At 59.6% G+C, this 228662-nt stretch carries 219 protein-coding genes, 1 tRNA gene, 6 pseudogenes and 1 CRISPR repeat array (2 of these 227 running past the window's edge); of the genes and pseudogenes, 136 read left to right on the forward strand and 90 right to left on the reverse strand.

Features of this window, described 5'->3' with window-relative positions:
• On the forward strand, positions 1–351 hold the end of the coding sequence (locus EL199_RS02220) for a PTS system mannose/fructose/sorbose family transporter subunit IID (RefSeq protein ID WP_004140712.1). 492 nt of this gene lie to the left of the window's left edge; only the last 351 of its 843 coding nucleotides appear in the window; the start codon falls outside the window, past its left edge; it ends in the stop codon at positions 349–351.
• 220 nt (positions 352–571) lie between these two features.
• Here the strand turns inward: EL199_RS02220 and EL199_RS02225 are convergent, their stop codons facing one another.
• Both EL199_RS02225 and nspC read right to left on the reverse strand, forming a co-directional pair.
• Entirely contained in the window at positions 572–1342 is a 771-nt protein-coding gene (locus EL199_RS02225; RefSeq protein WP_004140711.1) for a metallophosphoesterase, read from the reverse strand.
• Between the two features lie 8 nt (positions 1343–1350).
• Positions 1351–2520, reverse strand: a complete 1170-nt coding sequence (nspC, locus tag EL199_RS02230; protein WP_004140709.1) for a carboxynorspermidine decarboxylase — start codon at positions 2518–2520, stop codon at positions 1351–1353.
• A gap of 162 nt (positions 2521–2682) precedes the next feature.
• Here nspC and EL199_RS02235 point away from each other — a divergent pair, with 162 nt between their 5' ends.
• Positions 2683–2958, forward strand: coding sequence for a hypothetical protein (locus EL199_RS02235; protein ID WP_040355077.1), 276 nt, complete (start codon positions 2683–2685; stop codon positions 2956–2958).
• A 163-nt stretch (positions 2959–3121) separates the two neighbouring features.
• The gene (locus EL199_RS02240) at positions 3122–3829 is read left to right on the forward strand and encodes a 5'-methylthioadenosine/adenosylhomocysteine nucleosidase (RefSeq protein WP_040355075.1); all 708 of its coding nucleotides are present in this window, start codon (positions 3122–3124) and stop codon (positions 3827–3829) included.
• Between the two features lie 106 nt (positions 3830–3935).
• Here EL199_RS02240 and EL199_RS02245 read toward each other — a convergent pair whose 3' ends face one another.
• The 4 genes from EL199_RS02245 to EL199_RS02260 all read right to left on the reverse strand — a co-directional run bounded on the left by EL199_RS02245 (position 3936) and on the right by EL199_RS02260 (position 9147).
• Complete coding sequence (locus EL199_RS02245; protein WP_004140706.1) at positions 3936–5180, reverse strand: aromatic amino acid transport family protein; 1245 nt, start codon at positions 5178–5180, stop codon at positions 3936–3938.
• Between the two features lie 245 nt (positions 5181–5425).
• Positions 5426–6817, reverse strand: coding sequence for a tyrosine phenol-lyase (locus EL199_RS02250; RefSeq protein WP_004140705.1), 1392 nt, complete (start codon positions 6815–6817; stop codon positions 5426–5428).
• Between the two features lie 518 nt (positions 6818–7335).
• Entirely contained in the window at positions 7336–8907 is a 1572-nt protein-coding gene (locus tag EL199_RS02255) for a carbon starvation CstA family protein (protein WP_004140704.1), read from the reverse strand.
• Between the two features lie 24 nt (positions 8908–8931).
• Positions 8932–9147, reverse strand: coding sequence for a DUF5363 domain-containing protein (locus EL199_RS02260; RefSeq protein ID WP_004140698.1), 216 nt, complete (start codon positions 9145–9147; stop codon positions 8932–8934).
• A 164-nt stretch (positions 9148–9311) separates the two neighbouring features.
• Between EL199_RS02260 and ccmC the strand changes: the two genes are divergently transcribed.
• The 13 genes from ccmC (at position 9312) to ccmA (ending at position 21531) form a co-directional block, all read left to right on the forward strand.
• A complete protein-coding gene (ccmC, locus tag EL199_RS02265) occupies positions 9312–10043 on the forward strand; it encodes a heme ABC transporter permease CcmC (protein ID WP_004140696.1) in 732 nt (243 codons plus the stop codon).
• Entirely contained in the window at positions 10040–10222 is a 183-nt protein-coding gene (ccmD, locus tag EL199_RS02270; RefSeq protein WP_004140695.1) for a heme exporter protein CcmD, read from the forward strand. Before ccmC ends, ccmD begins: the two co-directional genes overlap by 4 nt.
• Entirely contained in the window at positions 10203–10658 is a 456-nt protein-coding gene (ccmE, locus tag EL199_RS02275) for a cytochrome c maturation protein CcmE (protein WP_004140694.1), read from the forward strand. Before ccmD ends, ccmE begins: the two co-directional genes overlap by 20 nt.
• Positions 10659–10993: 335 nt before the next feature.
• Entirely contained in the window at positions 10994–12892 is a 1899-nt protein-coding gene (locus EL199_RS02280; protein ID WP_004140693.1) for a heme lyase CcmF/NrfE family subunit, read from the forward strand.
• A 130-nt stretch (positions 12893–13022) separates the two neighbouring features.
• Positions 13023–13559, forward strand: a complete 537-nt coding sequence (locus EL199_RS02285; RefSeq protein ID WP_004140691.1) for a DsbE family thiol:disulfide interchange protein — start codon at positions 13023–13025, stop codon at positions 13557–13559.
• Positions 13560–13581: 22 nt separating this feature from the next.
• A complete protein-coding gene (locus EL199_RS02290) occupies positions 13582–14046 on the forward strand; it encodes an OsmC family protein (RefSeq protein ID WP_004140690.1) in 465 nt (154 codons plus the stop codon).
• Complete coding sequence (locus EL199_RS02295; protein ID WP_004140687.1) at positions 14043–14498, forward strand: cytochrome c-type biogenesis protein; 456 nt, start codon at positions 14043–14045, stop codon at positions 14496–14498. The genes EL199_RS02290 and EL199_RS02295 overlap by 4 nt, the downstream gene beginning before the upstream one ends.
• A 30-nt stretch (positions 14499–14528) precedes the next feature.
• Positions 14529–15518 (forward strand): SEL1-like repeat protein, encoded by a 990-nt coding sequence (locus EL199_RS02300; RefSeq protein WP_004140686.1) that lies wholly within the window; start codon positions 14529–14531, stop codon positions 15516–15518.
• Between the two features lie 14 nt (positions 15519–15532).
• The gene (locus EL199_RS02305) at positions 15533–17695 is read left to right on the forward strand and encodes an SEL1-like repeat protein (protein ID WP_004140679.1); all 2163 of its coding nucleotides are present in this window, start codon (positions 15533–15535) and stop codon (positions 17693–17695) included.
• Positions 17696–17851: 156 nt separating this feature from the next.
• Positions 17852–18982, forward strand: coding sequence for a tetratricopeptide repeat protein (locus EL199_RS02310; RefSeq protein WP_126315967.1), 1131 nt, complete (start codon positions 17852–17854; stop codon positions 18980–18982).
• A gap of 205 nt (positions 18983–19187) precedes the next feature.
• Positions 19188–20495 (forward strand): AAA family ATPase, encoded by a 1308-nt coding sequence (locus EL199_RS02315; RefSeq protein ID WP_004140675.1) that lies wholly within the window; start codon positions 19188–19190, stop codon positions 20493–20495.
• Positions 20496–20918: a hypothetical protein gene (locus tag EL199_RS02320; RefSeq protein ID WP_004140674.1), complete on the forward strand. Its 423-nt coding sequence runs from the start codon at positions 20496–20498 to the stop codon at positions 20916–20918.
• A gap of 19 nt (positions 20919–20937) precedes the next feature.
• Positions 20938–21531, forward strand: coding sequence for a heme ABC exporter ATP-binding protein CcmA (ccmA, locus tag EL199_RS02325; protein ID WP_004140673.1), 594 nt, complete (start codon positions 20938–20940; stop codon positions 21529–21531).
• A 45-nt stretch (positions 21532–21576) separates the two neighbouring features.
• On the opposite strand, the gene EL199_RS02330 is transcribed toward ccmA, so the two are convergent.
• From EL199_RS02330 to EL199_RS02345, 4 genes are read right to left on the reverse strand one after another with little or no spacing between them, the layout of a single operon-like run.
• On the reverse strand, positions 21577–22311 hold the full coding sequence (locus EL199_RS02330) for a UDP-2,3-diacylglucosamine diphosphatase (RefSeq protein WP_004140672.1): 735 nt from the start codon (positions 22309–22311) through the stop codon (positions 21577–21579).
• Positions 22312–22351: 40 nt separating this feature from the next.
• Positions 22352–22849, reverse strand: coding sequence for a pilin (locus tag EL199_RS02335; protein WP_004140671.1), 498 nt, complete (start codon positions 22847–22849; stop codon positions 22352–22354).
• 51 nt (positions 22850–22900) lie between these two features.
• Positions 22901–23392 (reverse strand): peptidylprolyl isomerase, encoded by a 492-nt coding sequence (locus EL199_RS02340; RefSeq protein ID WP_004140670.1) that lies wholly within the window; start codon positions 23390–23392, stop codon positions 22901–22903.
• The gene (locus EL199_RS02345; RefSeq protein ID WP_004140669.1) at positions 23389–23958 is read right to left on the reverse strand and encodes a peptidylprolyl isomerase; all 570 of its coding nucleotides are present in this window, start codon (positions 23956–23958) and stop codon (positions 23389–23391) included. The genes EL199_RS02340 and EL199_RS02345 overlap by 4 nt, the downstream gene beginning before the upstream one ends.
• Positions 23959–24016: 58 nt before the next feature.
• Between EL199_RS02345 and cysS the strand changes: the two genes are divergently transcribed.
• From cysS to EL199_RS02420, 15 genes are all read left to right on the forward strand, one after another.
• Positions 24017–25378, forward strand: a complete 1362-nt coding sequence (gene cysS / locus EL199_RS02350; RefSeq protein ID WP_040355072.1) for a cysteine--tRNA ligase — start codon at positions 24017–24019, stop codon at positions 25376–25378.
• A 31-nt stretch (positions 25379–25409) separates the two neighbouring features.
• Positions 25410–25844 carry a SixA phosphatase family protein gene (locus tag EL199_RS02355; RefSeq protein WP_004140665.1) on the forward strand — a complete coding sequence of 145 codons (435 nt, stop codon included), beginning with the start codon at positions 25410–25412 and terminating at the stop codon, positions 25842–25844.
• Positions 25845–25866: 22 nt separating this feature from the next.
• Positions 25867–26343, forward strand: a complete 477-nt coding sequence (locus tag EL199_RS02360; protein WP_004140664.1) for a hypothetical protein — start codon at positions 25867–25869, stop codon at positions 26341–26343.
• 83 nt (positions 26344–26426) lie between these two features.
• Positions 26427–28277, forward strand: a complete 1851-nt coding sequence (locus EL199_RS02365) for an MFS transporter (RefSeq protein ID WP_004140663.1) — start codon at positions 26427–26429, stop codon at positions 28275–28277.
• Between the two features lie 317 nt (positions 28278–28594).
• A complete protein-coding gene (locus tag EL199_RS02370) occupies positions 28595–29329 on the forward strand; it encodes a hypothetical protein (RefSeq protein WP_004140662.1) in 735 nt (244 codons plus the stop codon).
• Position 29330: 1 nt separating this feature from the next.
• Positions 29331–30935, forward strand: a complete 1605-nt coding sequence (locus tag EL199_RS02375) for a glycosyltransferase family 2 protein (RefSeq protein ID WP_004140660.1) — start codon at positions 29331–29333, stop codon at positions 30933–30935.
• On the forward strand, positions 30932–32152 hold the full coding sequence (locus tag EL199_RS02380) for an O-antigen ligase family protein (protein WP_004140659.1): 1221 nt from the start codon (positions 30932–30934) through the stop codon (positions 32150–32152). The genes EL199_RS02375 and EL199_RS02380 overlap by 4 nt, the downstream gene beginning before the upstream one ends.
• Entirely contained in the window at positions 32145–33881 is a 1737-nt protein-coding gene (msbA, locus tag EL199_RS02385; RefSeq protein WP_040355069.1) for a lipid A export permease/ATP-binding protein MsbA, read from the forward strand. Before EL199_RS02380 ends, msbA begins: the two co-directional genes overlap by 8 nt.
• Positions 33881–34339 (forward strand): low molecular weight protein-tyrosine-phosphatase, encoded by a 459-nt coding sequence (locus tag EL199_RS02390; RefSeq protein ID WP_004140655.1) that lies wholly within the window; start codon positions 33881–33883, stop codon positions 34337–34339. Before msbA ends, EL199_RS02390 begins: the two co-directional genes overlap by 1 nt.
• Entirely contained in the window at positions 34336–35670 is a 1335-nt protein-coding gene (gene dnaA, locus EL199_RS02395; protein WP_004140653.1) for a chromosomal replication initiator protein DnaA, read from the forward strand. Before EL199_RS02390 ends, dnaA begins: the two co-directional genes overlap by 4 nt.
• A 322-nt stretch (positions 35671–35992) precedes the next feature.
• Complete coding sequence (gene dnaN, locus EL199_RS02400) at positions 35993–37108, forward strand: DNA polymerase III subunit beta (protein WP_004140651.1); 1116 nt, start codon at positions 35993–35995, stop codon at positions 37106–37108.
• 184 nt (positions 37109–37292) lie between these two features.
• A complete protein-coding gene (manX, locus tag EL199_RS02405; protein ID WP_004140649.1) occupies positions 37293–38315 on the forward strand; it encodes a PTS mannose transporter subunit IIAB in 1023 nt (340 codons plus the stop codon).
• Positions 38316–38327: 12 nt separating this feature from the next.
• Complete coding sequence (locus EL199_RS02410) at positions 38328–39131, forward strand: PTS mannose/fructose/sorbose transporter subunit IIC (protein ID WP_004140648.1); 804 nt, start codon at positions 38328–38330, stop codon at positions 39129–39131.
• Positions 39132–39140: 9 nt separating this feature from the next.
• Positions 39141–39989, forward strand: a complete 849-nt coding sequence (locus EL199_RS02415; RefSeq protein ID WP_004140647.1) for a PTS mannose transporter subunit IID — start codon at positions 39141–39143, stop codon at positions 39987–39989.
• Between the two features lie 296 nt (positions 39990–40285).
• On the forward strand, positions 40286–40783 hold the full coding sequence (locus tag EL199_RS02420) for a YobD family protein (RefSeq protein ID WP_004140645.1): 498 nt from the start codon (positions 40286–40288) through the stop codon (positions 40781–40783).
• 6 nt (positions 40784–40789) lie between these two features.
• Here EL199_RS02420 and EL199_RS02425 read toward each other — a convergent pair whose 3' ends face one another.
• The 8 genes and pseudogenes from EL199_RS02425 to EL199_RS12780 all read right to left on the reverse strand — a co-directional run bounded on the left by EL199_RS02425 (position 40790) and on the right by EL199_RS12780 (position 47982).
• Positions 40790–42208 (reverse strand): TolC family protein, encoded by a 1419-nt coding sequence (locus EL199_RS02425; RefSeq protein ID WP_232008327.1) that lies wholly within the window; start codon positions 42206–42208, stop codon positions 40790–40792.
• Positions 42205–44340, reverse strand: a complete 2136-nt coding sequence (locus EL199_RS02430; protein WP_040355064.1) for a peptidase domain-containing ABC transporter — start codon at positions 44338–44340, stop codon at positions 42205–42207. The genes EL199_RS02425 and EL199_RS02430 overlap by 4 nt, the downstream gene beginning before the upstream one ends.
• The gene (locus EL199_RS02435; RefSeq protein ID WP_004140638.1) at positions 44330–45592 is read right to left on the reverse strand and encodes an HlyD family secretion protein; all 1263 of its coding nucleotides are present in this window, start codon (positions 45590–45592) and stop codon (positions 44330–44332) included. Before EL199_RS02435 ends, EL199_RS02430 begins: the two co-directional genes overlap by 11 nt.
• A 158-nt stretch (positions 45593–45750) precedes the next feature.
• Positions 45751–45960: a hypothetical protein gene (locus tag EL199_RS02440; RefSeq protein ID WP_004140637.1), complete on the reverse strand. Its 210-nt coding sequence runs from the start codon at positions 45958–45960 to the stop codon at positions 45751–45753.
• Between the two features lie 67 nt (positions 45961–46027).
• Positions 46028–46273 carry a hypothetical protein gene (locus EL199_RS02445; protein ID WP_126315968.1) on the reverse strand — a complete coding sequence of 82 codons (246 nt, stop codon included), beginning with the start codon at positions 46271–46273 and terminating at the stop codon, positions 46028–46030.
• A 412-nt stretch (positions 46274–46685) separates the two neighbouring features.
• Positions 46686–46865, reverse strand: a pseudogene (locus EL199_RS02450) (PfkB family carbohydrate kinase); the annotation flags it as partial.
• 644 nt (positions 46866–47509) lie between these two features.
• Positions 47510–47731: a hypothetical protein gene (locus EL199_RS02460; protein ID WP_126315969.1), complete on the reverse strand. Its 222-nt coding sequence runs from the start codon at positions 47729–47731 to the stop codon at positions 47510–47512.
• A gap of 104 nt (positions 47732–47835) precedes the next feature.
• Complete coding sequence (locus tag EL199_RS12780; protein WP_004140627.1) at positions 47836–47982, reverse strand: hypothetical protein; 147 nt, start codon at positions 47980–47982, stop codon at positions 47836–47838.
• A 374-nt stretch (positions 47983–48356) separates the two neighbouring features.
• Between EL199_RS12780 and manA the strand changes: the two genes are divergently transcribed.
• The 16 genes from manA (at position 48357) to EL199_RS02540 (ending at position 68836) form a co-directional block, all read left to right on the forward strand.
• The gene (gene manA / locus EL199_RS02465; protein ID WP_004140626.1) at positions 48357–49538 is read left to right on the forward strand and encodes a mannose-6-phosphate isomerase, class I; all 1182 of its coding nucleotides are present in this window, start codon (positions 48357–48359) and stop codon (positions 49536–49538) included.
• Positions 49539–49924: 386 nt separating this feature from the next.
• A complete protein-coding gene (locus tag EL199_RS02470; protein WP_126315970.1) occupies positions 49925–50893 on the forward strand; it encodes an IS110 family RNA-guided transposase in 969 nt (322 codons plus the stop codon).
• Between the two features lie 418 nt (positions 50894–51311).
• On the forward strand, positions 51312–53015 hold the full coding sequence (locus tag EL199_RS02475) for an Hsp70 family protein (protein ID WP_004140623.1): 1704 nt from the start codon (positions 51312–51314) through the stop codon (positions 53013–53015).
• An 84-nt stretch (positions 53016–53099) separates the two neighbouring features.
• A complete protein-coding gene (locus EL199_RS02480) occupies positions 53100–53579 on the forward strand; it encodes an LPS-assembly lipoprotein LptE (RefSeq protein WP_004140622.1) in 480 nt (159 codons plus the stop codon).
• Complete coding sequence (gene holA, locus EL199_RS02485) at positions 53576–54586, forward strand: DNA polymerase III subunit delta (RefSeq protein ID WP_004140621.1); 1011 nt, start codon at positions 53576–53578, stop codon at positions 54584–54586. Before EL199_RS02480 ends, holA begins: the two co-directional genes overlap by 4 nt.
• Positions 54583–55263: a cold shock and DUF1294 domain-containing protein gene (locus tag EL199_RS02490; protein ID WP_004140616.1), complete on the forward strand. Its 681-nt coding sequence runs from the start codon at positions 54583–54585 to the stop codon at positions 55261–55263. Before holA ends, EL199_RS02490 begins: the two co-directional genes overlap by 4 nt.
• A 23-nt stretch (positions 55264–55286) precedes the next feature.
• Positions 55287–55622 (forward strand): ribosome silencing factor, encoded by a 336-nt coding sequence (gene rsfS / locus EL199_RS02495; protein ID WP_004140615.1) that lies wholly within the window; start codon positions 55287–55289, stop codon positions 55620–55622.
• A 125-nt stretch (positions 55623–55747) separates the two neighbouring features.
• Complete coding sequence (locus EL199_RS02500) at positions 55748–57400, forward strand: formate--tetrahydrofolate ligase (RefSeq protein ID WP_004140614.1); 1653 nt, start codon at positions 55748–55750, stop codon at positions 57398–57400.
• A 135-nt stretch (positions 57401–57535) separates the two neighbouring features.
• Positions 57536–59017 (forward strand): tetratricopeptide repeat protein, encoded by a 1482-nt coding sequence (locus EL199_RS02505; RefSeq protein ID WP_004140613.1) that lies wholly within the window; start codon positions 57536–57538, stop codon positions 59015–59017.
• A gap of 87 nt (positions 59018–59104) precedes the next feature.
• The gene (locus EL199_RS02510) at positions 59105–60595 is read left to right on the forward strand and encodes a tetratricopeptide repeat protein (RefSeq protein WP_004140611.1); all 1491 of its coding nucleotides are present in this window, start codon (positions 59105–59107) and stop codon (positions 60593–60595) included.
• A gap of 51 nt (positions 60596–60646) precedes the next feature.
• Entirely contained in the window at positions 60647–62485 is a 1839-nt protein-coding gene (locus EL199_RS02515) for a J domain-containing protein (RefSeq protein WP_004140609.1), read from the forward strand.
• Between the two features lie 25 nt (positions 62486–62510).
• Positions 62511–64304, forward strand: a complete 1794-nt coding sequence (locus EL199_RS02520) for a J domain-containing protein (protein ID WP_004140606.1) — start codon at positions 62511–62513, stop codon at positions 64302–64304.
• A 13-nt stretch (positions 64305–64317) separates the two neighbouring features.
• Complete coding sequence (gene mvaD, locus EL199_RS02525) at positions 64318–65304, forward strand: diphosphomevalonate decarboxylase (protein WP_126315971.1); 987 nt, start codon at positions 64318–64320, stop codon at positions 65302–65304.
• Between the two features lie 375 nt (positions 65305–65679).
• Positions 65680–66774 (forward strand): hypothetical protein, encoded by a 1095-nt coding sequence (locus tag EL199_RS02530; RefSeq protein WP_004140601.1) that lies wholly within the window; start codon positions 65680–65682, stop codon positions 66772–66774.
• Positions 66775–66922: 148 nt separating this feature from the next.
• Positions 66923–67744 carry a class I SAM-dependent methyltransferase gene (locus EL199_RS02535; protein WP_004140599.1) on the forward strand — a complete coding sequence of 274 codons (822 nt, stop codon included), beginning with the start codon at positions 66923–66925 and terminating at the stop codon, positions 67742–67744.
• Between the two features lie 87 nt (positions 67745–67831).
• A complete protein-coding gene (locus EL199_RS02540; RefSeq protein ID WP_040355051.1) occupies positions 67832–68836 on the forward strand; it encodes a PDDEXK family nuclease in 1005 nt (334 codons plus the stop codon).
• Between the two features lie 220 nt (positions 68837–69056).
• Here EL199_RS02540 and gyrA read toward each other — a convergent pair whose 3' ends face one another.
• The gene (gene gyrA, locus EL199_RS02545) at positions 69057–71636 is read right to left on the reverse strand and encodes a DNA gyrase subunit A (RefSeq protein WP_040355049.1); all 2580 of its coding nucleotides are present in this window, start codon (positions 71634–71636) and stop codon (positions 69057–69059) included.
• A gap of 307 nt (positions 71637–71943) precedes the next feature.
• Here gyrA and EL199_RS02550 point away from each other — a divergent pair, with 307 nt between their 5' ends.
• The 12 genes from EL199_RS02550 to EL199_RS02605 all read left to right on the forward strand — a co-directional run bounded on the left by EL199_RS02550 (position 71944) and on the right by EL199_RS02605 (position 80661).
• Entirely contained in the window at positions 71944–72549 is a 606-nt protein-coding gene (locus EL199_RS02550) for an OmpA family protein (protein ID WP_004140593.1), read from the forward strand.
• A 179-nt stretch (positions 72550–72728) separates the two neighbouring features.
• Positions 72729–73469 carry a hypothetical protein gene (locus tag EL199_RS02555; protein WP_126315972.1) on the forward strand — a complete coding sequence of 247 codons (741 nt, stop codon included), beginning with the start codon at positions 72729–72731 and terminating at the stop codon, positions 73467–73469.
• Between the two features lie 224 nt (positions 73470–73693).
• Positions 73694–74407 carry a beta-ketoacyl synthase chain length factor gene (locus EL199_RS02560; protein WP_004140589.1) on the forward strand — a complete coding sequence of 238 codons (714 nt, stop codon included), beginning with the start codon at positions 73694–73696 and terminating at the stop codon, positions 74405–74407.
• A complete protein-coding gene (locus tag EL199_RS02565) occupies positions 74404–75174 on the forward strand; it encodes a lysophospholipid acyltransferase family protein (RefSeq protein ID WP_004140587.1) in 771 nt (256 codons plus the stop codon). The genes EL199_RS02560 and EL199_RS02565 overlap by 4 nt, the downstream gene beginning before the upstream one ends.
• Positions 75159–75431, forward strand: a complete 273-nt coding sequence (locus EL199_RS02570; RefSeq protein WP_004140586.1) for a phosphopantetheine-binding protein — start codon at positions 75159–75161, stop codon at positions 75429–75431. The genes EL199_RS02565 and EL199_RS02570 overlap by 16 nt, the downstream gene beginning before the upstream one ends.
• Positions 75428–75688, forward strand: a complete 261-nt coding sequence (locus EL199_RS02575) for an acyl carrier protein (protein WP_004140583.1) — start codon at positions 75428–75430, stop codon at positions 75686–75688. The genes EL199_RS02570 and EL199_RS02575 overlap by 4 nt, the downstream gene beginning before the upstream one ends.
• Positions 75688–76218 (forward strand): COG4648 family protein, encoded by a 531-nt coding sequence (locus EL199_RS02580; protein ID WP_004140582.1) that lies wholly within the window; start codon positions 75688–75690, stop codon positions 76216–76218. Before EL199_RS02575 ends, EL199_RS02580 begins: the two co-directional genes overlap by 1 nt.
• On the forward strand, positions 76215–77780 hold the full coding sequence (locus EL199_RS02585) for an AMP-binding protein (RefSeq protein ID WP_170166210.1): 1566 nt from the start codon (positions 76215–76217) through the stop codon (positions 77778–77780). The genes EL199_RS02580 and EL199_RS02585 overlap by 4 nt, the downstream gene beginning before the upstream one ends.
• Complete coding sequence (locus EL199_RS02590) at positions 77777–78493, forward strand: glycosyltransferase family 2 protein (RefSeq protein WP_004140575.1); 717 nt, start codon at positions 77777–77779, stop codon at positions 78491–78493. Before EL199_RS02585 ends, EL199_RS02590 begins: the two co-directional genes overlap by 4 nt.
• Positions 78490–79434, forward strand: coding sequence for an LpxL/LpxP family acyltransferase (locus EL199_RS02595; RefSeq protein WP_079540559.1), 945 nt, complete (start codon positions 78490–78492; stop codon positions 79432–79434). Before EL199_RS02590 ends, EL199_RS02595 begins: the two co-directional genes overlap by 4 nt.
• Complete coding sequence (locus EL199_RS02600) at positions 79409–79855, forward strand: acyl-CoA thioesterase (RefSeq protein WP_004143606.1); 447 nt, start codon at positions 79409–79411, stop codon at positions 79853–79855. Before EL199_RS02595 ends, EL199_RS02600 begins: the two co-directional genes overlap by 26 nt.
• 65 nt (positions 79856–79920) lie before the next feature.
• Entirely contained in the window at positions 79921–80661 is a 741-nt protein-coding gene (locus tag EL199_RS02605) for a hypothetical protein (protein ID WP_126315972.1), read from the forward strand.
• A gap of 287 nt (positions 80662–80948) precedes the next feature.
• Here the strand turns inward: EL199_RS02605 and rimO are convergent, their stop codons facing one another.
• Positions 80949–82241 (reverse strand): 30S ribosomal protein S12 methylthiotransferase RimO, encoded by a 1293-nt coding sequence (rimO, locus tag EL199_RS02610; RefSeq protein WP_004140566.1) that lies wholly within the window; start codon positions 82239–82241, stop codon positions 80949–80951.
• 251 nt (positions 82242–82492) lie between these two features.
• Between rimO and EL199_RS02615 the strand changes: the two genes are divergently transcribed.
• Both EL199_RS02615 and ykgO read left to right on the forward strand, forming a co-directional pair.
• Positions 82493–83578 carry an anhydro-N-acetylmuramic acid kinase gene (locus EL199_RS02615; RefSeq protein ID WP_004140564.1) on the forward strand — a complete coding sequence of 362 codons (1086 nt, stop codon included), beginning with the start codon at positions 82493–82495 and terminating at the stop codon, positions 83576–83578.
• Between the two features lie 69 nt (positions 83579–83647).
• The gene (gene ykgO, locus EL199_RS02620; RefSeq protein ID WP_004140563.1) at positions 83648–83773 is read left to right on the forward strand and encodes a type B 50S ribosomal protein L36; all 126 of its coding nucleotides are present in this window, start codon (positions 83648–83650) and stop codon (positions 83771–83773) included.
• Positions 83774–84044: 271 nt separating this feature from the next.
• On the opposite strand, the gene EL199_RS02625 is transcribed toward ykgO, so the two are convergent.
• From EL199_RS02625 to pheA, 4 genes are read right to left on the reverse strand one after another with little or no spacing between them, the layout of a single operon-like run.
• Positions 84045–84305 (reverse strand): chaperone modulator CbpM, encoded by a 261-nt coding sequence (locus EL199_RS02625; RefSeq protein ID WP_004140562.1) that lies wholly within the window; start codon positions 84303–84305, stop codon positions 84045–84047.
• A 4-nt stretch (positions 84306–84309) separates the two neighbouring features.
• Positions 84310–85266, reverse strand: a complete 957-nt coding sequence (locus EL199_RS02630; RefSeq protein WP_004140561.1) for a DnaJ C-terminal domain-containing protein — start codon at positions 85264–85266, stop codon at positions 84310–84312.
• 31 nt (positions 85267–85297) lie between these two features.
• Entirely contained in the window at positions 85298–86359 is a 1062-nt protein-coding gene (locus tag EL199_RS02635) for a hypothetical protein (protein ID WP_004140554.1), read from the reverse strand.
• Positions 86356–87444, reverse strand: a complete 1089-nt coding sequence (gene pheA / locus EL199_RS02640; RefSeq protein WP_004140553.1) for a prephenate dehydratase — start codon at positions 87442–87444, stop codon at positions 86356–86358. Before pheA ends, EL199_RS02635 begins: the two co-directional genes overlap by 4 nt.
• 107 nt (positions 87445–87551) lie before the next feature.
• On the opposite strand from pheA, the gene EL199_RS02645 reads away from it, so the two are divergent.
• From EL199_RS02645 to EL199_RS02695, 11 genes are all read left to right on the forward strand, one after another.
• Positions 87552–88088 (forward strand): hypothetical protein, encoded by a 537-nt coding sequence (locus EL199_RS02645; RefSeq protein ID WP_040355045.1) that lies wholly within the window; start codon positions 87552–87554, stop codon positions 88086–88088.
• A gap of 4 nt (positions 88089–88092) precedes the next feature.
• Positions 88093–88707, forward strand: a complete 615-nt coding sequence (locus tag EL199_RS02650; protein ID WP_004140551.1) for an L-threonylcarbamoyladenylate synthase — start codon at positions 88093–88095, stop codon at positions 88705–88707.
• A 79-nt stretch (positions 88708–88786) separates the two neighbouring features.
• Positions 88787–89197, forward strand: coding sequence for a hypothetical protein (locus EL199_RS02655; protein WP_004140550.1), 411 nt, complete (start codon positions 88787–88789; stop codon positions 89195–89197).
• A gap of 64 nt (positions 89198–89261) precedes the next feature.
• Positions 89262–89813 (forward strand): outer membrane lipoprotein carrier protein LolA, encoded by a 552-nt coding sequence (locus EL199_RS02660; protein ID WP_004140547.1) that lies wholly within the window; start codon positions 89262–89264, stop codon positions 89811–89813.
• The gene (locus EL199_RS02665) at positions 89810–92101 is read left to right on the forward strand and encodes an MMPL family transporter (protein WP_004140545.1); all 2292 of its coding nucleotides are present in this window, start codon (positions 89810–89812) and stop codon (positions 92099–92101) included. Before EL199_RS02660 ends, EL199_RS02665 begins: the two co-directional genes overlap by 4 nt.
• Positions 92088–93335, forward strand: a complete 1248-nt coding sequence (locus tag EL199_RS02670) for an NAD(P)/FAD-dependent oxidoreductase (protein ID WP_004140543.1) — start codon at positions 92088–92090, stop codon at positions 93333–93335. The genes EL199_RS02665 and EL199_RS02670 overlap by 14 nt, the downstream gene beginning before the upstream one ends.
• Positions 93332–93781 (forward strand): hypothetical protein, encoded by a 450-nt coding sequence (locus tag EL199_RS02675; RefSeq protein WP_004140541.1) that lies wholly within the window; start codon positions 93332–93334, stop codon positions 93779–93781. Before EL199_RS02670 ends, EL199_RS02675 begins: the two co-directional genes overlap by 4 nt.
• The gene (locus tag EL199_RS02680) at positions 93778–94980 is read left to right on the forward strand and encodes a beta-ketoacyl-ACP synthase (protein WP_004140539.1); all 1203 of its coding nucleotides are present in this window, start codon (positions 93778–93780) and stop codon (positions 94978–94980) included. The genes EL199_RS02675 and EL199_RS02680 overlap by 4 nt, the downstream gene beginning before the upstream one ends.
• Positions 94964–95416, forward strand: a complete 453-nt coding sequence (locus EL199_RS02685) for an ApeP family dehydratase (protein WP_004140536.1) — start codon at positions 94964–94966, stop codon at positions 95414–95416. Before EL199_RS02680 ends, EL199_RS02685 begins: the two co-directional genes overlap by 17 nt.
• Entirely contained in the window at positions 95409–96143 is a 735-nt protein-coding gene (fabG, locus tag EL199_RS02690; protein ID WP_004140535.1) for a 3-oxoacyl-ACP reductase FabG, read from the forward strand. The genes EL199_RS02685 and fabG overlap by 8 nt, the downstream gene beginning before the upstream one ends.
• The gene (locus EL199_RS02695) at positions 96137–97369 is read left to right on the forward strand and encodes a beta-ketoacyl-ACP synthase (RefSeq protein ID WP_004140533.1); all 1233 of its coding nucleotides are present in this window, start codon (positions 96137–96139) and stop codon (positions 97367–97369) included. Before fabG ends, EL199_RS02695 begins: the two co-directional genes overlap by 7 nt.
• Here EL199_RS02695 and EL199_RS02700 read toward each other — a convergent pair.
• Positions 97361–97933: a 4'-phosphopantetheinyl transferase family protein gene (locus EL199_RS02700; protein ID WP_081447817.1), complete on the reverse strand. Its 573-nt coding sequence runs from the start codon at positions 97931–97933 to the stop codon at positions 97361–97363. The genes EL199_RS02695 and EL199_RS02700 overlap by 9 nt on opposite strands.
• A gap of 93 nt (positions 97934–98026) precedes the next feature.
• On the opposite strand from EL199_RS02700, the gene EL199_RS02705 reads away from it, so the two are divergent.
• Genes EL199_RS02705 through EL199_RS02715 form a run of 3 tightly spaced genes read left to right on the forward strand, consistent with a single transcriptional unit; the run spans position 98027 to position 99925 of the window.
• Positions 98027–98452 carry a hypothetical protein gene (locus EL199_RS02705; protein WP_004140526.1) on the forward strand — a complete coding sequence of 142 codons (426 nt, stop codon included), beginning with the start codon at positions 98027–98029 and terminating at the stop codon, positions 98450–98452.
• Positions 98453–98455: 3 nt separating this feature from the next.
• Positions 98456–99334, forward strand: coding sequence for an agmatinase (gene speB / locus EL199_RS02710; protein WP_004140523.1), 879 nt, complete (start codon positions 98456–98458; stop codon positions 99332–99334).
• A 57-nt stretch (positions 99335–99391) separates the two neighbouring features.
• Entirely contained in the window at positions 99392–99925 is a 534-nt protein-coding gene (locus tag EL199_RS02715; RefSeq protein WP_004140522.1) for a hypothetical protein, read from the forward strand.
• An 8-nt stretch (positions 99926–99933) separates the two neighbouring features.
• Here EL199_RS02715 and EL199_RS13470 read toward each other — a convergent pair whose 3' ends face one another.
• Positions 99934–101010 (reverse strand): tRNA nucleotidyltransferase, encoded by a 1077-nt coding sequence (locus EL199_RS13470; protein ID WP_004140521.1) that lies wholly within the window; start codon positions 101008–101010, stop codon positions 99934–99936.
• A gap of 75 nt (positions 101011–101085) precedes the next feature.
• Here EL199_RS13470 and EL199_RS02725 point away from each other — a divergent pair, with 75 nt between their 5' ends.
• From EL199_RS02725 to EL199_RS02745, 5 genes are all read left to right on the forward strand, one after another.
• The gene (locus tag EL199_RS02725) at positions 101086–101964 is read left to right on the forward strand and encodes an NAD(+)/NADH kinase (RefSeq protein WP_004140520.1); all 879 of its coding nucleotides are present in this window, start codon (positions 101086–101088) and stop codon (positions 101962–101964) included.
• Between the two features lie 3 nt (positions 101965–101967).
• A complete protein-coding gene (gene recN, locus EL199_RS02730) occupies positions 101968–103659 on the forward strand; it encodes a DNA repair protein RecN (protein ID WP_040355041.1) in 1692 nt (563 codons plus the stop codon).
• 141 nt (positions 103660–103800) lie between these two features.
• A complete protein-coding gene (locus EL199_RS02735) occupies positions 103801–104130 on the forward strand; it encodes an outer membrane protein assembly factor BamE (RefSeq protein WP_004140518.1) in 330 nt (109 codons plus the stop codon).
• Positions 104131–104141: 11 nt separating this feature from the next.
• Complete coding sequence (gene serS, locus EL199_RS02740; RefSeq protein ID WP_004140517.1) at positions 104142–105422, forward strand: serine--tRNA ligase; 1281 nt, start codon at positions 104142–104144, stop codon at positions 105420–105422.
• A 60-nt stretch (positions 105423–105482) separates the two neighbouring features.
• Positions 105483–106154: a TIGR02117 family protein gene (locus tag EL199_RS02745; RefSeq protein WP_004140515.1), complete on the forward strand. Its 672-nt coding sequence runs from the start codon at positions 105483–105485 to the stop codon at positions 106152–106154.
• A 116-nt stretch (positions 106155–106270) separates the two neighbouring features.
• Here the strand turns inward: EL199_RS02745 and EL199_RS13600 are convergent, their stop codons facing one another.
• The 4 genes from EL199_RS13600 to EL199_RS02765 all read right to left on the reverse strand — a co-directional run bounded on the left by EL199_RS13600 (position 106271) and on the right by EL199_RS02765 (position 108127).
• Positions 106271–106414 carry a transferrin-binding protein-like solute binding protein gene (locus tag EL199_RS13600; protein ID WP_169306932.1) on the reverse strand — a complete coding sequence of 48 codons (144 nt, stop codon included), beginning with the start codon at positions 106412–106414 and terminating at the stop codon, positions 106271–106273.
• 187 nt (positions 106415–106601) lie between these two features.
• Positions 106602–107165 carry an NAD(P)H-dependent oxidoreductase gene (locus tag EL199_RS02755; RefSeq protein WP_004140510.1) on the reverse strand — a complete coding sequence of 188 codons (564 nt, stop codon included), beginning with the start codon at positions 107163–107165 and terminating at the stop codon, positions 106602–106604.
• Between the two features lie 58 nt (positions 107166–107223).
• Complete coding sequence (locus EL199_RS02760; protein WP_004140508.1) at positions 107224–107544, reverse strand: ArsR/SmtB family transcription factor; 321 nt, start codon at positions 107542–107544, stop codon at positions 107224–107226.
• Between the two features lie 64 nt (positions 107545–107608).
• Positions 107609–108127, reverse strand: a complete 519-nt coding sequence (locus EL199_RS02765) for a hypothetical protein (protein ID WP_040355034.1) — start codon at positions 108125–108127, stop codon at positions 107609–107611.
• A 388-nt stretch (positions 108128–108515) separates the two neighbouring features.
• On the opposite strand from EL199_RS02765, the gene EL199_RS02770 reads away from it, so the two are divergent.
• Together EL199_RS02770 and EL199_RS02775 are read left to right on the forward strand one after the other, a co-directional pair.
• Positions 108516–110357: a monovalent cation:proton antiporter-2 (CPA2) family protein gene (locus tag EL199_RS02770; RefSeq protein ID WP_004140505.1), complete on the forward strand. Its 1842-nt coding sequence runs from the start codon at positions 108516–108518 to the stop codon at positions 110355–110357.
• A gap of 43 nt (positions 110358–110400) precedes the next feature.
• On the forward strand, positions 110401–110895 hold the full coding sequence (locus EL199_RS02775) for a hypothetical protein (RefSeq protein ID WP_004140504.1): 495 nt from the start codon (positions 110401–110403) through the stop codon (positions 110893–110895).
• Positions 110896–110962: 67 nt separating this feature from the next.
• Here the strand turns inward: EL199_RS02775 and EL199_RS02780 are convergent, their stop codons facing one another.
• The 3 genes from EL199_RS02780 to EL199_RS02790 are packed head-to-tail and all read right to left on the reverse strand — an operon-like array spanning position 110963 to position 112944.
• Entirely contained in the window at positions 110963–111409 is a 447-nt protein-coding gene (locus EL199_RS02780; RefSeq protein WP_004140503.1) for an META domain-containing protein, read from the reverse strand.
• Entirely contained in the window at positions 111406–112113 is a 708-nt protein-coding gene (locus EL199_RS13200; RefSeq protein ID WP_004140487.1) for a ZapG family protein, read from the reverse strand. The genes EL199_RS02780 and EL199_RS13200 overlap by 4 nt, the downstream gene beginning before the upstream one ends.
• Before the next feature lie 36 nt (positions 112114–112149).
• A complete protein-coding gene (locus EL199_RS02790; protein ID WP_040355031.1) occupies positions 112150–112944 on the reverse strand; it encodes a YgfZ/GcvT domain-containing protein in 795 nt (264 codons plus the stop codon).
• On the opposite strand from EL199_RS02790, the gene EL199_RS02795 reads away from it, so the two are divergent.
• Entirely contained in the window at positions 112931–113320 is a 390-nt protein-coding gene (locus tag EL199_RS02795) for an FAD assembly factor SdhE (protein WP_170166211.1), read from the forward strand. The genes EL199_RS02790 and EL199_RS02795 overlap by 14 nt on opposite strands.
• A 44-nt stretch (positions 113321–113364) precedes the next feature.
• On the opposite strand, the gene argG is transcribed toward EL199_RS02795, so the two are convergent.
• From argG to EL199_RS02810, 3 genes are all read right to left on the reverse strand, one after another.
• Positions 113365–114705: an argininosuccinate synthase gene (argG, locus tag EL199_RS02800; protein WP_040355025.1), complete on the reverse strand. Its 1341-nt coding sequence runs from the start codon at positions 114703–114705 to the stop codon at positions 113365–113367.
• A 118-nt stretch (positions 114706–114823) separates the two neighbouring features.
• Positions 114824–115615 carry a J domain-containing protein gene (locus EL199_RS02805; protein ID WP_004140484.1) on the reverse strand — a complete coding sequence of 264 codons (792 nt, stop codon included), beginning with the start codon at positions 115613–115615 and terminating at the stop codon, positions 114824–114826.
• 153 nt (positions 115616–115768) lie between these two features.
• Positions 115769–116512 carry an Nmad2 family putative nucleotide modification protein gene (locus EL199_RS02810; RefSeq protein ID WP_126315974.1) on the reverse strand — a complete coding sequence of 248 codons (744 nt, stop codon included), beginning with the start codon at positions 116510–116512 and terminating at the stop codon, positions 115769–115771.
• Positions 116513–116576: 64 nt separating this feature from the next.
• Between EL199_RS02810 and EL199_RS02815 the strand changes: the two genes are divergently transcribed.
• The 4 genes from EL199_RS02815 (at position 116577) to EL199_RS02830 (ending at position 123226) form a co-directional block, all read left to right on the forward strand.
• Positions 116577–118334: a suppressor of fused domain protein gene (locus tag EL199_RS02815; protein WP_004140480.1), complete on the forward strand. Its 1758-nt coding sequence runs from the start codon at positions 116577–116579 to the stop codon at positions 118332–118334.
• 190 nt (positions 118335–118524) lie between these two features.
• Complete coding sequence (locus EL199_RS02820) at positions 118525–119715, forward strand: efflux RND transporter periplasmic adaptor subunit (RefSeq protein ID WP_232008329.1); 1191 nt, start codon at positions 118525–118527, stop codon at positions 119713–119715.
• Positions 119715–121706, forward strand: coding sequence for a MacB family efflux pump subunit (locus EL199_RS02825; RefSeq protein ID WP_004140475.1), 1992 nt, complete (start codon positions 119715–119717; stop codon positions 121704–121706). Before EL199_RS02820 ends, EL199_RS02825 begins: the two co-directional genes overlap by 1 nt.
• A 107-nt stretch (positions 121707–121813) precedes the next feature.
• Positions 121814–123226, forward strand: a complete 1413-nt coding sequence (locus EL199_RS02830; protein WP_126315976.1) for an efflux transporter outer membrane subunit — start codon at positions 121814–121816, stop codon at positions 123224–123226.
• 119 nt (positions 123227–123345) lie between these two features.
• On the opposite strand, the gene EL199_RS02835 is transcribed toward EL199_RS02830, so the two are convergent.
• From EL199_RS02835 to EL199_RS02860, 6 genes are all read right to left on the reverse strand, one after another.
• Positions 123346–124668, reverse strand: coding sequence for an ArsB/NhaD family transporter (locus tag EL199_RS02835; protein WP_004140473.1), 1323 nt, complete (start codon positions 124666–124668; stop codon positions 123346–123348).
• Between the two features lie 4 nt (positions 124669–124672).
• On the reverse strand, positions 124673–125152 hold the full coding sequence (locus tag EL199_RS02840; RefSeq protein ID WP_004140467.1) for a CBS domain-containing protein: 480 nt from the start codon (positions 125150–125152) through the stop codon (positions 124673–124675).
• A gap of 653 nt (positions 125153–125805) precedes the next feature.
• Positions 125806–126231: a hypothetical protein gene (locus tag EL199_RS02845; protein WP_004140465.1), complete on the reverse strand. Its 426-nt coding sequence runs from the start codon at positions 126229–126231 to the stop codon at positions 125806–125808.
• 16 nt (positions 126232–126247) lie between these two features.
• Positions 126248–127558 carry an NADPH cytochrome P450 oxidoreductase family protein gene (locus tag EL199_RS02850; RefSeq protein WP_004140464.1) on the reverse strand — a complete coding sequence of 437 codons (1311 nt, stop codon included), beginning with the start codon at positions 127556–127558 and terminating at the stop codon, positions 126248–126250.
• Between the two features lie 79 nt (positions 127559–127637).
• On the reverse strand, positions 127638–128846 hold the full coding sequence (locus tag EL199_RS02855; RefSeq protein ID WP_126315977.1) for an integrase core domain-containing protein: 1209 nt from the start codon (positions 128844–128846) through the stop codon (positions 127638–127640).
• A 140-nt stretch (positions 128847–128986) separates the two neighbouring features.
• Complete coding sequence (locus EL199_RS02860) at positions 128987–129595, reverse strand: PepSY-associated TM helix domain-containing protein (RefSeq protein ID WP_004140463.1); 609 nt, start codon at positions 129593–129595, stop codon at positions 128987–128989.
• Between the two features lie 182 nt (positions 129596–129777).
• Between EL199_RS02860 and EL199_RS02865 the strand changes: the two genes are divergently transcribed.
• Complete coding sequence (locus EL199_RS02865) at positions 129778–130398, forward strand: LysE/ArgO family amino acid transporter (protein ID WP_040355021.1); 621 nt, start codon at positions 129778–129780, stop codon at positions 130396–130398.
• Here the strand turns inward: EL199_RS02865 and EL199_RS02870 are convergent.
• Together EL199_RS02870 and EL199_RS02875 are read right to left on the reverse strand one after the other, a co-directional pair.
• Positions 130355–131320 (reverse strand): DMT family transporter, encoded by a 966-nt coding sequence (locus tag EL199_RS02870; RefSeq protein WP_004140458.1) that lies wholly within the window; start codon positions 131318–131320, stop codon positions 130355–130357. The two genes, EL199_RS02865 and EL199_RS02870, sit on opposite strands and share 44 nt — an antisense overlap.
• Positions 131321–131463: 143 nt before the next feature.
• The gene (locus tag EL199_RS02875; protein WP_126315978.1) at positions 131464–131652 is read right to left on the reverse strand and encodes a hypothetical protein; all 189 of its coding nucleotides are present in this window, start codon (positions 131650–131652) and stop codon (positions 131464–131466) included.
• A gap of 356 nt (positions 131653–132008) precedes the next feature.
• Here EL199_RS02875 and EL199_RS02880 point away from each other — a divergent pair.
• From EL199_RS02880 to EL199_RS02905, 6 genes and pseudogenes are all read left to right on the forward strand, one after another.
• A pseudogene (locus tag EL199_RS02880) lies at positions 132009–132706 on the forward strand (IS5 family transposase).
• 107 nt (positions 132707–132813) lie between these two features.
• Complete coding sequence (locus EL199_RS13475; protein ID WP_004140451.1) at positions 132814–132936, forward strand: CysS/YqeB C-terminal domain-containing protein; 123 nt, start codon at positions 132814–132816, stop codon at positions 132934–132936.
• A 68-nt stretch (positions 132937–133004) separates the two neighbouring features.
• The gene (locus EL199_RS02890) at positions 133005–133664 is read left to right on the forward strand and encodes a hypothetical protein (protein WP_004140450.1); all 660 of its coding nucleotides are present in this window, start codon (positions 133005–133007) and stop codon (positions 133662–133664) included.
• Between the two features lie 3 nt (positions 133665–133667).
• Entirely contained in the window at positions 133668–134906 is a 1239-nt protein-coding gene (locus tag EL199_RS02895; RefSeq protein WP_004140448.1) for an AAA family ATPase, read from the forward strand.
• Entirely contained in the window at positions 134903–135865 is a 963-nt protein-coding gene (locus EL199_RS02900; RefSeq protein WP_004140446.1) for a PA14 domain-containing protein, read from the forward strand. The genes EL199_RS02895 and EL199_RS02900 overlap by 4 nt, the downstream gene beginning before the upstream one ends.
• A 6-nt stretch (positions 135866–135871) precedes the next feature.
• Positions 135872–136675: a PA14 domain-containing protein gene (locus tag EL199_RS02905; RefSeq protein WP_004140444.1), complete on the forward strand. Its 804-nt coding sequence runs from the start codon at positions 135872–135874 to the stop codon at positions 136673–136675.
• Positions 136676–136755: 80 nt separating this feature from the next.
• Here the strand turns inward: EL199_RS02905 and EL199_RS12945 are convergent, their stop codons facing one another.
• The 6 genes from EL199_RS12945 to hemA form a co-directional block, all read right to left on the reverse strand.
• The gene (locus EL199_RS12945; protein ID WP_126315980.1) at positions 136756–145020 is read right to left on the reverse strand and encodes a family 20 glycosylhydrolase; all 8265 of its coding nucleotides are present in this window, start codon (positions 145018–145020) and stop codon (positions 136756–136758) included.
• A 98-nt stretch (positions 145021–145118) separates the two neighbouring features.
• Positions 145119–145949 (reverse strand): peptide chain release factor N(5)-glutamine methyltransferase, encoded by an 831-nt coding sequence (gene prmC, locus EL199_RS02915; RefSeq protein WP_004140439.1) that lies wholly within the window; start codon positions 145947–145949, stop codon positions 145119–145121.
• A 3-nt stretch (positions 145950–145952) separates the two neighbouring features.
• Positions 145953–146207, reverse strand: a complete 255-nt coding sequence (locus tag EL199_RS02920; RefSeq protein WP_004140434.1) for a hypothetical protein — start codon at positions 146205–146207, stop codon at positions 145953–145955.
• Positions 146204–146914 carry a DUF6882 domain-containing protein gene (locus EL199_RS02925; protein WP_004140432.1) on the reverse strand — a complete coding sequence of 237 codons (711 nt, stop codon included), beginning with the start codon at positions 146912–146914 and terminating at the stop codon, positions 146204–146206. Before EL199_RS02925 ends, EL199_RS02920 begins: the two co-directional genes overlap by 4 nt.
• 455 nt (positions 146915–147369) lie before the next feature.
• Entirely contained in the window at positions 147370–148452 is a 1083-nt protein-coding gene (gene prfA, locus EL199_RS02930) for a peptide chain release factor 1 (RefSeq protein WP_004140430.1), read from the reverse strand.
• Positions 148453–149727 (reverse strand): glutamyl-tRNA reductase, encoded by a 1275-nt coding sequence (hemA, locus tag EL199_RS02935; RefSeq protein WP_004140428.1) that lies wholly within the window; start codon positions 149725–149727, stop codon positions 148453–148455. It abuts the gene before it with no gap.
• A gap of 61 nt (positions 149728–149788) precedes the next feature.
• On the opposite strand from hemA, the gene EL199_RS02940 reads away from it, so the two are divergent.
• From EL199_RS02940 to EL199_RS02995, 12 genes are all read left to right on the forward strand, one after another.
• Complete coding sequence (locus EL199_RS02940) at positions 149789–151510, forward strand: tetratricopeptide repeat protein (RefSeq protein WP_391527311.1); 1722 nt, start codon at positions 149789–149791, stop codon at positions 151508–151510.
• Positions 151494–152036 (forward strand): lipoprotein insertase outer membrane protein LolB, encoded by a 543-nt coding sequence (locus EL199_RS02945; protein ID WP_004140422.1) that lies wholly within the window; start codon positions 151494–151496, stop codon positions 152034–152036. The genes EL199_RS02940 and EL199_RS02945 overlap by 17 nt, the downstream gene beginning before the upstream one ends.
• 111 nt (positions 152037–152147) lie before the next feature.
• Positions 152148–152223 (forward strand) — tRNA-Gln (locus tag EL199_RS02950).
• A gap of 43 nt (positions 152224–152266) precedes the next feature.
• The gene (locus EL199_RS02955; protein WP_040355010.1) at positions 152267–153205 is read left to right on the forward strand and encodes a ribose-phosphate pyrophosphokinase; all 939 of its coding nucleotides are present in this window, start codon (positions 152267–152269) and stop codon (positions 153203–153205) included.
• A gap of 65 nt (positions 153206–153270) precedes the next feature.
• Positions 153271–153906 carry a 50S ribosomal protein L25/general stress protein Ctc gene (locus tag EL199_RS02960; protein WP_004140420.1) on the forward strand — a complete coding sequence of 212 codons (636 nt, stop codon included), beginning with the start codon at positions 153271–153273 and terminating at the stop codon, positions 153904–153906.
• 6 nt (positions 153907–153912) lie between these two features.
• The gene (gene pth, locus EL199_RS02965; RefSeq protein ID WP_004140418.1) at positions 153913–154485 is read left to right on the forward strand and encodes an aminoacyl-tRNA hydrolase; all 573 of its coding nucleotides are present in this window, start codon (positions 153913–153915) and stop codon (positions 154483–154485) included.
• Between the two features lie 38 nt (positions 154486–154523).
• On the forward strand, positions 154524–155618 hold the full coding sequence (ychF, locus tag EL199_RS02970) for a redox-regulated ATPase YchF (RefSeq protein ID WP_004140417.1): 1095 nt from the start codon (positions 154524–154526) through the stop codon (positions 155616–155618).
• Between the two features lie 37 nt (positions 155619–155655).
• Positions 155656–156225, forward strand: a complete 570-nt coding sequence (efp, locus tag EL199_RS02975) for an elongation factor P (RefSeq protein WP_004140416.1) — start codon at positions 155656–155658, stop codon at positions 156223–156225.
• 19 nt (positions 156226–156244) lie between these two features.
• The gene (locus EL199_RS02980) at positions 156245–156871 is read left to right on the forward strand and encodes a YdbL family protein (protein WP_004140415.1); all 627 of its coding nucleotides are present in this window, start codon (positions 156245–156247) and stop codon (positions 156869–156871) included.
• 150 nt (positions 156872–157021) lie between these two features.
• Positions 157022–157648, forward strand: coding sequence for an FMN-dependent NADH-azoreductase (locus EL199_RS02985; protein WP_004140414.1), 627 nt, complete (start codon positions 157022–157024; stop codon positions 157646–157648).
• 58 nt (positions 157649–157706) lie between these two features.
• Entirely contained in the window at positions 157707–158519 is an 813-nt protein-coding gene (locus EL199_RS02990; RefSeq protein ID WP_004140412.1) for a 3'-5' exonuclease, read from the forward strand.
• On the forward strand, positions 158516–158836 hold the full coding sequence (locus EL199_RS02995) for a DUF1820 family protein (RefSeq protein WP_004140405.1): 321 nt from the start codon (positions 158516–158518) through the stop codon (positions 158834–158836). Before EL199_RS02990 ends, EL199_RS02995 begins: the two co-directional genes overlap by 4 nt.
• A gap of 382 nt (positions 158837–159218) precedes the next feature.
• Here EL199_RS02995 and nirK read toward each other — a convergent pair whose 3' ends face one another.
• A complete protein-coding gene (gene nirK, locus EL199_RS03000; protein WP_004140403.1) occupies positions 159219–160409 on the reverse strand; it encodes a copper-containing nitrite reductase in 1191 nt (396 codons plus the stop codon).
• 197 nt (positions 160410–160606) lie between these two features.
• Between nirK and EL199_RS03005 the strand changes: the two genes are divergently transcribed.
• Together EL199_RS03005 and EL199_RS03010 are read left to right on the forward strand one after the other, a co-directional pair.
• Complete coding sequence (locus tag EL199_RS03005; protein ID WP_004140402.1) at positions 160607–162631, forward strand: site-specific recombinase; 2025 nt, start codon at positions 160607–160609, stop codon at positions 162629–162631.
• A gap of 25 nt (positions 162632–162656) precedes the next feature.
• On the forward strand, positions 162657–163574 hold the full coding sequence (locus EL199_RS03010; RefSeq protein WP_004140399.1) for a homocysteine S-methyltransferase family protein: 918 nt from the start codon (positions 162657–162659) through the stop codon (positions 163572–163574).
• A 77-nt stretch (positions 163575–163651) separates the two neighbouring features.
• Here the strand turns inward: EL199_RS03010 and EL199_RS03015 are convergent, their stop codons facing one another.
• From EL199_RS03015 to EL199_RS03025, 3 genes are all read right to left on the reverse strand, one after another.
• Positions 163652–163855, reverse strand: a complete 204-nt coding sequence (locus EL199_RS03015) for a hypothetical protein (protein ID WP_126315982.1) — start codon at positions 163853–163855, stop codon at positions 163652–163654.
• A 179-nt stretch (positions 163856–164034) separates the two neighbouring features.
• A complete protein-coding gene (locus EL199_RS13480; protein ID WP_256860861.1) occupies positions 164035–164157 on the reverse strand; it encodes a hypothetical protein in 123 nt (40 codons plus the stop codon).
• A 106-nt stretch (positions 164158–164263) separates the two neighbouring features.
• Complete coding sequence (locus EL199_RS03025; protein ID WP_004140392.1) at positions 164264–165832, reverse strand: transferrin-binding protein-like solute binding protein; 1569 nt, start codon at positions 165830–165832, stop codon at positions 164264–164266.
• A 90-nt stretch (positions 165833–165922) separates the two neighbouring features.
• Between EL199_RS03025 and EL199_RS03030 the strand changes: the two genes are divergently transcribed.
• Entirely contained in the window at positions 165923–167299 is a 1377-nt protein-coding gene (locus EL199_RS03030) for an L-serine ammonia-lyase (RefSeq protein ID WP_004140390.1), read from the forward strand.
• Between the two features lie 36 nt (positions 167300–167335).
• Here the strand turns inward: EL199_RS03030 and EL199_RS03035 are convergent, their stop codons facing one another.
• Positions 167336–167971: a thiamine diphosphokinase gene (locus EL199_RS03035; RefSeq protein ID WP_232008331.1), complete on the reverse strand. Its 636-nt coding sequence runs from the start codon at positions 167969–167971 to the stop codon at positions 167336–167338.
• Positions 167972–168105: 134 nt separating this feature from the next.
• Between EL199_RS03035 and EL199_RS03040 the strand changes: the two genes are divergently transcribed.
• From EL199_RS03040 to EL199_RS03080, 9 genes are all read left to right on the forward strand, one after another.
• Complete coding sequence (locus EL199_RS03040) at positions 168106–168819, forward strand: class I SAM-dependent methyltransferase (RefSeq protein WP_004140386.1); 714 nt, start codon at positions 168106–168108, stop codon at positions 168817–168819.
• A gap of 48 nt (positions 168820–168867) precedes the next feature.
• Positions 168868–169491 (forward strand): glutathione S-transferase family protein, encoded by a 624-nt coding sequence (locus EL199_RS03045; RefSeq protein ID WP_040355006.1) that lies wholly within the window; start codon positions 168868–168870, stop codon positions 169489–169491.
• Between the two features lie 125 nt (positions 169492–169616).
• Entirely contained in the window at positions 169617–170066 is a 450-nt protein-coding gene (locus EL199_RS03050) for an EVE domain-containing protein (RefSeq protein WP_004140382.1), read from the forward strand.
• Between the two features lie 84 nt (positions 170067–170150).
• Complete coding sequence (gene lepA, locus EL199_RS03055; protein WP_004140379.1) at positions 170151–171956, forward strand: translation elongation factor 4; 1806 nt, start codon at positions 170151–170153, stop codon at positions 171954–171956.
• 15 nt (positions 171957–171971) lie between these two features.
• Positions 171972–172991: a signal peptidase I gene (lepB, locus tag EL199_RS13485; RefSeq protein ID WP_004140376.1), complete on the forward strand. Its 1020-nt coding sequence runs from the start codon at positions 171972–171974 to the stop codon at positions 172989–172991.
• 81 nt (positions 172992–173072) lie between these two features.
• Positions 173073–173738 carry a ribonuclease III gene (gene rnc / locus EL199_RS03065; RefSeq protein ID WP_004140375.1) on the forward strand — a complete coding sequence of 222 codons (666 nt, stop codon included), beginning with the start codon at positions 173073–173075 and terminating at the stop codon, positions 173736–173738.
• Positions 173739–173751: 13 nt separating this feature from the next.
• Positions 173752–174738 (forward strand): toxin-antitoxin system YwqK family antitoxin, encoded by a 987-nt coding sequence (locus EL199_RS03070; RefSeq protein WP_004140373.1) that lies wholly within the window; start codon positions 173752–173754, stop codon positions 174736–174738.
• 46 nt (positions 174739–174784) lie between these two features.
• On the forward strand, positions 174785–175687 hold the full coding sequence (gene era, locus EL199_RS03075) for a GTPase Era (RefSeq protein WP_004140371.1): 903 nt from the start codon (positions 174785–174787) through the stop codon (positions 175685–175687).
• Complete coding sequence (locus EL199_RS03080; protein WP_004140369.1) at positions 175668–176048, forward strand: hypothetical protein; 381 nt, start codon at positions 175668–175670, stop codon at positions 176046–176048. The genes era and EL199_RS03080 overlap by 20 nt, the downstream gene beginning before the upstream one ends.
• 7 nt (positions 176049–176055) lie before the next feature.
• Here the strand turns inward: EL199_RS03080 and EL199_RS03085 are convergent, their stop codons facing one another.
• The 4 genes and pseudogenes from EL199_RS03085 to EL199_RS13605 all read right to left on the reverse strand — a co-directional run.
• Positions 176056–176787 carry a substrate binding domain-containing protein gene (locus EL199_RS03085; protein WP_126315983.1) on the reverse strand — a complete coding sequence of 244 codons (732 nt, stop codon included), beginning with the start codon at positions 176785–176787 and terminating at the stop codon, positions 176056–176058.
• Positions 176733–177355: pseudogene (locus EL199_RS13210) on the reverse strand (IS5 family transposase); the annotation flags it as partial. The pseudogene EL199_RS13210 and the gene EL199_RS03085, both read right to left, overlap by 55 nt.
• A gap of 178 nt (positions 177356–177533) precedes the next feature.
• On the reverse strand, positions 177534–178391 hold the full coding sequence (locus EL199_RS03100; RefSeq protein WP_004140366.1) for a LysR family transcriptional regulator: 858 nt from the start codon (positions 178389–178391) through the stop codon (positions 177534–177536).
• Between the two features lie 198 nt (positions 178392–178589).
• Positions 178590–178739 (reverse strand): annotated as a pseudogene (locus EL199_RS13605) (winged helix-turn-helix transcriptional regulator); the annotation flags it as partial.
• A gap of 82 nt (positions 178740–178821) precedes the next feature.
• Here EL199_RS13605 and EL199_RS03110 point away from each other — a divergent pair.
• The 3 genes from EL199_RS03110 to EL199_RS03120 all read left to right on the forward strand — a co-directional run bounded on the left by EL199_RS03110 (position 178822) and on the right by EL199_RS03120 (position 183370).
• Entirely contained in the window at positions 178822–179769 is a 948-nt protein-coding gene (locus tag EL199_RS03110) for an NmrA/HSCARG family protein (protein ID WP_126315984.1), read from the forward strand.
• Positions 179770–180080: 311 nt separating this feature from the next.
• Complete coding sequence (locus EL199_RS03115) at positions 180081–180608, forward strand: GNAT family N-acetyltransferase (protein ID WP_004140361.1); 528 nt, start codon at positions 180081–180083, stop codon at positions 180606–180608.
• A gap of 98 nt (positions 180609–180706) precedes the next feature.
• The gene (locus EL199_RS03120; RefSeq protein WP_126315985.1) at positions 180707–183370 is read left to right on the forward strand and encodes a hypothetical protein; all 2664 of its coding nucleotides are present in this window, start codon (positions 180707–180709) and stop codon (positions 183368–183370) included.
• A gap of 209 nt (positions 183371–183579) precedes the next feature.
• Here EL199_RS03120 and EL199_RS03125 read toward each other — a convergent pair whose 3' ends face one another.
• The 3 genes from EL199_RS03125 to EL199_RS03135 form a co-directional block, all read right to left on the reverse strand.
• Positions 183580–183783, reverse strand: coding sequence for a hypothetical protein (locus EL199_RS03125; protein WP_126315982.1), 204 nt, complete (start codon positions 183781–183783; stop codon positions 183580–183582).
• A gap of 87 nt (positions 183784–183870) precedes the next feature.
• Positions 183871–185562 (reverse strand): vWA domain-containing protein, encoded by a 1692-nt coding sequence (locus EL199_RS03130; protein ID WP_004140357.1) that lies wholly within the window; start codon positions 185560–185562, stop codon positions 183871–183873.
• A gap of 48 nt (positions 185563–185610) precedes the next feature.
• The gene (locus EL199_RS03135; protein WP_004140355.1) at positions 185611–186003 is read right to left on the reverse strand and encodes a hypothetical protein; all 393 of its coding nucleotides are present in this window, start codon (positions 186001–186003) and stop codon (positions 185611–185613) included.
• A gap of 118 nt (positions 186004–186121) precedes the next feature.
• Here EL199_RS03135 and EL199_RS03140 point away from each other — a divergent pair, with 118 nt between their 5' ends.
• Complete coding sequence (locus tag EL199_RS03140; RefSeq protein ID WP_004140354.1) at positions 186122–187054, forward strand: cation diffusion facilitator family transporter; 933 nt, start codon at positions 186122–186124, stop codon at positions 187052–187054.
• Between the two features lie 166 nt (positions 187055–187220).
• Here EL199_RS03140 and EL199_RS03145 read toward each other — a convergent pair whose 3' ends face one another.
• From EL199_RS03145 to EL199_RS03165, 5 genes are all read right to left on the reverse strand, one after another.
• Entirely contained in the window at positions 187221–187640 is a 420-nt protein-coding gene (locus tag EL199_RS03145; protein WP_004140352.1) for an organic hydroperoxide resistance protein, read from the reverse strand.
• A gap of 97 nt (positions 187641–187737) precedes the next feature.
• On the reverse strand, positions 187738–189438 hold the full coding sequence (locus tag EL199_RS03150) for a putative transporter (protein ID WP_004140350.1): 1701 nt from the start codon (positions 189436–189438) through the stop codon (positions 187738–187740).
• Positions 189439–189494: 56 nt separating this feature from the next.
• On the reverse strand, positions 189495–190157 hold the full coding sequence (locus EL199_RS03155; RefSeq protein ID WP_004140349.1) for a Crp/Fnr family transcriptional regulator: 663 nt from the start codon (positions 190155–190157) through the stop codon (positions 189495–189497).
• A 51-nt stretch (positions 190158–190208) separates the two neighbouring features.
• Positions 190209–190955: a competence/damage-inducible protein A gene (locus tag EL199_RS03160; RefSeq protein WP_004140347.1), complete on the reverse strand. Its 747-nt coding sequence runs from the start codon at positions 190953–190955 to the stop codon at positions 190209–190211.
• A complete protein-coding gene (locus EL199_RS03165) occupies positions 190945–191409 on the reverse strand; it encodes an EamA family transporter (protein WP_004140345.1) in 465 nt (154 codons plus the stop codon). Before EL199_RS03165 ends, EL199_RS03160 begins: the two co-directional genes overlap by 11 nt.
• Before the next feature lie 135 nt (positions 191410–191544).
• Here EL199_RS03165 and dsbC point away from each other — a divergent pair, with 135 nt between their 5' ends.
• The 3 genes and pseudogenes from dsbC to EL199_RS13215 form a co-directional block, all read left to right on the forward strand.
• On the forward strand, positions 191545–192237 hold the full coding sequence (dsbC, locus tag EL199_RS03170) for a bifunctional protein-disulfide isomerase/oxidoreductase DsbC (RefSeq protein ID WP_040355204.1): 693 nt from the start codon (positions 191545–191547) through the stop codon (positions 192235–192237).
• Between the two features lie 320 nt (positions 192238–192557).
• Complete coding sequence (locus EL199_RS03175; RefSeq protein WP_004140340.1) at positions 192558–194801, forward strand: CRISPR-associated helicase/endonuclease Cas3; 2244 nt, start codon at positions 192558–192560, stop codon at positions 194799–194801.
• Positions 194777–195472, forward strand: a pseudogene (locus EL199_RS13215) (NmrA family NAD(P)-binding protein); the annotation flags it as partial. The gene EL199_RS03175 and the pseudogene EL199_RS13215, both read left to right, overlap by 25 nt.
• A 55-nt stretch (positions 195473–195527) precedes the next feature.
• Here EL199_RS13215 and EL199_RS03185 read toward each other — a convergent pair.
• Entirely contained in the window at positions 195528–195896 is a 369-nt protein-coding gene (locus tag EL199_RS03185) for a nuclear transport factor 2 family protein (protein ID WP_040356348.1), read from the reverse strand.
• 731 nt (positions 195897–196627) lie between these two features.
• Positions 196628–197623, reverse strand: a complete 996-nt coding sequence (gene argF, locus EL199_RS03190; protein ID WP_004140338.1) for an ornithine carbamoyltransferase — start codon at positions 197621–197623, stop codon at positions 196628–196630.
• A 187-nt stretch (positions 197624–197810) separates the two neighbouring features.
• On the opposite strand from argF, the gene EL199_RS03195 reads away from it, so the two are divergent.
• The 3 genes from EL199_RS03195 to EL199_RS03205 are packed head-to-tail and all read left to right on the forward strand — an operon-like array spanning position 197811 to position 199734.
• Positions 197811–198575, forward strand: coding sequence for a penicillin-insensitive murein endopeptidase (locus EL199_RS03195; RefSeq protein WP_050768059.1), 765 nt, complete (start codon positions 197811–197813; stop codon positions 198573–198575).
• Positions 198572–199411, forward strand: coding sequence for a hypothetical protein (locus EL199_RS03200; protein WP_004140334.1), 840 nt, complete (start codon positions 198572–198574; stop codon positions 199409–199411). The genes EL199_RS03195 and EL199_RS03200 overlap by 4 nt, the downstream gene beginning before the upstream one ends.
• Before the next feature lie 17 nt (positions 199412–199428).
• Positions 199429–199734 (forward strand): hypothetical protein, encoded by a 306-nt coding sequence (locus EL199_RS03205; protein WP_004140333.1) that lies wholly within the window; start codon positions 199429–199431, stop codon positions 199732–199734.
• 266 nt (positions 199735–200000) lie between these two features.
• On the opposite strand, the gene rlmH is transcribed toward EL199_RS03205, so the two are convergent.
• Entirely contained in the window at positions 200001–200471 is a 471-nt protein-coding gene (gene rlmH, locus EL199_RS03210) for a 23S rRNA (pseudouridine(1915)-N(3))-methyltransferase RlmH (protein WP_004140332.1), read from the reverse strand.
• 7 nt (positions 200472–200478) lie between these two features.
• Complete coding sequence (locus tag EL199_RS03215) at positions 200479–201588, reverse strand: M23 family metallopeptidase (protein WP_004140330.1); 1110 nt, start codon at positions 201586–201588, stop codon at positions 200479–200481.
• A gap of 58 nt (positions 201589–201646) precedes the next feature.
• Between EL199_RS03215 and tyrS the strand changes: the two genes are divergently transcribed.
• The 4 genes from tyrS to EL199_RS03235 are packed head-to-tail and all read left to right on the forward strand — an operon-like array spanning position 201647 to position 205543.
• Positions 201647–202843, forward strand: a complete 1197-nt coding sequence (tyrS, locus tag EL199_RS03220; RefSeq protein ID WP_040355000.1) for a tyrosine--tRNA ligase — start codon at positions 201647–201649, stop codon at positions 202841–202843.
• Positions 202840–204135: a S1 family peptidase gene (locus EL199_RS03225; protein ID WP_004140319.1), complete on the forward strand. Its 1296-nt coding sequence runs from the start codon at positions 202840–202842 to the stop codon at positions 204133–204135. Before tyrS ends, EL199_RS03225 begins: the two co-directional genes overlap by 4 nt.
• On the forward strand, positions 204120–205019 hold the full coding sequence (locus EL199_RS03230) for an FHA domain-containing protein (RefSeq protein WP_004140307.1): 900 nt from the start codon (positions 204120–204122) through the stop codon (positions 205017–205019). The genes EL199_RS03225 and EL199_RS03230 overlap by 16 nt, the downstream gene beginning before the upstream one ends.
• Before the next feature lie 53 nt (positions 205020–205072).
• On the forward strand, positions 205073–205543 hold the full coding sequence (locus tag EL199_RS03235) for a Dps family protein (protein ID WP_004140301.1): 471 nt from the start codon (positions 205073–205075) through the stop codon (positions 205541–205543).
• Between the two features lie 477 nt (positions 205544–206020).
• Here EL199_RS03235 and EL199_RS03240 read toward each other — a convergent pair whose 3' ends face one another.
• Positions 206021–206914 (reverse strand): LysR family transcriptional regulator, encoded by an 894-nt coding sequence (locus EL199_RS03240; RefSeq protein WP_004140298.1) that lies wholly within the window; start codon positions 206912–206914, stop codon positions 206021–206023.
• A 100-nt stretch (positions 206915–207014) separates the two neighbouring features.
• Between EL199_RS03240 and EL199_RS03245 the strand changes: the two genes are divergently transcribed.
• Positions 207015–207413: a DoxX family protein gene (locus EL199_RS03245; protein WP_004140296.1), complete on the forward strand. Its 399-nt coding sequence runs from the start codon at positions 207015–207017 to the stop codon at positions 207411–207413.
• The gene (locus tag EL199_RS03250) at positions 207410–208015 is read left to right on the forward strand and encodes a nitroreductase family protein (RefSeq protein ID WP_040354996.1); all 606 of its coding nucleotides are present in this window, start codon (positions 207410–207412) and stop codon (positions 208013–208015) included. The genes EL199_RS03245 and EL199_RS03250 overlap by 4 nt, the downstream gene beginning before the upstream one ends.
• Before the next feature lies 1 nt (position 208016).
• Here the strand turns inward: EL199_RS03250 and EL199_RS03255 are convergent, their stop codons facing one another.
• The 9 genes from EL199_RS03255 to cas5c all read right to left on the reverse strand — a co-directional run bounded on the left by EL199_RS03255 (position 208017) and on the right by cas5c (position 217057).
• Positions 208017–208283 carry a hypothetical protein gene (locus EL199_RS03255; protein WP_126315987.1) on the reverse strand — a complete coding sequence of 89 codons (267 nt, stop codon included), beginning with the start codon at positions 208281–208283 and terminating at the stop codon, positions 208017–208019.
• A gap of 409 nt (positions 208284–208692) precedes the next feature.
• Positions 208693–209316: a CRISPR direct-repeat array (repeat unit 32 nt; unit sequence GTTTCAATTCGCGCTCCCGCATGGGGAGCGAC).
• A gap of 178 nt (positions 209317–209494) precedes the next feature.
• Complete coding sequence (cas2, locus tag EL199_RS03260) at positions 209495–209788, reverse strand: CRISPR-associated endonuclease Cas2 (RefSeq protein ID WP_004140291.1); 294 nt, start codon at positions 209786–209788, stop codon at positions 209495–209497.
• On the reverse strand, positions 209788–210780 hold the full coding sequence (gene cas1c / locus EL199_RS03265) for a type I-C CRISPR-associated endonuclease Cas1c (protein ID WP_004140289.1): 993 nt from the start codon (positions 210778–210780) through the stop codon (positions 209788–209790). Before cas1c ends, cas2 begins: the two co-directional genes overlap by 1 nt.
• Before the next feature lie 98 nt (positions 210781–210878).
• Entirely contained in the window at positions 210879–212618 is a 1740-nt protein-coding gene (locus EL199_RS03270) for a hypothetical protein (RefSeq protein WP_040354994.1), read from the reverse strand.
• Positions 212619–212638: 20 nt separating this feature from the next.
• Positions 212639–213250: a CRISPR-associated protein Cas4 gene (gene cas4 / locus EL199_RS03275; RefSeq protein WP_004140286.1), complete on the reverse strand. Its 612-nt coding sequence runs from the start codon at positions 213248–213250 to the stop codon at positions 212639–212641.
• Positions 213251–213265: 15 nt separating this feature from the next.
• Entirely contained in the window at positions 213266–213613 is a 348-nt protein-coding gene (locus EL199_RS03280; RefSeq protein ID WP_004140284.1) for a VOC family protein, read from the reverse strand.
• Positions 213614–213640: 27 nt separating this feature from the next.
• On the reverse strand, positions 213641–214504 hold the full coding sequence (gene cas7c, locus EL199_RS03285) for a type I-C CRISPR-associated protein Cas7/Csd2 (RefSeq protein ID WP_040354992.1): 864 nt from the start codon (positions 214502–214504) through the stop codon (positions 213641–213643).
• Between the two features lie 10 nt (positions 214505–214514).
• Positions 214515–216365, reverse strand: a complete 1851-nt coding sequence (gene cas8c / locus EL199_RS03290) for a type I-C CRISPR-associated protein Cas8c/Csd1 (protein WP_040354990.1) — start codon at positions 216363–216365, stop codon at positions 214515–214517.
• The gene (cas5c, locus tag EL199_RS03295) at positions 216362–217057 is read right to left on the reverse strand and encodes a type I-C CRISPR-associated protein Cas5c (RefSeq protein ID WP_004140278.1); all 696 of its coding nucleotides are present in this window, start codon (positions 217055–217057) and stop codon (positions 216362–216364) included. The genes cas8c and cas5c overlap by 4 nt, the downstream gene beginning before the upstream one ends.
• A 698-nt stretch (positions 217058–217755) precedes the next feature.
• On the opposite strand from cas5c, the gene EL199_RS03300 reads away from it, so the two are divergent.
• Positions 217756–219174: a basic amino acid/polyamine antiporter gene (locus tag EL199_RS03300; RefSeq protein ID WP_004140276.1), complete on the forward strand. Its 1419-nt coding sequence runs from the start codon at positions 217756–217758 to the stop codon at positions 219172–219174.
• 134 nt (positions 219175–219308) lie between these two features.
• Here EL199_RS03300 and ptsP read toward each other — a convergent pair whose 3' ends face one another.
• From ptsP to EL199_RS03345, 9 genes and pseudogenes are all read right to left on the reverse strand, one after another.
• Positions 219309–221027, reverse strand: a complete 1719-nt coding sequence (gene ptsP, locus EL199_RS03305) for a phosphoenolpyruvate--protein phosphotransferase (protein WP_004140273.1) — start codon at positions 221025–221027, stop codon at positions 219309–219311.
• 99 nt (positions 221028–221126) lie between these two features.
• Positions 221127–221387 carry an HPr family phosphocarrier protein gene (locus tag EL199_RS03310; protein ID WP_004140271.1) on the reverse strand — a complete coding sequence of 87 codons (261 nt, stop codon included), beginning with the start codon at positions 221385–221387 and terminating at the stop codon, positions 221127–221129.
• Between the two features lie 2 nt (positions 221388–221389).
• Complete coding sequence (gene agaF, locus EL199_RS03315) at positions 221390–221824, reverse strand: PTS galactosamine/N-acetylgalactosamine transporter subunit IIA (RefSeq protein WP_004140270.1); 435 nt, start codon at positions 221822–221824, stop codon at positions 221390–221392.
• A 93-nt stretch (positions 221825–221917) separates the two neighbouring features.
• A pseudogene (locus tag EL199_RS03320) lies at positions 221918–222739 on the reverse strand (PTS system mannose/fructose/sorbose family transporter subunit IID); the annotation flags it as partial.
• Complete coding sequence (gene agaW / locus EL199_RS03325; RefSeq protein WP_004140267.1) at positions 222740–223525, reverse strand: PTS N-acetylgalactosamine transporter subunit IIC; 786 nt, start codon at positions 223523–223525, stop codon at positions 222740–222742.
• A gap of 21 nt (positions 223526–223546) precedes the next feature.
• Complete coding sequence (gene agaV, locus EL199_RS03330; protein WP_004140265.1) at positions 223547–224029, reverse strand: PTS N-acetylgalactosamine transporter subunit IIB; 483 nt, start codon at positions 224027–224029, stop codon at positions 223547–223549.
• 65 nt (positions 224030–224094) lie between these two features.
• Positions 224095–225273 carry an SIS domain-containing protein gene (locus EL199_RS03335; protein ID WP_004140264.1) on the reverse strand — a complete coding sequence of 393 codons (1179 nt, stop codon included), beginning with the start codon at positions 225271–225273 and terminating at the stop codon, positions 224095–224097.
• A gap of 138 nt (positions 225274–225411) precedes the next feature.
• The gene (locus EL199_RS03340; protein WP_004140263.1) at positions 225412–226674 is read right to left on the reverse strand and encodes a class II D-tagatose-bisphosphate aldolase, non-catalytic subunit; all 1263 of its coding nucleotides are present in this window, start codon (positions 226672–226674) and stop codon (positions 225412–225414) included.
• Positions 226664–227452, reverse strand: a complete 789-nt coding sequence (locus EL199_RS03345; RefSeq protein ID WP_126315988.1) for a DeoR/GlpR family DNA-binding transcription regulator — start codon at positions 227450–227452, stop codon at positions 226664–226666. Before EL199_RS03345 ends, EL199_RS03340 begins: the two co-directional genes overlap by 11 nt.
• Positions 227453–227752: 300 nt before the next feature.
• Between EL199_RS03345 and EL199_RS03350 the strand changes: the two genes are divergently transcribed.
• Positions 227753–228662, forward strand: the 5' portion of a protein-coding gene (locus EL199_RS03350) for an SIS domain-containing protein (protein ID WP_040354987.1). 104 nt of this gene lie beyond the right edge of the window; only the first 910 of its 1014 coding nucleotides appear in the window; the start codon lies at positions 227753–227755; its stop codon lies off the right edge, out of view.

The following is a 228662-nucleotide window of genomic DNA, read 5'->3' on the forward strand; positions in this document are numbered from 1 at the left end:
TACGGCTACGAAAAAGGCACGGAAATCGTGCAGGACATGGAAGGCGGCCAGCTGCAGAAACTGACCACCGGTGCCTCCGTGCTCGGTCTCTTTGTCATGGGTGGCCTCGTCGCACGCTGGGCAAGCCTGAACATCCCGCTGGAAATCGCCCGCTACACCAACCAAAAAGGCGAAGAAGTCGTCACCACCGTGCAATCGGTACTGAACGACCTGCTGCCCGGCCTCGTCCCGCTGCTTTTGACCTTCCTCTGCATGACGTTGCTGAAGAAAAAAGTGAGCGCCATCGCCATCATCTTCGTGATGTTCGCGGTAGGTATCGCGGGCCGCTATCTGGGTGTGTTGGGGCTGTAAACGCACCTTCACCCAAAGAAAAAACCCCTGCCCGGCAGGGGTTTTTTAATGTCATCGTTACCGGTGGGGTTAGGGGCTGTTTGCAATTGAACAATCCCCCTCTCTCGCTACGCGATCTGTTCCAGTCCCAGAGGGACAAGCATTGCTCGCGTAGCGAGAGAGGGGCTCGTTCGCCGAATTGTCAACACGCCCTAGCTGCTTGCCAAACTGGCACGCCCTTTCAAATCAGCACGTAATACTCGCGGTTGTAATCGCGCTGCTCCGCCTGATCGTAGATGCGCGAGTAGCCGCGCTGGTTGCTGACGAAGCGGGTGTCGCCGATGTAGGTGCTGATGTTGTCGTGGCTGTGGCCGTAGATCCACAGGTTGGCGCGCGTGGTAAGTTCCGGCAGGTGCGTCGTCCAGTAGGCGGAATGGAGCAGGCCGACGGCTTTGGTGTAGTGGCGCTTGGCGACGAGTTCGAGGCGCGGCACGAAGTGGCTGATGACGACGCGCGCCTCCGCCGCCGGATCCAGCGCGGTTTCGATGTAGGCGCGGCTCACCTGGTGCAGCATGCGCATGGTTTCCGGGGTGAGCGGGCGGCCTTTTTCGTCGTAGATTTCGCGGAAGTCCGGCAGCGTGCGCCCCGCCCAGCGCATCGAGGCGTCCGCATCGCCGCCAAGGCTGAAATCCGTCCACAAGGTGGAGCCGATGAACTGCACGCCGTCGAGGATGATGCTGTCGTTGTCGAGCAGGGTGATGTCGTATTTTTGGCAGATGCTGCGGTAGAGGTCTTTCGCTTCGTTCAGCGCAAAGCCGTAGTATTCGTGGTTGCCCAGCACGTACAGCACCGGCAGTTTTGGCGCCTTGCGCCGCAGGTAATCGAAAAAGAGCGGCACGGTCGCCGGGTCGCCGATGTCGCCGGCGAGGACGAGCACGTCCAGCTCGGCGAGGTTGCTGATGGTGCAAAGGCTGCATTCGCTGTGCAGGTCGCTGTGGACGCCGATTTTCATGTCCGCTCCTAGGAAAGCCGCATTTTGAAGTCTTCGTAGCCAAATTCGCGCACGGTGGTAAGAGCGTCCGTGCGGCTGTCCCAGGCGACGATGGCGGGCAGTTTGACGCCGTTGAAGGTGTTGGTCTTCACCATGGTGTAGTGCGACATATCCATAAACATCAATCGCTTGCCCACTTCCAGCGGCTCGGCAAAGCTGTAATCGCCGATGATATCGCCGGCGAGGCAGGTCAGGCCGCCAATGCGATAGGTATAAGGGCGCTCATGCGGCATCGCGCCACCGAGGACGTCCGGGCGATAGGGCATCTCCAGCACGTCCGGCAGGTGCGCGGTGCAGGAGCCGTCAATCACCGCGATGTTGAGATGGTTCCAGATAACATCCAGAACTTCCGTGACATACACGCCGGTGCCGAGCGCGACCGCCTCGCCCGGCTCGATGAACACCTCAACCCCCCAGCGCTCGCGGAAGGCGCGGATCAGCGCAATCAATTCCTCGACCGCATACCCCTCGCGCGTCACATGATGGCCGCCGCCGAAATTCACCCACTGCATCTGCGGCAGAATATCGCCGAACTGCCGCTCCACCGCCGCCAGCGTGCGCCGCAGCGGCGCCACATCCTGCTCGCAGAGATTATGAAAATGCAGACCGGTAATGCCGGTGAGCGATTCGGGGCGCAACTGGCCGCGAATCACGCCGAGACGCGAACCGGGCGCGCTCGGGTCATAAATCGCCACCGCCCCCTCGGACTGCTGCGGATTGATGCGCAGACCGAAATGCAGCGGCTTGCGTTTAGCGGCGGCGAGCGCCTGCGCGCGGAAACGCTCCCACTGATTGCACGAATTAAAAATCACATGGTCGGACAGCGCCAGCACCTCGTCCATATCGGCGGGCGGGTAGGCGGCGGAAAACGTATGCACCTCGCCGGAAAAAAACTCGCGGCCGAGCTTCGCCTCATGCAGGCCGCTGGCGCAGACGCCGGACAAATAACGCGAAATCAGCGGGGCAAAATGAAACATCGCAAAGCCCTTGAGCGCGAGCAGCACCTTGGCGCCGCTCTCCGCCTGCACATGGGCAAGCAGCTGCAAATTGCGCTCCAGTAGCGCTTCATCGACCACATAACAGGGCGTAGGCAGGCGGGACAAATCCAGACGGCGGAAAGTATCGTGCAAAAGGCTCATGGTAATCCTCGAATTTCAGGTGGCAGGGGACGGCGAAAGCCGCATAACGCGGCGATATTATAAAGAAAAACCCGCGCAACCGCCGCGCACTTGACAGAAATCCATGACAACGCGCGCCTGTAGGCGCAAGATGCAAATCCCTTTCAAACACCGGAGAAACCCATGAGCCCCATCCTGAATCTGCGCGACGAATACGCCCGCATCGACGCCCCTGATTTCCGCCTCGGCGAATACCTCTATCTGGGACAAATCAGAACCGACGACGACGAAACCGCGGTCGTCGCCGTCGCCTACAAACCCGACTACGCCGTGAAAAAACTCAAAGAGAACCTCGCCATCCTCCAGCCTGGCGCGCGCATCCGCGAATGCTACCTGCGCAAAATCCGCGTCGGCGAAACAGACGACTGCGGCAAAATCCCGCTGGACGGCATCCTCTGACGGCCATTCACGCCACGATACATAAGCGATTAATAGCGGGATCGCGGGACCGTGCCGCATTCCCTAAACGACCGCGGCGTCAGCGGGTTTACATGGAATATGAAAGAGATGGCAGCAAAATCCCTTACAATGCGTCGCGAAAACTCACATGGAGAACACGCACATGACACAAAAAAACACCCCCGTCGCCATCATCGGCGCGATGGAGCAGGAAATCGCCCTGCTACAAAGCCGCATCGCGCAGCCGCAGCATGAAAAGGTCGCGCACGTCGCCATCACCCGCGGCACGCTGGCCGGAAAACCGATCCTGCTCGCGCAAAGCGGCATCGGCAAAGTAAACGCCGCCATCACCACCACCATCCTTCTGGAAAAATACCAGGCCGCCTGCGTCATCAACACCGGCAGCGCTGGTGGATTGCAAGGCGGCATGAAGCAGGGCGACGTCGTCGTCGGCATCCAGACCGCGCACCACGACGCCGATGCCACCGCCTTTGACTACGTCATCGGCCAACTGCCGCAGATGCCCGCCCGCTACGACAGCGACGCGACGCTGGTCGAACACGCCGCCCGCGCGGCGGTCGCCTTTGATGGCGCCGCGATACACCGCGGCCTGATCGTCAGCGGCGACCAGTTCATCAACCACCCCGACAAAATCGCCCGCATCCGCACGCACTTCCCCGACGCCCTTGCCGTCGAAATGGAAGCCGCCGCCATCGCCCAGACCTGCTACCAGTTCGCCCGTCCCTGCGTCATCATCCGCGCGCTTTCCGACCTTGCCGACGGCGAAGCCGAATACAGCTTCGAGACCTTCCTGCAAATGGCGGCGACCCACTCCGCCGAAATGGTCGAAAACCTCGTCAAGGCGTTGTAAACACGCCCTTAGCGCCGCTGACAAAAAACCCTCTCCACAGGAGAGGGTTTTTCGCAGATAAATTCCGCCTTGTTGGCGGCGCATTGCGCGCCAGCCACATCGGGGATTAACCCACTACCGGCGGCAACATACCCGCCTTAACAAAGAACGGAATACAGGCGACGACGATGCCAATGACCAGCGCAATGATGAGCGCAATATCCCCACCGGCGACGCGGTACGGCAGGTTTGGATAGCGGCGGCGCGCTTTCCACACCAGACCGACCGGCAACACGACCGCAAAGAAGGCGAACATTTGTCCGGCATAACTCAGCGCGGCGATAAAGTCCGGATAGAAGTAGGCGAAGAGAACCGGCGGCAGGAAGGTGATCGCGCCAAGCAGCAGGCGACCAGCATTGATATGCAGCCCTTTGCGCAACATATCTTCCGTGCAGTCAAAAAGACCGAGGGCGACACCGAGGAATGAAGTAACCAGCGCCAAGGCGGAGAACAACTGCACGGCAGAGGCGATGATTTCGCTGCCGGTAATGCGACGGCAGGCTTCAATCAAACCATAAAGCGTCGGCTTTTCTTTAAGAATTTGGGTAAATTCGCCTTGGGACAAAACGCCGTGCGTGGAAAGTTGCCACAGAATATAACCGACCAAAGTAATGGCAGAACCGGTGACGATGGCAATGCGCAAGCCGCGCACATCGCCTTCCATATATTTGACCAGCGACGGAATGGATCCGTGGAAACCATAAGAAGTGAAGAAGATGGGCGCGGCGGAAATAATCAGCGCATTATCGAGCGGCATCGCCATAAGATTTTGCACGCTGGCTTTCGGGAACATGACGAACATCACCACGACCAAGGCGACAAGCATGACGAAAAAGAGCAGGCGGTTAAAGCCATCCACCACTTTGGTGCTAATGATGACGAATGAACCAAAGAATACGGTGAATATGCCGATGAAAATCTTCAGCGTCATTTCCGGCGAAGTGTTGGCAATAACCCCTTCCTGCCCCAATAAGCCGGTGCTTTGTGTGGCTTTCATCAGAATTTCGCCGCCGCCGGAAATATAAGCGGCAAGCAGCGCATAAAGAAAGACAAACATCACCGTCGTGGAAACGACGCGGCCAGCATTGCCAAAATAGAGGGCGGAGAGCGTGCCGATACCGGAATCGCTTTCCGTAGTTTGATAGACTTCGACGAATAGCAGCGCGCTATAAGTCAGCAAAATCCACAGTGAAATGAGAAGAACGACGGTAAAGGTAAAACCGATACCGGCGGAAGTAAGTGGCATTGCCAGCATCCCTGCTCCGATCATGGTGCCGGAGACCAGCAATGTTGTGCCAAGGGTTTTGTTCATAATGAAGCTCCTTGATTGATATGAATCGGAAATGTTCGTGGAATGGATGAATCCGTAATCAAGGCGCTTCGCGCATTATGGAAAATGCGGGTTGTTTGTAAGACAGTCCCACCAATACAGGAGGTTATGATTCAAGGTACGGTTGGCGGGCGGCGCAAGATCATGATGTTTTTTTCAGTCATTTCACGATTGTGGGGAAAATAAAGGGGGCATTGTCGAAACAACGCCCCCCGATGTGCGAGTTATTATGCGATCGGTTCGAAGCGTGAAGTGAAGAAGCGGAGCAACTTCGGTTCGTAAACCATCTTCATGCCTTTAATGTTGTCGCGGTGTTTGAAGAGTGAAATAACGCCTTCAGCCACGTGATCCAGGTGCGCATAAGTATAAACACGACGCGGAATGGTCAGACGCACCAGTTCCAGTTTCGGTTTGTGGTTTTCACCAGTCACTTTATCGCGGCCTGCGGATACGATACCGCGTTCCATACTGCGTACGCCAGATTCAATATAAAGTTGTGCTGCCAAGGTTTGTGCCGGGAATTCTTCTTGCGGAATATGCGGGAAGAATGCTTTGGCATCGAGGAATACCGCGTGACCACCTACCGGCTTAACGATCGGCACACCGGCTTCTTCCAGTTTTTGTGCGAGGTAGTAGCACTGGGCAACACGGTGTTGGATATAGTGGAAGTCCACAGATTCGGTAATACCGACTGCCATCGCTTCCATATCACGACCGGCCAAACCGCCGTATGAAGGCATACCTTCGTACAATACGACCAGTTCGCTGGCTTTTTGATAGAGGTCGTCATCGTTCATGCAGAGGAAGCCGCCGATGTTGACCAAGCAGTCTTTCTTACCGGACATGGTGCAGCCGTCGGCATAGCTCATCATTTCTTTCAGAATTTCGCGAATGGTCTTGTCTTTGTATTCCGGCTCGCGTTCTTTGATGAAGTAAGCGTTTTCGACGCAGCGGGTCGCGTCAAACATCACTTTAATGCCGTGTTTGCTGCAAAGCTCGTGGACGGCGCGCATGTTTTTCATGCTGACCGGCTGACCGCCTGCCAGGTTTACGGTAACGGCAACGCAAACATAAGGAATCTTGTCGGCACCGACTTCGTCAATCAGCGCTTGCAGTTTCTTGATATCGACATCGCCTTTGAACGGCAAATCCGCTTGGGAATCGTGCGCCTGGTCGATGATGATGTCGCGGAAAGTCGCGCCATTGCGTTCCTGGTGCGCACGGGTAGTGGTGAAGTACATGTTGCCCGGAACATAGTCGCCCGGTTTGATCATGATGGTAGAGAGCAGGTTTTCTGCACCACGGCCTTGGTGGGTCGGGACGACGTGTTTGAAGCCATAGTATTCACGCACGACTTCTTCCAGGTGGTGGAAGTTGCGGCTACCGGCATAGGCTTCGTCACCAATCATCAGGCCAGCCCATTGTTTGTCGCTCATCGCGCTGGTGCCGCTGTCGGTCAAGAGGTCGATGTAAACGTCTTTGGAATCAAGCAGGAACGTGTTGTAACCCGCTTTTTTCATATATTCCTCACGCTGTTTGCGATCGGTCATGGCGATCGGTTCAACCGCTTTGATTTTGAACGGCTCGGCCGGGTATTTTTTCGGATAGTAGTTGCTCATGGCTAAACTCCTGGACTGTTTACAAAAACCACATCATGACACCCGTCATGACGGATACTTTTCGCCCGTTGCCGGGCAAATAGGTTAAAGATGCTCAATCTTTGTTGGCGCGAATCTTAGGCATTTCGCCCACAGGTGTCAACATCTCATCACATCAAAACAACATATTTCCACAACTTTCCACGCCATAATGCGGGTAACCGCTGGTAAATTATGCGAAAAAATTTTTCACATTTTTTAACAACGGCGGTACGACATAGCCTTTATGACCCGCAAATGGCTGAAAGCGAAAACATCACCTTGCGCGCACGGGCAGCGTGACCTCTTTGCGCACGTCCAGCTCCGGCGCTGTTCAGTTTGTGGTGAAAACGCTACAAATCCACATCCCCTTGCTCATACCTACGCGGCGGCTTTCCACAAAGCCATCTTGCGCACACAAAAAACGGCGCCGAAGCGCCGTTTGGTTTTACCCGCCCTTGGGAACGGGATTGAGGAGAGGGCACACGCCCTGCTTCCGCTTAATCGTCCATGCTGACCGCGACAATACCGCCAGCATTCATGCCGCTCGGTTTGAGGCCAATGAAGAACAGCGCCGTCAGCGCAGCGGCAACCACCGCACCGCTTACCATCGCCGCATCCCACAGATGCTCACCGAAGCCGACCTTCGCCCAGACCCAGCCGAAGCCGATCTTCTGGTCGAAGAACAGATAACTGGCGCAGACTTGCGTCATAAAGACCGCCGGAATCGTGCAAACCCAGTGGAATTTCTGATGGCGATAGAGATAAGCCGCCGCCGTCCACAACATAATCGTCGCCGTAGTTTGGTTCGCCCAGCTGAAATAACGCCACAATACCGTGAAATCGACGCGGGTCAGAATAACGCCAACGACAAACAGCGGAATGGTGATTAGCAAACGCTTGCCAATCTTGCGCTGATCCGTGTCCATATAATCGCCGAGGAATTCGGCAATTTGCAGACGCGCGGCGCGGAAAGCCGTATCGCCGGAAGTAATCGGCAATACGACGACACCCAATACTGCGAGAATGCCGCCGAAAGTACCGAGCATACTCATTGCCGCATCATAAACGACTTTGGACGGCGTACCGGCATCAATCGCGCCTTTCAATGCCTGTACTTCAGGATAGAAAGAAAGACCGACCATACACCAAATGAGGGCAATCACCCCTTCGGTAATCATCGCGCCATAGAAAATGAAATGGCCTTCGCGTTCATTTTCCATGCAGCGTGCCATCATCGGTGTTTGTGTCGCGTGGAAACCGGAAATCGCACCGCACGTAATGGTGACGAAAATTAGCGGCCAAATCGGCAGGCTATTGGCACCCGGATGGAAATTCTGGAAGAAATTACTCCAGGAAACGCCATCTTGCAGGCCAACCGTTTGAAAGAGCGGGATTCCTTCAAAAAGCAGACCAAAGAGCATACCGCCCGTCATGAACATCAACAACGCGCCAAAAAGCGGATAAATACGGCCAATGATCTTGTCGATAGGCAGCAACGTCGCGATGATGTAATACACGAAGATAATGCAGACCCAAGTCAGCACCAGATTATCGTGCTGCGGATTGCCTTTCATGACCGCATCGCCGGAGCGTTCCAAAATCTGCTCGGTAATACTGGTCAAAAGTCCGGCGGGGCTGGTAACGAATACTACACCGACCAGCACCAGCAAAATTAGCGCAATGACGTTAATAATGTGCTTCATCGGCATCCCGATATAGCGGCCGGACATCGCCGGAATGGAAGCGCCATTATTGCGCACGGAAATCATGCCGCAGAAATAATCATGCACCGCACCGGCAAAGACACAGCCGATGACAATCCACAGCATCGCTACCGGACCATAAAGTGCGCCCAGAATCGGACCGAAAATTGGCCCCGTCCCGGCAATATTCAATAATTGAATCAGCCAGATTTTGGTGCGCGACATCGGTACATAGTCCACGCCGTCGGCATGCGTATGCGCCGGCGTCGAGCGCTGCGGTTTGATACCAAATACCTTCACCATCAGCGCGCCATAAATGAAATAGCCTGCCAGCAGCAAGGCCACACAGAAAAAAAATAAAATCATACTTACACTCCTGAAATAAAAAAATCAAAATTCTTGCGAATCCTGCCGGTCTTTTTGCGCCTGCCGCCGCGTGTCTTCGTTCAGTTTTTGCAGACGGTCCGGCCGCAAGAGCGGCGGATCTTCTTTGATGAACGGTACACAACGCCGACAGCTGCCTACTTTGGAAAATCCGGCTTCATCGTAGAACTCGTTGTATTTGCGCCATAGCCACTTGAACAGGTTTTCACCGTCTTTGCGCATCGAATCACCTCGCTACGTTAATTTTTGCACATTATACCCGCAATCTTTACCCGCACTTCATCAGAAAAACTGTGCCTTATCGCCGGTTTTACGCCTTCGCCGCCATCGCGCCTGCTTGTATAATGCGCGCCGTCTAACTTCTTGAATCATCATCAGGCATTAACATGAATTTCCTGCATAAATGGCTGCAACGCCGGGTCAGCCCCGCCGGTTTTGAGCGCTTGAGCGCCGCCGTGCTGCCGTGGCTTGCCCCGCTTGCCTGGGCGCTGCTCGCGGTGGGCGCCGTCTGGGGGCTGGCGTTTGCGCCGATGGATTATCAGCAGAAGAACAGTTTTCGCATTATTTACATCCATGTACCGGCGGCGATGTTGTCGATGAGTATTTATGTGTTGCTTGCGCTGGCCTCATTGCTGTTTTTTGTCTGGCGCAGCCGCATCGCCGCCTTTTTCGCCCGCGCCGCCGCCCCGTATGGCGCGCTGATGACCGCCGTCGCCCTCGCCACCGGCGCGATTTGGGGCAAGCCAACCTGGGGCACGTTCTGGACGTGGGACGCGCGTCTGACTTCCGAGCTGATTCTGCTTTTTTTGTATCTCGCTTATATGTTGTTGCAGGCGAGTATTGAGGAGCGCGACCAGGCCGACCGCCTTTCTGCCATCCTCGCCATTGTCGGCGTTATCAATATTCCCGTGATTCATTATTCGGTGCTGTGGTGGAATTCGCTGCATCAGGGCGCGACGCTGTTCCGCGCGGGCGGCCCGTCCATTGATGGCACGATGCTCTGGCCGCTTATCGTCATGCTGCTCGCGTTTTATGCGCTGTTTGCGGTGTATATTCTGCGCGGCGTCGGCAATTTGATTCTGGAAGCCCGCATCCGGCGGCAGTTGGAGGGTTCATGAGTTTTGCCAGTTTGAGCGAGTTTTTCCGCATGGGCACGCACGGCGTGTATGTGTGGACGGCTTATGGCCTGACGCTTGCCGCCCTCATCGCCATTCATGTGTATGTCTGTCGCCGCCAACGCCGCCTGCGCCAAACCCTCGCAACCCTGAAACGCCACGATGACGCCCGCCAGAACTAAACGCCTCACCCTCATCAGCCTGATTTTTGCCGCTTTCGCCGCCGCCGTCGCGCTCTTGCTTTATGCGATGCAAAATGATCTGAACCACTACTATTCGCTGCAAAGCGTCGCCGAAAAGGCGGTGCCGCTGGAGCAGCCCGGCATCCGCGTCGGCGGTATGGTCGAGGAGCATTCGCTCACGCGCGAGGGTGACAGCCTCACCGTGCGTTTTCGCATCACCGATTTTCAGCATCCGCCGCTTGCCGTCACTTACACCGGCATCCTGCCCGACCTGTTCCGCGAGAAACAAGGGGTGATTGCGCGCGGCACGCTCGGCGCGGACGGTGTTTTCCGTGCCGATGAAATCCTCGCCAAGCACGACGAGAACTACATGCCGCCGGAGGTACAGGCAGACATGCAGCGCAGCGGCTACCAGCACCAGAGCCAGCAAAAATAAAATTTTTTCAAAACTATGACGGATACCGAAACAAGGCGAACAGCCGGGGACAAAATTTCGCCTGCCTCTTGTTTGCTGCCCCCACCCCAGCCCTCCCCCACGGAGGAGGGAGCCTTTCCGCTATTCGACCAGCCGTTGCGTGCTACACAAATAGAAGCAGCGCCGAAGCGACGAACGAAAACAAAAGTCCGCATGCCTGCCGATTTTCCCCCTCCCCCGTGGGGGAGGGGCGAGGGCACCCATGAAAAAGGCGGCAGCCTTTTTCATGGGAATCGAGGGGTGGGGGCAGGGATACACCCGACGATTAAAATCGCAGCAACCTGGAGCGCCACCTAATGCTTGTCGAAACCGGACACTACGCCCTGTGGCTGGCGGGCGCGATGGCCTTCCTGCAGGCCCTCCTGCCAACCTTCTGCGCCGACCGCCGCACCGCCTGCGCCCTTGCCGTCAGCGCCGCAAAAACACAAAGCGCGCTGCTCACCTTCAGCATCGCCGCCCTCGGCTACGGCTTTATCGCCAACGACTTCGCGGTGCGCTACATCGCAGCGCACAGCAACAGCTTGCTGCCGTGGTACTACCGCCTCACCGCCGTCTGGGGCGGGCATGAAGGCTCGCTGCTCCTCTGGATAGAAATCCTGGGACTGTGGAGCGCGGCGCTTGCCGTGCGCAGCAAGGCGCTGCCGGACGACCTGCGCGCGAAAATCCTCGCCGTCCTCGGCGCCATCAGCCTCGGCTTCATCACCTTCATCGGCTTCACCTCCAACCCCTTCAGCCGCGCCCTGCCCGCCCCCTTTGACGGCGCCGACCTCAACCCGCTGCTGCAAGACCCCGGCCTCATCCTGCACCCGCCGCTGCTCTATACCGGCTACGTCGGCTTTGCCGTCGCCTTCGCCTTCGTCGTCGCCGGACTCTGGCAAGGGCGGCTCGATACCCTCTGGCTGCGCCGCGCCCGCCCGTGGACGCTCGCCGCCTGGCTGGCGCTGACCCTCGGCATCGCCCTCGGCAGCTACTGGGCGTACTACGAACTCGGCTGGGGCGGCTGGTGGTTCTGGGATCCGGTGGAAAACGCCTCGCTCATGCCGTGGCTCATCGGCACCGCGCTGCTGCACAGCCTCATCGTCAGCGAAAAACGCGGCGCCTTCCTCACCTGGACGGCACTGCTCGCCATCCTCGCCTTCAGCCTCAGCCTCATCGGCACCTTCCTCGTCCGCTCCGGCGTCCTCACCTCGGTGCACGCCTTCGCCGCCGACCCGACGCGCGGCATCTACATCCTCGCCCTGCTCGTCGCCATCACCCTGCCCGCCTTCATCCTCCTCATCCAGCGCGCCCCCGCACTTACCAGCCGCGCCCCCTACGCCCTGCTCTCGCGCGAAACCGGCATCCTCGCCAACAACTGGCTGATGACCGGCGCCTGCCTCATCGTATTCACCGGCACCCTCTACCCGCTCGCCGCCGACAGCCTCAACCTCGGCAAAATCTCCGTTGGCGCGCCCTACTACAACCGCCTCATCGTGCCGCTCGCGCTCGCAAGCCTCATCCTCCTCGGCATCGGCCCGCTCCTGCGCTGGAAAAACGACCGCGCCCGCCGCCTCGTGCCGCGCCTTGCCGCCGTACTCGCGCTGGCCCTCGCCGCCACCCTGCTCACCCTCACCCTCGCCGACACCTGGCAAACCCGCACCGCGCTTGCCGTCTTCGCCGCGATGACCGCCGCCGCCGCCATCATCGTGGATACCACCGACCGCCTGCGCCACCGCCTGCCCATCACCCGCGCTTACAGCGGCATGACCCTCGCCCACCTCGGCTACCTCATCACCGCGCTCGGCATCACCGCCACCGGCCTCTACAGCAACGAACAAGACCACAGCCTGAAACGCGGCAGCGTCCTCGACTTCGCCGGTTACCGCCTGACGCTGGTCGATTTAGAAACGCGCGAAGGGCCGAACTACACCGCCACCGTCGGCAAAATCCTCGTACAAAAAACCGACGGCACCCCCGTTACCGTCCTCCTGCCGAGCAAACGCAACTACCACAGCAGCACCATGCCGATGACCGAAAGCGCGCGCCACATCACGCCGACGCACGACCTCTACCTCGCCCTCGGCGAAGCCATCAACGCCGACACCTGGGCGGTGCGCCTGCAATACAAACCCTACATCATCTGGATCTGGCTCGGTGCGCTCATCATGGCTGCCGGCGCCGCGCTCGCCGCCCTCCCGCAACGCAAAGTGGGATGAATCCGCCAGACTACCCCCTCCCCCGTGGGGGAGGAACAGGGTGGGGGCAGCAAATAATCCGCACAGCGACCGCACCCCCAGACGACGTAAACAGCTTCCACTCCCCCAATTACCAAAACACCACAGCCCCATGAACCGCAAAACCCTCGCCATCACCCTGCTCGCCGCCTTCGCCGCCCTCATCGCCCTCTTTGTCAGCGGCCTCGGCAAAGACCCGCAGGTACTGCCGTCTGTCACCACCGGCAAAACCCTGCCCGCCATCGACCTGCCCGCCCTTGAGAGCGACCAACAGCGCCACACCAGCGCTGACCTGCCACAAGGCGAACCCTACCTGCTCAACATCTGGGGCAGCTGGTGCCCCGCCTGCCACGACGAACACCCCTACCTGCTGCAACTCGGCAAAGAAATCCCCATCGTCGGCATCAACTGGCCGGCGGACAATGCCAACGAAATCGCAGACGCCACCGCCTTCCTCGCCCGCCACGGCAACCCCTACCGCCTCAACCTGCGCGACGCAAACGGCACCCTGATTACCGACCTCGGCGTCTATGGCGCACCGGAAACCTACCTCATCGCCGCCGACGGCACCATCCAATACCGCCACGCCGGCGCGCTCACCCCGCAGGTTTGGCAAGAACAATTCCAGCCGCTATTAAAGCATCCGTAACAACATCACCCGCACAACGCCCATGACCGCCAAAACCCACCACTACCACACCCGTACCGAATGGACAGGCAACCTCGGCGTAGGCACAGCGCACTACATCGCCTACAGCCGCGACCATATCCACCGCGCCCCCGGCAAAGCGGACATCCCCGGTTCCGCCGACCCCGCCTACCGTGGTGACCCCGCCCGCTGGAACCCCGAAGAACTGCTGCTCGCCGCCGCCTCCGCCTGCCACAAACTCTGGTACCTGCACCACTGCGCCGACCACGGCATCACCGTCCTCGCCTACCGCGACGACGCCGAAGCCGAAATGAACGAAGCCGCAGGCCGCATGACCGCCATCCGCCTCAAGCCGCGCGTTACCATCAGCGCTGCGTCCGACCCGGCACTTGCCCTCGCCCTGCACCATGACGCCCACCGCGATTGCTACATCGCCAACACATTGAACTGCCCCGTCACCATCGACGCCCACATCGAACAAGCATGACCCGCCGCCTCCTCCCCCTCCTCCTTGCCCTCACCCTGCCGCTCCATGCCGCGCTCAACGACGCGCCCGACTTCAGCGACCCGGTCGAAAACACCCGCTACCAGCACCTCATCCAAAACATCCGCTGCCCCACCTGCCAAAACAGCAACATCGCCGAATCCAACGCACCGCTCGCCCGCCAACTGCGCGAACAAATCGCCGCCCGCATCCGCGACGGCGAAAGCGACAGCGACATCAACCGCTGGCTACAAGAACGCTACGGCGACTTCATCCACTACGACCCGCCGCTGAAAAGCCAAACCCTCGCCCTGTGGATCGCGCCATTTGCGGCGATGCTCGCCGCTGTCGCCTGGTGGTGGCACGCGCGCCGCCGCCCTCCCGTCGCCCACCGCTTGAGCGACGCTGAAAAACGCGAATTGCAGCAATGGGTCGCTGAAACAGAAAAAAACTGACCCACGCCCAAGCCACCCCAGGAGAACCCGATGCACAAGCCCCTCTGCCTTGCCCTCCTTCTCGCTGCAACTGCTCATGCCTTGGCCGCAGACGACGCGACCAGCAAGCAAACCGCCGATTTCAGACAATGGCAAAAACGTGCCGATGCCGAACAAGCCGCAGCGGACAGCGCCCTCACCGACCTGCAACAACGTGCAGCGGCAGGCGACGCCACCGCCCAATTTGAACTGGGCGCTCTCTACTATCTCGGTCAAGGTGTGCCGCAGGACTACGCTCAAGCTGCTGTATGGTGGGAAAGAGCCGCCACACAGGATCATGTTGATGCCCAATTTAACCTCGGCGCCCTCTACGGCGAGGGCCAAGGCGTGGCGCAGGACTACTCGCAAGCGCGCGCCTGGTACGAAAAGGCTGCCGCCCAAGGTGATGCCAGTGCCCAACACAACCTCGGTGTCCTTTACGCCGAAGGTCAAGGCGTCGCGCAGGACTACGCGCAAGCACGCGCCTGGTTCGAAAAAGCCGCTGCCCAAGATGATGCCAATGCCCAAAACAGCCTCGGTATCCTCTATAACAACGGCCACGGTGTCGCGCAGGACTACGCCCAAGCACACACCTGGTACGAAAAAGCAGCCGCCAAAGGCAATTCCCATGCCCAATACAACCTCGGTTATCTCTACTACGAAGGCAAAGGCGTCACGCAGGACTACGGGCAAGCGCGCGCATGGTGGGAAAAAGCCGCTGCCCAAGGTGATGCCGGTGCCCAATACAACCTCGGTGTCCTCTACGCCAAAGGCCTAGGCGTTGCGCAGGATTACGGTCAAACGCGCACATGGTACGAAAAAGCCGCCGCCCAAGGTTATGCCCAAGCCCAATACAACCTCGGAGCCCTCTACGGCAATGGTCAAGGCGTGCCAAAAAATAACGCCCAAGCGCGCCTGTGGTGGGAAAAAGCTGCCGCCCAAACAGACAACAAAGAAGCGCAGCAAGCCGCACAGCAGGCCTTGCAAAAAATCCCCCAATAAAGCGGAAACAGACCATGAAAACCCTCTGCCTTGCCCTCCTCCTCGCCGCAGCCGCTGCCCATGCCCTGAGCGACAGTGAAAAAGAAACGCTAATGACCACCGCCGTAGAGGCTTACGAACAGCAGGACTACGCCACCGCGCTGGAAAAATGGCAAACCCTCGCTGAGGCGGGCGATGCCGCCGCGCAAAGCAATCTTGCCGTCCTCTATTACGAAGGAAAAGGCGTAACACAGGATTACGGCAAAGCGCTCGAATGGCTGGAAAAAGCAGCCACCCAAGGCGATGCCCGGACACAAACCAATCTTGGCCTTCTCTACGCCCAAGGACATGGCGTGCCGCAGGATTACGGCAAAGCACGCGAGTGGTATGAAAAAGCTGCTCTTCAGGGCAATGCCGTCGCCCAATACAATTTGGGCGATCTCTACTACACGGGGCTGGGCGTGCCGCAAGACTACGGCAAAGCGCGTGAATGGATGGAAAAAGCCGCCGCCCAAAATGATGCCAGGGCACTATTTAACCTCGGCGCCCTCTACTACAACGGCGAGGGTGTACCGAAGGACATCAACAAAGCCCGCGCGTGGTTCGAAAAAGCCGCCACACAAACGGATGACAAAGAAATCCAGCAAGCCGCGCAGCAGGCTCTTGCAAAAAATCCCCCAATAAAACGGAACCAAACCATAAAAATCACCCTCTGCCTTGCCCTCCTTCTCGCCGCAAGCGCCGCCTATGCCTTGAGTGATAGCGAAAAAGAAACGCTGATGGCCGCCGCCGCAGAGGCTTACGAACAGCAGGACTACGCCACCGCACTGGAAAAATGGCAAACCCTCGCTGAAAAAGGCGATGCCGAAGCGCAAAGCAACCTCGGCATCCTCTACGCCAACGGCCAAGGCGTCGCGCAGGACTACGCCCAAGCGCGTGCGTGGTATGAAAAGGCTGCCGCTCAAGGTTATGCCGCTGCCCAATACAACCTCGGTGTCCTCTACTACGAAGGCAAAGGCGTTGCACAGGACTACGGTCACGCGCGTGCGTGGTTCGAAAAAGCCGCCGCCCAAGATTATGCCGATGCCCAATACAACCTCGGTATCCTATACGCCAATGGCCGAGGTGTGCCGCAGGACTACACTCAGGCGCGCGCGTGGTACGAAAAAGCTGCCGCGCAAGGTGATGCCAAAGCCCAATACAACCTCGGCGTCCTCTACGACGAAGGCAAAGGCGTTGCGCAGGACTACGGCAAAGCGCGTGTCTGGTTCGAAAAGGCTGCTGCCCAAGATGATGCCCAAGCCCAATACAACCTCGGCGTCCTCTACGACGAAGGCAAAGGCGTAACGCAGGACTACACCCAAGCTGCCGCTTGGTACGAAAAAGCTGCCGCACAAGGATTGGTTCAAGCGCAATACAACCTCGGTGTTCTATACCGAGACGGGCAAGGTGTGGCACAGGACTACGGCAAAGCGCGTGCCTGGTTTGAAAAAGCCGCCGTCCAAGGTTTTTCCGCAGCCCAAAGTAACCTCGGTGTCCTCTACGCCAACGGTCAAGGCGTCGCGCAGGATTACGGCCAAGCACGCGCGTGGCACGAAAAAGCCGCCACCCAAGGACTTTCCGCAGCCCAAAGTAACCTCGGTGTCCTCTACGCCGAAGGCCGTGGCGTTGTGCAAGATTACGGTCAAGCACGCGCGTGGTTCGAAAAAGCTGCTGCTCAAGATGATGCCCAAGCGCAATTCAACCTCGGCTCCCTCTACAACGCAGGCCTAGGCGTCGCGCAGGATTACGCCCAGGCGCGCGCATGGTGGGAAAAAGCCGCTGCACAGGATCATGCAAAAGCCCAATACAACCTCGGCGTCCTCTACGAAAACGGCCAAGGCGTAGCGCAGGATTACGCCCAAGCGCGTGCGTGGTATGAAAAGGCTGCCGCACAAGATGATGCCAACGTGCAATACAACCTCGGTATCCTCTACGCCAATGGCCAGGGCGTCGCGCAGGACTACGGCAAAGCGCGTGCCTCGTGGGAAAAAGCTGCCGCGCAAGGCCATGCCCAAGCCCAATTCAACCTCGGTGCCCTCTACTACAACGGCGAGGGTGTACTGCGTGACATCAGCAAAGCCCGCGAGTGGTTCGAAAAAGCCGCTGCGCAAGGCGACGAAAGCGCCAAAGCAGCATTGCAGAAATTCGGCAAATGACACGGCAACGCGTCATAAACCCGCGCCGCGACAAAGCCCGCAACCGCGCCGCTTGGCGGCCATCCTCACCTACCGCACCGCCCGCCCGATGAAATTTGCCCGCTTCCAAAAACCTGCCGCAAAATCCAGTTCCCAAACATCCGCCCCCTGAACACCATGCCCTACCTCCTCCCGCCACTCCTCCTTACCCTCCTCGCCCTCCTGCCCCTGCTGCGCGCGGCGCACCGCCGCTACGCGCCCGCTGATCCTGCCGCCGAGCAGCGCGCGCTGATTGCCGCCTGGCGCGAACAAAACACCGCCGACCCCGCCAACCAGGACGAACACGACTACCGCCTCTACCACGCTCTGAAAAACCTGCGCGCCGGCAAAGCCGCCCGCGCCGCGCGCCCGCCGCGCTGGCACATCCCGGCGATGCTGCTCGCCAGCGCCTGCGCCCTTCTCCTCTGGCAACTGGCCGACCACGCTAACAGCCGCCGTTGGCACGACCTCACCCGCGAACTCGCGCCCGTCCTCCTGCGCAGCCAATACCTCGGCGAAATCGCGCAAATCCCCGCCGAAAGCCTCACCATCTACTGCCAGGCACTCCAACAACGCATCGACCGCAGCGACCCGCAGCAACTCGCCACCCTCGCCCGCTGCTACAACCGCGACAACCAATACCCCATCGCCGCCGACATCTACGCCCGCGCGCGCAAACTCGCGCCGAACGACGCCGCACTCGCCCTCGACTACGCCCAAACCAGCCTCTTTGCCCACCCCGACCGCCCGATGCCGCCGGACATCGAAACCATCCTGCGCGCACAAAGCGGGCAGAATCCGCTCGCCAAAATCCTGCTCGCCGCCGGTTACACCCAAAGCGGCAAAAAAAACCTCGCCGCGCCGCTGTGGGGAGAGCTGCGCCGCGAACTCGCCCCCGAACACCCGCTCTACCGCCTCATCCCCGCCGACAACGACACCCCGAGCGCCAACACCGCAAACGCACCGACCATCACCGTGCACATCCACCCCGACACCCTGGCGAGCCTGCCGCCCACCGCCCGCCTCTACGTGAGCGCCAGCCTGCCGGGCGAACGCATGCCGCTTGCCGTGCGCGCCACCGCCCCGGCGCTAACGCAAACCCTGCAACTCACCGACCGCGACAGCATGACCGGCGAAAGCCTCGGCAGCCGCCCGCAACTCACCTACCGCGCGATCCTGAGCGCCGACGGTAACGTCAGTGGGCAGCGCCTCGCCGAAAAAGAACACACCGCCAGCGGCAACGCCACCCTCACCCTCGAATTGCCGTAAATAAATCTGGTCTCAATTTAATTGATTTAAATTAAAATATATGCACCGTATAAAATCATTAGTTTTAAAAATAAATTAATGTATCCAAAATGAAAAATGTTTGTCTATATACTAGTGAGACTTAAAATCTTTCATTTGAATATTGATTTTTGGCTCTTAGATATGTATTATCTATGTTATGTATACTATAGCATTTGAGGCTATTATGAGCAATGAAAAAATATCTATTAAAAATTTTGGTGGAATGACTTCTTTAGAAGTTGAACTTAGGCAAATTAATATTTTTATTGGCCCTCAAGCGTCAGGAAAGAGTATCACAGTAAAGCTACTTTTCTTTTTTAAAAATATTCTTTCTGATATAATTGAATCAATATCAGATGGTGAAGATAAAAGAATATTTAAAAATGAGCAGTTAAAAAAATTCAACGCATATTTCCCTAAAGAATCATGCGGAGAATCCCCTTTTTCAATTTCTTATTATCTAGATGAATTAATAGGAATCTCAATTAATAGGGATGTCAAAGGTAAATTAAAATTAAAATTCACCAAAAAATTAGATGATATTATTGCACATTTAAAAAATATTTATCGAAAAGCCCAAGATCAAAATTCTTTAAAAGAAGATGATTATTTCTTTAGAAATCATCTTTTAAAACAAGATTTACAGAAAAATTTATACCTTTTACTCTCAAAAGATGAACAGAAATTTTGTGGTCGACAATTTTTTATACCTGCAGGCCGTAGTTTTTATGCAAACCTTCAAGCCAACATATTCTCTTTTTTAAGTGCAAACAAAACATTAGATCCCTTTTTAATTGAATTTGGTTCGATTTACGAGAATTTTAAACACATATTAAATCGAAGAATGGGTAGAATCTTAAAGCCAGATAATAAAGAAGAAAAGAGGCACAATGAAATAGAAAAAATAATATCCGATATTTTAAAGTCATCATACCAGAGAGAAAATGACAAAGATTATTTAATACACTTGGATAAAAGAAAAGTTAACCTTGCTAATGCATCTTCAGGGCAACAAGAAATTTTACCTCTTCTTATAATTTTAGAAACATTATTAAAAAATAGAGTTTCTTTCGGAACAGAGACGGTAACTTTCTTTATTGAGGAACCAGAGGCTCATTTATTTCCAATAGCACAAAATAAAATTATTAAGCTCTTAGCCAGATTATGTAATAATGAGGAGAGTCGTTATCAGTTATTTATTACCACACATAGCCCTTATGTGCTAGCATCTTTTAATAATTTATTATTAGCTGGGAATATAATAGATAAAAATGATAAAAATAAAACGTCTAAAGTATTTGAACATATTCAATCTAGCGAAATTATTTCTATAGATAAAATATCTGCCTACTCATTATCAAATGGAGTATGTAATGATATAATTGATTTAGACAGCAATTTAATTAATGCTAAAATTCTTGATTCTGCATCAGAAGATATATCCATAGAATTTGATAAATTATTAGATATAGAGTTTGATACAGAGGCATAAATGAAAATACCTAATAACTGCATTACTACAACCGCGCAATCTAATATAACGCTAAAAGATAAAGGAAATCCTCAAAAAATTATAATCAAAAATCCTCATTCGTTCACAATAGAGATTATTAAAGTAGATGGGTGTGCAATAACAGGAAACATTCAACGTTGCGACTATATGTTAAAAATAACTAACCATCCTGATATTCAAGAGTACTTTATTGAATTTAAAGGAAGTGATTTGTCAAAAGCTTTAGAACAAATTATTAATACTTGCGTTACCTTATCAAATAACAAAGGAACAAAAAAAGGATTTATTATTTGTAACCGAAGCCCAGAAAACTCTACAGAAAATCAGGTATTAAAGAGAAAAGCGAGGGCGCAAAATATTATCTTAGTTATAAAATCTCGTGCTTTGGAATATACAATTTGAGGAATAAATAAATTAACTCATGACCCTCCTCGAAGCCGACAACCTCACCCTGCTCAAAGGCAGCAGCCTGCTCCTGCGCCACTACAGCCTGCACATCGCCGCCGGACAAATCCTCCACCTCACCGGCGACAACGGCAGCGGCAAAACCACCCTGCTACAAGCGCTCGCCGGCCTCATCACCCCGCAGGGCGGCACCATCCGCCGCCACGCGCCGCACCTCTACCTCGGCCACCGTCCCGGCATCAAAACCACCCTCACCGCGCGCGAAAACCTGCGCTACGCCGCCCGCCTCTACCACGGCATGCACGGCGCCGGACTGGAAGCGCGCCTTGATGCCGCACTTGCCGCCGTCGCCCTGAACGCCCACGACGACCGACAAAGCCGCCACCTCTCCGCCGGGCAGCAGCGCCGCTGCCAACTCGCCCGCCTCTGGCTCGATACCCCGCCGCTGTGGCTGCTCGACGAACCGCTGACCGCCCTCGATGCCACGACCACCGCTACCCTACTCGCCCACCTCGAACAACACCGACAACACGGCGGCGCCGCCATCATCACCAGCCACCAACCGCTTGACCTACCCGTACTGGAAACCCGCCATCTGCTGGGACAATGAACCCGACACACCGCCACAAAAAAGCCGCTCAACCGAGCGGCTTTTTCATGCGCCTGCGTTATCGGGCGCATGGATGATTTCGGCGCTGTTTATCAGCGTGCATGCGCCGTCGGCGTAGCGCAGGATTTCGCCGTGCGGGCGCCAGTCGCCGAGGACGTACACGGTGTTGCCGTCATCCAGGCGATGCACGGCAGGGCGGTGGGTGTGGCCGTGGATGAGGATGGTCGCGCGGGCGCTGTGCAGGGCGGTGCGGATGGCGGCGGGGTTGGTGTCGGTGATGCGCGCGGCTTTGCGGCGGGTGCGTGTTTTGCTTTGGGCGCGCAGTTTTTCGGCAATGCGCAGGCGCAGCGCGCGCGGCAGGCGGTAGTAAAGCCATTGCAGAAGGCGGCAACGCAGGATGCGGCGCAGGCGCTGGTAGCCGCGGTCGTCGCTGCAGAGGAGGTCGCCGTGTTCGAGGAGGACGGTGCGACCGCCGAGGGTGAGGGTGTGCCGTTCGGGGAGGATGCGCAGGCGTGCGGTTTGGGCGTAGGCGGTGCCGAGGAGGAAGTCGCGGTTGCCGTGCTGGTAGTACAGCGGGCAAGGCAGCGCGGCGAGGGCGGCGGCGATGCGCTGCTGGTAGGGGGTGGCGAGGTCGTCGCCGAGCCAGTAGTCGTAGAGGTCGCCGAGGATGTAGATGGCGTCGGCGTCGCGGGCGATGGCGGCGAGGGTTGCAAGGAAGGCCGCGGTGATTTCCGGGCGGTTTTCTGCGAGGTGGATGTCGGCAAGGAAGTAGGTGGCCATAGGGCAGCCGGGTTATCTCCAGCGCGAAGGCTGCCGGTTTTTACGGGACATAGCGGCAGCCGTCACTTGCTTCGGCGATTTCGGGGATGTTGCCACTGCAATCCCATTGGTAGGCGGCGCTGTCAACGCGCATTTGCAGGCGGACTTCGCCCTGCAAGCCGCTTTCCGGGGTGAAGTGCATGACGACGAGCCCGCCCGGCCGTACTTCGACTTCTTGCAGCAGGTCGCTGGGTAGCCAGTCTGGCGGCAAGCCAAGGGCGTCGAGATCTGCCGGGGTTTCGCCGGTATTGGCGTGGTATTCGGCAATGTAGGTTTTCAGCACGCTGCCCGCGTTTATGGCATGGCGGAGGCGGTCTTTATGCACTGCCGCTGCGGCAGCGGTGTCTTTTTCTTGCTCGTGCCGCGCCGCGATTTCCCGCGCTTCTTGGCGTTCGTAGCGTTTGTTGAGGTAATCGTAGACGGCGATGCTCAAAAGGGATACGCAGACGGCGATGCCGATGATGAGCCAAAGCGGCGTGCCGCGGTTATTTTCGTTCACGGGGGTGCCTGGTAGCGCCCCTGTTGCAGGCGAACAGGGGCGGTGGGTGGTTTACAGGATTTCTGTTTTCTCGATGATGATGTCTTCCACCGGCACGTCGCGGTGCATGCCGCTGCGTCCGGTTTTGACGGCGGCGATTTTATCAATCACGTCCAGCCCGGCGACGACTTTGCCGAAGACGGCGTAGCCCCAGCCGGCGTTGGTTTTGCTGGTGTGGTTGAGGTAGCCGTTATCAACGAGGTTGATGAAAAACTGCGACGAGGCGCTGTGCGGGTCGCTGGTGCGCGCCATGGAGAGGGTGCCGCGCAGGTTTTTCAGGCCGTTGTCGGCTTCGTTTTCGATCGGCTCGCGCGTGTCTTTTTCGACCATGCCGGGTTCCATGCCGCCGCCCTGGATGACGAATCCGGGGATGACGCGGTGGAAGATGGTGCCGTTATAGAAGCCGTCTTCCGCGTATTGCTGGAAGTTTTTCGCGGTGATGGGCGCTTTGTCGAAGTCGAGTTCGATGTCGATGACGCCGTGGTTGGTGGTGAAGCGGATCATTTGGCTTTTTCCTCTTTGGGTTCAGGCAGGATTTCTACGGTCTGGATGGTGACGGTTTTTTCCGGCACGTCTGCATAGGGCAGGCGGGCGCCGGTTTTGACTTTGGCGATGGCGTCCACAGTGCTCATGCCGCTCACCACTTTGCCGAAGACGGCGTAACCGTAGGCGTCGGCGCCGCCGGGGTTGAGCGCGTCGTTATCGACGAGGTTGATGAAGAATTGCGCCGTCGCCGAGTGCGGGTTGCTGGTGCGCGCCATGGCGATGCTGCCGCGCAGGTTTTTCAGGCCGTTGTGCGCTTCGTTGGCAATCGGCTCGCGCGTCGGCTTTTCTTTCATGTCGGCGGTGTGGCCGCCGCCCTGGATCATGAAGCCGGGGATGACGCGGTGGAAGATGGTGTCGTTATAGAAGCCGTCTTCGGCGTAGCGGCGGAAGTTGGCGACGGTCGCCGGGGCGCGGTCTTCGTCCAGCTCGACGGTGATGTCGCCCATCGAGGTGTGGATGATGGCGGTCGGCGTCGCCAGCGCGCTGCCGCCGAGCAGGGCGAGGGTGAAAAGCAGGTTTTTCATGGCATTTCAGGGTTGGCTAAGGGGCGGCTATACTAGCAAAATTTCCCCGGAGAGATTCATGAACGCATTGCAGTTTTACAACAGCCTGACCCGGCAAAAAGAAGCCTTCATCCCACGCGAGCCCGGCAAAATCGGCATGTACGTCTGCGGCATGACCGTCTATGACTACTGCCACATCGGCCACGCGCGGGTGATGGTCGTCTTTGACACCATCGCCCGCCACCTGCGCGCGAGCGGTTACGCGCTCAAATACGTGCGCAATATCACCGACATCGACGACAAAATCATCGCCCGTGCCCATGAAAATGGCGAGCCGATAGACGCCCTCACCGCGCGCTTCATCACCGCCATGCACGAAGACGAAGCGGCGCTCGGCTGCCAGCGGCCGGACGTTGAGCCGCGCGCGACCGCCGCCGTTTCCGGCATGATTGAACTCGTGCAAACCCTTATCGCCAAAGGCCACGCCTACGCCGCCGATAACGGCGACGTGTACTACGCCGTGCGCAGCTTCCCCGCCTACGGCAAACTCGCCAACCGCAGCCTTGATGATCTGCGCGCCGGCGAGCGCATCGCGGTGAACGAAGCCAAAAAAGACCCGCTCGACTTCGTCCTGTGGAAAGCGGCAAAACCCGGCGAACCGGCGTGGGACAGCCCCTGGGGCAAAGGCCGCCCCGGCTGGCACATCGAATGCTCGGTGATGGGCGCAGAGACCCTCGGCGAACACTTCGACATCCACGGTGGCGGCATGGATCTCAAATTCCCGCACCACGAATGCGAAATCGCGCAAAGCGAAGGCGCCTGCGGCCACCCGCACGTCAATTACTGGATACACAACGGCTTCGTGCAGATTGACAACGAAAAAATGAGCAAATCGCTCGGCAACTTCTTCACCGTGCGCGACGTCCTGAAAAAATACGACGGCGAAACCCTGCGCGCCTTCATCCTCAGCAGCCACTACCGCGGCCCGCTCAACTACAGCGACGCCGCCCTCGATGAGGCGAAAAAAGCGCTGACCCGCCTCTACAGCGCGCTCGACAAGGCGCCCGCGGACGGCGCGATGGACGCGGACGCCGTCGCCGCCTTTGACGAGGCGATGAACGACGACTTCAACACCCCGAAAGCCTTTGCCGTCCTCTTTGACCTCGCGCGGCGCCTCAACAGCGGTGAAACCGCGCTCGCCGCCACCCTGAAAACCCTCAGCGGCCGCCTCGGCCTCTTACAACAAAACCCTGCCGACTGGCTCAAAGGCGAAAACAGCGGCTCGCTAAGCGAGGCCGACATCCTCGCCCGTATCCACGCGCGCGCAGAAGCCAAAGCGGCAAAAGACTACGCCCGTGCCGACGCCATCCGCGCGGAACTCGCCGCGCAGGGCATCATCATCAAAGACACCGCGGGCGGGGTGGAATGGCGGTATGAATAACACCCTGCCCCCGCACCCTACAGGAGCTCCCATGCAACTCATCCTCTGGCGGCACGCCAGCGCCAGCCACTACACCGGCTACGACCGCGCGCTTGACCCGGTCGGCCACAAACAGGCCGAACAGGGCGGACAATGGCTCGCCGCGCACTACCCGGCAACACCCGTTTACACCTCGTCCGCCCTGCGCGCGCAGGAAACCGCCGCGCATTACCCGCAGCCGGCGCAGGCGTTCAGCGCGCTCAATCCGGGCAAATCCGCCAACGCCATCCTCGATTTTCTGCTGGAAAGCGGCGAAGAACGGCTGATAGCCGTCGGCCACCTGCCGTGGATTGGCCAACTGGCGGCGCATCTGCGCGGCGAACACGGCTATTTCCCCTTCAACCACGGCATGATTCTCGTCTTTGACGGCGACACCAGCGGCTGGCAAATGCGCGCCTCCTTCCAGCCGCAACCGGTCAGCGGCTAACCTGCAATCCCCGGAGTTTCCCATGCGCTTTTTCCCTTTGCTCGCGCTGAGCGCCATCGCCCCCGCCTTTGCCCTTGAACGCAACGAACTAATCGGCGACTGGTCGTGCAGCACGTCCTACCCGGCACTCTCCGCCCGCCTCGACGAGCATTACACCTTCCGCGCCGACGGCAGCGCCGAAAGCGACGGCGTGATGACCTTCTTCCTCAAGGCCGGGCTCCTGCACTACGACGTGCACAGCAAAGACCGCTGGTCGCTGCAAGACAAAGCGCTCACCATCGACATCGCTGATTACACCATCGCTCGCGCCTTCAAGCCGCGCATGGTCGAGATTCTCGCCGAATCGCCCGAGCTTACCGCTTATGAAGAAAAGCTGTTTGCCAGCCTCAAGCACGGCGGCGAAAACAACCGCGTCAATCTCACCATCGTCAGTCACGACGGCAAATCGCTGCACATGCAGGACGGGCATGGCAACGTGAGCGAGTGCCAGCGGATGTAGGAACGCCATCGGCAATGGATGAACCCCACACCCGCAGCCGCATTCGGCGATAATACCGCCCTCTTCGCCCGCCAAGGAAACCCATGCTCCTCTTTAGCCGCCGCTTTTTGCCGTTTTTCATCACCCAATTTTTCGGCGCGTTTACCGACAACCTCTACAAAAACGCGCTGCTCGTCTACCTCACCCTGCACCTCACCGACAGCCAGACCCTCAGCCTCTACACCAACCTCAGCATGGCGCTGTTCATCTTCCCGATGTTCCTCTTCTCCGCCTGGTCGGGGCTGCTCGCCGACCGCTTCGAGAAGCGCTTTCTCATCGTGCGCATCAAATGGCTGGAAGTATTCATCATGGCGGTCGGCATCCTCGCCTTTGTCTTTGACCTCATCCCGGTGATGGTGCTGGTACTGTGCCTGCTCGGCCTGCAATCGACCTTCTTCGGCCCGGTGAAATACGGCATCCTGCCGGAGCGGCTGCGCGAGGAGGAGCTGATGCTGGGCAACGGCCTCGTTGAAGCCGGTACCTTCCTTGCCATCCTCGGCGGCACGCTGGTCGGCGCCTCGCTGGTCGCGCGTGAATCGCTCTACCCGTGGCTGTTCGCGGCGATGGTGGCGTCAGTCATCATCGGCGTGCTGGCCGCTTATGCCATCCCTGCCTACCACGGCGAGACCGACCGCCACGCGCTGCCGCCGTTCCGCCCGTGGCAGCAAACCAAAGCGCTGCTCGCCTACACCGCGCGGCAGAAGACGATTTTCCAGTGCATCCTCGCCATCTCCTGGTTCTGGCTGCTCGGCGGCGCGCTGCTCACACAAATCCCGCAATACACGAAGGAAATTTTGAACAGCGACCCGACGGTAACCACCTACCTGCTGGTGCTGTTTTCCGTCGGCATCGGCGTCGGCTCGCTCCTCAGCAACCTGCTGGCGCGCGGGCGGATAGAAGCGGGGCTGGTGCCGGTCGGCGCCTTTATCCTCGCCGCCGGACTTGCGGGCGTCATCACCATCAGCGCCAACCCCGCCATTGCCGAGGCGCAAACACTCGCCGCCTTCTGGCACGACCCGCGTTTTGTCCGCACCACGCTCGCCTTCTTCGCCATCGCCTTTGGCGGCGGCATCTACGCCGTGCCGCTTTATGCCATCATCCAGCATCGCGCCGAAAGTGGCCACAAATCGCAGATGATTGCCGCGAACAACATCATCAACGCGCTCTTTCTCGTCATCGTCAGCCTGCTCGGCGTGCTGGTGCTGGGCGTGCTTGGCTGGAGTTTGCAGGCGATGTTCGCCCTGCTGCTCGTGCTGCATCTCGCCATTTCCCTCTACATCTTCACCGTCGTCCCCGAATTCATCATGCGCTGCCTGGTCATCCTGATTATCGCCTGCTGCTACCGCCTGCGCGTCGAGGGGCGCGACAACGTGCCGAAGAGCGGCGCCGCCATCATCGCCTGCAACCACCTGAGTTATATGGACGCGCTCATTCTCATGGTCGCCATCCGCCGCCCGGTGCGCTTCATCATGTATTACAAAATTTTCCAGATTCCGCTACTGCGCTACATCTTCAAAAGCGCGGGCGCGTTTCCCATCGCCGGACAACGCGAAGACGCCGCGCTGTTCCGCGCCTCCTTTGAACACGTGCATAACGCCCTCGGCAAGGGCGACCTCATCGGCATCTTCCCCGAAGGCGAACTCTCGCGCGACGGCAAACTGGGCGACTACAAACGCGGCATCGAGCGGATGCTCGCGCGCGACCCGGTGCCGGTGATACCGGTCGCCATCGGCAACCTCTGGGGCAGCCTCTTCTCGCATAGCGGCGGCCTGATGAAAGGCGGGCCGCGCAAATGGTTCGCGCGCATCACCGTACAAATCGGCGTGCCCTTGCCACCGGAGACCACCGCAGCAGAATTGAAGGAAGCGACGCAGCGCCTGCTGGACAAGCAGTAGTGCGTAGGGGCGGTTAGGGCAGCGTAACCGCCCGCAAATCCGGGCGGCATATATTGAACTTCCTGCCAAACTACTTTGCTTGTGAGAAATCTTTATCTCTGCCCTCACCCCTCCCCAACCCTCCCCCGCTGCGAGCTTCGCCCTGCAAGGCTACATCGGTTCGATATGCAAGGGGAGGGGGATGTCTCAATTGTCAACACGCCCTAACCCATGATGAGGCGGGCAGTTTTATTTCACCGCAAACCGCCGCAAACCGCTTTCCGCTATACTAGCCGCCGCGCCATTCTTCCAGCAATCTGAAATCACACACTATTTTCATGACCGCACGCTACATCCTCTGCATGAAGTGGGGTACCAAGTACCCTGCCGAGTTCGTCAACCGCCTCTACCGCATGGTTTCGCGGCATTTGTCGCTGCCGTTCACGATGATTTGCCTCACCGACGACGCGGCCGGGATTGATCCGGCGGTGGTCTGTCATCCCATCCCGCCGCTGGATTTGCCGGACGGCATTCCGGAGCGCGGCTGGCGCAAGCTGACGACCTTCGCCACCGACCTCTACGGCCTCAGCGGCACGGCGCTGTTTCTCGATCTGGATGTGGTCATCCTGCGCAATATCGACCATTTCTTCACGCACGCGGCAGATGCGCGCGACGGCGTCTTTATCATCCGCGACTGGAAACGGCCGTGGCGCATGGTCGGCAACAGCTCGGTTTATCGTTTTACCCTCGGCGCGTTTCCCGCGCTTTTGGACGATTTCCGCGCGAATTTTCATGACATCCGCGCCCGCTACCGCAACGAGCAGGCGTGGCTGTCGGCGTATTTGCGCGAACGCGATGCGCTGCGCTATTGGCCGGAGGACTGGTGCAAGAGTTACAAGTACCACGCGCTCTATCCACTGCCGCTGTCGTTTTTCCTCGCGCCGCGCCGCCCCGACTGCGATATTTTGATTTTCCACGGCGAGATTAACCCCGACACCGCCATCGCCGGCGGCGGCGGCAAGTGGTACCGCCATGTGCGTCCGGCGCCGTGGCTGGCGGAGTTTTGGGGCTGACATGGCGACGTTAAGCGTGGTGATGATGGTGAAGGACGAGGCGGCGAATTTGCGCCGCTGTCTGCCGCGGCTGGCGTCGGTCGCCGATGAAATTGTTATCCTTGATTCGGGCAGTACGGATGAGAGCGAGACGGTCGCCGCGCAATACGGCGCACGCTGGTTTGTGAACACCGATTGGCAGGGCTACGGCGTGCAGCGGCAACGCGCGCAGGCGCTTGCCACGGGCGACTGGATTTTCGCGCTGGACGCGGACGAGTCGCCGGACGACGCCCTGCTTGCCGCCCTCGCTCGCATCAAGGACGAGACGCCGGGCGACACGGTTTATGGCATGCGCCGTCTCGATGTGCTGTTTGGCCGTTTCATCGACCACCCGCTGTGGCGCGGCAAGCCTTACTGGCGCCTCTACCCGCGCCGTTTTCAGTTCAACACGCTGACAGTGCATGAATCGCTGGACATCAGCGGCGCGCGCACCCAGGTGCTGCCCGGTTTTCTCGAACACCACACCGCGGCCACCCCTGCTTTCTGGCTGGAAAAGCGCCTCGCCTACGCCAATACCTGGGCGCAGGCGGCGGCCGCGCGTGGCAAGCGGGTCAGCCCGCTCGGCGTCTGGGCGCGCAGTTTCTGGATGTTTGTCCGCCAATTTTTCATCGCAGGGCGCTTTTTGCGTGGCAGCAGCGGCTGGGTTTTTGCCTGGCTCTTTGCGCAATATACGTTTAATAAGTACGCGCTGCTCTGCGACCGCAACAGCCGCCCGCAAAGCTACGCCGCCGATTTTCAGCCGCATGCGGTCAATCTGCACAATCTGCCGCTGACCGTGCCGCCTGCGGGCAAGAACCCGCATCCGCTCAGTGTGGTGATGATTGTGAAAAACGAGGCGCGTCACCTGCCCGCCTGTCTCGCTGCGGTGCGCGATTTGGCGGATGAAATCGTCATTCTCGATTCGGGCAGCAGCGACGAGGGCGCGGTGATTGCCGCCCGCTTCGGCGCGCGCTGGTATGAAAACCGCGATTGGCGCGGCTTTGGCGTGCAGCGGCAACGCGCGCAGGCGCTCGCCAGCGGCGATTATGTGCTGATGCTGGATGCGGACGAGCAGCCAGATGCGGCGCTGAAAGCGGCGATTCATGCGGTTGCACAGCAGCCGCCCGCGCCGGATAGGGTCTATGCGCTGCGTCTGCGCAATATTTTCTGCGGCACGACAATGCACCGCCGTTACCGTGACCATATCATCCGCCTTTATGCGCGCCCCCATTTCCATTATCACGCCTACGAGGTACATGAATCGCTGGCGCGCGGCAACGCTACCGTGACCATTTTGGACGGTGATTTGCTGCATTTCACCAATGACAATCTCGCCCATTTTCTCGCCAAGAATCTGCGCTATAGCCGCGATTGGGCGCTGGAGCGGGCGGCGAACGGCAAGCGTCCGCCGAATCTGTGGGCGTTGCCGCTGCGCGCCGTGGTCGCCTTTTGCCGCGAGTATTTCGTGCGCGGTGCGCTCTTTGCCGGGCGCTACGGCTTTTTCTTCGCCGCCAGTTCGGCTTTCTACAATTTCAACAAATACCTCATGCTCGCCTGTGCGGCGCGGCGTGGGGAGGACAAATCATGAACGCTTTGCTGCCGCGTCTGGTCAATAGTGCGACGTTTCTCTTTTTCGCGCTAAGCCTCGCCGTGAAAAGCGGCTACAGCTACGGCGTGGCGCTGCTGCTGCTCGCCGCCCTCATCACGCTGCCGCACTGGTGGCCGCGCCGCCCGCGCGAGGCAGCGCTGCGCTGGCTGGCGTTCGGCTTTTTTTTCGCCGGAAGCGTTGCCCTGCTGGATGTCATCCGCTCTGGCATCGGTGCACGCGGTCTGGAAGCGCCGCTGAAGTTTTTTGCCGTACCGCTGCTGCTTTATTTTCTCGCCACCGTTCCGCCGAAGGGGCGCGCCATTTGGGCGGGGGCGGCCTGCGGCGCGCTGCTCGGTCTGGCGTCGGCGTGGTATTACAGCCATTTCGCGCCGGAGCTGTTGCCCGCCGGACGCGCCGCCCGCTATTTGCACCCCATCCAGCTCGGCAATATCGCCATGCTGCTGGCGTTGATTGCCGCGTGCAGCCTGCGCGCCAGGCCGCGCCACTGGCAATTGCTGCTGGCGCTCGCCGGTATCGTCGCCGGTGTTTGCACGACGCTGCTGTCGCAGACGCGCGGCAGTTTCTTCGCCCTCGCCTGGACGCTCTTTTTCCTCGGCCTGCTCTCGCTGCGCCGCCGCCATTTCCGCGCGCGCAGCGTGGCGCTTTCCGCCACAATTGTCGCCATCACCGCCGCGCTCTTTTGGCTGGGCAATATGGATGTCATCGAGGAGCGGCTCGCCGCGGCACGCCACGACATCGCCCTCTACGAGCAGGGCAAGGCCGATACCTCCATCGGCGCGCGTTTTGAAATGTGGCGTTTTGCCTGGCAGGAGGGCAGTTCGTATCCGCTCATCGGCCCCGGCACGGCACAGTTAAATGTGGACAAGGACGGCTGGCGCTCGGCCGCCGACCTCGCCCCCTTCGGCCATCTGCACAACGAATTTCTCGACGCCTTCGCGCGGCGCGGCCTGCTTGGCCTCGCGGCGGTGCTGTATCTCTTTCTCGTGCCGCTCTGGCTGTACCGCCGTGGCGAAGAACGCGATTCGCCCGACGCCGCCGCGCTGCGCCTCGCCGGACGCGCGCAGGTGCTGCTCTACAGCGGCTTCAGCCTGACGCAGGCGGCGCTCTACAGCCACAACAGCGGCTTTCTCTTTTTTGCCCTGCCGCTCTGCCTGATTTATGCCGCGCTGCGCGGCGAAGGACGCCCCGATGTTTAACCGCGACGACCGCGCCCGCTATCTGCGCCTGCTCGCCTTCATCCGCCCGCATTGGCGGGTGGTGCTGCTCGCCGCCGGCGGCACGATTCTCTATGGCCTCACCGAGCCGCTGGTGCCGTTCGTATTGCAACCGCTGGTCGATGGCGGCTTTGCCGAGGGCGACATGCGCACCGTTTACGGTCTGACCGCCTTGCTGTTCTTCGGCTTCATGCTGCGCGGCGCGGCAAGCTATACCGCCACCTGTAGCATGAACTGGCTGGCGCAACAGGTGGTTTACACCCTGCGCGGGCGGATGTTCGCGCAACTGCTGCGCCTGCCGATGCGCTATTTCGATGAAAACAGCGCGGGCAGCATTGTCTCGCGCTTCACCTACGACGCGCTGCAACTGATGGCAGCCAGCACCGATGCGGTCGCCATCCTCCTGCGCGAAACCGTGACCATCATCGCCCTCACCGTCTTCCTCTTTTACCTCGACTGGCGGATGACGCTGCTCTTGTTCGTGGTCGCGCCCGTGCTCGCCTACATCATCGTCCACGTCTCGAAAAAACTGCGCACCATGGCGCGGGCGATGCAGGAAGACATGAGCGGCATGAACCACGTCGTCGATGAAAGCCTGCGCGGGCGGGCGATTGTCCGCATCTACAACGGCCAGGACTACGAATACGCGCGCTTTGAGCGGCAGGCGGAGGCGGTGCGCTTCCACGCAGTGAAATCGACGAAAATCGCCGCCAGCGCCTCACCGGTGGTGGAGATGACCATCATCGCCGCGCTTTGCACCGTGATTATTCTCTTCGCCTGGAAGGCGCGCAGCGCTCCGGCACAGATGACCACCGGCGTCTTCGTCTCCTTCCTCGGCACGATGGCGCTGCTTTTCCCGCCAATCAAGCGCATGGGCAAGCTGAACGAACCCATCCAGCGCGGGCTCGCCGCGGCGCAAAGCATCTTCGACTTCCTCGACGCGCCGACCGAACCGCAGCCCGCGCTGCCGCCCGTTACCCTGTCGCGCGGCGACATCGAATTTCGCGACGTCAGCTTTTCCTACCCGGAACAACCCGTGCTGGAGCGCTTCAACCTACACATCCGCGCCGGGGAAACCGTCGCCCTCATTGGCGAGTCGGGCAGCGGCAAATCAACCATCGCCGCGCTGCTCGCCGGTTTTTACGTGCCGGAAGCGGGCGCCATCTACATCGACGGCTACAACCTCGCCGACGTCAGCCTCGCCGACCGCCGCCGCGCCATCGCCTTCGTCTCGCAGGACACCGTGCTGTTCTCGACCAGCATTGCCGCCAACATCGCCTACGCTGACCCCGCGCCGGACAGCGCCAAAGTGCGACTTGCGGCAGAGTCCGCCAACGCCGCCGAATTCATCGGCAAACTGCCGCACGGCTACGACGAAGACCTCGGCCCGCAGGGCGGCCGCCTTTCTGGCGGGCAGAAACAGCGCATCGCCATCGCCCGCGCCCTCTACAAAGACGCGCCAATCCTGATTCTGGACGAGGCCACCTCGGCGCTCGACAACCACAGCGAGGCCAAAGTGCAGGAAGCGATAGAGCGCCTGCGCAAAAACCGCACCGCGATCATCATCGCCCACCGCCTCTCCACCATCCGCAATGCTGACCGCATCGTCGTCCTCGAAAAAGGCAAAATCGTCGAAAGCGGCAGCCACGCGGAACTCCTCAAACGCGGCGGCAGTTATGCTAAACTGCTGCAACAAACACCGATAACATAATGAAAAATATGAAAATATTAATGGTCTGCACCGGCAACATCTGCCGCTCGCCGATGGCAGAAGGCATTGCCCGCGCCCTGCTGAAAGCGGCCAAGCGCGACGACATTAGCGTCGATTCCGCCGCGACCCACGCCTATCACACCGGCGACGCGCCCGACCCGCGCGCCCGCCGCACCATGCGCGCGCACAACATGCCGATTGACGACCTGCGCGCCCGCCCCTTCATTACCGAAGACTTCGCCGCCTTCGACCTGATTCTCGTCGCTGACCGCGGCCATTACCGCCACCTGAGCGCGCTTGCCCCGGACGAAGCCGCGCACGCAAAAATCGGCTTCATGCTCGACACCCTGCCGGAAAACCCGGGGGCGGAGTTGCCCGACCCCTACTACGGCGAGGCCGCCGATTTTGAGCGCACCTTCACCCTGCTGGAAGCGGCGCTGCGCGCGAGGTTCGCATGAGCAATTACGAAGCACAGGCGCAGTTACTCTGGGAAAGCGTGCTCGACATGATGGCGCCGCTATGCGCCAAGGACGACATGACCGTACTGCGCTCGCTCGCCCTCCGCGCGCAAAGCGAAAAACAATGGACGCTGCTCGCGCCGAACAAGTTTGCCTGCGAGCAAATCAAAAAATCGCTGTTCGTGACGCTGGACATGGCACTACGCAACAAGGGCATCAAAGAAGTAAAGCTGGAAATCGCCGCCGCGCCGGAGCTGTTTGCCAGTGCCTCGCCCGCCCAGCGCAACGCCGCCCCCGCGCCGTTTGAAAGCAACCTTAACAGCGACTACCAGTTTCATAACTTCGTCGCCGCGCCTTCCAACAATGAAGCCTTCGCCGCCGCCGAGCGCGTCTCCGGCGGGCATTTCTTCGCCGACAGCAACCCGCTGCTCATCTACGGCGGTACCGGCCTCGGCAAATCGCACCTGATGCATGCCGCTGGCAACGCCCTGCGCCGCAACGGCCGCACCGCGGTGATGTATATGAACGCCGAACAGTACGTCAATGAATTCCTCGCCGCGCTCGCTGGCAAAACGCAGAAGGCGTTTTCCAACCGCCTGCGCAGCGTCGATGCGCTCTTGATTGACGACGTGCAATTTCTCGGCGGCAAGACCCAATCGCAGGCGGAGTTCTTCCATACCTTCAACGAACTCATCGACAAAAAGCGGCAAATCATCATGACCTGCGACCGCTACCCGAAAGAAATCGAAGGACTGGAAGCGCGGTTGAAATCGCGTTTCGGCGCGGGGCTGACCGTCTCCATCCGCGCCCCCGAACCGGAAACGCGCTTCGCCATCTTAAAAAGCAAGGCGAAAGAGCAGAACTTCCCGCTGCCGGATGACGTCGCCTACTTCATCGCCGAAAACATCGAATCGAACGTACGCGATCTCGAAGGCGCGCTGAAAAAAGTCATCTTCCAGTGCCAGGTGCTGAAAAAAAACGAACCGGCGACTGTTCCCATCGCCCAGGCGGCGCTCGCCGACCTGTTGCAAGCGCAGAAAAAACAAACCAGCGTCGAAAACATCCAACGCGTCGTCGCCCAATATTTTGGCATCAGCGAGGCGGAGCTGCTCTCCAGCAGCCGTAAAAAAACCTTCGTCGAGCCGCGGATGATTGCCATGGCACTCACCCGCGACCTGACCGACATGGTGCTGCAAGCGGTTGCCGAAGCGTTCAACCGCAAAGACCACACCACCGTCAAACACGCCACGGAAAGCGTTGAAAGCCGTAAAAAAACCGACCCGCGCTTCCGCGAAGAGTATGAAAACATCAAGACCATCATCACCGCATAAATATAGCGATACACCGAAAGCCTCAGACAAGGCGCGTCGCTGAAGGCAGTACGCATTGGTACGGCGAAGCGACGCAACGCCTTATGAGGCTTTCGGGGGATTGCTACACCTTGTGGATAAGTCGTGGATAACCGCGTGCATAACCCGGGGACAATTTTCAGCCCGGCTTCCCCGCCCACTTATCCGCATCCTGCCCGCACGTTTTCCACAGCGTTTTCCGCATTTATTTTTTCCGTTTTTCCTTTACACTACACGCAGCTAAGCCGTTTTTCCGCATATTCGCAAAGACGACTACGACGACGATATTGAATAAGAGGTTTCTATGAAATTCAGCATTGTGAAAGAAAAATTCCTCGAACCGTTGGCAGACATCAGCGGTATCGTGGCACGCAAAACCACCAAACCCATCCTGAGCCATGCGCTGTTACAGGCGGGCGCGGACAACAGCCTGCTGCTCAAAGGCACCGATACCGAAGTGACGTTACAAATCCTCTTGCATGAGCTGAATGTGCAAGACGCGGGCGCGATTACCGTCCCCGCTGCCAAACTGCTGGACGTCGTCCGACACCTGCCCGCGCAGGCAACCATCTATTGCTCGCTGGAAAAAGAACAACTCCTGGTAAAAGCCGCCGGTAGCCTCTTCCGCATCGCCACCCTGCCCGCCGAAGACTTTCCGGCACTCGCTGAAGCCGACATGGAGCGGCGTATCGAAACTGAAAGCCGCGCCCTGCACGACATCATGCAAAAAGTGCGCTTCTCGATGGCGAGCGAAGACGTGCGTTACTATCTGAACGGCATGTACCTGAACATCGTCGAAGACGGCAATGCCATCCACGCGGTCAGCACCGACGGCCACCGCCTCTCCTGCGCGCGTAGCGCACTCGCCACCCCCGCCCCAGCCGGTACCAACCTCATCGTGCCGAAAAAAGGCGTGAGCGAGCTCATCAAGCTCTTGGGCCGCGTCAGCCAGCCGGTCGTCCTGAACCTCGGCGAACGCCAACTGAGCCTGACGTTGGGCGGTTATCGTCTCACCAGCCAGCTGATTGACGGCACCTTCCCCAACTACGAACAAGTCCTGCCGCAGCTACAAGAAACGCCGGTACTCATTTCGCGCCAGACCTTCCTCGAATCGCTGCAACGCGCCAAAGTGCTACTGCTGGACCGCCACGACGGCATCCGCCTTACCTTCGGCGAAGCCAGCCTGCAACTGGCGGCGCGCAACCTCGAAAACGAAACCGCCGACGAAACGCTGGAAATCATCAACCCGCAGAACCTGCAACTGGAAGTGGCGCTGAACATCAACTACCTCATTGATGCCATCGCCACCATCAGCGGCGACAACGTCCAACTGCACATCGCCGACGGCAGCAGTCCCTGCCTGATAACCAGCAGCGACGATGAGGGCGTCAGGTACGTCATCATGCCGATGCGTTTGTAAAACCAGATAAAAAACCGAAAACGAGGCAGCCCTGTGGCTGCCTTGTTCATTTTTATAAAAAATTAACGTTAAATTGTGAAAAGCGCCTGTTAAAGCTAAAATCGCGTTGCCAAGCGCAGGAGGCGAGCTCTGCGGTCGCATCAAAGCGTTCTGCCTTTGGTCGTTCAATTACAGGAGAAAAAACATGACGATAGCTGTTGTAATCACAACGCACGGTCATGCCGCCAAAGCCCTGCTGGCGACAGCAGAGATGATCATTGGCGCGCAGGACAATGTGCGGTGTGTGGACTTCGTGCCGGGCGAGAACGGCGAGGTGCTGGCGGGGAAAATCCGCGCCGCCGCCGCCGAACTCGATACCTCCGGCGGACTCTTGTTGCTGGTGGATTTGTGGGGCGGCACGCCGTTCAATGCCTCAAGCGGCATCGCTCACGATGATGCGAATACCGAAGTCGTCACCGGGGTGAACGTGCCGATGCTCGTCTCCGTGCTGATGGAACGCGAAGACATCACCAGCCTGCCCGAACTGGCAGCGCTTGCCCTGCGCGAAGGGGCAGACGGCGTCAAAGCGCTGAAAACGCAGGCAGCCGCCAAAACCGCGCCCGTTGCCGCAGAGGCCGCCGCACCGGCAGCCGCGCAAGAAGCCTTTGATGAAAACGACCCCGAAGTACAGCGCCTGCGTGCCGAGGCTTCCGCCAAGGCAAACGACGGCCCGCACATGAAATTCGGCCTGTGGCGCATTGACGACCGCCTTATTCACGGCCAAGTGGCGACCCGCTGGACGAAAGAAACCGGCGTCAAGCGCATCATCGTCGTCAATGACCAAGTCGAGAAAGACAAAACCCGCTCCACCATGTTGAAGCAAGCCGTGCCGCCGGGCGTGACTGCGCATGTGGTCAGCGTGGACAAAATGATGCGCGTCTATAACAACCCCGAATATGCGGACGACAAAGTCATGCTGCTCTTCACCAACCCGACGGATGCCCTCGAACTGGTACGCCGTGGCGTGACCATCCAGTCCATCAACATCGGCGGCATGGCCTACAAAGAAGGACGCACCATGCTCGACACCTCGGTTTCTGTTGACGCCAAAGACGTAGAAGCCTTCAAAGAGCTGGATAGCAAAGGCATTGAGCTGGAAGTGCGCAAAGTCGCTTCCGACAAAAAAGTGCCGGTGCTGACCCTCATCGCCGAAAAATACAAACCCTAACGGAGACACCTCATGGAAATCTCATCCCTGCAAATCGTCCTGGTCTTTCTCGTCGGCTGCTTGTCCGGCATGGGCTCCATCCTCGACGAATTCCAGACACACCGTCCGCTTATCGCCTGTACGCTGACCGGCCTCGTCCTCGGCGACATGACCACCGGCATCATCATCGGCGGTACCCTGGAAATGATGGCGCTTGGCTGGATGAACATCGGCGCGGCACTCGCTCCGGACGCGGCACTGGCCTCTATCATCTCCACCATCCTCGTCGTCGCCGGCAAACAGGAAATGGGCACCGGTATCGCCCTTGCCATCCCGCTTGCTGCCGCCGGACAAGTGCTGACCATCCTCGTGCGTACCATCACCGTCGGCTTCCAGCACGCTGCCGATAACGCGGTGAAAACCGGCAACCTCAGCACCATCACCTGGCTGCACCTGAGCGCCCTGCTCCTGCAAGCGATGCGCGTTGCCATCCCGGCCGTCATTGTCGCTTCCACCGTCGGCACCAACGCCGTCAAAGAAATGCTGGATGCCATCCCGCCTGTCGTCACCGGAGGGCTCAACGTCGCCGGCGGCATGATCGTCGTCGTCGGTTACGCGATGGTGATCAACATGATGCGCGCGCCGCACCTGATGATGTTCTTCTTCGTCGGCTTCGTCGTCGCTGCCTTCACCAACTTCAACCTCGTCGCCCTCGGTGTACTCGGCGTGGCGCTGGCCTACTTCTACATCCAGATGCACCCGAAATACCACAAAGGTACAGGCAGCGCGACAGCCGCCGTTGCCCAGCGCAGCAAACTCGACGACCAACTCGACTAGGAGCCACCCATGGAAAACCAAAACCAAAAAGTCCAGCTGACCAAAAGCGACCTCAACGCCTGCTTCATCCGCTCCAACCTGCTGCAAGGCTCCTGGAACTTCGAACGCATGCAGGCGCTCGGTTACTGCTTCGGTATCGTCCCCGCCATCCGCCGCCTCTATCCAGAAGGCAGCCAGGAACGCAAAGACGCCATCAAGCGCCACTTGGAGTTCTACAACACCCAGCCCTTTGTCACCGCGCCCATCCTTGGCGTCAACCTCGCGATGGAAGAACAGCGGGCAAACGGTGCGCCGATTGACGATGCCGCCATCAACGGCGTCAAAGTCGGCCTCATGGGCCCGCTTGCCGGTGTTGGCGACCCCATCTTCTGGGGCACGGCGCGTCCGGTTTTTGCCGCCCTCGGCGCGGGTATCGCGCAAAGCGGCAGCCTGCTCGGCCCCATCCTCTTCTTCGTCCTCTTTAACGCCGTGCGCCTCTTCGTGCGCTACTGGGGTATCCAGTACGGCTACAAAAAAGGCCTGGAAATCGTCTCCGATATGGGCGGCGGTGCGCTGCAAAAAATCACTGAAGCGGCTTCCATCCTTGGCCTCTTCGTCATGGGCGCGCTGGTGAACAAATGGACGCACATCAACATCCCCTACGTCATCTCGGAAATCACCACCCGCGACGGCGCCGTCGTCACCACACAGACCACCACTGTGCAAAACGTGCTGGATAACCTCATGCCCGGCCTGCCTGCCCTCGGCATGACCTTCCTCTGCATGTACCTGCTGCGCAAAGGCGTGAACGCCCTGTGGCTCATCTTCGGCATTTTCGGCATCGGCATCCTCGGCTACTGGCTGAAAATCCTCGCCTAAACGGTAGATTGGGTTAGCGGCTGTTTGCAATTTGAGTCCCCCTCCCCTGCAAAGCGGGGGAGGGTCGGAGTTCCCTTGAAAAAGGCGGACGCCTTTTTCAAGGGAACCCGGGGAGGGGGTGTGAAAAGTCGCGTAGCGACGGCATAAATGAATGTTGTCATGCGGCGTTCGTTTATTCCTGCCCTAACCTCTCTCTCGCTACGCGAGCAATGCTTGTCCCAGAGGGAGAGGCGCTTATCCGCTGAAATGTAAACACGCCCTAACCCAACCAACAACTACAACATCAAAAATCACCCATGCTCACCACCCTCGGCCTCTGGCTTCTGAACCTCGGCTACCTCGCCTACCTCACCTACGACATCGCCGTCCAATCCCGTCGCGGCGGAGCAACCCTCACCGCCGTACGCCTGCGCCGCCGCGCTGCCGATGCCGTTTTCCTCGCCGTCATCATCGCCGCCGGGTTCTACTACGAAATCAGCCACGACCGTACCCCCGCCAACCTCGCCGCCCTTGCCCTGCTGCTCTTGCTCGTCCTCGGCGCGGGCTTTCGCTACCCCAAATGGCGGCTGAAAAAAGACGGCTTCACCGCCGGCGGCCGCTACTGGCCGTACAGCGCCATCACCGCCATGCGCCTCTCCGAAGACGGCGTACTCGTGCTGACACTCACCGGCGGACAGAACCTCATCCTGCCGGTCGCCCGCATCGACGACCTCGAACAAGCCGCCGCCTTCTTCACCGGCGAAGAAGCGCTGCAACACCTCATCAACCGCTCCGCAACAAAAGCGGGTGAATAAATCGGCTTATTCTTCAGGAAACGCCTTGCCAATACTGAACAACAGCTGCAATGCCGCCTGATGCCATTCACGATTCGCATCGGCCAAAGCAATCCGCATCGTGTTCAGTGAGCGCTGTGCCTGCAACAAATCCGTCAAACCACCAACGCCCGAACGGTATTGCCCCAATCGGGTTTGATAATTCAGTTCGGCGGCTTCGACACTATTACGGGCAATTGTCCTTTTCTCTGCGGCAGTTTTTAATTGACGATACGCCTGCCGCACTTCCAGCGACAGGCGGCTTTGCAATGCTTCCAGCGTGGCTTCTTCCTGTGCTTGCTGCGCCAACAGTTCCTTTTCCTGATAGTGGCGCGTATATCCCTCAAATAATGGCCAGCGTACGCCAATACCAATCACATTTTCCTGCTCGCGGTAAGAAAGATGGTTACCTGTGCGCAGCCGGTCATTGTGCTGCGTATTGGCATAAAGAAAAACCTGCGGAGCGCCTGATCGCTTAACCGCTTGCAAACTGGCTTTAGTCGCTTCCAGCCGTGCCTTTGCTGCTTTAATATCGGGATGGCTATCCATCGTTTCATTAACCAACTGCTCAATATCAGCAAATGCCTGTGCTGAAATACTCTCCGGTAATTCTGCAATATTGAGCGGGGTATTGGCTGGATAACCCATACTTTCGGCGAGTGCTTCCGCGGCATTATCCCGATCACGTTCTGCCTGCAAAAATTGCAAGCGTGCGCCATCATATTCTACTTGCGCCTGTCCGGCATCGGCTGCAATAGCCAAGCCTTCATCATGCAGAGCCTGCGCACTTTTCCAACTATTTTCTGCCACTTCCATATTCTGTTTGGCAATAACCATGCGCTGTTGCTCAATATTTAAATCAATAAAATGGGTGGCAATAATACGATAGCGCTGCTGCAATTGCTGGCTATAAGTTGCAGTAGCCAGTTTAACCTGATTCAGGTTTTGTTGGCTGCGCGCATTGCGTGCGCCAAAATCAAACAACACCCACTGCAATTCCGCCGTCGCCCGGCCGGGATTCTGCCGTAAGTGGGAAGCAGGAATTTCTCCGCGGAAAGCCGTTTTGCGGCGGTCGCGTTCCTTGCGATAATTCAGCGACAGCGTCGGCAAATAGCTGCCTTGTGCTTCGCCCCAATTGGCCGCTTGTTTTTCAATCTCTGCATAAGCGGCGTGGCTTTCGGGATGGCGACAAAGCCCGCTAACAATACTTTCCACAAACACCAAATGCTGCCAGTCTGGCTCCGGACAAGAAACGGGAGGCGCATAAGGCAATTCATGCAATGCCTCATTCATCACCCGTTGTGTACCCAAAGGGTCATGCCAACGCGAGCGGCTTTCATCGCTGCCTGTTTCGCAGGCGATAAGAAAAAATAAGCAGCCAAATGCTGCAAAAGAAAAACGAATCACGGCGCAGTCCTCATTTGTAAAAATGCCTCACGGCTCAAATCCATGGCAACCTTTCCCCGCTCCAGCACAATCACCCGGTCAGCGCTCAAAATGGTTTCCAGACGATGCGCAATAATAATGCGCGTCATAGAAAAGCGCTGAATTGCCTGATTGACTTCATTCTCGTGGGCAATATCGAGATGGCTGGTGGCTTCATCCAAAAAAAGCATATCCGGCTCGCGGTATAGCGCCCGCGCCAGCAAAATGCGCTGCTTTTGTCCGCCAGAAAAAACCGTACCCATATCACCGACTAGCGTGTTATAACCCATTGGCATTACTTCAATCTCATCATGAATAGCGGCCAATTTTGCACTGGCAATGATTCTTTCCTGATTGGGTGAAGTAGCAAAAAAAGAAATATTGTCGTTAATCGAGCCGGAAAAGAGCACATCATCCTGCATGACAATGCCCATGCGGTTACGGGCAGCAATAATATCTTCCAGCGCACATTTCTTGCCATCCAGCATAATATCTCCTGACTCCGCTGCCAGATTACCAAGCAAAAGATTCAGCAGCGTCGTTTTACCGCAGCCAGAAGCGCCAATAATAGCGACCGATTCGCCTGCCTGTACGCTAAAAGAAACATCGTCAATCACATACGGCTCATATTCAGAATAACGGAAGCGTAAATGGGAAACGGCAAGCGGCATCGGCTGGCGCTTTCTTTCCTCCGCTATCGCTTCTGGCGTATGTTCCGCCTGCGTCATGACAATATCGCCCAAGCGGGAAGTCCGAATGCGCAGCATCTTCAGCGTAAAATAATTGTTAATCAGCTGGGTGATACGAGAATCCAGCATACCTTGATAAGACATAAATGCCATTAACGCGCCCACACTAAAGCGGCCGTCAAGAATCATCTGTGCGCCGAGGAAAACAATCAAAATATTACCGACGCGCGACAACAAACCATTGGCGAGGCCATAAAAAAGCTGCAATTTACTGACGCGCAATCCGGCATTGATTTTCTCGGCCAAGAGACTTTGCCACAAAGCCATGCGCTGGTTTTGACTGTTAAACAGCTTGATGGTTTTAATGCCACGGATGGTTTCCAAAAAATTGCTGTCATGCGTGGCCGCATGAACAATCCCTTCCTCTGTCGCACTGCGTAGCGGCGCATACCAAAAGACCCGCAGCAGCAAATACAAAAAAATCAGCAAGAACGAAAGCAGCGACAATTGCCAGCTATAAAGAAGCATCATCGCAATCACCGCAATGCCCATAATGCCATCCAGCACTGTGCTGAAAAAAGAAGAAGAAAGCGTTTGCTGGATCGTTTCTACCGAATGAAAGCGGGAGACTACATCGCCGATATGCCGCTTTTCAAAATACGCCGTCGGCAAGAGCAGCAAATGGGCAAAAATATTGCTTTGCCATTGCACGCTGGCAAGGGACGACACATACATCAGCAAATAATCGCGCAGGCTACCGGTCAAAACGCGCAACACTGCTACCAACGCAAAGCCGATGGCGAGCGTCGTCAGCAAATCGCGGTCATTCGAGACCACCACCTGATCCAGCACCCACTGCATATAGAGCGGCGACAGCAGCGTAAACACCTCAATACACAGCGCCAGCAGCAAAATCTTGCCAATCGCGGGCAGCAAACCTTCCAGCCGCCCCACTAGCCGCTTCAGCGGCACCGGCTGCGCCTCGTCCTTCTCCGCGAAATCCGCCATCGGCCACAATTCCAGCGCGATGCCGCTGAAGGCGCGCGACACCTCCGCCATCCCCACCTTGCGTACGCCCGCCGCCGGGTCATGAATCACAATATGCTGCTTGCCGACCGCCTTCAGCACGACAAAATGGTTCAAGTTCCAGTGCAGCACGCAGGGCAGGCGCAACTCGCGCAGCTCATGCAAATCCAGCCGCAGGGCGCGGCTGGAAAGTTGCAGGCGGTTTGCCATATCAATCAAATGCGCCAGCGTCGCTCCTTTCAGCGTCGTGCTAAAGCGCTGGCGCAGCGTCAGCATATCGAAGCGGCGGCCATAAAAGCCGCACACCATCCCCAAACAGGCAAGGCCGCATTCCGCCGCCTCATTTTGCAAAATCAGCGGCAGCGTGCGGCCAAAGCCCAGTTTCAGCTTACTCAGCATTCGTACTCCATTTCTCGCGAATCGAAAACAGCGGCTCCACCATCCATTCATAAATGCGCCGCCTGTCCTGCACAATATCTGCCTCAAACTGCATTCCCGCCATCAGCGGCTGCTTCTCGCCATACGCCAAAATAAAATCCTGCGCCAACTCGGCGCGGATACGGTAGGCGGATTGATTTTGCAAGGCGGGGAAGGCGGTATCAGTCAGCTCATTGAGCGGCGCGGCGGTTTTCGCCACATCGCGCACCTGCGCCGCATACTGGCCGAATTTCTGATACGGATAGGCGCCATAGCGCAGATACACCGTCTGCCCTGGGTGGACGAAACCCATATTGTGGCTCAGCGCATACAGATTCGCCTCATAGCGCGCTTCCTGCGGCACCAACGCGAGCAGCGGCTGCCCCGCCTGCGCCTGCTGCCCTACCTCGACCAAGAGCGCCGAGACAATACCATCCTGCGGCGCGCGCAAGACAATCTCCTGCCGCGATTCCGTCTCCGCGATTTGCGCTTCCACCTGCGCTTGCTGGCGCGACAACTCATGCGCCTCGCGCGCAAACGAGTCATTCTGCTGCGTCTCCTCATTGGCAAGCGCCAGCAACTGCTGCTCTGCCGAATTGCGCTCGCGTTTCAACTGCTGCAACTGCACATCCAGCGATAGCCGCTCCTGCATCTGCCCCTCATACGCCTCGCGCGTTACATAATCCTGCTTCATCAGCCGCTGATAGCGTGCCTCGTTTTTTGCCGCCAGTGCGCGACGGCTGGCAAGCAGCTTCTCCTGCGCCGCCAGCATCTCCGCCTGTGCTGCCAGTGTGTCGCGCCGTGCCGCCATCTGTGCCACATATTCTTTTTGCGCCGCGCGGTTGCGCGCCAAATTGTCGGAAAGCGTCTCCCGCTGCACCCGCAATGCCTGTAACACCCGCGCCTGCGTGTCGCCGCCTGCCGTATCGAGCGCGCTGTTGATGCGCAGCAGCACCGCGCCCTTGCGCACCTTGGCGCCGTGCTGCACCGCGATGGATTCCACCCGCCCGCTTTGCGGCGGATAGACTTTAATGACGCCCTGCACCGGCACCAGCTCGCCATAGACCGTCGCCTTTTTCGTATAACTGCCGAAAATGACAAAGAGAACAAGCAGGACGGTAACAAGACAAATAAAAGCCACCAAAAAGGTGGAAATACGCGGCGTAAAAAGGAGGATTCTTCCCAAGGAAGAGGCCTGCTGCGCGGCAAGGGCTTCGGGGCGGAACAGGGTCATTAATTTTCTCTATTTTGTTATTTTTATTGAAAAATATATTATAAATCAAATCTTCTAGTAAAAATCACGGCAACAATAATTAAATAACCAATAATTTTACCAAGAGGAATAATAACTAATAGCGTATGATGTGGCTATGAAAATGTAATTATAGATTCTTAACATCCTTCTTTATTTTTCCTATATCTTTTAATATTATACAGGAATAGTATTAAGGCAGCTATTGCAAAAAAACAAATAAAAGTAACTTTTCTATTTAATTCTACACCCAAATTTGGGTAGATATAATCCCAAAATATTCTAAATAAGAAATAAGATAAAAAGCCAGCAAGTAAAGCAGGAAAAATAGGGCGTTTTTTATTTTTCATATATTTTAAACCTTGAATACCTGTTTAAACCTGTTAAATAAGTTTAAACAGGTATGTTTAGATAAAATTAATCACCTGCTTGAATAAATCCTTCGGGATCTGCTTCAAGCTCTCTAACCCGTTGCATACCAAGCTCATTTAAGTAATCTCCTAAAGCACGAAGACCTTTGCGCACCGCTGCATCTGCGGGTTCATAAACATATTTTCCATATGCAGCACCAAGCGTCATTAGTCCTATGTCTCGCATGCTTAATTCTGGAAGATTGTATCCACCAGATACAGCCTGAACTTCATTTACAGTTAACTCTTTCATAGTTTACCTTCCATTAGGTTGATTAACAAAATTGCAAGTTACCTTGCGGGGGAGATAGTACCCCCCCGGCAAAAGGCGTCAAGAAAAACCATTAACACACCGTCATAAAACACCGCTTTTCCCGCATGAATTTCCATGAATGAAAACCGCTGAAGGCAATAATGGCAAGGGATTGTCCGCCGCCGGAAAATATAATGTTTCGCATCCGTTTTTTTGTCATTTTTGTGTGGATATAGCTATTTTTCCACAATATCGGTGGTAAAGATTGAGAATATTCCCATAGAAAACACGCCGATCAGCAAGCAAAGAGATCTCCTTCATTTACATACAGGGTAGCGACTATCGTGTATGTATATATATTCCCATGCCACCGCCCTGCCCAGCTGCGGCGTGGCCGGCAATAACGCGGGGTTTACCGCGCGAGCTGGCAATGTTCTGCCGGGATAATCGCGCCCTTGTGCTGGATGACGATGGCGGCGAGCCGGTTGCCAGCGCGGCAGCATGCCGCCGGGTCGGCGTCTTGCAGGTAGCGGGCGAGGAAACCAGCGTTGAAGGCGTCGCCTGCCGAGGTAGTGTCGATGACCTGCGCGACGTGCTCGCCGGCAACTCTGATGCGTTTTCGTATAACTGCCGAAAATGACGAATAGAATAAGCAATAAGCAGGACGGTAACAAAACAAATAAAAGCCACCAAAAAGGTGGAAATACGCGGCGTAAAAAGAAGGATTCTCCCCAAGGCAGAGTTTTGTTGCGCGGCAAGGGCTTCGGGGCGGAAGAGAGATATATAAACAATATAAATTAAAGTTTATCCTTGTTTTTTTTATTTTTATTAATATGCCATGTTTTTGCGTATGGATAATAAATACAAACAGCTATTAACAATATTGACAACATTGTCAATATATTAATTGGAAAATTCGGTTTAAATAGATACGCAGCACATAAACCAAGAAGTATAGACACAGCTAGAAAGATATATGTATATAAGTTATTTATAAAGAAGTTAGTGCCATATAAGACTTTTATTACTATTATATATATTATATATATAACAAAAAGAACCGCAGTATGTAGAATAAGATTATCTATAGAATTAGTAAAAAATCTATCCCCTAATACAAAAGGTGTTAAACACGATAATGCTAAAAAGATATAATTTATACTATTTCTAGTCATGATTCTACCTTAGTAATTTATTATAGGCTACAGAACATTCCGTAGCCTAAAATAAGTTTATTTAAAAAGCCCGACCTCTACCAAAGTAGTGAGGCCATGTTGTTACACCGCGCCCATAAGCGCCGGGATCTTCAGCAATCTTCTTTGCCACTTCTCTGAGAGCAGCAAAAACAACTCCTTGAACTGGGTTAAAATATCCACCTCTTTGAAAAACCAATCCAGAAAATTCTCTAATTCTGCCACCAGATACAGTCTGAACTTCATTAGCGGTTAAAGTTTTCATAGTGTTTACCTTCCATAAGGTTAATTAACAAAAGTGCAAGTTCCCTTGCGGGGGAGATAGTACCCCCCCGGCAAAAGGCGTCAAGAAAAACCATTAACACACCGTCATAAAACACCGCTTTTCACGTATGAATTTCCATGAACAAAACCTGCTGAAGCCGCTAATGGCAAGGGGTTGCCCGCTGCCGGCAAATCGTAATGTTTCGCATCCGATTTTTTGCTATTTTCTGTGAAAACGGTGATGCTTTCCACAAATGCGTCCGTAATGGCCGTGCAAACAAAGGTGTCTGCAAATTACCGTCAAGGTGGCGACTGTGCACCAATCAAGGCGGCAGTCGCAGGGTGGGGCTTGCCCCACCGAACAAAATGCGTCTGCCGCTTCATTGCGCCATAGGGTGCGCCTTGGCGCACCGCTCCCGTGCTTGTCGCAAACATAGCGCCCGTAATCCCGGTGTACGAATCACAAACACACCCTGATGCGTGTACGGTCACCCTATGGCGGGAGGTTACAAACGCTGCCCTTCCCCCGCTTCCGTTCAAAATGCGGACGATATGCCCGCCGCTTCACCGCACGGCACAAAAAGCGCTAGCATAGCGACACATACACCACGAGCGGAGCAACCCATATGATTTACCGACTGCACGGCACCATCCAGCCCTATGCCTGGGGCGGCCACGACTACATCCCGCAACTGTTGCGGCGCGAACCGAGCAACCTGCCTGCCGCCGAACTGTGGTTTGGCGACCACCCGCAGGCGCCGTCGCAAATCGAAGCGGACGGCATCACTCTGCCGTTTAATGACTGGCTGCAAAAAAACCTGAACCACGCGCTTACCCCCGCCTCGCGCGCCCGCTTCGGCGACCGCCTGCCTTTTCTCTTGAAAATCCTCGACGTGCGCCTGCCACTCTCCATTCAGGTACACCCGGACAAGACGCAGGCGGAAGCGGGTTACGCGCGCGAAGAAGCGGCGGGCATCAGCCAGGGTGCCGCGAACCGCAACTACCCCGACGACAACCACAAACCGGAAAGCATGATCGCGCTGGGCGACTTCTGGCTGCTGCACGGCTTCGCCCCGCTGGAAGTCATCGAAGAACGCCTCGCCAGCCGCCCGAGCCTCGCCACCATTGCCCATCTCATCCGCGCGCGCGGCCTGAAAGAAGCCTACACCCACATCATGCAAATCCCGCGCAGCACCGTCACCACCTGGCTCAAGCCGCTTCTGGACGCGCCCGCGCCGAAAACACCCTGCGACAACCCCGACTACTGGCTGCACGAAACCATGCGCCTGATGCGCATCGACCCGCTGCACCCCGACCACGGCCTGCTCTCCTTCTACCTGATGAATATCGTCCACATGCAAAACGGCGAAGGCATCTTCCAGCGCGCGCGCCTGCCGCACGCCTACCTGCGCGGGCAGAACATCGAGCTGATGGCGGCATCCAACAACGTCCTGCGCGCCGGCCTCACCCCGAAACACATTGACCTTGCCGAACTCTTGCACATCGTCGATACCGACCCGGTACGCCCGGCCATCATCCCACCGCCCGCGGGCAGCGCGCCCTACACCTACCCCGCGCCGGTGGACGACTACACCCTCGCCACCACCCGCCTGCCGCAAGGCGAACAACTGCTGTTACAAAGCAGCGAGGCGACCATCGTGCTGAACCTCGAAGACAAACTGCGCCTGCGCGAAGGCGAACAGACCCTCGAACTGCAAAGCGGCGAAGCGGCCTTCCTCACCCCGAACAGCCGCTGCGAACTTGCCGCGCACGGACAGGCCTACGTGGTCATCGCCAGCAATCACTGACCGCGACTGCTAGGTGTTGACAATTGAGACATCCCCCTCCCCTTGCATATCGAACCGATGTAGCATGTCAACCAAACAGGCTGCCCGCCTTGCATATCGAACCGATGTAGCATGTCAACCAAACAGGCTGCCCGCCTCAGTCCCTCCCCTTGGATTACCACATCCGACCTGCAGTCCGCGAGCGGGCAGCCATCATCAACACAACCGAACAGTTGAAACACACAACCGAGCATATCGAACCGATGTAGCCTGTCAACCAAACAGGCCGCCCGCCTCAGTTCCTCCCCTTGGATTACCACATCCGACCTGCAGTCCGCGAGCGGGCAGCCATCATCAACACAACCGAACAGTTGAAACACACAACCGAATGCAAGGAAGGTTTCTTGATGAACCCCAAAAACTACGGCGGCATTGATGTCGCCAAGAAAAACTTCGTCATCGGCATCTATGGCCAAGACAAGACCAAGACCGAGGCGAACACGCCCAAAGGCCACGCCAAAGCGGTTGAGTACCTGCAAAAACACAACGTTGACCTTGTCGTACTCGAAAGCACCGGCGGGCTGGAAGTGCCATTAGCCAACGCGCTACACGCGGCTGACATACGTGTTGTCATTGCCAACCCGCAGCGCACCCACCAATATGCCGCGAGCTTCTCGCTAGGCAAAACTGACCACCTCGACGCCAAGATGCTGGCAGATTACGCCCAGGCATTGGATAGCAGAAAGATGGCCGACGACATGTGTTATGCCCCGCCGAGCGAAGAAGCGCTGGCGCTTGAAGCATTGGTCAAGCGTCGCAGCCAGCTGGTTGAGATGCGCAAAATGGAGAAAAACCGCCTCGAACAAACCCATGCCAGCCAAAAAGCGAGCGTGGTCGCGATGATTAAACACCTGGGCGAGCTGATAGCCGCGTTGGACAAAGAAATCGACCAAAGCAACCGCGGCGGATTTAACGGCAAAGGCGAGATACTCAGTGAAATGAAAGGAGTAGGCAGAATAACCTGCGCCACCTTACTGTCGATGTTGCCGGAGTTGGGCAAAGTGCCACACAAACGCGCGGCGCTGTTGGTGGGAGTCGTGCCACCGCCACGCCAAAGCGGCGAGAAAGAAAAGAAAAGCGGCTGCGTCGGCGGCAGGATGGTGGTGCGAAACGCGCTATACATGGCAGCGCTGACGGCGACGCGCAGTGAGCCGAAGATCAAGGCGTTTTACGAGAAGCTGATGAGCAGGGGTAAGGCGTTCAAGGTAGCGCTAAACGCCTGCATGCACAAACTGCTGCGCATACTGAACGCGCGGATGCGGGACTATCTCGCAAGCCTTAAAGAAACGGAGGAAAGCGAGTCACAAAGCGCATAACTACCGAGTTTGGTTTCCCCGACCGACGGGTCGGAGAAACACAGTTGACTGCAGGGCGAAGCCCGCAGCGGGCGGGTACCCATGCAAAATGCGTCCGCATTTTGCATGGGGCCCGGGGGAGGGTCAGGGCTCCCCATGAAAAAGGCGGACGCCTTTTTCATGGGAACCCGGGGAGGGGGTGAGCAATCATTGATGAGCCAAAATTCCTGTTTTTCAATTGATTGCTGCCCTCACCCCAACCCCTCTTTCGCTACGCGAGTTGTTCCAGTCCCAGAGGGACAAGCATTGCTCGCGTAGCGAGAGAGTGGCTCGTTCGTCGAATTGTCAACACGCTCTAATGCATCCAGGCGTTCGTGGCGTATATAAAAGACTATTCACGGCGCTATAATCCGCCGCTTTCCCCCGCACGGAGCTACCCATGAACACCGCCCCCATCCTCGGCATCGACCTCGGCACCACCAACAGCCTCGTCGCCTACTGGCACGACGGCAAGGCGCAACTCATCAAGAACGCCTTGGGCAGCGTCCTCACCCCGTCGGTGGTCAGCGTGGATAACGACGGCGCCATCCTCGTCGGCCAGGCCGCGCGCGAACGCCTCGTCTCGCACCCGCTCGCCACTGCCGCCGCCTTCAAGCGCTACATGGGCAGCAGCAAACGTTACCGCCTCGGCAAAGGCCACGAATACAGCCCAGAAGAACTCTCCGCCCTCGTCCTGCGTGCGCTCAAGGCCGACGCCGAAGCGGCGCTGGGCATGACGGTGCGCGAGGCGGTCATCACCGTGCCCGCCTACTTCAACGACACCCAGCGCAAGGCGACGCGCCACGCCGCCGAACTGGCGGGGTTACACGTGCAACGCCTGCTCAACGAACCGACCGCGGCGGCAATGGCCTACGGGCTGCACCAGGGCGGCGACGACCAAAAATTCCTCGTGCTTGACCTCGGCGGCGGCACCTTCGACGTCACCCTGCTCGACATGTACGCCGGCATCATGGAAGTGCGCGCCAGCGCGGGCGACAACATGCTCGGCGGCGAAGACTTCACCGAACTGCTCATCCAGGGCTTTGCCACCGCGCACCGCGCCATTAACCTCGCAGACAGCCAAGGTCCGCTCTACGCCGCGGCAGAACGCGCCAAACAGGCGCTCGGCAGCGGCGACACCAGCATGCAGGTGAATCACCACGGCGCACCGCTCGAATGGCGCATTACCGTCGCCGACTGGGAAAAACGCTGCGAACCGTTGCTGGAGCGCTGCCGCATCCCCATCGAACAAACCCTGCGCGATGCGGGCGTGCGCGCCGCCAGCCTGAACGACATCATCCTCGTCGGCGGCGCGACGCGCATGCCGGTGCTGCGCAAAACCATGGCGCGCCTCTTTGGCCGCTTCCCGACGACAGGCCTCAACCCGGACGAAACCATCGCCATCGGCGCCGCCATCCAGGCAGGGTTGGTCGCACAAGACCAGGCGCTGGAAGAAGTGGTGATGACCGACGTCGCCCCCTACTCGCTCGGCGTCGAAACCAGCATCCAGACCGGGCAAGACCGCTACGAAAGCGGCATCTTCAGCCCGATAATCGAGCGCAACACCGTCATTCCGGTCAGCCGCATGGAAACCTACTACCCGGTGCAGACCAACCAAAGCGCGCTGCTCTTCAAAATCTACCAGGGCGAAGCGCGCCTCGTGCGCGACAACATCTACCTCGGCGAAATCGAAATCCCGTTGCCGGACTACAGCGACCCCGAATACATGCCGGCGGAAGTGCGCTTCACCTACGACGTCAGCGGTCTTTTGGAAGTGGACGTACACCTGCCCGCCGACGGCAGCACGCGCCAGCTCACCATCCACAACAGCGGCAAAAACCTCGACGAAGCGGCGCTTCAGGCAGCGCACGAAAAACTGGCGGCGCTGAAAATCCACCCGCGCGAGCAGACCGAAAACCGCACCCTGCTGGCTCGCGCCGAGCGCCTCTACACCCAGCGCCTTGGCGACGAACGACAAGCCATCGGCCACCGCATCGCCATCTTCACCGCCGCGCTGGACAGCCAGGACAAGCGCCTCATCCGCGAAGCCGCGCAAGAATTGCAGGACTACCTCAACCACATGGACGACGCGCCGTGGGATTGAGCGGAAGGGCGCGCCGCGTCCCGTCTGCCCGTCGTATCCTGACAAATCTGTTACAATTCACACATCTGAAACCATCCCACCACCATGAAACGACGCCACCTCGCCCTCGCGCTCACCCCATTGCTGCTCGTTGCCTGCGGATTTCACCTCAAAGGCACCGCACGCGGCGACAACCGCCTGCGCGAACTGCAACTGGACTGGCCGAACGGCGTCGATGGCGAACTCGACAGCGCACTCAAAGCCGCACTACAACAACAAAACATCACCCTGCGCGCCGGAGCGCCGCTGCGCGTCCAGCTTGACCCGACCGACCGCCAGCGCGTGCGCACCGCCATCGGCGGCACAGGCGACACCCAGGAAATCGAACTTATCGACAGCATCCACGCCCGCCTCGAACACAACGGCACCGCCCTTGGCGAACAAACCTTCAGCAGCCGCAGCAACGTGCGCTACCGCAGCGACACCTACCTCGGCAGCAGCCAAGAAGAAATCGAGGCGCACCAACAGCTTGCGCGCGACAACGCCGACAAACTCATCCGCTACATGAACGCTCGTATCCGATGAACCTCGCCGCGCAAGACACCGCCCACTACCTGAAACAACACCCGCTGCCTGCCGTCACCCTCATCTACGGTAGCGAAGCGCTGCTTAACAGCGAAGCCCTGGACGCCGCCCGCGCCCGCGCCCTTGCCGACGGTTACGACGAACGCCAGCGCCTCTACGGCGACAGCCGCATCGACAGCCTCATCCAGGAACTCGAAACCCCGTCGCTCTTTGCACCGAAGCGCCTGCTCGAACTCCACCTGGACGCCAAAAAAACCGACAAGGCGACCAGCGACATCCTGCGCCGCCTCGCCGAACTGCGCCTGGAAAACAGCCGCCTCATCATTTTCGCGCCCAACCTCGACAAACCGCACACCACCGCTTGGTACAAAGCACTCTTCAGCCAAGGCAACCTCGCCATTGCAAGCGCGGCGCTCTACCCGCCCCAATTTGCCAAACAAATCGCACAACGCCTGCAAGCGGCCAAACTGCGCCTGACCGAAGCCGCCTACGAACTGCTCGTCGCCAACTGCCAGGGCAACCTCTTTGCCGCCAAACAGGCAATCGAGCGCCTCACCATCCACCCGCAGGCACAAAACATCATTGACGACACCCTGCTCACCGAACTGCTGGACGACTTCTCCCAATTCAACACCTTTGCCCTGAGCGACGCCATCCTCGGCGCCGACTGGCCGAAAGCGCACCGCATCGCCGCCCGCCTGCAAGCGGAGAACCCGCGCGATACCACCCTCATCACCTGGCTCTTGCAGCGCGATGCCAGCCTGCTCATCGGCCTGCACAACGAAGCACAAAACAGCCACGGCGCGCTCTACAAACAATACAACATCTACGACAGCCAACAGCGCCGCTACCAGACGGCGCTTGCCAAACACCCGCCGGGCGCGCTGCGCCTGCAACTGCGCCTGGCTGCCAAACTCGACCGCATCACCAAAGGCGCCGAACCCGGCGACTACTGGCAGACCCTGAAACAACACCTAATAAACAACCAACAACGACAACCCGCATGAGCTACGTACCCCCGCGCAAAAAACGGCGCATTCCGCTAGAGCTGGAAACCGGCCGCCCCTACCAAGGACGCATCATCAACTGGAATGACGAAAAAGGCTACGGCTTCATCCAGCTCATGCCCGGTCACGAAAACCTGTTCTTCCACATCAGCACCTTCGCCTACCACCACCGCCGCCCCGCCGCCGACACCGCCGTTACCGTCCTTGCCGTTCCCGGACAAAAAGGCGGCTGGCAGGCAAGCCGCGTCCTCCTGCGCGAACACGAACAAGCCATCATGGAAGAAGGCATCTACGACATCGCCGAAAACAGCCAGCCGAAAAAACTCGAAGGCTACCTCTACGCCTTCCTTGACGTCCTCTACTTCCTCGGCCTGACCCTCATCTCCATCCCGCTTGCCATCGGCAGTGCCATCATCAGCGTACTGACCGTGGCGCTCTACCGCTACGACAAACGCGCCGCCGAACAAGGCACACAGCGCATCCCCAACAGCGCGCTGCATCTGGCAAGCCTCTTGGGCGGCTGGCCGGGCGCGCTCATTGCCCGCCCGCTTCTGCGCCACAAACTCAACCAAAAACGCTTCCGCGGCTTCTTCTGGGCAAGCATCGTCGCCAACTTCGGCATCCTCTACACCCTCATCGCCTACCTGCCGCCGTACAGCCCGCTGGTCAACTTCTAACCCGAACACATCCCAGGAACCCCATGAACGCCAACGAACTCAAAACCCTCGTCCTCGCCAGCCTTGAAGACCTCAAAGCGGTGAACATCCAGACCATCGAACTTGCCGGCAAAACCGACATCGCCGACTACATGATCGTCGCCAGCGGCACCTCCGACCGCCACCTGCACGCGCTCGCCGGCAAAATCCACGACGACAGCAAAGCCGCAGGCCATCCGCCGCTTGGCATCGAAGGTGAAGACAGCCGCGATTGGGTACTGGTCGATCTGGGCGACATCATCGTCCACCTCATGCGCCCGGAGACCCGCGAACTCTACGCGCTGGAAAAACTGTGGTCGCTGCCGCCGACACGCGCCTAAAGCGACATCGTAGGGGCAGTTAGCCGTAAGCGCCTGCTCGTCTGCCGCAAAAAAACCGCCTGACGCCTTCCCACAACCCTAAGCACAGCTTACAATCCCTGCTCCCCCCACAACCGGAGCATCCCATGACCGACGCAGATATCGCCCGTCAGGCCACCATGCAGCCCATCAGCGCTATCGCCGCCAAAATCGGCATCCCTGAAGACCAGCTGGAACACTACGGCAAATACAAGGCGAAAATCCCGCCGCAAAGCGGCACGCCCGGCAAACTCGTCCTCGTTACCGCCATCAACCCCACCCCCGCGGGCGAAGGCAAAACCACCGTTACCATCGGCCTCGCCGATGCGCTGAACCGCCTCGGCAAGCGCACCGTCATCGCCCTGCGCGAGCCCTCGCTCGGCCCCGTTTTCGGCATCAAAGGGGGCGCTGCGGGCGGCGGTTACGCGCAAGTGCTGCCGATGGAAGACATCAACCTGCACTTTACCGGCGATTTCCACGCCATCGGCGCGGCCAACAACCTCCTCGCCGCGCTCATCGACAACCACATCCACCACGGCAACGCGCTCGACATCGACCCGAAACGCATCACTTGGCGACGCGCGGTCGATATGAACGACCGCCAACTGCGCCACATCATCAGCGGCCTCGGCAAAACCGTGGACGGCACCTTGCGCCCGGATGGCTTTGACATCACCGTGGCGAGCGAAGTCATGGCCGCCTTCTGCCTCGCGCGCGATCTTGCCGACCTGAAAGAACGCCTCGGCGCGATGATCGTCGCCTGGAACCGCCGCGGCGAACCGGTGTACGCCCGCGACCTGCAAGCGCAAGGCGCGATGGCGGCGCTTTTGAAAGACGCCATCAAGCCGAACCTGGTGCAAACCATCGAAGGCACGCCGGCGCTGGTGCACGGCGGCCCCTTTGCCAACATCGCGCACGGCTGCAACAGTCTCATCGCCACCCGCAGCGCCTTGGCGCTTGGCGATTACGCCGTCACCGAAGCGGGCTTTGGCGCAGACCTTGGCGCGGAAAAATTCATCGACATCAAGAGTCGCAAGGGCGGACTCAAACCCGACTGCGCCGTCATCGTCGCCACCGTGCGCGCGCTGAAATACAACGGCGGCGTCGCCAAAGACGCGCTCGGCACGGAAAACGTCGCCGCGCTGGAAAAAGGCCTGCCCAACCTGCTCAAACACATCGACAACCTGAAAAACGCCTTCGGCCTGCCGGTCGTCGTCGCCATCAACCGCTTCCAGAGCGACAGCGACGCCGAACTGGCGCTCATCGAAAAAACCTGCGCCGAACGCGGCGTGAAAATCGCCCTGTGCGAAGTGTGGGCGCATGGCGGCAAAGGCGGCGAAGCGCTCGCCCGCGCAGTCATCGACACCTGCGAGCAGGGCGCAAGCCGCTGCGCGCCGCTTTATCCGGACGACCTGCCGCTTACCGAAAAAATCCGCACCATCGCGCAGAAACTCTACGGCGCAGCGGACATTGCCTTGAGCGACGACGCACGCAAAACCTTGCAGGATTTGGAAAAACTGGGCTACGGCAACCTGCCCGTCTGCATGGCGAAAACCCAATACTCGCTCTCGGACGACCCGAAAGCGCTCGGCTGCCCGCAAGGCTTCACGCTAAACATCCGCGAAGTGCAGATTGCCGCCGGTGCGGGATTTGTCATCGCCATCACCGGCGCCATCATGAAAATGCCGGGGCTGCCGAAAGCGCCCGCCTCCAACAACATCGACGTTGATAAAGACGGCAACATCAGCGGCCTGTTCTGACCGCCCTGCCACAAAAAACGCGCCACCCGGCGCGTTTTTTATCCTTAATCTTTTAGAACAGCACTTTGCGTGTATCACTATCCGCCTGAAACCCTGTAAACTGCCTCCAGATTCATCTCACCGAAAGGAGTCTCCATGAACGACAATATCCTCGCCAACCTCCAGCGTGCGCTGCGATTCACTTTCAAATCCGGCAATCTCATTTATATCGTAGGTATCGCCGTCATTCTTAGTATCAGCATGAATATCAATGCCAGCCATATGCTTGAGCAAGCCGTTACCAGACAAGAACTCACACCGAGTCTTTTTGCAATGCTGGTTCAAATGGTCGCGGGGGTCATTCTAATATGCAAAGTACTGGATAATACCGGCCGCTTGCGCTTAGGCTTGGATAATGAAGAAATTTCATTAAATCCGGTCAGCGTTGTGAGTCTTAGTTTGCCGCTCCGTTACACAGGCATCATTATGCTGTTTGGTTTCGTAACAGGCATTATTGCTGCCATCCTGGGCAATATCATCAGTAACCAAATCGTATTTGGCGCATTTATTATCGTATTGTTTCCCCTGACACCAGCAATGCTGCTCGCCATGCTGGAGACAGAAACCGCAGGTGCTGCATTTTCCAGCCGCCCATTAGCTCACGCCATCTCTGAAATTGGCACGGTGAATTACATTGTGGCTTTGCTGATTGCCGGTATTACTTTCCTGATTTGGTGGGGCGTTACCCATTTTTGGCTAGAGCCTGCTTTGCAACAGAACCTGGTAGGAAATCTTCTTGAACAGGCATTCTCTGGTAAAAAGTCCTTTTCCCTGCCAATGGTGTTTTATATTTACAGCTTCATTTCCAGCTTGAGCATTATGCTGCTCGCCTTTTTCAACCACCATTTCTATGCCACCTTTTTCCCGCGCGAAGATGATGAAGACGGCGAATACGGCATGGATATCTCTGACCGCGAAGGGATAACCGCGACGCTTGCTGAACATGGCGTAAGCGCTGCGCCCCAAGCAGAAAAGAAAGCCGCCGAACCCCTGCCCGATTTCAGCCTGCTTACTGACGCGGACACCAGCAACATGGGCATTGAAACGCAAAAAGCCTTTGCCCTCGCCCTCGCCCGCGCCGATGCGCTGCTGACCAGCAACAAAATCGACGCCGGACTCGCGTTACTCGCGCCGTTCGCCGATGAAAACCACGATGCGGCCGCCTATTTCCCCGCCTATCAGCGTATTTACGCGCTAAAGCCGCAGTACGACTTGCTGCACCGCCTTATTGCCGCTGCCGCGCGCGGGCATCAGCCGAGTTTTGACCTCATCCGTCCGGAGCTGGAAAGCATTGATCCGGCGACATTACCCGCTGACAGCGTACTGCCGCTGGCGCAATTTGCCGCGCGGCAGCAGCACTACAAAACGGTGCTCGCCATTACCCGCCAGTTTGCGAAGAATCACCCCGAACATCCGCAACTGATTGATAACTATATTCTTGCTGCGCGTGCGCTGGCGAAAATCGGCGCGGTGGACAAGGCGCAGCAACTGCTGCAACAGATGCTCACCCGTTTCCCTGACCATGCCAAGGCGGCGCAAATACGCCACACGCTCAAACTGTTACAGGAAAAAACCTGAGCTGCTGCTTGGCATACATCGCGCTTATCTTTAACGCATTGTTACCACCAAAACAATCTACTGAAAAACAACACAAAAGGATTTTCCATGCACGACAACACCGCCTTGGGCTATTTGCAACGCAGCCTGCAATACCTGTTCCGCCCCGGCAACCTGCTTTATTGCGGCGCGCTTGCCGCCGTCTTTATCGCCCTGCGCCTGCTGGGTGATGAGGGGCTTGCGGGCGTGGGCATGTTCATCTGGTTCGCCGCTTTTGCGCTGATTGCCGTTTTCGCCTGCAAAATGCTGGACAGCATCCAGCGGCTCATCCTGGGGCTGGAAGCCGAGCCGGTACCGCTGGACGTGCTGAGCAAACTGCCGAAAAGCGTCGCCATTGAAGCGGTCATCACCGTCATCTTCTACGGCGTCATCATCTACTTCATCCAGCTGCCACTGGAAGGCGAAAGCCGCGCGTTTGCCTTCAAGACGGCGTCCGTCCTCCTCTACGCGCTCGCCCCTGCCATCGTCCTCGGCCTGCTGCAAGGCGAGGGGCTGCGCGCGGTTTTCAACCCCGCCGCGTGGAAGCGTGCCATTCACGACATCGGCATCGGCCGCTATCTTATCGCGCTGCTCGTTCCCTTCCTGTTTGCGCTGCTCATCCTCGTCATCTACATCCTGTTTGCCCGCCTCATTCTCCCGGCGAAAGCGCTAAACCTTTACAACAGCACGAGCGGCGCCTATGGCGCGCCAGTCATTGTGTACATCGTCATCATACTGCGCGGCCTCATTTTTGCCGCCCTGCTGGCGCTGCCGTTGCTTTACTTCTCCTGGTTCTACCCGCCGCCCGCCGAAACCATTGACCCCGCCAAGCTCGACATCGACGACAGCGAACTCGCCCACATCAACATGGACGACGCCCTGCTTGCCGAACTCAACCGCCTCAAGGCGGAAGAAGAACGTGTGGCACAGCGTCACCGCCGCGCGCCGCCGATTGACCTCAACCTGCTGCGCGAAGCCGATACCGAACACATGAGCGCCGAAGAGCAGCGCACCTTTGCGCAAGAATTGATGCAGGCGGATGTATTCATTCGCCAGGGCGAGAACGAACAAGCCATCGCCCTGCTCGAAAAATACACCGACGGCCTGCACGACACCAACCACTACCTGCCCGCCTACAAACGCCTGCAACAGCTTTACCGCCGCCAGAACCGCCTTGACGACATGCAGGCCATGGAAATCCGCCTGATAGAGGCGACTGCCAGCGGCAACCCGCACAGCTACGCCGCTATCCATCACGTGCTGGACGAAACCCCGGACGGCGTGCTGCCAGCCGACTGGATTCTGCCGCTGGCACAAACCGCGGCGGGCAAACAACATTATGACACCGTGCTCAAACTGACCCGCGGCTTTGCCAAACACCACCCCGGCCACCCGCACATCGTCGAAAACTACTTCCTGAGCGCGCGGGCGCTGGCGAAAAAAGGCGAGCGCGACAAAGCACAACAACTGCTGCAACAACTGCTCGCCCGCTATCCCGACCACGCCAAGGCCATACAAATCCGCCGCACCCTTGAGCTGATGCAGCAGCGGGGCGCGTAGGGGGATGCGCCAGCCTGACCGCTTCAGCCGCAAAGCCCTGCCGACGCCGCCATGAGCTGCTGGCAAACCCTCGGCATCGCGCCCACCTCCGACGAAGCCGCCATCAAAAAAGCCTACGCCGCGCGCATCCGCGAACACCGCCCTGACCGCGACCCGGAAGGCTTCCGTGCCGTCCGCGCCGCTTACGAAGAAGCGCTGCGTTTGCGCGCGTACATCCGCCCGCATCACGAAAAAAAAATGCAGCGCCGCCGTGCGGCAGAAGCCGCGCCGGATGCGGCTTCGGAAGCGATGGCCGACCAGAACCCGCCCGCAGCAGCGGAAACACCCCATACCCCGCCCGATACTGCCTATTACGGCTACATCGCCACCCTGCCGGCGGAAATTACCGAAGCCCTGCGCGAACCGGAAAACGTTGCCTACCTTGAGCGCCCCGTGCCGCATGAACGCGAAACCGCGCCGCATGAGTACCACGACCGCCCTGCCGATGCCCGCGAAAACCCCGCCGCGCTACTCGCCCGCCTGCAAGGCGAATGGCAGGACGCGAGCGACGACAAACTGCTCGCCATCCTGCAAGCACAAGCGGACGAAGCGGCGCTGCAACACATCGACCTGCGCATCGACTACCTTGACGCCCTGCGCCAGCACCTTGCCAGCCGCGACCATCTGCCGCGCAGCACTGTCTGGGCGGGCGAACAGTACCAGCTGCACCGCAGCCATGACACGGAATACCGCCGCCGTTACCTTGCCGCGCGCGTCGCCCTGAACCAGCCGCCGGAATTCATCCACTCCCCGCGCTACGCCGCGCTTGCCGACTGGCTGCAACAAAGCCCGTGGCGCCGCCGCCTTGCCCTCTGGCGCGACTGGACGGCATCGCGCGAACACCCCGCTTACCGCCAATGGCAGGCGCTTTACCATGACCTCGCGCCGCAGTTGCGCAGCGCCTCCGCGCCCGGACTTGATCGACAACTGTTTTACCGGCGCAGCCTGCTCGTCGCCACCAGCCTTGCGCTGGCAGGCATTGCCAGTCTCGGAGGCAACACCGCCGGCGTCGTCCAGATCCTCCTCGTGCTGTTTTACAACATCTATCTGGCGACCAGCGACTTCCCCGAATACGATCTGGCCAAATACCACCTCTACCGCAGCAGCCCGCCGCTGCGCACCCTCGACCACGCCTACCACCCGCTGCCCTACGGCGCCTACTGGCTGCTGGCAGACCTTGCCGTCATCGCCCGCACCCTGACCGTGCCGGAGCCGCCGTGGACGGGCTTCGCCGCGCTGTGGTTCATCCTCCGCTTCTTCCAGACCCTGTGGTCGCTGAAACGCGCCGTCCTCGTCGGCTGGCAACCGCAGGATGTGCCCGACGCCGCCCAGCCGCTGATGACCACCGCCATCCAGCTCGCCTGCCTTGGCCTGTGGTTGCCCCGCGCGCTCAATGGTGAAGCCATGCCGTTGCTGTACGCCATCACCGCCCTGCTCGGCATCGGCCTTTACGGCCTCTGCTGGCTGCGTCTCCCCGCCGACCAGTCGGCACAGCGCCGCACCATGCTCGATCTCGCCCCCGCCGTCCTCATCCCGCCGCTGGCATTCCTTGGCGACAGCGACCCGTATTACAGCGCCGGCGCACTCCTCCTCGCGCCGCTGCTCGCGCTCGCCCTCTATTACCAATATAGCCCGCGCTGGCGCGACGTGCTGCCGCTGACCGCCTTTGCCATCGCCGTAGAAACCACCGCCGTCTTGTACCTCGGCGCGAGCCTTCATCGCCTCGGCGCATGGAGCGCCGCGCACGGCATCGGCTACCTGCCCGTCTTCGTTCTTGGCGTGCTGCTGGCGTTGCACTACCTCGCCTGGCTCTTGCAAGGCTTTGCAGACGATGAACCGCTGCGCGGCTAAAACCAAGCAATTACCCTGACCCCCCATGACCTGCTGGCAAACCCTCGGCATCGCGCCCATCTCCGACGAAGCCGCCATCAAACAAGCCTACGCCGCGCGCATCCGCGAACACCGCCCCGACCGCGACCCGGAAGGCTTCCGTGCCGTCCGCGCCGCTTACGAAGAAGCGCTGCGTTTGCGCGCCTACATCCGCCCGCATCACGAAAAAAAAATGCAGCGCCGCCGTGCGGCAGAAGCCGCGCCGGATGCGGCTTCGGAAGCGATGGCCGACCAGAGCCCGCCCGCCGCAGCGGAAACACCCCATACCCCGCCCGATACCGCCTACTACGGCTATATCGCCACCCTGCCGCCGGAAATCACGGAAACCCTGCGCGAGCCGGAAAACGTCGCCTATCTTGAGCGCCCCGCGCCGCATGATTACCGCGACCGCCCTGCCGATACCCGCGAAAACCCCGCCGCGCTACTCGCCCGCCTGCAAAGCGAATGGCAGGACGCGAGCGACGACAAACTGCTCGCCATCCTGCAAGCACAAGCGGACGAAGCGGCGCTGCAACACATCGACCTGCGCAGCGACTACCTTGACGCCCTGCGCCAGCACCTTGCCAGCCGCGACCATCTGCCGCGCAGCACCATTTGGGCGGGTGAGCAGTACCAGCTGCACCACAGCCATGACGCGGAATACCGCCGCATCTATCTCGCCGCGCTGGTTGCCCTGCGCCAGCGTCCCGCCTTTGTCGCGGCGCTGGCGCCGCATTATCCCGAACTCGCCGCCTGGCTGAAGCTGTCGCGCTGGCAGCGGTTCTGCGCGCGCTGGCAGGACTGGCGGGTAGAAAGCGAACTTCCCGCACACCGCCAATGGCACGCCCTCCTTGCCAGCCTGCAAAGCGCGCTGCTTCCTTACCATCAGGCGTGGCGCCGCCACCTGCGCCTGTTCATCATGAGTGCGCTACTGCTGACTGCTGTCATCGCCATTTTCACCACGCCGAACCCGATTCCGGGCATTTTCTGGACAATCGGACTGCTGACTAACCGCGATTGGTGGGTGCCGTCACTCGACCCCGTCCATAACGGCAAACGCCTGCTGTTCCGCGCCTGCCCGCCGCTGCGCGGCCTCGACCAAGCCTACCGCCGCTTCCCCTACTGGCTGCGGTGGCTGCTGGCAGACATTGCTGTCATCACCCTAAGCATCGACAACGACGCGACCACGCCCGTCACCATCCTTTGGCTCATCATTCGCGCCTTTTACCTCCTCTGGCAATACAAGCGGGTCATCGCCGCGCAAACGCCGCCTGCTTTTGTGCCGTCGCGCAGCCTGCTGCTATTCATTGCCCTGACCTGGCTTGCCTGCACGGCCTTCAGCCTGATACCGAACGGCGACCCCGAGCGGTTTCCTGTCGCCTTCGTTAGTAGCGTCGCGCTCTACCTGTTCTGCTGGTGGCGCGTTCCCGTCGCTCACATCACCGCACGCCGCGCCTTCCTTGACCAAGGTGCGCTCACCATTCCCGCCGCCTTCATGTTTGTGAATGGAGACGCACCGACGCTCTGGCCGCTCATCATCTGCCCGCTGCTGGCGCTAACCCTCGGCTACCATTACCGCTGCTATGCGCTGCCCCGTCTGCTGCGCCGCCTCGAACCGCTGGGGCAAACCCTCGCCCGCTTCGCCTTGCTCGCCATCCATCTGCCTAACGCCATTGGCATCGGCGCCTTCGCCTTGCGCATCTATCAAGACAGCGGCGAATGGGTGATGACTGCTTTTATCCTGCTCTGCCTGCTGCACGCTATCGCCAGCATTGAGTACCATCTGAAACACCCTGCCTGACCACGAAATGCCCATGACCCCCACCGACTTCCTCGCCGCCCTCCTCCCCGCCCGCCTCATCCCTGGCGAAAGCGGAGCCGCCTACGCACCCGCCAACATCGCCCTCGCCAAATACTGGGGCAAACGCGACCGCGCGCTCAACCTGCCGCTAAACGGCAGCCTCTCCATCTCGCTCGGCGCGCTCGGCACACACACCACCGTCCGCGCCGCCGCAAACGATCGCATCACCTTAAACGGCACGGACGCCGCAGCGGACAGCACCCTGCACCGCCGCACCTTCGCCTACATCGACCTGTGGCGGCGCGGCGCGGCGCAACCGTTACACGTGGAAACCACGAACACCATCCCCACCGCCGCCGGACTGGCCTCCAGCGCCTCCGGCTTCGCCGCCCTTGCCCGCGCGCTCGCCCGCTACTGGCAGCTCGACCTGCCAGAAGGCGACCTCTCCGCCCTTGCCCGCCTCGGCAGCGGCAGCGCGGCGCGCTCGCTCTGGCACGGCTTCGTCAAATGGGAACGCGGCACGCGCGACGACGGGCGCGACAGCATCGCCGCGCCGATTGCCAGCGACTGGCAGGAACTGCGCATCGCCCTGGTAGAAATCGACAGCGGCGCGAAAAAAACCGCGAGCGGCGACGGCATGAACCACACCACCGCCACCAGCCCGCTCTATGCCGCCTGGCCAGCGACCGCACAAGCCGACCTCGCCGCCATTGAAGCGGCCATCCACGCGCGCGACTTCAGTGCGCTCGGCAGCGTGGCGGAGGCGAATGCGCTCGCCATGCACGCCACCATGCTCGCCGCGCGCCCGGCGCTGTGTTACCTGCAAGCGCAAACCCTCACCACCCTGCACCGCCTGTGGCAGGCACGCGCCGAAGGGCTGGAAATTTACGCCACCATCGACGCCGGGCCGAACGTGAAAATCCTCTGCCGCGCCCGCGACGAAGCGGCGGTGCGCGCAATCTTCCCGCAGGCGCTGTGGGTCAATCCCTTCCAGTCGTGAGCGCCTTTCCCTAGGGGCTGTTTACAATTCAGCGAACTAGCCCCTCTCCCTCTGGGACAAGCATTGCTCTCGTAGCGACAAGTATTGCTTGCGCAGCAAGAGAGAGGGGGTGGGGTGAGGGCTGCGAATGTGAAAATGCAGACATCTGTTCATAAACAACACCGCTCACCCCCTCCCCAACCCTCCCCCGGGCCCCATGCAAAATGCGGACGCATTTTGCATGGGTACCCGCCCGCTGCGGGCTTCACCCTGCGGGGGAGGGGGACTCAAATTGCAAATAGTCCCTAACGAAAACCCACGCACCATCCGCCCCCGCCCCGCTATAATCTCCGGCAAAACCACAACGAACCACAATAAACCACAGCCGGAGCCCCCATGCAGCGAAACGCCTCCGCCCTCCCCTTCCTCCTCGCTCTTGCCATCACTCGCGCGCACGGTGAAGCCCTCTTTACCGACCCCGTCGCCACAAACAGCGCTAACGCGCCGCTCATCTGGCTGAACCGGGAAACCACCGCGGCGACCACCCTTACCCTCACCCGCGAACCGGATGGCGGCGACACCATTGCCGTCATCCCGGCCGGCGGCAGCATCACCGCGCTCATGCGCGACGCCGACGGCCACACCCTCGCAAAAACCCCCTTCGGCATCACCGGCTGGGCGCAGGCACAGGCGGGCGAAGACAGCGGCGAAACCTTCCCCGCGCTGGCGCTGCGCCACGACGACACGCTCAACATCGACCTCTACTACCACCCCCAACTCGGCAAACCGCAGAACAACCACTACTACTACAACGAAGCCGAGCCGGACACCCCCTCGCCCGGCCTGCCGCCCGACCCAGCGGCGGACGAACCGGCGCCGCATTACACCACCTACGATCGCCTGCTCGAAACCGCACTCAAAGCGGACGGCGCGCGCTACCACATCGACTGCTCAGCCGGCGCCAGCGGCGATTACCACTGCCTGTTCCTGAATGCCGCACAAGGCAAAATCCGCCGCACCAACGTCGCCGGATTGCCCGGACAAACCTTCTACATACCCGGCAACGGCGCCATCTACAGCGACACGGACGACAGCAACAGCCGCTACTACCGCGTCCGGCAAAAATGGACACTACACAACGGCGAAATTCAGGAAAACGAACAGCCTTACCACTACCTCGGCCTTGCCAGCCAATACCGCGGCATCCTCAAAGCCGACAGCGGCGCACACGACCGCAAAACCCCGCTGCGCCTGCTGGAGCGCATCGGCGGCAAAAAAACCGTGGCAAAAATCGCAGCGGGCGAGCCGCTGCGTATTCTCCTCGCAGACCCGAACCAGCCTTGTGCCAAAGACGCACAACTGGGCGACAGCGACCTTTGCGCCGACCTGTGGCTGCTCATCCAAAACAAAGACGGCAAAACCGGTTGGGCGAAAATCAACTACCAGCGCGACACCCCCGACCTTGAAGGACTGCACCCCTTGGCAGAATAGCGCTATCGCAGAAGGCATCCGTCGCACACATCACCAAGCTATCTGCGGGAAACGGCATTTGAACCGCCTCTAAAACCGTGGGAGATAACGATACAGACATATCTGTCCGCTATAATGCGAAGAATTTGCAACAACCCGCGAGGCTCAAATGACCGCAAAAATCACCCCGGACATGACCGTCCTCTCCGAAACCCTGCTCATCCCGCTCTGGGCAAAAGCCGTCGAACAAGAGCGCGAGGAGCGCCTGCTCACCGACCCCGAAGCGCCGCGGATGCTGGCGCAAATCGACTACGACTTCAGCAAATTCAAAAACATCGTCATGTCGCAAGTTGGCTGCTGTGGCCGTGCGCAAATCTTTGACAACGAAGCACGAAAATTCATCGCCGCCCATCCCGACGCCGTCGTCGTCCAGCTGGGTGCCGGGCTGGATGCACGATTCGAGCGCCTTGGCCGTCCCCAAATCACCGCCTGGTACGACCTTGACCTGCCGGAAGTCATCACCCTGCGCCGCCAGCTTTTGCCGGAAAGCACAAACCACTACTTCGCCATTTCCCTGTTTGACGAAAGCTGGATGCAAACCGTCGCCGCCCACGGCAAGCCGGTGCTGCTGCTGTGCGAAGGCGTGCTGATGTACTTCGATACCGATACCGTCAAGGACTGGCTGGCCACCCTTGCCCGCCACCTGCCGCAGGCAACGCTGGTGTTTGACATCGTGCCGCCCGTCCTCGTCGGCAAGGCAAAACGGCACGACGCCCTCGGCAAAATGGGCAAAGAAGCGCCGGAATTCAAATGGTCGCTCAAAGATAACCGCGAACTGGAACAATGGCTGCCGGGGCTGAAGCTGGAAGCAGAAACCGAGCTAAGCCGCGTTTGTGGCCATCGCTACCTGCTCATCGCCCGCCTGATTTATGCGACCAAATGGGGACGGCGCAAGATGGATCAGCATATTGTGCGCGTGCGGCTACCTTGAATGACGGTCCAATAAAAACGCAGCCTTGGCCATGTTTTTATTGTGGAATAAATGTATAATTAAGAATAATTGAAATCAGGAGAGCCTATGGGAGTCTATCGTTGCAATAAATGCGGTACTGTTGCTGAACATAATTATATGGCGGGAATGGATCCCGTCGCTTGCAAACAATGCGGTAATATGGTTGCGGTTTATGATACGCCATTCTTTGTACAGAAATTGTTGGAACGTTATATGGCGACTGTGCGAGAATTGAAAGCCTTGCAAGCTGTGGAGGCGGAACAGGAACAATCAGATTCCCCGGAAGTCAATCATGAACATGGAGGCTGGCTGGAAGAAGATATTCATAATTCCACTGCGCTCGCCAATGCTGAACAGCATAAACCGATTGCCAATTGGCTGGCGGCACAAAACGCCAAGGCCGTATTTGATTATAGCGCGGTTGACATGAGTGGCTATTTTGATGAAGCGGCGCAATCTTTGGGTGAACACTATGCCTTAACGGAAGACCTGTTAGGCAAGATCAACTGGTCATACCGCAAAAAGCATACGGGATTAAATGTAGACTTGGGGAAAATGTCGCAAAAAGACGGGCAAGCGCTAAATCAGTTGTGTCGGCAATTTTACAGTCACACTTTGTTTGCAGGCTATTTCTATCAGAAACAAGATAAAGTGATCCGTCTGAAATTGCAGCGCGCCAGTAAAATTGAAAATTTCTTTTCCGGCGCCTGGCTAGAATGGTTTGCGCTAAATATATTGCTGCAACAGGCACAGGAGAAGGGGAAAAATTATTCTTTTTCCTGTGCGCGCAATGTGAAACTTGAATTCGCTAATGAAGACGTGCACGAGCTGGATGTTGTCTGGTTGTCCCAGAGAAAAACGCCTGTGATTGTAGAGTGTAAGTCGGGCGAATTTAGACGCGATATTGAAAAATATATTCGGCTGCGTAAACGGCTGAATGTTTCTGCCAGTCATTTTATTATTTTGGCAACAGATATAGAAGATATGGATAGCGTTGCCATGAGTAGCATGTATGAGTTGACCTTTTTGAATATCAAAGGATTTGGCGAATATATTGCGCGCCTGCTGTGAGAGGCAAATATAGCGATACTCATAAAGTCTCATATAAGCTACGCCGCCGAAGGCAGGTGTAGGGTGGGTCTTGACCCACCTTAACGGAACATTCAAGTTTAGCGGTGGGGCAAGCCCCACCCTACAGTAATGGTTTTACATACAGGGTAGCGGGGTTGGTGTATGTAAATGTAAATAAAGGTGCGCCGGAGCGTACCTTTTTTGTTTATGGGAAAGGCACTTATTCTTCGCCGCTTTCTTCTGTCATGCCTTCATCGCCTTCGCTGTCTTCACTCTCGGCGACGATTTTGGCGACGGCAATGAGTTTTTCGCTGTCCGTGGTGCGGATGAGGCGCACGCCCTGGGTGTTGCGGCCGCTGGTCGAGATTTCGGCAACGCGGGTGCGTACCAGGGTGCCGTTGTCGGTAACGAGCATGATGTGTTCGTCTTCCAGGACTTGTACGGCGCAGACCGCCTGGCCATTGCGCGCGCTGCACGCAATGGAGATGACGCCTTTGGTGCCGCGTCCTTTTTGCGGGTAGTCGGCGACCGGGGTGCGTTTGCCGTAGCCGTTTTCGGTGATGGTGAGGATGTCGCCCTGTTCTTCGACGACGCAGAGGGCGATGACGCGCTGGCCGTCGTCCAGGTTCATGCCGCGCACGCCGGTGGAGTCGCGTCCCATGCTGCGTACGCTGTTTTCGTTGAAGCGCACGGCTTTGCCGGCGTCGGAGAAGAGCATGATGTCGCGGCTGCCGTCGGTGCGGGCGACGTCCACCAGTTCGTCGTCTTCGCGCAGGTTGATGGCGATGATGCCGATGCTGCGCGGGCGCGAGTATTCGGAGAGCGGGGTTTTTTTCACCGTGCCGCTTTTGGTGGCAAAGATGAGGTATTGGTCTTCGGGGTAGTCGCGCGTGGTGAGCACGGCGTTCAGGCGTTCGCCCGGCTCAAACGGCAAGAGGTTCACCATCGGCTTGCCCTTGGCGTTGCGCCCCGCCTGCGGCAGTTCGTAGACTTTCAGCCAGTAGACTTTGCCGCGGTTGGTGAAGCAGAGCATGGTGTCGTGGGTGTTGGCGACGATGAGTTGTTCGACGAAGTCTTCGTCTTTGACCGCGGTCGCCGATTTGCCTTTGCCGCCACGGCGCTGCGCTTCGTAGTCGGCGAGCGGCTGCGCCTTGATGTAGCCTTCGTGCGAGAGGGTGATGACGCGGTCTTCTTCGGCGATGAGGTCTTCAAGCGAGAGGTTCAGGTGGGTATCGAGGATTTGGGTGCGGCGCACGTCGTTGAACTGGTTTTTGATGTCGAGCAGTTCTTCTTTGATGACGGCGAGCAGGCGCTCCGGTACTTGCAGGATTTCGAGCAGGGCTTCGATTTCGTGGATGATTTCCTGGAATTCTTGGATGATTTTGTCTTGTTCGAGGCCGGTCAGGCGGTGCAGGCGCAGGTCGAGGATGGCTTGTGCCTGTTCGGGCGAGAGGTGGTAGGCGTCGCCGCGCATGCCGTATTGTTTGCCGAGGCCGTCCGGGCGCGAGTTTTCGGCTCCGGCGCGGGCGAGCATGTCCACTACTTGTCCCGGCGTCCAGCCGCGCGCCAGCAACGCTTCTTTGGCTTCTGCCGGGCCGGCGGAGGCGCGGATGAGTTCGATGATTTCGTCTATGTTGGCAAGGGCAATGGCGAGGCCTTCCAGGATGTGCGCCCGTTCGCGTGCCTTGCGCAGTTCATAGATGCTGCGGCGGGTGACGACTTCGCGGCGGTGCGCGATGAAGACTTGCAGCGCTTCTTTGAGCGACAAGAGGCGCGGCTGGCCGCCGACCAGCGCCATCATGTTGATGCCGAAGACGATTTGTAGCTGGGTGAGCTGGAAGAGGTTGTTCAGGATGACTTCGGCAACTTCACCACGGCGCAGTTCGATGACCATGCGGATGCCGTCTTTGTCCGATTCGTCGCGCAGCGCGGTGATGCCGTCGATTTTTTTTTCTTTGACGAGCTCGGCGATTTTACCGAGCAGGTTGGCTTTATTGACTTGGTAGGGCAGTTCGTCCACGACGATGGTTTGTTTGCCGTTGCTGTCGTCGGTCTCGATATGGGTTTTGGCGCGGATGTAGATGCGGCCGCGTCCGGTTTCGTAGGCTTCGCGGATGCCCTTGGCGCCGTTTATCAGCGCGCCGGTGGGGAAATCCGGCCCCGGCAGGTAGCGCATCAGGGCGCTGGTGTCGGCGTCGGGGTGGTCAAGCAGGTGCAGGCAGGCGTCCAGCGTTTCGCCGAGGTTGTGCGGCGGTACGTTGGTCGCCATGCCGACGGCAATGCCGGAGCTGCCATTGACAAGCAGGTTCGGTACGCGCGTGGGTAATACAGTCGGCTCTTGCTGGCTGCCGTCGTAGTTCGGCGCGAAATCAACGGTTTCTTTTTCAATGTCTGTCAGCAGGCTGTGCGCGATTTTCGCCATGCGCGCTTCGGTGTAGCGGTAAGCGGCAGGCGGGTCGCCGTCAAGCGAGCCGAAGTTGCCCTGGCCGTCCACCAGCGGATAGCGCAGCGAGAAAGGCTGCGCCATGCGCACCAGGGTGTCGTAAATGGCGCTGTCGCCGTGCGGGTGGTATTTCCCCATGACGTCGCCGACGATGGTCGCGGATTTCACATATTTCTTGTTCCAGGCATTGCCCTGTTTGTGCATGGAAAACAGCACGCGGCGATGTACCGGCTTCAGGCCGTCGCGCGCGTCCGGCAAGGCACGGCCGACAATCACGCTCATCGCGTAATCAAGATACGAACTGCGCATCTCGTCTTCCAAGCGAACCGGCAACACTTCTTTGGCAAAATCACTCATTGTTTTCAACCTTATAACGTGAAAAAACCGCCTGACGCGGCAAACGGGAGCTATGGTATCACGAATGGGCAACCCTCGCTGCGCCATCCCGCCGCGGGCACTTTTCGTATCATTTTTGCAACAGAATCGGGCCCGCATGTGTCACTTCAGCGCTTTTTCCTTTGCATTTTTGCAACAAAACACTTATGATTGCGCGCGGATGGGTATCTCTTGCCTGTTCGTGGGCACGGGTGCCGTCAATCTTGGACGGACAACCGTCCACCAGTCTTAACAATAAACTTGCAAGTTTTGTTATTGGGAGAAGTATATGAAACTTAAAAACCTGATTGCACTTGCCGCTGTAGCTGCTGTCGCAGCGCCGGCATTTGCAGATCTGTCTGCAACAGAAGACCTGACCTCCCGTGGCGGAGACCTGGTCAAAAACCGTTGGGGCGAATGCGTTACCGTAAACGCCAACAAGGGACTGCGTGACTGCGGCGTGCAAGCGCCCGAACCGGCACCTCCGGTCATGGAAATGCAGCGTGAAGTCATCACCCTGGGTACCGATACCTACTTTGACTTCGACAAGTCCAACCTCAAACCGGCAGGCAAACAAGCGCTGCAGGATCTGGCTGGCCAGTTGAACCAACGTGGTGCCAACATCCAGAAAATCACTGTAGTCGGCCACACCGACTCCAAAGGTACGGATGCTTACAACCAGAAACTCTCTGAGCGTCGTGCTTCTACCGTTGCCAACTACTTGGCTGAAAACGGCGTACCGTCACAACTGATCGAAGCTTACGGTCAGGGCGAAAGCCACCCGGTCGCTACCAACAAGACAGCCGAAGGCCGCGCACAGAACCGTCGCGTAGAGGTCAATGTTGATGGCCTCGTTGAGCGTCAAGTTGCACAACCCGCACCTGCTGCTCAGTAAACACTGAACATCGCCGCCTAATCCACCCCCGCTTTGCGGGGGTTTTTATTTATGGGTTATGCGGCCCCTTAAAGCCTCATACGGTGTTGCACCGTCGGTGGATATGACCTCACCGATAAGCCACAAAACCACAGCGCGCATTTCGGTAAAATGGCGCGATCATCCTCATGGAGACCCAAATGCAACACCCTTTAGCCAAAATAACCGCCCTCGCCGCAGCGCTCGCCCTCGGCGGCTGCATGACGGCGCAACAATGGACGAAAAACCCACCCCTGACCACAGTAAACGAAGACCAACCGCTAGGCGGCGATAACCTGGTGGCCTTCGGCCAAGTCAGCGAAGACCATGCGCCCTTGCAGGCGGGACAACTCATCCTGGTCGGCGAAATCTATTGGTTTGCGATAGACAAAGCAGAATCGGCGGAATTGACGCGAGTATTTACCAGCGATCTGCCGCAGCAATTCCTGTTCACAGACAAAAGCGGGGCAAAAAACTATCAGGCATTGCCGGTCATCTTGGACGAAAAAGACCGGCAGCATTTCAGTAGCGAAGTGTGCCTGCGCTATGACACCACCGACCCGGCGGAAGTTGCGAAATTGCAGGCGCTGGATTTCAAATCCCAGAAAATCGGGCATTACCCCGCCTATGGCCGCTGTCTGGCGATGAACGGGACGATGTTCATCAAACCGCCGAATTTACCTTACGACCAGCGTTTCCAGAAATCGCTGCCGATAGAGATCAAGGTGCGCCATCAGAAACGCGAGACGGATATGGTCAATATCGTCAGCAATATTGCGCTGCTGCCCGCGACGCTCTCGGCAGATACGGTCGGCTCGGTAGTGATGACGCCTGCCTGGATCAAGGCGGGGATGGATTATTTTATGAAAGACGATCAGGAAAACCCAGCAACGAAGCCTTAAAACAGAAAAACCGCCCCAAGGGCGGTTTTTTTAGGTGCTTTGGCGGCGAGCCGCTCAATACACGCTGCTATAGCAGAACCTGGGCGTGATCTTGCTGATGAGGTAGTGGCAGCAGGCAAGTGTCGGGTGATCTGTTCTTGTATCCGTGCAAAATTCCTGCCGTCATATAGCGCGCAAATCTTTGATGTAGTAGCATATCTGCCTTTCATTACAGAGGCTTTAGCATGGATTTTCCGTTTCAACTCAAGGCGTGGCATGCGGTTGCGCCACGCTTGCACGTCCGCGAGGACTGGCAACGTTGGGCGGAACATCCTGAAATATTGACGACGTTACCAGAACGTGCGCCCGATTTGGCGCACGTTCCCGCTTTGCAGCGCCGCCGTCTGAGTCCGGCAGCGCGTTTGATGTTCGCCGCTGTTCATCCGCCACTGGCGGCACATGGTACGGCGCCGCTGGTTTTTGTTTCGCACGACGGCGAGATGCGGCGCAGTTTTGATTTGTGGCACGACTTGCTGACCGAAGGCGTGGTTTCACCGATGTCGTTCGGCCTGTCGGTTCATAACGCGCTTGCCGGACAGTGGTCGCTGCACAGCGGCGATACCGCGGAACACACGGCGCTTTGCGCACGCGAGGCCGGATTGGAAACAGCGATTGTTGAGGCTTGCGCGCTACTCGCCGAAGGTGCGCCCCAGGTGCTGGTGGTGACTACGGAAGATCCGCCACAAGGGCAATACGCCCTGCCGGAACAAGCGCCGTTTCCCTTCGCCCTCGCCCTGCTCATTGCAACGGGTTGTTCGCACCGCCTCGTGCGCGAAGCGGTCAGCGGTACGTCTATCCCTTACTGGAGTGCGTTGGACTGGATTCGTGGCGAATGTTTGCAACTGCCGTCACAGACGTTGGATGCTCGTGATGCACGCTGGCATTGGAACCGCCGATGAATGCCGTGCTTCGCCTATGCCGTTTTTTCAGTACGCTGCTTGCTTATTTGCTTTTTGGTGTGGTCGGCTGCAGTCTTGCCCTGATATTGCCGGTCTTGTTGCGCTTTTGTCCGCCGGGTTTACCGGGGCAGCTGCGTGCACGCCGGATGGTGGCGCGTGTCTGGTCGGGTTATCTCGTCTGGATGCGCTTGACTGGTATTTTCCGCGTGCAATGGCATGGACGTGAGCGTCTCGGCCGTCCCGGCCAGTTGATACTGGTGAACCACCCGTCGCTGATGGATGTGTTGTTCATGATTTCCGCCGTGCCGGAGGGAAATTGTGTCGTCAAAGCTTCGCTCCTGAAAAACCCGAGCATGCGGCCCGCCATCCGCGCCTGCGGTTTCATCCCTAACGACGAATCCCTTGAACTGATTGAGAAAACCGACGCCGTCCTGATCGAAGGGCAGACGCTGATCATCTTTCCCGAAGGAACGCGCACCGGCCATGACGGCATCATCCGTCTGAACCGCGGCGCCATTTCCATCGGCCTGCGCAGCGCGCGCGTCATCACGCCGGTCGTCATCCGCATGAACCCGCCCGGCCTGAAGCGCGGCGACCCGTGGTATTTAATCCCGCCCCGTCCGTACCAATACGACATCCACGTCGGCGACGACATCAATCCGCAGGATTATCTTGAGCGCAAGCCGCTGCCTCTTGCGGCCCGCCTGCTCAACGAAGATCTCACCCGCTACTTCCAAAAGGAAACCACCACATGGAAAACCCCTTAAAATTGCAGCTCAAACAGCTCATCATCGATAAGCTTGGACTGGAAGACATCACCCCCGCCGACATTGGCGACAACGCCCCGCTTTTTGCCGATGACGGACTTGGCCTGGATTCCGTGGACGCGCTGGAGCTCGGCCTTGCCATCCAAAAAAACTTCCATTTCCCGATGGAAAACGATGCCCAGACCCTGCGCGATCACTTTTACAGCGTCGATACACTCGCCGCCTGGATTGAACACAAACAACAGGAATCCCCATGACCCCGCTGGACGAAGCCCAAATCTACGACTTGCTGCGCACCGCCCTGATCGAACTTTTTGAAATTGAGCCAGAGCGCATCAGCATGGACGCCAATCTGTACGAAGATCTCGAAATTGACAGCATTGACGCCATTGACCTTATTGATCACGTCAAGCGCAAGACGGGATACCGCCTGGTAGCCGAGGACTTCCGCAGCGTGCGTACCATCGGCGACGTCGTGGCAGCGCTTTTGCGTAAACAGCAACAGGGCAACTGATGCGACGTACTTTGCGTCTTGCCATCTGGTTACTTACGCTCGCCTACCCGTGGTTGTGGTACTACGGCGGCGGCGCGCGGGCGCTGGCCGCTGTCATGGCCGCCGCTTGGCTACTCCGGGCGCTTATCGCCGATAGCGCCACTATGCGTGCTGGCGCCGTAGCGCTTGCCGCCTTTTTTCTCCTCGCTGCGCTGCGCAATGCCAGTGGCAGCCTGACGCTTTATCCGCTGCTGGTGAACGGTGCCATGCTGGCCATATTCACCGCCAGCCTCATCCATCCGCCGACCGTTATCGAGCGTCTCGCCCGCCTGCAGCATCCCGATCTGCCACCGGAAGGCGTGCGTTATACCCGCCGCGTTACACAAATTTGGTGCGGCTTTTTCGTCATAAACGGCAGCATCATCGCCGCACTCGCCCTGCTGCATGCCCATCGTGCCTGGACGTGGTACACCGGTCTCATCTCCTACCTGCTGATGGGGGCGCTCCTTGCCGGCGAATGGCTTTACCGCCGTCTTTACCTGCCCGCATGAATACCATCCTCGCCCGCGCCCTCGACCGTCCGCTCACCGCTACCCTGCACGGACGCACCCTTATCGCCGCCGCCTGCGAACTTGCGCCGCGGCTGCATACCGCGCAACGTCTCGCCTGCGACGACCCGCTCGCGCTCATCACCGCCCTGCTCGCCTGCGCCATCGCCGGACAGCCTGCCGACCTGTTGCCGCGTGATGATGGCGCAAGCGACACACTACGCGACAGCAGCATTGCCCTTGACCCCGCCGCTGCCGCTTCCCTGCCGCCCCTTGCCGACATCGCGCTCACCCTGCACACCTCGGGAACCAGCGGCGATGGCAGCGCCGTCAGCAAAACCCTTGGCGCGATGTTGCGCGAGGCGGCGGCGCTCCTCACCTTACCGCAACTGCCCGCGGGCGGAACCGCCCTCGGCAGTGTCCAGCCGCAACACCTCTACGGTCTCACTTTCCGCATCTTCCTCAGTCTGCTCGCCGGTTGGCACATCGACCGCGAACAATACCGCTACCCCGAACTTCTGCTCGACGCCAGCCGTCAGCATAGCGCCCCGCAAATCTGGATTAGCAGTCCCAGTCTGCTCCACGCGCTTGCCGCGCATGACCTTACGCCGTGGCGTGGCCGCGTCGCCCTCATTACCAGCGCCGGAAGCAGGCTTGAACCGGCGGATGCCGCCCGCCTGCGCGAACAGCTTGCCTGCCCGCTGCTTGATATCTACGGCAGTACCGAAAGCGGTGTTATCGCCGTTGATGACGGCCAAGGGCGCGAAGTGCTATCCGGCGTTGCGGTCCGCCGTGATACGGATGGCATCTTGCACGTCAGCAGCCCGTGGACGGACGGCTGGCTCAACACCGGCGATCTCGTCGATGAAAACCTGCAACTGCTCGGTCGTGCCGACCGCGTCATCAAGCGCGGCGACAAGCGCATCTCGCTCAATACCCTCGAACAGACCCTGATTCAGCATCCGTACATCGCCGATAGCTACTGCGCCGTTCATCCGGATAACGGACAGATCTGCGCCTGGCTGGCGCTGAACGAAGCAGGCATCACCGCCTGGCGCGAACAGGGGCGCAAAGCGCTCATGGCGCAATGGCGTGCGCATCTGCAAACACAGCATGACCGCCTCGCCGTGGCGCGCCACATCCGCGTCACAGACCGCCTGCCGCGTAACAGCCAGGGCAAAATCACCCGTGCCGACTGGCTTCATGCCCTGCGCGACCCCATCCTCGCGCCACTCTGGCAACCTCCCGAAGAACAAGGCGAGAGCTACATCTTCCGCGCCCGCGTGCCGCTGGACTTGCACTATTGCAAAGGCCATTTTGACCGCATCGCCATCGTCCCCGGCGTCGTCCAATGCCGCTGGGCACTCGCCCTTGCCGCCGAACACCTCGGCTTGCAAGCGCCCGTGCGCGCTATCGAACAACTCAAATACCAGCAACTCCTCCGCCCCTACGATGCACTCACCCTCAGCCTGCGCTACGACGCAAGCCGTGGCAAGCTGCATTTCAGCTGCGACAACGGCCACGGCAAATGCGCGTCCGGCCGCATCGTTTACGACCTCCCATGAAGCCCATTGCCCTCATCCCGCACTACAACCACGGTGCCACCCTCGCGACCGTCTGCACCGCCTTGCGTGCGCACGGATTGCCCGTCCTTGTCATTGACGACGGTTCCAACGTCGCAGACCTTGCCGCAGCGCGAGAACTCGCGGCGCACGACCCCGCCATTACCCTCCTCGAACGCACGCATAACGGCGGCAAAGGCGCCGCCGTCAAAGACGGCATCCATTGGGCCACGCAGCAAGGCTACAGCCACGCCCTGCAAATTGACGCCGACGGCCAGCACGATTTCGCCGACATTCCCCGCTTCCTCGCCGCCGGACAACAGTACCCTGACGCCCTCATCTGCGGTCGCCCCGTCTATAGCGCCGATGCCCCCAAATCCCGCCTTTACGGTCGCAAAATCAGTAACTTCTGGATCTGGATAAACACCGGTAGCCACGATATCCCGGACGGCATGTGCGGCTACCGCCTCTATCCCGTCGCTACGACCGCCGCCCTCCTCCGCCGCCACTACACCGGCAACCGCATGGATTTCGACATCGAAATCCTCGTCCACCATTACCGCCACGGCACACCGATGCACTGGATCAGCACCCGCGTCCACTATCCCGCAGACGGCCGCTCACATTTCCGCCTGTGGCGCGACAACCTGCGCATCAGCGCCATGCATGCCCGCCTTTTCCTCAGCGGCCTCCTCTGGCGGCTGCGACGCCCATGAACCAAAACCATTGGGCCAACCAGCCCGAACGCGGCAACCGCTTGGCGCTCTGGCTCACCACCCAAATCGTGCGTTACCTGCCGCCCTGGCTGCTGCCCATCGCCGTCAGCATCATCAGCCGCTACTACTACCACACCAGCCCGCGCGCCCGACGCAACATCACCCGTTACCAGCAGCGCCTGCAACGCACGACACCCGGCCTGCAACTGCCCAAACACGCCGTTTACCGCCAAATCCGCAGCTTTGCCGAAGCCATTGCCGACCGTTTTGCCGTCTGGCAACACCGCCTCACTTACCGCGACCTCACCGTGCACGATCCGGACAACCTCTATCAGCGCATTGACCACCCCGAAGCGGGCGCCCGCGGCGAAATCCTGCTTTGCAGCCACCACGGCAACATGGAAATCTGCCGGGCGCTGGTCGCACACCACCGCCATTTCGCCCTCAACATCCTGGTGCACCACAAACATGCCGAGGCCTACAACCGCGCCCTGAAAAAAGCCGGCGCTGACGACATCCGCATGATACAAGTGAGCGAGCTCGATGCAGCTGTCATGCTGGAACTACAAAACCGCATCAACCGTGGCGAATGGCTGGCGATCGCTGCCGACCGGCTCCCCGTTCGTGGCGAAAAAACCGTCCGTATTTCCTTCCTCGGCGATGAAGCCCGCATCGCCCAAGGACCTTGGCTCCTTGCCGGCCTCTTGCAAGCCCGCATCAACACCCTGTTTTGCCGCAAACAAAACGGTCGCTACCACCTCTACCTCGCCAATTTCGCGGCGGGCATCCATTGGCAAAAACACAGCCGCACCGCCATCATCCAAGCTGCCGCCAGCCGCTACGCCGCCCTGCTGGAGCGCGAATGCCGCCAAGCGCCCTTGCAGTGGTACAACTTCTACGACTTCTGGAACGACGATGAAAAACAGCCGCCTCATCCATGACTACCCGCACCAAATCCCCTTTTACGACGTGGACAGCATGCACATCGTCTGGCATGGCCACTACGTCAAATACCTCGAACTGGCGCGATGCGCCTGGCTGGAGCGCTTTGACTACGGCTACCGGCAAATGATGGCTGGCGGTTACGCCTGGCCGGTCGCCCAATTGAACCTCAAATACATCCGTCCGGCGCGCTTTGGCCAGCACATCACCATCCGCACCGGTCTGCGCGAATACGAAAGCTGCCTTAAGCTGGACTACCTCATCTTCGACCGCGACAGCGGCGAAAAAATGGCGAAAGGCGCCACCATGCAAATCGCCGTCCACATCGAAAGCGGCGAAACCCAATACCAAACCCCCGACGACTGGCAACAGCGCATCCGGCAAGCGCTGGCGGCAGAAGCCCAGGGATTGCCTGCCTAAAAAACCACAGCGCGCATTTCGGTAAAATGGCGCGACCATCTCAAGGAGACCAAAAGGAGACCAAAATGCAACACCCTTTAGCCAAAATAACTGCCCTCGCCGCAGCGCTCGCCCTCGGCGGCTGCATGACGGCGCAACAATGGACGAAAAACCCACCCCTGACCACAGTAAACGAAGACCAGCCGCTAGGCGGCGATAACCTAGTGGCCTTCGGCCAAGTCAGCGAAGACCATGCGCCCTTGCAGGCGGGACAACTCATCCTGGTCGGCGAAATCTATTGGTTTGCGATAGACAAAGCAGAATCGGCGGAATTGACGCGAGTATTTACCAGCGATCTGCCGCAGCAATTCCTGTTCACAGACAAAAGCGGGGCAAAAAACTATCAGGCATTGCCGGTCATCTTGGACGAAAAAGACCGGCAGCATTTCAGTAGCGAAGTGTGCCTGCGCTATGACACCACCGACCCGGCGGAAGTTGCGAAATTGCAGGCGCTGGATTTCAAATCCCAGAAAATCGGGCATTACCCCGCCTATGGCCGCTGTCTGGCGATGAACGGGACGATGTTCATCAAGCCGCCGAACCTGCCCTACGACCAGCGTTTCCAGAAATCGCTGCCGATAGAAATCAAGGTGCGCCACCAGAAACGCGAGACGGATATGGTCAATATCGTCAGCAATATTGCGCTGCTGCCCGCGACGCTTTCGGCAGATACGGTCGGCTCGGTAGTGATGACGCCCGCCTGGATCAAGGCGGGGATGGATTATTTTATGAAAGACGATCAGGAAAACCCAGCAACGAAGCCTTAAAACAGAAAACAGAAAAACCGCCCCAAGGGCGGTTTTTTTAGCGCTTGTTCACCCCCCCCCCCCCGCAGCGAGCGGGTACCCATACAAAGTGCGGATGGGGAAGGGGGTTATGCAGCTTGCGAGATGAAGTTCCAATTTTTCACATTTACTGCCCCCACCCCAGCCCTCCCCCACGGGGAAAGGGACATATCGGCGGCTTGCCGCGCTTTGGTCACTACACAGAACGCTAAAAAAGTTGCTTCTATGTGATTTTGAACAGGCTTTTAGGTAGCGTGGCGGCGAGCCGCTCAATACACCCGACCGTAGAGGTCGTGCGCGTCGCTGTCTTCGATTTCCACGTGGACGATGTCGCCGGGTTTTATGCCGTCGATGTCGCTGATGTGGACGACGCCGTCGATTTCCGGCGCATCATAGGGCGTGCGTCCGGTGGCGGCGAGGTTGTCGGCATCGACTGCGTCAATCATCACCGGCAGGACGCTGCCAACTTTGTCCGCGAGCAGGCGGGCGCTGACCGCTTCTTGTGCCGCCATGAAGCGTTGCAGGCGTTCTTGTTTTATGTCTTCGGGAATTTGGTCGGGCAGGGCGTTTGCCGCCGCACCTTCTACCGGCGAGTAGGCGAAGCAGCCGGCGCGGTTGATGTCGGCTTCTTCGATAAAGGCGAGCAGTTCTTCGAAATCCGCTTCGGTCTCGCCAGGGAAGCCGACGATGAAGGTGCTGCGCAGCGCCAAGTCGGGGCAAATTTCGCGCCAGCGGCGGATGCGCTCCAGCGTGCGTTCGCGGTTGCCGGGGCGGCGCATGGCTTTTAGGATGCGCGGGCTGGCGTGCTGTAGCGGGATGTCAAGGTAGGGCAGGATGGCACCGTCTGCCATCAGCGGGATGAGGTCATCGACGTCGGGGTAGGGATAGACGTAGTGCAGGCGCACCCAGGCATCCAGTTTGCCCAGTTCGCGCGCGAGTGCGTGGATGCCGCGCGCGCCGAGGTCGGCGCCGTAGGCGGAGGTGTCCTGGGAGACGACGAGCAGTTCTTTCACGCCCAGTTTGACCAGGTTCTGCGCTTCTTTCAGCACGGCATCGGCCGGACGGCTCACCAGACGGCCGCGCAGGTCGGGGATGATGCAGAAGGTGCAGTGGTGGTCGCAGCCTTCGGCGATTTTCAGGTAAGCGTAGTGGCGCGGGGTGAGTTTGAGTCCGGCGGGCGGGATGAGGTCGAGGTAGGGGTTGTGCGCCGGTTTGGGCAGGTGTTCGTGTACCGCGCTCATCACCGATTCGTAGGCCTGCGGCCCGGTGATGGCGAGGACGTCCGGGCAGCGCGCGCGGATGATTTCGGGTTTGACGCCAAGGCAGCCGGTAACGATGACTTTGCCGTTTTGCCGCAGCGCTTCGCTGATGGTGTTGAGCGATTCGGCGACGGCTTCGTTGATAAAGCCGCAGGTATTGACGATGACGAGGTCGGCGTCGTCGTAGCGGTCGGTAATGGCGTAGCCGTCAGCATTGATTTGGGTGAGGATGCGCTCGGAATCGACCAGCGCTTTCGGGCAGCCGAGGCTGATGAAGCCGACGGCGGGTTGTTCTGCTCTCATGATGATGCTCGGTTATTTTTGGGGCGGCGATTGTAGCGCAAAAGGCGTAAAGTACGCGCTCCCGCCTGCCGCCCGAACCCTGCGCCTCATGTCCGGCCGCAGGAGATGGCGGGGCGTGGAATATGAGCCGCCATCGCGCCCGCTTAGCCACAAACCCGATTATTCATGCCACATCTTTATTGGTACAAACATCCGCGCCTCATCCAGCGCGCCAACCGCCGCTGTTTTTGGTGGCTTAACCGCACCGAACCATGACCACATTCCGCTACTACCTCGGCATCATGACCGGCACCAGCCTGGACGGCATTGATGTCGCCCTTATCCGCGAAGAGGGCGAGCGCTACCGCTACCTCGCCCATCACGAGCAACCCATGCCGCCCGCGTTGCGCGCCGCGCTGCAAGCGCTGTGCCAGCCGGGCGACAATGAATTGCACCGCGCTGCGGTCGCTGCCTGGCAACACGCCGCGGCGAGCGCTGAAGCCGTTATCGCCTTGCTAGAGAAAACCGGCCTTGCGGCGCGCGATATCACCGCCATCGGCGCGCACGGGCAAACGCTGCGCCACAATCCCGACCATAGCCCGCCCTATACCATCCAGCTGCAAAATCCGGCGCTGATTGCCGAACGCACCGGTATCGACACCATCGCCGATTTCCGCAGCCGCGACCTTGCCGCAGGCGGGCAGGGCGCGCCGCTGGCACCGCTCTTTCAGCGCGGCCTGCTTGGCGACTGCCCCGCCACGCTGGTGAACATTGGCGGCATCGCCAACATCAGCCACATCAGCGCCGCCGCCTGCTCCGGCTATGACACCGGCCCCGGTAACGGCCTGATGGACAGCTGGATACAGCACCACCGCGGCCTGCCCTATGATGCAAACGGCGACTGGGCGCGCAGCGGCAACCTCCTGCCCGACCTGCTCGGCAGCTTTCTCTCCGACCCGTATTTTCGCCGCGCACCGCCGAAAAGCAGCGGCCGCGACTATTTCAACCTCGACTGGCTGGCGCGCCACCTGCGCGGCGATGAAGCGCCTGCCGACGTGCAGCGCACCCTGTTAGCCCTGACCGCTATAACTATCACCGACGCCATCCGCGGCGCTAATCATCCCGGCGTGGTGTACCTCGCCGGCGGCGGCGCGAAAAATCGCTACCTCGTTGAAAATATCGAAGGGGAACTCGTCCGCTTGGGCAAATCGTGCGCGCCCTGCCCCATTCCGGTGCAGGCGCTGGAAGCGAGCGGTTTTGCCTGGCTTGCCGCGCAATTTGTCCACCGCCGCCCGCTGGATCTCGGCGCGACTACCGGCGGCAAGCCGCGCATTCTGGGGGCGCTGTATCCGGCGTGAAATTTTTTGCTACGTCGTAACGAAAAACGACTATAATTCCCCGACCCAATTAGAGAAATGGAGACTGAAATGAAAGTGCTATCCTCGCTGAAATCGGCAAAAAACCGCAGTCGCGACTGTCAGGTGGTGCGCCGCCGTGGCAAGCTGTTTGTCATCTGCAAGAGCGACAAGCGGCTGAAAGCCCGCCAGCGATAGGGCGTGTTGATAATTCGACGTTCGACGAACGAGCCCCTCTCCCTCTGGGAGAGGGGGTGGGGTGAGGGCAGCAATCAATTGAAAAACCGGAATTTCGATTCATCAACAACATTGCCCACCCCCTCCCCGGGTTCCCTTGAAAAAGGCATTCGCCTTTTTCAAGGGGAGCCCCGACCCTCCCCCGCTCCGCGGGGGAGGGGGACTTAAATTGCAAACAGCCCCTAATACGCAAAAAAGCCCGCGACAGGCGGGCTTTTTTTATGGGTGGCGTTTACCGCCCTTTGCGCAGGTTTTCCAGTTCGTCCAGAAGTTGCAGGATGAGGGCGGTGGCGGGGGCGCTCGCCTCGAAGTCGCGGCTGATGCGGTGCGCACGGCGGATGCGCGCGAGTTGGTAGCCGCTGTAGGTGGCCGCTTCCGGAGCGCCGCTGATGCCGATGACGTCCGCTTCGATGATGCGCAGCAGCCAGTCGGCGTCATGGTCGCAGGCGCGGATGATTTCGTGGTAGCTGAGCTTGATGTCTTGTTCGTTCATGGGTTTATCCTTGGGCGTAGTGGTCGGCGAGTTGTTGCCACAGGGCGCGCGCGGTGTCGTCGCTGGCGCGCGGCAGTTCGATGTTCAGCGTCAGGTAAAGGTCGCCCGCTTCTTTGGCGGGAATGCCTTTGCCTTTTAAGCGCAGGTTCTGCCCGTTGCGGCTGCCCGCCGGGATGTTCACCCCCAGTTTGCCCGCCGGTGTCGCCACTTCGATGTGTCCGCCGAGGACGGCCGTCCATGGCGCGATGTTGAGGCGCTGCCAGACGTCTTTGCGGTCTTTGATGTAGTGCGCCGGGTTTTCGTGGAAGCGGATTTTCAGGTAGAGGTCGCCGTTTTCGCCGCCGTTAAATCCCGGCAGCCCTTGGCCGCGCAGGCGAATTTGCTGGCCCTCGATAATGCCTTTGGGGATTTTCACGTGCAGGGTTTTGCGGGTGTAGGTCATTTCGCCCTGCGCGGTGAGGGTCGGCATATCGAGGCTGAAGCTGCGCTCGCTACCCTGGTAGGCGGCGGCGATGTCGATGGCGAGTTCGGCATGCTGGTCTTCGCCCTTGACTGGCCCGCTGGGGCGCTGGGTACGTCCGCTGTGCGCGTGGCCGAAGGCGGAGAAGATGTCGTCGAAGCGGAAATCACCGCTGCCGAAGGGCTGGCCGTCGCCGAAGCGGCTGTCGTCGAAGTGGTATTCGCGGTAGCCACCCGCCTGACGCGGGTCGAAGCCGCCAAAGCCTGCGTCGCCTGCCTGTCCAGCAAAGGGGTTGGCGAGCGCGGCGTCGTAGGCGGCGCGTTTTTCCGGGTCTTTCAGGGTGTTGTAGGCTTGGTTGATTTCGCTGGTTTTTTTGTCAGCATCGGGGTCTTTGCTGATGTCGGGGTGGTACTGCCGCACCAGGCGGTGATACGCCTTTTTGATGTCGGCGGCGCTGGCGTTCTGGGCGACGCCGAGGATGTCGTAGTAGGTTTTGGCCATAGAGGGGACTCGTTTGGGGTGTAGGGCTATTTTAGCGCGCGGGGTTGTTATGGCGCAGGATGCAGGCGCCGCGTTCGGCGACGCTACGGTTAGGGTCAGCGGCGAGTCGGGCGGCGAGGTGTTGTTCGCAGGGGCCAAGGTGGGGCAGGGCGGCGATGATGGCGTCAGCGGCGACGCGGCGGACGATGGGCGAACGGTCGGCAGCGGCTTGTTGCAGGGTGGGGTCGTGCTCAACGGTGATGGTCAGCGGGCGGCTGTCGAGGTGGGTGCGCCAGCGGTAGAGGTTGTGGCGCCGTTCTATCCATTCTTGTTCTTTGCCGGCGACCCAAGTGGTTTTGCCGCTTAGCAGGCTTTGATAGGCCTTGGTGCGCAAGGCGGGCTGGATGGCCTGGGCGGCGAGGTAGGGCAGGTGCGGGTCGATGGCCGCAACTTGGCCGAGCTGGGAGAGAAGGCCGATCATGGGACCTGCCGGACTGCGCGCGAGGATGGTGACGAGTTCGGTGACGACGTTGTCGTTTAACAGGACGGCGAGGGCGTTTTGCCGCTCTGCTGTCTGCATCCGCCGCCAGTTTGTCCAGTGGCGCAGGGTGTGGGTGAGGGCGGCGGCGAGATGCCGGGGGTCGGTCGCAGCAGCAAAGTCAGCGAGACGGCAGTGGGCAGCGGCGCGCACCGGTATCGCCCAGTCGTTCAGACGCAGGAGGACGAGGATGGCGTAAAGGGTGCTGGGAATGCGTGCAGGCAGGGTGTGCAGTGTCTGTTCGCGGATGCGGCCATCGGGGTGGCTGAGGTTGAGCCATGTGCGCCATATTGGTGTGGCGTTGGGCTGCTGTGGGTGAAAGAGGTTTTTGCCAGCAATCTTTTCAAGGTCCAGAAGGGCGCGGATAAATTCGTCCATATCCGCATAGGGCAGCGGTAAATCCACACGCGGGCTGGGGTCGCTCAACGCGTGCAGGACCGCTTCTGCGACGAGATAGCGTTCTTTCAGGTATTTGTCTTTGAACCACTGCGAGCGGTTCAGCCACTGCTCCGCCCAGTTCATGGCATCGCTGTTTGCGGGTGCGGACGGCTTCAGCCATTTTTTCAGCCAGTTCACTGCAACACCGACTGCGGGTAGCTGCCCAGCACGCGGAACAGGCTGGCGCTGTCTTCGATTTCGGCAAGCAGGGCTTGCATCTGCGGCTCGCTTTGGTGGCCGTCAAGGTCGATGAAGAAGATGTATTCCCAGATGCCCTGTTTGCTTGGCCGCGATTCGATGCGGGTCATGTTGATGCCGTGGCGGCCGATGGGTTCGAGCAGTTTGTAGAGCAGGCCGGGGCGGTTTTGCGAGGAGACGAGGATGGTGGTTTTGTCGTGTCCGCTTGGGCTGCTCGCTTGTTTGCCGATGACGAGGAAACGGGTGGTGTTGTTGCCGTCGTCTTCGATATGCGGGTAGCGCAGCGGCACGCCGTAGCGCTCTGCCGCCATTTTGCCGGCAATCGCCGCCGCGTCCGCTTCGGCGGCGGCGAGTTTGGCGGCTTCGGCATTGCTGGAGACGGTGATGGTTTCCGCATCCGGCAGGTTTTCGGCGAGCCAGCCGCGGCATTGCGCGAGCGACTGGCTGTGCGAGTAAACGCGGCGGATGTCTTTCAGGGTGGCGGCGTGGGTGAGGAGGTTCTGGCCGATGCGCAGCAGCACTTCGCCGCAGATGGAGAGGGGCGAGGTGGCGAAGCTGTCCAGCGTGTGGGTGACCATGCCTTCGGTGGAGTTTTCTACCGGGACGACGCCGTAGTTGCAGGCGCCGCTTTCCACCGCCTTGAAGACGTCGCCGATGGAGCGCATCGGCCGGGTGCGCACGGAATGGCCGAACTGTTTGAGCGCGGCGGCCTGGGTGAAGGTGCCTTCCGGGCCGAGATAGGCGATTTCCAGCGGCAGTTCCAGGGCGAGGCAGGCGGACATGATTTCGCGGAACAGCCGCATCACTTCCTGGTCGGGCAGGGGACCTGCGTTCAGGGCGGCGACGCGCTCCAGCACTTGCCGCTCGCGTTCGGGGCGGTAGTAGGCGACTTGCGTGCTGCCTTCGGCTCTTTTGCTTTCGCCGACTTGCTGTGCGCAGCGGGCGCGGGCGGAGAGTTTGGCGAGGATGTCGGCATCAAGCGCGTCGATTTGCGCGCGCAGTTCGGCAAGGGTGGGTATCGACATGGGTTGCTCCGGTTCTGGCGGGTCGTGCTATTCTCGCACAGAATCCTGACGGCACGCGCCTTATGCTGTCGTCTGGGGGGGTTGTAATTCTTATGGAGATAACAGTGATGAAAAAATGGTTGTTCGTATTATTGGGGTTAGGAATCGTTGCGTGCGCTGCTTCATCGCAGGATGATGCAAAGATTCGTGCGCGGATGGATAAGATAATTGTGTATGCCCAAAAGGATGATACTGTTGCCATTATGGAAATGATGCCACCATATCTCATGCCAAAGATGGCAGAACTGGCGGGAACATCTTTGTCAAAACTCAAAGAAACGGTGCGAGCGCAACTCGAAGAATTGAAGGACGTTGCACGTTTTGAAAAGCTTGATTACGACATGGAGCAGGCGCAGCGCGGTACTTCATCTGCGGGGCGAAAATACATGATTATTCCAACTACCACTATATTGGCGAGCGATGACATCCGTATGGAAGAAGAAAGTCATATGCTAGCAATAGAAGAAAATGGGCAATGGTATTTCTTGCAAATGAAGACACCGGCAAATTTAAAAATACTAAAAATGATTTACCCCGATTTAGAAGTATTGCCCAATCTGCCATCCTCATCCAAAATCATCCCGATTGAAACCCCAAAGGAGTAATCCCATGAGCGAAATTCTTGAAATTCACCCGGCGCGCATCAAGCCGCGCGACATTGCCCGCATTGTGGAGACGCTACGCCACGGCGGCGTGGTCATCGCGCCGAGCGATTCCGGCTATGCGCTGCTCTGCCAGCTCGACGACAAGTCCGCTGCGGAAAAAATCCGCCATATCCGTGAGTTGGAACGCGACCACCCCTTCACCATTCTCTGCGCCGACCTGACCGACCTTGCCCGCTATGCGCGCGTGGATAACGTGCAGTTCCGCCTGCTGAAAACGCTGTTCCCCGGTGCCTACACCTGCATTCTGCCTGCCAGCCGCGAAGTGCCGCGCCGCGTGCAGAACGACAAGCGCAAAACCATCGGCATCCGCGTCCCCGATCATCCGGTGCTGCAGGCAATCCTTGCCGAACATGGCGAAGCGCTGATGGGGGTTTCTCTTTTTGACAGCGACGCTTACGACGCCGATATTCACGAGCTGCCCGCCGCTGTTACCGGGCAAGTGGCGCTGATGGTGGACGCGGGCGATGTGCCGCTGCGCCCGACCACCGTGCTGGATTTGACCGAAATGCCGCCGCTGCTCCTGCGTCAGGGGGCGGGCGAGGTTACCGGCATCGTGTGAACGCATTGCCGATAATTAGGATTCAGTACTAGAGAAACCGCTATACTGCGCCCGATCCCTTCAACTAAACGAGGTACTTATGCAAATGCACAAACTGATGATCGCCGTCCTGGCCGCTGCCAGCCTGATGACCGCCTGCTCGGACGAAACCAAAGACAAGAGCAAAGAAGCTGCCGCTTCTGCTGCCAAAGACGTCAAAGAAGCGGGTGCCGCAGCCGTAGAAGGCGCGAAAGAAGCCACCGACAAGGCCAAAGAAGTCGCGGGTGACGCGATGGACAAGGCAAAAGAAACCGCTGGCGCTGCGATGGACAAAGCCAAAGAAGCCGGTGCTGCTGCGCAAGAGAAAGCCGGTGAAATGGTTGAAGCGGGCAAAGAAGCCGCTGGCGCCGCGATGGACAGTGCCAAAGAGCACGTTCATGACGCCGCCACCAGCGTTGCCAATGCCACCGCACCTGCCGCTGAAGGCGACAAACCGGCAGAAAGCAAATAATCTGCTGCTTGATGCAAAAAGCCCGCAACCGCGGGCTTTTTTACGAACCGCTGTCTATACCGCCATGAACCGTATCCGTGCTTTTCTTTTTCCGCTATTGTTTTTGTGCAGCGCGTTTGCCCACGCCATCAGCGTGGCTGATATCACCGCGCAATTGCGCGCACAGCACGCTCCCTCCGGCCGTTTTACCCAGACCCGTTATCTGCGCGGCATGAGCCAACCGCTTGCGGCCAGCGGCACTTTCGCGCTGGATGGCGAAACGCTTTATTGGACGCTGGAAAAACCCTTCGCCAGTCGTTTGAGGATCACGCCTGAAGGGGTTAGTCAGTGGCAGGATGGCAGTTGGCGCACGACCGGACAGACGGCGCTCAACGACGCGCAAACCCGTCTTTTTCTTGCGTTTCTCCGTGCGGACAGCGCCACGCTCGGCGAATATTTCGATATGAGTGCCGAGGGTGAAGCGGCCGCATGGACGCTGCATTTGTCACCGAAAACCGCACTGATGCGGCAGATTTTCCGCCGCATTGATATTTACGGCGGGGCTTACGTCGCACGGGTTGTCCTGGAAGAAGCGCAAGGCGACCGCAGCGAACTGTTTTTCCAGCCTGAACCGTGAGCATCGTCCGCGCGCTCGCGCCACTCTTGCTCGCTATTCTTGCTGCTTTTTTTCTTGCCAGCCGCGCGCCTTTTTGGCAAAGCGACATGGAAGCGCTGTTACCGCCCGATGCGGCGTTACCCCTAGCGGAGCAGCGGTTACTGCAAGCGCGTGAGACGGCGCAAAACCGGCAACTGCTTCTGCTCGTCGGCGCCGCCCGGCCTTTGCCCTTGGCGGAGCGCTTGCGCGATGACTGGTTGGCAAGCGGGCTTTTCGTGTCGGCCGAACTGCAACGTGCGCCGCTTCTGGAAACCCTGCGCGATGCCTACCGCCACGCCGCTTACCGCGTTTTGCCGCCCGCTGCCCGCCAACAATTGCGCGACGACCCTGCCGCTTATTTTCGCGACCGCACGGAGGCGTTAATCAACCCTTTCGCGGTCGCCGTCCTGCCTCCTGATGCGGACTGGCCGGGCTTCAGCCGCTATTTTCCGCCGACGCTTGCCGCGGCCTGGCAGCCTGACGCGGACGGTCTGCTGTCCCGCGAATTGGACGGCAAGCGCTGGCTGTTGCTGCGCGCAACGCTGAACGCGGATAGCGGTATTCTCGGAGACCCGCGTTTGCTCGCACTCCTTGCCCGTAGCGAACAGGAAGCCAAGGCGCTATCCGGGGAAACGCATGTCGCCGGCGCTGCCATTTTCGCCGCCGCCGGACGCGCCAGTGGCGAAGCGGAAAGCCGCTGGATGAGTATCCTTGGCGCGGCTTTGACGCTGACGCTGGCGCTTGCCGTTTTCCGCCGCCTGCGCGTACTGCTCATCGCGCTGCCGATGGCTTGCGGCTTGCTCGGCGGGCTGGCAGCGACCGTCGCCCTTTGCGGTAACGCGCACCTGCTGACATTGGTCATCGGCAGTAGCCTCATCGGGCTTCTGCTGGATTTTCCGTTGCACTGGCTGGGCAAAAGCACCCTCCCAGGCTGGCAGCCGTATGCCGCGCTTGCCGCCCTCCGCCGCCCTTTTTTCATCAGTCTGCTCATCACTCTTGCCGGATACGCCTTCCTGCTTGCGACTCCGCTGCCCATTTTGCGGCAAACCGCCGTTTTTGCGCTGGTCGCCCTGCCGCTTGCCTGGCTGACGACGTTGTGGACGTTGCCCCCGCTTTTCCGCCACTACTTGCCGCGTGCCAACCCGCATTTTGCTGCCGGTGCCGTGGCTGTCGGGCGCAGTCTGCAAAGATTGCGCCAGCGCCGTTTGCTCGTCCCCGCTGCATTTATCGTTGCCCTGCTGCTGTGGCATAGTGACTGGCAGGACGATATCCGCCAATGGATCAGCTTGCCACCGCACTGGTTGCAACAGGCGCAAGCGGCGGCGCAGATTGGCGGTGTCGAACCGGCGGCGCAGCAATTCCTCATCCACGCGCCGGACGACGATACTTTGCTACAGCGCGATGCGGCGCTTGCGGCTCGGCTGGAAAATGCAAAAGCGGGGGGCGCCTTGCAGGATTACAGCGCCATCAGCCAATGGGTTTGGCGGCACGATGAACAGCAGGCGATGACGGTCAGCCTGCGTGCGCTCGCCTCGCGCCCCGAAGCGTGGCAGGCGCTGACCGACGCTGGCGTCGCGCCGGATACGATCGCCGCTGCCCTGCGCGCGGTCGCGGCGCCTCCCGTGCAAACCGTTGCCGCACAACTCGCCAACCCGCTTGCCGCGCGCTGGCAGGGGTTGTATGTGGGGCGGCAAGACGCAGACGGCGCCGTGTACAGCAGCGTTGCCCTCTACGGCGTGCGCGACAGCGCCGCGCTTGCCGCACTGGCAGATGGCGACGGCATACGCTATCTTGACCGCCGCGTCCGCCTGAACGCGCTCTTTGCTACGACACGCAGCGAAGCACTATGGCTCAAGCTCGCTTCCTATCTCGTCGCTTTTATCATCTTGCGCGCCGCGGCCTTTTCCCCGCGCGACAGCCTGAAAATTCTCGCGGTGCCACTCGCCGCCGCCGTCCTCACCGTTGCCGTGTTTAGCGCGCTGGGTCTGCCGCTCAGCCTTTTCGCCGCCTTCGGCCTGCTGCTTACGAGCGCCTTGGGGGTGGACTATGCCGTCTATGCGCAAAGCGTTGGCAGCCCCGCAACCACGCGCTTTTGCGGCATGCTCTTGGCTGCTTTGACCACGGTGATGAGCTTCGGTATCCTTGCTTTCTCTTCCACCCCGGCGGTCGCCGCATTTGGTCTTTGCGTCGCGCTGGGTATCGCTTTTTCGCTGGCACTCGCCACTTGGCTATTGCCGCCACTTTCGGAGAATATTCATGGAAACTCGTGATGTTGTCATCATCGGCGCTGGTCCGTCCGGTGCGGTCGCTGCTGCCTTGCTGCGGCAAAAAGGCTGGCAGGTATTGGTGCTGGAAAAAGGACATTTCCCGCGCTTCGTCATCGGTGAAAGCCTGCTGCCTGCCTGTATGGAAGTTCTCTCTGCGGCCAACATGACCGCCGCTATCCGGCAGGCGGCCGAACCGCTCGCCTTCCAGCTGAAAAACGGCGCCGCCTTTACTTGGGGCGAACGTTATACCGCCTTCGATTTCACCCGCAAATTCACTGCCGGGCCCGGTATCACCTATCAAGTGCGCCGGGCCGCTTTCGACCAGTTGCTTATTGACGAAGCGGCAAAACAGGGAGCAGAAGTGCGTTACGGCCACGGCGTGACCGCCTTCCGCGATACGGGCGACGGTGCCGAAGTGGACGTGCAGCCGGAAGACGGCGCGGCTTATACCGTGCGCGCGCGCTTTGTTCTGGACGGCAGCGGCTATGGCCGCGTCCTGCCGCGTCTGCTGGATTTGGAGCGCCCGTCGGTACTGCCCGAGCGCATGGCCTGCTTCACGCATATTAAAGACAACATCACAGACCCCGATTACGACCGTCAGAAAATTCTCATCTCGACGCCCACGCGCCTGCGCGACGTGTGGCTGTGGCTGATTCCCTTTGCCGACGGCGTTGCCTCACTGGGCGTAGTCGGCGAACCGGCGCGGCTGGAAGCGCTTGGCGATAATCCGGAGGCCATGCTGCGTGCGGCAGTAGCCGATGTGCCGCTGCTTGCCCGCTTCTTGCAAAATGCCGACTGGAATACCGGCATGCCGGTGCGTTCGCTGCGCAATTATTCCGCCAACGTCAGTACCTTATACGGCGATCATTTCGCCCTGCTCGGCAATGCCTCCGAGTTTCTCGACCCCGTATTTTCCTCCGGCGTGACGGTTGCCGTTGTCTCCTCGCAACTGGCGGCGGCGGCGCTGGATCGCCAATTGCGCGGTGAAGCGGTGGACTGGCAGCGCGATTATGCCAAGCGCTTGGCGGTCGGCGTTGAAGCCTTCAAAACTTACGTGCTTGGCTGGTACGACGGCTCGTTCCAGGACGTCATTTACGCCAGCGAAGACAATCCCGAAATCCGCGCCATGATTTGCGCCATTCTTGCCGGTTACGCCTGGGACACCGATAACCCCTACGTGGAAAAACCGCAACGCCGTCTCGCCGCCTTGGCCGAAGTCGTGCGGGGACAGCGGTGAAAATCCTCGCCGCATCGCTGGCCTTGCTTTTAACCGCCTGTAGCGCGGCGTTACCGCTGGCGCAAGGGGATGTCCGCGCGCCGTTTATCAGCCAATACCAGGTAACGGCGGAAGACGGCACGGACAGCCTCGTCGTCGGCGAATATCAGGGCGACGACCGCTGGCGCTGGTTGCAAACCTCGCCGCTGGGTGCGCCGCTGGCGCGACAAATTTATGAAAGCGGCCAATGGCGTAACGACGGATTCCTTCCGCCCAACCGCAGCGCGACGGCTTTGTTTACCGCGCTTATGCTGCGCGAAAACCCCGCTGCCTTTCCGCAGGTACAACGTGAGGGTGACGACTACCGCTTCCGCGGCCAGCGCTGGCTGCATGAACAAACCCGTAACGCGGTACATGAACTCACCACTCCCGCCGGACGCTGGCAGGTGAAGGCGCTCACGCCATGACGGTTTACCTGCACCGCCCCGGATTGGTCAGCGCGCTTGGGAGCGGCGCTGCGTCTTTTACCGCTGCCTGCGCACCGGAAATCCCGCGTCTGCAATACGAAGAGGGCTGGCTGCGCGGACGCCGTATCGCGGTTGGCCGCTATCACGGCGACGGACTATCCCCGCCCCCGCTGCCACCGGACTACCGCAGCCATAACAACACCTTGCTCTGGCAGGCGCTGGCACAGATTGAAGATACCATCCATGCGGCGCTTGCCCGCTACGGTGCGGAGCGCGTTGCCGTCATCCTCGGCACTTCCACCAGCGGCGGCGACGATAACCGCAGCGCGTTGCAGGCCTGTCTTGACGGTGCGCCGCTTGCCACCACCGGTTTTTCCGTGCCGCGGCAACTGATGTCCGCACCCGCCGATTTCACTGCCGCTGTCTTTGGTACACGCGGCCTTTGCTATGGCATCTCCACCGCCTGCACCTCCGGTGCCCGCGCGCTTATCAGCGCCGCCCGCCTGTTACGAAGCGGGGCGGCGGATGCGGTCATTTGCGGCGGCGTGGATACCTTGTCCTTGCTGACATTGCACGGGTTTGCCGCGCTGGAAGTCTTGTCCTCCGGCATCGCTCGCCCGTTTTCTGCGGCGCGCGACGGCATCAACATGGGTGAAGCCGCTGCCGTTTTCGTTGCCACACGTGAAGCGTTGCATGACGATGCCCTGTGCCTGCTTGGCTACGGTGCCAGTAGCGATGCCTGGCATATGTCCTCCCCGCGCCCGGACGGGGCGGGCGCCATTGCCGCAATGCAGGCAGCGCTAACGCAGGCGGCGGTAGCGCCGCAGGCGGTCGGCTGGCTCAACCTGCACGGCACTGGAACGCCGCAGAACGACCAAATGGAAGCGCTGGCCGTTGCCACCGTATTGCCGCAGGTGGCCTGTACCAGCACCAAGCCGCTTACCGGACACACCCTGGCCGCCGCCGGCGCGCTGGAAGCGGCGCTATGCTGGCTGGCCGTCTCGCGGCGCGACAACCCTGGCGGACGCCTGCCGCCGATGGCCGTTCACGATTACGATCCGGCGCTTGCCCCGATCCATCTCACGGATACAGCGGCACATTGGCCGGACGGGCGACGGATCGCGATGAGCACTTCATTTGCTTTTGGCGGCAGCAACGCCGCGCTGGTTATTGGAGAAGCCGATGCAAACGCCGCTTGAACCGGTCGCCCATCTCTTGCCGCATAGCGGGCGTATGGTGATGATAGACCGCCTGCTGCATTACGACGCGCATAGCGCTGTCACCGAGTCAGATGTCGATGCGCGCCATATTTTCGCCGAAAACGGCGTGCTGCCTGCCTGGGCGTTTCTCGAAATCATGGCGCAGGCCATTGGTGTGCTGGTTGGGGCGCTGGCAGAAGATGCCGGCGAGCCGATCCGCCTCGGTTTCCTCTTGGGGACGCGCAAGCTGACGCTGCATCATGGCGACCTGCCGCTGCCGGCGACGCTGCGCAGTGAAATACAGGAATCCACCCAGGACCAGAGCGGCTTTGGCGTCTTTGACTGCCGCCTCTATTGCGGCACGGCGCTGCTCGCCGATGCCGCCCTCAATGTTTATATGCCGCCGGAAGGGGCGTACGGAGTTGCCCATGTGTGAAAAAGAAACGGTTTTGGTCACCGGTGCGAGCCGCGGCATTGGGCGCGCCATCGCCGTGCGTCTTGCCGAGGACGGTTTCAATATCGTGGTTCATTGCCGTGGCCGCCTCGATGATGCCCATGAAACGGCGGCACAGGTAGCCGCCGCAGGCGGTGTCGCACGGGTTTTGTCTTTTGACGTCAGCGCCCGCGAAGCGGTGCGCGAGGCGCTGGAAACGGATATCGCCGCGCACGGCGCCTATTACGGCGTCGTGCTGAACGCCGGATTGACGCGCGACGGCGCATTCCCGGCGCTTACCGGCGAAGACTGGGACGCGGTGCTTCGTACCAACCTTGACGGTTTCTACAACGTTTTACAGCCGCTCATCATGCCGATGATCCGTCTGCGCCGGGGCGGGCGTATCGTCGCGGTATCGTCTGTATCCGGACTCATCGGCAACAGGGGACAAGTCAATTACAGCGCTTCAAAAGCAGGGCTGATTGGCGCAGTCAAGGCGCTCGCCATCGAACTGGGCAAACGCGGCATCACCGTTAATGCCGTCGCGCCGGGATTGATCGAAACGGAGATGGTCGAAGCGCACGTCCCGGTCGCAGAAATCGTCAAAATGATCCCGCTCGCCCGTGCGGGCGCACCGGATGACGTCGCCCAAGCAGTACGCTTTCTCATGAGCGCAGGGGCGGGCTATATCACCCGCCAAGTGCTGTCGGTAAATGGAGGACTGTGTTGAACAGAGTAGTGATTACCGGCATCGGTGCCGTGACCGCCTTTGGCAAAACCTGGCCGGAGATACAGGCAGCAATGCTGCGTTACGAAAACGCGGTGCGCTATATGCCGGAATGGCGCGAAGTGACCGACCTCAATGCCAAACTGGGCGCGCCGGTGGACGGCTACCATCCCCCCGCACACTGGACGCGCAAACAGCTGCGCAGCTTGGGGCCCGTCTCACAAATGTGCGTTGAAGCGGGCGAACGCGCGCTGGAAGATGCCGGATTGCTGGACGACCCCGCCATCCGCGATGGCCGCATGGGCGTTGCCAGTGGCTCCTCTACCGGCTCCCCGCGCGATATCTGCGACCTCGCCCAACTAATCATGTACGGCCATTCCGAAGGCTTCTCCGCCAACACATACATCCGCATGATGCCGCACACGACCGCAGCCAACCTCGCCATCTTCTTCGGCCTGAAAGGGCGGCTGATTCCTACCTCCAGCGCCTGCACCTCGGGTAGCCAGGCCATTGGCTACGCCTACGAAGCCATCCGCTACGGGCAAATCCCGATGATGCTCGCAGGCGGCGGCGAAGAACTCTGCCATTCGGAAGTCTGCGTTTTCGACTCGCTCTATGCCGCCAGCCTGAAAAACGATGCGCCGAAGACCACGCCCGCCCCCTATGACCGCGCCCGCGACGGCCTCGTCATCGGCGAAGGCGCGGGCATGATGGTGCTTGAATCCCTGGAACACGCCCGCGCGCGCGGTGCAAAGATTTATGCCGAAATCGTCGGCTTTGCCAGTAACTGCGATGGCACGCACGTCACCCGCCCTGAACAGGAAACCATGTACCGCTGCATGGAAGCGGCGCTGGCGCAAGCTGCATTGCCACCGCAGGTCATCGGCTATGTCAGCGGGCACGGCACTGCTACTGAACAAGGTGACATTGCGGAAACCCGCGCGACGGCGCGGCTTTTCCCGCACGGCGTTCCCCTTAGCTCACAAAAAAGCTACCTTGGCCATACACTTGGCGCGTGCGGTGTGCTAGAAAGCTGGTTTGCCATAGAAATGATGCGAGATGGCCTATTCATGCCGACAATCAACCTGCAACACCCCGACGAACGCTGTGGCGCCGTCGATTTCATCATGAATACCGCCCGCGCCATCACCACCGAACACGTCATGAACAACAACTTCGCCTTCGGTGGCGTCAATACCTCGCTTATCTTCCGCCGCTGGTCAGAATGACGGCAACGTTATGACTGACGCCGCGCCGATGACCTGCGGCGGCGGTAGCGCTTGCGGCGCGGCAAGCACCGCGCTCACCAGCCAATGTTCGTCCAGCAACCAGGCATAGCGCTGCCAGTGCAAACCGGGCGGCGCAGCCGTCGCTACCGTTAAAGACTTCAGCGACGCGAAATCCGCGCCCAGCGCCTTGAGCAACGCCTCCTTGAACGTCCATAAGCGGTAGAACGCCAGCCGTTTGTCCGCCTGGGTCATGAACCAATGCTGTTCCGCCTCATCAGCGAACCACGGCAGCAGCGCGGCAAAATCACGCGCTTGCAAATACTCCAAATCCACTCCGACACACGGCGCTCCCCAAAGCAACACCGCATGCCCCTTGCGATGTGCCAGCGAAAAAGGTGGCCGCGGCTGTGGCAGAAGCTGCTTCAGCGCGCGGCTACTACGCCAGTCGGCGCGTGTCTGCAAATGCGGCTGACGTTGTACACGGGCAGAATCCGCAGCATCGAGGGCATCAGGACGATAAATGACCCGTTGCGGCGGGGTGTAATAAAGGCGCGGCGCTAACATTGGCAAATGGTAAGGCTTTGGTTACAATGACAACAGTTTTGAAATGCAGCGATGCATTTTGAGTGGTCGCCCTCGTTAACACAAGGAAATTACATGAAAACATCTCTGAAAATGACAGCGCTCTGCCTGATGACGGCACTACTGGCGACAGGCTGCGGTCGCGATACCAAACACGAACTGCTTATCTCTGACGCAATGAATTCTCCCCTGGCACAAGAAGTACTTGATCCGGGCATCAAAGTCGAATTCGCCAGCGGTGGCGGCAAAGTGCTGCGTCACGGACTGGTCAGCAACAAAAAAACCAACGCCGCCAACAAAAGCGATGAAGAAGCCTGCATCCGTGCTTTCCTCTCCGCAGTCAAACAGTTTCAACAATCCGCGCGTGATGCCGGCGCAACCAAAGTGGTCAACCTGATTAGCTATTACAAGAAAAAACCCTTCTCCAGCACCACTCGCTACGAATGCCATGCTGGCGGTGTGCTTGCCGGTGTAGCGCTAAAAGGCGACTTGGCACAATAAACCATGACCCAGCGAATTTTCCTCGGCTCGGAAATCCAACAGCCAGCACCCGGCGGGGCGCGTTTCCACATCATTCCCGTGCCATACGAAAAAACCGTCAGCTATGGCGGCGGTACCGTTGAAGGCCCGGCGGCGATTATCGAAGCCTCCGACCAGCTCGAAACCTATGACCAGCTGGGCGGCGAACCTTGTCGCGCGGGCATCTATACCCATGCGGCAATTGATTGTCGTGGCGAAGCGGGCGACGTGCTGCTACGCATCCGCGAGCGTGTACGCGAAGTTGCCGCACAAGGCAATCTGCCGTTTGTCCTCGGTGGCGAACACACCGTCAGCTATGGCGCGGTGATGGGCGTGGCCGATGCCTACCCCGGCGAGCGTATCGGTGTGGTGCAATTCGATGCGCACGCCGACCTGCGCGAAAACTACGAAGGCAGCATCTGGAGCCATGCCTGCGTGATGAAACGGCTGGTTGATGAAGGCGTAGCACTGTTCCAAGTTGGTGTGCGCGCAATGAGCCTGGACGAACAGGCGGTACGCGACGAATTTCCGGCGCAAATCACCGCTTACGATGCCCGTGACATCTGCCGTCCGCCGCTGCACGACCTCAGCCTGCCACCGCATTTCCCAGAAAAAATCTACATTACCGTGGATATTGATGGGCTGGACGCTGCGCTTATGCCGGCCACCGGCACACCAGTCCCGGGAGGCCTCGGTTGGTGGCAATTACTGGATTTGCTGACTTCCATCGCGCGACAGCGGCAGGTGGTCGGTATGGACCTGGTTGAATTCGCGCCGATTCGTGGCTTGCACGTTTACGACTTCACTGCGGCCGATCTTGCCTACAAAATGATGGGCATCGTTGAACGCGCCAACCGGGGATAAAAAACGGGCGGAAGGAAACTCTGCCCGACTTGTTATTTGCCAAGAAAGGACTAAAACATGATACACATATTGATTTTGATCGCTTTGGGATTGGCGACTTATTTATTTCACAATTATCAGTCGTTTCATGAGGCTTATCTTCGCCCATGGGTAGTAGAGCAGGTGAATTTTAACCGCGAGGCTAACCCGCAAGCACTTTGTGATTTATTGGCAGAAGATGTAGTTGTTGTCATTAAGGATCAATATACGCGCTATAAATATGATATTAACGGCGGAAAGTCTGCGGCCTGTACTTATTTCTTAGAATCAGCAATGCATTTTAAGAAACCCCAAAAAAGCCAGAATGGATACATACAAGACAAACTTGAAAATTACTCCGTAGATCATGCTGATCTCTTCAAAGATTATGCCGATGTGACTTTTTCAACTAATGTCAACGGCTCAGTCCCAGATTTGATAAGTAAAGGGGGCGATATTCTGATTGGTAAGACAACCACAAAAATAACAGTAAAGATTCCTCTTTTTAAAGAAGCGAAAATTACTTACTATGAATTTGATCGCAAGCTGACACAAAAATTAGATAATAATTAAATGTGGTGCTAAACAAGCAATTTATATATCTGTACCCTCCGTATCGCCTCACCCAATTCCGCGCCGCGATACTGTGCGGTTAATTCCTCTAATGACAACGCCCGCACCCGTTCGCGGGCGTTTTTAATTTCCGCATATAGTGCTACATCCAGCTGCATCAACTGCGCTAACGTCAGGACATCACCTTCGGCGCGCAGGCTGCCGCTCGCTTTTAGCAGCATCCAGCGCGTTTCGCCGTCCAGCTCGTGCCAGCGGCGAATGGCGTTGCCATAATCTGCGGCCAGTTGCAGCCAATAACGATAGCGCTTTGGTAGCGGCAACGCCTTCTGCAACGCAGTACGTGCGGCGGCGCAATCTTCTCCTTGCAACCATATTGCGAGGCGGTGTTCAGCGCTGCTCTCTATCGCCAGCACCGCTTGCAAGCGCGCGTTCATCGCAGAAAGCTGCGCATCACTCGCGTCAAATCCCAACACATTGAGCGCCCCGACCGCCTGCAATCCGCTGAAAAATGCCTGTGGTGCGGGTGATGCCAGCGCTTTCTCGCATTCCGCCCAGATGCGCTCCGCGCTCAAATGCTGCAATTCACCCGCGGCGACCATTGCGCGGCACAGCGCCAGCGTTTCCGCTGCAATGCTAAAACCAAGCGGGGCGAAGCGCGCGTAAAAGCGCATCAGCCGCAGCACGCGCAGTGGGTCTTCGGCGAAAGCGGGCGAGACGTGGCGCAACACCCGCGCCTGCACATCGGCCTGACCGCCGTAAGGGTCAACCAGCCGTCCGTCGGCCGCCTGCGCCATCGCGTTGATGGTCAAATCGCGGCGCAACAAATCCGCTTCCAGCGACACCTCCGGCGCAAAATCGAAGGCGAAGGCCTGATGCCCGCGCCCGGTCTTGCGCTCCTGCCGTGCCAATGCATATTCCTCGCCCGATTGTGGATGCAAAAACACCGGAAAATCCTTGCCGACCTGACGGAAACCCTGCGCCAGCATTTCTTCCGCCGTTGCGCCGACCACGACCCAATCGCGGTCATGCACCGGCAGGCCGAGCAAAGCATCGCGCACCGCGCCGCCGACCAAAAAAATCTCCATCGCATTCTCCCGCAGCGAGCGCTGCCTAAAACCTAACCCCGCTATAATAAGCGCTTTTCACCACCCCGCAACGCCATGCCCCAGACCTTCCGCCACATCGGCATCATCGGCAAACTCGGCGCCATCCGCGTGCAGGATGCCCTCGCGCGCACCGTCGCCGTCCTGGAACAACGCGGCCTGCGCTACAGCCTCGACCCCGACACCGTGCCGCCCGAATACCAGATCGTCCCCGCCGCGCGGCCGATTAGCGCTTGGGACGACGTTGACTTGTGCATCGTCATCGGTGGCGACGGCACCTTCCTCTACGCCAGCCGCGCGCTGATTGACCGGCAAATCCCGCTGATCGGCATCCACACCGGCCGCCTCGGCTTTCTCGCCGACCTCACCCTCGACGATCTTGCCGACCAGCTTGACCACATCCTTGCCGGCCATTACCACTGCGAACAGCGCCACACCCTGCGCGTCACCATCGAAGGCCGCGACGGCAGCAGCGAACACCTCGCCATCAACGACGCCGTCATCCGCAGCAGCAAGGCGCAAATGATCGAGCTGGACGTCTATAACCACGACCGCTACCTCAGCCACTACCGCGCCGACGGCCTCATCATCGCCACCCCGACCGGCTCCACTGCTTACGCGCTTGCCGCCGGCGGGCCCATCATCGAGCCGAACCTGCCGGTCAGCCTCGTCGTCCCCATCTGCCCGCACACCCTCACCCAGCGCCCGGTCGTCATTGACGCCAACAGCCCCATTACCATCACCCCCGGCGCTAAAAGCAGCGGCGCACAACTGAGCATCGACGGCCAACAACAACACCGCCTGCACCACAAAGACCGCATCACCATCCGCGCCGGCATCCCGCTGCCGGTGCTGCATCCGGAAAACTACCACTTCCAGGATCGCCTGCGCGCCAAACTCAACTGGGGCATCGCCCCCGAAGACAGCCACGGATAAACCATGCTCGAACAACTCACCATCGACCAAATCGCCATCATCGAACACAGCGAAATCCCCTTCCGCCCCGGCTACAACGTCCTCACCGGCGAAACCGGCGCGGGCAAATCCATTCTCATCGACGCCCTCGGCCTCGTCCTCGGCGAACGCGCCGATGCCAGCAGCATCCGCCACGGCCAGGCGCGCGCCACCGTCAGTGCCACCTTCAGCGAACTGAGCAGCGCACACCAGCAGGCGCTTGCCGAAGATGGCCTCGACGACCCGGACAACCCCGGCCAAATCCACATCCGCCGCACCCTGCGCGACGGCGGCAGCAAAGCCTGGGTGAACGACCAAAGCGTGACCGGCAGCAAACTCAAAACCCTCGCCGCCACCCTGGTAAACATCCACGGCCAGCACCACAACCAGGCGCTCTTGAAAAACGACGAACAGCGCCGCCGCCTTGACCGCTACGCCAACCACCGCGAACTGCTCACCGCCTGCGCTAACGCCTACCGCCACTGGCAACACCTCGAAAAAGAGCACGAAGCCTGGCAAAACGCGCGCACGAACGACGAAGAACGCCTCGCCCTGCTCGCCTACCAGCTCGACGAAATCGAACAAATCGCGCCCCAAGACGGCGAATTTGACGAACTCGCTGCCCGCCAAAGCCTGCTTGCCAGCGCCGACCAAATCCTCGCCAGCGGCGGCAAACTCGCCGACCAACTGCGCGACGGCGAGTACAACCTACAAAGCGCCCTGCGCCAAGCCCAGCGCGAAGCCGAACACCTCGCCGCCATCCACGACAACTACCGCGAAACCGCCGAACTGCTCGAACAAAGCGCCGTGTACCTGAGTGAGGCCAGCGATGCGCTGGCCAAACAACTGGATAAAATTGAACACGACCCCGCAGCGCTTGCCGAAACCGAAGCGCGGATGAGTGCCCTGCACGCGCTCGCGCGCAAACACCACATCGACCCCGAACAACTGCCCGCGCACTGGCAAACCCTTGCCGCCGAACACCAGACACTCGCGCAAAAAAACCAAAGCGGCAGCGAACTCGAAGCCGCCTGCCGCGCCGCCGAAGCCGACTACCACGCCAAAGCTGCTGCACTCAGCGCCGCCCGGCAAAAAGCCGCACCGGCACTCGCCCGCGACGTCGAACAATGGATACAACAACTCGGCATGGAAAAAGCCACCTTCGCCATCGACGTCCAGCCCGCCGCCCGCCCTGCCGCGCACGGCAACGACGACATCACCTACACCCTCTGCGCCAACCCCGGCCAGACCCTACAACCGCTCGCCAAAGTCGCCTCCGGCGGCGAACTCTCGCGCGTCAGCCTCGCCATCGAAGTCGCCTGCCTCGACGAAACGCCGACGCCGCCGCCGACCATCATCTTCGACGAAATCGACACCGGCATCGGCGGCGAAATCGCCGACACCGTCGGTCGCCTGCTGCACACCCTCGGACAAAGCCGGCAAGTGCTGTGCATCACCCACCTGCCGCAAGTCGCCGCCTACGCCGACGCGCACTACCGCATCGAAAAACACAGCGACGGCAAAGAAACCCAAACCCGCGTTACCGCGCTGGACGACGAAGCGCGCATCACCGAAATCGCGCGCATGCTCGGCAGCGCCGACAGCGACACCAGCCGCGAACACGCGCGCAGCATGCTGGCACGCAAAGCCAGCGTGAACATCGCCCGCCATGCCTGAAAAAACCTGCGCCAACAGCTGCAAATGACGCCCCTGTTCACCAACTCTGGCGGTTCACATGAAACCGCGCATGAGCCGCCGTGCCGCCGCCGCCCCGGCCAATAAGCTATAATGCCCGCCTCTCCAACGACAGGAAATTCCATGCGATTTGCCCTCACCTGCCTGCTTGCCCTCAGCCTGTGCGGCTGCGGCAGCGCCCCCTTCCTCTACAAAACCGACGTCGTACAAGGCAATGTCTTCTCCGATGACGAAATCGCCCGCATCCAGCCCGGCATGAGCCGCGCCGAAGTCGAGCGCATCCTCGGCACACCGCAGCTGGTCGATCCCTTCCACAAAGACCGCGCCAACTACCTCTACCGCTACTTCGCCGGCGACAGCAAGCGCACCTACAGCCGCCGCCTCGTCGTCTATTACAGCGCCGCCGACACCGTCGCCCACGTCGAACAACAAAACATCACCGCAACAAAATAAAGGAACACATCATGATAGACAGCAAACTGCTGCGCCAGGACGCCGCCGCCATCGCCGCGCGCCTGCAAAGCCGTGGCTACACCTTCCCGCTGGACGAATACCAACGCCTGGAAGACGCGCGCAAAACCGCGCAAGTCAAAGCCGAACAACTACAAGCGACGCGCAACAGCCTCTCCGCGCAAATCGGCCAGGCGAAGAAAAACGGCGAGAATGCCGACGCGCTGATGGCGCAAGTCGCCGCGCTGGACAGCGAACAAAAAGACAGCGAACAACAATACGCCGAAATCCAAAACGCCCTGGACGCGCTGCTGGCCACCGTACCCAACCCGCCGCACGAAAGCGTCCCCGTCGGCAAAGACGAAGACGACAACCTCGAAGTGCGCCGCTGGGGCACGCCGCGCGTCTTTGACTTCCCGCCAAAAGAACACGCCGACCTCGAAAACATCGGGCTGGATTTCGATGCGGGCGCGAAACTTGCGGGCGCGCGCTTTACCGTGCTGCGCGGCGACCTCGCCCGCCTGCACCGCGCCATCGCCCAATTCATGCTCGACACCCACACCCGCGACGAAGGCTACACCGAAATGTACGTGCCGTACCTTGCCAACGCGCAGGCGCTGTTCGGCACCGGACAACTGCCCAAATTTGAAGAAGATCTGTTCAAAACTGCGCTGGGCGAGCGCCACTTCTACCTCATCCCGACCTCGGAAGTCAGCCTGACCAACCTCGTCGCCGACAGCGTCCTCGAAGAAGCCGACCTGCCGCTCTACTACACCGCGCACACCCCCTGCTTCCGCTCCGAAGCGGGCTCGCACGGGCGCGACGTGCGCGGCATGATCCGCCAGCACCAGTTCGACAAAGTAGAAATGGTAAAAATCGTCGCCCCGGAAACCAGCTACGACGAACTGGAAAAACTCACCGCCAACGCGGAAAACATCCTGCAAAAACTGAACCTGCCCTACCGCGTCGTGCTGCTCTGCACCGGCGACATGGGCTTCTCCGCCGCCAAAACCTACGACCTCGAAGTCTGGCTGCCGGGACAGGGCAAATACCGCGAAATCAGCTCCTGCAGCAACTGCACCGACTTCCAGGCACGGCGCATGCAGGCGCGCTACCGCCCGAAAGACAGCAAAAAACCGCAGCCGGTGCATACGCTGAACGGCTCCGGCCTCGCCGTCGGCCGCACCCTCGTCGCCATCCTGGAGAACTACCAGAACGCCGACGGCAGCATCACCATTCCGGAAGCGCTCCTGCCCTACATGGGTGGCATCACCGAAATCCGGCCGCTGCGCTGAAACGCGCGACGAACCACAAACGCCACCTTCCGGTGGCGTTTTCATCAAGAAAAAAGCGCGATGCACCGCTTCCTCCGCCGCCTTGGCAAAACCCTCGCCGCCCTGCTTGCCGTGCTGCTTGCCTACCTGCTCGCCGCCTTTACCCTCGGCAGCATCGTTCTCACCCCCGAACGGCACGGCAGGCGCGACATCACCCTCTATCTGCTTGATAACGGCGTGCATACCGACCTCGCCCTGCCGCTTGCCAACGACACCTACGACTGGACGACGTTCATCCGCCCTGAAGACGCCCGCGATACCGCTTTCGCCCCCGCTTACGTCGCATTCGGTTGGGGCGACCGCGCCTTCTACCTCGAAACGCCGCACTGGCGCGACCTGAAAGCCACGACCGCCTGGAACGCCATCAGCGGACAAGGCGCGACCATCATCCATGCGACCTTCCTGCCGCCGCTGCGCGAAACCGCGCACAGCATCGCCATTCCCGTCAGCCGCGACGAATATCAGGCGCTCGTTGCCAGCATCCGCGACAGCTTCCGCTGGAGCGACGACGGTCGCGCCATCGCTATCGGCGGCCGTGCTTACGGCGACCACGACGCCTTCTACGAAGCGCGCGGCAGCTACAGCCTGTTCACTACCTGCAACACCTGGACGAATGCGCGCCTGAAAGCCGCCGGATTAACACACGTCCTCTGGACACCCTTTTCCGGCAGCCTGATGCGCGCCTACCGCTAAGCGCCTGTTCGATCCCGCGCGCATCGCGGCTGCCACGCGAATTCGAACAAGCGCTAAAAAAGCCGGATGCGAACATCCGGCTTTTTCTTGGGAGAAATATCTGGAGAGAAAGGCGGTCAGCGTTGCGAGCCGCCGAACGCGCCCTGGAAGTTTTCCGTCGGGTTGGCGTAATGGCCGACAATATCCTTGGCGTTGTCGCCGTAGAATGCGCCATTGACCGTGGTGTCGTTCGTCTTGCCGGTGAATTTGTTGCCGTCAATCGTGGCATCGAGCGAGCGCGGTACGAAATTGCTTTACTCCCCCGGTTTGGTGAAATCCAGCTTCAGTTTCTTGTCGGCGAAATTGGCATGCGCGAATAAAATGCCATTGCTGTATTCATTTTCGTCGCAATGCTGCACTGCCAGCGGCTCACCGCCTTGTATAGCCAGTTAATTGGCACACTGCAGATTAGGCAAATTTCTCCAAATGTGCCAGTAAATCCTTCGCGGCCTGCTCTGCGTGCGCCACCATTTTATCGTGATTGGCTCGTATCTCTTCTTCCGTGAAAAATTCCAGCGCATGAAAGGTGAACGGCGGCAGATATTCTGCGCCGATATAGTTGGCGATGATTTCAAACGGAATCAGCGTTTCAGCCAGCGTATGGCGGATTTTGCCCGTGTGCGAATAGTCTTGCGGCGGCGTGCCGTGCGATACAGCTAAACCCAATTTGCGGCCTTTGAACGCGGTGGCGGACGAACCGAACGCCCAGCCGTGCGTGAATACGCTGTCAAACCACTGTTTCAGCAGCGGCGGGCAGGAAAACCAATACACGGGAAACTGCAAAATCACGCTGCCGTGCGCTTCAATCAAGGCCTGCTCAGCGGCTACATCGATTTTGCCGTTAGGATAGGCAGCATAAAGTTCGTGCACGGTGTAGCGGTCCTCCTGCGCGGCAAGAGTGCGTGCCCAAGTGTGGTTCACGGTGGAGCGGGCAATATCGGGATGGGCGACGATGACAAGGGTCTTTTTCATGTGGATACCTTTCAATTTATATATCTAATTTATAGATATAATGGGTTAAAAAAACGGTTCACGGCAAAAAGTTACCGTGCAAATAAGCCAAAAATTCCGCCATGGTTTCAGGCCGGTAGAAGCAATACGTCCATTTTCCGGCACGCTCGGTGCGAATCAGCCCCGCGTCTTTCAACACAGTCAGATAGGTGGAGACAACAGATTGCGTCAGCCCCGTTTTTTCCACGATGGCATTCACGCACACACCGTCCACCACGCCCGTTTCTTCGGCGGTGGAAAGGCGTTCGGCGGCGAAATGCTGCTTAGGCATTTTCAGCCACAGCAGGATTTGCAGGCGGTGCTCGTTGGAGAGTGCTTTGAAAATGGCGTTTGCGTTCATGGGAGCATGATTATACAGACATATTTAGATTTTTCAATATTTATACTTTCAGGTAACCAATCGTTTAAATCGGCAGGTAGATTGATAAAACCAAATTGGCGTTATTGACGTGCACGACATCGCCGACATATTCCGCCGTGCCTTGCGTTGGTATATTGGTAGTCAAATGCCCCTGATGGAAGACGATATTATTGCCCTGATAAGTGAGTGCGCCATAGCGGGCATTGGAGCCGCGCGTTAATCCGGACACGAATTTTTTGTAAGAAGTGCCGCCCAGCGTCAAATTATCGACATTGGCAAGCCGCCCCGGTTTCATGCCTTCAATGACCAATGGCAATTCGACGCCATTAAAACTCAAGATATCCATACTGGGCGCGCTATTGGAAACGGAACCGCCAAATGCGCCTTGTTTGGCATTATAGGAACTCAAATGACGATAAACATTTTTCCCCGGCTGCGGATTGGGCGAAGGAAGATTCGGCGCGGGTTTGGGATCGGGAGTGAATTTAATATCGCCATCACTGCCGCCGCAACCGGCAAGCAGCATTGCAAGGCATATTCCGCTCATTATTTTGGCTGACATGGCTGTCTCCTGAAGATTAAAGATAAATGGCAGGCACGCGCAAACGTGTACGTGCCATGCGTATTATTGTTTGACGGGCAATGGGTTGCGTCAAGTTTGCACAATTCATAACGCCGTAAATTTCGGGATAAATACTTTATTTGTCTGTCGTATTTTTCCGCGTTACTAAAAACGGCATTCGGCGTTCAGATTCTTGTTATAACAATCCACACAAAGCCCTGTACGGTGTTGCGTCGCCTCGCCGTACAACCGCGTACTGCCTTCGGCGACGCGCCTTGTACAGCACTTTGTGTGAATTGCTATATTCCTGAAAGGCGCGGATTTCCATGCAGCAGTTTGCCGCCCAACCCGTTACAATGCCGCTTTTTCTTTCATTCAGGAGTCTTTCATGGCAGCAGAAGGAGCGGGCGAACTCGTCCGCGTGGTGTCTTTATTGGGCGCGGCGGTGGTCGCCGTGCCTCTTTTCAAACGGCTCGGCCTCGGCTCGGTACTCGGCTATCTCGCCGCCGGGCTTGCCATTGGCCCGTTCGGCCTGAAACTGGTTACCGATCCGCACGCCATCATTCATATCGCCGAATTTGGCGTGGTGATGTTTTTGTTCGTCATCGGGCTGGAGATGAAGCCCTCGCATTTGTGGGGGCTGCGCCGCCAGATATTCGGCCTCGGCAGCCTGCAAGTGGTGGTCTGCGCCATCCTCCTCACCGCCGTCGGGATGCTTTACGGCTTCCCGTGGCAGGTGAGTTTCATCAGCGCGGCGGGCTTCGTCCTCACCTCGACCGCCATCGTCATGCAGGTGTTGAACGAGCGCGGCGACATCGCCGCCCCGCGTGGGCAACGCATTGTCTCCATTCTCCTTTTTGAAGATTTGCTGATTGTGCCGCTGCTCGCCATCGTCGCCTTCCTCTCGCCGCTGGAGCCGGTCGGCGAAGCGGTACGGCCACTGTGGCAATCCGCCGCCATCGCCTTCGGCGCGCTTGCCGCGCTGGTCGTCGCCGGGCTGTTCGTGCTGAACCCACTCTTCCGCATCCTCGCCGCCACCCGCGCGCGCGAAGTGATGACTGCCGCCGCGCTGTTCGTCGTCCTCGGCGCGGCGCTGCTGATGGAAGCGGGCGGGCTTTCCATGGCGATGGGCGCGTTCGTCGCGGGTGTTCTCCTCTCCGAATCCTCCTTCCGCCATCAGCTGGAAGCGGATATTGAGCCCTTCCGTGGCCTGCTGCTCGGTCTCTTTTTCCTCGGCGTCGGCATGTCGCTCGATTTGGCCGTGGTCGCGCGTAACTGGTGGCTGGTTCTCTCCGGCGTGGCCGCGCTGATGGCGACCAAAGCGGCGTGCATCTACGCCGTCGCGCGTCTCGCCAAAAGCAGCCATGCCGACGCGCTCGACCGCGCGGTGATTATGGCGCAGGGCGGCGAGTTTGCGTTCGTCCTGTTCTCCGGCGCATTGGGCAAAGGGGTGATTGATGAAACGGTCAACGCCAATATGACGGCGATTGTCGTGCTCTCTATGGTATTTACGCCGCTGATGATTATTCTGCATAACCGTTTTGCGAAAGCTGAAGAAATGGAAACGCGCGCAGCCGATACCATCGAAGAACAAAATCCGATTCTGATAATTGGCATGGGCAGATTCGGCCAGCACATTCAAAGAATGATACAAATGAGCGGATACGGAACCACCATCATTGATTTGGATCCGAAGGTGGTTCAGAACTTTACCCAATACGGCGTCAAAACCCATTTTGGTGATGCCTCACGCCATGAATTGCTCATTGTCGCCGGGATTGAAAAAGCCTGCATGGCTGTCGTCGCCATTGATAACCGCGAACAGGCATTGCAAATTGTCCGCTTTGCCCGCGAGATTAACCCGAACATTAAAATCGTCGCCCGCGCCTTTGACCGCCTCCATACCTTTGCCCTCTATCAGGCAGGGGCGGATGACATTGTCCGCGAAGTATTCGATGCCTCTGTCCGCTCCGGTAAAGGCGCCCTGAAACTGCTCGGCATAAAAAGCGATATTGCCGACAAGATTGCCCATTACTACTTCCATACCGACCGACATGAAATGGTCGAACAGGCGCGGGTGCATGACCCGGCGCTGGGGCCATTCCAAAACCAGCAAATGATCGAAATCTCGCAAGCCTATGACATCAGAATGGCGAACGACATCGCCGCCATCCTGCGCGGTGAAAATGTTGCCCCCGTCGGCAGCGACAACGACACCGACGACGCATAAACCGCACCACCCTCCACCACAAAAAACAAAAAAGGAACCCGTCATGAAGCACAAAACCCCTGCGGCGCTTGCCGCCTGGAACCTCTACCCGCTGACACGCGACCCGGCGATTATCGCCTTTCTCGTGAAAAACGACGGCGACGACATCCTCGCGCAAGCGCGCGATCTGCTCGAGCAAAGCTGGCAGGGCGGGGCTGACCCGGCGCTGGCCACCGCGCTGCAAAGCCGCCTGATTGACTACCTCTGGGAGAAAAACGACGACGAAAACGGCGAACAGGGCGCGATTGAGCTGCTCTCGGCGCTGGAGGCTCTGTGCCGCGACCTGCTCGCAGGCGGCAACCGTGCGCAAAAGGCGGCGGAAAACGCGCTGGATTACCGCCTGAATTATCTGGCGGAAAGCGGCGATGCTGCCGCGCTCGCCGAAGTGCAGCGCCAACTGCAAGAGCAGCGCGCGACGCTCGCCAAGAGCAGCGGCAAAGCCATCGCGCTCGGCAGCGATCAGGAAGCGCTACTCACCGTGTTGGGTGCGGCGCGTTAAATGTTCGCGTTGGTAGGGCAGTGAAAGAAAAACCCCGCAGTAGCGGGGTTTTTTGTGGGTGCGGGTGTTATCGCGCGGGGCGGAATTGTAGTTCGATGCCGTCGCCGCTGATGGTGAGTTGGTCGCCTTCGCGCTTCAGGTTGTTGACGACGCGCATCGCTTCCAAATAGTCGCTTTCAAGGCGCATCGCTTCCATCGGTCCTGCCATGAGGGTGGTGGTCGGCGGTTCGTCCGGGTGTTCGATGGTGTTGCCGCGGATTTTTACCGGCACGCGGTAGTGGTTGATGGCGGAGATGCCGGTGAAGGCGTCTTTGTCTTGTTTGAGGGTGATTTTGCCGTCTTGGACGTTTAGGGTTTTGCCTTTGACTTGTCCGGCAACGAGTATCCATTCGCCGCCGTGTTGCGGGCTGTTGCCGTGGTCGTCGGTAATTTTCAGGGCGTCAGAAGCGCCGCTTTGGCAGGCGGCAAGCAGGAGCGCGGTCATGAGGCCGACGGTTTGGCTGGTTTTTTTCATGGCGTTTTTCCTTGGTTGTTATGCAGATGGCGTTTGACCGCTTCTTGCGGGCTTTCGTTTTTGTCTGTTTCAGCGGGTGCGGGTTTGGCAGGCGCTGCTGTTTTTGCAGGCTCTGCGGCAGCGGGTTTGGCAGGCGGCGTTGTTTTTGCGGGTTCTGCAGCGGCAGCGGGTTTAGCGGGCGCTGTTGTTTTTGCGGGTTCTGCGGCGGCGGGTTTGGCGGGCGGTGTTGCTTTGGCGGGTTCTGCAGCGGCGGGTTTGGCGGGCGGTGTTGTTTTTGCGGGTTCTGCAGCGGCCGGTTTGGCGGGTGTTTCGGCTTGGGGCGTCTCTATCGGCGCAGCTTTGTCGTTTTCCTGGTTCTGCGCGAGGTAGGCGAGGGTGACGCTTTTGCCTTGGCGTTTTTCGATTTGTTTTTGCAGGCTTTCTTTGTCCATCAGGGCGCGGGCGCCAGCGCTCAGGTGGTTATAGACGTTTTTGTAGCTGTCGGTGAGCTGGTCCACCGCGTCGGCGGTTTTGGCGAAGTGGTTGCTGACGTTGTTGCGGTAGTCGGCGAAGGTTTTTTTCAGCGCTTCGTATTCTTTGCGCAGCGCCTCGCTTTCTTCTTGCAGGTGTTCTGCGTTGCTTTGGTTGGTGTTTTTGATAATCCAGACGAGGACGGCGCCGATGAAGAAGCCGGCGGCTGCGGCGATGATGATGTTTTGGTCCATAGGGTGCTCCGGTTAGGGTTTGTCGGGATTATAGGGTTATTTCGCCGCCACGGCTTTGAAGGTCAAGGTTTGGTCATCATCGGCGAGGTGCAGCGCTTTGCCGAGGGCGCGGTCTTCGATGACGGCCTGGACGAGGGTTTCGTCCGCGCTGTGACCGTAGTCCAGCAGGGTGCCGACGTGTTTGTTTTTGGCGTCGTAGAGCGCGCGCTGACCGCTGGCAAGGGCGGGAACGCGGGCGGTGGCGAGGTGGCGGTGGTTTTTGTGTTGGGCGAGCGCTTCGTGGCCAATGTAGCCGCTTTTGTCGCGACTGAAGCCGCCGAGGGCTTCGAGGTTGAGCGCTTGCGGCAGGATGTGTCCGGCGCTGTCGGCGTAGATTTCCGGGATACCCGCGCGGATGCGGGCGGCGTACCAGGCTTCGGCGGGCAGGGCGTCTGCCTGCGGCTGTTCGCTGATAAAGGGGATGACGCCGGGGACGCCGCCGATGAGGGTTTTGTCGGCAGCGGTAATCAGGCGCTGTTCGGTACTGGGGTTGTCGCCTGCAAGTGCGCCGAAGTGCAGCGGGGTTTCTGCGATTTGCACTTCGCGGCCGTCGATGTTTTCGCGGGTTTGCGCAAGGAAGGCGGGGGCGGCCGAGCGTGGCAGGCGCAGCAGGACGCCGTCTGCCCAGGGGAATATCCAGAGGACGGCGAGTACTTTGCCGTGCGGGTCGCAGCAGGCGGCGTAGGTCCAGCGTCCTGCGGCGAGGGCGTTCATGTCGCAGGTGAGTTGGTCTTGCAGGAAGGCGCCGGCGTCTATGCCGGTGGCTTTGAGGATGAGGGTGTCGTCTTTCATGTTGTGTGCCTCGCGGATGGATGCACGGCGGGGTATCGCCGTGTTTCGCTGTGCGTTGATATGTGTGAATATTTGTGATTCGCGCGGTGATATTGTAGCATTCTGCGCTTTGTTAAAAAACTGGAAAGGTTTGGAGGGTTTTATGGACGCAAGGTTGGCCTGGCTGTCGCGCCGCGGTATTAAGGAGCTGGATTTGGTGCTGCAAGGTTTTTTGCAGGATGGTTATGCGGATGCGACCGCAGCGGAGCAGCAGGCGTTTGCCGCGCTGTTGGAGTATCAGGATCCGGAGATTCTTGACCGTATTTTTCATGGGGTCGAGGATGAGGACGCGGCGATTGCCGCGCTGGTGCAGCGTCTGCGGGCAGGGGGGGCATGAAAAACCGCGCGGGGTGAGCGCGCGGTTTTTGCGGATGGCGGCGTTTAGCGGTCTTGTCCGAGACGCGGGATGACGCTGTCGCTGCTGTCGGCGATGAGGCCGGTTTCCAGGTAAAGCGCCAGTTTGTCGCGGCTGTCGCTGATGTCGAGGTTGCGCATGGTCAGCTGGCCGATGCGGTCGGCCGGAGTGAAGGCGGCGTTTTCGACTTTTTCCATGGAGAGGCGATCCGGCGCGTAGGTGAGGTTCGGCGATTCGGTGTTCAAGATGCTGTAGTCGTTGCCACGGCGCAGTTCGAGGGTGACTTCGCCGGTGATGGCTTTGGCTACCCAGCGTTGCGCGGTTTCGCGCAGCATCAGTGCTTGCGGGTCGAACCAGCGGCCTTGGTAAAGGAGGCGACCGAGGCGGATGCCGTTGATGCGGTATTGTTCGATGGTGTCTTCGTTGTGGATGCCGGTGACGAGGCGTTCGTAGGCGATGTGCAGGAGCGCCATGCCGGGGGCTTCGTAGATGCCGCGGCTTTTGGCCTCGATGATGCGGTTTTCGATTTGGTCGCTCATGCCGAGGCCGTGCCGCCCGCCGATGCGGTTTGCTTCCAGCATCAGCTCGACCGGGTCGGCGTATTCGCGGCCGTTCAGCGCGACCGGCACGCCTTCGGCAAAGCGCACCCGCACTTCTTCCGGAGCGATGGCGACGTCTTCCCGCCAAAAGGCCACGCCCATGATGGGGGCGACGATGCGGATGCTGCTGTTCAGGTATTCGAGGTCTTTGGCTTCGTGGGTGGCGCCTAACAGGTTGGAGTCGGTGGAGTAGGCTTTTTCCGCGCTCATTTTGTAGTCGAAGCCGTTGTCGTTCAGAAATTGTGACATTTCCGCGCGGCCGCCCAGTTCGTCGATAAAGCGCTGGTCCAGCCAGGGTTTGTAGATTTTCAGGTGCGGATTGGTCATGAGGCCGTAGCGGTAGAAGCGCTCAATGTCGTTGCCCTTGTAGGTGCTGCCGTCGCCCCAGATGTTCACGTCGTCTTCCTGCATCGCCGCGACCAGCATGGTGCCGGTGACGGCGCGGCCGAGCGGGGTGGTGTTGAAGTAGGTCAGCCCGCCGGTTGAGACGTGAAAGGCGCCGCACTGGATGGCGTGGATGCCTTCGCGCACCAGCTGCGTGCGGCAATCGACGAGGCGCGCCCGCTCCGCACCGTAGCGGCGCGCTTTTTCCGGAATGGCGTCGTAATCGCTTTCGTCCGGCTGGCCGAGGTTGGCGGTGTAGGCGAAGGGGCGTGCGCCTTTTTGTTTCATCCACAAGAGGGCGGCGGAGGTGTCAAGGCCGCCAGAGAAGGCGATGCCGACTTTTTCGCCGACGGGCAGGTTTTGCAGAATGGTCGCTTGGCTCATGAGTGGCTCCATGGAAGGGTGAAAAGGGCGATATTTTAGCGTTTCTGTCGCACGGGCGCTGCGCGGGCATAAAAATACGGGCGACATTGCTGTCGCCCGCTGTTGTGGTTCAAGGTGTTTAGTTCACAGGGCAGCGCGCCGGGATGTATTTCGTCGGCACGCGTGCGCGGCAGCGCCAATCCAGCGCCCCATTAGGGATTTGGTAAAGCTCAAACAGGATACTGCTGTCTTGCAAACCGTCCTGTGCATTCTGGTTGAAGCGCAGTTCAATGCTGTTTTCCGGCACAATCTTTATGTCGTAATAGTCGCCTTCGCGCGCAAACGAAGGCACGGTATCGGGGAAGGTCTGGTTGGCGCGCATATAGTCCATGACGCTATTGCCTGCCTTGGTGAGCTCCACATACGCGGCTTCAGCCTGTTTTTGTGCCTGATAGTCGTCGTAAAACGGCTTGCCGGAAAAGAAGCCGATGAGTAATGCCAACGCCAGCATGATTAAAAAGACCATGGAGCGCCCCATCGAGAGAAAGCGAGTGCGGGTAGCGACGCTCTTTTCCCATTCTTCCAGCTCCAGCGTCATCTGGTTGTAACGTGCCTTTTGCGCGTTACGCAGTGCCTGCTCGCTGCCGTATTCCCTGCCGCTGACATCGACAAAGGTTTGTTTTTTCGGTTCTTCCCTGGATTTGATGGCGACGTAATAATCACCACGCAGCGCCGCGTCCAGCCCCAGTTCGTCATCATAAGCAGCACGTTTCTGCGGCTCGGACAGGGTCGCGGCAATCGTGTTGATGGTCGCGCTGTAATTGCCAGCGGCGTCCTTCTGGCGCAAGGCGGCGATTGCCTGGTTGATTTCCTGAATGCCAGCGGTCGTTTTGATGCCCAAGATGCGGTAATAATTGTGTATCGCAGCCATAAAATTTTCCTTGAAGAATCGTGGCGAACTCCCTGATAAACAACACAGGTTTTGGTCCTTGCCTGCCACGGTGAGTCATGCGGACGTTACTATGTCGTTTCAAAATTGTAATAAAGCACCCGCCAAAAAGCAAAACATTTTTTACTCATGATGTTACAGCGCTTCACCCATCGCATCGTTGGCGCGTTCGGCGTCGCGCAACACATCCAGCGGCACCCGCCCTTCCACCTGCGCGCCGCAACCATCGGCACTCGCCGACAGCGTGCTGCACGACATTATGAAATCGAACCCCTCCAGCACCGGCTGCTCGCGCGGCTGTCCGTAGCTGCCGTATTCCTGCGCGCCGTGTGCCGTGAGCAGTTCATTAAAGAAAGCGGCAAAGCGTGGCATGAGCGGCGCGTTCGCCCGCTGGCGGAAACCTGCGGACGGTAACAGCGCCTGCAAATCGTCAGGCAACCACGCGGCGATGCGCTCGCCCTGGCCGAAATACCAAAAGCGGCGACTGGTCAGCGCGTGCCTGCCTTCTTCCACATCGCGGGCGAAATCGGCGGCAATATGCCCCGACCACGACGGCAGCGGATTGCGCCCCTGCGGCGGGAAAATAGCATCCGCCGCATCCAGCACATTGCGCGGCACGCGGCGGCGCTCGCCTGTGCGGCATTGCGCGCTGTAATCCATCCACGGCAGCACCGCATCGACGACCAGGGCGAACACCATCCGCACCCGACCATCCTCGTCGGCAAGCCCCAGTAACACATCATCCACCTGCGCCTGCGCCCGCACCTGCGGCTGCGTCAGAGCAAACGACGCCAGACCGTCGCGGACAAACGGCGCACAGCCGCCGTCAAAAAACACCGGAAACGAAAACAGGCGGGCGTGGGGCGCAAAAGTGAACATAAACAAAACCTCCATAACAAGAACGGCGGCATTCTACGCGCCAGCCGGTAAAAAAGCCCGTACAATGCCCGGCGAAAACCAAAACCCAGACAACCCGATGGACATCGCCGAAAAACTCAAACAATACCTCGAAACCCTTGCGACCCGTGGCCTAAGTGGCGCACTCAATCCCGGCGCGACCGAAGCCGACCTGAAAAACTTCGAAAGCGAACACGGCATCCGCCTGCCGGAAACCCTGGCAGACGTCTATCGTGCCTTTAACGGCCAAATCCACGACCGCATCCCGCCGGGCGAACCGCGCTGGCTGGCGCTGGACGAAATCTACGGCAAACAACAAGAATGGCGCGAATTCTGCGAAACCTACTACGGCAACCACTGGCCGCAAGTGCGCCTGCCGCGCATTGACGCCGAAGGAAAAGCGAAAAACACCCTTTATAACCCCTTCTGGATACCCTTCATGGCGGACAACGAAGGCTTCTACTGCCTGGACTACGACCCCGAGCCCAATGGCAACAGCGGGCAAGTCCTCTACGCGCAAATCAACACCGAGCCGGAAAACAGCGACATCATCCACCTCGAAGACAGCTTCAGCCAGTGGTTTGACAACCACGCGCACGCGCTCACCGCCAACCGCCGTGCCGTCGGCCTCACCACCCTGCTGGACGAATACCTCGCCTGGCAAAAAGCCAACCCCGCCCTGCCGCTCAACCCGCCAGCCAACCCGAACGACATCCGCATCACAGAACACCTGCACGGCATCCGTTTCCCGGCGAACCTCAAGAAAATCTGGAACATTTACAACGGCTACAGCGCGCAGACCGCAGAAGGCGAACGCTGGATCGGCCACCACGACATCAGCGCCGTCCAGCAAGAATGGCAACACAAACTGCAAGAGCGTCTCGGCAGTGACCCCGAAACCACCCCGCGTCCGGACGCCGACGAATCGCCGCAGACCCAGCCGAACTACATCCACCCGCTGTGGCTGCCCATCTACCAAAGCGGCGACATCCTCATCGCGCTGGACTACGCGCCGGGCGAAGAAGGCAGCGAAGGCCAGCCGCTGGTTATCTACAACACCGCCGACTACGAAATCCTCGCCGAATACGACACCTTCGACGAATGGCTCTACACCTACCTCAGCTACCAACTCTACCCGGAAGACGACCTGCCGGCGCACATCAGTGCCGCCAGCGCCAGCTACCGCCAAGAAATCATCGCGCATATCGAAAAACACCTCGGCCCCATCAGCGCCACCTTCCGCCGCGAAGACAGCGACAGCCCGGTCGATCTCCTCTGGTTGCGCCCCAGCGCCAACCGTCCGTATCACACCCTCGTCACCCTCGGCCTCTCCGACCGGCCGATGGACATCCCGGACAGCGTCCCGCAAAAAACCATGGGCGAGCGCGCCGAGCTGATGATCATGCTGCCGCCCGAATGGAACATCAGTCCGGACAACCTCAATAGCGAACAAGGCTATTGGCCGATTGCCTGGCTGACCATGCTCGCCGACTTCGCGCGCACGCCCGGCAACTGGCTGGGCACCGGTTACGTCTTCCCCAACGGCGACCCGATGACAGAAATCGCCGACACCCCGTTTAGCGGCGTCCTTGTGCTGCCGCCATTTGTCAGCCACCCGCACGAATATTACGCCTTCCACAGCCGCGACGGCACGCGCCTGAACCTCTACGCGCTCATCCCGCTCTACCCCGGCGAAATCGACCTCAAAAGCGAACAGGGGCTGGACGTCTTGCTCGAACACTTCGACAAAACCGGCATCAACAGTGAAGTCGTTGATATTCACCGCAAGGACAGCAGCCGTTAAATATCCTGCCAGACGGCAAAGTGCGCTTCGGCGCACTTTTTTGTGCCGCGCAGCGTAAAGCGCGGGCGGCTCGATGAATTTTGCGTAGCCTTCAGCCAAGCTGCGGCTAATCCACCGCGCCTGCTTTTGCGGGTACAATCCGCCCCGTCAGCGACTGCGGTCGCGTTTTTTTGTTTTCATGAGGTTTTTGATGAATAGTCAGTCTGGCCGCGCAGGAATGCGGTTTTTGGTTTTTTTGGTCATTGTTGCCGCTGCGGGTTATGCCTGGTGGCATTTCCGCGACAAGCCCGATGAGGCGGGCGCCATCAAGTTCATCACCGCCGAGGTGAAGTCCGGTGATGTGGCGCAGACGGTGCTGGCAAGCGGTTCGCTGCAGCCGTTCAAGTCGGTCAAGGTTGGCGCGCAGGTGTCCGGCGAGATTAGCGCGTTGTTCGTCCAGGTCGGCGACAAGGTGAAGGCGGGCGACCGCATCGCCGAGATTGATGCGAGTACGCAGCAGAATACGCGCGATAGTGCCGCAGCCGCACTGGCTTCCAGCAAGGCGGCGCTGTCTGCGGCGCAGGCGAAGTTGCGCGAGGCGCAGCAGAATTTCAACCGTCAGCAGGAGCTGGTGAAGAAGGGCGCGGCGGCGCGCGAGTCGCTGGATGCGGCGCAGGCGTCGTTGAAGTCGGCGCAGAGTGCGGTGGAGCAGGCAAAAGCCGATATTCGCAAGAGTCAGCTGGAGCTGGACAACGCGGGCTTGCGGCTGGGTTATACGAGTGTGACCGCGCCGATGGACGGCGTGGTGATTTCGGTCGCGGTCGAGAAGGGGCAGACGGTAAACGCGGTGCAGGACAGCCCGACGCTGGTGACGCTCGCGCAGACGAATACGATGACGGTCGAGGCGGAGATTGCCGAGGCGGATGTGGGCGCGGTGCAGCCCGGCATGGCGGCGTATTTCACCCTGCTTGGTGCGGACAAGACGCGCTTTGAGGGTAAGTTGAAATCCATCGACCCGGCGCCGCTGGCGACTTCCAAGAATACGACCAGCGCCAGCAGCAGCTCGAACGATACCGCCGTTTATTATTACGGCAAGATGGATGTACCGAACCCCGACGGCAAGCTGCGCATCGGTATGACGGCGAATATGGTGATTAACGTGCGCGAGGCGAAGGGCGTGCTGACGATTCCGATGACCGCGCTGCAAACGAATGCGCAGGGCGAGGACGAGGTGCAGGTGATGGCGGCAGATGGCAAGCCGCAGCCGCGCGTGGTCAAGCTCGGCATCAATGACGGCGTCAATACGGAAGTCGTGACGGGGCTGAAGGCGGGCGAGCAGGTGGTGGTCAGTAGCGGCACCGGCGAGGGCAGCATCCCGATGGGGCCGGGAGGGCCGTTCTGATGAGCGGGCCGATTATCCGCATCCGCAACCTCTACCGCCGTTTCAAAAGCGGCGAGAGCGAGGTGACGATTCTCAAAGGCCTCAATCTCGACATTGAAGCGGGGGAAATGGTCGCCATCATCGGCCAGTCCGGCTCCGGCAAATCGACGCTGATGAACATCCTCGGCTGTCTCGACCGCCCCAGCGACGGCGAGTATTTCATCAACGGCAAGAACGCCACCGACCTCTCGCCGCAGGAACGCGCCGCCTTGCGCCGCGAAAACATCGGCTTCATCTTCCAGCGCTACCACCTGCTCGCCGACCTCAAGGCCTGGGAAAACGTCGCCATTCCCGCCATTTACGCTGGCACGGCGGCGGATGAGCGCGAAGCGCGCGCCAAGGCGCTTTTGACCCGACTTGGCCTCGGCGACCGCACCGAACACAAGCCCGCGCAACTCTCCGGCGGGCAACAGCAGCGCGTCTCCATCGCCCGCGCGCTGATGAACGGCGGGCAAATCATCTTCGCCGACGAACCCACCGGCGCGCTCGACAGCCACAGCGGCGAAGAAGTGATGAAAATCCTTGGCGAACTGCACCAGGAAGGCCACACCATCATTCTGGTAACGCACGACCGCCACATCGCCGACCACGCCGACCGCATCATCGAAATCAAGGACGGCGAAATCATCGACGACCGCCGTCAAGATACAGGCGATGCTGCCAGCAGCAAACGCGCCGCCGCCCCTGCCGTCAAAAAAACCGTCTTCGGCGCGGCCGGGCGCATCACCTCTGCCATCAGCATGGCGTGGCGCGCCATCCTCGGCCACAAACTGCGCGCCTTTCTCACCATGCTCGGCATCATCATCGGCATCGCTTCCGTCGTCAGCGTCGTCGCCCTCGGACAGGGCGCACAACAACAAGTGCTGGAAAACATCAGCGACCTCGGCTCCAACACCATCCAGATTTTCCCGGGCAAATTCGGCGACCGCCGCGCCGGGCGCATCCGCACCCTCGTCCCCTCGGACGCGGTCATCCTCGCCAAACAAGACTTCATCGACAGCGCCACCCCGGTGGTCAATGCCAGCGCCACCGTGCGCCACGACAACAAAGAACTCACCGGCGAAGTTACCGGCGCGGGCGAACAATACTTCCAGGTGCAGAACCTGCCCATCGTCGCCGGACGCAGCTTCAACCAAAAAGACATCGACGACTACGCCGCCGTCGCTATCCTCGACCAAAAAGGCGCGCAGAACCTCTTTAACGCCAGCGCCGCGAACGGCTACGCGGGCGCGCTCGGCCAGGTCATCCTGCTGCGCAACACCCCGGTGCGCATCATCGGCATCGTTGATACCAGCAGCCAAAGCCGCTTTGAAGTCGGCAACAACATCAGCGTCTACATGCCCTACACCGCGGCGATGAACCGCCTGCTCGGCCGTAGCAGCGTCTCCAGCATCATCCTGCGCATCAGCGACAGCGCCAACCCGGCGGTCGCCGAAGACGCCATCACCCGCATCCTCACCCGCCGCCACGGCAGCCAGGACTTCTCGCTCTTTAACAGCGACAGCCTGCGCAAAGCCATCTCGCAAAGCGTCCAGGTCTTCTCCATCCTCATCTCCTCCATCGCCGTCATCTCGCTGGTTGTCGGCGGCATCGGCGTGATGAACATCATGCTCGTCTCCGTCACCGAGCGCACCCAGGAAATCGGCATCCGCATGGCAGTCGGCGCGCGCCAGGGCGACATCATGATGCAATTCCTCATCGAGGCGCTGATGCTCTGCCTCTTGGGCGGCGCGATTGGCGTCGGCCTCGCCTACGGCTTCGGCTGGGTGATGAACAACACCGGGAGCGCCGCGCCAAGCGGCGGCGAACAGGCGGCATTCAAACTCGTCTACTCCACCGCCTCGACCATCGCCGCCGTCATTTGCGCCAGCGGCATCGGCCTGCTCTTTGGCTTCCTGCCGGCGCGCAACGCCGCCCGCCTCGACCCGGTAGAAGCCCTGAGCCGCGAATAACAAACACCCGCAGAACCGTAGGGTGGGGCTTGCCCCACCACTCGCACAAATGCCGTAGGTTGGATAAGACGAAGCCCCAACCCACAACCGCACAACAAAAGGACACCATGAACGCCAAACCGCTCCTCCTCGCCGCCCTCCTCGGCGGCTGTGCCACCACCCCGCACAACCTGCAACAAGACCTCGCGCAAAGCGCCATACCCAGCGCCTGGATGTTCCAAAACAGCGACCGCGCCGCAAACAGCCACCGCGAATGGTGGCGCGACTACGGCAGCGCCGCGCTCGACCAACTCATCACGCGCGGCCTTGCCCACAACCAAAACCTCGCCGCCGCCGGTTACGCCTGGCAAAAAAGCCGCATCGCGCTGGAAAACAGCGACGTCAACCGGGGCGCCGACTACAGCGGCGGCGTGAACGCCAGCGCCGGGCGCAACCTCAGCCACGGCGGCCACAGCAACCAAAACTACGGCAGCAGCCTCGGCATCAACTACCAGGCCGACCTCTGGGGCAAACTGCGCCTTGCCAGCGACAACGCAGCCTGGGAAAGCCAGGCCACCGCCGAAGACCTGCTCGCCACCCGCTTAAGCCTCATCGGCGACATCATCAACCAATACCTGCAAATCGCTTCACTCAACGACCAACTGGCGCTGAACGCCGCCTACCGCAAAAACGCCGCGCAAACCCTCGACCTCACCCGCACCAAAGTCCACGCCGGCAGCGCCAGCCCGCTCGACCTGCGCGAAGCCGAACAAAACCGCACCAACCTTGACGCCAACCGCGACCGCCTCGAAAACCAGCGCCAGCAAGCCGAAACCACCCTCGCCAGCCTGCTGGGCGCACCGGTCAGCCGCGTCATCAACCAAGAGCCAAGCCTGAAAACACTGACCGTGCCTGCCATCGACAGCGGCATCCCGGCGCATCTCCTCGCACAGCGCCCCGACCTGCGCGCCGCCCAATACCGCCTGCAACAAAACCTCGGCAACATCGCCATCGCCGAGCGCGACTACTACCCCGACCTCACCCTCGGCGCGAACCTCGGCACCAGCGCCAACCGCCTGCTCGAACTGCTGCACAACCCCATCGGTGCCATCAGCGCCAACATCACCCTGCCCTTCCTGAACGCGCACAAAAAAGAACTGGCGCGCCGCGAAGCCGAAACCAGCTACCAACAAAACCTCGCCAACTACCGCCAGACCCTCTACCGCGCCCTCGGCGAAACCCAAAACGCCATCCTCAACCTCAAACAAAGCCAGGACGAAGCGCGCCACCTGCAAGAACGCCTGGCGCAGGCGAAAGACATCGAAAACCTCACCCGCATCCGCTACCAAGCGGGCGCGGCGAGCCTGCAAGACGTGCTGGACAAAGAAAACGCCACCCGCGGCGTGGAAGAAAGCCTGCTAACCAACCGCTACGAACAACTCACGCGCAGCCTGACCCTGCACCTTGCCCTCGGTGGCAACCTGCAAGACAACGAAGCCGCCCGCCCGCAGCCTTCCCCCACCGCACGGGAGGGCGAGTAGAAAGCGTAGGGTGGGGCTTGCCCCACCAGCACGGCGCGCCTAAAGAAAACCCCGCCATAGCGGGGTTTTTTCGTGAGTTTCATACGAAACCATCGCCGCGCGGCTTGCGCGCGTGAGCGTCAGAAATAGCGCAACCACAGATAAACATGCGACATCAGGATCGTCATGAGCATCAGCGGGAAGGCATATTTGGCGAATTGCACCATGCCGATCGGCTGCTTGGCTTTTTCGGCAAAGGCGGCGACGGTGAGGTTGGCGCTGGCGCCAATCAGTGTGCCGTTACCGCCGAGACAGGCGCCGAGGGCGAGCGCCCACCACACCGGTTCAAAAGTTTCCGGCGGGATGCCCTGTCCGGCCGATTGCAGGAGCGGAATCATGGTGGCGACGAAGGGGATGTTGTCCAATACGGAAGAAAGCAGCGCCGAAACCCAGAGCACGGCGTAGGCCATTTTCGGCACGTTGCCGTCGGTGGCGGCGATGAGTTTCGCGCCCATCACTTCCAACAGGCCGCTGTGCTCGACCGCGCCGACGATGATGAACAGCCCCATGAAGAAGAAGATGGTGATCCATTCGACTTCGGTGAAGGCGTGATGCACGTTTTCGCTTTGTTTGTCGGCCGGTTGCCGCCCGTAAGCAAGCATCATCAGCAGGGCGGCGCCGGAGAGGGCGACGGTGCCGGGTTCGATGTGCAGCGGGTGACCGGCGAAGAAACCGAGGAGGACGAGCGCAAAGACGAAACCGCATTTTTTCAGCAGGCTGACGTCGGTAATGGCTTCTCTCTCGTCAAAGCGCATGATGCTGGCGCGGGCGCGCAGCGTGGTTTTCAGGCCACGGCGCTGCGTCAGCCACAGCATCGCGCACACGGCGATGAGGATGAGCACGGCGATCGGCGTCAGGTGGTAGATGAACTCGGCGAAGCTGAGGCCGTTTTTCGAGCCGATGATAATGTTGGGCGGGTCGCCGATGAGGGTCGCGGTACCGCCGATGTTTGAGGCAACGATGGTCGCAAACAGATAAGGGAAGGCGCGCACCCGCAGCTGCTCGGTAATCAGTAACGTAATCGGCGTGACCAGCAGCACAGTGGTGACGTTATCGAGGAGCGCCGAAAACAGCGCGGTAATGCCGGTCAGCATCAGCATGATGCCGATGGGGTCGGCGCGCACCCACTTCGCCGAGCGGATGGCAACATATTGAAACACCCCGGTTTTGGCGGTGATGTTCACCATCATCATCATGCCGGTGAGCAGCCAGAGCGTGTTGAAATCCACCGCACGCAGCGCCTGCTCCTGATTGAGCAGGCCGCAATAAATCATCAGCATCGCGCCGAACAGGGCGATGACAGCGCGGTTTAACTTCTCCAAAATCAGGATGATATAGACAATAACGAGGATGATGCCGGAGAGCCACATCGGGTTCAGGCCGAAAATCGCGTGTGCGTTCATGGAATTATCCTTTGGCGCCCTGAATATGGTCGAGAATGCCGTTGATACTGACCACGCCAAGGAAGCGGCGCCCGCCTTTTTCAACGATGATGGCGTGGCTATGGTATTGGTAAATCAGGTAAAGCGCCTCCATCAGGCTGGTTTCCGGATAAAGCAGCGGAATGTTTTCGGTGACGAGGTGGTCGGTAATCGGCTCTTGCCCGCGCTCACGCAGGCGGCTGCGTAATTCTTCGACCGTCGTCTTCATAAAATCCAGCTCCGGCAGTTTCTTGCCGCGCGCCGGATTGGCGGTAATGCCGCGCGGCAAAAGCAACTCAATCAGGCTCATGCTGCTGAAAATGCCGACAAAATCCCCCGCATCGTCCACTACCGGAAAATAGCGCACCCCACGGTGGTGAATGACCTCAAACGCCTCGGCGATGGTCATCGCCGGATGCAGCGTCAGCGGATGGTCAATCATGATGTCCCGACAGGTGTAATTCATAAGGCCCCCATATGTGAATGCTAAAAATGTTTTAACACTTCGCATTGTAGCGTGAATTTTCACGGAAAAAAGCGGGGCGACGGTCTTTTTTTGTGGATTTTTTCGCATTTTCTGGATAAACAACAAAATATTACAGTGTAAAAAACCACAAAACCACAGATAAATGCGCGTTTTCACACCACCAAGCACCAGTCGGTTGATGATGATTGCGTTGCGCTAAGGCACGTAACGCCGTATGAGGCTTTAGGGCGTGTTGACAATCCAGTGAACGAGCCCCTCTCTCGCTACGCGAGCAATGCTTGTCCCTCTGGGACACGTAGCGCTCGCGAAGCGACAAGTATTGCTTGCGCAGCAAGAGAGAGGGGTTGGGGTGAGGGCAGCAATCAATTGAAAAACAGGAATTTTGGTTCATCAATGATTGCTCACCCCCTCCCTGGGTTCCCATGAAAAAGGCATCCGCCTTTTTCATGGGGAGCCCCAACCCTCCCCCGGGCCCCATGCAAAATGCGGACGCATTTTGCATGGGTACCCGCCCGCTGCGGGCTTCGCCCTGCGGGGGAGGGGGGATGTCTCAATTGTCAACACGCCCTAGGAGGATAGCGCGAAGAAGATGACGGCGACGTACTGCGCCGCCTGGCAAGCGCAGCGGCAGGTTAGCGGCAGTCCGCTTTGCGCACTGTCAGGGTAAAGACTTCCGCGCCGCTGTTGTCGGCATAGTGGTAGGTGTAGCTGCGGTCTGCGTCCAGAAGCGGGCGGGTTTGCGGGCTGGCGCACAGGCCAGTCTGAATGCTCTGCGTGAGGTCGCGCTGCCAGTCAGGCGGCATGGCGGCGGCGCTTTCTGTCGGGAATTGGTAGTAGTAGATGAAGCCTTCCGCACTGAGGTCGATTTTGTCGAGCCGGGTTTTTTCATCAATCATCAGCGGCAGTTTGGCATTGGCTTCGCGCAGGATTTTGTCGCGCTCGGCCACGGGGATTTTGGGCGGCGGCGCGGCTTCTTGCCAGGGTTTTTGGGTGTAAAGCGCGGTGGTTGCCATGGCGAGCCCCGCGAGGGCGATGGTGACGGGCAAGGTTTTTTTCACGGGTAGTCAGCGGTTTTTAGTAGGTGTCGAGGCGAATGCGGCCAGCTTTGCTTAAGCGGTCGCAGGTTTTTTCGCCGAGGATTTGTCGCAGGGTGTCTTGCGCGCCCACGCCGATTTTGTCCGCGCTGCCGCAGATGTAGATGACCGCGCCTGCCTCCAGTTGGGCGTGCAGGCGGTCGGCGTGGTCAATGAGGCGCTGTTGCGCGTATTCGCGGCTTTTGCTGCGGCTGTAGGTGCGGTCCAGCCAGGCAAGGACGCCGTCTTCCCGCTGTTTTTCGAGGCAGGAGGCGTAGATGCGGTCGTGTTCGGGGTCGCGTTCGCCGTAGATGAGCCAGTGTTGCAAGTTGTGTTCGCGTGCGGGGTAGCGCGCTTCCATGCGGGTGAGGATGCCGAGGATGCCCGCGAGGCCGCTGCCGCTGGCGATGAGGATGAGCGGGCGCGGGGCGTCCGGCAGTTCTGCCGGGTGGTGGGTGAGCGCGCGGATTTTCAGCGCTTCGCCCGGCTGGAGGGTTTGGGTGAGGTAGTGTGAGCCGGTGCCGGGCGTGCCGTCCGGATGGGTTTGCAGGCGGATGATGAGGTCGAGGCCGCGGCTGCCGTCCGGCGCGATGCTGGCGACGCTGTATTGGCGGCGCAGTTCGTCTTTTTTGTGCGGGATGGTGATTTCGATGAGGGCAGTGTCTGCCGCGAGTTCGGGGCAGGCAAGGCGCAGATGGTAGAGCGCTTGTTCGCTGTCGGGATTCAGGCGGCTGCGGCTGGCGAGGGTGGCGGCAACGCTCGGCGGTTGCGCCGGGACGTCCAGCGTGGTTTGCAGGTGTTCGCCCAGTTGTTTTTGCCAGTAGGCGATGGTTTGCGGGTCGAGGTTATCGACGGTGGTGACCGGGCTTTCGCGTGTGGCGCCGAGGCGCTCCAGTTCTTGGTCGAGCAGGTGGCCGTAGGCGCAGTAGTGCGGGTAGCGTTTGTCGCCCAGGGCGAGGAGGTGGTAGCGGGTGTCGGTGAGCGCGGCGCCGCTTTTTTGTAGGCTGCGGGTGAAGCGGATGGCGTTGTCCGGCGGGTCGCCGTCGCCGGTGGTGCTGGCGATGAGGATGAGGGTTTTGCCGCCGAGCATTTTCAACGGGTGGTGCGCGTGCCAGGCGTCGAGGCTTTCGGCGCGGGTGTTGAGGTTTTGCGCGAGGTGCTTGGCGAGGGTTTCCGCCTGTCCGCCCTGGCTGGCGTAGAGGAGGAGCAGGGCGCTGTCGTCGCGCGCGGGGCGCGGGCGGCGTTGCCAGAGGTAGTAGAGCCAGTAGAGGGTTTGTGCGGCGAGGAGGGTGTAGGCGAGGGTGGGGTTCATGGTGGGAATGGGTGGTTGATTGGGTAACGTGGTTTGCGGACTGCCCCCGGTAGAACACAGACCTTGTTTACACTTTAACCTAAACACGTTGTTTACACCGAGGGGTTTCCGGGCGAGCAATCTCGCGCCACTGTGTCTGCGGTTCAATCCTGCCCGTCCGGTCGTTGAGAAAGCCAAGCGGATGAAAGCGGTAGCGCACTTCCCACACACCGTCGCCGTACGGCAGAAGCGCTATCCGCTCCCCCGCAAGCAGCGCGCTTGCATGCACCATCCGTCCGCGCCATTTGATTTCCCCGCTCTGCCGTACGCTGCGGATGATCGCCTGGCTATCGTATTCGTATGGCACGATGCGCCCGGTGTATGCGCGCGGCGACGATCGGTACAGGGCCGATGGCACCGCGCCACCCAGCCCTTCATGCATGAGTTCTTCGTTGTATTCTTTCATAAATGCGTCGAGGCGCATCCGCAATGTCGAAAGCTCCTCCCGCACGCTGTCCACCCCTGCCAACCATGCTTTCAGGCTGCGGTGCATGCGTTCGTGTCGGCCATTTTGTTCGGGATGCCCCGGGTTGGTGCGCTCCACCCGGATGCCCAAGTCTATGAATTGTTTGGACAAGCGGCTCAATCCACCCAGGCTGCGCGCGGCAAAGGGGGCGCCGTTGTCGCTCAGGATGCTCCAGGGCATGCCGTTTTCGGCAAACAGCCGCTCGAACTGCGGCCAGACGCCTGCGTAAGCAGTACTGGCAAGTCCATGACAACACAGCAGTTTGCGGCTGTAGTTGTCGCTGACGGTCAGCGGGAAGCAGCGACCGCCGCGCATGGCGAAATCCCCCTTGAAGTCCACACTCCAGCTTTGGTTGGGCGCATCGGCGGCGGTAAACGGGCTGGCATCGGCGCTGATGCCGCGCCGGGGCTTGCGCGCTTTGACCAGGCCAGCGCGCTTGAGGATGAGGTCACCGGTGCTGTCGGCAGGCCAGGCCTCATGCGGCGCACGGCGGCGCAGCAGGGCAAGCAGCTTTTTCGCACCCCAACTGGGATGCTCGCGCTTGGCGGCGCAGAGCAGCTCGCACAGGCGGGCATCGGTGGCGCGTGGGCAGGCCGCCGGGCGGCTGGAATGGTCGACAAGGGCGGCCATACCGCCCTGTTTGAAGCGCACAATCCATTTGTCGCCAGTCACGCGGCTGATGCCAAACTGGCGGCAGAGCGCGATTTTGCTGTATTTCTGGCTGAGCCAGGCGTTGATGAACATTTCTCGTTGTTGCATGACGTTCGTTTGTCTCCAGGGCATGGGTATCTCCGAGGGAGCGATACCGTGATGTTGGATGTAAACGAGGTCTTTAGGTTGTTTTGTAAAGGAGGTCTTTGGGTTGTACCCCCACCCCAACCCTCCCCCGCAGGGGGAGGGGGCTGTTTGGCGGGGAGGCTGGGTCAGTAATGGATGGCGAGCAGGATGATGATGAGCGGGATGGTGATGCCGGTGGTTGTCCACAGCCAGGTGCTGCCGCGCTGTTTGCGGTAATAGACGAGCAGCGCCAGCCCGCTGAGGGCGACCAGCACGGTGAGGATGGCGAAGGCGTCCATGTAGCGCTTCCAGAAGGCGGGCGTGTGGCGGCCTTTGTGCAGGTTGTTGAGCAGGGCGACGATGCCGTTTTTTTGTTCGTGGTAGGCGACGGCGCGGCTTTCGCTGTCGATGGTCAGGCTCGCTTCGCTGCCTGGCCCTTGGTATTCGAGGAGGATTTCCGGCGCTTCGATTTTGAGCTGGTAGGCGCTGATGGGGTAGGGGCTGTGTTCGGCAAGCCAGGCGGTGAGTGCGGGCGCTAGGGCGGGCGTGGGCGCGTTCGGGTCGTCGCTGAGTTCCGGTAGCGGCAGTTCAGTGGGCAGGGTGTATTCGGCGTCGTGCTGCGTCGGTTCTTGTTCGAACCAGGCGGTGTGGTTGAGCATGAAGCCGGTCACGGCGAAGAAGGTGAGGGTGGTGAGGATGAATGCGCCGATGACCCAGTGGGCAAGTCGCATCAGGCGCCAGAAGGTTTGTTGCATGGTCGTAGGGGGGGGAGCGTAAGGAGCGGCAAGGGTACGGGAAATGCGGCTGTTTTACCAGCGGTTTTCTTGCGAAGTTGGGGATGATGGGCGTTAAAACGGTGCACCAAAGCGTGCCCCATGAGGCTTTCCCTGCGCGGAGCGGCAAGCGGTGCTATAACAGCGCCTTTTGCGAGGTTTTTATGAACGCACTGCTGCAAGGTTTTCTCGTCTCCGGCGGGCTGATTGTCGCCATCGGCGCGCAGAACGCCTTTGTGTTGAAGCAGGGGCTCAAGCGCTGGCGGGTGTTGCCCATCGTGCTGACCTGTTTTCTCTGCGATTTTCTGCTGATGACGCTTGGCGTTTTCGGGCTGGGAACGCTCATTGGCGAAAGCCGGGTGGCGTCGGTGGCGCTGGCGTTCATCGGCGCGCTTTTTCTCGCGGTCTATGGTGCGCGCGCATTCCGTTCGGCCTGGCGCGGCGGCGCGGTGATGGATTTGGGGACGCACGAGGCGGGCGGCAGCGCGCGGCAGGCGGTGCTGCTGACGCTGGCGATTACCCTGCTCAACCCGCATGTGTATCTCGATACCGTCGTGATCGTCGGCGGCATCGCCGGTACGCTCTCGCCCGTCGCCAAGGCGCTCTTTCTCTGCGGGGCGGTCGCGGCCTCGGCGCTGTGGTTTTTCGGCCTGGGCTTTGGCGCGCGTTTGCTGTTGCCGCTCTTTCGCCAGCCGCTGACCTGGCGCCTGCTTGACGCCGCCATTGGCGTGGTGATGTGGCTTATTGCCTGGGGCTTGCTGCGCTACGGCCTCGCCCTGTGGTGAGCGCGCGCCGCCCCAGATACATCAGCACCATGCCGGCGAAGGCGACGCTGCCGCCCGCCACCAGCGACCAATGCAGCGCCTCATGCAGCCATAGCGCGGCGAACAGCACGCCGAAAACCGGCTCAAAGGTGAGATAACCCGCCGCCGTGCCCGCGCCAAGAACGCGGATGCCCTCGAAATACCAGACATAAGCGAGCACCGTCGAGCCGAAAACCAGACAAAGCAGCGCCAGCCAAACGCGCCCCGGCGCGTGCCACAGCGCGCCCCAGGCGGACACGCCTTCAAAGGCGAGCGCGAACGGCAGCAGCATCAGCGCGCCCAAAAGCAGGGTGCAGACGGTGGTGGTCAGCGCGTCCATGCCGCCGAGCGCGCGGCGGCCGATGAGGGTGTAGGCCGTCCAGCAAAAGACGCAGAGGCCGATGAGCAACTCGCCCGTGCCGATGCCGCCGCGCAGCAATGCGAGCGGATTGCCCTGGGCGATGACCACCGCCGAACCGGCGACTGCCAGCGCCATACCGGCGACGATGCGCGCATTCAGCCGTTCGCCGAACAGCCAGGCGGCAGACAGCAGCGTCAGAACCGGGCTTAACGAAAACAGCACCGCCGCCTTGCCCGCCGGAATGCGCTGCACGCCGTACATAAAACTGGCGGTATAAACGGCGATACCGCACAGCGCGGCGAGCGCCATCGCCGCCCATTGCCGCCGGTTGAGGGCGAGCAGCGCGCGCAGACGGCGCAAGTGATGCAGCCAGAGGAGCAGGGCGAGGGCGGCGAGAAAAAAGCGCAACGTGGCGGCGGTCAGAATCGGCATCGCCTGCGTCACCGCTTTCGCCCAGGGGTAGGACGCGCCCCACAGGGCAGTCATACCGAGGAGTTTCAGATGCACGCCCCAGGCGGGCGCGGCGGGTGTGGGTTGGGTCATAAAGATTGCAGAGGGCAGAGAAAAGCCCGCAACGTGCGGGCGGGGATGGTTTGCGCATCATTTTAGCCGGAATATGAGCGACAAACGGGTTTGTACATCAGATTGGCGGGAAATGAGGCGCTAATATGCGGGACGTGCTTCGATTACCCCTGCAACGCCTGCCAGCGTTCCTGCAACACCGCAAGCTCCGCCAGCAGCAGTTCGCGTTGCCCGTCCAGATAATCCTGTAGCGCTGCCTCATCGGCGAATCCCTGCAGCAGTTCCCAGGTCTCATCCGCGGCAATCGCGGCGATTTCCGCATTGATGGCGTCGATGCTCGCGCGCCGTATCAACAGCGGCGAAACCGCGCTAGAGGCTGTTTACAATTCAGCGAACTAGCCCCTCTCCCTGTGGGAGAGGGGTTGGGGTGAGGGCAGCAAACGATTGAAAAATCGAAATTTCATCTCGTAAGCGGCATTGTCCACCCCCTCCCCATCCCTCCCCCGCTGCGGGCTTCGCCCTGCAGGGGAGGGAGATTTGAATTGTAAACAGCCCCTAGAGGCTGTTTGCAATTCGTCTAAATACTTGAAAAAACGAAAAACGGCAGGATAAAGGAAGTTCCTCAACAACCCGTTACCCCGCCGTGCCCCGAACATTGCTCACTGATGAACTCTGGTCGAAGCTGCTCATTATTTTGCTAGAGCTTGGCTTGTATGACAAATCCAATCTGCGCCGCACCATTGAAGGCATCCTCTACAGAATGCGCACCGGCTGCCCCTGGCGCGACCTGCCCGCATCTTTCGGTAAATTCCAAGCCGTCTATAACTGCTTTAACCGTTGGTCAAAGAAAGGAATTATTCAGGGAATCTTCAAAAAATTATCCACTGATACCGATAAGGAATGGCTGATGATGGATGGCAGCCATATCAGGGCGCACCAACATTCGGCAGGCGCTGCGGCACACAGCGGCGAAGACGACCATGCCATCGGCATCAGCCGGGGCGGCGCACCAGCAAAATTCACCTGATAGTTGATGCTTGCGGCAATCCGCTGGAAGTCATCATTACGGCTGGTAATGTCAATGATGTCAGCATTGCCCCCGAACTGATAGCGGCAGTAGATCTGGCAGAAACGGAGGTAGTTAGCGCAGACAAGGGCTATGATTCAGACAAATTGCGTGCGCAAATTGAGGAAGAAGGCAGCAAAGCCAATATTCCCTATAAACGCGACCGAGAGGAAAAGAACAAGGATATGGACTGGTATCTTTATAAAATCAGGCATTTGGTTGAGAATGCTTTTGCCCGTTTGAAACACTACCGCGCTATCGCCACGCGTTATGACAAACTCAAGCGAAATTATCTCAGTACGGTTCTTTTGGGGTGCATCATGGTCTGGCTGCCGCTATGAGTGAATTGTAAACCGCGCTAGCGCCGACGCTAAAAAACCTCGGCGGCCGCCTCGGCCTCTTACAACAAAACCCCGCCGACTGGCTCAAAGGCGAAAACAGCGGCACCTTGAGCGAAGCGGACATCCTCGCCCGCATCAACGCCCGCGCCGACACCATCCGCGCGGAACTCGCCGCGCAGGGCATCATTATCAAAGACACCGCGGGCGGGGTGGAATGGCGGTATGAATAAAGCGCTTTCCGCCACTGAAACCAACCCCTTATAATGCGGTAACTCCACTGTAACGAAAAGGAAATTCCATGCCAGATAACCGCCCGCAACCCGAACTCCAGCCCGAACCGCAGCGCGAAAAACCGCGAAAATCGAGCCTTTCCCTCGCCCTCATCACCGCCGCGCTGATAATCGGCCTCGGCGGCTGGGGGCTGACGCAACTCTTTGACGGCGGCAACAGCGGCGGCGCGGTCGCCACCGCCACGGCCGACAACCTGACGCAAGCGGAAAAAGACGCGCGTGCGCAACAATTCAGCGCCGTGCCGCGATATACGCTGCGCCGTCTGGACGCCAACGAGGCGCGCAGCGCCATCCAGAACCTGCCGCTGCCGGACGACCAAAAAACCGCGCTGGCGCAAAACATCGTCCCGACGGCTGACAGCCAGACACAAGCGGCACAACCCGCCTGGGACAAGGGCGGACAGCAAATGGTGGAGCTGGTGCTGTGGGATAACGTCGCGGAAGACGGCGACGTGGTACAAGTCAGCTCGCTCGGCTACAGCCAGACCATCCCCATCACCCACGCGCAGCAGACCATGTACTTCCCGGCGCAGTACGACGTTCCCGTCACCATCACCGGCATCCACGACGGCGGCGGCGGCATCACCCTCGGCTTCACCGGCTCCGGCCAGCCGGTGTCGCTGCCGGTCATGGCGGAAGGCCAGGTCATCAGCCTCTACCTGCAATAACCCATGAATGCCATCTACCGCCTGCTGCCGCTGATGATGTTCATCTGCCTCTGCCTGATGCTCTGGCAGTACGTCTCCGGTGCCAAAGACGGCATCCTCGACTTCCTCGCCGCCATCCGCTGGTACCTGCTGGCGGCGTTCCTCCTCATGCTCGTCCTGCTGCGTGCCGTGTGGCTGCACGCGCACGACCGCGCCCCCGACTGGATTTACCGGATAATACCCATGGACATACTCGACCGCCTCAGTAACCGCGCCGACATCGAACAGGCCGCAGACAAACTCGACAAAGAAGCCATCCTCATTGACGCCGAAGCAGTAAAAGCCCGCCTGCAAAGCCAGGTTGTCGGCCAGGATCAAGTTTGCCACGATCTCGCCTGGCAACTGCGCCGCCGCCTTGCCCTCACCCAGCGCAACAAACCCGTCGGCGTCTTCCTCTTTGCCGGCCCGCCCGGCACCGGCAAAACCTGGCTCGCCAAAGTGCTGGCGCAAGTGCTGGGGCGCAAACTGCTGCATTTCGACATGACCCAGCATGCCTCCGGCGCCTACAGCGCCTCACAACTCTTTGGCATGGCGCGCGGCTATGTCGGCTCGACCAGCTACGGCGCGCTTACCGCCGGACTGCGCGACTACCCCGAAGCCGTCGTCCTGCTCGATGAAATCGAAAAAGCGCATCCGGACGTCCTCAAAAAATTCCTCACCGCCTGGAACGACGGCTTCATTACCGAAGCCTCGGACGGCAAACAAATCGACAGCAGCCACGCCATCTTCATCCTCACCTCCAACGCCGCCACCGACCAGCTCGCCGACCTGCAACAAAGCCTCGGCCACGACCCGGACGCCCTGCGCAGCGCCTCCGTCGCCACCCTGCGCGAACAAGGCTTTGCCCCCGAAGTGCTGAACCGCATCGACCGCATCTTCGTCTTCGCGCCCTTTAGCGGGCTGGATATCGCCCGCGTCTGCGCGCTGGAAATGGAGCGGATGATTAACGGCTACGGCCTGAAAGTCGCGGGCAAAGGCATCGACCCGCAAATCATCATCGACCTGATGGAGCGCTACAAACGCATGGGGCGCGCCGCCAGCAGCCGCGACCTCGTGCGCGCGCTGGAAGAATCCATCGCTGACTCGCTCATCCAGGCGAAAGAACGCGGCTACGACACCATCGAACTTAAACGCGAAGACGGCAAAGTCAAAGCGAAAATGCACCGTAGCAACCCGCCTGCCGCCCCACGGAGCACCGCATGAACCGCAGCATCCACAGTCACGGCCGCAGCCTGTGGGCGCGCTCGGCTAACTACCGCCGCCTTGCCTGGACGGCCGGCTTCCTCGCGCTCATCGCCATTATCGCCCTGAACCGGCACAGCGCGTCGCCTGTTCCTGTTTCTGCCCCTGCCGCCGCACCGGCAAGCACAAGTGCGCCCGCGCCTACACCAACCACGGCGCAATACACCCCGCCGCCGCCCAAAGCCCCGCCCGCTGCGCCGAAAAGCGCAGAAGAACGCGTCGCCGAAGCCCTGCAACGCTCGGCACAACAACCGCCCGCAACCAACCGCGCGGGCAACAACATCGGCGTCCTTTCCGCCCGTTCGCCGGATGGGGCAGCGGATAACGCACAACCGCTGACCATCCTCGACCCGCACAGCGACCGTCTCGAAGACTACCCGGACGTTTCCCGCACCTGGGGCGACACCCTGCACATCTCGCCTGCGGGCAGCGGCTTTAACGTCGCCTACATGACCGATGGCGATCTGAAAGGGCTACGCCCGTTTGAACCGCGTAGTGGCATACCGCCGTACCGCCCTGAAAACCGCAGTGCCAGCACCCTGGACAGCGCCACTGACCTCTGGCGCAAAGAACCGCAGCGCGTGGTTGCCCGCGAGCACGTCGGCACCATCAAAATGGATTACGCCTGGAGCGAATTCAAAAACATCCCCTCGGAAGACTTCGCCGCCTACTGGACGGGCAAAATCCACATCCGCAAAGGCGGCTACTACCGCTTCCGTATAAACCAAAGCTGGTCGGATACGCGCATCCTCCTCAACCGTCACCGCATCTACGAAGGCAGCCACGACAGAAACAGCCCGCGCGTCTGGCTTGACCCCGGCCAATACACCCTCGAAGTCGAATATCTGAACAACTGGCACACCACCAAATTTGAACTGGGACTGGAAACCGCCCCTGCCGAAGATGCGCAAAGCCGCTGACCCCGCATGAGCCGCTACCGCAGACCGCAGCGCAGCCTCTGGGCGCGATCGCGTAACTACCGCCGACTTGTCTGGTTTGCCGCCTTCATCGCCTTCCTGACCTATCTTGCGTTCAACCGTCCGCAACAGCGCCAGCCTCCGCCCTTTGCCGTCACCGCTGCGCCATTGGCACCGCCTGCCGCCCAGTCACCACCACCACAACCTGCTCCGCGCAAACCTACCCTCGTCATCGCCAAGGGGAACCGCTTGCAAGACCTGCCACTCGCCCAAAACCGCTGGAGCGAAGTACTCTCTGCCCGCACACCCGGCAAAGGGTTCAACGCTTACTATCTCGATCACGGCGAACTGGAGCGCCTCCACCGCGCCTATCACCCTTACAACTACGACAAAAAGGACGGGAGCGTCGTCGCATGGGCGCGCGTCGGCGAAGAAAAACCATCGCTCGCCCGCTACGCCGACCGCTGGCGCGAGGCGGGACGGCAGATAGCCGAAGAAAACAGCAGCAGCATCCGTATCCACTACAACTACAACGAACTAAAGCGCATTCCCGCCGAAGACTTTGCTGCCTGCTGGCTGGGCTACATTGACATCGCCCAGGGCGGCTATTACCAGTTCAAACCGCAGGGTGGAGGACTGGCCCGCATCATCCTTGACCGCCACCTCGTTTCAGATGGCCATGCAGGTCAAGTACCGCCGCAACTCTGGCTTGAGCCCGGCCGCTACCTGCTGGAAGTCGAATACCTGAATTACCGCCACACCGCCGAATATGCCTTGGGACTGGAGCTGGCCTCCACCCGCCGCACGCCCTAAAAGCGTAACCCAGCGTTGGGGTAAATCTTGATGGCGCGTTGGGTTACGGTTGCGCCTAATCCAACCTACGGGCGGGGCGCTCAGATCAGGCTGAAATGTCCTTCTTCCAACGTCACATTCACTTTGGCGAAGGCGGTCGCGGTGTAGGCGCTGCCGCTGCCGTCCGGGTCGTGGTAGAGTGTGTCGCCTTGTTGGTATACGCGGGTGGTGTGGGTGATGTGTTGTCCTGCGGCGGTGTACCAGTTGTCGCCGAGGCGTCCGAAGACGGCTTGGTTCAGCGCGATTTTGTCGCCTTCGCCCGCGTTGAAGTCAGTGATGGTGTCGATGTTTTTGCCGTCCAGGAGGCTGGCGAAGGTGAAGGTGTCGGCGCCCGCGCCGCCGGTGAGGACGTCGGCCCCGTAGCCGCCGTCGAGGTGGTCGTTGCCCGCGCCGCCGTCCAGGCGGTTGGTCTGTGCGTTGCCGTAGAGTTGGTTGTCGCCGCTGTTGCCGCTGCCGCTTGTGGCGTGGGTGCCGAGGAGGTAGAGGGTGGTTTCGTCGTTGGCGAGGGTGTAGTCGCCGATGCTGTAGGCGGTGGTGCCGTGGTGGTAGGTCGTGCCGTCGGCGTGGGCGATGCCGTTGCCGTGCAGGTGTACGTGGGAGTCGCCGCTTTGGTGTTGGCGCACGGCTTCGCGACCGTCCGCGCCGAGCCAGGTGTTGTCGTTCAGGGTGGCGTCGAGGTCGCCGTTTAGGGTTTTGTCGCCGTGCAGGCCGTGGCTGCTGTCGGCGCCGAGGTAGGTGATGGGCGCGCCGGCAAAGGTGGGTTCGGGCGCGAGGATGTTGCCGCTGATGGTGAGGCCGGTGAGCGCGCCGTGGCCGCCGCCGTGGGTGATGTCGCCGTCGTAGAGGTTGGGGTCTTGCATGTTGTTGCCGTAGGCGCTTTTTTCGTCGCCCGCGCCTGCTTTGTCCCAGATGCTTTCGGCGCCGATGCTGGCGCGGCTGACCCGTCCGCTGGCGATGTTGTCGCGGTAGGTGGTGCCGCTGGAGTCGGTGGCGGTGTACATGAAGTTGGTGGTGGCGTCGTGGGCGACGTCGATGTGGTTGTTGTGGTAGTGGTTGTTTTTGCTGCCCTGGTAGGCTTGCAGGATGGCCTGGCCGCCCGCACGGGTGGTCATGATGTGGTTGTTTTCGATGTGGTTGTCGCTGGAGGCGTAGGCGATGTGGATGGCGCTGGAGTGGGCATCGGTGAGGATGTTGTCGCGCACGGTGTTGTGGTTGCTGCGGTCTTGGAGCGAGATGTTGCGGGTGTTGTGATGGAGGTGGTTGCCGCTGATTTCGCTGTCGCTGACGGTGGAGAAGGCGACGCCGTAGTAGGTGCCGCTCACTTGGTTGCCGCGCACGGTGATGTGTTTGATGGTGCGGCTGGGGTCGGCTTCGGCGACGGTGCCGTCTTCGACGTATTGCCGCCAGACGGGCGCTTTGGCGTCGCGCCATTGGGGGTTGCCGGGTTGTTGCGCGCCGTTGAAGGCGATGCCGACCGGGGCGTCGGCGTGTGCGTGCGCGCCGTTGCCGGGTTTGGCGCTGATGTGGTTGTTTTCGACGGTGATGTTTTCGGTGTGACCGCTGCCGCTGTAGACGGTGATGCCGTAGCCGGGGTAGCCGGGGCGCTGGCCGAGGTGGAGGATGTGGTTGTCGTGGATGCGGTAGTCGTGCAGGTCGTAGCCGAGGATGCCGTGTACGCCGGGGGCGGCGTTCATGTTGAGGGTGAGGCCGCTGATTTCGCCTTGGCTCGCGCCGTTGGGCAGTTTGAGCGCGGCTTCGTTGACGCTGTTTTGTACGGCGAGGGTGCTGCCGTTGCCGTGCAGGTAGGGGACGCCGTTTTCCAGCACGATTTGGCTGCCAAGTTGGTATTCGCGCTGCGCGGGCAGTTCGATGCCCAGTTGCAGGGTTTTTGCGGCCTGGGCGGCGGCGTTGAGCGCGGGGGCGAGGTCGGCGCCGCCGTCGTGGAAGGCGACGGCCGGGATGTGGTTTTTGCAGGTGAGTGTCCAGCCGGGGGGCATGCCGTCGCTGTAGCCGGTACTGTTTTTTTGTAGCAGGGCGTGGTGGTTGCCGTCGCTGATGATGAGGTTTTGTAGGGTCGGGTCGGCGGCGATGGCGGTTTTGGCGGCGCCGAGGTCGGCGACGATTTGGTAGGCCGCGCCCGGCGGCAGGTTTTCGCGGGCGAAGGTGTCGGCGGCGCTTGTCGGGGCGGCGTTTTGTACGGCGATGTCGCTGTCTATCCACAGGCGGTTGCCGTTGTTTTCGTAAGCGCGGTATTGTTCGCCGCCTTCTGTTTGGCTGTCGCCGGTGGCGTGCCAGTTGTCGCCGAGGGTAATGCGGTCAGCGTCCGTGCCTTTGATGCGGATGTCGAGGCCGCGCGCGGCGTCCAGCGTGTCTTCGCGCAACAGGCGCAGGTGTTGGCTGCCGTTGCCGCCGAGGTCGAGGGTGGCGTGGTTGGCGATTTGTTCAAAGTCGAGCCAGGTGTCTTGCTGGAGCGCGGCGAAGTCGTTGGCGGCGCGGTTTTGCAGGGTTTGTGCGAGGGCAGGGTCGTCCAGCGCGCGCGTTTTTTCGACGAGGGTGGTGATTTCGTCGGCGTAGTAGCGGGCGATGCTGGCATCGTCCAGCGTGCCCGCGTTTTCGCCCCAGATGGAGAGTGCCGCGCCTTTCAGGCGTTTGCCGTCCACCGCGTTCGCGTGGTTTTTTTCGTCCCAGATGCCGGGGTTCCAGTCGCGCAGGATGAGGCGGCTGTCGTAGTTGCTGTCGGTCGAGTCGCCCATGCCTTGTTTGGGGACGGCGTAGAGGTAGCCCGCGTTGTAGTTCAGCACGTTAAAGCCGGCGTCGAGTAGTTCCGGCACGCTGGCGCGCAGGGCGCGGTTGGTCTCGCCGATGCTGCCGTCTTGTCGCCCGTCGTGGCTCCAGTAGGTGATTTCGATGGTGTGGTCGAGGCTGGCGAGGTTCGCCTTGATGACGCCGTCGTTCCAGATGCGGGTTTTCAGGCCATGCTGCGCAAGGAATGCCGCCATTTGGTTGATGTAGTTGATGTATTCGTGGTTGTTGGCGGCGCTGTAGCCAAATTCGTCGCCGCCCAGGTGGAGGTGGCGGGCGCTATCGCCGAAGGCGGTCGCGATTTCTTGGGCGAGCGCCTGCACGAAGGCGAGGCTTTGCGGCCGGGTGATGTCGATTTCGCGCGCGGCGGGGTCAGAGTTCGCCGCTTGTAGCGCTTTGACGTAATCTTCGCCTTTTTCCAGCGCGAGCAGGCGGAAGATGGCGTTCATGTGGCTCGGCGTTTCCAGCTCCGGCACGAGTTCGATGCCTTTCGCCTTGGCGTAGCTGGCGAGTTCCGCCACTTGCGCGGTAGAGAGGAAGGGTTTGCCGGTGTGCGGGTTCACATGGTTGCCCGCGCTGTCGCGCGTCGCGTCCTGCGCACGCTGGCCGAGGAGGGCGCTTTCCAGCGCGTAGTTTTCGTGGTCGGAGAGGTGCAGGTGGAGGAAGGTGCCGCCTGCTTTGGCGAGGGTGTCGATGAATTGTTTGATGACGTCCGCGCTGTAGAAGTGGCGGGCGATGTCCAGATTCAGCCCGCTTTCGCGCGCGCCCACGGTGGGCGGTGCGGGGTAGGCGGGGTCGTCCTGCACGTTGAGGGTGAAGGTTTTTTGTGTGGAGAGGCCGCCCGCGTCGGTGGCGGTGACGGTCAGTTTCACCGTCGGCTCGCTGGCGTAGTCGAGATGCTGCCCGGCTTTGAGTTTCAGTGTGCCGTCGCTGGTGACTTCAAAGCGGTCGTCGCTGGTTTTATAGGTGTGCGTGTCGCCCGCGTCGGGGTCGTGCGTGGTCAGTTTGCCGACGGTTGCGCCTGCCAGATTTTCCGGTACTTCCAGGGCGGAAAGCCCGATGTCGGTCGGTGCGTGGTTGAACGCTCCCGCTGAAGGCCCTGCTTCACCAGCGACTTGCACGCGCTCGGTCGCAGTTTGCGGGGCAAGGCCGGTGTCGGGGACGCTGGCATCGGTTTTGTCGCTGCTGTGCGGCGGGATGCTAAATTCGCGCTTGCTGTAACCGGAAAAATCGTTGTGGCCGATTTGGTTGTCGCCCAGTTGTTGCCCGTTGTATTTGACGGCGTACACCATGTCGCCGCCGGAAGCAGTGTTGTTGGCGATATAGTTGTTGGCGCCGTTTTCGATGGCTATCGCCGCATATTCTTCGTTTTCGCCGAGGGCGGCATTTTGTCGGCCGATGTTGTGGATTTCGTTGGCGACCACGGTGTTGTTCTTGCCTTCAATGGCGATGCCGTGATTCCACGCCGAGCCGATGTGGTTTTTCACCACCAGGTTGTCGTCGGAAGTAACCGAGATGCCGTTGTCAAAGGAAGGATCGCTGATGTTTTTGGCGATGATGCTGCGATCCACCCCTTTGGTGATGCCGATGCCTTCAAAGGCGGTGGTTGATTGTTGGTTGCCGACGTGGTTGTCAATTATCACCATTTCCACCGGCGCGCCGAGGGTGGTGGCGTGGCCGCCGACTGCCATGCCGCCTTTGACGTTGTGGATTTGGTTGCCGACGATGGCCGCGTTGGGCGAGTCGTCCTTGACCATTACCCCGAAGCCGTCGGTGTGATCAATCAAGCCCGCGCCGTCGATGACGCTGTCCAGCACCAACAGATTCTTGCTGCCGCTGCCCGCCTGCCGGAAGCCCTGCGCCAATATGGCACTGCCACCGACGTTTTTGATGGCAACGTGATAGACCTGCATGCTGTCGGCGTTGGTGAACTGGAAGGCATTGACCGCCGCATCGCCCGTTTTCCAGCTCATGTCGAGCGAGAATTCGCTGAAGAGCAGGTTTTTCGCCTTGCCACCCGAGGTGGCGAGGAAGGGGGCAACATCATCTGTCTTGTCGAATTCCAGCACGGTGGCGCTGCCTTGGCCACGAATGTGTTTGTCCTGCGCCCTGTCCAACACCACCGAACTGATGCGGTGCGTACCCGCGGGTATGTCGATGATGCGGATATTGGGGTCATCCAGCGCTTTTTGCAGGCGCTCAGTAAAACTCTGTCCCCATTTGCCGTCGCGCAAATCAGCGATTTCATCAGGGCTTGCCGCCTCAATTTTCAACAACGAATCACGGGCGCTTTTCTCGGCGCGGTTGACACGCAGCATGATATCGTTGCCGTCGGTGACGGGGTAATTGGGCGGTGTCCGGGCGTCATCAGCGGTCGGTGCGGTTGCCGCGCTGGTCGGTGTTTCGTGATGGGCGGAGTTGTCGTCGTAGGTCGCCTGTACGGTGATTTTCGCGCCCTTTTGCGCGGCGGTGAGGGTGAAGGTCTGCGCGGTTGCGCCGCCAATCGGGTTGCCATCAGCAAACCACTGGTATTTGACCGCGCTGGCGTCGAAGTTATCGGCATCCTTGACGGTGGCGGTCAGCGTGCTGCCCACTTTGGCCTCGCCCGTGATGCTGATGCTGCCCGGCTGGTTGGGCGCGGGGTAGGCGGGGTTGTCCTGCACGTTGAGCGTAAAGGTTTTTTGGGTGGAGAGGCCGCCCGCGTCGGTCGCGGTGACGGTGAGCGCCACGGTTTTCTCCGCCGCGTAGTCAAGATGCTGTCCGGCTTTCAGCTTCAGCGTTCCGTCGGCGGCGACTTCAAAGCGGTCGTCGCTGGTTTTGTAGGTATGGGTGTCGCCGCTGTCGGGGTCGTGCGTGGTGAGTTTTCCGACGGTCGCGCCGTCTTGGCCTTCGGCGACTTGGCTGGCGGAAAGCGTGATGTCGTCCGGGGCGTGGTTTTGCGGCGGCTGCGGGGTATCGACGTTTTCGATGGTGATGTTGAGTGTCGCCGCCGCTGGCGTCTGCGGCGTGCCTTGTTTGATGGCGTCCACCGCCGGTTTGGCGCTGCCGTCCTGTCGCCAGAAGCCGTAGTAGGCCTCGCGGTCGGCGGCGTCAAGCAGGTCGGGGCGGTTGTTGTGGTCGGCGTCGATGTTGGCGTCGGGGATGCCGTCGCCGTTGGTGTCGATATTGACGTCCACGATGCCGTCGCCGTTGTCGTCGCGGTTGAGGATGCCCTGCACGTAAGCGGCGCGGTCGTTCTGCGCCTGGTAGAGAATCATCGGCCCGGTGTAGTCGGCTTTTTGCTGCCATTCGAGCAGGGTTTTGATGGTGTTCGCCTGCCAGGTTTCGGCAAGGCCCGCAAACATCGCGTCCCAGCCGACTTCGCTCGGCCAGATGTGCTTGCCGCCGTCGCCGTGCGCCTGCAGGATTTGCATCAGGGTTTTTTCGCCCGCGCCGGGGGCGACGATGTCGCCGTTCATCTGCGCCCAGCCGTTGTCCTTGAAGTCTTTGGCGAGGATGCCGTAGGGATGGTGCGAGAGCGCGTCGAAGTAGCCCTGCGCGCCCGCTTTGTACATGCGCTCCAGAAATTCTTGCGGGCTGATGTAACTGCCATCGGCGCGGCTGTCGCCGACGGTCATGCCGCCCGCTAGTACGTTCGCTTCCGCGTCGGCGGCGTGCGCCGCTTCATACACCAGCTTGAGCAGGCGGGTGTAATGCTCCGGGTTCGGGTTGGGATTCGCCCAGGTGTCGCGCCAGAATTTGTTGCCCGGCTCGTTCCAGAATTCGTAATCGTGGATGCCCTGCGCGCTGTAGCGCTTGACCGCTTCACCGAAGAAGCGGGCGAAATCGGCGTCGTGCTGCGCTTTGGGCGCGTGCGTGCTCGTCCAGTAGCCTTCCTGCGCCAGTTTTTGCTGCTGCGCGGCGGGCAGGTCGCCGATGTCGCTCGCCCAGTTGGGCGTGCCCATGACCTGCATCAGCACTTTCATGCCGTATTTTTGCGCCAGCCTGACCGCATCATCGACATAGCGCCAGTCGTAGCTGCCGTCGTCTTGCGGCTGCACCTGGTTCCAGCCGGCGGTGATGCGCACCCATTTCACGCCGAGCGCGGCGGCGCGCGCGTAACTTTCCTCAATCGCGGTGCTGTCGTCGCCCGCCCAGCGCGGGTTGAACGGCTGCACGCCGACGCCGTTGGTGCCGCGAAACGCCTCGCGCCCGATGATGAAATCGACCGCCGCCTGCTGGTTGTCGTGACTGGCGTGTGCTTTCGGGTCATAACTGTAGGAAAGCGTGCCGCTCGCGGCGTCGTAGCCGGTCAGCGTCAGCGTGCCCTTGTCGTCATCAATGACCGTGCGCGGCTGATGGGCAAGGTCGGCGAGTTTGGCGGCGTTTAACGTCGTCTCGCCGACGGTGAGCGCTTCCCCCGCGCCCAGCTTGCCCACGGCAATGCTGCCCGGCGTGGCGTCGTCCGTCTCGCGCACGGTGAGTGTGGCGGCAGATGGCGGCTGCGTATCGTCCGTGACGGCGGCCGTCGCCGCGCTTTGCGGCTGCTCGGCGTACTGCGCGTTGTCGGTATAAGTCGCCTGCACCGTAATCTTCGCGCCCTGCTGCGCGGCGGTAAGGGTGAACGCCTGCGCGCTCGCGCCCGCAATGGGCTTGCCATCGGCGAACCACTGATAGCGGATGTCGGCAGGCACGCCATCGACGTCGCTGACCTCGGCGGTTAAGGTCGCGCCAACCTTCGCCGCGCCGCTGATTTTGACCGTGCCTTCGTGGTTGGGTTGTGGCTGCGGGTTGGGTTGCGGGTTTGGTTGCGGGTTTGGTTGCGGGTTTGGTTGCGGGTTTGGTTGCGGGTTTGGTTGCGGGTTTGGTTGCGGGTTTGGTTGCGGGTTTGGTTGCGGGTTTGGTTGCGGGTTTGGTTGCGGGTTTGGTTGCGGGTTTGGTTGCGGGTTTGGTTGCGGGTTTGGTTGCGGGTTTGGTTGCGGGTTGGGTTGCGGGTTGGGTTGCGGGTTGGGTTGCGGGTTGGGTTGTGGGTTGGGTTGTGGGTTGGGTTGTGGGTAGTTGCCGCTGTCGCTCTTGTAGCCGTGGTCGCGCGCGAAGGCGATGCTGCCGGCGACCAGGCCAACCGCGCCCAATACGCCCAGCGGGGCGAGTGCGGGTTGGTCAGCGCCCAGCGGCTGCGCGGTGATGATTTCGCTGGCGAGCGCATGTTCCGGCGCGCGCGTGACCGGATAGCTGGCAAGGCCGCCGTTTTCCTGCACGCCGACCAGCGCGCCCTGGCCGCGGGTGAAGTAGTTGTCGATGACGAGGTCGGGTTGGCCGTCGCCGTCGAAGTGGATGAGCAGGTCGTCGCCCGTGCGCGCGGTGGTGAGATTTTCCGGGCCGATGCCGGTGGCAAGGTCGGTGAACTGGTAGTACGCGCCGTCTTCAGCGGCGATGTGCAGCGCAGCGCCTGCGCCATCAACGGGATATTCAGCGACGACCGCGCCATCGGCACGGTGCAGGGTGAGGAGGATTTGCCAGTTCATAAGGGTGCGCCAGTTGGTGGGAATGTGCTCTTTCAAGCAAGATTGTTGCCAATTGTTTACGGGCGGATGACATTATTTTGGGCGCACCGCTGCGGGCGTCAGCCGCGTTTTTGCATTTCGGTGATGCGGTCGCGGCCAGCGTAGTCTTGATGGGTGGCGATGTTGTGCCAGTCGCCGCTGGAGGTGGCGCGGGCGCGCAGTTTTTCGCCTTGTTGCCAGCCGTGTTCCATGAGTAACCAGCCGTTGGGTTTTAGGTTCCGCGGTGCTTGCTGCATGATGGTGTAGAGGTCGCGGTAGCCGTCTGCGGCGGCAATCAGCGCGCTTGGTGGTTCATGGGTGAGCGCGGCAAGGTGCGGGTCGTTGGCTGCAATGTAGGGCGGGTTGCTGAGGATAAGGTCGGCACAGTCGGCGGCAAAGGGCGCGAGCCAGTCGGCCTGAAGGAAGGTGAGGTTGGTCAGCCGATGCGCGTGCGCGTTTTCTTGGGCGATGGCGAGCGCTTCGGCGCTTTGGTCGGTGGCGGTGATGCGCGCGTCGGGGCGGGCGGTGGCGATGGCGAGCGCCAGTGCGCCGCTGCCGGTGCCGAGGTCGATGACGGTCGGCGCGTGCAGATCGCGCAGGTGGTGCAGGGCGCGTTCGACGAGGATTTCGCTGTCGCTGCGCGGGATGAGGGTGGCGCGGCTGACTTTGAGGTCAAGGCCGCAGAAGGGTTGGTGGCCGAGGAGGTAGGCGAGCGGTTCGCCTGCGTGCAGGCGGGCGGCGAGGGCGTCCAGCGCCTGTTGTTGTGCGGGCTCAAGTTCGGGGTCGTGGATGCGCTGCGCGGTGGGCGAGAGGCCGGTGATGTGCGCAGCGAGGTGGCGGGTTTCGATGGCGGCGACTTCAGTGTCGGGATGGGCGGCGATGGCTTGGGCGAGCCAGTGGTGGAGGTGCATGGTTTAGCGCGGCAGCAGGCGGGTGATGGCGACGAGTTGGGCGGCGCTGATTTCGCCGTTGATGTGGTGTTGGGCAAGGCGGGCTTCGAGGCTGTCGGTAGGCGGGTTAGGCAGGCCTTCGATACGGTTTTTGTGCGCGAGGTAGGCGTGGTGGCGGGCGCGTTCGGCGCGGGCGTCCGCGCTGCGGTCGATGTCGGCGTAGTTCGCGGCGGCGTTGGCGGCGAGGGTTTGTGCAAGCAGGGTTTCGGCGGTGTTCATGCGGGGCGGATTTCGCTGTGGATGTTGCTCAGGTGGTCGCGCGCGTCAAAGTCGGCGGTGAGCTCGCCGTCACGGCGGTGGGCGCGCAGTTGGCGCGCGTTTTCTTCGAGGCGGTAGTGTTTGGCCTTGAGGTAGGCGCGGATGGCGCGGCGGTGGTTCACGGGGGATGCGGTGATTTGGGCGAGGGTGGCGAGGGTACGCGGCAGGCCGTTTTCTTGTTGCCAGAGGCGGGCCAGTTCGGGTTCGTGGATGGTGAAGAGGGCGAGGCCGCTGTCGTAGTCGCCGTAGTAGTAGGCGTCCGCGCCGGTTAGGGCGCAGGCGATGATGCCGAGGTTGGGCAGTTCGGCTTCGTTCAGCAGGAATTGGGCGGTGTTGAGCAGCGCGGTGTCGGCGGGGTTTTGGAAGAGGGTGCGGTCGTCGTGGTTGTCGCGGGCGGGTGTTTGGCGGCGGTCATAGTCGCGCAGGGTTTTGGCGCTGTGGGCGGCGTCGGCGGGCAGGGTGATGTTGTGGTTCGCCCATAGCCACAGCCAGCTTTGGTTTTGTCGGGCGTAGCTGCCGATGCCGCGCACGGTGAGGGAGGCGTCACCAATGTCGAGTTCGCCGTGTTCGAGGTCGGCGCTCCAGTCGGCATCAAGGTCGATGTGGGCGGCGAAGGTGGCTTGTTTGTCGAGGATGAGGCCGAGGTGTTGTTCGAGGAGGGTGGTCATGGGTGGGGTCTGTGGGTTATTGGCTTGGGCGCTGGTGGTGTTTGTAATCGGTTGATGGTGTTGGTTATTCAACGGTGATGGTTTTGGCTGGTTTTCTTTTGTCGCCTTGCGACGGGCTTGCTGCCCCCACCCCAACCCTCCCCCACGGGGAGGGCGTCTATTTGTTCTTGTTGTTTGGTGGGGCAAACCCCGCCTTGCGGTTTTGGGCTTTAGGGCGCGTTGACAATTAGACATCCCCCCTCCCCTGCAGGGCGAAGCCCGCAGCGGGGGAGGGCTGGGGAGGGGGTGTGAAAAATCGCGTAGCGACGGCATTATTCAAAACGAGGTAGCCCTCTAAACGTATATTGTCATGCGAAATTTGTTTATCCCTGCCCTCACCCCAACCCCTCTCTCGCTACGCGAGCAATGCTTGTCCCAGAGGGAGAGGGGCTTATCCACGGAAATGCAAACAGCCCCTAGAGGCTGTTTTGCAGGTCGAGCAGGGCGTTGGCTTCTTGTTCTTGTTGGAGCGGGGTGATGATGGCGTCCAGGCCGCCTTCGAGGATGTCGGCGAGGCTGTAGAGGGTGAGGTTGATGCGGTGGTCGGTGACGCGGCTTTGCGGGTAGTTGTAGGTGCGGATGCGTTCGCTTCTGTCGCCGCTGCCGACCAGGCTTTTGCGCTCGGCTGCTTGTTCGTTTTGGGCTTTGGTGCGCTCGACGTCCAGGAGACGCGCGGCAAGCAGGCGCATGGCTTTGGCGCGGTTTTTGTGTTGTGAGCGTTCTTCTTGGCATTCGACGACGATGCCGCTCGGCAGGTGGGTGATGCGGATGGCACTGTCGGTTTTGTTGACGTGCTGTCCGCCCGCCCCGGAGGCGCGGTAGGTATCGACTTTGAGGTCGGCGGGGTTAATTTCGATGGGCTGGATGTCGTCGCCGACGGGCAGGATGGCGACGGTGGCGGCGGAGGTGTGGATGCGGCCGCCGGATTCGGTTTCGGGGACGCGCTGTACGCGGTGCGCGCCGGATTCGTATTTGAGGGTGGAGTAGACGTTGTTGCCGCTGATTTGGCTGATGATTTCTTTGTAGCCGCCGTGTTCGCCGGGGTTTTCGCTGAGAATTTCGATTTTCCAGTTTTTTTGTTCGGCGTATTTGCCGTACATGCGGAAGAGGTCGCCGGCGAAGATGGCGGCTTCGTCGCCGCCGGTGCCGGCGCGGATTTCGAGGTAGATGTCGGCGCCGTCCAGCGGGTCTTTGGGGATCATGTGCCGCGCCAGTTGGTGTTCGTTGGCGGCGATTTGTGCTTCGAGTGCCGGGCGTTCGGCGGCGGCGAGTTCGGCCATTTCGGGGTCGGTTTCGAGGTCGGCGAGGTCGGCGAGTTGGCGCTCCAGCGCTTCGGTGTCGTCGAGGATGGCGATGACGGGCGCGAGTTGCGCGTGTTCTTGGGCGTAGCGCCGCAGTTGGTCGGGGTCAGCGGCGGTTTCGGGCAGGGCGAGCAGGCCGTTGAGTTCGTCGTAGCGTTCGCGCAGGCTGGCGAGTTTTTCGCGGATGGCGGGGTGCATTTAGTGGGTCTCGGTTTTGAAGGTGTCGGCGATGATGGCGAGCCAGTCTTTGTGGTCGGGCGGGATGGCGTGGATGAGTTCGCTCGGGTTGTGCAGCAGTTTGTTGGTGAGTTTGCGGCTGAGTTGTTCGAGCAGGTGCGCCGGGTCTTCGCCGTGCGCCAGGCGCCGGTAGCTTTCTTGCAGGAGTTGTTCGCGGATGGTGTTGGCGTTTTCCCGCATTTTGCGCACGATTTGTTGTTGCGGTTTGGAGCGCAGCCAGCCGATGAAGTCGTCGCCGTAGAGGTTGATGATGGCTTCGGCCTGGCGTGCCGCGTTTTGTCTGGCTTTGAGGTTGTCGTCGATGATTTGTTCGAGGTCATCGACGCTGTAGAGGAAGGCCTGGTTTAGGGTGTCGATGGCGGGGTCGAAGTTGCGCGGGATGGCGAGGTCGATGAGGACTTGCAGGGCGTTGCGCCGCCGTTTGAGCGATTCTTTGAGGTGTTCGCGGCTGATGAGGGTGCGGTCGCTGCGCGCCGCGCCGATGATGATGTCGGCTTCGTGCAGTTGTGCGGGCAGTTGTTCGAGGCTGATGGCGAAGCCGCCGTGTTCTTCGGCCAGGGTTTGGGCGTGCGTGAGGGTGCGGTTGGCGATGATGAGGCGCTTGATGTCGGTGTCTTTCAGGTATTTGGCGACGAGTTGTGCGGTTTCGCCCGCGCCGACGATGAGCGCGGTGCGGCGGTTGTGGTCGTCATAGAAGCGGTGGGTGAGTTTGACGCCGGCGGCGGCGACGGAGACGTTGTTGGCGCCGATGGCGGTGCTGTGGCGGATTTGTTTGGCCACCGAGAAACTTTGCTGGAAGAGGCGTTCCAGTATGCCGCCGATGGTGCCGGCTTTTTTGCCGAGGTGGTAGGCTTGTTTGAGTTGGCCGAGGATTTGCGGCTCGCCGAGGATGAGGGAGTCAAGGCCGCTGGCGACGCGGTAGATGTGGCGGATGGCGTCGCGGTCACGGTAGTGGAAGGTGAGGTTTTCGAGCGCGTCCGGCGCGGTGGTTTTGTGTGCCGCCAGCCATTGGACAAGGCGCGCGCGGTCGCCGCCGACGGCGTAGATTTCGCTGCGGTTGCAGGTGGACAAGAGGGCGATTTCGCTCGCGCCGGTCGCCTCGCAGCAGTTGGCAAGGGCGGTCAGGGTTTCTTCCGGGGTGAAGGCGAATTTTTCGCGCAACGCGGCGTCAGCGGTGTGGTGGTTGATGCCGAAGGCGGTGATGGTTTTGCCGGGCGGGTCGGAGGGGTTCAACATATGGTCATTAACTTTTTCATGTATCTATTTTAAGCTATCGCGCTTTCTCTTTCAGCCGATGGTGTCAAAATTGCCACGTCGTAACCGTTTGTCTTTTGCCCTGTTCTGCACGCTGCCCGTCTTCGGCGGTCTGGCGCTGGCCGTTCCCGCGCAGAAGCAAACGCAGCAGCAATGGTCGCAGTCTTCCGCTTGGCTTTATGGCGCGATGGCCGCCCGTTTTGAGGATCATGCCGGCAAGTTTGGCGCCGCGCTCAATACGATTGCCGATGTCGCGGTGCAAAGCGGCGAGTATGATGCGTTGGAATATGGCTACGGTCTCGCCTGGGACACTCGCGATTTTTCCCGCGCTGAAAAGATTGCCCGCGTCTGGCTGGAAGCGTTCCCCAAGGATAACGACGCGCGGCTGGCGCTGTTGCGCGTCCTGCTTGCCGACGGCCGTGCCAACGAGGCGCTGGTGCATATGTCGGCACTGTTGGAAACCGACGGCGGCCCGCAAAACGTCGCGCAGATTTTCCGTGTTCTCGCCGAATACCCGGATAGCGCAACCCGCCTCGGCCTGCTGCAAAAACTGAGCGAGCAGTTTCCGAAAAATCCCTACCTTTATTACTACCTTGGCCTGATGGCGAAAGAGCAGGGCAAGGTGACGACCGCGGTCAAGGCGTTCAGCGATGCCATCGCGCTGGACGGCAACTGGCGCGAACTGGAACTGATGCAGGCGCAGGTGCTGGCGAGCATCGGCAAATTGCAGGAAGCGCGCAAAATCATGGACCGCATCACCACCCGCTACCCGCAAGACATCAACCTCCTCTCCGCCTACATCGACATGCTGATCGCGCATTACCAGTGGCAGGACGCGATTACCCTCGCCCTGCGCTGGAAAGAATTGCGCCCGCAGGATGCAACCGTGCGGCAACTGGTGGCGCAACTCTACGCCTCGGCCGGCGACTATCCGGCAGCGTTGCAGGCCTTCCGCGAAATCTTGGACGCGCACCGCATTGACCTCAACAGCTACCTCTTTTTCGTCGCCAACGCCGCCGAACGTGCCAACCAAAAAGAAATGGCGGCGACGCTGCTTGACGAAATCAGCAAAGACTCGCCGCGTTATCTGCAAGCGCAGGAGCGTCTCGCGCTGCTCGCCTTCGCCCGCAAGGATTACGACGCGGCACAAGAGCGCTTCGCCGCCTTGCGCCAAGACTTCCCTGACGACGCACAAGTGCTCGATACCTATTTAATGGAAGCGGCACAACTGCAACAGGCGCAACAATGGAAACGGCTGGAAAAACTGCTCAAGGCGGCGCTGGCGCGCTATCCCGAACAAGTTGATCTGCTTTACGTTCTCGCTGAACTGCACGCCGCGCGCGGTGACCTCAAAGAAGCCGAAGAACAGTTCAACAAAATCCTCGCCATCGATCCCGCCAACATTGACGCGCTCAACGCCTACGGCTACCTGCTGCTAACCCAGGGCGACGACGAAAAAAAAGCGGCACAGCTCATAGAAGCGGCCATCAAACTCTACCCCGACTCGCCCGCCATTCAGGACAGCTACGGCTGGCTGCTCTACCGTCAGGGCAAGACCGAAGACGCGCTCAACTGGCTGCGCCGCGCCTACGCCGCTTACCGCAGCAACGAAATCTCCGCGCACTACATCGAAGTGCTCCATGCCTCCGGCGACAAGGCGCTCGCCGAAGAAGTCTATCACTACGAAAAACAAGGGCAGCCGGACAACGCTGCCCTCAAAGCCATCGGAAAAAAACTGGGACTCGACCATGACAAGAAAAAATAAACTGGCGGCGTTTGGCCTCACCCTGCTCCTCGCCGGCTGTGCGCAAACCCCGCCCGCAGACGAAAACGTCACCTACACCGCGACGCTCAATCCGCAACACTGGCGCGCCGAAGGCAAAATCGCCCTGCGTTACCCCGAATGCCACCACAACCGCGGTTGCGAAGACAAAGGCGTCAATGCCAACATGGCGTGGACACACCACAACCAGGACGAACTGCTGGTCATTACCGACCCGTTCGGCCAGGAGCGGATGCGCATCGACTACCGCGGTGGCGTCATCAACGTGCGCGAAGGCACGCGCGAAGAAGTCATGAGCAAAGAAGAATTGGCGAAAGAAGTCGGCCTACCGGTACCGCTCGAATCCATCGCCAACTGGCTCATCACCCAGCGCAGCGACGAAAGTTTCAACGCCGACGGCTGGCAAGTGGACGTGCGCGACTGGCAAGGGGCGTACTACCGCAGCATCCGCCTGAAACAAAAAGACTACCAAATGCGCCTTGTCGTGCAAAAAATGACGACAATATAAACAGATGCACAAAAAAAACGGGTGCTGCCTTGCGCGTATAGGACAAATCGCTATAATGCGCGCCTCTCGCCGACATGGCAGAGGACGGGCGGATAACCCGTTATCACCAATTGGGGTGTCGCCAAGTGGTTAAGGCACCGGGTTTTGATCCCGGCATTCGTAGGTTCGAATCCTTCCACCCCAGCCATCTTCCTACCCAAATCCAAGGTGAAAACGTGTCCAGAGGCAGTATGACCGTATTCACGGGTAATGCGAATCCGCAACTTGCCCGTCAGATCGTCCAGCATCTCGGCTTGCCGCTTGGCAACGCCATCGTTGATAAATTTTCTGATGGCGAGATTCGGGTGGAACTACAAGAAAACGTCCGCGGCAAGGACGTTTTTGTTATTCAGCCGACCAGTCATCCCACCAATGACAGCATCATGGAGCTGCTCATTCTGAGCGATGCCTTGCGCCGTGCTTCTGCCAACCGCATCACCGCTGTTATCCCCTACTTCGGCTACTCTCGTCAAGATCGCCGCCCGCGCTCTGCCCGCGTGCCGATTTCCGCCAAAGTCGTCGCCAATATGATTGCTGGTGTCGGCATTGACCGCGTCTTGACGCTGGATCTGCACGCCGACCAAATCCAGGGATTCTTTGACTTCCCGGTGGACAATATTTACGCCACGCCGATCATCCTGAATGACCTGCTGGCACAAGATTTCGAAAATCCGGTGGTCGTATCGCCGGATGTTGGCGGTGTTTTGCGCGCCCGCGCTACCGCCAAACAGATTGATGCCAAACTGGCCATCATCGACAAACGTCGCCCGCGTCCAAACGAGTCAGAAATCATGAATATCATTGGCGACAGCATCGAAGGCTGCGACTGCATCATCGTCGATGACATGGTAGATACCGCCGGCACCCTTGCCAATGCGGCAACTGCGCTGAAAGAGCGCAAGGCGCGCACGGTAACGGCCTACTGCACGCACGCCATCCTCTCCGGTAACGCGATTGAAAACATCGAAAAATCCGGCATGGACCAGCTGATTGTGACTGACTCCGTACCCCTGCGTGAGGCGGCTAAAAATTGCAAAAAAATCCGCGTGCTTTCCATCGCCGGCCTGGTTGCCGAAAGCATCCGCCGCATTCACGTGGAAGAATCGATTTCTTCGCTGTTCGTCAATTAAGACGCACCGCGAAAACCAACAGAGCGCTGGTCGCAAGCGCTCTTTTTTATACTATGGAGAAACCTATGAGTGAATATGCATACACCCTGAGCGCCATCGTTCGCCAGGACAGCGGGAAAGGTGCGAGCCGCCGCCTGCGTCGTGAAGGACTGGTGCCCGCTATCGTTTACGGTGGCGAAGGCGCGGCGCTTCCCGTCGCCGTCAAACAGGACGATTTGGTCAAATTCGGCCGTTTTGACAGCTTCTATTCGCAAATCATCTGCCTGAAAGTTGAAGGCCAGGGCGATGTTGAAGTTATCGTCCGTGACGTGCAACGCCACCTCTACAAACCGCTCTATCAACACATGGACTTCCAGCGCGTTGTCCGCGGTCAAGAATTGCAAGCGACTGTCAGCCTGCACTTTACCAACGAAGACACCAGCGTGGGCGTCAAGGCGGGCGGTATCGTCGAGCACCACCTCAACAGCGCGGAAATCGTCTGCTTGCCGCGTAACCTGCCGGAATACATCGAAGTCGATATGGCGAACGTGGCTCTTGGCGACGTAATCCACCTGCGCGACCTGAAACTGCCGCAAGGCGTGCGCCTGCTGCATGATGACGACCGTGCCGAAGCCGTCGTCGCGCAAATCACCCACCCGAATCGCGGTGCGGTAGAAGAATCTGAAGCAGAAACCGGCGAGAGCGACAGCGCTGCCGAGTAATCGCGGATGATCAAACTGATTGTCGGCCTCGGCAACCCCGGGGCCCGCTACCAAAAAACCCGCCACAACGCGGGTTTTTGGCTATTGGATCAGCTCGCCGCTGCCGAAGGCGGGCGGCTGGCCGAAGACAAAAAATTTCAGGGCGAGTACGGCAAAATCGCCCTCGCTTATCAGCCCGTACATCTACTCAAACCGCTGACCTTCATGAACGCCAGCGGTCGTGCAGTAAGCGCGCTCGCCAAATTCTACGACCTCGCGCCGGAAGAAATCCTCGTCGTCCACGACGAACTGGATTTGCAGGAAGGCGCGGTCAAGCTGAAATACGGCGGCGGTCATGGCGGTCACAACGGCCTGCGCGACATCATCGCCGCGCTCGGTAGCAAAGACTTCTACCGCCTGCGCCTTGGCATCAACCATCCGGGCGACCGCAACCAGGTCGTCGATTACGTCCTGCATCCGCCCGGCAAGGCCGAGCAGGAAAAAATTGACGACGCCATCGCGCGCGGCCTCGCCATTCTGCCGGTACTCGTGCGTGACGGCGCGGAAAAAGCCATGCACCGCCTGCATACCGACGGTTGAACACGGCCGTTTCATGCGAAACCAGAGGGAAACATACTATGGGATTTAACTGCGGCATCGTCGGCCTGCCGAACGTCGGCAAATCGACACTCTTCAATGCCTTGACCAACGCCGGGATTGACGCGCAGAACTACCCGTTCTGCACGATTGAGCCCAACACCGGCATCGTTTACATGCCCGACCCGCGGCTGGACGCGCTGGCGGCCATCGTTAAACCGGAGCGGGTGCTGCCGACGACGATGGAATTTGTCGATATCGCCGGACTCGTCGCGGGCGCATCCAAAGGCGAAGGTCTGGGCAACCAGTTCCTTGCCAACATCCGCGAGACCGACGCCATCGCCCAGGTGGTGCGCTGCTTTGATAACGACGACGTCGTCCACGTCGCGGGCAAAATTGACCCGCTCGCCGACATCCAGGTCATCGAAAGCGAGCTGATTCTGGCCGACATGGCCTCATTGGAAAAAGCACAACAGCGCCTCGTGCGCGTCGCCAAAGGCGGCGACAAAGACGCCAAACTGAAACTGGACATCATCGCCCGCCTTGCGCCGCATCTGGAAGACGGCAACCTTGCCCGCACCCTGCCGATGAGCGACGAAGAGCGCAAAGCGCTGCGCGAACTGTTCCTGCTGACGATGAAACCGATGATGTATGTCGCCAACGTTGATGAAGCCCATATCGACGGCGACAACGCCTACGTGCAGCAAGTGCGCGACAAGGCGGCACAAAGCGGCGCCGTTGTCGTTACCGTCTGCGCGGCGATAGAAGCCGAACTGTCGCAACTCGATCCCGCCGAACAGGGCGAACTGCTCGCCAGCTACGGCCTCGCAGAGCCGGGACTAAACCGCGTCATCCGTGCCGGCTACCAACTGCTCGGCCTCGGCACCTACTTCACCGCCGGCGTCAAAGAAGTACGCGCCTGGACCATGCCGGAAAACGCCACCGCGCCGCAGGCTGCGGGCGTCATCCACACCGATTTCGAGCGCGGCTTCATCCGCGCCGAAGTCATCGCCTATGACGACTTTATCCGTTACCATGGCGAAGCCGGCGCAAAAGAAGCGGGCAAATGGCGCCTCGAAGGCAAGGACTACCGCGTACAAGAAGGCGACGTCATCCATTTCCGATTTAACGTCTGATACCATCCCCCACCCATTTCCCAAAAGGAGCAAAACCATGGCGAACTACTCAACCAACGAATTCAAGGCTGGCCTGAAAATCATGCTGGACGGCGACCCGTACAACATCGTCGAAAACGAATTCGTCAAACCCGGCAAAGGACAAGCCTTCAACCGCGTCAAAGTGCGCAACCTCAAAACCGGCCGCGTCATCGAGCGCACCTTCAAATCCGGCGACAGCGTCGAAGCGGCCGACGTGCACGAAACCGAAATGCAGTACCTCTACAAAGACGAAAACAGCTGGCACTTCATGCACCCGGAAACCTTCGAACAACTGCAAGCCGACCAGGCCGCCGTTGCCGACGCCGACAAATGGATGCTGGAACAGGCGCTGTGCACCGTCGTCCTCTGGAACGGCAACATCATCAGCGTTACCGCGCCGAACTTCGTCGAACTCAAAGTCGTAGATACCGACCCCGGCCTGCGCGGTGACACCTCCGGCGGTGGCGGCAAACCGGCAACACTGGAAACCGGCGCCGTGGTGCGCGTACCGCTGTTCATGAACATCGGCGACGTCATCCGCGTTGATACCCGCAGCGGCGAATACCTCGGACGCGCCAAAGAATAACCCACCGGGAGGAATCCCCATGTACAAACGCAGCCTTGCCTTGCTCGCCCCTGTCGCAATCGTCTCTTGCGTCACCGTCAACATCTACTTCCCGGCGGCCGCCGCCGAAAAAGCGGCCGACCAAATCATCCTTGACGTCTGGCACCAGCAGGGCGGCGCAGCGGAGGCGACAAAAGCGGCAACAACCCCGCCCGCTGCCAAAAACAGCGGCGCGAAAAACGAACACAGCGCGCTTGATCCGCGCCGCATCGTCGTCGCGGCACTCAGCGCCATCAGCGGCGAAGCGCACGCACAAAACGTGGACTTTAACGCCTCATCCCCGCAAATCGAACAAATCAAGGCTCGCATGGCGAGCCGCTTTGGCGAACTGCGCCCCTTCCTCGATAGCGGCGCCATCGGTCTGACCGCCGACGGCCTCATCGCCGTACATGACGCCAACGCAGCCAGCCTTGCCGACCGCGCGCGCATGAACCAACTGGTCAGCGCCGAAAACAAAGACCGCAAAGCGCTCTACCAAGCCATCGCGGACGCCAACAACCAACCCGGCTGGGCAGGACAAATCCAGAAAACCTTTGCCGAACGCTGGATCAGCCAGGCACAAAGCGGCTGGTGGTACCAAAGCGGCGGCGGCTGGAAGAAAAAATAAACCGCATCACTACGTAGGTTGAGTTAGTACATCGCGTAACCCAACAATCTGACATGCTTTGTTGGGTTACCGCCCTCGGTCTGACTCAATCTACAAAGCAAGCATCATAGAGGGCGTTCCGGCGCATCGCCTCGAAGAAAGGAGTACAACATGAAAACCTTGATTATCAACGCCCATCCCGACCCGCATTCCACCTACTCTGCGACCAACCGCATGGTGAAGCATCTGCTGACCAAACTGCCTGTGGGTAGCACGGAAATCGTTAATCTTGCGGAAACCAAGCAGCCGAGCCTCGATAAAGCGGTGCTGGATATCTTCATCAAAACCGTTTTCCGCCAAGAACAACCGACCGCCGAAGAAGCGCAACACTTCGCCGGTATCCAAGCGAACGTCGCTCAATTCAAAGCGGCGCCGCGCCTCGTCATCGCTTATCCAATGTACAACTTCGGTATTCCAGCGCGCCTGAAAGACTGGATTGACAGCATCGTCGTCCCCGGCGAAACCTTTCGCTACAGTGCGAACGGCAACCCCGAAGGCCTGCTGACCACACACAAGGCTCTGATACTGCAAGCCAGCGGTGGTGTCTTCAGCGAAGGCGGACGTGCCGCGATGGAGCACACCGTGCCATATCTGCAAGACGTGCTGCGCCTCCTTGGCTTCGCCAGCGTGGATGCGGTGCGCGCCGAAGGTACTACAAAAGCCATTATTGGACTGGACGCCGCTGTTGCCAAAGCCTGCGCCGATATTGATGCCAAAATGGACGTGTTTACCCACTAAAATAAAATTCGCATCGTAGGCTGCGCCTCGACCGCCGTTTCCGGCGGTTGAGAATTGCATGTATAACCTCGCCACTACCACCATGATTCATAACGTCCTCATCTTCGACATCGAAACCGTCGCCGACGTTGCCGCTTACCGTCTGCTCAACCACCCGCCGCAAGACCTGGACGACGCCACCATCTACCGCATGATGTGCAGCGAGCGCCTTGGCGAGACCGGCAGCACCTTCATGCGCCACCACCTGCACAAAATCGTCGCCATCTCGGTCGCGATGAAAACCGCGCAAGGGCTGAAAATCTGGTCGCTGGGCGACGAGACGAGCGGCGAATACGAAATCGTGCAGCGCTTCTTCCAGGGCATCGACAAATACGCGCCGACGCTGGTCAGCTGGAACGGCAGCGGTTTCGACCTGCCCGTCCTGCACTACCGCGCCCTCTTCCACGGCATCAACGCGCAGCGCTACTTTGAAATCGGCGACCACGACAAAGACTACAAATTCAACAACTACCAGAACCGCTACCACTGGCGCCATATCGACCTGATGGACGTCCTCTCCGGCTACCAGGCGCGCACCGTGGCAAGCCTCGATGACGTCGCCAAACTTTGCGGTTTCCCCGGCAAGCTGGCGATGGACGGCAGCGCCGTGCAGGAACGCTACGCCAATGGCGACCTCAAAGGCATCCGCGACTACTGCGAAACCGACGTGCTGAACACCTACCTCGTTTACCTGCGATTCGAGCTGATGCGCGGCAACCTCAACGCGGTGAGCTACCAAGAGTGCCTGGAAGAAGCGCAGAGCTTCCTGCAAGACCAGGAAAGCGAACACTGGCAGGAATTCCTGCAAGCCTGGGCGGAACGCGGCGCATGAGTGCGGATGACGCCATCTACCGCGTGCAGTTCAAAACCGAACAGCACTACTACGACCTCTACGTGCGCCACGTCTTTCCCGCTGACATGGCGGGCTTTATCTGCCTGGAAGGCTTCCTCTTTCACGAAGAAACGCAAGTGCTGATTGACCCGCGTGTAGAAAAGCTCACCGCCGAATTTGGCGACGTCAGTACCGCCTTCGTGCCTTATCACCAAATCATCCGCATCGACAAAGTCGAGCGTCAAGGGGAAAGCCGCATCCAAAACGCACCCAGCAGCGGCAATCCCAAAATCAAGCCCTTCCCACCAGTGCTGTAAAGCGCCACCCCAAGCGCGGGTACAGCCCCTGCCCTTGTCGGAGGCATTACATTAAGCGCTGTTTGCAATTTGAGTCCCCTCCCTCGCGGAGCGGGGGAGGGTCGGGGCTCCCCATGAAAAAACGAACGCCTTTTTCAAGGTAACCCGGGGAGGGGGTGTGAAAACCGCGTAGCGACGGCATTATTCAAAACGAGGTAGTCCTCAAACGTATGTTGTCATACGAAGTTTGTTTATCCCAGCCCTCACCCCAACCCCTCTCTTGCTGCGCAAGCAATGCTTGTCCCAGCGGGAGAGGGGCTTATCCGCTGAAATGCAAACAACCCCTAGTTCTGCCCACAAAAAAAGGAAGGCTTTCGCCTTCCTTTTTTGCTGCAAGCGGCAGTTATTTTTTCGCCGGTGCTGCCTGGCCTGAATCAGCCGGAGCGGCAGCGCTTTCACCACCAGCCATCGGGCCCGGAGCTTTGACTTGCTCCATCAGGTCGTTGTTCCACTCGCCATCCACACGGATATGACCAGCGGCGCCAAGGTTGAACGCTTCGATCAGGTTGTGGTTAACGTAGGCATAGGTACCTGGCTGCTTGAAGGTATACATCGCTGCCCCGGCAGAACCTGCGGCGATAGACCAGGTTTCCAGATCTTGTGCCGGCGGGTCGGCGAGGTTGCCGCGTTCCCAAACATATTCACCGTGGCCGCCAATGATGTGCGGGTAGGTGTAGCGGTTCGCTTGTGAGTGGTAGAACATCACGGTTTCGCCAACTTTTGCAGTCATGGCATTGTCGCCAACCAACGAGCCTTTGCTTTCGCCGAAAACGATGTGGGTCGGGATGAGTTTGTCCATCACTTCCTTGTCATCAGCGAAAGAGGCGGACGGGTTGTCGTAGCGTTTGTATTTGCCGTCTTTGTCTTTCGGGATGTAGTAATCCTGTTCGCCGATATAGTAGGCCTTGTCGTAGTGCAGCTTGTTGCCGTTCTTGTCCTTGATGCCGTCTTTCGGAATAACGAGGATTGCGCCGTTCATGCCGTGCACCAAGTGCCACGGAATCATCGCGCCGCCCGGTGCGCAGTGGTAGATGAAGACGCCCGGTTTGGTTGCCTTGAAGCGCAGTACCACTTCCTGACCCGGGGCGACGTGGGTCAGGTCGCCGCCGCCGAGGGCGCCGGTGGAGGCGTGGAAGTCAATGTTGTGGATGAGCTGGTTTTTGCTGTCGTTTTTCAGGGTGAGCTCAACGTAATCGCCTTCGTGGACGACAATCATCGGGCCGGGAACGGTGTTGTTATAGGCGAACGCCCACATGAAGACACCCGGCTCAACTTCGATTTCTTTCTCGACGATGTTCATCTCGACCTGGACAACGCGCGGTTTGGCGGGTGCTTCCAGTGTGTGTTCCGGCACGGCAGGCGGCGGCACCAGAACTTGCTTGACGTGTTCCAGTTTGTCCAGACCTTCTGCCTGCACACCGACCTTGTAGCCTTCAAGGCCGCCGGTGTGCGCTGCGCCTTCTGCGGCGAAGCTGGCAGGGGCAGCAATCGCCAGTGATGCTGCGACGGAGAGGGATAACCAAGTTTTTCGCATAAAGCGCTCCTGTTTAGGTTGTGGGTTTGTAAAAAATTTTTAAGATTATAGAGACAGCCCCACTTTGGCAGGTTGACTTGAATCAATTAGTCCAAAAAAATGTGAATTACTGTGGATGATGTGAAAACGCGCATCGCGGCGGCATTTGACGACGTTTTCCATTATGATTGCCGCCTTTTTCGCACAAGGAACGACCCATGCCCGACAAAACCCTGACCCGCCGCGAACGCCAGCAGATAGCCGCCTGCGATGCTGCCGGACTGCGCATCCTGCTGGTCGCGCAAGAAAACGCGCTCTTGATGCTGCGCTACCTCGCCGAATGGCTGCGCCAGGGCGGCGCGAGTGGTGCGGGCGAGCGCCTCGCCGCCTTTACCCGCGAGCTGGACAGCGCACCCTCGCACCGCGCGCTGATTGGCGCGCACATCCACGGCTGGCTGCAAAACCTGCACCTCTACGCCAGCCTGGTCAGCGTCGGCATCTTCGCCCGCACCGGCGTCCTGCACGAAACCGCGACCCTGCTCTACGACCGCCTGAACCCGCTACCGGTAGACGAACACCAGCTGCAAGACGTCCTCGACAGCGTCTTTAACGGCAGCAAAGACCTCGAATGGTTAAGCGCCATCGCGCCGCGCCAATGGCTCAGCCTCTTCGCCCGCCTCAGCGAAAACGACGAACAGCGTGGCCGCACCCGCCGCCTCATGCGCGAAGAAAGCACCTACGCGCTGGAAATGCTCGCCATCCGCCTGAGCGCCGAAGACCTCGCGCCCGACCTGATACGGCTGGACAAACGCCTGCTGGATCTCGACTCGCCCTTCGTCGCCCTTGAGCGCGAACTGGCGCGGCTCATCACCAGCTGGCGCGACCACCCGAATGACGCCACCGACGCGGCGACGCTGGCACAGGCGCACGTCCTCATCGACCAGTCGCGGCAACAACTGCACCATTTGAACAGCCGCGCCATCGCCTCCGGCAGCTCGCTCGCCACCGCCCACCTGCTCGAACGCCTCGCACAAAGCCTCGACCGCCTCGAAGCGCTGCTCGCCGTCCTCACCGCCGAAAGCCCGGAAAGCGAAGCGCGCCACTGGCTGGCGCTCCTGAACCAGCTCATCGAAAACGGCCTGCGCCGCCGCAACATCCGCCACCTCTGGAGCCGCAGCGCCTACCTGCTGAGCCAATCCATCACCCAGCACAAAAGCGCGCACGGCGAACACTACATCGCGCGCGGCTGGCAAGAATACCGCCGCATGTACCTAAGCGCCGCCGGCGCGGGCGTCATCATCGCGCTGATGGCGCTGCTCAAAATCAAACTCGCCAGCGCCGTCCCCAGCTACAACGCCTACATCCTGCTCTCAAGCCTCGACTACGGCATCGGCTTCGTCCTCATCTACCTCTGCCACTGCACCGTCGCCACCAAACAACCGGCGATGACCGCGGCACGCATGGCAGAAGCCATCGAACAAACCCAACAAGGCCGCGCCGGGGCGCGCAAACTGGCACAACTCCTCATCGACGTAAACCGCTCACAAAGCATCGCCGTTTTGGGCAATTTGAGCCTCGCCATGCTCACCGCCGTGCTGCTCAGCCTGCTGTGGGCGGACAAAAGCGGCGCGCCGCTGCTCGACCATCACAGCGCTGAGCACCAAATGGCGGCGCTGGCGATGCCGTCGGCGCTGTTCTACGCCGCCATTGCCGCCGTCTGGCTGTTCTGCTCCGGCATCATCGCCGGCTACTACGACAACCGCGCCCAATACCTGCGCCTGCGCGAACGCCTGCGCGTAAACCCCTTGCTGCGCCGCCTCCTGCGCGAACCCGCCCGCGCCCGCTTTGCCGACTTCGTCCACGACCACCTCGGCGCACTCGCCAGCAACTTCCTCTTCGGCGTACTGCTCGGCATCACCCCGTGGATTGGCAAAACGCTGGAACTGCCGCTGGACATCCGCCACATCGCCTTCTCCTCGGCCAACCTCGCCTACGCCACCGCCAGCCACCCCGAAGGCATCGGCACCTTCCTCTATGGCTTCCTTGCCGTCATCGCCATCGGCCTCGTCAACCTCTGGGTCAGCTTCGCCCTCGCCTTGCGCGTCGCCCTGCGCGCCAGAGACGCCCGCTTCCCGCCGCTACGCCAGTTCATCAGTGTGCTGCGCGAAGAAATCCGGCGCGAGCCGCGCGCATTGTTCCTGCCACGCCGCCCGACGAGTGGAGAAAACGGGGCGGGTAAATAACCCCCACCCCCCCACGGAGCCACACATGACCCACCCCCACCCCCTCCACCTCCTTGACGGCGGCATGGGCCGCGAACTCTTGCGGCGCGGCGCGCCCTTCGCCCAACCCGAATGGTCGGCGCTCGCCCTGATACAAGCACCCGCCACCGTGCAGGACGTCCACGCCGCCTACATCGCCGCCGGTGCCGAAACCCTCACCACCAACAGCTACGCCCTCGTCCCCTTCCACATCGGTGAAGAGCGCTTCCGCGCCCGCGCGGGCGAACTCGCCGCACTCGCGGGCAAACTGGCGCGCCAGGCCGTCAAAAAAAGCGGCAAAACCGTCCACATCGCAGGCTCGCTGCCGCCGCTCTTCGGCTCCTACCGCCCCGACCTGTTCGACCCGGCGCGCGCCGCAGAAATCGCCCGCCCGCTCATCGACGGCCAGGCGCCGTACGTTGATTACTGGCTCGCCGAAACCCAAAGCAGCATCGCCGAAGTCCGCGCCCTGCACGCCCTCACCGCACGCGACCGCCCTTTCTGGGCATCCTTCACCCTTGAAGACGAACCGCCTGCCGAGCCGCCCCGCTTGCGTAGTGGCGAAACCGTTGCCGCTGCTGTCGCCGCCGCGCTCGAACTCAAACTCGACGCGCTGCTCTTTAACTGCAGCCACCCCGAAGCGATGACCGCCGCGCTCAAAACCGCGCGTGCCACGATTGACGCGGCGGGCAGCGCGATGCGCCTCGGCGTCTATGCCAACGCCTTTGCGGCGCATGGCACAGACGAAGAAGCCCTGCCCGCCAACGACGGCCTCGACGAAATCCGCACCGACCTCACTCCCACCGCCTACCTGGATTGGGCGAAACACTGGTGCGCGGCGGGTGCGGATATCATTGGCGGCTGCTGTGGCGTTGGTCCGGAACACATCGCCGCACTTGCCGCGTGGCGCGCACAAAACGCCTGACGAAAAACACACGATGGCATCCCGCCACACCGCACCAAAAAACGCAGCCGGAGGCTGCGTTTTTTAATAAGCGGCGCTTAGCGACTCAAACTGACGCTGCCGTCGGTGCCGTGCAAAGCGGCGGCGAACGCATCGGCATCAAAGCCGTCTTCGTGAGTGACGACAATATTGCCGTTATTGATGTTCACCCATTTGACGCCAGGTACATTCATTCCGGCGTCTTTAAGCTTGTCGGCGTTGTCAGCGGTGAGGCCGCTGGCGTGGTAGAGGGTTTGTGGCATGGTGCGCTCCTGGTTCGTGGGGAAAACGCGCCGGGCGGCGCGTTCTGTTGCGATGTACGGCGATGCCAAGCGGCTGCCGTTACCTTTTTATTTGGCTGAAGATAGCGCGCGCTTTTTCAATCAGCCGCAGCAATTCGGCGCGCTCGCCGTAGGGCGCTGCTTGCGGGGCGTTGTGTAGTTTAGAAGTTGAAAAACGCTTCGTGTTCGCCGCTTGCCGTTTTGCTGATGCTGACGTTGAAATCGCCGTCGGTGGCGAGCAGGATGCGGTTGATGCCGTCTTTGCGGTAGTTTTTCGCCGCCACGTCGTCGTCTCTATGAGCGCCATCGTATCGTGATGCGAGCGTGTAAAGGGCATGCAAAAAAAAACGGCCTCTTGCGAGGCCGTTTTCGTTTTAGGGCACCAGCAGATTACTGGTTGTAGTTGTTGGCGGGCGCTACGTTGGTATTGCCGTAGTTATTGGCACCATCATCACCCTGGAAGGTGTTGTTGCCGCCGCCGCCGGTCTTGCTGGCGCCAAAGACGCCGCCCCAGTCGCCGATTTCATAGGCGGAGCCGTATTTGTCCTCCGGTTTGACGGAGTTGAACGAGCCGCCCATTTCGTCAGCGTCTTTGCCGAAGAATGCGGCGCGGAAGGTCGCTTCGTCATTGCCCGGGATGTAGGTGCGGTCAGCCGTACCAAGGACGGTGTTGCCAATGACGTCGCCCTGGAAGTGGACGAGTTTGTCTTTCAGCACGGTGGGTTTTTTCAGGTCCTGTAACCAGGCGTTATATACGTCACCCGTGACTTTTTTCTGACCGACGTCAAAGGAGGCATCGACAAAGTTACCCAGGCCCATCTTGGCATTGCCACCCGCAGCGCCGTTATCAAAACCGAAGGCATTAGGCAGCGGGCGTTTGTCGTCTTTGATATCCCCGGTATAGCCGTGGAAGCTGTTGTCAATGCCGTACATCAGCGCGTGACCGCTATATTGCAGGACAGCATTGCTCGGCAGCGCGCCCATTTGCTCGATGCTGGTCGCATTCGTTCCGCGGAAGAAGTAGTGGTCTACGCCATTCGGGTCGTTTTTGAAGGTGAGCGGTGCGCGCAGGAAACCGTCTTTGAACGGGCCTTCGCCATCGGCGAGATCCAGCTTGGTGGTAACCCGGCCATACTGCACGTTTTTGAGGGTATTCGGCACGGCGCCAATGCTGTATTCGTTCGGCTGGCTTTCGAGGTCTGCCCACAGTTCGTGGTTGTAGCCTTTTCTCGCCTGTACGGAGGGCTGCGCCAGTCTGTCTTTAACCTGAGCGACGAAGGAGCGTACGCCCAGATAGCTGTTCATGCTGACCGGCTTGACCTCTCTTTTTTCCTGATCGGCATAGGCGAGGTGGTAATGGCCGAAGATGCGGGTTTTGGTGTTGTGGTGGTCAACCCAAATCTGTTTAGTGCTATCCCATTTCAGTTCTTCACCGAGCGTCGCACGGCCGGGGTTTTTGGCGCTGCGATAGGGATCGCTGTCGCCGACGCGAATCAGACCGTTGGTGATGTCGCCGGTCGGCTGGATTTCGATGTCGCGGTCGCGGACGGGATCGCCACCTTTGTTATCACCTGCGCCCCAAGCAAGGTCTTCGGAGCCTTCACCGCCTTTGCCGCTGACGTTGTTATCAACACGGCGGGCGCGTGGATCCCAGCCTTCAAGCGTTGCCCAGTTTTCAAAGGCGCTGTCCTGGGTACTCCACCAGATCAGGTTGGCGCCGAATTTTTTCTCGTATTCGGCTTTGTAGCCAGGGGTTCCCGGTTTCCAGATGCGTTCGTCGCTGTAGCGGATGGCATAGCCGTCGTAGGGTGAGTTGCTTTGCAGTTCTTCACGCCAGCCGTCGTAGTGCGGGCCACGGAATTCGCCTTGTTGGCCGTTCGTCTGATTCTTGGGGTCTTTCCAAAGGAAATTTTTTATGTTGGCAGGATATTTGCTATATGCGCCTCTTTGGTGGCGCACGCAACCCCAAAATGCTATGCCACATGAAGCCGGCACTTCGCTCCGGTAAGATATCGCTTTTGTTTTAACCACGGATTTCGCGGACTCCCCATGATTAGCGTCTTTGACATGTACAAAATCGGCATCGGCCCGTCCAGCTCGCACACCGTCGGGCCAATGAAAGCGGGCAGGCAGTTCATTGATGCGCTGTTGGCCGACAACCTGCTTGCGCGTACCACCGCCGTCCGCGCCGACGTTTACGGCTCGCTCTCCCTCACCGGGCGCGGTCACAATACCGACATCGCCATCTTCCTCGGCCTGATGGGCTACCTGCCGGATAGCGTTCCCATCGAACACATCGAGCCCGCCATCGCTGCCGTCAAGACAGACGGCCGCCTCACCCTGAACGAGGCCGAGCCGGCGCGCAGCAAAAACATCGCCTTTGATTTCAAGGCGGACATGCCCTTCCACCGCGATTTCCTGCCGCTGCACGAAAACGGCATGACGCTCACGGCGAAGGCGGATGACACCGTGCTGCTCACCAAAACCTACTACAGCATCGGCGGCGGCTTTATCGTCGAAGAAGCGCAATTCGGCAAAAGCGACGACAACGCGGTCGCCGTGCCCTATCCCTACAAAAACGCCGAAGACATCCTGCGCCACTGCCGCGAGCAAGGGCTGCCCATCTCCTCGCTGATGCGCAAAAACGAACTCGCCCTGCGCCCGGAAGCCGAACTTGCCGCCTACCTCGCTCGCGTCTGGCAAACCATGGCCGACTGCATCGAGCGCGGCCAGCACGCTGAAGGCCTCCTGCCGGGGCCGCTGAAAGTGCCGCGCCGCGCCTGCGCTCTGCGTCGCGTTCTGGAAGCACGCGACATGCAAGACCCGATGGAAATCATCGACTGGGTCAATCTCTTTGCGCTCGCCGTAAACGAAGAAAACGCCGCCGGCGGCCGCGTTGTTACCGCGCCGACCAACGGCGCCTGCGGCATCGTTCCGGCGGTGCTCGCCTACTACGACAAATTCGTCCACCCGCTCAGCACGGAAACCATCGAGCGCTATCTGCTCGCTACCAGCGCCATCGGCTCGCTCTACAAAATGAACGCCTCCATCTCCGGTGCGGAAGTCGGTTGCCAGGGCGAAGTGGGCGTCGCCTGCTCCATGGCCGCCGCCGGGCTGACCGAAATCATGGGCGGCACCCCCGAACAGGTCTGCATGGCGGCGGAAATCGGCATGGAGCACAACCTCGGCCTCACCTGCGACCCCGTCGGCGGGCAGGTACAAGTGCCGTGCATCGAGCGCAACGCCATCGGCGCGGTCAAGGCCATCAATGCCAGCCGCATGGCGCTGCGCCGCACCACCCAGCCCTGCGTCAGCCTCGACGAAGTCATCGAGACCATGTACGAAACCGGGCGCGACATGAACTCCAAATACCGCGAAACCTCCACCGGCGGCCTGGCGGTAAAAATCCTGCCGCCGTGTAACTAACAGGACGAAGTCTGTGGCGGGGGCAGGGCGCTAAACTCACCCCGCCCACACCACCGTCACCCCCGGCGGCGTGAAAACCACCCCGTCGCCCGATTGCCAGCGCACCGTCGCCGCTTCCGCCGCCAAAGCATTGCGGGCGGCGAGGGCGACGAAAGGCGGGAGCGCGAGCCCATCTGCTCTCCAGCGCAGCCCTTGATACCGCAAGCCCTGCAACGGCGACAACGCGAACACGCTCACCTTGTCGCCCGGCTGACCGCACAACTGCCACGCCGCTGCGCCCGAGGCAAAAGCACGCGTGCCGTTGCGCCCCAACAATAACGTGGGCAGACCGAAGCGCGGCAACACCCACAAATTGGCAAAACCATGATCGGCCTCATCGCCATCCGCGCCCAGCACCCACAAATGCGCCTGCGGCCAGCGTGCGCGCACAAAAGCCAGCGCCAGCTCAAAATCCGTCTCGTCCTTTTCCACGGGGAAAGAAAGGCGCGGCGACGTCGCATCCAGGGCGTCGCTGCTGTCAAAATCGCCCAGCCACCATTGCGGCACAACACCCAGCGCCGCCGCATGACGCATCCCGCCATCCACTGCAATCACCACCTCATCTGCCCGCGGCATCCGCGACGGACGCACAAAATCGCCCGCCAACAACAACCAGACCGTCTCACCCATCATTCCCTCTCTTTCTTGATACACACGCGAAAAAGCCGTCGCCTCGAAAAACGCCACCGTCTCACAGCCGCGCCCCGCCTTTTGACAGCCTCCGCGAAAAACCGCACAATTCGGCGACATTTCCGCCCACGACACCCATGAAACTCAACCTCCTCGGCGAATCGCCGCTGCCGCCGCCTGACGCGCACCGCATCGCCCGACCCGAAGACGCCGACGGCGACTATTATCTGCACTGGCGCGACGAACGCTACCACCTCTGCGACCGGCAAAACCGCCACCCGCCGCTCACCCTCGATTTCGCCGACTACCTTGGCCGTAGCGGCAGCGAAACCCTGCCGAAAACCCTGCGCGGACTGGCAGACGCGCCCATTGCCGACGCCACCGCCGGTTGGGGCAAAGACGCCTGGCTGCTCGCCAGCCGCGGTTTTACCCTCACCCTCTACGAGCGCAACCCCTACCTGCACACGCTGCTCGCCGCCGCGTTGGCCGCCGCACAAGAAAACCCGCGCACCGCCGCTATTGCCGCCCGCCTCACCCTCAACCATGCCGACGCCGCGGCAGCACTCGCGCCCGCCAGTTTCGCAGCCGTTTACCTCGACCCGATGTACCCGGAGCGGCGCAAAAGCGCCAAAGTCAAAAAACACATGCAGGCGCTACAACAACTCATCGGCCATCACGGCGACGACGCGACGCTACTTGCCCGCGCGCGCCTCGCGGCGACACGGCGCGTCATCGTCAAACGCCCGCAGCACGCGCCACCGCTGGCGGACATCGCCCCGCATCACGCGATTGACGGCCCCAACACCCGCTACGACATCTACCTCGCGCCCAACACTCCTGACAAGAACTGACACAGCCGCGCGCTATCATGGCGTTCCCCCAACAAAACGGAGAACCCCATGCCAACACTCACCCTTTACACCAACCCGCATTCCCGTGGCACGAACGTCCGCTGGATGCTGGAAGAATGCGGCGCCGATTACAACACCGTCGCCGTACCCTTTGGCGCGGAAATGAAAGCGCCCACCTACCGCGCCATCAACCCGATGGGCAAAGTTCCGGCGCTCACCCACGGCGACACCGTCCTCACCGAAACCGTTGCCATCATCACCTGGCTTGCCGAACGCTATCCGGAAAAAGCGCTGATCCCGGCCGCAGGCAGCGACGCGCGCGGCGAATACTACCGCTGGCTCTGCTTCGCCCTGCACCTCGAATACGCCGCCATCGACCGCAAGCGCGCCATCGAAAACAGCGAAGAAGTGCGCGTCGCCATCGGCTACGGCGACTTCGACACCGCCTTCGCCACGCTGAAAGCCCGTCTGCAAGACCGCGCCCATATCGTCGGCGACCACTTCACCGCACTCGACCTCTACTACAGCGGCCTGCTCCAATGGTTCATCCAGCGCGCACAAGTGTTGCCCGCCGAGCGCGTCTATCTCGACTACATGAACCGCCACCTTGCCCGCCCCGCACACCAACGCGCCATCGCGCTGGACGAGGCGCTGTTGGCGGAGATGGGGTAGCGCGCAGTTCCGTAGGTTGGGTTAGCGAGGAACGCGCGTAACCCAACACTTGCATAAATCCTGATGACCCGTTGGGCTGCGCCTAACCCAACCTACAGACCTACACAAAACCCTTCACAAAAACCATGCCCCACCAGCTCGCCCTTATCCCGCCCGCGCCGCGCTACTGGATCGCCGTAGCCAGCGCCGACCACGTCGCACGCGGCATCGCCGGCGGCTTCATGCAAGTCTGCCACGGCAAACGCGCGCCACTTGCCCGCATCCGCCCTGGCGACGGCATCATCTACTACGCACCGACGCAAACCTTCGGCACGAAAACCCCGCTGCAAGCCTTCGTCGCCCGTGGCGAAATCCTGCCCGGCGAGCCGTACCAGGTGGCGATGACGGACGACTTCCACCCCTGGCGTCGCGACGTGCGCTTTGCCGCCGACGTCCGCCCCGCTCCCATCCGCCCGCTCTTGCCGCAACTCACCTTCATCACTGACCCGCAGCGCTGGGGCTACGTCTTCCGTTTCGGCCTGCTCTCCGTCCTCGCCGCCGACTTCGCCCGCATCACCCGCGCGATGCAGGCATAAATCGCGAAAACAAACGGATACTGTATGGAATGCACGGGGAAGCGGCTATAATGCCGCCCCTTTCCACCAGCCCCTTGACAGTCCATGCTTGAGCGCATCCGCAATTTTTCCATCATCGCCCATATTGACCACGGCAAATCCACCCTCTCCGACCGCTTCATCCAGATGTGCGGCGGCTTGTCCGAGCGCGAAATGGAGGCGCAGGTGCTGGATTCGATGGATTTGGAGCGCGAGCGCGGCATTACCATCAAGGCGCAGAGCGTCTCGCTCAACTACACATCGAAGCGCGACGGGCAGACCTACCAGTTCAACTTCATCGACACCCCCGGCCATGTCGATTTCTCTTACGAAGTGTCGCGCTCGCTCTATGCCTGCGAGGGCGCGCTGCTCGTGGTGGACGCGGCGCAGGGCGTGGAGGCGCAGTCGGTCGCGAACTGCTACACCGCCATCGAGCAGAATCTGGAAGTGTTGCCCGTTCTGAACAAGATTGACCTGCCCTCCGCCGAGCCGGAGCGGGTAATGGAAGAAATCGAAGAAATCATCGGCCTGGACACATCCGAAACCTTGAAGGTGAGCGCGAAAACCGGCGAAGGCATTGCCGACCTGCTGGAGCAGATTATCGAAAAAATCCCGGCGCCGACGGGCGACCCGGACGCGCCGGTGAAAGCGCTCATCATAGACTCATGGTTTGACAGCTACGTCGGCGTGGTCTCGCTGGTGCGCGTCTTTGACGGCACGCTCAAGGTCAAGCAGAAAATGCGGGTCATGAGCAGCGGCGATGAGCACCTCATCACCAAACTCGGCATCTTCACCCCGAAAGCGCAGGACCGCAGCGAGCTGCGCGCCGGAGAAGTCGGCTTTGTCATCGCCGGTATCAAGGACATCAACGGCGCGCCCGTCGGCGATACGCTCACCGATGCCGCCCGCCCCACCGCCGAGCGCCTGCCCGGATTCCAGAAAGTGCAGCCGCGCGTCTTCGCCGGACTGTTTCCGGTGGAATCAGACGACTACGAAGACCTGCGCGAAGCGCTCGCCAAACTGCGCTTAAACGACGCCTCGCTCTTTTACGAGCCGGAAACCTCGCAGGCGCTGGGCTTTGGCTTCCGCTGCGGCTTCCTCGGCATGCTGCACATGGAAATCGTGCAGGAGCGGCTGGAGCGCGAATACGACCTCGACCTCATCACCACCGCGCCGACAGTCGTCTATGAAGTGGAAACCACCGCGGGCGAAACGCTGCACATTGACAATCCGAGCAAATTGCCCGCGACCAACCACATCGCCGAAATCCGTGAGCCAATCATCCTCGCCAACATCCTCGTGCCGAAAGACTACCTTGGCGCGGTCATCGGCCTGTGCATCGAAAAACGCGGCGTGCAGAAAGACATGCAGTTCGCCGGGCACCAAGTGCAGCTGCGCTTTGAAATGCCGATGAGCGAAGTGGTGCTGGACTTCTTCGACCGCCTCAAATCGGTGTCGCGCGGCTTCGCCTCGTTTGACTACGAATTCCGCCGCTTTGAGCCGGCGAGCCTCGTCCGCCTGGACGTGCTGATTAACGGCGACAAAGTCGATTCGCTCTCCATCATCATCCACCGCGAACACGCGCAATCGCGCGGCCGCGACCTCGTCGAGCGCATGCGCGACCTCATCCCGCGGCAAATGTTTGAAGTCGCCATCCAGGCGGCGATTGGCAACCAGGTCATCGCCCGCTCAACCGTCAAAGCCTTGCGCAAAAACGTGCTCGCCAAATGCTACGGCGGCGACGTCTCGCGCAAACGCAAACTGCTGGAAAAACAAAAAGCGGGCAAAAAACGGATGAAACAAGTCGGCAGCGTCGAAATCCCGCAAGAAGCCTTCCTCGCCGTCCTCAAAGTCGATAACAACAGCAACTAAGGAACCCCCTCACACATGAACACCATCCAGCAAATCCTCGCCGGATTCATGACCCATTTTGAGCTGATTCTCACCGTCACCGTCATCATCTGCTTCATCTTCTACCTCATCGACGGCCGCAGCTACCGCAAAACGCGCAAGCGCCTCTACCGCGCCTTCAAAACCGGCACCGAAACCCAGGAAGACCGCATCGCCTACGCCACCCGCCTCGCCACCGTCATCCAGGGCAAAGGCGTGCGCCGCAAACACCAAAACGCCTTCGACCGCGCCCAACACGCCCTCACCCAACAAGAGCCGCTCAAAGGCGCCGAACTCTACTGGCTCAAACACCCCGTGTACCCGCAAGAAAAAATCATCGAATTCTTCGGCGGCATGTTCTGGGTGCTGTTCACCGTGTGGTTCATCCGCTCCTTCATGTGGGAGCCGTTCCGCATCCCCTCCGGCTCGATGGAGCCGAACCTCTACGACGGCGACTTCATCCTCACCAGCAAATACAGCTACGGCATCAAACTGCCCGTACTGCGCACGACCCTCATCCCGACCGGCAGCGTGCAGCGCGGCGACGTCATCGTCTTCCGCTACCCGGAAAACCCCAGCCTGCACTACATCAAGCGCGTCATCGGCCTGCCCGGCGACCACATCCGCTACGAGCGCAACCACGTCTGGATCAACGACGAAGCGCAGCCGCTGGAACCTACCGGCGAAACACGCGAAATCAACCGTGAGTACGGCGAGCGCAGCTACCGCATCCCCGCCGCCATCTACGAAGAAACCCTGACCGGCTACGGCAAACACCGCGCGCAACTCTACCCCGAAAACCCCAACACCCGCCCCGGCATGGTCGAAGGCAGCCTGACCGTCCCGGCAGGACACTACTTCGTCATGGGCGACAACCGCGACGACAGCGAAGACAGCCGCGCCTGGGGCTTTGTCCCGGAAAAAAACCTGGTCGGCAAAGCCACCTTCATCTGGATGAACAGCAACTGCATCCTCGGCAAAGGCGACTGCAACCACATCGGCAAAAGCATCCGCTAAAACACCCATCGTAGGGTGGGTCTTGACCCACCACCAAACCATTCTACGGTGGGGCAAGCCCCACCCTACATCCCCCCAACCATGCACCCCCTCGAACAAGCGCTGAACTACCGCTTCACCGACACCGCCCTCCTCACCCGCGCGCTGACCCACCGCAGCCACAGCGCCAAACACAACGAACGCCTCGAATTCCTCGGCGACGCCCTGCTCGAAACCATCAGCAGCATCTGGATCTACCAGAACCGCCGCGACGTACCCGAAGGCGACCTCACCCGCCTGCGCGCCACCATCGTCAGCGGCGAAAACCTCGCCGCCATCGCCCGCCGCCTCAACCTCGGCCAACACCTGCATCTGGGCAGCGGCGAACTGAAAAGCGGCGGCGCGCGGCGCAACTCCATCCTGGCGGACGCCGTCGAAGCGCTCATCGCCGCGGTATACCTGGACAGCGACTACCCCACCTGCGAACACATCACCCTCGCGCTCCTCAAAGACGACCTCAGCGCCCTGCCACAAACCGCGACCCGCCTCAAAGACGCGAAAACCCAACTGCAAGAATACCTGCAAGGCCGCGGCCTGCCGCTACCGGACTACCAAATCACCGAAGAAAGCGGCCCCGAACACGCGCGTGAATTCCAGATTGAAGCGACCAGCGGCGACTACCGCGCCATCGCGCACGGTAGCAGCCGCAAAAAAGCCGAACAACAAGCCGCCGCCGACCTGCTTGCCCAATACCAAAACCACAAATAACCCGGAAAACCCCATGAAGCGCAAACACATCGCCATCCCCCTCCTGCTCGCCCTCGCTGCCAACCTCTCCACCGCCGCCAAACCGAACAGCGAACCCGCCACCTCCCCCGACAAACCCTACAACCTGCATCACTTGTACAGACCCGACAACCTGCACACCTTGAGCAGCGCCGCCCCTAAACCCGACAACATGGACGCCCCGCCAGTCCTGCAGCCGCAGCCCGCCAGCGTGTACGACGCCGCCACAGCCGCCAAAACCGACATCACCTACACCCCCTACCCCTCCGCCAAAAACATCCCCGCCAACAATGGGCACCGCAAAATCCTGGGCGAAACCGCCGATGGTCGCCGGGTCATCCAGGACTACTACCAAAACAGCGACCACCCGCGCACCGCGCCCTACATCCTCAACCGCTACGGCGACCCGCGAGCCACCATCATCATCAACGCCGACAGCAAACTCGTCTGGTACAACCAGGACGGCAGCGTGTACGCCATCCAGCACTACCATGACGGCCAGCCTGCCGGATACCTGAGCTACTACCGCAACGGCCGCCTCGTCGCACAAAAACCCCGTCCCGGCAGCGACCACGATTTCTACGGCATCGGCGGCAAAGCCACAGCAGGCACGCGCTACTACTACGACGACGGCCACATCCTCGCCCTCGAATACCAGCATGGGCGCATTGGCAGCTGCTTCGCCGCCTTCTACTGCGAAGAAGGCGAAAGCCTCTACGCCCCGGACGGCACCCCGCTCCTCGCCTGGCAGAGTGACCAAAGCGGTGACATCATCTCCAGCCACAGCTGGAACACCCTCAACACCACCCCGGCCGGACAACAGGCCGCGCGCCGCCAGAGCATCAACGCCGCCCTCGCCCGCCGGGACGACATCAAACAACAGCTGCGGAACAACAGCGACCTCAACCGGCACAACCGCGAGAGAACCGCCACCGACCTGCCTGAACCAGCCCTTTTTGATACACCTTTTGATACACCTTGAGCGCTCAAGCGGACTACCCCCTACCCATCACCTCCCAGGAACCCCCATGAACACGCGCGCCGGACACATCGCCGTCGTTGGCCGCCCCAACGTCGGCAAATCCACCCTGATTAACCACCTCATCGGCCAGAAAATCGCCATCACCAGCAAAAAACCGCAGACCACGCGGCACGCGCTGCTCGGCATCCACACCACGGGCGAGAACCAAATCATCTTCGTCGATACCCCCGGCATCCACCAAAGCCGGGAAAAAGCCATCAACCGCCACATGAACCGCACCGCCTGGCAAAGCATGGACTACGTCGATCTCATCCTGCAGGTCTCTGAGGCCGGGCGCTGGAACGACGAAGACGCGCGCATCGCCAAAGCGCTGGCCGCAGGCGACAAACCCGTCATTCAGGTGCCGAACAAAATCGACCGCCTGCGCGACAAAACCGTGCTGCTCAAAGAACTCGAACACATCCAGAGCCTCGGCAACTGGCAGGCGATCATCCCCGTCTCCGCCCAACAGCGGCAAAACCTCGACACGCTGGAGCGCGCGCTGATACCGTTTCTCCCCGAACAGCCGTGGCTCTACCCCGAAGACCACATCACCACCGCCGGCATGCGCTTCATGGCTGCTGAAATCATCCGCGAAAAAATCTTCCGCTACCTGCACCAGGAAATCCCCTACGCCCTCGGCGTCATCATCGACCAGTACCAAGAAGACGAGCGCCTCGTCGAAATCGACGCCACCATCATGGTGGAGCGCGACAGCCAAAAAGGCATCGTCATCGGCAAGGGCGGGCAGACGCTGCGCCTCATCGGTCAGCGCGCGCGCGAAGAACTGGAAGGACTGCTGGAAAAAAAAGTGATGCTGCGCAACCACGTCAAAACCAAAGAAAACTGGCGCGACAACGACGCCATCATCCACAGCATGGGGCACGGCAGTGGCACAGAAGACGCCTGATGCGCCCGAACCCGCGCCGCTCAAACCCTGCACCCCGCTCGTCGGCGGACTTATCGTCCTCGCCGCGCTGTTGCACCAGGTGACACACGGCTACGGCAGCGCCATCTGCCTGCTGCTGATCGTCATCGTCATGGGCGGACAGGCGCTGATGCTGCACCAAATCCGCCGCGATTTTGCCGCCATCGACGCCGCCAAAGCGGCTTTTGAGGCGGATGGCGACCCCGCCCACCTCGACGCCATCGACCACATCGCGCTGCGCATCCTGCACGAAAACAAACTGCTCACCGCCGCCAGCAAAACGCGCCTGCAACGCTGGCGTGCTTACGTCGCCGAACAACAAACGCCCCGCCACGGCGCCTAACACAAACTCACCCCGCAAACGTCTCCCGCAGAATCGCCAGCACCGCTGCGATTTTCGCCGCTTGCACGCGGTGCGGGGTGACGGCGTAGATGCTGACCGCAGGCAGCGTCCATTCCGGCAAGACGCGCTGCAAACGTCCGCACGCCAGCGCCGCTGCCGCCTCGCCCTCAAGCATCAGCGCCAGCCCCAGTCCCGCTTCGCACAGCACGCGCACCGCCGCGAGCTGGTTGCAGTAAAGACTGTCTTCAATATCCAGCAGATAGCGCGCCTCGCCGCGCTGTATTTCCAGATGCAGCGGCAGATGGTGCAGCCAGCGTTGCCGCGTCAAATCGGCGGGGGTGTGGATGGGCGGGGCATGCTTCAGCCAGGCGGGCGCAGCGCAGATCTGCCAACGCCACTCGGCGAGAGGGCGCGCGACGAGGTCGGGCGCGTCCAGCGCATGATCGCCGCCGCGCAGGGCAATATCAATCGCGCCGCTGCGCAGATCCGCCAGCGCTTCGCCGAAATGCAATTGCAGGCGCAACGCGGGGTGTTCGTCGCCGATGCGCCGCAGGGCGCGCTGAAAGGCGGCGGCGTTTGCCATGCTGGTCGGCGCGGCAAGGCGCACCTCGCCGGCGATTTCGGTTTTAAGATTGGCGAGGGCGAGGCGGGTATCGTGCAGGGTCGCATTGAGGCGGCGGCAATTCGTTTGGCAATCTCTACCTCCGCACCAATCAACTCCTGTACCGACGAAGCAAATGCCTTACCCGTGTAACCACCGTCAGCAAGGATTTTTTGTACCGCACCAAGATTATCCCGCCCACGTTCCAAGGCTAGCAGGCAGCCTTTTCTATCCGTAACATCCGCCGTCGTTACCGCAAGCGCATGCGGCAAACCTTGCGTGTCAACCGCTATATGCCGCTTGATACCGCTAACCTTCTTGCCCGCATCGTAGCCTTTTTCCATGGCGGTATCCGTGTTCTTCACACTCTGCGCATCAATAATCAGGAAAGTGGTTGCTTCATGGCGACCCTGCTTGCGGCGCTCCGCAACTACCTGATTTTTTTAATGCTTCCTCAAGGATGCTGATGCCACTCTCGCGTAGCTCAGTCCATCTCTGGAAGTAGGAATGCACGGTGCGCCATTTGGGGAAATCGCCCGGCAAAGCGCGCCAGGAGCAGCCGGTGCGTTGCAGATAGAGAATGGCACGAGATATCGTACAAGTCCACCTGGCGTGGCGCTGTGCGTTTACGGGCACTTTCCAGCAGGGGAAGGAGAGGCGCAAATTGCTCGCGACTGATATCGCTTGGGTAGGTTTTTCTGTTCATGCCGATAGTTTACAGCAGAGGCTGAGACAATGAACACGTTCTAAGAACGACATTGCGCGGCGCAATACGGCTTTTCGTTTCCGAGACGTTGCCTGCAACGTCTCTACGAAATCCAGCAACCACGCCGCTTGGTGGCGTTCTCCCATCCCACACAACCTCTGCCTCCATTCATCGCCGCTCATGCGCCCGCCAGTGCTTCCCCGAAAAAATCCGCCACCGCGCGCACGGCGGGGCTGCGGCGCACGTCTTCGTGCATGACCAGATACAGCGCCGCCGCGCAGGCGGGCGGGGGTTCGTCTGCGCGCAGTGCCACTGTCTGCAAGCCGTCTGCGGGCGAAACGGCGAAATCGGGCAGGATGCCGATGCCGATTTGTCCGGCAATCGCCTGTTTGACGGCGGCGAAGTCGTTGCTGGCAAAGACGATGTCCGCGTCCTCGCCAATCTGCTCCATGAACCAGCGGCTGTGCCGCGCTTCCACCGCGAGTTGGACAAACTGCCAGTCGGCACGGCGGCGCGTGAGGTAATCGCGGTGCGCGCAGAGGCGGAAGGCGAAGCCGCGCAGGCGGCGCACGGCGAGATCGTTTTGCGTCGGGCGGACGAGGCGCAGGGCGATATCCGCCTGTCGCCCATGCAAATCGGCCAGCGCCGCTTCCGCGAGCAGGTGCAGGCGGATATCGGCGTGTTTGCGGTAGAAATCGGTCAGATGCGGCATCAGCAGCAGGCGGACGACAAACGGTGGCGCCGAGACGGTCACGCTGTGCCGCACCGCCGCCTGTTCGCGGGCAACGCGCTGTAACACGTTCATCTCTTTGCATAAATCGCAGGCATGGCGGTATAGCCGTTCGCCGTCGGCGGTGAGCAGGTAGCGCTTGCCGATGCGATCGAAGAGGCGCAGGCCGAGCGCCTGTTCCAGTTGGGCGATTTGCCGCGACACGGTGCTGTGTTGCACGTCCAGCGCGGCAGCGGCAGCGGTCAGCGTTTCTTTTTCCACCAGCGTGGCGAAGTAGCGGATGCCGTTCCAGTCGAGATTCATCATGGCCTCTTTGTGCAATTTTCATCAAATACTGCCAGTTTATCCCGTATTACCGCATTTGCAAACGTTCTAGACACCCTTCCTTTTACTTCACGGAGCTTCATCATGACCTTACTCACCGGTAAACACGCTGTCATCACCGGCGGCAGCGACGGCATCGGCCTCGGCATTGCCCGCGCTTTTGCTATGGCTGGCGCGGAGCAACTCGGCAAAGCGCTTCGCGCCGTCTTGCAAATGGTAAAGAATCACCGCCTTCCATTTACCGCCGACCAGATCCATCGCCAGACTGAGCGGGCAGGGATACACCTTGCCGTTCAGGCGGACAAAATCGCTCACACATTCTTCCTTCATATCCAACCTATTGAAAAAGATAGCTCTTGTTCTCCCTGTCGCGCGCGCCGATACTGGCCGCCCCTTAAAACCGGAGAACCCCATGCAACCCCTCATTGCCATCGCGGGCGCAACCAGCAAACAAGGCCGCAGCGTCGTTGCCACCCTGCTACGCAGCGGACAATACCGCGTGCGCGCGCTCACCCGCAACCCCGCCGCACCACAAGCCCGCGCGCTGGCGCAACTGGGCGCGGAAGTCGTCGCCGCACCGCTCGCCGTCGGCCATCACGCCGCCTGGCGCGCCGCCTTTCACGGGGCAGACAGCGCCTTTCTCATGACCCCGCCCACCCCGCCGAACGACTCGGACGAATTCGCCCTCGGCTGCGCGCTCGCCGATGCCGCCGTCGCCGCAGACGTGCCGCACCTCATCTTCAGCACGCTGGAAAACGTCGCCGCCATCAGCCACGGCGACAAATACGCGCCGCACTTCACCGACAAGGCGCGCATCGCCGACCACATCCGCGGGCTGCCGGTGGCGCACAGCTTCATCATGCTGGCGTTTTTCTACACCAACCTGCTCGAATACTACATCCCGCGCCGCGAGGGCGACACGCTGCTGTTGCCCATCTACCTGCCGGAAGACTATCGCGCGCCCTTCGTCGATCCGCTGACCGCCACCGGCCCGGCAGTCGCCGAAATCCTCGCTCACCCCGCCCAATACCAGGGACAAACCCTGCCCGTTATCGGCGACATCCTCTCGCCGCGCGACATCGTCGCTACCTTCAGCCGCGTCACCGGCATCCGCGCCGAATACCGCAGCGCCTACGACCGCGACGGCCTGCTGCACCATTTCCCCGCCTTCGCCGCCAACGAACTGCTGGTGCGGGAGCTGCTCGGCATGACGAGCTATGCCGTCGAATACGGCTACTACCGCCCCGAACGCGACCTTGCCTGGAGCCGCCGCATCGACCCGACCGCGTTCACTTGGGAACAATTCCTGCGCCATAGCGGTTGGCGTGGCGAAGCGGTGCCATTCGGGGTAGCGCATTAAAGTGCCCTCTCCTGTGGGAAGGGCGGGGCGACCGCATACCACCGATACCAAGACAGCAGAAACAGACGCCCCATTTACATACACCCTGAGCGCTCAGGCGTATGTAAACCGCCAAGTTGCCTCCTCCCCCGGTGGGGGAGGGTCGGGGTGGGGGCAGCAAACCAAAGCATTTATCGCACTTCCGGCGAGACAGATGAAAAGCAGCATCCATGAAATCATGGTGATGCACAGCGCATCCATCCGTCGGAAACAACCCTGAAATCCGGCGCACCGGGCTACAATGCGACCTCCCCCAACAAACAGGAGTCAGTATGCCCCGCATCCGCCTCGTCAAACCGACGCTTGCCCACGAAAGCGCCATCCGCGCCTACCTTGATGCCGTCCACGCCGCCGGACTGCCGCTGCATGGCGCCGTGCTGGAGCAGTTTCCCGATGTTGCCAGCTGGATTGCCTTCTGCGACGCCCCCGGCGGCACGCTGATGCCCAATGGCGTCGCCAAAGTCGCCGATTCCACCTACCTCGCCTGGGACGATACCGCCGCGCAAATGCGCGGCATCATCAACATCCGCCACGAACTCAATGAATTCCTGCGCCAGTACGGCGGCCACATCGGCTACTCCGTCCACCCCGCCTGCTGGAACCAGGGCTATGCGACCGAAATGCTCGCCCTCGCCCTGCAACAATGCGACGCGCTCGGCCTGCGTGAACTGCTATTGACGTGCAGCCCGGACAACCCGGCATCCCGGCGCGTCATCGAAAAAAACGGCGGCGTACTGGAAAACATCGTCGAATTCCAAGGAAACCCCGTCTGCCATTACCGGATACGGCGCGGGGCATAGCGCCGCGGGCAACCAGCGCAAGCCTGCTGAGCCGTCTGTAAGCCACGATGAAAAACCCCGCTATATAATGCACCTCCCCCACCTACGGAGACCCCGTCATGATCCAGATCCCCGTCATCCTGCTCACCCTCGGCTTCGCCGCCGCCATCGTTAACCCCGAAGCCTCACTGCACCCGCAGCCCGCCGCAGAACAACCCGAAAAACCCGAAGTCGCCGTGAACGCACTCGCCGCCCCGGCGCGCATCACCGCCACCCTGCCGGAAAACATCCTCGACGCCAAACAGGCGGCGACCATCGCGCTGGACTACACCCCCGGCGACGAACAAACCTGGTATTTCGACCACGACGGCAACCCGACCGAAACCGCCAGCCCCGGCGGCTACTACCGCAAAGCATTGGGACAAACCGCCGACGGCCGCCGCGTCGTGCAGGACTACCACCAAGACAACAACACCCCGCAAACCGCACCCTTCATCCTCAAAAACGACAGCGACCCGCACGACTTCAACAGCGACAACGCCGACAGCAAAACCGTCTGGTACCGCAAAGACGGCAGCATCGAAGCCGTGCAGGATTACCGCGACGGCGCGCACTACGGCCGCCTCAACATCTACCAAAACGGCCGCCTCGCCGCACAAATGCCGCTGGACGACAGCCGCAGCGACACCGAAGACGACCCCTACCGCGGCGACCCCATTGCCAGCGGCCTGCGCCTCTACCACCCGAGCGGCAAACCCCTCGGCTACATCCACGCCGATGACGACGGCCGCGCCGAAATCACCTACCGCGAAGACGGCAGCCCCGTCATCGCCACCCTGCGCACGCCCGACGGCAAACTCAGCGAAATCAGCAGCTGGGACAAAGACGGCAACGCCCGCGAAGACGGCCCCGACTTTGAAGAAATCAAAGCCCTCGAAACGCAAAGACAGCGCCTGCTGGAACTCGTCAGCCACCTCGAATTCATGTTCATGAACGACGCGCCGCCGCAGAAAACCCTGCCCGCCCCCGCGCCACAACCCGCCCTCCTCCCCGAAAGCGTGCTGGACGCCAAACAGGCAACCAACCTCACCCTCGACTACAGCGCCGAAACAGACGGCGAGACCTGGCACTTCGACCCACACGGCAAACCGACAGAAACCGCCAGCCCCGGCGGCTACTACCGCAAAGCGCTGGGCAAAACCGCCGACGGCCGCCGCGTCGTCCAAGACTACTATCAGGACAGCAACACCCCGCAAACCGCGCCCTTCATCCTCAAAAAAGACGCCGACCCGCACAACTTCGAGAACGACACCGCAGACAGCAGCGTCATCTGGTACCGCAAAGACGGCAGCACCTACGCCGTGCAGGCCTTCAAAAACGGCGAACCTCAAAGCCGGATGAACATCTACCAGGACGGCCGCCTCGTCGCCCAAATGCCGCGCCCGCAAGACCTGGACGAAAGCACCGACCCCTACCGCAGCGCGGGTGATCTCGCCGACGGCCTGCGCCTCTACCACAGCAGCGGCCACCTGCTCTACCTCAGCCAACACTACGCCAACCAAAGCGACGAAATCCTCTACGACAGCGACGGCAACCCGCTCGCCGCCTACCGCTCGCGCCAGGGCGAGCCGCCTGCCCTCTGGAGCGTACTGGACGAACAGCCTGACAAACAGACGGCCATCAAAGAAGCACTCCAGCGCCGCGAACACATCGAAAACATGATAGCCGCCGAAAGCGTAGAAGCACCGAGCGAAACCCAGCCTGAAAAAAACACCGCGCCCGCCGTAGAACAGCCCGCTCCCCCCATGAGCGCGGAAGGAAGCACAGACAGCCCGCCAACCCCAAAAGAACCCGGCGCACAGCAGCCCGCGCCTGCCTCCCAACCTGACACAGCCACAAACGCGACACCTGCCGCCGTCGCAAACCAAAACGAAGCCGACACCACGCCAAACCCCGAGCAAAAATACAACCTCGGCGGCATCCACCTGCCCCAAACCGGCATCGAACCCGACGCCCTTGACGCGCCCGCGCCACAAACCGCGCGCCTGCCTGCCGCCGTGCTGGACGCCAAACAAGCCGCCGAAAACCCCATTGACTACACCCCGGCGCCAGAAGCCGACCAATACGCCGACCGCGACGGCAAACCGGCAGACCAACCCGCCCCCGGCGGCTACCTCCGCAAAACCCTGGGCAAAACCGCAGACGGCCGCCGCGTCGTCCAGGACTACTACCAGGACAGCAACACCCCGCAAACCGCGCCCTTCACCCTGAAAAAAGACGCCGACCCGCGCGACTACACCACCGGCGCGGTGGACGGCAAAATCACCTGGTACCGCCCGGACGGCAGCATCCTCGCCATCCAGCAATACCGCAACGGCGCGCCCATAAGCCGCCTCAACCACTACCGTGACGGCCGCCTTGCCGTACAAAGCGAACAGCCCGCAGGCGTTGCAGAAACAGATGACCCCTACAGCAGCGCCGGCGAAGCGAGCCAAGGCAGCCGCTACTACTACGCAAGCGGCCAACTGCTTGCACTTGAATACGGCAGAAACGGCCTGTCTTGCGGGAATCACGATTGCGAATGGGCAATCCTCTACGACAACAACGGCCGACCGCTTGCCGCCTACCACGGCGAACGCAACAACGACGTCGTGTTGCAAAAATACTGGAACACCCTGAACCACACCCCCGCCGACGAACAGACAGCGCGCCGCCAAACCTTCGACGCCGCGCTGGAGCGCCTGGACGAACTGCGGCAAATGCAGCAACAAGACGGCCTCTAAGCCGCGTTGCAAAAGCCCCGCTCCGGCGAAACCGCAGCGGGGCATCTTTTTACCCATTTATAGCCATCTAACCCTTGTTCGCACGAAGCGCGAGAGCCATAGGGCGCATCTTGACGCACCACAGCCTGCTACGGGCTTTGCCCCCTGCCTCGCCCGATAACGGCACACAAAAAAACGCAGCCGGGGCTGCGTTCATCTGCGGCAGAATTTCAGCGGCTCAAACTGACACTGCCGTCGGTGCCGTGCAAAGCGGCGGCGAACGCATCGGCATCAAAGCCGTCTTCGTGAGTGACGACAATATTGCCGTTATTGATGTTCACCCATTTGACGCCAGGTACATTCATTCCGGCGTCTTTAAGCTTGTCGGCGTTGTCAGCGGTGAGGCCGCTGGCGTGGTAGAGGGTTTGTGGCATGGTGCGCTCCTGGTTCGTGGGGAAAACGCGCCGGGCGGCGCGTTCTCCTTCGATGCACGGGTGATGCCAACCGTCTGCCGTTTTTTTTTATTTTCCTGAAGATAGTTCGCGCGCTTTTTCTATCAACTGTAGCAGCCCGGCGCGTTCGTCGTAGGGGTCGCTGCCTTGGGCGGCTTGCGCGAGGCGGAGGATGCCCGCCCAGTCGAGTGCGCCGTTGTATTTGCCGCCTTTGAGCGCTTGCGCGTAGCTGGCGGCGGCGATGGCAAAGCGCGTCGCTTCTTCGGCGTCGGCAAGCGGGATGCTTTTCGCGGCAATGGGCTGTTCGATTAGCTGGCTTTGTTCGCTCTCTGGCGCTTTGTAGCGCAGTTTCAGCCAGCCGTATTCGTCCGCTTTGCCGCTCGCGGCGGGGGCGTTTTGGTAGTGGCGCGCGTCCAGCCAGCCTGTTTTGCCCTGCGGGATGATTTCGTAGAGGGCGGTAATGTTATGCCCGGCGCCGATGTCGCCGGCGTCCACACGGTCGTTGTTGAAGTCTTCTTCGCGCAAGAGGCGGTTTTCGTAGCCGACAAGGCGGTATTCTTTGACCGCTGCCGGGTTGAATTCGAGCTGGATTTTTATATCGCGCGCGACGGTGGCCAGCGTCGAGGTGAGCTGGCGCACCAGTACTTTCTTCGCCTCGGCTTCGCTGTCGATGTAGCTGTAGTTGCCGTCGCCCGCATCCGCCAGTTGTTCCATCATTTCGTCGTTGTAGTTGCCGCTGCCATAGCCGAGGGTGGTGAGGCTGATGCCGCTTTTGCGTTTGTCGGCAACGTAGTTTTTGAGCGTCGCCGGGTCGCTGATGCCGACGTTAAAGTCGCCGTCGGTGGCAAGCAGGATGCGGTTGATGCCGTCTTTGCGGTAGTTTTTCGCCGCCGCGTCGTAGGCCATGCGCAGCGCTTCGCCACCCGCGGTTGCGCCGTGCGCGCGCAGCGGTTTGAGGGCGGCGATGATGGTTTCTTTTTGGTCGCCCGCGGTCGGCGGCAGGATTTCGGCGGTGCTGCCGGAGTAGGTGATGAGGCTGATGCGGTCGTCGGCGCGCAGCGCTTCGGCGAAGTGGCAGACGGTTTTTTTCACCAGCGGCAGTTTGTCGGGGTCGTCCATCGAGCCGGAGGTGTCGATGAGGAAGACGAGGTTGGCGGGCGGGCGTTTTTCTGGCGCAAGGTCGGCTGCCTGGATGGCGATGCGGATGAGTTTGGCGTCCGCTTGCCACGGGGAATCGACGGTTTGGGTGTGCACCGCGAAGGGTTTGCCGTCCTGCGGCAGCGGGTAGCCGTAGGCGAAGTAGTTGAGGATTTCTTCGACGCGCACGGCATCGGCGGGCGGCAGGCGGTTTTCGCGGGTGAGCATGCGGCGGATGTTGCTGTAGCTGCCGGTGTCAACGTCAATGCTGAAGGTGGAGACGGGCGCATCACTGACGCGGTGTACCGGGTTCGCGTCGCTATGGGCGTAGCGTTCGCGGTTTTGCACTTCTACCGTGCCGCGAATGCCCATTCTGGCGACGGATTTGTTTAGCGCCCATTGGGGGTTGGCACCCGCCGGAACGGGCATATTGACGCCGAGGCGGTTGGAAAGGTCGGGGATGGCTTGTGCCTGCGGGCTGGCGGCCGCTTTTTGCAGAACGGGCGCGCTTCTGGCGGCGTATTCCACCGGCGGGGCGTCGCTATCGAGGTCGTCGCATAAACCGGCGGCGTGGCTGATGCCGCTGGCGGCGAGGAGGGCGAGGATGAGGGGATGTTTTGGCATCGGGATGCTCCGGTGGTTGGCGGGATGCAAGCGGTGCGCGGTCGCGCCCTAGAAGTTAAAAAACGCTTCGTGTTCGCCGCTTGCCGTTTTGCTGATGAGCGCCGCTTTCAGGGTGGCGATGATGGTTTCGCGTGGCGTGCCGTAGCGGTCGGACGGCACGATTTCTTTCAGCTTGTACAAGGTGATGCGCGCCGACGGCAGCGGTTCGGGTTGCAGCAGGAAGCGATAATACTCGCCGTTGATGCTCAAATAGTAGTGCCAGAGGAAATCGAGCGGTGCGGTGCCTTCAGCCGGGGTCGCCCACAAGGCGGCATCGCGGTCGGCATCGGCCCACCATTCGTCGGGGATGGCGGCGAGCGGGAAGGGCATCAGGCCGCTGTCGAGGGATTGTTGCAGGCGCTGTTTGTTTTCCGCATCGAGCGGGGTTTTTCTGAAGGACATGGTCAAAGGCTCCAGTCAAATAAAGGAGCGGGCAGTATAACCCGCACCCTGTGCCGTGCCGCCGCATTTTTTCGTAACCCCGGCAGGCGCAAATGCGGCAAAATACGCGCCCGTTTTTATGCTGAAATTCCATGCCCACCCGCAACCTGCCCGGCGGTGCGAGCCGATGAGCGCACCGACCGCGAAAATCGTCCTTCTTGGCGTCCTCGGCAACGCCGCCCTCGCGCTGATTAAAGGCGTCGCCGGGGTTTTCGGCCATTCTTACGCGCTGATTGCCGACGCCATTGAATCCACCACCGATGTTTTTTCCTCGCTGCTGCTTTATCTCGGCCTGCGCGTCGCCAACCAGCCGCCGGATGCCAACCATCCCTACGGTCACGGCCGCGCCGAATCACTCGCCACTTTCCTGACAGTCGCCTTCCTCCTCGCCTCGGCGGGCATCATCACTTACAAAAGCATCGCCCACATCATCACCCCGCACAAGAATCCGGCGCCGTTCACCCTCATCGTCCTCATCGCCGTGGTGGGCGTGAAGGAAGGACTCTACCGCTACTACCAGCGCAAAAGCGGCGAAACCGCGAGCAGCGCGCTCGAAGCCGAAGCCTGGCACCACCGCAGCGACGCGCTGACTTCCTTCGCAGCCTTCCTCGGCATCAGCATTTCGCTCATCATGGGTAAGGGCTGGGAAAGCGCGGACGATTGGGCGGCGCTCGCCGCTGCCGCCATCATCACTTACAACGCCTGGCGCATCTTCCGCCCGGCGCTGGCTGACATCATGGATGAAGACCGCTTCGATGCCCTGCGCCAGCGCATCGAAAGCATCGCCAAGGCCGAGGCGGGCGTGCATGGCGTGCAGGAATGTCTGGTGCGCAAGATGGGCAGCGAGTATCACATCGACCTGCGCCTCCTGGTCGGCAACGGGCAGACGATTGAAACGCTCTGCGAACTCAAGCGCCGCCTGCGCGCCCACCTGCACGCGCAAGAGCCATACCTGCGGCGCATTTTCATCGAATGCGACTGCTGTCCGGTCTGCCCGCACCGCGAGTCGTAGCGTATTGCAGCCAATATAGCGATACACCGAAAGCCTCAGACAAGGCGCGCCGCCGAAGACAGTACGCGGTTGTACGGCGAGGCGGTGCAACACCGTATGAGGCTTTCGGGGGATTGCTATAAAAAAGGCGGGGTTATCCCCGCCTTTGTGTTTTGCGCGCAAGCCGTTAGACGTTCACGTGGAAGGTGACGTCGATGTTGCCGCGGGTGGCGCGGGAGTATGGGCAGACTTCGTGCGCTTTGGCGACGAGCGCTTCGGCAGCGGCTTTGTCCATGCCGGGCAGCGCGATGTTGAAGACGACGCCGAGGCGGAAGTGGTCTTGCGCGTCTTTGCCGAGGCTGACGTCGGCGTCAATGGCAAGGCCTTGCGGCACGGCGATTTTTTCGTTGCCGGCGACGAGGCGCATCGCGCCGATGAAGCAGGCGGCGTAGCCCGCGGCAAAGAGTTGTTCGGGGTTGGTGCCTGCGCCGTTGCCGCCCAGTTCTTTCGGCGGGGCGAGTTTGACGTCCAGTTTGCCGTCGTCAGTTTTGGCAGCGCCGTCGCGGCCGCCGGTAACGTGGGCGTGTGCGGTGTAGAGTGTAGTCATGGTGTTTTCCTCTTGTGGGTGAATGGAGCGCGCATGGTAGTACGCTTTTTCGCGCGTTGCCAGAAAGGTGAGGTTCGGTTTGCTTTATGGTCGCGCGTTATGCCACCGGCACTTGGTAGAGCAGCACTATCAGCACTTGGCCGACCATGATGCGCAGGAAGGTGGTGAGCGGGTAAACGGCGGTGTATTTGAGCGCGGTCTGGTCGGATTGGGAGATTTCTGTCGCAAAGGGCAGCACCGGCGCGCCGGTGTGCGAGCCGGTGAGCAGGCCGCAGATTTCCGGGAAGGTGAGTTTGCCCCAGAGGCGGGCGACGATGGCGGTGATGATGAGCGGCACGGTGGTGATGATGATGCCGAGCGCCATCCAGTAGAGGCCGTCGCCGTCTTTGAGCGCGGCGAAGAAGGCGGGGCCGACGCTTAAGCCGACGCTGGCGAGGAACAGCGCCAGGCCGAGTTCGCGCACCATGAGGTTGGCGCTTTGCGAGACGTAGTGGGTGACGGAGAAGCGCCCGCCGTAGCGGCTGATGAGGATGGCGATGATGAGCGGGCCGCCAGCGAGGCCGAGTTTGACCGGCACCGGTACACCGGGTATCGGGATGGGGATGGCGCCGAGGATGATGCCGAGGGTGATGCCGAGAAAGAGTTCGGCGATGTGCGGGATTTGCAGGTCGCGCTTGGAGTTGCCGAAGGCGGCGACGGCGTGTTTGAGGTGGGCGTCGTCGCCGATGAGGGTGATGGAGTCGCCGAATTGCAGGCGGGTGTTGCGGTCGGCGACGAATTCGATGCCGGCGCGGCGTACGCGGGTGATGTTCACACCGAAGCGTTCGTGGATGTTGAGGCTGGAGAGTTTTTTGTTGCAGACCGCGCTTTGGGTGATGTTCACCCGCATGGCGTTGATGTAGGCGGGCGAGGCGGTGCGCGGTTTGTCGCTGAAGATGCTGGTGCTGACCTGGCTGCCGATGAGGGTCATCAGGCGCTCGGTTTCGTCGTCGCGGGCGATGATGAGGAGGATGTCGCCCTGCTGGATGCGTTTGTTTTCTTCGGCGAGGGTGATTTCGCCATCGCGTGAGAGGCGGGAGATGGCGAAGCTGGTCGGCAGGATTTGCCGCACGGCGGCGACGGTTTTGCCGGCAAGCATCGGGTTGTCCACTTGCAGCGCGATGCGGGTGACGGAGGCGGTTCCGGCGCGCAGGCGGCGCAGGGTCAGGCGTTTTTCGGCGGCGACGTTAATGCGGAAGCCGTATTTGACGAGGAAGATGGTGGCAATCAGCCCCATCACGCCGCCGGGGTAGGCGGCGGCGTAACCGGCGGCCATTTGTACGGCGAGGGTGCCGTCGCCGATGAGGTTGGTCAGGGTCTGCTGGGCGGCGCCGAGGCCGGGGGTGTTGGTGACCGCGCCCTGCATGATGCCGACCAGCGTCGGCAGGTCGTTGTTGGTAAAGCGGAAGAAGGCGAGGACGATGAGGATGTCAAAGAGGATGACGATGAGCATCAGCGCGTTCAATTTCAGCCCTTCTTTCTGGAAGGAGGCGAAAAAGCCAGGGCCGACTTGCAGGCCGATGGTGTAAACGAACAGAATCAGCCCGAATTCTTTGACGAAATGGGCGATGTGTTCGTTTATCGTGAAGCCGAGGTCGGAGATGATGATGCCGGTGAATAGCACCAGCGTCACGCCGAAGGTGATGCCGAAGATGCGCAGGCGGCCAAGCGCGGCGCCGCTGAAGATGGTGAGGGCGTAGATGACGGCGGTGTAGGCGACGCTTTCGTGTTGGGTAAAGAGCTGGGTGAGCCAGTGCATGAACGTGTCCTTGATTCGCGTGATAAAGCGGTATTTTAGCGCGAAACAGGGGCGGTTCAGGCGTCTTTCAGCTTCGCCCAGTCATGCACCCTCACGCCGCGCTGATCCCACACTAGCACCGCTTCCTGCTCCAGTTGCTTGAGCAGGCGCGACAAGGTTTCCGGACGGATGGCGAGATATTCAGCGAGGTCTTTCTTGTTGATATCCAAAGGATAAAGCGTGCCGTTTTTGCGCTCACCCTGCATATGGTCGCGCAAATAATGCAGCAGGCGGGTGCGGGCGTCGAAAACGCTCAACATCTCAATCTGCGAGCTCAAAATCTGCACGTATTCCGCCATCGTTCCCATGATGGCGAGGCATAACTCCACGTTTTTCAAGAGAATATCGCGGAATTCGCGGTTGCTGATGACCAGCAGTTCGGTGTCCTCGGTGGCAATCGCGTTGGCGGGGTAGGTGTCGTGGCGCATGAACATCAGCGCCTCGCCGAAACTCTGGCCGCGGCTGAACAGCTTGACCGTCTTCTCCTTGCCGTCCGGCGCGGAAAAATAAAGGCGCACCGTGCCGGAGAGGACGATGAAAAAATCCGTCGTTTTCTGATTTTTGGTGAAAACCATGCTGCCCGCGGAATAACGGCGGCGGTGCTGGTGGCGGGTCAGCCGTTCGCGTTCGGCGGGCGACAACGGCGCAAGAAGGTAATGTTTTTCAAAGATATCAGCCATGACGACACCTGCGGGCAGAGAAGAACCCCGCCATTATAGACGCAAAGCGGACTATGTCGCTCCCGAATGCGCCCGCCACTCCAGCCCCGCCGCATCCAGCAACTCACGCGCGGCGGCGAGCGCTTCCGCGACCGCTTCAGGCGCGCCATCAAAGCCCAATTCACATTCAAAATGCAGCTTCGGCAGACTGGAAACCGCGACCTGCGGGCAGCGCGCCTCCAGCTCGCGCATGACGGGCGCCAGCAGACTTTCCGGCGCGAACACATCCAGCGCCGCATAATGCTGCGGGCGGCCGTCCGCAAGATAAAACGTATCCAGCACCCAATGCATCATCGGCTGCGCCATCTGCGGGAAGCCCGGCACGCAGTGAATGCCGCGCAAAGAAAAACCCGGTATCCCATTGACCGGATTGGGAATCAGGCTCGCGCCCTGCGGAAAATGAATCAGCTCGCGCCGCCCCGGCGTGAACTCGTCCGCGCCATACTTGGCGAGCAGCAGCGCCTCGCCTTCCGGATGAAACGCGAGCGGCACGCCGCAGGCCGCGGCGACGGACTGCCGCGTGCGGTCATCCGGCGTCGCGCCGATACCGCCAAAACTCAGCACCACCTCGCCGTCGTCCAGCGCGCGGCGGTAATGCGCGACCAGCGCGTCGGCGTCGTCGCCCAGAAAATGCACCGCCGAGAGACGCAGCCCGCGCGTCGCAAACGCCGCGCGCGCGTTGGCAAAATGCACATCCTGCCGCCGCCCGCTCAAAATCTCGTTGCCAATCACCAACAGCTGAAAACGCTTACTTGTCATAACCTTGCTCCGTAACCTGAGAAACCGGCGCGGCAGACGGCAGCGCCAGACAAATCACGCCGACGACGATCAGCACGATGCCGAGCCACTCGCGAGCGCTCAAACGCTCGCCCAAAAACGTCACCGAAAACAAAGCGACGAACACCACCGAGAGCTTGTCCACCGGCGCCACATGCGACGCCTGCCCCAGTTGCAACGCCTTGAAATAAAAAAGCCACGACAGCCCCGTCGCCGCAGCGGAAAGCGCGAGGAACAGCCACTGCCTGCCGCCGACCGCCGCCAGCGGTTGCCACTTGCCGAGAAAACTCACCCACAGCGCGACAATGCCGACAATAAACAGCGTGCGGATGAACGTCGCAAAATCACTGTCCAGCCCCTGCAAGCCGAGCTTGGCGAAAACAGCAGTAAGCGCGGCAAACAGCGCCGACAACAGCGCAAAAAACAACCAGGACATCGCAACCTCCACGAAAAACAGCCGCCATCATACGCCAAAGCGCCCCGCATGAGCCGCCGCCACAACAAAACGCGACCCGAGCATAGGAAACGATGCGCTATAATCCGCGACCTTTCCCCCATGACAGAGAAAAACATGAAAAAAACCATTTCCCTGACCCTGTTGGCACTCGCTGCCGCCGCGCACGCCGACGACGCCGCCATCACCCAAAAACTGCACGCCTTCGGCCTGAAAACCGTAGAAATCGGCGACAGCCCCGTGCCCGGCCTGCGCAGCGTCATCACCGAGCAGGGCATCTTCTACGCGACCGAAGACGGCAAATACTACCTGCAAGGCGACCTGGTCGAACTCGGCGACAACGGCCCGATCGACCTCAGTAACCGCCCGCTCCTGCCCAAACTCGAAGCGCTCAAGGACGAAATGATCCTCTTCCCGGCGAAAAACGAAAAATACGCCATCACCGTCTTCTTCGACTCCTCCTGCCACTACTGCCAACTGCTGCACAAAGACATTGGCGCGCTCAACGAACGCGGCATCACCGTGCGCTACCTCGCCTTCCCGCGTAGCGGCACCGGCAGCAAAATCGCCCGCCAAATGGAAACCGTCTTCAGCGCGCCGGAAAACCGCGCCAAACTGCTGGAAGACCTGGAAAGCGGCAAAGACATCGCCGAAACCCGCGCCGACAAAGTAAAAAAACACTACCAGCTCGGCCACCAGTTAGGCGTGCAGGGCACCCCCGCCATCATCACCCCGAAAGGCGCGCTCATCCCCGGCTACTACAAACCGGACGACCTGCTGAAACTGCTGCAAAAAGAGACTTCCTCCTGAAGCCTTTAGCCTGAAAAAAAAGCGCCCATCGGGGCGCTTTTCTTATGTCTACGCACCCTCCGTCGCATAAAGTGCCCCTTGGCGCACCGTTCCCACGGGATGCGTGCGAAGCCAGGCATGCGTTTCTACACCGAGCAAATGGCAGCGGTGTCGTAAAAGCCCCTCTCCCTTTGGGACAAGCATTGCTCGCGCAAGCGAGAGAGGGGTTGGGGTGAGGGCTATAGCGATATCTATGATAAGGAGCGATACCGTACAGAACCCTATGCAGAGCGCCCTCAAGCGGCGCTACCATAACGCGCCAATCCCAACCGGAGCGCCCCATGCCCACCTACTACGGTCACTCCGCCGAAAACCGCCCGCAGAGCGACTGGCAAACCCTGAAAAGCCACGCCGAAAACGTCGCCGCGCTTGCCGCCCAATTCGCCGAACCCTTCGGCGCCGCCGACATCGCCCGCTACACCGGCCTCCTGCACGACCTCGGCAAATACAGCGACCCCTTCCAATTGCGCCTTGCCGGTTCGCCGCAGCGCGTTGATCACGCTACCGCTGGCGCCAAAGAAGCCATCGCCCGCTGGCAGCTGATGGGCAAACTGATGGCGTACTGCATCGCCGGGCACCACGCCGGACTTGCCAACGGCAGCGGCGAAGGCAAAGGCCGCAGCACCCTGCAAGAACGCCTCGCCGCCGAAGTCCCGCCGCTCAATGCCGTCTGGCAAACGGAAATCCCGCTGCCGGAGCACATCGCCGCGCCGCCGCTCAAACCCAACCCCAAATACCGCGGCTTCACGCAGGCCTTCTTCACCCGCATGCTCTACTCCTGTCTGGTCGATGCCGACTACCTCGACACCGAAGCCTTCTACGCCAAACTGGAAAACAAGACCGTCGAGCGCGGCGACTACCCCGCCCTAAGCGCGCTGCAACAGGCCTTTGCGCAGCACTTACAAAACACCCGCGCCAAAGCACAAAACAGCAAAGGCGGCCAGGCCGAACTGAACCGCCTGCGCAGCGAAATCCTCGAGCACGCACAACAACAAGCAGCGCTCCCGCCCGGCCTCTTTACCCTGACCGTGCCCACCGGCGGCGGCAAAACCTACACCTCGATGGCGTTCGCCCTCGAACACGCGCGCCAGTACGGCCAGCGGCGCATCATCTACGTCGTGCCGTTTACCACCATCATCGAACAGAACGCCGCCGCATTCCGCCAAGCCTTTGGCGCACTCGGCGAGGCGGCGGTACTGGAACATCACAGCACCTTCGACGACAGCACACTCCTAGACCGCGACAGCCGCGACAAACTGCGCCACGCCACAGAAAACTGGGACGCGCCCGTCATCATCACCACCGCCGTACAATTCTTCGAAAGCCTCTTTGCCGACCGCGCCTCGCGCTGCCGCAAACTGCACAACATCGCGAACAGCATCATCATCCTCGACGAAGCGCAAATGCTGCCGCTGCACCTCTTGCGCCCGGTCATGGCGGCAATCGACGAACTGGCGCGCAACTACCGCTGCAGCGTCGTCATGTGTACCGCGACCCAGCCTGCCATCAGCGCCGACAACGGCTTCTACGGCGGCTTTGAAGACGTGCGCGAAATCGCCCCCGAACCGGCACGCCTCTACGCCGCCTTGCGCCGCACCACCGTGCGACACATCGGCAAACAAAGCGACGCCGAATTACTCGAACAACTCAGCGCGCAGCCGCAACTCCTCATCATCGTCAATAACCGCCGTCACGCGCGCAGCCTCTACGACAGCGCCAAACACCTTGACGGCACCTACCACCTCACCACCCTGATGTGCGCCGCCCACCGCAGCCAAACGCTGGAAACCATCCGCGCGCGGCTGGCAGCGGGCGAACCCTGCCGCCTCATTGCCACCTCGCTGATCGAAGCAGGCGTGGACGTCAGCTTCCCGCGCCTGATGCGGGCGGAGGCGGGTGCGGACGCCATCGCGCAAGCCGCCGGGCGCTGCAACCGCGAAAACCAGTGGCAAGCCGAAGACAGCGAAGTGCTGATCTTCTGCCCGGAAGAACAGTGGAAAGCGCCGCCGGAACTGGCGACCTTTGCCGCCTGCATGCGCGGCATCGTGCGTCAATACGGCGCCGACCTGCTCAGCCCGGACGCCATCACCGCATACTTCGCCGACATCTATCACTTTGCCGGTAACGAACTGGACAAACACCGCATTCTGGAAGAAATCCAGAACGCGGGACGCGAACTCAATTTCCCCTTCCAGACCATCGCCGACAAATGCCGCGTCATCGAAAGCAAACACATGCTGCCCGTGCTTATCCCGTTCAACGCCGAAGCCGAACAACTGATTAACGCCCTCGAACACGCCGACACCATCGGCGGCCTGCTGCGAAAATTACAGCGCTACACCGTGCAAGTGCCGGAAAGCACGCTGCGCGAGCTGAGCAAAGCGGGGCTGGTTGAAGTCATCAACGCCAAACACTTCGGCAACCAGTTCTACGCCCTCGTGCCGGGCTCGTCGCTTTACGACGCGGCGGCCGGGCTATCCTGGGACAATACGGTGTTTATCGAGGCGGAAAAATCCGTGCTGTAACGGCTGGTTTAGTCGGTCACGATGCTGCTTGGCGTGCTGCCTTTCGTGGCGCAGACAGCGCCTTTCTCATGACCCCTCTCATGACCCCGCCCACCCCGCCGAACGACTCGGACGAATTCGCCCTCGGCTGCGCGCTCGCCGATGCCGCCGTCGCCGCAGGCGTGCCGCACCTCATCTTCAGCACGCTGGAAAACGTCGCCGCCATCAGCCACGGCGACAAATACGCGCCGCACTTCACCGACAAGGCGCGCATCGCCGACCACATCCGCGGGCTGCCGGTGGCGCACAGCTTCATCATGCTGGCGTTTTTCTACACCAACCTGCTCGAATACTACATCCCGCGCCGCGAGGGCGACACGCTGCTGTTGCCCATCTACCTGCCGGAAGACTATCGCGCGCCCTTCGTTGATCCGCTCACCGCCACCGGCCCGGCGATCGCGGAAATTCTCGCCCGGCCCGCGCAATACCAGGGACAAACCCTGCCCGTTATCGGCGACATCCTCTCGCCGCGCGACATCGTCGCCACCTTCAGCCGCGTCACCGGCATCGACGCCGGTTATCCGCTGCGCCTGCTGAAAGCCTACCTCATCACCTGGCCAGTCGCCTTCGCCAGCCTGCTGCTGGTGCGGCCACTGGTGGTGAAGTGGGTGGCCGCCTCTATTACTGACTGACCCGCCGAGGCAATACCAGCAAAATCACCGTGCCGGGCTGGATGCTGAAGGCAGTTTACTGAGGCGCGTTATTATTCATTGTCCAGCAATCGGTAATTTTGCCGTCGCGTATTTTCAGAAAATCCGCACCAACCTTGACGGCACTTTTTTCGCCAATAGTCGCAGTAACACGCCAATAAGCGGAAATAACAGCGCCATCCTGGAATGGACCAAGCACAATCTCATAATGCAGCGAATCCGCTTTGGCGCGGATAGTGGAAATCCAGGCTTTTGCGCTGGCAATATCCATAACAGGCGCAGGCGGCTGGGTAGAATCTGCGGTCAAATGCGCTTTAAAGTCAGGCGAGAGAATATCGTCGGCAATATCGAGATTGCCATTCCACATTTGAGTCCATGCGCCATAAATTCGTTGAGCATCGGTCATAAACATCCTCATTAAAAAACGGGTTACAGGTAAAACAAGCCAAGTCCGGCTTCCCGCCGCATAGTTTTGGGCAAACCACACCTGCTGTCAATCAACCGGCTTTACCAGACTCGCCTGCATCCTGACAAACCACAAAACCCCTTACTTAATCCTTAACCAAGACAGGAGACAAAGGCGCGGGGCATAGCGCCGCGGGCAACCCACGCGAGCCTGCTGAGCCGTCTGTAAGCCACGATGAAAAACCCCGCATAATGCACCTCCCCCACCTACGGAGACCCCGTCATGATCCAGATCCCGTCATCCTGCTCACCCTCGGCTTCGCCGCCGCCATCGTTAACCCCGAAGCCTCGCTGCACCCGCAGCCCGCCGCAGAACAACCCGAAAAACCCGAAGTCGCCGTGAACGCACTCGCCGCCCCGGAGCGCATCACCGCCACCCTGCCGGAAAACATCCTCGACGCCAAACAGGCGGCGACCATCGCGCTGGACTACACCCCCGGCGACGAACAAACCTGGTATTTCGACCACGACGGCAACCCGACCGAAACCGCCAGCCCCGGCGGCTACTACCGCAAAGCATTGGGACAAACCGCCGACGGCCGCCGCGTCGGGCAGGGTCGCGTCGAGGTGTTTGGGGATGGCATCGGCGGCGGGGCGGCGATGGCGGGCAAGGTGCCGAGGGCAAGGAGCAGTTTTTTTATGGGGTTCTCCGAAGGGGAATGTATGGGCGCTTTATGCTGTCAGCGTCGCCACCAGCAGCGCCTTGATGGTGTGCATGCGGTTTTCTGCCTGGTCGAAGGCGATGTTGGCGGCGCTGGCGAAGATGTCGTCGCTGATTTCGATGCCGTCGAGGCCGTGTTTTTGGTAGAAGTCGGCGCCTGCCGGGGTGTTGCGGTCGTGGTAGGCGGGCAGGCAGTGCATGATTTTTACTGCCGGGTTGTTGCAGGCGGCGACGCGCGTGGCGTCAATGCGGTAGGGCAGTAGTTGTTGTATGCGCGCTTCCCATTGGTTTTTGTCTTCGCCCATCGACAGCCAGACGTCGGTGTGCAGGTAGTCCACGCCCGCGACGTGTTGCGGGTCGTCGCTGATAGTGAGGCGCGCGCCGCTCTTTTCGGCGAGGCGGCGGGCTTGTGCGATGTGTTCGGCGGCGGGTTGTAGTGCGGCCGGGGCGATGATGCGCACGTCCATGCCCATTAGTGCGCCTGCCATGAGGAGCGAGTTGCCCATGTTGTAGCGCGCGTCGCCGAGGTAGGCGTAGGCGATGTCGGCGAGCGGTTTGGCGCTGTGCTCGCGCATGGTGAGCAGGTCGGCGAGCATTTGTGTCGGGTGCCAGGCTTCGGTCAGGCCGTTGTACACGGGAACGCCGGCGTGCGCCGCCAGCGTTTCGACGGTGCTTTGCGCGAAGCCGCGGTATTCGATGGCGTCGTAGAGGCGGCCGAGGACGCGCGCGGTGTCGGCAACGCTTTCTTTGTCGCCAAGCTGGCTGCTGCCGGGGCCGAGGTAGCTGCAATGTGCGCCTTGGTCAAAGCAGGCGACTTCAAAGGCGCAGCGGGTACGGGTCGAGGTTTTCTCGAAAATCAGGGCGATGTTTTTGCCGCCAAGGCGCGCGGTTTCGCTGCCCGCTTTTTTCGCGGCTTTGAGCGCGGCGGCACGGTCAAGCAGGTCGAGGATGGCTTCGCGCGGATGGTCGGCGAGTTTGAGCAGGCTGCGGTTTTTCCAGTAATTCATGGCGTTCTCCGGGGGAAAGCGCCGGATTGTGCGGTTTTTCGTGAAAACTGTCAAAGTGGCGGGTTTCGTGTATGATTTCCGAACCGTAACACTTGTTTTTGTAACTATGAAATTTTTGACGCTTTTTCTTGTCTTGTGCGCCACGGCGGCGCTCTCGAAGGATCCCGACAAGGTAAATGTATGGAGTATGCAGCGCGCGCCCGTCGGCGCGACGCCGCAGGCGGTGGGCAGCGCGGCGAACGGCTGCCAGCTCGGCGCGCAGATGCTGGAAGCGGAAGGCGATGGCTTCATCAGCATCCGCCGCTGGCGTAACCGCTTTTATAGTCAGCCGATTACGCTGAAACTGGTGCGCCGCGTCGGGCAGGAAGTGGCGACGATGCACGGCGCGAAAATCCTCATCGGCGATTTGAGCCAGCCGGTTGGCGGCGAGATGCCGTTTGGCCACAGCAGCCACCAGAACGGGCTGGACGTGGATATCTGGTTCTACGCCGTACCCGCAGGCAGTCAGCCGGACAAGGAAGTCGAGCCGCCGTCGATGGTCGATGGCGCGGCAGGCACGCTCGTCCCCGGACTGTGGCAGGCCGCCTACCGCGACGCGCTCTACGCCGCCGCCACCTTCCCGGAAACCAATCGCATCTTCGTCAATCCCGTCATCAAGGCGCATTTGTGCGACACGGAATCCGACACCCGCTGGCTACACAAAATCCGTCCGTGGATCGGCCACGACTCGCATTTCCACGTGCGCCTCAACTGCCCGCCTGGCAGCCCGGAATGCGTCACCCAAGCCGCTATCCCGCCTGGCGACGGCTGCGATGCCGACCTCTACAAATGGGTCGCCGACCAGAGCGATGCCATCTTGAACCCCAAACCGCCGAAGCCGCCCAAGCCCAAACCGATTAAAACCCCGCCGGAAACCTGTACCGCCCTGCTCGCCCCGGAGCGTCGCCCATGACCGAACTACTCACCGCCGAAGCCTTCGCGCGCGAACTCGCCGAAACCATCAGCCGCCAATTCCACGTGCGCGTCTCCATCCAGTTAAACGAACGCGAGCCGGAGCTGACCCTGCTGCACGTCCACCTGCCGCAGCCGCTCACCCTCTCGCTGCAAGGCCTCTACCAGCACTACTACCAGCACCCGGAAGAACGCGAAAAACTCATCGCCTTCGAACTCAAGCGCATCAGCGAATACAACGTGCAACAAACACCGGCGGACAACCCGGAAAACATCCTGCCGCAAATCAAAAGCGCGGGCTGGTTGCAAAACCTGCAAAAACGCATCTATGCACGTCAGCCTGACAAAGAACTGAAAGACCTGATGATCGTGCAGCCCTACCTTGCCGACCTCTTTATCTGCTACGCCTACGAATGCGATGCCGGCCTGCGCTACCTCTCGCCGGAAGAAGCCGAGGCGATGGGCTACGCCAACCCCGACCTGCTGCGCACCCGTGCCGTCAAAAACCTGCGCAAACGCAAAAACCAAAGCAAATTCTACGGGCTGGAAGGCGGCGCCTACAGCATCGTGCTGGATGGCGTGTACGACGTCTCGCTGCTGCTCATCCTCGACGAAATCCTGCCGCCGAGCTGGCTGCACAGCGCGGTTATCGCCGCCCCGTCGCGCGGCGAGCTACTCTTGGTGAAAGACGACAGCCCCGCCAACCTGCAAGAGCTACAAACCCTGGTCGAAGAAGTCAGCCACAAAACCGCCAACCCCGTCAGCCCGCATTTCTACCGCTGGCAGGACGGCCAACTGCGGCTGTACCGCACCAATAACGAGGAAAATTACCACTAGACAGCGCTATCCGAATCATGACTGAAACCGACCCCTTTGCCCGCATCCGCCTGCCCGACAGCGGCGAAATCCTCGAAGAACACCGCTTCCCGCTCTTTGAATACACCGGGCTTTACCAAAAACTGCGCGTCCCGGCGGCGGGCGTGCAAGTCGAAAGCATCGTCGTCAGCCTGGAAGAAGCGGCAGGCCGCGACACCCAATACCTGCTTAACCTCGTCGTCGCCTCCGGCTACGTCGCCGAAGATGCCGACCTCACCTTCCGCGAAAACCGCGCTGGCGGCTACCTCTACACTTACTTCAACATCCAGCCGCTGGAAACCTGAACCGCCAGCACAAAAAAACGCCGCTTGCTGCGGCGTTTTTTATAGCAATCCTCCGAAAGCCTCATACGGTGTTTCGTTGCCGGGGTTATAGGGTGCGCCTTGGCGCACCATTGATTAAGAAACAAATGTTTACGCGACGGTGCACCTTGTCTGAAACTTTATGTGGATGACTATAATCGCGTAGGGTGGGGCTTGCCCCACCGAAAACCGAAAAAGCCCTCACACGGCGGGGCGAGCCTCACCCTACCGCGGTCGTATGACAAGCCTCACGCGCGGTGGTAAGGATGGTTGCGGTTGATGCTCCAGGCACGGTAGAGCGCTTCGGCGACGATAATGCGCACCAGCGGGTGCGGCAGGGTCAGTTTGCCGAGCGACCAGCTTTCGTGCGCGAGCGCTTTGATGTCCGGAGCGATGCCTTCCGGGCCGCCGATGATGAGGGCGAGCTGGCGGTGGTTTTCTTGCCAATGTTGCAGGCGTGCGGCGAGGCTTTCGCTGCTGTGTTCGCGGCCGGGGATGTCGAGGGTGACGATGTGGTCGCAGGCGTGCAGGGCGCTGCGGATTTGCGCCGCTTCTTTGTTTTGCGCAGCGGCGAGTTGGCTCGCGCTGCCGCGCTTTTGTAGCGGGATTTCGGTAAGCCCCAGGGTGAGGTCGCCCGTGAGGCGGTCGGCGTAGTCGGCATAGCCGCGGTTGACCCAATCCGGCATTTTCTGCCCGACGGCGATGATTTCGATGTGCATGGGGCGTTTATCGGGTGGTTTTGTTTTTCGCCAGCGCGTTCATTTCTTTTTCGTACTGGCCGCAGCGGTATTGCCAGGCATCTTTGTAGTTGGCGGCGAGCGGGCGGGTGCTGGGTAAATCCACGGTCATCGGGTCGTGCGGGATGTCGTTGATGCGCACTTCGTAGTGCAGGTGGCTGCCGGTGGAGCGTCCGCTGTTGCCAAGGTTGCCGATGGTTTGGCCGCGTTTGACGGCCGCGCCGGTTTCGACGTTGATGTCGGAAAGGTGGGCGTAGCGGGTTTGGTAGCCGTTGGCGTGGTCAATGATGATGACGCGGCCGTAGCCGCCCTGCCAACCGGCAAAGCGCACCACGCCGTCGCCGGTGGCGCGTACCGGCGCGCCGTAGGCGGCTTTGAAATCGGTGCCTTCGTGCGGGCGGATGATGCGGGTGATGGGGTGCAGGCGCACCGGGTCAAAGGGCGAGCTGATGTGGTCGTAGCTGGCGAGCGGGATGCGGTCCATTGCTGCTTCGGGCGCGTTGCCGTCGGCGTCGTAGTACCAGGTGTTTTGGTTTTCGTGGCGGGCGTACCAGCTGTCGCTGCCGCGTGCGGTGTTAAGGCGCACCGCGATGATTTTGCTGTTTTTCGGGTCGGTTTTGCCGTCTTTGTAGTAGTCGCTGTAGAGGAGTTCGAGGTGGGTCAGCGCCGGGTTTTCGAGGCGGGTTTGCAGGGGCTCCAGTTGGGCGAGCAGGGTCGGGTTCAGCCCGCTTTTTTGTAGGTTGTGCCAGTAGTCACCGGGCAGGCGGTAGGTTTGGTAGTGTTTTTTGAATTGGCCGCCGTCGGCGGTCTGCGCGCTTGGTTTGGCCGAGAGTGGCGGGCCGGGGATTTCTTTGGGCGGGGCGGTAACGGGCGGCAGTTTCGGCGGTTGTTGCGCGATTTCGTCTTCCCAGTCGTTGTCTTCGAAGTCGTCGGCGGTTATGGCTTGCGGCGGGGTTACGGTATGATGCGCGCTCTTGTATTCGGGCAGCCAGAAGTCCGCGGGCAAGATGGCGTACAGGGCGACGCCGAGGAAGCCAATGAGGGCTATCCACGGCAAGAGGCGTTGTTGGGTGCGGTCGTTGTGCGGGTGTTGTGGCATGGTTCGGGTTCCGGCGCGCAGTGTTGGCGCGCATTTTAGCTTTTTTGTTGGAGGTTTTATGGTTTTGGATGAGCAGTTGGCGTTGTTTCGCCGCGGCGCGGTGGATTTTATTGGCGAGGAGGAGTTGCGCGCGAAGCTCGCCGCGGGCAAGAAGCTGCGCGTCAAGCTCGGCATGGACCCGACGGCGCCGGATTTGCATTTTGGTCACACGGTGGTGCTGAACAAGCTGCGCCAGTTTCAGGATGCCGGGCATCAGGTGCTGTTTTTGATTGGTGATTTCACCGCGCTGATTGGCGATCCTTCCGGCAAGAGCGCGACGCGCCCGCCGCTCTCGCCGGAGCAGGTGCTGGCCAACGCGGAAACGTACAAGGAGCAGGTGTTCAAGATTCTGGACCCGGCGAAGACGGAGGTGATGTTCAACTCGCACTGGATGGGGCCGATGTCTTCGACGGATATGATTCGTCTCGCCGCCAAGTACACGGTGGCGCGCATTCTGGAGCGCGACGATTTTCAGAAACGCTACACCGAGGGGCGGCCAATTGCGCTGCATGAGTTTTTGTACCCGCTGACGCAGGGCTATGATTCGGTCGCGATGGAGGCGGACGTCGAACTCGGCGGCACGGATCAGAAGTTCAACCTGTTGGTCGGGCGCGATTTGCAGCGCGAGTACGGCCAGTCGCCGCAAGCCATCATCACCATGCCGATTCTGGAAGGTCTGGACGGCGTGCAGAAGATGAGCAAGTCGCTCGGCAACTACATCGGCATTTTTGATCCGGCAAACGAGATGTTCGGCAAGATTATGTCGATTTCCGATGAGCTGATGTGGCGCTGGTTTACCCTGCTTTCCTTCCGTTCCATGGACGAGATTGCGGCGCTGCAAGCGGAAGTTACCGCCGGGCGCAATCCGCGCGACGTGAAGTTTGAGCTGGCGCGCGAACTGGTCGCCCGTTTCCACGATGAAGCGGCGGCAGCGGCGGCGCAGGAAGCGTTCGTCAACCGCTTTGCCAAAAACGAAATCCCGGAAGACCTCGAAGAATTCCGCATTGACGCGCCCGACGGCGCACTCGGTATTGCACACGTCTTAAAGGCGGCGGGGCTGGTTGGCAGTACGTCCGAAGGCTTGCGCATGGTCGATGGCGGCGCGGTCAAAGTCGATGGCGAACGGGTCGCGAGTCGCGATTTCAAACTGGAGCGCGGCTTCAGCGGTATCGTCCAGGCGGGCAAACGCCGCATCGTCAAGGTGGTGCTGGTATGAGAAAACTCGCCCTGTTGTGCGCGCTGTCTGCGGGCGGCGCGCTCGCCCAGCCGGTGTTGCCGGCGCAGAATGAAAACGGCGAACCCGCAGCGGTGCCGTTTTCGGTCAATGCGCTCTTCGCCTCCTACAAACCGAGCATCTACCAAGTGCGCACCATCAACGCCGCCACGGGGCAGAAAACCAGCATCGGCTCCGGTTTCGTCATCGGCGACGGCAAAATGATTGCCACCAACTACCACGTCATCGCCGACGCGGTAAACAAAGAAAAACACGACATCGAATACATTAGCACCGACGACCGCGAAGGCAAACTGCGCCTGCTGGCGGTGGACGTGGTGCATGACCTCGCCATCGTCGCCGCCGACCACGAGCTCGGCAAAGCCTTCAAACTGGGCGGCATCCCCGAACAGGGCGAAGCGCTCTACGCCCTCGGCAACCCCGGCGATTTGGGCTTCATCATCGTCGATGGCATCAACAACGGCATCCTGCAAAAAAGCGCGCGCTCGCGCATCCTCTTCTCCGGCGCGATTAACAGCGGCATGAGCGGCGGACCGACGGTGAACAAAAGTGGCGAAGTCGTCGGCATCAACGTCGAAAGCCAGGGCAACGACATCGGCTTCCTCGTCCCAGCGAACCACCTCGCCGACCTGCTGAAACAAGCGGAAGCGGGCGCGGTGAACATCAACGAATCCATCGCCGACCAACTCATCGCCGACAACGACAAATACTACACCCCGTTTTTTAGCGGCAAATGGAAAACCGCGACCATCGGCCACTTCACCGTGCCGACCGAAAGCGGCGGCGACCTGCGCTGCTGGGACGTCTCGCCCGAACAACAACTGGAAGACCTCGCCGTCAGCGAATCCGTCATCTGCCAGTCCGACCGCACCACCTACATCAGCCACGACATCCAGTTCGGCGCGATGGGCTTCATCTACAGCAACTTCTACGCGCGCGACCCCATCCTCACCTCGCGCTTCTACCACCTCTACAGCCAAGAATACCGCCTGCCCTACGAACACCGCAGCAGCCGCGACTTCGGCGACTTCGCCTGCAAAGCGGACTTCGTCAGCATCGGCGGCAAACCCTTCAAAACCACCTACTGCACCCAGCCCTCGAAAAAATTCATCAAAAACGGCGAGCCGGTCTCCGACCTCTACCTCATCGCCGCACAAATCGGTGAAAAACAACAAGGCTTTACCATCACCATGATGCTCACCGGCATCCAGGAAAACCTCGGCAAGCGCGTCATGGCACACCTACTGGAACAAATCACATGGCAACAGAACTGACCGTCGAAAACCAGGACAACATCTACCGCGTCCACACCTACCCAGTGCGCATCGGCCGCGCCAAAGACAACGACATCATCGTCAAGGCGCCCTTTGTCGCCGACTACCACGCCGTCATCGAACAAGGCGCGCAAGGCCTCACCATCCGCAGCCTCGAACAAAGCCACGCCAACGGCGAGCGCATCCCCACCACTCGGCCGCTCACCAACAACACCCTGCTGCAAATCGGCACCGCCACCCTGAAACTCTGGCTGGATTCCGGCAAACCCATGCCGCTTGCGCACAAACAGCGGCGCTGGTGGCCGCTCTTCACCCATCCGGTCGCCGTCACCGCCTGGTTTCTCGCCGCCATCTTCCTCACCATGTGGCAAGGCTACCTCGACAGCCCGCAAAGCTACATCGTCGATTACAACCGCCTCATCACCGCCGTCATCATCCTGCTCGGCCTCACCTGGATTACCCACAGCATGATCCAGCCGCTGGCGCGACGCTACCTCATCCTGCCCGTACTCGGCCTCATCAGCGCCTACAGCACCCTGAGCGACCTGCTGACCGCCGCCGCCGACTGGTACAGCTTCCAGTTCAACAGCACCGGCGCCAGTACCGCCGCGACCATCCTCGGCTTCGCCGGCTTCCTCGCGCTCTACCGCGCCTTCCTGCGCGACCACATCCCGCTCGCCGGGCGCATCCTCTGGCGCGCCACCGCCCTGACCCTCCTGCCGACCCTGCTGCTCGTTACCTACGGCTACCTGCGCGACCACGACTTCTACAGCCAGCGCCCCGGCAGCTACCCGGTTTACCCGAACAAACTACAAAGCAGCGTCCTGCTGGATGGACAAATAAAACCAATCAAAAACTTCTTTTCAATTGACAAAAACGAATAAAGCGCTACAATGCGCGCCGTTGAAAGATCCATAAACCAACCGGAGAAAACACCATGAGTATCAACATTGGCATGAGCGAAGCCCAGCGCAAAACCATCGCCGAAGGCCTCGCCAAAGTCCTCGCAGACAGCTACACCCTCTACCTCAAAACCCACAAATTCCACTGGAACGTCGAAGGGCCGATGTTCCGCACCCTGCACCTCATGTTTGAAGAGCAGTACACCGAACTCGCCACCGCGGTGGACGAAATCGCCGAACGCATCCGCGCCCTGGGCTTCCCGGCGCCGGGCTCCTACAGCGAATTCGCCGCCCTCACCAGTATCAAAGAATGCAACGGCAAAACCGACGCCCTCACCATGATCCAGGAACTGGTGGACGGACAAGAAACCGTAGTGCGCACCTGCCGCGCCTTCTTCCCGGCAGTCGATGAAGCCAACGACGAAGCGACTGCCGACCTCCTCACCACCCGCATGCAAACCCACGAAAAAACCGCGTGGATGCTGCGCGCCCTGCTGGAAAAATAAAGCACCGCGCCACAACCGAACCAATAACTACACACAACACACTCGCCAAAACCCGCCACCCGGCGGGTTTTGCTTTACCCGCAACGGTGCGGTGAAAAAAACCGCCCACCAAAGCGGTGTTGCGGGTTGGCGCGGTATCGCCATCCCATTTATTTCCATACAACAGCCCGCTATACACACAACATTCCGTAGCGAAGACCGTGCACATTTGAACGGCGCGGAGCGCCCAAAAATGGGGAACGGTTAGGGCGTGGGGAGCGATTTTCCGCTCGTGGCGACCGCTGCGAGTTTTGTAAATTTCAATTCGCGCTCCCGCGTGGGGAGCGACGCTGTGCGTGTTGTCATCGGTGAGAATGACCACCGCGTTTCAATTCGCGCTCCCGCATGGGGAGCGACGCACCGGCTTGCCTTGATCGACATAGACCACATCGTTTCAATTCGCGCTCCCGCATGGGGAGCGAATAACACCCTGTCACTTCAATCGCCCTCTACCGTTTTCGCCTTCTCCACCAGAAAATCAATGAAGCTGCGGATTTTCGCGCTGAGGTGACGGCGGTCGGGGTAGGCGGCGTGCAGGGTGATGCTGCGTAACTGCCAGTCCGGCAGGAGGCGCACCAGCCGCCCGGCGGTGAGGTCGTCCTGCGCCAGCCACAGCGGCAGGTAGCCGATGCCGCTGCCCGCAAGCAGCAGTTGGTGCAGCATGACGGTGCTGTTGCTTTGCAGGGCGCTGTGCAGGTGCAGGGTGTGGCTTTCGTCGCCACGGCGGCAGTCCATGCGGCTGATGTCGGCATACGATGGGAGAACGGCGCTGTGGCTGGCAGCGTCCTCAAGCGTTCGTGGCAGGCCGTGGCGGCGGATGTAGGCGGGCGAGGCGACCAGCGCGAAGCGCACTTCAAACAGCCGCCGGACGACAAGGCTCGGTATCGGCGCGCGGCTGACGCGCAGGGCGAGGTCAATGCCTTCGCCAATGAGATCGCGCATGTCGTTATCGAGGATGATGTCAAGGCTGACCTCGGGGTAGCGCGCGCGGTATTCGCGCATCCAGTCGGCAAAGACGGGGTTGGCGCACCAGATGGGCGCGGTCAGACGCAGATGGCCTTGCGGCGTTTCGCGGCCGCTGCCCGCCTGCGCCGCCGCGGCGTCCAGCAGTTGTAGCGCTTCGATGCTTTGCCGATAGTACACCTCGCCCTCGGCGGTGAGGCTCAGGCTGCGGCTGTTGCGCTGCATGAGGCGGATGCCCAGATGTTTTTCCAGATGGCTCAGGTGTTTGCTTGCCATCGCGGTGGAGATGCCAAGGTATTCGGAGGCGCGGGTGAAGCTGCCGCTTTCGACGATTTGCGCGAAGATTTTGAGACTGAGCAGGGTGTCCATCGTTTCCTTTGGGGAAAAGTTGCGTCAATGAAGCGAGTATAGGTGAGGCGCTGGCTTTTCTCTATACTGCGCCCCCTTACTTAAACCACAGGAGTTAATCATGCGATTCCTCGCCCCTTACCAATCCACCATTCTTTCCCTGGTGCGCATCGCCAGCGCTTATATGTTCATCCTGCACGGCACCACCAAGGCCTTCGGCTTTCCGAGTGCGCCGCAGTACCCGCTGGAATGGATGAGCATTTTCGGCGCCGCTGCCGCGCTGGAACTGGTCGGCGGCGCACTGCTGCTGCTTGGCCTCTTTACCCGCCCGGTCGCCTTCATTCTTTCCGGACAAATGGCGGTCGCCTATTTCATGTTCCATGCCGGCGCGGACAATTTCCTCTATCCGCTGCTCAACCACGGCGAATCGGCAGTGCTGTTCTCCTTCATCTTCCTTTATTTCGCCGCTGCTGGCGGTGGCTGCCTCGCGCTTGACCGCCTCTGCTGCAAAAAGGACTGACCATGAACGCCATCGAACAGGCCATCGCCACCCGCCGCTCCGTTTACGCGCTAAACCGCGACCTGCCGCTGCCGCCGCACGAAATCGTCGCCACCATCGAACACGCGCTGCGTCACGCGCCGTCTCCCTTCAACTCACAATCGACCCGTCTGCTGGTGCTGTTCGGCGCGGAGCACGAAAAACTGTGGGACATGACGGCCGACGCCCTGCGCGCCGTCGTCCCGACGGAGGTCTTCGCGCCGACAGCGGAAAAAATCGCGGGCTTCCGCGCTGCCGCCGGCACCGTACTGTTCTTTGAAGACCGCAACGTTATCAAGGGACTGCAAGAACGCTTCCCTTCCTACGCCGACACCTTCCCTGGCTCGGCCGATCAGGCGGGCGCGATGCTGCAATACGCGCTGTGGACGACCTTCGCCACGCAGCGCATCGGCGCCAACCTGCAACACTACAACCCGCTGATTGACAGCGCCGTCGCGCAAACCTGGGACATTCCCGCCAACTGGCACCTGCGCGCGCAACTCGTCTTCGGCGGCATCGCGGCCGCGCCGGCAGAAAAGGCACTTGCGCCAACGGCAGAGCGCCTGCGCGTCGCCGGACTCTGAATTACTCCAATAACAGCAAATCCATTTCATCGTTCATTCCGCCGCAGCAACTGCGGCGTTTTTTTATGCACGCGCCCATCCAGCCATAGGGGCGCATCAACAAGAATTCCCGCAGAAACAGACTTTCATTGCCGGATGCACCGGAAACAACACCTGAAAACCCTGCGACGATAGCGGTGAGTTCCCGTACTATAGCGATTACACGGAAAGCCTCAGACAAGGCGCGCCGCCGAAGACAGCACGCGGTTGTACGGCGCGGGTTGCCCATAAAAATGACTTCGCCACTTTCTTTTATGGATGCCCGGTCAGGCGGCGCAGCGCCGTATGAAGCATTCGGGGGATGGCGATAACAGCAAAGTTATGCACAAATCGCATACTGGCGCGCCTTGGCGAATTGCAACCTAAAAAAATGCTTTTCTTACAGGTTTTTCTGCTTACTACGTTGTTTTTCAACAAGGTTTATTTTTCCAATATTGCTGCATCGTCATGTGTAAGCTGTGGCACGCACTGTGAATTTCACAATCCCCCGCAGTTTATGCACCAAGTTATCCACAATGCTTGCGGGTAAGATGCTCATATTGAGTGGAAGAACACAATAAAATCATTTGGTTACATAAAATGTCACTCCCGCGTGGGGAGCGACCATTGACGCGGCGCAAGTCCTCGCCGACGCGGCGGTTTCAATTCGCACTCCCGCATGGGGAGCGACATCGTGCGGCAGGGCAAACGCCACGAGACTTATTGTTTCAATTCGCGCTCCCGCATGGGGAGCGACTTTTCGATTTTTGTGCCATCGCTGCTCCAGCGCAGGTTTCAATTCGCGCTCCCGCATGGGGAGCGACCGATACAGCGGCGATAACAACAAATCCACCAAAGGTTTCAATTCGCGCTCCCGCATGGGGAGCGACCTCCAGTAGCGCATGCCTGCTACCTGCCTCAGCGTTTCAATTCGCGCTCCCGCATGGGGAGCGACCTTGGCGATGGACAGGGTGCTGGCCGCGTTGGACGTTTCAATTCGCGCTCCCGCATGGGGAGCGACTGTGTCGCAACGATGACGCCAAAAGCGAAACGCGGTTTCAATTCGCGCTCCCGCATGGGGAGCGACGTCAGCCCCACAAAGCGTGCCAAGAAGGCATCCGTTTCAATTCGCGCTCCCGCATGGGGAGCGACCGCCCCTGCATGGGTTTTCCCGGTCTTTGCCGTGTTTCAATTCGCGCTCCCGCATGGGGAGCGACAAATCGCGCCCCATGTAGCTGCGGTAGAAGCGCAGTTTCAATTCGCGCTCCCGCATGGGGAGCGACTGCCATCATGCAATGGCAGGTACAGCCTGCATAGAAAGCGCACTATTCGCTAGCTAAGCAGACAAAGTACAGTAGGGTAAGATGCAATTCGTATGCTATGTGTTTAAATCTATTTCTATTCAGCACGCTATATCTGCCGTCAATACTCCCACCTTTCGATGAGAACTAATGGTTAGCGCTAGATAATCAATGCATCACGAAATATATCTGGGGCTGCTTTGGCACCATGATGTTCAATTTTATTACGTCCCTTGCTGCCAAGCATATAGAACCGTAAGCTATCAGTTTCCGGCTGGTAGGTTTGTAATAATTTATCTTTTAGCCGTACCCATTGTTCGGGATTCACATCGCATTCAAAAACGGAATATTGCACCCGCACGCCATAATCTTGACAATGCGCTGCTATTTGTCTCAGACGTTTTGCACCCGCTGTATCTGAAAAGGAAATATCGTAAGTAATCAATACCAACATTATCGCATCAAGAAAGGTGGATATTGCGCAAGATCGCCACGTAAGTGGCGTGCCAACAGTAATGCCTGAATATGCGGCAACAAACCAATTTCTATTTCTTCTTGTAAGTAGGGGTGTATGATTTTTTCTTGCTTTTTTGCTTGTAATGCTTGAAACAGATGCTTACGGGAATCATCTTTAAGCTGTACGGCACCACTAGCTTCTGTCACGAAATCACTAATTTGTATCTGTTTACGATTCACAAGACTAAGTACCAAGCGATCAATCCACCAAGCACGGAATTCTTCTAAAATATCCTGCGTTAAGCTGTCGCGTCCAGGGCGGTCAGCATGCAGAAACCCCACCTGCGGATCCAGCCCCACGCCTTGCAGCGCGCCGCTGATGTCCTTGCCCAAAATGCTGTACACAAACGACAACAGCGCATTCACCCGGTCTCTGGGCGGACGGCGGTTGCGCCCGTCAAAAGTAAAGCCGCTTTTTTCGCTCAAAAGTTGCCCGAACACGCCGAAATAACGCGCCGCCGCATCGCCCTCAATGCCGCGCACCACGTCCAGCTCCTCCGCGCCCTTCAACTGCCGCAGCGAAATGTTCAAAGCATCGACCGCACTTTGAATCGCCACATTCTCGCCATAATTGCGAATCTGCCGCTGAAGCACCCGCTTGCTCGCCTGAATCTTCGCCGCAATGATATTGCGCGCAATCGGCACAGGATTTTGCTCCGACACCTGATACTGCGCCCGACGCAACAGCACATTGCCGCTCTGCCGCCCCTGAAACCGCCCCAAGTAACGTCCGTTTTCCGTAAAAAACGCCAAATTCACATTATTTTCATCGCAAAACCCCAGCAGAAACGGCGACACCAGCACATTCCCAAAACAGAAAATATGCCCGATGGAATGCACTGGCGACTGTGCTACCTTCTTACGCTCCCGCTCCTTATGCAGATAGCTGCCTTGGGTGGTGATATAGAGCGTGTTTTGCAGTTTCCGCATGGGAAAACTCCTTAGGTTTTGACTATGCTTTTTAAAGGAATGTTTAGTTTATTTATCTAAAAAACAGTCAGTTAAATGAAATAATCTTAATTAAAACGTTATATAATTAGTGGAATTTCCCAAGATATCCATTTATATGTAAGAAAGGGTCTATTCATACAGGAAATAGATGTATTAAACATAAACAACGCTCTTGCTCCATTTAAAATTTCCCACTCTTCTGCAGGACCCAAGTTAGTACTTAGGCTGTCATCGTAAATCTTTTGAAGATTTTTAATTAAATAGTCTTGGACGCTCACAATATCCGAAAAATCAAGTAGCTTATTACTGTAATATATGCAATTCAAATTAGCATCTTTAGACAAAACTTTAAAAGATGAAAATTTTCCTTGGAGAATATTTCTAAAAGTATTCCACTCATACATTGATATACCATTTTTAGTGCACATATCAAGGTTTTCGATAGAATGTATCAGTATAAATCTGCAGTTTTTTGCCATATCTAATTTATTAACTATTTTTTTACCCAATCTTGATATAAGTCGCTCTTTAACTTTATCAGTTAGTGCTTTTGAACGTAGAGAGCATAACTGATCTATCCCATGATTCAATGATTCATTTCTGCAATATTCATTAAATTCGTCCTTAAAAAATGGATGAATAGTCGCGATTCTATGCTTAATCTGGCAGAAATATATTAGATTAGATGACCTATCATAAATAATGATGTCTGCATCATATTTCTCTTTGGGATCATTTATACCATTTGTTACTATAAATCTATTGCTATCGAGCTTATTTTTTAGGTATTCTAAAAGATAATCACCTTCAAACCATGAACCAATCTTATCCATGTTAGTTAAATATTTAGATGATATTGTTTTAATTGCAAATTTAAGATTGATATTATTTAGTCTTATTAATTTATTATCTAGCTCTGTTACTATGCGATCATTTTCATGGACTTCAAAATCATCTAATTTTTTAAAAAGGTATTTAATTTCATCTTCAGAAAAACCAAATTCATATAATTTATCCCTGCTAATAATTGGCTGAGTATTGTTTATATCTTTAACATCATGTTGCAATGAAAAAAATGAAACGATCTCTGCTAATCTTCTGATATCTGAAAAAATCACATTATCAGCGGAATCTAAAAATTTTGTATAGAGTGGATGGAAGCTTATATATTTATCTAATACAATATCTACAAAATCCTGGAATAAATAAGAATCTCTATGAATTAATTTACGACCAATTTCATTCCTAAATATCACATCAGAGAAATGACTTTGCTTAGTAAAGTATCGTGCAAACCAAATCATCTTATAAGATTTCAATAATTCTTTATTTAATTTATACTTTTTACATCCTTCATAATTACTATCATACTCTATAACCCCCAGTAAAATATATGAAACAAATTCACTAAAGGCATAAAAAGCATAAAGGTTACATTTATCTTGATATGATAGTTGGTACCAGAGTGGAAGATTATTTTTAACCAAATCATCCTTTATCCTTTCTCGATATTCATTTTCTATAATTTTAGCGTTATCTATTAACTTTTCTTCTCCATTGTTTAATATATATGTTTTGCATCCGATGCTTTTTACTCCTTTGGTAAATAAATGTTTCTTATTTGCTAGGCTGTATGAAATATATTTCCTAAGTAGGAACAATTCTCTTCCTAGAACACCTGGAATATATTTTTTGATATCTGAGTCTGAGATATCAAGAGGCTTGTCAATAAGTGATAGAACAAATTTACGCTTTTCCTCCTCCATTATCTCCAAATGACTCATTAAACATTCAAACCAATGCACAGTTTTATTCATATAAATTTTCCATAGTTCATTTACTCAAACAACCCCTCCACATACCCCACGCTCCTATCCCGTTTCCCCAGCAACTCCGGCTGGCAGATTTCCACCAGCGAGCAGGCTTTGCAGCGTTTGCCGTAGTCGGGTGGCGGGGTTTGTCCGCTATTTAAGAGTTCGCGGACGGCGGCAATGGTGGTGAGGGTTTTGGCGCGCAGGCCGTCTGAAAACATGACGGGTACGCGGTGGCAGGTTTGTCCATACCACAGCGCGCCCTCAGAGACGGTTTGCCCCATCATTTCTTCCAAGCACAAGCCTTGGGCGCAAAGCTGGATTTCGTCCATTGGGTCGGGTTTGGGTTTGCCGCGTTTGTATTCCACAGGTTTCAGACGGCCTGTTTTCGTGCCCACTTCCACCAAATCCAACACGCCGCTGATGCCCAGTTTCTCCGCCGACACATGCACCGTCCGCTCAAAACGCACGCCCTTGCGCGTTTCCGGTTCGCCCGAATCCACTCGCTCATGCAGCGCTTTACCCTGCGCGGTCAAATAGTTCTCCGCCCACGCCTGCTCGTTATGAATCAAGGCACATTGGCGCGTGCAGAAGGCGTAGTGTTGCAGGGCGGAAAGGGGGATATTCATATTTCCCATCCTTTAAATCTGCGTTTACTCCTGATAATCGACAAACCCCAAACGATTACCCGATGGATCGATAAATTCCACCACCCATCCGGTACGAATGCGAAAGGGTTCGCTTAGAAAATTGATATTTCTCCCCTGTAATGCTGCGTATTTTGTCCGCACATCTTCCACTTCAATCCACACAGTAGGAGTCATATCAGGGAATTTTTTCCGCTCTTTGAGAATAATGGCAGCTTCTTCATTGCCTACCCGAAAAGCAACCATGCCATTTTCGGAAAAGTCAAATTTAACGGGCAAATCCAGTACATCTTGGTAAAAGTGGCAGCTAGCAGCAAGATCGTCTGCAGGAAAGAAAAAATTATCGTATTTCATGATTTTCTCCTTATCAATAATTCGTTATCACAGCAACTCTTCCACACTCACGCCATTTAGACCGTCTGAAACCACGCTGATGTTGTAATCGCCAAATCCGCTTGCGGGCGTACCTGATTCGCCGTTTACGCGTTCGACTTTTACGGCGTCAAACAGTTTATGTGCAGGCTGGCTGCCGAGTGCGCTATCGTGTTTGAAAACAATCAGTTTGCGTGCCGCCATTTCGCCACGGGCGGCGGAGCGGTCATGCTCAAACATCAGCGTCAGGGCTTGCCAGAGTTTGGCTAAGTCGTCGTCTGAAAAACCGGTTTTGGCGGCAAGGTTGGCGGAGATAAAGCCATGCATACGATAAAGGGCATAAGGCACGATATGTTTGCGTCCCATGGTACGCTCTTTATCGAGATCTTTTTCGTTGGTTACTGCCATGCGCGTGATGGAAACTTCCAGAGGTACGATGGGATCAAGCGATTGTGCAAACGCCAATTGAACCGGGCCGCGCACTTGCCCGCTATTGACTTCGGTCGTCATAACTGCACCAAAGCTGCGAATATCAAAGAAGTTATTGCACATCCACGCGGTAATTTCGCGCGCCTTGGCTTCGTCTTTAGGAAGTTTTTTGGCTTCCGGTGCGACACCCAATGCTTCATAAGCACGTTTGTTTTGCAGGTTCAGTACGCTTTTTTCTTTAACGTAGATTTCATAGCCTGGCGCGTTTTCGCAAGTAACTTCAATAAAGTTGCGGATTTTTCGTTTCAGGCAAACGTCTGTAACCAGGCCTTTACTGCTTTCCGGGTCAAGACGAGGCATATTTCCTGCATCTGGATCCCCATTGGGATTACCGTTGGTGACGTCAAAGAAATAGACAAATTCGTAGCGGTTTTGGATAGACATGGCAGGTTCCTTATTCTTCAGTTGTAGTTACAGCTTCTTTAGGGGAAAAGTAGCTTTGCTTTTGTTGATAATAGCCGATGGAAAAACGGCCTTGTTCATCAATGCTGAAATGGCGCGGGTAATGCTCCGGCAAAGCGGCAATAATTTCTCCTAGATCCTTGTCCAGATTTACGGCTAATCCAGGCTTGTCTTTACGTAGACGCGAAAGATGATGGCGTGCTCCTACCAACAAACGGGGGAAAACTGAGAAAGGCACGGCTGATGCTGAACCATAATAGCGATCGGCAATGCTGGCATTGATATCACCTAATGCCTGATACTGGATGCGCTCCAGAACAGCAAACATTCTGCCTAACAGATATGCACGGTTTGTGCTTTCTTTATTTAAGCTCATAGGAACTCCTTCTTTGATTAAACCTTTACGGAATTTACGTGCCAATATTGCTTTGATCATGGCGATACGCAACCCGTTGGCATCACCGTCAGCACGAATGCGGGCGAGTAATTGTGATAACAAGCTCATCGGATAAGGCGTGCCATTGATAATCGCGCGTGTCATTTCACCTGCGAGAATTGGCGAGATATTTTCTGTCTTGCCCAACAGTGCGGTTTGGATCAGCAAACGCCAGATAGATGGTGGTGTCTGCCAAGGGCAAGGCTCTATTGCCAAGTCTTGCCAGTGTGCTGTCAAATTTTGTGCCAACTGCCCAAAAGTAGTATTTAGCCAAAAGCGGATGGATATACGTGAGACGTTAGGTTCAAGTCCCAGAATATAGAAGCGAGTATCTTCGTGCAGGTTGGGTGCAATTTCTTTGAGCGAGCGATCTTTGGCGATTTGTTGCAAAATGTCGAATACTTTTTGATTTTCTTCGCCATCTGTAACCGTCATCATATCGAGAAAAAAGGCCTCTTCCGCTTCAGCGCTATTATTATCGGGTGCTTCTGCCCAAAAAACGGTACTGGCATCGCCAATGGTGAGGCAATGCCTATTTTCACGACGTAGCAGATAATTTAGAGCAGCGACATAAGAAAAAGCTACGCGCTCAGATATAGGCGCATTGGCTCCTTGTTCTTTACCAAAGGATTCAAACGCATCACCATTAAAGGAAACAATAGAACAGCCAGAGCTTTGTCCTCTCCATATTTCTTTAATAGCGGGGTGAGTTCTAGCAACGGGCTCATAGTCTCCACTAACCAAACAGATACCATATTCTTTTGGAGATTTTTTTTGAGGCTCATCAAAAAGAGAGGGCTCCTGTTCTTCCTGATACTCAAACCATTTATCTGCAGCAACATAGTTTAGCCATTTTGCCCATAAAGCTTGAGCAGCGGGTTGCTCGAATAGTTGCTTTCTCTGTCCATCCAGTTTGAATACAATATTGGCATCTATCATTTCAGTATTGAACGGAGAGAGAGCAAAGTGTTCAGGCTCCCATCTTTCTAGAAAATGGATAAATGCTCGCAACCCGACATCATTGGTATTTTTTAGTAGCTTCAGGTGTGCTTCTTTAAAACTATCAAAAGTATCTGTTTTTATTATATAAGGTTGTGTCTTTACAGTAGCCTTGTTTTTATTAGCAGTAATCCCTAACGTGTAGCTGGTTTTATCCCATAAAAAGAAAGGTTTTGGTGTAGTTCCTGGTCGTTTGAAAGCCTGTGGCACAAACATACGCTTGGGTTGCGGTTTTTTATCTGTAGTTAAATGAGGGATGGCATCAATGACTTGTCCATTTTTACTTAATACTAGAATCCATCCTATTTTTTCATCACTATACCCATAATTTGGAACTTTGACTTTTCCCTCGCTGTCTTTTTCAGATAACAGGCGATAGTAATAACGATCCAGCGATTGCAGTATCATGATTTTACCTCCTTGGCACGAAAGAGCGGAACCTCAATAATGCCATTCTTCATTTCGGCACGGAAGAAATGCGGGGTATTGCCGTGTGCGAAATCCATGTCATGCAGCATCCAGCCAAGCTCGCGGTTGCGTTCGTTTTCGGGTAATTCACAGGCGGGTAGCGATTCACTATCCTCGATAAGTGCAAAGTTTGCCGGAAATTCGCGTACGCCCATGCAGGGTTGCTGGAAGCATTGGCCATTGCGGGCGCGACGTTTGAACATTTCTAGGTGTTTGTTAACGCTTTCTTCTTCAGCACGATCGCTTTGCGCGATGAATGCGTGATTGAGCTGAATGTGGGCTTCGATGATGTAGGCAACGTCTTTGAGTACGGTTGCGGCGCGCTGTTGGCGGTCGTCTTCGATAAGGGTGTATAAATCTTGCACGCTTTTTCGCTTCATCGCGCTAGTTACGTTGCTGGCAGAGATTTTTCCACCCAGTTCGTTGCGGCGTACGGATTCAAAACGGATGGGTTTGAGTACGTGGATTTTTTTGATCTCCCAGAGCATCGCGGGTTTCCAGTGTATGGCGGTCAGGATACCGCGCGCGGCAGAGGGTGTGATTACATCATAAGATACACGCTCCACTTTCATTTCCGGTCGGGTGAAACAGGCATATTTTCCCCAGATATGTAATTTGATTCCCATGGCCATTATTTCCTCTTGGTTAATCCACGCCCTTCTGCAGAAAGGCGACAACAGGATAGGCGTCCGCAGGCTATTTTTAGTTTCAACTCGCCTACGATAAGCAATATGTTTAAAACGCCAATCTTCTTTAGATAATTTGTATGTCAGATATTACGGCAGCTTAAGATTTGCGTCAATGGACTTTTTCTAAAAAAAGATGGCGCTCTCTCGCACAACAGGCGGCTGAAAAACGGGGAAAATAGAGCAAGGAAATATTCGCTGGCAGCGCTACAATATTATCGACGCTGTTTGCGAGGGACACAGTAGTACTAGGGGCTGTTTGCAATTTGAGTCCCCCTCCCCCGCGGAGCGGGGGGAGGGGTGTGAAAAATCGCGTAGCGACGGTATTATTCAAAACGAGGTAGTCCTCTAAACGTATATTGTCATGCGAATTTGTTTATCCCTGTCCTCACCCCAACCCCTCTCCCAAAGGGAGAGGGGCTTATCCACGGAAATGCAAACAGCCCCTAGCTTTCGTTGAATATCCGGCTGGCATCGGGATTTGCAAGGTACAATAGGAGGATAATTTATCCTGCATAATGTGGAGAGACGCGCTACTGTAATGCTGGCTGGCCTGCTGACAGTATGCTGTTTTGATGCAAATCGACTTCGAATTCGTCGCATATCACCGCGACCCTATTTTTAATTACGCCTAAAGGATTCTTATGACGCCACAAAAAATCGGCCTGACCGCGCTTACCGCCCTCGTTTTAAGCTCGATGATTGGATCCGGCATTTTTAGCCTGCCGCAAAATATGGCGGAGGTGGCGGGCGCTGAAGCGCTCATCATCGGCTGGACGATTACCGGCGTCGGTATCATCGCCCTCGGTCTTTCTTTCTGGTATCTGGCGCGGCTGCGGCCGACGCTGGACGGCGGCATTTACGCCTACGCCCGCGACGGTTTTGGCGAGCTGGTCGGCTTTTTCTCCGCCTGGGGCTATTGGCTCTGCGCCACCATTGGCGTTACCGGCTATCTTGTCGTCGCGTTTGAGGCGCTCGGCGGCTTCACCGATACGCCGGGGCAGGTGTTTTTCGGCAAGGGCAACACGCCCGCCGCCTTTGTCGGCGAGTCGGCGATTGTCTGGGCGGTGTATTGGCTCGCCGCGCGCGGCGTCAAGGAAGCGGCGGGGGTCAATCTGGTGGCGACGCTGGTCAAGGTTTTCCCGCTTTTGCTTTTTATCGGCCTCGCGCTGTGGTTTTTCCGTGGCGAGACCTTTGCCGCCGACTGGCACGGCGCGGGGCTGCAAGCGACGACGCTGACTCAGGTGAAAGACACCATGCTGATTACGCTGTGGGTGTTCACCGGCGTGGAAGGCGCGGCGGTGCTTTCCGCGCACGCGCGCAAACGCAGCGATGTGGGGCTGGCGACTGTGCTTGGCATCTTGATTGCGCTGGCGCTCTACGTCGCCATTACCGTACTGGCGCTGGGCGTGTTGCCACGCGCAGAAATCGCCGCGCTGGCGAATCCGTCCATGGCGGGGGTGTTGCAGGCGATGATGGGCAGCGCCGGCGGCATCATCATCAGCACCTGTCTGATTGTGTCCGTGTTGGCGTCGTATTTGAGCTGGACGCTGTACTCGATGGAGGTGCCGTTCTACGGCGCGCAATATGGCGCCTTTCCGCGCACCCTCGCCGCGCAGAATGAAAACGGCGTGCCGCACCACTCGCTGCGCTTTTCCTGCATCACCGTGCAGGTTTGTCTGCTTTTGGTGCTGCTCACCGGCGAGAGTTACAACGCGCTGCTGAAGATTTCGACGTCGATGATTCTTGTGCCGTATCTGTTGATTGGCGCGTATTTGCTGAAGATTACGCTGCGTGAGCGCCTCGCGCCGCATATTGTCGCGGTCGGCACGGTGGCGACGCTTTATGCGCTGTGGATTCTTTACGCGGCGGGTATGGGCTATCTGCTGTTGTCGGTGCTGCTTTATGTCCCTGGCGTCGCGCTGTTCCTTTATGCGCAGACGCGCTTCCACGGGCGTTTCCCGCGCCTGCAAGCGGGCGAGATCGCGCTGCTGGCGTTGCTTTTGCTCTTGCTGGTGCCTGCGCTGCAACAGGTTCTTGCGGATTTGCGCGGGGCGGGATGAGGCGGCTGTAGGGGATGGTTATTCGCTTTATACCCATCCATTCAAAGTAATAGGGGCGGTTAGGGTAAATCCCGTAACCGCCCCATTTCTGTTTTTGTTGGGTTACGGCTTGGCCTAACCCAATCGCAGCAGGTTTAGTGTTTGATGTCTTGCAGCAGTTTGCGCACGGCTTCGGCGTCGTTGGCGGCGATCGCTTTGTCCAGCAGTTCGCGGCAGGCCGCAGCGTTCAGGCGGCTGATGCTGTATTTGACGGCAGGCAGCATTTTGCCGCTGATGGAGATTTCGTTGAAGCCCATGCCGACGAGCAGCGGGGTCGCTTCCAGCTGGCCGCCCATTTCGCCGCAGATGCCGACGTCAATGCCCGCTTTGCGCCCGGCGTCGCAGGTCATTTTCATCAGGCGCAGTACGGCGGGGTGCAGGCCGTCATACAGCACGCTGATTTTGGTGTTGCCGCGGTCAACGGCGAGGGTGTATTGGGTGAGGTCGTTGGTGCCGATACTGAAGAATGCCGCTTCTTGTGCGAGTTGTTCGGCAATGAGCGCGGACGCCGGGGTTTCGATCATGATGCCGACTTTGATGTGCGGGTTGTGGTTACGCCCTTCGGCTTCGAGTTTGACGGATTGTTCGGCGATTTGTTGTTTGACCCAGCGCACTTCGTCCAGGCTGATGACCATCGGAATCATGACCCATAGGTCGCCGTAGGCGGCGGCGCGAATGGCGGCGCGGATTTGGCTCAGGAAGACTTCGGGGTTGTCTTTGTAGAGGCGGACGCCGCGCCAGCCGAGGAAGGGGTTTTCTTCTTTGGGGAAGTTGAGGTAGGAGAGTGGTTTGTCGCCGCCGATGTCCAGTAGGCGCAGGATGACGGTTTTGCCTTTCATGTGTTCGGCGACTTTGCGGTAGATGGCGTATTGTTGGTCTTCGCTCGGCGCCTGTTTGTTTTCCATGAAGAGGAATTCGCTGCGGAAGAGGCCGATGCCTTCGCTGCCGTTTTCGTCGATGAGGTGCAGGTCGTTCGGCGAGCCGATGTTGCTGTAGAGGGCGAAGGTTTTGCCGTCTTCGGTGGTCGCCGGTTTGCCGTGCAGTTTGGCGTATTCGGCTTTTTGTGCGTCTTGTTGGGCTTTTTTCTCGGTGTAGAGGCCGCGGGTTTTGTCGTCCGGGTCGAGGATGAGTTTGCCGGTGTCGCCGTCGAGCAGGGCGGTGATGCCGCTGCGGACTTCGTTCATGATGTTGCGCATGCCCATGACGGCCGGCATGCCGAGGTTGCGCGCGAGGATGGCGACGTGGCTGGTCAGTCCGCCGTGTTCGAGGACGAAGCCGCGTACTTTTTCGACGTCAAGTTGTGCGGTTTCGGAGGGGGTGAGGTCTTCGGCGAAGATGACGCTGTCCGGCGGCGCGCTGGCAAGGGAGGCAAACGGCAGGCCGTTGAGCGCGAGGAGGAGGTTGTTTTGCAGGTCTTCGAATTCGGCGGCGCGTTCGCGCAGGTATTCGTCTTCGAGGGCGCGCATGCTGGCGGCGACTTGGTCAAGGTATTCTTTGACGGCGGCGGTGGCGGTTTTGCGTTCGTCGCGGATGAGTGCCTGGATGTCGTTTTCGAGTTCTTCGTCGGCGAGCAGTTCGCGGTGGCTTTCGAAGATGGCAGCTTCGTGTTCGCCCTGTTTTTCGAGGACGCGGTTGTAGAGGGCTTCTAAGTGGGCATCGACTTTGGCCTGCGCATTGCGGAAGGCGCGGTATTCGCTTTTGATTTCGTCTTCGGTGATGCTGCGGGTATCGATGTTCGGGGTTTGCGGGCGGAAGATCCAGGCTTGGCCGATTGCTATGCCGGGGGAGGCGGCGAGTCCTTCGTAGTTTTTCATGAGGTGCTCCTCTAGGGTTGGCGGTGTGTTGCCGCAGCCGCTGCCCGCTGCGGCGGTATGTTTGAGCCTGTTCTTCGGAACAGGCTCAGGGGGTGCGGGTTATTCCGCGAGGTTGGTGATGTAGTCGGCGAGTTTTTCGAGGGCGTCAGCTTCGTCGGCGCCGTCGGTTTTCAGTACGAGCTGGTCGCCTTTGCTGAGGCCTGCCTGGAGCAGTTTCATCAGGGATTTGCCGTTGTATTCGTTGCCGTCTTTAACGATGGTGACGTTTGCTTCAAAGCCTTTGGCGAGTTGGACGAAGTCTTTGGCCGGGCGGGCGTGCAGGCCTGACGGGTTGTTCAGGGTGAGGTTTTTTTCTTGCATGTTTACAGTCCTTCTTCTGTTGCGGGTGGTGGTGGCACTTTGCGGCTGTAGCTGCTCAGGCTACCGATGCCTTCGCGTGCGTTTTCCAGCAATTGCGCCACCAGGGCGCGGGCTGCGTCGTAGTCGTCTTTTTCAAGGGTGGCTTCGACGAGCATGTGCAGTGTGGTGCCATAGACGACGTCAATGTTTTCTCTGCTGCTGGCGAGCAGGGCGGCTTGCCGGAAGGGCGCGCCGCCAATGATGTCGGTGAAGATGACCACGCTGTCATTCTCATATATTTTTAGTATTTTTGCCAGTTTCTCACCGAGCGCGTCCGGGGTGTCGCCTTCTTCGAAGTTCACTGCGTGCACGTCTGGCGACGTGCCGCTGATGAGGGTGAGGGCGGAGTGGATACCGGTGGCGAATTGGCCGTGCCCGGTGATGATGATGGCGGTCATGGGTTAGCCTTGGCTCATGCGTTCGGCGAGGACGGCCGGGTCGATGATGTCCACGCCGAACCAGTGTTTGACCAGTACCGGCAGGCCGATGCAGACGAGGCCGAAGATGATGGTCCATACCACCAGTTTGAGGGTGGAGGTGCCTTTTTTGATGCGCCAGAGGATGAAGAGTGTCCACAAGAGCGGCAGCAGTTTCGGCATGATGGGGTCGATCAGGTCTTTTTGCAGGCTGTACACGAAGGGTTTTTCGACGCCTTCGACGTGGCGCACCAGTTGTAGTCCGGATTCGAGGCGGACGTAGCTCGCGGTCATCGCGCCGATGACGGTCAGGCCGACGATGGAGGCGGCGTGGCTGAGTTTGCGCGTTTGTTCTTTGAGGTTGGCGATGGCGGAGACGCCCATTTTGTAGCCGTAGTTGGCAAGGCCAAAGCGCAGCGCGAAGTGGACAACGTTAAAGGCGACGAGGAAGAAGATGGGGCCGAGCCATGAGCCGGAGAGCGAGAAGGACGCGCCGACGCCACCGCAGATGGAGAGCAGGGTCAGCCAGAAGACGGCATCGCCGATCCCGCCGCCCGGTCCCATGGTGGAGACTTTGATGGCGCGGATGGTGGAGATGTTTTCTTTCGCTTCTTCCATCGAGACGACGAGGCCGGAGATGAAGGTGACGAGGAAGGGGTGGGTGTTGAAGAATTCGAGGTGCATGCGCATGGACTGGCGCAGGTCGTCCGGGTTTTTGTGGATTTTGCGCAGTGCGGGCAGGATGGTGTAGAGCCAGCCGTTGGCCTGCATCCGTTCGTAGTTGAAGGAGGCTTGCAGGAAGAGCGAGCGCCACGCCATGCGGCTCAGGTCTTTTGAGGTGATGACTTTTGCGGCGCTTTGGTCTTTGTAGACGTCGTAGTTTTCGGTACTCATGGCTTAGATTCCTTCTTCTTCTTGCGGGGCGGAGGTTTTGGCGGGCTGGCTGTCGCGGATGAAGTATTCGATCAGCGCGAATGCGGTGCCGATGAGCGCGATGGCAAGCAGCGGTTGGTTGAGGTAGGCGACGAGGACGAAGCCGAGGATGAAGTAGGCGACGTATTCTTTGCGCAGCATGATGTTGAGCAGGATGCCGAAGCCAATGGCGGGCATCAGGCCGCCTGCCATGCCGAGGCCTTCGGAGATCCATTTCGGCACGAAGTGCACGTATTCTGCCGCTTTGGCCGCGCCGAAGTACACCACGCCGAAGGCGACGATGGAGTAGAAGCAGAAGAGGATTGCCATGCCGAGGTAGTTCAGGCTGGCGATGCCGCCGAAGTTGAGGGTGTCGGCGTAGTGGTCGGCTTTTTTCATCAGCGGCGAGAAGGCGGTGAAGAGGAAAGTGATGCAGACCTGGACGAAGATGGCAAAGGGGATGGCGACGGCGATGGCTTCTTGCGCACTTTTGCCGGTGGCAATGACGAAGGCGGTGCCGATGATGCCGCCCATGACGACGTTCGGCGGTTGGGCGCCAGCGAGCGGTACGAGGCCCATCCACATCAGTTCAAAGGATGCGCCGGCGACGAGTCCCGCCTGCGGGTCGCCCATGAGGATGCCGACGATGGGGCCGGCGATTATCGGGCGGTGGATGTGGGTGAGGACGTTGAAGAGGTCGATGCCTGCCAGTCCGGCGAAGATGGCGACCATCAACGCCTGCAGGAAGGTGACTTGATGGAGGATTTCCATGGTGAGCTCCTGGGGATGGGGTTAGAGGATGAGGGACAGGATGGGTTTTTTCGCATCGTCCGGCGTGCCCTGCGCGGTGCAGGCGATGCCGAGCGCTTCGAGTTCCTGGAAGCAGCGGATGTCGTCCTCGGTCACGCTGATGACTTTGGAGACTTGCTTTTTGCCTTCGGCAAAGTGGAGGTTGCCGACGTTGATTTCCTTGATGGGCACGCCGCCCTTGATGAGGGTGAGCGCGTTCTGCGGGGTGCGCACCACGAGGAAGATTTTTTGGCTGGGTGCCGCTTTGTGGATGATGTCGATGGTTTTTTGCAGGGTGAAGAAGCGCGCGCCGACGTTGCCGGTAATCGCCATTTCCATCAGGTTTTGTTGTACCGGATCGGCGGCGATTTCGTCATCGGCGACGACGACGAGGTTCGCGCCCAGCCAGTTCGTCCAGGTCATGCCGACCTGCCCGTGGATGAGGCGGTTGTCGATGCGGGTGAGGAGGATATTGGGTTCTGCCATGTTTTTAAGGCTCCTTTATTTGTTGGGATGGGGTTGTGGGGAGAGCGTCAGTCATCCCCCACGGCTCACGCTGGATACGGGTAATCCGTAACGCCTTTGACGACGCGGTTGACGCTGCCGTCCGGGCTGGGGTTGTCCGGCGAGATGCCTGCATCGAGTGCGCAGCGCAGGCCGCTCAGTTGTGCGTATTGCACGTAGAGCGGAGCGAGCGCCGCGTCGTCCTGGCCGTCCAGCGCCGCATCGAAGGCGATGACGTGCGCGCGGCTCGCGGCGAGTTCCGGGTAGCGGGCGAGGAAGGCGGCGGGCGCAAATATCAGCACTTGCGCGGCGTTGCCGTCGCCCAGCACTTCCAGCGCCAGGTCGCGGTCGTATTGCTGCGTGTACGGGTCGCTGGAGACGAGGAAGCACACCGCCGTTTCGCCGTTAATCAGCGATTTCGGGCCGTGGCGGAAGCCGAGGGTGGTTTCCGCCATCGTCGGGATTTTGCCTGCGGTCATTTCCAGGATTTTCAGCGCGCTTTCGCGGGTCGCGCCGTAGAGCGCGTCGCTGCCGAGGTAGATGATGCGGTTACAGGCGGCGAGCGCATCCAGCGCGGTTGAGGTGTAGAAGGTGTCGCTGATGCGGCGCTGCGCGGCGGCAAGCGCGGCGAAGTCCGGCGGCGGCAAGTCGAGCGCTTCGCGGCAGAGGGCGGCGGTAAACAGCGTCATCGTCGAGAAGCTGGAGGTCATGACGAAGCTTTCGTCGTGGGTTTCCGGCGGCATTTGGCAGCAGTAGCCGTGGCCGTTGCGGCAATGTTCGGCGAGCGCGCCGTGGTCGTTGCAGGTGACGGCGACGGGGACGAGCTCCGGCGCAACCGCCGCCGCTTTTTCCAGGCTGGCAACGCTTTCCGGCGAGTTGCCGCTGCGCGCGAAGGCAAAGAGGAAGCCGTGTGCATCGCGTGGCAGTTTGCCTGCCGGTTGGGCGACCAAATCGGTGCTAGCGGTAGTAAGGCAATGTGCGCGGCTGTGGCGCTGGATGGCGGGGGCGAGGATGTCGCCGACGTAGGCGGATGTTCCGGCGCCGCTGAAAGCGATGGTCGCACGCGCGTCGTGCAGGGCGGCGTGCAGGCGGCTTTTCAGCGCCGGGTCGGTAGCGGCGAGCAACGCCGGGATTTTCTGCCAGCAGTCGCCTTGTTGATGGATTTCGCGCGCGGTTGCGGTTGCGCCGTGGTTGGCGAACCAGTGGGGTTCTTTGCCAAATAGCATGATGGCTCCGTTGTGGTTTTTATGGGCGCAAGCCGGGTAGGTTGGGTTAGCGCGAAGCGCATAACCCAACTGCAATGCGGTTTGGTTGAGGGCTAGTTGTTTACATACACCTTGAGCGCTTTCGTGTATGTAAATGAATCAGACACACGCCTCGTAGTACGGCACCAATGCGGCGCGGATGTGGTGACGGATGAGGTTCTCTGCCGTCAGCGCCTCGCCACGCGCGCGGCAGGCTTCAACCGCGTCCGGCAGGTATTGGTGTGCGAGTCCGAAGGGCAAGGGGCGCGTACCGAGGGCGGCACGCAGCCCCTGCACGGCTTCGTCCAGTTGTGGCTGACTCCAGTAGTAGCGGATGCGGTCGGAGAGGCTGTAGTGGCGCAAGAGGCGCTGTTCGTCCGCGTCGCCGTGGTAATACTTCTGCCATTGCGCAGGCTCGGCCAGCATCAGCGCTTCGGCCGCCGCTTCCACGTCCGGCGCGTTTAGTTTCAGCTTGCGCGCGATGTGGTTTAGCGCATAAACCGCTTCGCGGTAGGCGAAGGTCAGCGCCGGGCCGACTTTGAGGATGGCGAAGTGGTCGCGTACCAGCGCCTTGAACGCCTGCGGGGTTTGGTAATCGGTGGAATGCGCTTCAAAGACGGCGTGCGGAAAGTCGTTGGCGACCGCCGAGAGTGCGGTGGCGCGTTCGGGGCGGTAGTCTTCGACGCCGTGATGGTCAAATTCGACGCCGGGCTGGACGACCAGCGCCACGACCCGCGCCCAGACGTCATCGCCGAGGCCGTGCGCGGCGAAGGTGTCTTTATGTACGGCGTAGGTGGTGCGCGCGGCGTCCGGCGTGGTCGGCGTGACGCCATCGAGCGCTTCTTTCGCCCCGCCGGGCACGGGTACTTCGGTGCCGATGATGTAAACCAGCGGCACGGCGCCGGGCATAGCGGCGCGCGTGTCTTCGGCGATGCGGCAGAGGCGGGCGGCGCGTTCGGCGACGGTCGCGTCCGGCAGCGGCACCGGGTCGCCGGCGCAGCTCATGCTGCAATCGAGGTGGATTTTTTCGTAACCGGCCTGGACGTAATGGCGGATAAGTTCTTCGCTGTTTTTCATCGCCTCGTCCGAGGGTAGGTGTTGCCAGCGGTTCGGGCCGAGATGGTCGCCACCGAAGACGGGGTTGGCGTCGGCGGGCAGCAGGGCTTTCACCTGAGCGATGAATTGCGCCGGGGTCAGCCCGGTATAGCCGCCAAATTGGTCAACCTGATTCGAGGTGGATTCGAGCAGGAGGGTCGCGCCGTATTCGCGCGCCAGTTCTTCAGCGGCGCGGATGACGGCTGGGTGGGCGCTGCATACGGAAACGATGCCGCCGCACCCGTGTCGTTTGTGTGCGGCGATGACGGCCGCAACTCTATTTTCCATCGTCGCTTACCTCGATGAGACGGATGTCGTGTTGACGGAAATGCTGTTTATAAAGCTCCGGCACGTCCGCCTCGGAAATGACGGCGGTAATGCGGTCGAAGTGGAAGAAGGTGCGGAAAGAACGCTTGCCGTACTTGGAACAATCGGCGAGCAGATAAACTTCCTGCGCGTGTTCGGCCATGAGGCGGGTGAGGCGGGCGCGCTGTTCGTTCGTGGTCGTCAGCCCCGCTTCGAGGTCGATGCCGTCGGCGCTGATGAACGCCTTGGAAAAATGGCACTGGCGCAGATTGTCGGTGGTAATCGCCCCTTCAAACGCCATCACGTCCTTGCGCAATTCGCCACCGAGCGCATAAACGTTGGTGTTCTTATGAATGGCGAGGATGGAAAGCGCGTCAAGGCTGTTCACCATCACATTAATCGGCACGTCCGGCAGGGCGCGCACGAACTCCAGCGTAGTCGTGCCGGAATCAACGATGAGCGAATCATCAATCTGATTAACCAAATGCTCCGCCGCCCAGCGGCCAATCAGGCGCTTGGCTTCCACATTCTGCGACTCGCGCAGACTGCGTTTCAGCGGCGAAATAAAGCGGTCAGCAGAGACGGCGCCGCCGTGCTGACGTTTGGCAACGCCTTGTTCCTGCAAATAATCGAGGTCACGGTAAATCGTCATCAACGAAACCTCGAAGCGCTCCGCCAATTCCTGCGAATTAACGACGCCTTGCTCGTTCAATAAAGTCTGGATTTGTGCGCGCCGATCAACCGTAGTATCGGACTTCATGGACATTGCATGCTCCCTGCATAGTGGGGGTTCACGAAGAATGTTACGGCGACACGCAAGAGGTGTCAATAATCCACGTGAAAAAATGGTGTAACGCGCGGATTTTTGCAATTATCGGTTGTGATTTTCTGTGAAAATTCCGGCGACAGCGGCGGAGATTTGGCTCGAACCGTCGGAAAAACAGTCTGATGCGCTGTGTGGTTGAAGTGTGTAAAAAATTGGGCGGCCACACAGAACTGCGGCGCGGAATCAACTCATAGTATGATGCGCGCTACACACATCATAACAACGGAGCATCCCATGTCATACATGCTAAAAGAAGCGCGCGAAAGCGCCGCCATCGTCGCCAACCAGGACACGAGCCAGGCGCTCGCCCTTGCCGAGGCGCTCAAAAGCCAAACCCCGCGCGGCATCGTCAGCGTCGCCCGCGGCACCTCCGACCACGCCCTCGGCTACCTCGGCTACCTCCTCATGCACACGCGCGGCATGGCGGTCGCCTCGCTGCCGCCGTCCCTGAGCAGCGTCCTACAAACCCCGTGGCAGGTGCAGGACTACCTCGCCCTCGGCGCCTCCCAATCCGGCAGCCCGCCGGACGTCATCGCCATGCTGAAAGCGCTGGCGGCAGGCGGCGCCCGCACCGCGACGCTGGTGAACGTCGTGCCGTCGCCCATCATCGAAGCCAGCCAGCACGTGCTGGCCGTACAAGCCGGGCCGGAAAAAAGCGTCGCCGCGACCAAAAGCTTCATCGCCACCGTCGCCCTCGGCCTGCACCTGCTCGCCCACTGGAACGGCGACCGCAAACTGCAAGACGCGCTCCAAGCCCTGCCGGACAAACTCGAACAAGCCGCGAACGCCGACTGGGCAGCAGCGGTAGAAGCGCTTACCCCGCGCGAACGGCTGTTCGTCGTCGGCCGCGGTACCGGCCTCTCCATCGCGCAAGAAGCGGCGCTGAAATGCAAAGAAACCTGTCAATTACAAGGCGAAGCCTTCTCCGCCGCCGAAGTCCAACACGGGCCGATGGCCATCGTCCATGACGGCTTCCCAGTACTGCTCTTCGCTCCGCCCGACCACTACCAGGCCGACGCCCTGCAACTGGCCGAAAAATTCGCGGCGCGCGGCGCGCAAGTCCTGCTCGCCAGCGACAAAAAAGTCGCCGGAACCGTGCACCTGCCGCACATCGACGCCGGCCACGACGCGCTGCAAGGCCTCA

This window comes from Cardiobacterium hominis, assembly GCF_900637305.1.
Lineage (GTDB): Bacteria > Pseudomonadota > Gammaproteobacteria > Cardiobacteriales > Cardiobacteriaceae > Cardiobacterium > Cardiobacterium hominis.

Bases quoted from the DNA above. Each gene is read 5' to 3' on its own strand.
- EL199_RS02420 (WP_004140645.1), top strand. From the start codon at position 40,286: ATGCTCACCACCCTCGGCCTCTGGCTTCTGAACCTCGGCTACCTCGCC.
- EL199_RS02225 (WP_004140711.1), bottom strand. From the start codon at position 1,342: ATGAAAATCGGCGTCCACAGCGACCTGCACAGCGAATGCAGCCTTTGC.
- rsfS (WP_004140615.1), top strand. From the start codon at position 55,287: ATGAACGCCAACGAACTCAAAACCCTCGTCCTCGCCAGCCTTGAAGAC.
- EL199_RS02840 (WP_004140467.1), bottom strand. From the start codon at position 125,152: ATGAATTACACCTGTCGGGACATCATGATTGACCATCCGCTGACGCTG.
- EL199_RS02715 (WP_004140522.1), top strand. From the start codon at position 99,392: ATGATACACATATTGATTTTGATCGCTTTGGGATTGGCGACTTATTTA.
- cysS (WP_040355072.1), top strand. From the start codon at position 24,017: ATGAACGCATTGCAGTTTTACAACAGCCTGACCCGGCAAAAAGAAGCC.
- ccmA (WP_004140673.1), top strand. From the start codon at position 20,938: ATGACCCTCCTCGAAGCCGACAACCTCACCCTGCTCAAAGGCAGCAGC.
- nirK (WP_004140403.1), bottom strand. From the start codon at position 160,409: ATGCGAAAAACTTGGTTATCCCTCTCCGTCGCAGCATCACTGGCGATT.
- EL199_RS03030 (WP_004140390.1), top strand. From the start codon at position 165,923: ATGATTAGCGTCTTTGACATGTACAAAATCGGCATCGGCCCGTCCAGC.
- EL199_RS02410 (WP_004140648.1), top strand. From the start codon at position 38,328: ATGGAAATCTCATCCCTGCAAATCGTCCTGGTCTTTCTCGTCGGCTGC.
- EL199_RS03155 (WP_004140349.1), bottom strand. From the start codon at position 190,157: ATGGCTGATATCTTTGAAAAACATTACCTTCTTGCGCCGTTGTCGCCC.
- agaV (WP_004140265.1), bottom strand. From the start codon at position 224,029: ATGGCAGAACCCAATATCCTCCTCACCCGCATCGACAACCGCCTCATC.
- cas7c (WP_040354992.1), bottom strand. From the start codon at position 214,504: ATGTCTATCCAAAACCGCTACGAATTTGTCTATTTCTTTGACGTCACC.
- EL199_RS02725 (WP_004140520.1), top strand. From the start codon at position 101,086: ATGCCCCAGACCTTCCGCCACATCGGCATCATCGGCAAACTCGGCGCC.
- EL199_RS02330 (WP_004140672.1), bottom strand. From the start codon at position 22,311: ATGGCCACCTACTTCCTTGCCGACATCCACCTCGCAGAAAACCGCCCG.
- EL199_RS03230 (WP_004140307.1), top strand. From the start codon at position 204,120: ATGGCAACAGAACTGACCGTCGAAAACCAGGACAACATCTACCGCGTC.
- EL199_RS02770 (WP_004140505.1), top strand. From the start codon at position 108,516: ATGGCAGCAGAAGGAGCGGGCGAACTCGTCCGCGTGGTGTCTTTATTG.
- speB (WP_004140523.1), top strand. From the start codon at position 98,456: ATGACCCAGCGAATTTTCCTCGGCTCGGAAATCCAACAGCCAGCACCC.
- EL199_RS02945 (WP_004140422.1), top strand. From the start codon at position 151,494: ATGACAAGAAAAAATAAACTGGCGGCGTTTGGCCTCACCCTGCTCCTC.
- EL199_RS02415 (WP_004140647.1), top strand. From the start codon at position 39,141: ATGGAAAACCAAAACCAAAAAGTCCAGCTGACCAAAAGCGACCTCAAC.
- dsbC (WP_040355204.1), top strand. From the start codon at position 191,545: ATGAAAAAAACCATTTCCCTGACCCTGTTGGCACTCGCTGCCGCCGCG.
- EL199_RS02345 (WP_004140669.1), bottom strand. From the start codon at position 23,958: ATGAAAAACCTGCTTTTCACCCTCGCCCTGCTCGGCGGCAGCGCGCTG.
- EL199_RS02500 (WP_004140614.1), top strand. From the start codon at position 55,748: ATGACCGACGCAGATATCGCCCGTCAGGCCACCATGCAGCCCATCAGC.
- rnc (WP_004140375.1), top strand. From the start codon at position 173,073: ATGCACCCCCTCGAACAAGCGCTGAACTACCGCTTCACCGACACCGCC.
- EL199_RS02315 (WP_004140675.1), top strand. From the start codon at position 19,188: ATGAGCAATGAAAAAATATCTATTAAAAATTTTGGTGGAATGACTTCT.
- cas5c (WP_004140278.1), bottom strand. From the start codon at position 217,057: ATGGCCATGGGAATCAAATTACATATCTGGGGAAAATATGCCTGTTTC.
- EL199_RS03200 (WP_004140334.1), top strand. From the start codon at position 198,572: ATGACCGAACTACTCACCGCCGAAGCCTTCGCGCGCGAACTCGCCGAA.
- EL199_RS02865 (WP_040355021.1), top strand. From the start codon at position 129,778: ATGAACGCACTGCTGCAAGGTTTTCTCGTCTCCGGCGGGCTGATTGTC.
- EL199_RS02835 (WP_004140473.1), bottom strand. From the start codon at position 124,668: ATGAACGCACACGCGATTTTCGGCCTGAACCCGATGTGGCTCTCCGGC.
- EL199_RS03070 (WP_004140373.1), top strand. From the start codon at position 173,752: ATGAAGCGCAAACACATCGCCATCCCCCTCCTGCTCGCCCTCGCTGCC.
- EL199_RS02630 (WP_004140561.1), bottom strand. From the start codon at position 85,266: ATGGCCAAAACCTACTACGACATCCTCGGCGTCGCCCAGAACGCCAGC.
- EL199_RS03110 (WP_126315984.1), top strand. From the start codon at position 178,822: ATGCAACCCCTCATTGCCATCGCGGGCGCAACCAGCAAACAAGGCCGC.
- EL199_RS02895 (WP_004140448.1), top strand. From the start codon at position 133,668: ATGAATGCCATCTACCGCCTGCTGCCGCTGATGATGTTCATCTGCCTC.
- EL199_RS03185 (WP_040356348.1), bottom strand. From the start codon at position 195,896: ATGACCGATGCTCAACGAATTTATGGCGCATGGACTCAAATGTGGAAT.
- EL199_RS03130 (WP_004140357.1), bottom strand. From the start codon at position 185,562: ATGCCAAAACATCCCCTCATCCTCGCCCTCCTCGCCGCCAGCGGCATC.
- EL199_RS02490 (WP_004140616.1), top strand. From the start codon at position 54,583: ATGAGCTACGTACCCCCGCGCAAAAAACGGCGCATTCCGCTAGAGCTG.
- EL199_RS03135 (WP_004140355.1), bottom strand. From the start codon at position 186,003: ATGTCCTTCAGAAAAACCCCGCTCGATGCGGAAAACAAACAGCGCCTG.
- EL199_RS02760 (WP_004140508.1), bottom strand. From the start codon at position 107,544: ATGAACGCAAACGCCATTTTCAAAGCACTCTCCAACGAGCACCGCCTG.
- EL199_RS02540 (WP_040355051.1), top strand. From the start codon at position 67,832: ATGGGAGTCTATCGTTGCAATAAATGCGGTACTGTTGCTGAACATAAT.
- EL199_RS02680 (WP_004140539.1), top strand. From the start codon at position 93,778: ATGACGGTTTACCTGCACCGCCCCGGATTGGTCAGCGCGCTTGGGAGC.
- ptsP (WP_004140273.1), bottom strand. From the start codon at position 221,027: ATGAAAAACTACGAAGGACTCGCCGCCTCCCCCGGCATAGCAATCGGC.
- EL199_RS02920 (WP_004140434.1), bottom strand. From the start codon at position 146,207: ATGAACACCGCCGAAACCCTGCTTGCACAAACCCTCGCCGCCAACGCC.
- mvaD (WP_126315971.1), top strand. From the start codon at position 64,318: ATGACCCCCACCGACTTCCTCGCCGCCCTCCTCCCCGCCCGCCTCATC.
- EL199_RS02900 (WP_004140446.1), top strand. From the start codon at position 134,903: ATGAACCGCAGCATCCACAGTCACGGCCGCAGCCTGTGGGCGCGCTCG.
- EL199_RS03270 (WP_040354994.1), bottom strand. From the start codon at position 212,618: ATGAATAAAACTGTGCATTGGTTTGAATGTTTAATGAGTCATTTGGAG.
- pth (WP_004140418.1), top strand. From the start codon at position 153,913: ATGATCAAACTGATTGTCGGCCTCGGCAACCCCGGGGCCCGCTACCAA.
- EL199_RS02585 (WP_170166210.1), top strand. From the start codon at position 76,215: ATGAATACCATCCTCGCCCGCGCCCTCGACCGTCCGCTCACCGCTACC.
- EL199_RS02775 (WP_004140504.1), top strand. From the start codon at position 110,401: ATGAAGCACAAAACCCCTGCGGCGCTTGCCGCCTGGAACCTCTACCCG.
- EL199_RS03115 (WP_004140361.1), top strand. From the start codon at position 180,081: ATGCCCCGCATCCGCCTCGTCAAACCGACGCTTGCCCACGAAAGCGCC.
- EL199_RS02590 (WP_004140575.1), top strand. From the start codon at position 77,777: ATGAAGCCCATTGCCCTCATCCCGCACTACAACCACGGTGCCACCCTC.
- EL199_RS02340 (WP_004140670.1), bottom strand. From the start codon at position 23,392: ATGATCCGCTTCACCACCAACCACGGCGTCATCGACATCGAACTCGAC.
- EL199_RS02580 (WP_004140582.1), top strand. From the start codon at position 75,688: ATGCGACGTACTTTGCGTCTTGCCATCTGGTTACTTACGCTCGCCTAC.
- EL199_RS02440 (WP_004140637.1), bottom strand. From the start codon at position 45,960: ATGAAAAATAAAAAACGCCCTATTTTTCCTGCTTTACTTGCTGGCTTT.
- rlmH (WP_004140332.1), bottom strand. From the start codon at position 200,471: ATGCACATCGAAATCATCGCCGTCGGGCAGAAAATGCCGGATTGGGTC.
- EL199_RS02280 (WP_004140693.1), top strand. From the start codon at position 10,994: ATGCTTGTCGAAACCGGACACTACGCCCTGTGGCTGGCGGGCGCGATG.
- EL199_RS03225 (WP_004140319.1), top strand. From the start codon at position 202,840: ATGAGAAAACTCGCCCTGTTGTGCGCGCTGTCTGCGGGCGGCGCGCTC.
- EL199_RS02255 (WP_004140704.1), bottom strand. From the start codon at position 8,907: ATGATTTTATTTTTTTTCTGTGTGGCCTTGCTGCTGGCAGGCTATTTC.
- tyrS (WP_040355000.1), top strand. From the start codon at position 201,647: ATGGTTTTGGATGAGCAGTTGGCGTTGTTTCGCCGCGGCGCGGTGGAT.
- EL199_RS02245 (WP_004140706.1), bottom strand. From the start codon at position 5,180: ATGAACAAAACCCTTGGCACAACATTGCTGGTCTCCGGCACCATGATC.
- EL199_RS02955 (WP_040355010.1), top strand. From the start codon at position 152,267: ATGACCGTATTCACGGGTAATGCGAATCCGCAACTTGCCCGTCAGATC.
- EL199_RS02250 (WP_004140705.1), bottom strand. From the start codon at position 6,817: ATGAGCAACTACTATCCGAAAAAATACCCGGCCGAGCCGTTCAAAATC.
- EL199_RS02530 (WP_004140601.1), top strand. From the start codon at position 65,680: ATGCAGCGAAACGCCTCCGCCCTCCCCTTCCTCCTCGCTCTTGCCATC.
- EL199_RS03340 (WP_004140263.1), bottom strand. From the start codon at position 226,674: ATGGAAAATAGAGTTGCGGCCGTCATCGCCGCACACAAACGACACGGG.
- EL199_RS02860 (WP_004140463.1), bottom strand. From the start codon at position 129,595: ATGCAACAAACCTTCTGGCGCCTGATGCGACTTGCCCACTGGGTCATC.
- EL199_RS02380 (WP_004140659.1), top strand. From the start codon at position 30,932: ATGAACGCTTTGCTGCCGCGTCTGGTCAATAGTGCGACGTTTCTCTTT.
- EL199_RS02430 (WP_040355064.1), bottom strand. From the start codon at position 44,340: ATGCTGAGTAAGCTGAAACTGGGCTTTGGCCGCACGCTGCCGCTGATT.
- argG (WP_040355025.1), bottom strand. From the start codon at position 114,705: ATGAGCCAAGCGACCATTCTGCAAAACCTGCCCGTCGGCGAAAAAGTC.
- EL199_RS02850 (WP_004140464.1), bottom strand. From the start codon at position 127,558: ATGAACCCCACCCTCGCCTACACCCTCCTCGCCGCACAAACCCTCTAC.
- EL199_RS12945 (WP_126315980.1), bottom strand. From the start codon at position 145,020: ATGAACTGGCAAATCCTCCTCACCCTGCACCGTGCCGATGGCGCGGTC.
- EL199_RS02570 (WP_004140586.1), top strand. From the start codon at position 75,159: ATGGAAAACCCCTTAAAATTGCAGCTCAAACAGCTCATCATCGATAAG.
- EL199_RS03160 (WP_004140347.1), bottom strand. From the start codon at position 190,955: ATGACAAGTAAGCGTTTTCAGCTGTTGGTGATTGGCAACGAGATTTTG.
- EL199_RS02550 (WP_004140593.1), top strand. From the start codon at position 71,944: ATGAAACTTAAAAACCTGATTGCACTTGCCGCTGTAGCTGCTGTCGCA.
- EL199_RS13200 (WP_004140487.1), bottom strand. From the start codon at position 112,113: ATGGACCAAAACATCATCATCGCCGCAGCCGCCGGCTTCTTCATCGGC.
- fabG (WP_004140535.1), top strand. From the start codon at position 95,409: ATGTGTGAAAAAGAAACGGTTTTGGTCACCGGTGCGAGCCGCGGCATT.
- EL199_RS02305 (WP_004140679.1), top strand. From the start codon at position 15,533: ATGAAAACCCTCTGCCTTGCCCTCCTCCTCGCCGCAGCCGCTGCCCAT.
- EL199_RS02320 (WP_004140674.1), top strand. From the start codon at position 20,496: ATGAAAATACCTAATAACTGCATTACTACAACCGCGCAATCTAATATA.
- prfA (WP_004140430.1), bottom strand. From the start codon at position 148,452: ATGCACCCCGCCATCCGCGAAAAACTCGCCAGCCTGCGCGAACGCTAC.
- EL199_RS03145 (WP_004140352.1), bottom strand. From the start codon at position 187,640: ATGACTACACTCTACACCGCACACGCCCACGTTACCGGCGGCCGCGAC.
- EL199_RS02390 (WP_004140655.1), top strand. From the start codon at position 33,881: ATGAAAAATATGAAAATATTAATGGTCTGCACCGGCAACATCTGCCGC.
- manX (WP_004140649.1), top strand. From the start codon at position 37,293: ATGACGATAGCTGTTGTAATCACAACGCACGGTCATGCCGCCAAAGCC.
- ccmE (WP_004140694.1), top strand. From the start codon at position 10,203: ATGACGCCCGCCAGAACTAAACGCCTCACCCTCATCAGCCTGATTTTT.
- EL199_RS02990 (WP_004140412.1), top strand. From the start codon at position 157,707: ATGTATAACCTCGCCACTACCACCATGATTCATAACGTCCTCATCTTC.
- EL199_RS02600 (WP_004143606.1), top strand. From the start codon at position 79,409: ATGAAAAACAGCCGCCTCATCCATGACTACCCGCACCAAATCCCCTTT.
- EL199_RS03240 (WP_004140298.1), bottom strand. From the start codon at position 206,914: ATGGACACCCTGCTCAGTCTCAAAATCTTCGCGCAAATCGTCGAAAGC.
- EL199_RS02660 (WP_004140547.1), top strand. From the start codon at position 89,262: ATGAACCGTATCCGTGCTTTTCTTTTTCCGCTATTGTTTTTGTGCAGC.
- EL199_RS02765 (WP_040355034.1), bottom strand. From the start codon at position 108,127: ATGTCAGCCAAAATAATGAGCGGAATATGCCTTGCAATGCTGCTTGCC.
- EL199_RS02575 (WP_004140583.1), top strand. From the start codon at position 75,428: ATGACCCCGCTGGACGAAGCCCAAATCTACGACTTGCTGCGCACCGCC.
- ychF (WP_004140417.1), top strand. From the start codon at position 154,524: ATGGGATTTAACTGCGGCATCGTCGGCCTGCCGAACGTCGGCAAATCG.
- EL199_RS03120 (WP_126315985.1), top strand. From the start codon at position 180,707: ATGATCCAGATCCCCGTCATCCTGCTCACCCTCGGCTTCGCCGCCGCC.
- EL199_RS02700 (WP_081447817.1), bottom strand. From the start codon at position 97,933: ATGTTAGCGCCGCGCCTTTATTACACCCCGCCGCAACGGGTCATTTAT.
- EL199_RS03280 (WP_004140284.1), bottom strand. From the start codon at position 213,613: ATGAAATACGATAATTTTTTCTTTCCTGCAGACGATCTTGCTGCTAGC.
- EL199_RS02805 (WP_004140484.1), bottom strand. From the start codon at position 115,615: ATGGCTGCGATACACAATTATTACCGCATCTTGGGCATCAAAACGACC.
- EL199_RS02830 (WP_126315976.1), top strand. From the start codon at position 121,814: ATGAACGCCAAACCGCTCCTCCTCGCCGCCCTCCTCGGCGGCTGTGCC.
- EL199_RS02260 (WP_004140698.1), bottom strand. From the start codon at position 9,147: ATGCGCAAAGACGGTGAAAACCTGTTCAAGTGGCTATGGCGCAAATAC.
- EL199_RS03215 (WP_004140330.1), bottom strand. From the start codon at position 201,588: ATGCCACAACACCCGCACAACGACCGCACCCAACAACGCCTCTTGCCG.
- EL199_RS02780 (WP_004140503.1), bottom strand. From the start codon at position 111,409: ATGAAAAAAACCAGCCAAACCGTCGGCCTCATGACCGCGCTCCTGCTT.
- recN (WP_040355041.1), top strand. From the start codon at position 101,968: ATGCTCGAACAACTCACCATCGACCAAATCGCCATCATCGAACACAGC.
- holA (WP_004140621.1), top strand. From the start codon at position 53,576: ATGAACCTCGCCGCGCAAGACACCGCCCACTACCTGAAACAACACCCG.
- EL199_RS03175 (WP_004140340.1), top strand. From the start codon at position 192,558: ATGCCCACCTACTACGGTCACTCCGCCGAAAACCGCCCGCAGAGCGAC.
- msbA (WP_040355069.1), top strand. From the start codon at position 32,145: ATGTTTAACCGCGACGACCGCGCCCGCTATCTGCGCCTGCTCGCCTTC.
- EL199_RS03310 (WP_004140271.1), bottom strand. From the start codon at position 221,387: ATGCAAGAAAAAAACCTCACCCTGAACAACCCGTCAGGCCTGCACGCC.
- rimO (WP_004140566.1), bottom strand. From the start codon at position 82,241: ATGAGAGCAGAACAACCCGCCGTCGGCTTCATCAGCCTCGGCTGCCCG.
- EL199_RS02745 (WP_004140515.1), top strand. From the start codon at position 105,483: ATGCACCGCTTCCTCCGCCGCCTTGGCAAAACCCTCGCCGCCCTGCTT.
- EL199_RS02985 (WP_004140414.1), top strand. From the start codon at position 157,022: ATGAAAACCTTGATTATCAACGCCCATCCCGACCCGCATTCCACCTAC.
- ccmC (WP_004140696.1), top strand. From the start codon at position 9,312: ATGAATTTCCTGCATAAATGGCTGCAACGCCGGGTCAGCCCCGCCGGT.
- EL199_RS02855 (WP_126315977.1), bottom strand. From the start codon at position 128,846: ATGCCCTGGAGACAAACGAACGTCATGCAACAACGAGAAATGTTCATC.
- EL199_RS02295 (WP_004140687.1), top strand. From the start codon at position 14,043: ATGACCCGCCGCCTCCTCCCCCTCCTCCTTGCCCTCACCCTGCCGCTC.
- gyrA (WP_040355049.1), bottom strand. From the start codon at position 71,636: ATGAGTGATTTTGCCAAAGAAGTGTTGCCGGTTCGCTTGGAAGACGAG.
- EL199_RS03045 (WP_040355006.1), top strand. From the start codon at position 168,868: ATGCCAACACTCACCCTTTACACCAACCCGCATTCCCGTGGCACGAAC.
- manA (WP_004140626.1), top strand. From the start codon at position 48,357: ATGATTTACCGACTGCACGGCACCATCCAGCCCTATGCCTGGGGCGGC.
- efp (WP_004140416.1), top strand. From the start codon at position 155,656: ATGGCGAACTACTCAACCAACGAATTCAAGGCTGGCCTGAAAATCATG.
- EL199_RS03005 (WP_004140402.1), top strand. From the start codon at position 160,607: ATGCCCGACAAAACCCTGACCCGCCGCGAACGCCAGCAGATAGCCGCC.
- EL199_RS02960 (WP_004140420.1), top strand. From the start codon at position 153,271: ATGAGTGAATATGCATACACCCTGAGCGCCATCGTTCGCCAGGACAGC.
- EL199_RS02790 (WP_040355031.1), bottom strand. From the start codon at position 112,944: ATGAAAGACGACACCCTCATCCTCAAAGCCACCGGCATAGACGCCGGC.
- EL199_RS03015 (WP_126315982.1), bottom strand. From the start codon at position 163,855: ATGCCACAAACCCTCTACCACGCCAGCGGCCTCACCGCTGACAACGCC.
- era (WP_004140371.1), top strand. From the start codon at position 174,785: ATGAACACGCGCGCCGGACACATCGCCGTCGTTGGCCGCCCCAACGTC.
- EL199_RS02355 (WP_004140665.1), top strand. From the start codon at position 25,410: ATGCAACTCATCCTCTGGCGGCACGCCAGCGCCAGCCACTACACCGGC.
- EL199_RS03300 (WP_004140276.1), top strand. From the start codon at position 217,756: ATGACGCCACAAAAAATCGGCCTGACCGCGCTTACCGCCCTCGTTTTA.
- EL199_RS02360 (WP_004140664.1), top strand. From the start codon at position 25,867: ATGCGCTTTTTCCCTTTGCTCGCGCTGAGCGCCATCGCCCCCGCCTTT.
- EL199_RS03100 (WP_004140366.1), bottom strand. From the start codon at position 178,391: ATGATGAATCTCGACTGGAACGGCATCCGCTACTTCGCCACGCTGGTG.
- cas2 (WP_004140291.1), bottom strand. From the start codon at position 209,788: ATGTTGGTATTGATTACTTACGATATTTCCTTTTCAGATACAGCGGGT.
- agaW (WP_004140267.1), bottom strand. From the start codon at position 223,525: ATGGAAATCCTCCATCAAGTCACCTTCCTGCAGGCGTTGATGGTCGCC.
- EL199_RS02235 (WP_040355077.1), top strand. From the start codon at position 2,683: ATGAGCCCCATCCTGAATCTGCGCGACGAATACGCCCGCATCGACGCC.
- EL199_RS02555 (WP_126315972.1), top strand. From the start codon at position 72,729: ATGCAACACCCTTTAGCCAAAATAACCGCCCTCGCCGCAGCGCTCGCC.
- lepB (WP_004140376.1), top strand. From the start codon at position 171,972: ATGAACACCATCCAGCAAATCCTCGCCGGATTCATGACCCATTTTGAG.
- EL199_RS02240 (WP_040355075.1), top strand. From the start codon at position 3,122: ATGACACAAAAAAACACCCCCGTCGCCATCATCGGCGCGATGGAGCAG.
- EL199_RS02510 (WP_004140611.1), top strand. From the start codon at position 59,105: ATGCACGACAACACCGCCTTGGGCTATTTGCAACGCAGCCTGCAATAC.
- EL199_RS02820 (WP_232008329.1), top strand. From the start codon at position 118,525: ATGAATAGTCAGTCTGGCCGCGCAGGAATGCGGTTTTTGGTTTTTTTG.
- EL199_RS02625 (WP_004140562.1), bottom strand. From the start codon at position 84,305: ATGAACGAACAAGACATCAAGCTCAGCTACCACGAAATCATCCGCGCC.
- ykgO (WP_004140563.1), top strand. From the start codon at position 83,648: ATGAAAGTGCTATCCTCGCTGAAATCGGCAAAAAACCGCAGTCGCGAC.
- EL199_RS02310 (WP_126315967.1), top strand. From the start codon at position 17,852: ATGCCCTACCTCCTCCCGCCACTCCTCCTTACCCTCCTCGCCCTCCTG.
- EL199_RS02285 (WP_004140691.1), top strand. From the start codon at position 13,023: ATGAACCGCAAAACCCTCGCCATCACCCTGCTCGCCGCCTTCGCCGCC.
- EL199_RS03125 (WP_126315982.1), bottom strand. From the start codon at position 183,783: ATGCCACAAACCCTCTACCACGCCAGCGGCCTCACCGCTGACAACGCC.
- EL199_RS02995 (WP_004140405.1), top strand. From the start codon at position 158,516: ATGAGTGCGGATGACGCCATCTACCGCGTGCAGTTCAAAACCGAACAG.
- dnaA (WP_004140653.1), top strand. From the start codon at position 34,336: ATGAGCAATTACGAAGCACAGGCGCAGTTACTCTGGGAAAGCGTGCTC.
- EL199_RS02905 (WP_004140444.1), top strand. From the start codon at position 135,872: ATGAGCCGCTACCGCAGACCGCAGCGCAGCCTCTGGGCGCGATCGCGT.
- EL199_RS03040 (WP_004140386.1), top strand. From the start codon at position 168,106: ATGAAACTCAACCTCCTCGGCGAATCGCCGCTGCCGCCGCCTGACGCG.
- EL199_RS02365 (WP_004140663.1), top strand. From the start codon at position 26,427: ATGCTCCTCTTTAGCCGCCGCTTTTTGCCGTTTTTCATCACCCAATTT.
- EL199_RS02755 (WP_004140510.1), bottom strand. From the start codon at position 107,165: ATGAAAAAGACCCTTGTCATCGTCGCCCATCCCGATATTGCCCGCTCC.
- EL199_RS02460 (WP_126315969.1), bottom strand. From the start codon at position 47,731: ATGAAAACTTTAACCGCTAATGAAGTTCAGACTGTATCTGGTGGCAGA.
- EL199_RS02505 (WP_004140613.1), top strand. From the start codon at position 57,536: ATGAACGACAATATCCTCGCCAACCTCCAGCGTGCGCTGCGATTCACT.
- cas1c (WP_004140289.1), bottom strand. From the start codon at position 210,780: ATGCGGAAACTGCAAAACACGCTCTATATCACCACCCAAGGCAGCTAT.
- EL199_RS02595 (WP_079540559.1), top strand. From the start codon at position 78,490: ATGAACCAAAACCATTGGGCCAACCAGCCCGAACGCGGCAACCGCTTG.
- EL199_RS03150 (WP_004140350.1), bottom strand. From the start codon at position 189,438: ATGCACTGGCTCACCCAGCTCTTTACCCAACACGAAAGCGTCGCCTAC.
- EL199_RS03140 (WP_004140354.1), top strand. From the start codon at position 186,122: ATGCTGAAATTCCATGCCCACCCGCAACCTGCCCGGCGGTGCGAGCCG.
- EL199_RS02650 (WP_004140551.1), top strand. From the start codon at position 88,093: ATGAGCGAAATTCTTGAAATTCACCCGGCGCGCATCAAGCCGCGCGAC.
- ccmD (WP_004140695.1), top strand. From the start codon at position 10,040: ATGAGTTTTGCCAGTTTGAGCGAGTTTTTCCGCATGGGCACGCACGGC.
- EL199_RS02480 (WP_004140622.1), top strand. From the start codon at position 53,100: ATGAAACGACGCCACCTCGCCCTCGCGCTCACCCCATTGCTGCTCGTT.
- EL199_RS02435 (WP_004140638.1), bottom strand. From the start codon at position 45,592: ATGACCCTGTTCCGCCCCGAAGCCCTTGCCGCGCAGCAGGCCTCTTCC.
- dnaN (WP_004140651.1), top strand. From the start codon at position 35,993: ATGAAATTCAGCATTGTGAAAGAAAAATTCCTCGAACCGTTGGCAGAC.
- EL199_RS03050 (WP_004140382.1), top strand. From the start codon at position 169,617: ATGCCCCACCAGCTCGCCCTTATCCCGCCCGCGCCGCGCTACTGGATC.
- EL199_RS02925 (WP_004140432.1), bottom strand. From the start codon at position 146,914: ATGACCACCCTCCTCGAACAACACCTCGGCCTCATCCTCGACAAACAA.
- EL199_RS02870 (WP_004140458.1), bottom strand. From the start codon at position 131,320: ATGACCCAACCCACACCCGCCGCGCCCGCCTGGGGCGTGCATCTGAAA.
- agaF (WP_004140270.1), bottom strand. From the start codon at position 221,824: ATGACCGCCATCATCATCACCGGGCACGGCCAATTCGCCACCGGTATC.
- EL199_RS03195 (WP_050768059.1), top strand. From the start codon at position 197,811: ATGCAGCGCGCGCCCGTCGGCGCGACGCCGCAGGCGGTGGGCAGCGCG.
- EL199_RS02735 (WP_004140518.1), top strand. From the start codon at position 103,801: ATGCGATTTGCCCTCACCTGCCTGCTTGCCCTCAGCCTGTGCGGCTGC.
- serS (WP_004140517.1), top strand. From the start codon at position 104,142: ATGATAGACAGCAAACTGCTGCGCCAGGACGCCGCCGCCATCGCCGCG.
- lepA (WP_004140379.1), top strand. From the start codon at position 170,151: ATGCTTGAGCGCATCCGCAATTTTTCCATCATCGCCCATATTGACCAC.
- nspC (WP_004140709.1), bottom strand. From the start codon at position 2,520: ATGAGCCTTTTGCACGATACTTTCCGCCGTCTGGATTTGTCCCGCCTG.
- EL199_RS03235 (WP_004140301.1), top strand. From the start codon at position 205,073: ATGAGTATCAACATTGGCATGAGCGAAGCCCAGCGCAAAACCATCGCC.
- prmC (WP_004140439.1), bottom strand. From the start codon at position 145,949: ATGCACCTCCACCACTGGCTCGCCCAAGCCATCGCCGCCCATCCCGAC.
- EL199_RS03035 (WP_232008331.1), bottom strand. From the start codon at position 167,971: ATGATGGGTGAGACGGTCTGGTTGTTGTTGGCGGGCGATTTTGTGCGT.
- pheA (WP_004140553.1), bottom strand. From the start codon at position 87,444: ATGTCGATACCCACCCTTGCCGAACTGCGCGCGCAAATCGACGCGCTT.
- EL199_RS03010 (WP_004140399.1), top strand. From the start codon at position 162,657: ATGACCCACCCCCACCCCCTCCACCTCCTTGACGGCGGCATGGGCCGC.
- EL199_RS02980 (WP_004140415.1), top strand. From the start codon at position 156,245: ATGTACAAACGCAGCCTTGCCTTGCTCGCCCCTGTCGCAATCGTCTCT.
- EL199_RS03255 (WP_126315987.1), bottom strand. From the start codon at position 208,283: ATGGGCAACCCGCGCCGTACAACCGCGTGCTGTCTTCGGCGGCGCGCC.
- EL199_RS02515 (WP_004140609.1), top strand. From the start codon at position 60,647: ATGAGCTGCTGGCAAACCCTCGGCATCGCGCCCACCTCCGACGAAGCC.
- cas8c (WP_040354990.1), bottom strand. From the start codon at position 216,365: ATGATACTGCAATCGCTGGATCGTTATTACTATCGCCTGTTATCTGAA.
- EL199_RS03345 (WP_126315988.1), bottom strand. From the start codon at position 227,452: ATGAAGTCCGATACTACGGTTGATCGGCGCGCACAAATCCAGACTTTA.
- EL199_RS03335 (WP_004140264.1), bottom strand. From the start codon at position 225,273: ATGCTATTTGGCAAAGAACCCCACTGGTTCGCCAACCACGGCGCAACC.
- EL199_RS03165 (WP_004140345.1), bottom strand. From the start codon at position 191,409: ATGTCCTGGTTGTTTTTTGCGCTGTTGTCGGCGCTGTTTGCCGCGCTT.
- EL199_RS02475 (WP_004140623.1), top strand. From the start codon at position 51,312: ATGAACACCGCCCCCATCCTCGGCATCGACCTCGGCACCACCAACAGC.
- EL199_RS02645 (WP_040355045.1), top strand. From the start codon at position 87,552: ATGAAAAAATGGTTGTTCGTATTATTGGGGTTAGGAATCGTTGCGTGC.
- EL199_RS02370 (WP_004140662.1), top strand. From the start codon at position 28,595: ATGACCGCACGCTACATCCTCTGCATGAAGTGGGGTACCAAGTACCCT.
- EL199_RS02815 (WP_004140480.1), top strand. From the start codon at position 116,577: ATGCCCGGCGAAAACCAAAACCCAGACAACCCGATGGACATCGCCGAA.
- EL199_RS02445 (WP_126315968.1), bottom strand. From the start codon at position 46,273: ATGAAAGAGTTAACTGTAAATGAAGTTCAGGCTGTATCTGGTGGATAC.
- EL199_RS02605 (WP_126315972.1), top strand. From the start codon at position 79,921: ATGCAACACCCTTTAGCCAAAATAACTGCCCTCGCCGCAGCGCTCGCC.
- EL199_RS02560 (WP_004140589.1), top strand. From the start codon at position 73,694: ATGGATTTTCCGTTTCAACTCAAGGCGTGGCATGCGGTTGCGCCACGC.
- EL199_RS02470 (WP_126315970.1), top strand. From the start codon at position 49,925: ATGAACCCCAAAAACTACGGCGGCATTGATGTCGCCAAGAAAAACTTC.
- EL199_RS02705 (WP_004140526.1), top strand. From the start codon at position 98,027: ATGAAAACATCTCTGAAAATGACAGCGCTCTGCCTGATGACGGCACTA.
- cas4 (WP_004140286.1), bottom strand. From the start codon at position 213,250: ATGGGAAATATGAATATCCCCCTTTCCGCCCTGCAACACTACGCCTTC.
- EL199_RS02810 (WP_126315974.1), bottom strand. From the start codon at position 116,512: ATGTTCACTTTTGCGCCCCACGCCCGCCTGTTTTCGTTTCCGGTGTTT.
- hemA (WP_004140428.1), bottom strand. From the start codon at position 149,727: ATGTTGAACCCCTCCGACCCGCCCGGCAAAACCATCACCGCCTTCGGC.
- EL199_RS02670 (WP_004140543.1), top strand. From the start codon at position 92,088: ATGGAAACTCGTGATGTTGTCATCATCGGCGCTGGTCCGTCCGGTGCG.
- EL199_RS02655 (WP_004140550.1), top strand. From the start codon at position 88,787: ATGCAAATGCACAAACTGATGATCGCCGTCCTGGCCGCTGCCAGCCTG.
- EL199_RS02615 (WP_004140564.1), top strand. From the start codon at position 82,493: ATGACCACATTCCGCTACTACCTCGGCATCATGACCGGCACCAGCCTG.
- EL199_RS03205 (WP_004140333.1), top strand. From the start codon at position 199,429: ATGACTGAAACCGACCCCTTTGCCCGCATCCGCCTGCCCGACAGCGGC.
- EL199_RS02290 (WP_004140690.1), top strand. From the start codon at position 13,582: ATGACCGCCAAAACCCACCACTACCACACCCGTACCGAATGGACAGGC.
- EL199_RS02300 (WP_004140686.1), top strand. From the start codon at position 14,529: ATGCACAAGCCCCTCTGCCTTGCCCTCCTTCTCGCTGCAACTGCTCAT.
- EL199_RS02520 (WP_004140606.1), top strand. From the start codon at position 62,511: ATGACCTGCTGGCAAACCCTCGGCATCGCGCCCATCTCCGACGAAGCC.
- EL199_RS02375 (WP_004140660.1), top strand. From the start codon at position 29,331: ATGGCGACGTTAAGCGTGGTGATGATGGTGAAGGACGAGGCGGCGAAT.
- EL199_RS13470 (WP_004140521.1), bottom strand. From the start codon at position 101,010: ATGGAGATTTTTTTGGTCGGCGGCGCGGTGCGCGATGCTTTGCTCGGC.
- EL199_RS02890 (WP_004140450.1), top strand. From the start codon at position 133,005: ATGCCAGATAACCGCCCGCAACCCGAACTCCAGCCCGAACCGCAGCGC.
- argF (WP_004140338.1), bottom strand. From the start codon at position 197,623: ATGAATTACTGGAAAAACCGCAGCCTGCTCAAACTCGCCGACCATCCG.
- EL199_RS02685 (WP_004140536.1), top strand. From the start codon at position 94,964: ATGCAAACGCCGCTTGAACCGGTCGCCCATCTCTTGCCGCATAGCGGG.
- EL199_RS02535 (WP_004140599.1), top strand. From the start codon at position 66,923: ATGACCGCAAAAATCACCCCGGACATGACCGTCCTCTCCGAAACCCTG.
- EL199_RS03245 (WP_004140296.1), top strand. From the start codon at position 207,015: ATGCGATTCCTCGCCCCTTACCAATCCACCATTCTTTCCCTGGTGCGC.
- EL199_RS02825 (WP_004140475.1), top strand. From the start codon at position 119,715: ATGAGCGGGCCGATTATCCGCATCCGCAACCTCTACCGCCGTTTCAAA.
- EL199_RS02565 (WP_004140587.1), top strand. From the start codon at position 74,404: ATGAATGCCGTGCTTCGCCTATGCCGTTTTTTCAGTACGCTGCTTGCT.